This window comes from Candidatus Thiodiazotropha sp. LNASS1, from assembly GCF_964212655.1.
Lineage (GTDB): Bacteria > Pseudomonadota > Gammaproteobacteria > Chromatiales > Chromatiaceae > Thiodiazotropha.
Genome location: NZ_OZ156465.1, coordinates 1,556,765 through 1,787,450 on the forward strand (window position 1 = coordinate 1,556,765; position 230,686 = coordinate 1,787,450).

215 protein-coding genes (2 of these 215 cut by a window edge) are annotated in these 230,686 nt (G+C 51.9%); 87 read left to right on the forward strand and 128 right to left on the reverse strand.

Annotation, left to right across the window (positions count from 1 at the left end):
- Together AB8516_RS06700 and ppdK are read right to left on the reverse strand one after the other, a co-directional pair.
- Positions 1-350 carry the beginning of a transglutaminase-like cysteine peptidase gene (locus AB8516_RS06700; RefSeq protein WP_369159248.1) on the reverse strand. 427 nt of this gene lie to the left of the window's left edge, so 350 of the gene's 777 nt are visible here — the first part of the coding sequence; its start codon is at positions 348-350; its stop codon lies off the left edge, out of view.
- Positions 351-562: 212 nt separating this feature from the next.
- Positions 563-3,328: a pyruvate, phosphate dikinase gene (gene ppdK / locus AB8516_RS06705; RefSeq protein WP_108290049.1), complete on the reverse strand. Its 2,766-nt coding sequence runs from the start codon at positions 3,326-3,328 to the stop codon at positions 563-565.
- 165 nt (positions 3,329-3,493) lie between these two features.
- Here ppdK and AB8516_RS06710 point away from each other — a divergent pair, with 165 nt between their 5' ends.
- From AB8516_RS06710 to AB8516_RS06720, 3 genes are all read left to right on the forward strand, one after another.
- Positions 3,494-6,358, forward strand: coding sequence for a valine--tRNA ligase (locus AB8516_RS06710; protein WP_369159251.1), 2,865 nt, complete (start codon positions 3,494-3,496; stop codon positions 6,356-6,358).
- 296 nt (positions 6,359-6,654) lie between these two features.
- Positions 6,655-7,053, forward strand: coding sequence for a 4-oxalocrotonate tautomerase family protein (locus AB8516_RS06715; protein ID WP_369159253.1), 399 nt, complete (start codon positions 6,655-6,657; stop codon positions 7,051-7,053).
- A 156-nt stretch (positions 7,054-7,209) separates the two neighbouring features.
- The gene (locus tag AB8516_RS06720; RefSeq protein WP_369159255.1) at positions 7,210-8,862 is read left to right on the forward strand and encodes an acyl-CoA dehydrogenase family protein; all 1,653 of its coding nucleotides are present in this window, start codon (positions 7,210-7,212) and stop codon (positions 8,860-8,862) included.
- 103 nt (positions 8,863-8,965) lie between these two features.
- Here AB8516_RS06720 and AB8516_RS06725 read toward each other — a convergent pair whose 3' ends face one another.
- Entirely contained in the window at positions 8,966-9,625 is a 660-nt protein-coding gene (locus AB8516_RS06725) for an intradiol ring-cleavage dioxygenase (RefSeq protein ID WP_369159257.1), read from the reverse strand.
- A gap of 630 nt (positions 9,626-10,255) precedes the next feature.
- Here AB8516_RS06725 and infA point away from each other — a divergent pair.
- Entirely contained in the window at positions 10,256-10,474 is a 219-nt protein-coding gene (gene infA, locus AB8516_RS06730) for a translation initiation factor IF-1 (RefSeq protein ID WP_069127521.1), read from the forward strand.
- Between the two features lie 6 nt (positions 10,475-10,480).
- Here the strand turns inward: infA and clpA are convergent, their stop codons facing one another.
- Together clpA and clpS are read right to left on the reverse strand one after the other, a co-directional pair.
- Complete coding sequence (gene clpA, locus AB8516_RS06735) at positions 10,481-12,754, reverse strand: ATP-dependent Clp protease ATP-binding subunit ClpA (protein ID WP_108290044.1); 2,274 nt, start codon at positions 12,752-12,754, stop codon at positions 10,481-10,483.
- A gap of 24 nt (positions 12,755-12,778) precedes the next feature.
- On the reverse strand, positions 12,779-13,099 hold the full coding sequence (gene clpS, locus AB8516_RS06740) for an ATP-dependent Clp protease adapter ClpS (protein WP_369159260.1): 321 nt from the start codon (positions 13,097-13,099) through the stop codon (positions 12,779-12,781).
- 667 nt (positions 13,100-13,766) lie between these two features.
- On the opposite strand from clpS, the gene cspD reads away from it, so the two are divergent.
- From cspD to AB8516_RS06790, 10 genes are all read left to right on the forward strand, one after another.
- Positions 13,767-13,982, forward strand: a complete 216-nt coding sequence (gene cspD, locus AB8516_RS06745; protein ID WP_069128451.1) for a cold shock domain-containing protein CspD — start codon at positions 13,767-13,769, stop codon at positions 13,980-13,982.
- 278 nt (positions 13,983-14,260) lie between these two features.
- Positions 14,261-14,842, forward strand: coding sequence for a pseudouridine synthase (locus AB8516_RS06750; RefSeq protein WP_369159262.1), 582 nt, complete (start codon positions 14,261-14,263; stop codon positions 14,840-14,842).
- A complete protein-coding gene (gene mnmA / locus AB8516_RS06755; protein ID WP_369159264.1) occupies positions 14,832-15,938 on the forward strand; it encodes a tRNA 2-thiouridine(34) synthase MnmA in 1,107 nt (368 codons plus the stop codon). The genes AB8516_RS06750 and mnmA overlap by 11 nt, the downstream gene beginning before the upstream one ends.
- A 59-nt stretch (positions 15,939-15,997) precedes the next feature.
- Positions 15,998-16,630, forward strand: coding sequence for a high frequency lysogenization protein HflD (gene hflD, locus AB8516_RS06760; RefSeq protein WP_369159266.1), 633 nt, complete (start codon positions 15,998-16,000; stop codon positions 16,628-16,630).
- Positions 16,631-16,817: 187 nt separating this feature from the next.
- Positions 16,818-17,261, forward strand: coding sequence for a hypothetical protein (locus AB8516_RS06765; protein WP_108290039.1), 444 nt, complete (start codon positions 16,818-16,820; stop codon positions 17,259-17,261).
- 216 nt (positions 17,262-17,477) lie between these two features.
- A complete protein-coding gene (gene purB, locus AB8516_RS06770; protein ID WP_108290038.1) occupies positions 17,478-18,845 on the forward strand; it encodes an adenylosuccinate lyase in 1,368 nt (455 codons plus the stop codon).
- Between the two features lie 303 nt (positions 18,846-19,148).
- The gene (locus AB8516_RS06775) at positions 19,149-20,327 is read left to right on the forward strand and encodes a JmjC domain-containing protein (protein ID WP_369159269.1); all 1,179 of its coding nucleotides are present in this window, start codon (positions 19,149-19,151) and stop codon (positions 20,325-20,327) included.
- Positions 20,314-21,267 (forward strand): GNAT family N-acetyltransferase, encoded by a 954-nt coding sequence (locus AB8516_RS06780; RefSeq protein WP_369159271.1) that lies wholly within the window; start codon positions 20,314-20,316, stop codon positions 21,265-21,267. The genes AB8516_RS06775 and AB8516_RS06780 overlap by 14 nt, the downstream gene beginning before the upstream one ends.
- Before the next feature lie 221 nt (positions 21,268-21,488).
- On the forward strand, positions 21,489-22,418 hold the full coding sequence (locus AB8516_RS06785) for a hypothetical protein (protein WP_369159273.1): 930 nt from the start codon (positions 21,489-21,491) through the stop codon (positions 22,416-22,418).
- 105 nt (positions 22,419-22,523) lie between these two features.
- Positions 22,524-23,849 (forward strand): MBOAT family protein, encoded by a 1,326-nt coding sequence (locus AB8516_RS06790; RefSeq protein ID WP_369159275.1) that lies wholly within the window; start codon positions 22,524-22,526, stop codon positions 23,847-23,849.
- A gap of 142 nt (positions 23,850-23,991) precedes the next feature.
- Here the strand turns inward: AB8516_RS06790 and AB8516_RS06795 are convergent, their stop codons facing one another.
- Positions 23,992-24,591 (reverse strand): NUDIX domain-containing protein, encoded by a 600-nt coding sequence (locus AB8516_RS06795; protein ID WP_369159277.1) that lies wholly within the window; start codon positions 24,589-24,591, stop codon positions 23,992-23,994.
- Between the two features lie 197 nt (positions 24,592-24,788).
- Between AB8516_RS06795 and AB8516_RS06800 the strand changes: the two genes are divergently transcribed.
- The 4 genes from AB8516_RS06800 (at position 24,789) to AB8516_RS06815 (ending at position 27,904) form a co-directional block, all read left to right on the forward strand.
- A complete protein-coding gene (locus tag AB8516_RS06800) occupies positions 24,789-25,625 on the forward strand; it encodes an oxidoreductase (protein WP_369159279.1) in 837 nt (278 codons plus the stop codon).
- 135 nt (positions 25,626-25,760) lie between these two features.
- Entirely contained in the window at positions 25,761-26,753 is a 993-nt protein-coding gene (locus AB8516_RS06805) for an AraC family transcriptional regulator ligand-binding domain-containing protein (protein WP_369159281.1), read from the forward strand.
- Between the two features lie 18 nt (positions 26,754-26,771).
- Positions 26,772-27,524 (forward strand): alpha/beta fold hydrolase, encoded by a 753-nt coding sequence (locus AB8516_RS06810; protein WP_369159283.1) that lies wholly within the window; start codon positions 26,772-26,774, stop codon positions 27,522-27,524.
- A 197-nt stretch (positions 27,525-27,721) separates the two neighbouring features.
- Positions 27,722-27,904 carry a hypothetical protein gene (locus AB8516_RS06815; RefSeq protein WP_369159285.1) on the forward strand — a complete coding sequence of 61 codons (183 nt, stop codon included), beginning with the start codon at positions 27,722-27,724 and terminating at the stop codon, positions 27,902-27,904.
- On the opposite strand, the gene AB8516_RS06820 is transcribed toward AB8516_RS06815, so the two are convergent.
- The 17 genes from AB8516_RS06820 to AB8516_RS06900 all read right to left on the reverse strand — a co-directional run bounded on the left by AB8516_RS06820 (position 27,905) and on the right by AB8516_RS06900 (position 43,937).
- The gene (locus tag AB8516_RS06820; RefSeq protein WP_369159287.1) at positions 27,905-29,353 is read right to left on the reverse strand and encodes a nickel-dependent hydrogenase large subunit; all 1,449 of its coding nucleotides are present in this window, start codon (positions 29,351-29,353) and stop codon (positions 27,905-27,907) included.
- Positions 29,350-30,369 carry a HupU protein gene (locus AB8516_RS06825; protein WP_369159289.1) on the reverse strand — a complete coding sequence of 340 codons (1,020 nt, stop codon included), beginning with the start codon at positions 30,367-30,369 and terminating at the stop codon, positions 29,350-29,352. The genes AB8516_RS06820 and AB8516_RS06825 overlap by 4 nt, the downstream gene beginning before the upstream one ends.
- A complete protein-coding gene (locus AB8516_RS06830) occupies positions 30,362-31,732 on the reverse strand; it encodes an ATP-binding protein (protein ID WP_369159291.1) in 1,371 nt (456 codons plus the stop codon). The genes AB8516_RS06825 and AB8516_RS06830 overlap by 8 nt, the downstream gene beginning before the upstream one ends.
- Positions 31,733-31,955: 223 nt before the next feature.
- Positions 31,956-33,437 carry a sigma-54-dependent transcriptional regulator gene (locus AB8516_RS06835; protein ID WP_369159293.1) on the reverse strand — a complete coding sequence of 494 codons (1,482 nt, stop codon included), beginning with the start codon at positions 33,435-33,437 and terminating at the stop codon, positions 31,956-31,958.
- Positions 33,434-35,137 carry a hydrogenase maturation protein gene (locus AB8516_RS06840; protein WP_369159295.1) on the reverse strand — a complete coding sequence of 568 codons (1,704 nt, stop codon included), beginning with the start codon at positions 35,135-35,137 and terminating at the stop codon, positions 33,434-33,436. Before AB8516_RS06840 ends, AB8516_RS06835 begins: the two co-directional genes overlap by 4 nt.
- A gap of 249 nt (positions 35,138-35,386) precedes the next feature.
- Entirely contained in the window at positions 35,387-36,436 is a 1,050-nt protein-coding gene (gene hypE, locus AB8516_RS06845) for a hydrogenase expression/formation protein HypE (protein WP_369159297.1), read from the reverse strand.
- A gap of 268 nt (positions 36,437-36,704) precedes the next feature.
- Positions 36,705-37,844 (reverse strand): hydrogenase formation protein HypD, encoded by a 1,140-nt coding sequence (gene hypD / locus AB8516_RS06850; protein ID WP_369159299.1) that lies wholly within the window; start codon positions 37,842-37,844, stop codon positions 36,705-36,707.
- On the reverse strand, positions 37,841-38,065 hold the full coding sequence (locus tag AB8516_RS06855; protein WP_108290022.1) for a HypC/HybG/HupF family hydrogenase formation chaperone: 225 nt from the start codon (positions 38,063-38,065) through the stop codon (positions 37,841-37,843). The genes hypD and AB8516_RS06855 overlap by 4 nt, the downstream gene beginning before the upstream one ends.
- Positions 38,066-38,277: 212 nt before the next feature.
- Positions 38,278-39,126 (reverse strand): hydrogenase nickel incorporation protein HypB, encoded by an 849-nt coding sequence (hypB, locus tag AB8516_RS06860; RefSeq protein ID WP_369159302.1) that lies wholly within the window; start codon positions 39,124-39,126, stop codon positions 38,278-38,280.
- 128 nt (positions 39,127-39,254) lie between these two features.
- Positions 39,255-39,596 carry a hydrogenase maturation nickel metallochaperone HypA gene (gene hypA / locus AB8516_RS06865; RefSeq protein ID WP_369159304.1) on the reverse strand — a complete coding sequence of 114 codons (342 nt, stop codon included), beginning with the start codon at positions 39,594-39,596 and terminating at the stop codon, positions 39,255-39,257.
- Positions 39,596-40,777, reverse strand: coding sequence for a nickel-dependent hydrogenase large subunit (locus AB8516_RS06870; protein WP_369159306.1), 1,182 nt, complete (start codon positions 40,775-40,777; stop codon positions 39,596-39,598). Before AB8516_RS06870 ends, hypA begins: the two co-directional genes overlap by 1 nt.
- On the reverse strand, positions 40,774-41,370 hold the full coding sequence (hybE, locus tag AB8516_RS06875; protein WP_108290018.1) for a [NiFe]-hydrogenase assembly chaperone HybE: 597 nt from the start codon (positions 41,368-41,370) through the stop codon (positions 40,774-40,776). The genes AB8516_RS06870 and hybE overlap by 4 nt, the downstream gene beginning before the upstream one ends.
- Positions 41,367-41,594, reverse strand: coding sequence for a rubredoxin (locus AB8516_RS06880; protein WP_369159309.1), 228 nt, complete (start codon positions 41,592-41,594; stop codon positions 41,367-41,369). The genes hybE and AB8516_RS06880 overlap by 4 nt, the downstream gene beginning before the upstream one ends.
- A complete protein-coding gene (locus AB8516_RS06885) occupies positions 41,591-42,460 on the reverse strand; it encodes a hydrogenase expression/formation C-terminal domain-containing protein (RefSeq protein WP_369159311.1) in 870 nt (289 codons plus the stop codon). The genes AB8516_RS06880 and AB8516_RS06885 overlap by 4 nt, the downstream gene beginning before the upstream one ends.
- A gap of 17 nt (positions 42,461-42,477) precedes the next feature.
- The gene (locus AB8516_RS06890; RefSeq protein ID WP_108290015.1) at positions 42,478-42,903 is read right to left on the reverse strand and encodes a hypothetical protein; all 426 of its coding nucleotides are present in this window, start codon (positions 42,901-42,903) and stop codon (positions 42,478-42,480) included.
- Positions 42,904-42,915: 12 nt separating this feature from the next.
- Positions 42,916-43,218, reverse strand: coding sequence for a HypC/HybG/HupF family hydrogenase formation chaperone (locus AB8516_RS06895; RefSeq protein WP_108290014.1), 303 nt, complete (start codon positions 43,216-43,218; stop codon positions 42,916-42,918).
- Positions 43,218-43,937, reverse strand: a complete 720-nt coding sequence (locus AB8516_RS06900; RefSeq protein WP_369159314.1) for a HyaD/HybD family hydrogenase maturation endopeptidase — start codon at positions 43,935-43,937, stop codon at positions 43,218-43,220. The genes AB8516_RS06895 and AB8516_RS06900 overlap by 1 nt, the downstream gene beginning before the upstream one ends.
- 475 nt (positions 43,938-44,412) lie before the next feature.
- On the opposite strand from AB8516_RS06900, the gene AB8516_RS06905 reads away from it, so the two are divergent.
- Positions 44,413-44,820: a bacteriohemerythrin gene (locus AB8516_RS06905; protein WP_369159316.1), complete on the forward strand. Its 408-nt coding sequence runs from the start codon at positions 44,413-44,415 to the stop codon at positions 44,818-44,820.
- Between the two features lie 179 nt (positions 44,821-44,999).
- Here the strand turns inward: AB8516_RS06905 and pqqA are convergent, their stop codons facing one another.
- Together pqqA and AB8516_RS06915 are read right to left on the reverse strand one after the other, a co-directional pair.
- A complete protein-coding gene (gene pqqA / locus AB8516_RS06910; protein WP_108290058.1) occupies positions 45,000-45,077 on the reverse strand; it encodes a pyrroloquinoline quinone precursor peptide PqqA in 78 nt (25 codons plus the stop codon).
- Positions 45,078-45,421: 344 nt separating this feature from the next.
- Positions 45,422-46,171, reverse strand: coding sequence for a c-type cytochrome (locus AB8516_RS06915; RefSeq protein ID WP_369159318.1), 750 nt, complete (start codon positions 46,169-46,171; stop codon positions 45,422-45,424).
- 335 nt (positions 46,172-46,506) lie between these two features.
- Here AB8516_RS06915 and AB8516_RS06920 point away from each other — a divergent pair, with 335 nt between their 5' ends.
- Genes AB8516_RS06920 through AB8516_RS06935 form a run of 4 tightly spaced genes read left to right on the forward strand, consistent with a single transcriptional unit; the run spans position 46,507 to position 49,070 of the window.
- Complete coding sequence (locus AB8516_RS06920) at positions 46,507-47,247, forward strand: MotA/TolQ/ExbB proton channel family protein (protein WP_369159320.1); 741 nt, start codon at positions 46,507-46,509, stop codon at positions 47,245-47,247.
- Between the two features lie 4 nt (positions 47,248-47,251).
- Positions 47,252-47,860, forward strand: a complete 609-nt coding sequence (locus AB8516_RS06925) for a hypothetical protein (protein WP_108290009.1) — start codon at positions 47,252-47,254, stop codon at positions 47,858-47,860.
- On the forward strand, positions 47,857-48,372 hold the full coding sequence (locus tag AB8516_RS06930) for a hypothetical protein (protein WP_369159323.1): 516 nt from the start codon (positions 47,857-47,859) through the stop codon (positions 48,370-48,372). Before AB8516_RS06925 ends, AB8516_RS06930 begins: the two co-directional genes overlap by 4 nt.
- Complete coding sequence (locus AB8516_RS06935) at positions 48,369-49,070, forward strand: hypothetical protein (protein ID WP_369159325.1); 702 nt, start codon at positions 48,369-48,371, stop codon at positions 49,068-49,070. Before AB8516_RS06930 ends, AB8516_RS06935 begins: the two co-directional genes overlap by 4 nt.
- A 59-nt stretch (positions 49,071-49,129) precedes the next feature.
- On the opposite strand, the gene AB8516_RS06940 is transcribed toward AB8516_RS06935, so the two are convergent.
- The 5 genes from AB8516_RS06940 to AB8516_RS06960 form a co-directional block, all read right to left on the reverse strand.
- Positions 49,130-49,600, reverse strand: coding sequence for a DsrE family protein (locus AB8516_RS06940; RefSeq protein ID WP_369159327.1), 471 nt, complete (start codon positions 49,598-49,600; stop codon positions 49,130-49,132).
- Between the two features lie 117 nt (positions 49,601-49,717).
- A complete protein-coding gene (locus AB8516_RS06945) occupies positions 49,718-50,404 on the reverse strand; it encodes a TlpA family protein disulfide reductase (RefSeq protein ID WP_369163238.1) in 687 nt (228 codons plus the stop codon).
- 1 nt (position 50,405) lies between these two features.
- A complete protein-coding gene (locus AB8516_RS06950) occupies positions 50,406-50,972 on the reverse strand; it encodes an SCO family protein (protein WP_369159329.1) in 567 nt (188 codons plus the stop codon).
- Positions 50,973-52,922: a cytochrome c peroxidase gene (locus tag AB8516_RS06955; protein WP_369159331.1), complete on the reverse strand. Its 1,950-nt coding sequence runs from the start codon at positions 52,920-52,922 to the stop codon at positions 50,973-50,975.
- Positions 52,923-53,014: 92 nt separating this feature from the next.
- Entirely contained in the window at positions 53,015-54,403 is a 1,389-nt protein-coding gene (locus tag AB8516_RS06960) for a selenium-binding protein SBP56-related protein (RefSeq protein ID WP_369159333.1), read from the reverse strand.
- A 299-nt stretch (positions 54,404-54,702) separates the two neighbouring features.
- Here AB8516_RS06960 and AB8516_RS06965 point away from each other — a divergent pair, with 299 nt between their 5' ends.
- Positions 54,703-55,335 (forward strand): TetR/AcrR family transcriptional regulator, encoded by a 633-nt coding sequence (locus tag AB8516_RS06965; RefSeq protein WP_369159335.1) that lies wholly within the window; start codon positions 54,703-54,705, stop codon positions 55,333-55,335.
- 186 nt (positions 55,336-55,521) lie between these two features.
- Here AB8516_RS06965 and AB8516_RS06970 read toward each other — a convergent pair whose 3' ends face one another.
- The 8 genes from AB8516_RS06970 to AB8516_RS07005 all read right to left on the reverse strand — a co-directional run bounded on the left by AB8516_RS06970 (position 55,522) and on the right by AB8516_RS07005 (position 63,306).
- The gene (locus AB8516_RS06970; RefSeq protein ID WP_369159337.1) at positions 55,522-56,085 is read right to left on the reverse strand and encodes a rhodanese-like domain-containing protein; all 564 of its coding nucleotides are present in this window, start codon (positions 56,083-56,085) and stop codon (positions 55,522-55,524) included.
- Between the two features lie 6 nt (positions 56,086-56,091).
- Positions 56,092-57,036, reverse strand: a complete 945-nt coding sequence (locus tag AB8516_RS06975; RefSeq protein WP_369159339.1) for a quinoprotein relay system zinc metallohydrolase 1 — start codon at positions 57,034-57,036, stop codon at positions 56,092-56,094.
- Positions 57,036-57,824 carry a quinoprotein dehydrogenase-associated SoxYZ-like carrier gene (locus AB8516_RS06980; protein ID WP_369159341.1) on the reverse strand — a complete coding sequence of 263 codons (789 nt, stop codon included), beginning with the start codon at positions 57,822-57,824 and terminating at the stop codon, positions 57,036-57,038. Before AB8516_RS06980 ends, AB8516_RS06975 begins: the two co-directional genes overlap by 1 nt.
- A gap of 11 nt (positions 57,825-57,835) precedes the next feature.
- The gene (locus AB8516_RS06985) at positions 57,836-58,429 is read right to left on the reverse strand and encodes a hypothetical protein (RefSeq protein ID WP_369159343.1); all 594 of its coding nucleotides are present in this window, start codon (positions 58,427-58,429) and stop codon (positions 57,836-57,838) included.
- On the reverse strand, positions 58,404-59,315 hold the full coding sequence (locus AB8516_RS06990; RefSeq protein ID WP_369159345.1) for a substrate-binding periplasmic protein: 912 nt from the start codon (positions 59,313-59,315) through the stop codon (positions 58,404-58,406). Before AB8516_RS06990 ends, AB8516_RS06985 begins: the two co-directional genes overlap by 26 nt.
- Positions 59,316-59,344: 29 nt before the next feature.
- Entirely contained in the window at positions 59,345-59,773 is a 429-nt protein-coding gene (gene pedF / locus AB8516_RS06995) for a cytochrome c-550 PedF (RefSeq protein WP_369159347.1), read from the reverse strand.
- Positions 59,774-59,955: 182 nt separating this feature from the next.
- Positions 59,956-61,725: a methanol/ethanol family PQQ-dependent dehydrogenase gene (locus AB8516_RS07000; RefSeq protein ID WP_369159349.1), complete on the reverse strand. Its 1,770-nt coding sequence runs from the start codon at positions 61,723-61,725 to the stop codon at positions 59,956-59,958.
- Between the two features lie 300 nt (positions 61,726-62,025).
- Positions 62,026-63,306 carry an NAD(P)/FAD-dependent oxidoreductase gene (locus AB8516_RS07005; protein WP_369159351.1) on the reverse strand — a complete coding sequence of 427 codons (1,281 nt, stop codon included), beginning with the start codon at positions 63,304-63,306 and terminating at the stop codon, positions 62,026-62,028.
- A gap of 718 nt (positions 63,307-64,024) precedes the next feature.
- On the opposite strand from AB8516_RS07005, the gene AB8516_RS07010 reads away from it, so the two are divergent.
- On the forward strand, positions 64,025-66,037 hold the full coding sequence (locus AB8516_RS07010; RefSeq protein WP_369159353.1) for a sigma-54-dependent Fis family transcriptional regulator: 2,013 nt from the start codon (positions 64,025-64,027) through the stop codon (positions 66,035-66,037).
- A gap of 191 nt (positions 66,038-66,228) precedes the next feature.
- Here the strand turns inward: AB8516_RS07010 and AB8516_RS07015 are convergent, their stop codons facing one another.
- Genes AB8516_RS07015 through AB8516_RS07025 form a run of 3 tightly spaced genes read right to left on the reverse strand, consistent with a single transcriptional unit; the run spans position 66,229 to position 68,697 of the window.
- On the reverse strand, positions 66,229-66,924 hold the full coding sequence (locus AB8516_RS07015; RefSeq protein WP_369159355.1) for an ABC transporter ATP-binding protein: 696 nt from the start codon (positions 66,922-66,924) through the stop codon (positions 66,229-66,231).
- Positions 66,925-66,971: 47 nt separating this feature from the next.
- Positions 66,972-67,718, reverse strand: coding sequence for an ABC transporter permease (locus AB8516_RS07020; protein WP_108289994.1), 747 nt, complete (start codon positions 67,716-67,718; stop codon positions 66,972-66,974).
- On the reverse strand, positions 67,702-68,697 hold the full coding sequence (locus AB8516_RS07025; RefSeq protein ID WP_369159358.1) for an ABC transporter substrate-binding protein: 996 nt from the start codon (positions 68,695-68,697) through the stop codon (positions 67,702-67,704). Before AB8516_RS07025 ends, AB8516_RS07020 begins: the two co-directional genes overlap by 17 nt.
- A gap of 780 nt (positions 68,698-69,477) precedes the next feature.
- Here AB8516_RS07025 and AB8516_RS07030 point away from each other — a divergent pair.
- Positions 69,478-70,662, forward strand: coding sequence for a porin (locus tag AB8516_RS07030; protein WP_369159360.1), 1,185 nt, complete (start codon positions 69,478-69,480; stop codon positions 70,660-70,662).
- 133 nt (positions 70,663-70,795) lie between these two features.
- Complete coding sequence (locus AB8516_RS07035) at positions 70,796-71,392, forward strand: hypothetical protein (RefSeq protein ID WP_369159362.1); 597 nt, start codon at positions 70,796-70,798, stop codon at positions 71,390-71,392.
- Between the two features lie 14 nt (positions 71,393-71,406).
- Here AB8516_RS07035 and AB8516_RS07040 read toward each other — a convergent pair whose 3' ends face one another.
- The 9 genes from AB8516_RS07040 to AB8516_RS07080 form a co-directional block, all read right to left on the reverse strand.
- Entirely contained in the window at positions 71,407-71,871 is a 465-nt protein-coding gene (locus AB8516_RS07040) for a hypothetical protein (protein WP_369159364.1), read from the reverse strand.
- Positions 71,872-71,925: 54 nt separating this feature from the next.
- Positions 71,926-72,918, reverse strand: coding sequence for an MDR family oxidoreductase (locus AB8516_RS07045; RefSeq protein WP_369159366.1), 993 nt, complete (start codon positions 72,916-72,918; stop codon positions 71,926-71,928).
- Between the two features lie 148 nt (positions 72,919-73,066).
- Entirely contained in the window at positions 73,067-73,750 is a 684-nt protein-coding gene (cybH, locus tag AB8516_RS07050) for a Ni/Fe-hydrogenase, b-type cytochrome subunit (protein ID WP_369159368.1), read from the reverse strand.
- 44 nt (positions 73,751-73,794) lie between these two features.
- Positions 73,795-73,992: a hypothetical protein gene (locus AB8516_RS07055; protein WP_108295296.1), complete on the reverse strand. Its 198-nt coding sequence runs from the start codon at positions 73,990-73,992 to the stop codon at positions 73,795-73,797.
- A 57-nt stretch (positions 73,993-74,049) separates the two neighbouring features.
- Positions 74,050-75,846, reverse strand: coding sequence for a nickel-dependent hydrogenase large subunit (locus AB8516_RS07060; protein ID WP_369159371.1), 1,797 nt, complete (start codon positions 75,844-75,846; stop codon positions 74,050-74,052).
- Complete coding sequence (locus AB8516_RS07065; protein WP_108295298.1) at positions 75,843-76,922, reverse strand: hydrogenase small subunit; 1,080 nt, start codon at positions 76,920-76,922, stop codon at positions 75,843-75,845. Before AB8516_RS07065 ends, AB8516_RS07060 begins: the two co-directional genes overlap by 4 nt.
- Positions 76,923-77,278: 356 nt before the next feature.
- Positions 77,279-79,105: an adenosylcobalamin-dependent ribonucleoside-diphosphate reductase gene (locus tag AB8516_RS07070; RefSeq protein ID WP_369159373.1), complete on the reverse strand. Its 1,827-nt coding sequence runs from the start codon at positions 79,103-79,105 to the stop codon at positions 77,279-77,281.
- 57 nt (positions 79,106-79,162) lie between these two features.
- Positions 79,163-79,816, reverse strand: a complete 654-nt coding sequence (locus AB8516_RS07075; RefSeq protein WP_369159375.1) for a protein-L-isoaspartate(D-aspartate) O-methyltransferase — start codon at positions 79,814-79,816, stop codon at positions 79,163-79,165.
- A gap of 66 nt (positions 79,817-79,882) precedes the next feature.
- Complete coding sequence (locus AB8516_RS07080; protein WP_369159377.1) at positions 79,883-80,383, reverse strand: BCAM0308 family protein; 501 nt, start codon at positions 80,381-80,383, stop codon at positions 79,883-79,885.
- A gap of 245 nt (positions 80,384-80,628) precedes the next feature.
- Here AB8516_RS07080 and AB8516_RS07085 point away from each other — a divergent pair, with 245 nt between their 5' ends.
- Both AB8516_RS07085 and AB8516_RS07090 read left to right on the forward strand, forming a co-directional pair.
- Positions 80,629-83,055, forward strand: coding sequence for a Lon protease family protein (locus AB8516_RS07085; protein WP_369159379.1), 2,427 nt, complete (start codon positions 80,629-80,631; stop codon positions 83,053-83,055).
- Positions 83,052-83,846 carry a hypothetical protein gene (locus tag AB8516_RS07090; protein ID WP_369159381.1) on the forward strand — a complete coding sequence of 265 codons (795 nt, stop codon included), beginning with the start codon at positions 83,052-83,054 and terminating at the stop codon, positions 83,844-83,846. Before AB8516_RS07085 ends, AB8516_RS07090 begins: the two co-directional genes overlap by 4 nt.
- 362 nt (positions 83,847-84,208) lie before the next feature.
- Here the strand turns inward: AB8516_RS07090 and AB8516_RS07095 are convergent, their stop codons facing one another.
- The 3 genes from AB8516_RS07095 to dsbB form a co-directional block, all read right to left on the reverse strand.
- Positions 84,209-84,994 (reverse strand): DUF2189 domain-containing protein, encoded by a 786-nt coding sequence (locus AB8516_RS07095; protein ID WP_369159383.1) that lies wholly within the window; start codon positions 84,992-84,994, stop codon positions 84,209-84,211.
- 383 nt (positions 84,995-85,377) lie between these two features.
- Positions 85,378-86,325: an acetoin utilization protein AcuC gene (locus AB8516_RS07100; protein WP_369159385.1), complete on the reverse strand. Its 948-nt coding sequence runs from the start codon at positions 86,323-86,325 to the stop codon at positions 85,378-85,380.
- A gap of 208 nt (positions 86,326-86,533) precedes the next feature.
- A complete protein-coding gene (gene dsbB, locus AB8516_RS07105) occupies positions 86,534-87,040 on the reverse strand; it encodes a disulfide bond formation protein DsbB (protein ID WP_369159387.1) in 507 nt (168 codons plus the stop codon).
- Between the two features lie 134 nt (positions 87,041-87,174).
- On the opposite strand from dsbB, the gene AB8516_RS07110 reads away from it, so the two are divergent.
- Positions 87,175-87,546: a NifB/NifX family molybdenum-iron cluster-binding protein gene (locus AB8516_RS07110; protein WP_369159389.1), complete on the forward strand. Its 372-nt coding sequence runs from the start codon at positions 87,175-87,177 to the stop codon at positions 87,544-87,546.
- 23 nt (positions 87,547-87,569) lie between these two features.
- Here the strand turns inward: AB8516_RS07110 and AB8516_RS07115 are convergent, their stop codons facing one another.
- Positions 87,570-88,829, reverse strand: coding sequence for an OprD family outer membrane porin (locus tag AB8516_RS07115; protein ID WP_369159392.1), 1,260 nt, complete (start codon positions 88,827-88,829; stop codon positions 87,570-87,572).
- A gap of 349 nt (positions 88,830-89,178) precedes the next feature.
- Here AB8516_RS07115 and AB8516_RS07120 point away from each other — a divergent pair, with 349 nt between their 5' ends.
- Positions 89,179-89,427, forward strand: a complete 249-nt coding sequence (locus tag AB8516_RS07120) for a hypothetical protein (protein WP_369159394.1) — start codon at positions 89,179-89,181, stop codon at positions 89,425-89,427.
- Complete coding sequence (locus AB8516_RS07125) at positions 89,424-90,362, forward strand: OmpA family protein (protein ID WP_369159396.1); 939 nt, start codon at positions 89,424-89,426, stop codon at positions 90,360-90,362. The genes AB8516_RS07120 and AB8516_RS07125 overlap by 4 nt, the downstream gene beginning before the upstream one ends.
- Positions 90,363-90,371: 9 nt before the next feature.
- Here AB8516_RS07125 and sixA read toward each other — a convergent pair whose 3' ends face one another.
- The 4 genes from sixA to modA form a co-directional block, all read right to left on the reverse strand.
- Positions 90,372-90,836 (reverse strand): phosphohistidine phosphatase SixA, encoded by a 465-nt coding sequence (gene sixA, locus AB8516_RS07130; RefSeq protein ID WP_369159398.1) that lies wholly within the window; start codon positions 90,834-90,836, stop codon positions 90,372-90,374.
- An 83-nt stretch (positions 90,837-90,919) separates the two neighbouring features.
- Positions 90,920-91,993, reverse strand: a complete 1,074-nt coding sequence (gene modC / locus AB8516_RS07135; protein ID WP_369159400.1) for a molybdenum ABC transporter ATP-binding protein — start codon at positions 91,991-91,993, stop codon at positions 90,920-90,922.
- Positions 91,990-92,667 carry a molybdate ABC transporter permease subunit gene (modB, locus tag AB8516_RS07140; RefSeq protein ID WP_108295382.1) on the reverse strand — a complete coding sequence of 226 codons (678 nt, stop codon included), beginning with the start codon at positions 92,665-92,667 and terminating at the stop codon, positions 91,990-91,992. The genes modC and modB overlap by 4 nt, the downstream gene beginning before the upstream one ends.
- Positions 92,668-92,809: 142 nt before the next feature.
- Positions 92,810-93,568, reverse strand: a complete 759-nt coding sequence (modA, locus tag AB8516_RS07145; protein WP_108295396.1) for a molybdate ABC transporter substrate-binding protein — start codon at positions 93,566-93,568, stop codon at positions 92,810-92,812.
- 358 nt (positions 93,569-93,926) lie between these two features.
- On the opposite strand from modA, the gene AB8516_RS07150 reads away from it, so the two are divergent.
- Both AB8516_RS07150 and AB8516_RS07155 read left to right on the forward strand, forming a co-directional pair.
- On the forward strand, positions 93,927-94,976 hold the full coding sequence (locus tag AB8516_RS07150) for an alpha/beta fold hydrolase (protein ID WP_108295383.1): 1,050 nt from the start codon (positions 93,927-93,929) through the stop codon (positions 94,974-94,976).
- Positions 94,977-95,142: 166 nt separating this feature from the next.
- Positions 95,143-96,522: a selenium-binding protein SBP56-related protein gene (locus AB8516_RS07155; protein ID WP_108295384.1), complete on the forward strand. Its 1,380-nt coding sequence runs from the start codon at positions 95,143-95,145 to the stop codon at positions 96,520-96,522.
- A 431-nt stretch (positions 96,523-96,953) separates the two neighbouring features.
- On the opposite strand, the gene AB8516_RS07160 is transcribed toward AB8516_RS07155, so the two are convergent.
- The 4 genes from AB8516_RS07160 to AB8516_RS07175 form a co-directional block, all read right to left on the reverse strand.
- Entirely contained in the window at positions 96,954-97,307 is a 354-nt protein-coding gene (locus AB8516_RS07160) for an S-adenosylmethionine decarboxylase (protein ID WP_369159404.1), read from the reverse strand.
- 342 nt (positions 97,308-97,649) lie between these two features.
- The gene (locus AB8516_RS07165) at positions 97,650-99,590 is read right to left on the reverse strand and encodes a sigma-54-dependent Fis family transcriptional regulator (protein ID WP_108295386.1); all 1,941 of its coding nucleotides are present in this window, start codon (positions 99,588-99,590) and stop codon (positions 97,650-97,652) included.
- A 94-nt stretch (positions 99,591-99,684) separates the two neighbouring features.
- Positions 99,685-100,941, reverse strand: coding sequence for an OmpP1/FadL family transporter (locus tag AB8516_RS07170; RefSeq protein WP_108295387.1), 1,257 nt, complete (start codon positions 100,939-100,941; stop codon positions 99,685-99,687).
- Positions 100,942-101,008: 67 nt separating this feature from the next.
- Positions 101,009-101,500, reverse strand: coding sequence for a hypothetical protein (locus AB8516_RS07175; protein ID WP_108295388.1), 492 nt, complete (start codon positions 101,498-101,500; stop codon positions 101,009-101,011).
- A 528-nt stretch (positions 101,501-102,028) separates the two neighbouring features.
- On the opposite strand from AB8516_RS07175, the gene AB8516_RS07180 reads away from it, so the two are divergent.
- From AB8516_RS07180 to AB8516_RS07205, 6 genes are all read left to right on the forward strand, one after another.
- Positions 102,029-103,198 carry an acyl-CoA dehydrogenase family protein gene (locus AB8516_RS07180; RefSeq protein ID WP_108295389.1) on the forward strand — a complete coding sequence of 390 codons (1,170 nt, stop codon included), beginning with the start codon at positions 102,029-102,031 and terminating at the stop codon, positions 103,196-103,198.
- A complete protein-coding gene (locus AB8516_RS07185; RefSeq protein ID WP_108295390.1) occupies positions 103,195-105,255 on the forward strand; it encodes a PAS domain S-box protein in 2,061 nt (686 codons plus the stop codon). Before AB8516_RS07180 ends, AB8516_RS07185 begins: the two co-directional genes overlap by 4 nt.
- Entirely contained in the window at positions 105,248-105,859 is a 612-nt protein-coding gene (locus tag AB8516_RS07190; RefSeq protein ID WP_108295391.1) for a response regulator transcription factor, read from the forward strand. Before AB8516_RS07185 ends, AB8516_RS07190 begins: the two co-directional genes overlap by 8 nt.
- A 350-nt stretch (positions 105,860-106,209) precedes the next feature.
- Entirely contained in the window at positions 106,210-106,578 is a 369-nt protein-coding gene (locus AB8516_RS07195) for a group 1 truncated hemoglobin (RefSeq protein WP_108295392.1), read from the forward strand.
- A 53-nt stretch (positions 106,579-106,631) separates the two neighbouring features.
- Complete coding sequence (locus AB8516_RS07200) at positions 106,632-106,814, forward strand: (4Fe-4S)-binding protein (RefSeq protein ID WP_108295393.1); 183 nt, start codon at positions 106,632-106,634, stop codon at positions 106,812-106,814.
- 53 nt (positions 106,815-106,867) lie between these two features.
- Positions 106,868-107,554: a glutathione S-transferase family protein gene (locus tag AB8516_RS07205; RefSeq protein ID WP_108295394.1), complete on the forward strand. Its 687-nt coding sequence runs from the start codon at positions 106,868-106,870 to the stop codon at positions 107,552-107,554.
- Here AB8516_RS07205 and AB8516_RS07210 read toward each other — a convergent pair.
- Positions 107,551-107,754, reverse strand: a complete 204-nt coding sequence (locus AB8516_RS07210; RefSeq protein WP_108295395.1) for a hypothetical protein — start codon at positions 107,752-107,754, stop codon at positions 107,551-107,553. The genes AB8516_RS07205 and AB8516_RS07210 overlap by 4 nt on opposite strands.
- A 152-nt stretch (positions 107,755-107,906) precedes the next feature.
- Here AB8516_RS07210 and AB8516_RS07215 point away from each other — a divergent pair, with 152 nt between their 5' ends.
- The 6 genes from AB8516_RS07215 (at position 107,907) to AB8516_RS07240 (ending at position 112,595) form a co-directional block, all read left to right on the forward strand.
- Positions 107,907-108,992 (forward strand): 2Fe-2S iron-sulfur cluster binding domain-containing protein, encoded by a 1,086-nt coding sequence (locus AB8516_RS07215; protein WP_108295243.1) that lies wholly within the window; start codon positions 107,907-107,909, stop codon positions 108,990-108,992.
- A gap of 228 nt (positions 108,993-109,220) precedes the next feature.
- Complete coding sequence (locus AB8516_RS07220; RefSeq protein ID WP_369159410.1) at positions 109,221-110,444, forward strand: fatty acid desaturase; 1,224 nt, start codon at positions 109,221-109,223, stop codon at positions 110,442-110,444.
- A 76-nt stretch (positions 110,445-110,520) separates the two neighbouring features.
- The gene (locus AB8516_RS07225) at positions 110,521-110,721 is read left to right on the forward strand and encodes a hypothetical protein (protein ID WP_108295242.1); all 201 of its coding nucleotides are present in this window, start codon (positions 110,521-110,523) and stop codon (positions 110,719-110,721) included.
- 141 nt (positions 110,722-110,862) lie between these two features.
- Positions 110,863-111,531, forward strand: a complete 669-nt coding sequence (locus AB8516_RS07230) for a glutathione S-transferase family protein (protein ID WP_369163240.1) — start codon at positions 110,863-110,865, stop codon at positions 111,529-111,531.
- Between the two features lie 27 nt (positions 111,532-111,558).
- Positions 111,559-112,350, forward strand: coding sequence for a glutathione S-transferase family protein (locus tag AB8516_RS07235; RefSeq protein ID WP_108295240.1), 792 nt, complete (start codon positions 111,559-111,561; stop codon positions 112,348-112,350).
- A 29-nt stretch (positions 112,351-112,379) separates the two neighbouring features.
- Complete coding sequence (locus tag AB8516_RS07240; RefSeq protein WP_108295239.1) at positions 112,380-112,595, forward strand: hypothetical protein; 216 nt, start codon at positions 112,380-112,382, stop codon at positions 112,593-112,595.
- Positions 112,596-112,782: 187 nt separating this feature from the next.
- Here AB8516_RS07240 and AB8516_RS07245 read toward each other — a convergent pair whose 3' ends face one another.
- A complete protein-coding gene (locus AB8516_RS07245; protein WP_369159413.1) occupies positions 112,783-113,964 on the reverse strand; it encodes a C-GCAxxG-C-C family (seleno)protein in 1,182 nt (393 codons plus the stop codon).
- Positions 113,965-114,019: 55 nt separating this feature from the next.
- A complete protein-coding gene (locus AB8516_RS07250; RefSeq protein WP_369159415.1) occupies positions 114,020-115,000 on the reverse strand; it encodes a quinone oxidoreductase in 981 nt (326 codons plus the stop codon).
- A gap of 435 nt (positions 115,001-115,435) precedes the next feature.
- Here AB8516_RS07250 and AB8516_RS07255 point away from each other — a divergent pair, with 435 nt between their 5' ends.
- A complete protein-coding gene (locus AB8516_RS07255; RefSeq protein ID WP_369159417.1) occupies positions 115,436-116,011 on the forward strand; it encodes a hypothetical protein in 576 nt (191 codons plus the stop codon).
- Between the two features lie 18 nt (positions 116,012-116,029).
- Here the strand turns inward: AB8516_RS07255 and AB8516_RS07260 are convergent, their stop codons facing one another.
- A complete protein-coding gene (locus tag AB8516_RS07260) occupies positions 116,030-116,689 on the reverse strand; it encodes an ArsR/SmtB family transcription factor (RefSeq protein ID WP_369159419.1) in 660 nt (219 codons plus the stop codon).
- A gap of 94 nt (positions 116,690-116,783) precedes the next feature.
- Here AB8516_RS07260 and AB8516_RS07265 point away from each other — a divergent pair, with 94 nt between their 5' ends.
- The 7 genes from AB8516_RS07265 to AB8516_RS07295 are packed head-to-tail and all read left to right on the forward strand — an operon-like array spanning position 116,784 to position 123,355.
- Positions 116,784-117,626, forward strand: coding sequence for a sterol desaturase family protein (locus AB8516_RS07265; protein WP_369159421.1), 843 nt, complete (start codon positions 116,784-116,786; stop codon positions 117,624-117,626).
- A gap of 4 nt (positions 117,627-117,630) precedes the next feature.
- A complete protein-coding gene (locus AB8516_RS07270) occupies positions 117,631-117,975 on the forward strand; it encodes a DsrE/DsrF/TusD sulfur relay family protein (protein ID WP_369159423.1) in 345 nt (114 codons plus the stop codon).
- 35 nt (positions 117,976-118,010) lie between these two features.
- Positions 118,011-120,335: an FAD-dependent oxidoreductase gene (locus AB8516_RS07275; RefSeq protein WP_369159425.1), complete on the forward strand. Its 2,325-nt coding sequence runs from the start codon at positions 118,011-118,013 to the stop codon at positions 120,333-120,335.
- Positions 120,332-120,859 carry a hypothetical protein gene (locus AB8516_RS07280; RefSeq protein ID WP_369159427.1) on the forward strand — a complete coding sequence of 176 codons (528 nt, stop codon included), beginning with the start codon at positions 120,332-120,334 and terminating at the stop codon, positions 120,857-120,859. Before AB8516_RS07275 ends, AB8516_RS07280 begins: the two co-directional genes overlap by 4 nt.
- Entirely contained in the window at positions 120,811-122,181 is a 1,371-nt protein-coding gene (locus AB8516_RS07285; protein ID WP_369159429.1) for a multiheme c-type cytochrome, read from the forward strand. Before AB8516_RS07280 ends, AB8516_RS07285 begins: the two co-directional genes overlap by 49 nt.
- Complete coding sequence (locus tag AB8516_RS07290; protein WP_369159431.1) at positions 122,181-122,984, forward strand: multiheme c-type cytochrome; 804 nt, start codon at positions 122,181-122,183, stop codon at positions 122,982-122,984. The genes AB8516_RS07285 and AB8516_RS07290 overlap by 1 nt, the downstream gene beginning before the upstream one ends.
- Before the next feature lie 5 nt (positions 122,985-122,989).
- Positions 122,990-123,355 carry a carboxypeptidase-like regulatory domain-containing protein gene (locus AB8516_RS07295; protein WP_369159433.1) on the forward strand — a complete coding sequence of 122 codons (366 nt, stop codon included), beginning with the start codon at positions 122,990-122,992 and terminating at the stop codon, positions 123,353-123,355.
- A 21-nt stretch (positions 123,356-123,376) separates the two neighbouring features.
- Here AB8516_RS07295 and AB8516_RS07300 read toward each other — a convergent pair whose 3' ends face one another.
- From AB8516_RS07300 to AB8516_RS07325, 6 genes are all read right to left on the reverse strand, one after another.
- Complete coding sequence (locus AB8516_RS07300; RefSeq protein WP_369159435.1) at positions 123,377-123,547, reverse strand: hypothetical protein; 171 nt, start codon at positions 123,545-123,547, stop codon at positions 123,377-123,379.
- A gap of 9 nt (positions 123,548-123,556) precedes the next feature.
- Positions 123,557-123,904, reverse strand: coding sequence for a hypothetical protein (locus AB8516_RS07305; protein WP_369159437.1), 348 nt, complete (start codon positions 123,902-123,904; stop codon positions 123,557-123,559).
- A 140-nt stretch (positions 123,905-124,044) separates the two neighbouring features.
- Positions 124,045-124,329, reverse strand: coding sequence for a hypothetical protein (locus tag AB8516_RS07310; protein ID WP_369159439.1), 285 nt, complete (start codon positions 124,327-124,329; stop codon positions 124,045-124,047).
- Positions 124,330-124,342: 13 nt separating this feature from the next.
- Positions 124,343-124,573 (reverse strand): hypothetical protein, encoded by a 231-nt coding sequence (locus AB8516_RS07315; protein WP_369159441.1) that lies wholly within the window; start codon positions 124,571-124,573, stop codon positions 124,343-124,345.
- A gap of 76 nt (positions 124,574-124,649) precedes the next feature.
- A complete protein-coding gene (locus AB8516_RS07320) occupies positions 124,650-125,156 on the reverse strand; it encodes a hypothetical protein (protein WP_369159443.1) in 507 nt (168 codons plus the stop codon).
- A complete protein-coding gene (locus tag AB8516_RS07325) occupies positions 125,153-126,532 on the reverse strand; it encodes an RHS repeat-associated core domain-containing protein (RefSeq protein WP_369159444.1) in 1,380 nt (459 codons plus the stop codon). Before AB8516_RS07325 ends, AB8516_RS07320 begins: the two co-directional genes overlap by 4 nt.
- Positions 126,533-126,598: 66 nt before the next feature.
- Here AB8516_RS07325 and AB8516_RS07330 point away from each other — a divergent pair, with 66 nt between their 5' ends.
- The gene (locus AB8516_RS07330; protein WP_369159446.1) at positions 126,599-126,811 is read left to right on the forward strand and encodes a hypothetical protein; all 213 of its coding nucleotides are present in this window, start codon (positions 126,599-126,601) and stop codon (positions 126,809-126,811) included.
- Here AB8516_RS07330 and AB8516_RS07335 read toward each other — a convergent pair.
- The 7 genes from AB8516_RS07335 to AB8516_RS07365 form a co-directional block, all read right to left on the reverse strand.
- Positions 126,779-127,165 carry a hypothetical protein gene (locus AB8516_RS07335; RefSeq protein WP_369159448.1) on the reverse strand — a complete coding sequence of 129 codons (387 nt, stop codon included), beginning with the start codon at positions 127,163-127,165 and terminating at the stop codon, positions 126,779-126,781. The genes AB8516_RS07330 and AB8516_RS07335 overlap by 33 nt on opposite strands.
- Before the next feature lie 22 nt (positions 127,166-127,187).
- Positions 127,188-128,063, reverse strand: a complete 876-nt coding sequence (locus AB8516_RS07340; protein ID WP_369159450.1) for an RHS repeat-associated core domain-containing protein — start codon at positions 128,061-128,063, stop codon at positions 127,188-127,190.
- Between the two features lie 182 nt (positions 128,064-128,245).
- Positions 128,246-128,548 (reverse strand): hypothetical protein, encoded by a 303-nt coding sequence (locus AB8516_RS07345; RefSeq protein ID WP_369159452.1) that lies wholly within the window; start codon positions 128,546-128,548, stop codon positions 128,246-128,248.
- Positions 128,549-128,559: 11 nt separating this feature from the next.
- Positions 128,560-133,119, reverse strand: coding sequence for an RHS repeat-associated core domain-containing protein (locus tag AB8516_RS07350; protein WP_369159454.1), 4,560 nt, complete (start codon positions 133,117-133,119; stop codon positions 128,560-128,562).
- 134 nt (positions 133,120-133,253) lie between these two features.
- Positions 133,254-133,793, reverse strand: coding sequence for a cohesin domain-containing protein (locus AB8516_RS07355; protein WP_369159456.1), 540 nt, complete (start codon positions 133,791-133,793; stop codon positions 133,254-133,256).
- A 28-nt stretch (positions 133,794-133,821) separates the two neighbouring features.
- Positions 133,822-134,999, reverse strand: a protein-coding gene (locus tag AB8516_RS07360; RefSeq protein ID WP_369157505.1) for an IS3 family transposase whose coding sequence is annotated in 2 segments (ribosomal slippage) — positions 133,822-134,744 and positions 134,744-134,999 — 1,179 coding nt in all. Because the reading frame shifts where the segments join, the coding sequence is not laid out codon by codon here.
- A 756-nt stretch (positions 135,000-135,755) separates the two neighbouring features.
- Positions 135,756-136,331 (reverse strand): hypothetical protein, encoded by a 576-nt coding sequence (locus AB8516_RS07365; protein WP_369159458.1) that lies wholly within the window; start codon positions 136,329-136,331, stop codon positions 135,756-135,758.
- A gap of 509 nt (positions 136,332-136,840) precedes the next feature.
- On the opposite strand from AB8516_RS07365, the gene AB8516_RS07370 reads away from it, so the two are divergent.
- Positions 136,841-137,827 (forward strand): IS110 family transposase, encoded by a 987-nt coding sequence (locus tag AB8516_RS07370; RefSeq protein WP_369159460.1) that lies wholly within the window; start codon positions 136,841-136,843, stop codon positions 137,825-137,827.
- 70 nt (positions 137,828-137,897) lie between these two features.
- On the opposite strand, the gene soxB is transcribed toward AB8516_RS07370, so the two are convergent.
- The 6 genes from soxB to AB8516_RS07400 all read right to left on the reverse strand — a co-directional run bounded on the left by soxB (position 137,898) and on the right by AB8516_RS07400 (position 145,759).
- Complete coding sequence (gene soxB / locus AB8516_RS07375; RefSeq protein WP_369159462.1) at positions 137,898-139,673, reverse strand: thiosulfohydrolase SoxB; 1,776 nt, start codon at positions 139,671-139,673, stop codon at positions 137,898-137,900.
- Positions 139,674-139,994: 321 nt separating this feature from the next.
- Positions 139,995-140,609, reverse strand: a complete 615-nt coding sequence (locus AB8516_RS07380) for a response regulator transcription factor (protein ID WP_108295227.1) — start codon at positions 140,607-140,609, stop codon at positions 139,995-139,997.
- Positions 140,609-142,771 carry a PhnD/SsuA/transferrin family substrate-binding protein gene (locus tag AB8516_RS07385; protein ID WP_369159465.1) on the reverse strand — a complete coding sequence of 721 codons (2,163 nt, stop codon included), beginning with the start codon at positions 142,769-142,771 and terminating at the stop codon, positions 140,609-140,611. Before AB8516_RS07385 ends, AB8516_RS07380 begins: the two co-directional genes overlap by 1 nt.
- 55 nt (positions 142,772-142,826) lie before the next feature.
- A complete protein-coding gene (gene nfo, locus AB8516_RS07390; protein WP_369159467.1) occupies positions 142,827-143,663 on the reverse strand; it encodes a deoxyribonuclease IV in 837 nt (278 codons plus the stop codon).
- Positions 143,664-143,760: 97 nt separating this feature from the next.
- Positions 143,761-144,384, reverse strand: coding sequence for a LysE family translocator (locus tag AB8516_RS07395; RefSeq protein WP_108295225.1), 624 nt, complete (start codon positions 144,382-144,384; stop codon positions 143,761-143,763).
- Positions 144,385-144,520: 136 nt separating this feature from the next.
- Positions 144,521-145,759, reverse strand: coding sequence for a glycerophosphodiester phosphodiesterase family protein (locus tag AB8516_RS07400; protein WP_369159470.1), 1,239 nt, complete (start codon positions 145,757-145,759; stop codon positions 144,521-144,523).
- Positions 145,760-145,872: 113 nt separating this feature from the next.
- Here AB8516_RS07400 and cysZ point away from each other — a divergent pair, with 113 nt between their 5' ends.
- On the forward strand, positions 145,873-146,613 hold the full coding sequence (gene cysZ / locus AB8516_RS07405) for a sulfate transporter CysZ (protein ID WP_369159472.1): 741 nt from the start codon (positions 145,873-145,875) through the stop codon (positions 146,611-146,613).
- 242 nt (positions 146,614-146,855) lie between these two features.
- On the opposite strand, the gene AB8516_RS07410 is transcribed toward cysZ, so the two are convergent.
- Positions 146,856-148,016, reverse strand: a complete 1,161-nt coding sequence (locus tag AB8516_RS07410) for a pyridoxal phosphate-dependent aminotransferase (RefSeq protein ID WP_369159474.1) — start codon at positions 148,014-148,016, stop codon at positions 146,856-146,858.
- Complete coding sequence (locus tag AB8516_RS07415) at positions 148,013-148,786, reverse strand: HAD family hydrolase (RefSeq protein ID WP_369159476.1); 774 nt, start codon at positions 148,784-148,786, stop codon at positions 148,013-148,015. Before AB8516_RS07415 ends, AB8516_RS07410 begins: the two co-directional genes overlap by 4 nt.
- Positions 148,787-149,069: 283 nt before the next feature.
- Here AB8516_RS07415 and dksA point away from each other — a divergent pair, with 283 nt between their 5' ends.
- Both dksA and gluQRS read left to right on the forward strand, forming a co-directional pair.
- A complete protein-coding gene (gene dksA / locus AB8516_RS07420; RefSeq protein ID WP_108295457.1) occupies positions 149,070-149,510 on the forward strand; it encodes an RNA polymerase-binding protein DksA in 441 nt (146 codons plus the stop codon).
- A 101-nt stretch (positions 149,511-149,611) separates the two neighbouring features.
- Entirely contained in the window at positions 149,612-150,547 is a 936-nt protein-coding gene (gene gluQRS, locus AB8516_RS07425; RefSeq protein WP_369159478.1) for a tRNA glutamyl-Q(34) synthetase GluQRS, read from the forward strand.
- Here the strand turns inward: gluQRS and yjgA are convergent.
- Entirely contained in the window at positions 150,502-150,945 is a 444-nt protein-coding gene (gene yjgA, locus AB8516_RS07430) for a ribosome biogenesis factor YjgA (RefSeq protein ID WP_369159480.1), read from the reverse strand. The genes gluQRS and yjgA overlap by 46 nt on opposite strands.
- 53 nt (positions 150,946-150,998) lie before the next feature.
- Positions 150,999-152,720, reverse strand: coding sequence for a single-stranded-DNA-specific exonuclease RecJ (gene recJ / locus AB8516_RS07435; RefSeq protein WP_369159482.1), 1,722 nt, complete (start codon positions 152,718-152,720; stop codon positions 150,999-151,001).
- Positions 152,721-152,805: 85 nt separating this feature from the next.
- On the opposite strand from recJ, the gene AB8516_RS07440 reads away from it, so the two are divergent.
- Positions 152,806-154,599, forward strand: coding sequence for a BatD family protein (locus tag AB8516_RS07440; protein WP_369159484.1), 1,794 nt, complete (start codon positions 152,806-152,808; stop codon positions 154,597-154,599).
- A gap of 67 nt (positions 154,600-154,666) precedes the next feature.
- On the opposite strand, the gene AB8516_RS07445 is transcribed toward AB8516_RS07440, so the two are convergent.
- Positions 154,667-155,002, reverse strand: coding sequence for an SET domain-containing protein (locus AB8516_RS07445; RefSeq protein ID WP_369159486.1), 336 nt, complete (start codon positions 155,000-155,002; stop codon positions 154,667-154,669).
- Complete coding sequence (locus tag AB8516_RS07450) at positions 154,971-155,237, reverse strand: hypothetical protein (protein WP_369159488.1); 267 nt, start codon at positions 155,235-155,237, stop codon at positions 154,971-154,973. The genes AB8516_RS07445 and AB8516_RS07450 overlap by 32 nt, the downstream gene beginning before the upstream one ends.
- Before the next feature lie 289 nt (positions 155,238-155,526).
- Between AB8516_RS07450 and AB8516_RS07455 the strand changes: the two genes are divergently transcribed.
- A complete protein-coding gene (locus AB8516_RS07455; protein ID WP_369159490.1) occupies positions 155,527-156,150 on the forward strand; it encodes a thiol:disulfide interchange protein DsbA/DsbL in 624 nt (207 codons plus the stop codon).
- Here the strand turns inward: AB8516_RS07455 and AB8516_RS07460 are convergent.
- On the reverse strand, positions 156,147-156,806 hold the full coding sequence (locus AB8516_RS07460) for a glutathione S-transferase family protein (RefSeq protein ID WP_369159492.1): 660 nt from the start codon (positions 156,804-156,806) through the stop codon (positions 156,147-156,149). The genes AB8516_RS07455 and AB8516_RS07460 overlap by 4 nt on opposite strands.
- A gap of 531 nt (positions 156,807-157,337) precedes the next feature.
- Between AB8516_RS07460 and AB8516_RS07465 the strand changes: the two genes are divergently transcribed.
- On the forward strand, positions 157,338-159,170 hold the full coding sequence (locus AB8516_RS07465) for a hypothetical protein (RefSeq protein WP_369159494.1): 1,833 nt from the start codon (positions 157,338-157,340) through the stop codon (positions 159,168-159,170).
- Positions 159,171-159,221: 51 nt separating this feature from the next.
- Here AB8516_RS07465 and AB8516_RS07470 read toward each other — a convergent pair whose 3' ends face one another.
- Together AB8516_RS07470 and AB8516_RS07475 are read right to left on the reverse strand one after the other, a co-directional pair.
- Positions 159,222-159,656, reverse strand: coding sequence for a tetratricopeptide repeat protein (locus AB8516_RS07470; protein WP_108295466.1), 435 nt, complete (start codon positions 159,654-159,656; stop codon positions 159,222-159,224).
- Between the two features lie 104 nt (positions 159,657-159,760).
- Positions 159,761-160,207 (reverse strand): PaaI family thioesterase, encoded by a 447-nt coding sequence (locus AB8516_RS07475; protein WP_369159497.1) that lies wholly within the window; start codon positions 160,205-160,207, stop codon positions 159,761-159,763.
- Positions 160,208-160,350: 143 nt separating this feature from the next.
- Between AB8516_RS07475 and glcF the strand changes: the two genes are divergently transcribed.
- Together glcF and AB8516_RS07485 are read left to right on the forward strand one after the other, a co-directional pair.
- The gene (gene glcF, locus AB8516_RS07480) at positions 160,351-161,619 is read left to right on the forward strand and encodes a glycolate oxidase subunit GlcF (protein WP_369159499.1); all 1,269 of its coding nucleotides are present in this window, start codon (positions 160,351-160,353) and stop codon (positions 161,617-161,619) included.
- Between the two features lie 215 nt (positions 161,620-161,834).
- Positions 161,835-163,820, forward strand: a complete 1,986-nt coding sequence (locus AB8516_RS07485) for a transglycosylase SLT domain-containing protein (RefSeq protein WP_369159501.1) — start codon at positions 161,835-161,837, stop codon at positions 163,818-163,820.
- Here the strand turns inward: AB8516_RS07485 and AB8516_RS07490 are convergent.
- Together AB8516_RS07490 and AB8516_RS07495 are read right to left on the reverse strand one after the other, a co-directional pair.
- Positions 163,809-166,247 (reverse strand): hypothetical protein, encoded by a 2,439-nt coding sequence (locus tag AB8516_RS07490; protein ID WP_369159503.1) that lies wholly within the window; start codon positions 166,245-166,247, stop codon positions 163,809-163,811. The genes AB8516_RS07485 and AB8516_RS07490 overlap by 12 nt on opposite strands.
- A gap of 223 nt (positions 166,248-166,470) precedes the next feature.
- Positions 166,471-166,920, reverse strand: coding sequence for an Rsd/AlgQ family anti-sigma factor (locus tag AB8516_RS07495; RefSeq protein WP_108292516.1), 450 nt, complete (start codon positions 166,918-166,920; stop codon positions 166,471-166,473).
- Positions 166,921-167,135: 215 nt separating this feature from the next.
- On the opposite strand from AB8516_RS07495, the gene AB8516_RS07500 reads away from it, so the two are divergent.
- Positions 167,136-167,810 carry a hypothetical protein gene (locus tag AB8516_RS07500; RefSeq protein WP_369159505.1) on the forward strand — a complete coding sequence of 225 codons (675 nt, stop codon included), beginning with the start codon at positions 167,136-167,138 and terminating at the stop codon, positions 167,808-167,810.
- On the opposite strand, the gene AB8516_RS07505 is transcribed toward AB8516_RS07500, so the two are convergent.
- Complete coding sequence (locus tag AB8516_RS07505; RefSeq protein ID WP_369159507.1) at positions 167,799-168,614, reverse strand: sulfite exporter TauE/SafE family protein; 816 nt, start codon at positions 168,612-168,614, stop codon at positions 167,799-167,801. The two genes, AB8516_RS07500 and AB8516_RS07505, sit on opposite strands and share 12 nt — an antisense overlap.
- A gap of 454 nt (positions 168,615-169,068) precedes the next feature.
- Between AB8516_RS07505 and AB8516_RS07510 the strand changes: the two genes are divergently transcribed.
- Together AB8516_RS07510 and AB8516_RS07515 are read left to right on the forward strand one after the other, a co-directional pair.
- A complete protein-coding gene (locus AB8516_RS07510) occupies positions 169,069-169,527 on the forward strand; it encodes a thioredoxin family protein (protein ID WP_369159509.1) in 459 nt (152 codons plus the stop codon).
- Between the two features lie 39 nt (positions 169,528-169,566).
- Complete coding sequence (locus tag AB8516_RS07515) at positions 169,567-170,076, forward strand: thioredoxin family protein (RefSeq protein WP_369159511.1); 510 nt, start codon at positions 169,567-169,569, stop codon at positions 170,074-170,076.
- Positions 170,077-170,225: 149 nt separating this feature from the next.
- Here AB8516_RS07515 and AB8516_RS07520 read toward each other — a convergent pair whose 3' ends face one another.
- Positions 170,226-171,431: a class I SAM-dependent methyltransferase gene (locus AB8516_RS07520; RefSeq protein ID WP_369159513.1), complete on the reverse strand. Its 1,206-nt coding sequence runs from the start codon at positions 171,429-171,431 to the stop codon at positions 170,226-170,228.
- Between the two features lie 62 nt (positions 171,432-171,493).
- Here AB8516_RS07520 and AB8516_RS07525 point away from each other — a divergent pair, with 62 nt between their 5' ends.
- From AB8516_RS07525 to AB8516_RS07535, 3 genes are all read left to right on the forward strand, one after another.
- Positions 171,494-172,249 (forward strand): pteridine reductase, encoded by a 756-nt coding sequence (locus AB8516_RS07525; protein WP_369159515.1) that lies wholly within the window; start codon positions 171,494-171,496, stop codon positions 172,247-172,249.
- A gap of 126 nt (positions 172,250-172,375) precedes the next feature.
- On the forward strand, positions 172,376-173,794 hold the full coding sequence (locus AB8516_RS07530; protein WP_369159517.1) for a Glu/Leu/Phe/Val dehydrogenase: 1,419 nt from the start codon (positions 172,376-172,378) through the stop codon (positions 173,792-173,794).
- A 410-nt stretch (positions 173,795-174,204) separates the two neighbouring features.
- On the forward strand, positions 174,205-174,600 hold the full coding sequence (locus tag AB8516_RS07535) for a bacteriohemerythrin (RefSeq protein ID WP_369159519.1): 396 nt from the start codon (positions 174,205-174,207) through the stop codon (positions 174,598-174,600).
- 86 nt (positions 174,601-174,686) lie between these two features.
- Here the strand turns inward: AB8516_RS07535 and AB8516_RS07540 are convergent, their stop codons facing one another.
- The 4 genes from AB8516_RS07540 to mrcB all read right to left on the reverse strand — a co-directional run bounded on the left by AB8516_RS07540 (position 174,687) and on the right by mrcB (position 183,899).
- A complete protein-coding gene (locus AB8516_RS07540) occupies positions 174,687-176,603 on the reverse strand; it encodes an ATP-dependent DNA helicase (protein ID WP_369159521.1) in 1,917 nt (638 codons plus the stop codon).
- A 37-nt stretch (positions 176,604-176,640) separates the two neighbouring features.
- Positions 176,641-177,138: a hypothetical protein gene (locus AB8516_RS07545; RefSeq protein WP_108292534.1), complete on the reverse strand. Its 498-nt coding sequence runs from the start codon at positions 177,136-177,138 to the stop codon at positions 176,641-176,643.
- 248 nt (positions 177,139-177,386) lie between these two features.
- Positions 177,387-181,076 (reverse strand): DUF1631 family protein, encoded by a 3,690-nt coding sequence (locus AB8516_RS07550; RefSeq protein WP_369159524.1) that lies wholly within the window; start codon positions 181,074-181,076, stop codon positions 177,387-177,389.
- Positions 181,077-181,574: 498 nt separating this feature from the next.
- Positions 181,575-183,899, reverse strand: a complete 2,325-nt coding sequence (gene mrcB, locus AB8516_RS07555) for a penicillin-binding protein 1B (protein ID WP_369159526.1) — start codon at positions 183,897-183,899, stop codon at positions 181,575-181,577.
- A 209-nt stretch (positions 183,900-184,108) separates the two neighbouring features.
- On the opposite strand from mrcB, the gene AB8516_RS07560 reads away from it, so the two are divergent.
- Positions 184,109-184,792: a c-type cytochrome gene (locus AB8516_RS07560; protein ID WP_108292540.1), complete on the forward strand. Its 684-nt coding sequence runs from the start codon at positions 184,109-184,111 to the stop codon at positions 184,790-184,792.
- A 42-nt stretch (positions 184,793-184,834) separates the two neighbouring features.
- On the opposite strand, the gene AB8516_RS07565 is transcribed toward AB8516_RS07560, so the two are convergent.
- The 5 genes from AB8516_RS07565 to AB8516_RS07585 all read right to left on the reverse strand — a co-directional run bounded on the left by AB8516_RS07565 (position 184,835) and on the right by AB8516_RS07585 (position 189,891).
- Positions 184,835-185,548, reverse strand: a complete 714-nt coding sequence (locus AB8516_RS07565) for a murein L,D-transpeptidase family protein (RefSeq protein ID WP_369159528.1) — start codon at positions 185,546-185,548, stop codon at positions 184,835-184,837.
- Positions 185,545-186,264 carry a type 1 glutamine amidotransferase gene (locus tag AB8516_RS07570; protein ID WP_369159530.1) on the reverse strand — a complete coding sequence of 240 codons (720 nt, stop codon included), beginning with the start codon at positions 186,262-186,264 and terminating at the stop codon, positions 185,545-185,547. Before AB8516_RS07570 ends, AB8516_RS07565 begins: the two co-directional genes overlap by 4 nt.
- Positions 186,206-186,904, reverse strand: a complete 699-nt coding sequence (locus AB8516_RS07575) for a class GN sortase (RefSeq protein ID WP_369159532.1) — start codon at positions 186,902-186,904, stop codon at positions 186,206-186,208. The genes AB8516_RS07570 and AB8516_RS07575 overlap by 59 nt, the downstream gene beginning before the upstream one ends.
- The gene (locus tag AB8516_RS07580; RefSeq protein ID WP_369159534.1) at positions 186,901-189,063 is read right to left on the reverse strand and encodes a marine proteobacterial sortase target protein; all 2,163 of its coding nucleotides are present in this window, start codon (positions 189,061-189,063) and stop codon (positions 186,901-186,903) included. The genes AB8516_RS07575 and AB8516_RS07580 overlap by 4 nt, the downstream gene beginning before the upstream one ends.
- A gap of 135 nt (positions 189,064-189,198) precedes the next feature.
- Positions 189,199-189,891, reverse strand: a complete 693-nt coding sequence (locus tag AB8516_RS07585) for a DUF456 family protein (RefSeq protein ID WP_369159536.1) — start codon at positions 189,889-189,891, stop codon at positions 189,199-189,201.
- A gap of 293 nt (positions 189,892-190,184) precedes the next feature.
- Here AB8516_RS07585 and AB8516_RS07590 point away from each other — a divergent pair, with 293 nt between their 5' ends.
- The 6 genes from AB8516_RS07590 to AB8516_RS07615 all read left to right on the forward strand — a co-directional run bounded on the left by AB8516_RS07590 (position 190,185) and on the right by AB8516_RS07615 (position 198,085).
- Positions 190,185-190,607: a substrate-binding domain-containing protein gene (locus AB8516_RS07590; protein ID WP_369159538.1), complete on the forward strand. Its 423-nt coding sequence runs from the start codon at positions 190,185-190,187 to the stop codon at positions 190,605-190,607.
- Positions 190,579-191,778 (forward strand): hypothetical protein, encoded by a 1,200-nt coding sequence (locus tag AB8516_RS07595; RefSeq protein ID WP_369159540.1) that lies wholly within the window; start codon positions 190,579-190,581, stop codon positions 191,776-191,778. The genes AB8516_RS07590 and AB8516_RS07595 overlap by 29 nt, the downstream gene beginning before the upstream one ends.
- A gap of 9 nt (positions 191,779-191,787) precedes the next feature.
- The gene (locus AB8516_RS07600) at positions 191,788-194,706 is read left to right on the forward strand and encodes an EAL domain-containing protein (protein ID WP_369159542.1); all 2,919 of its coding nucleotides are present in this window, start codon (positions 191,788-191,790) and stop codon (positions 194,704-194,706) included.
- Positions 194,707-194,859: 153 nt separating this feature from the next.
- The gene (gene pdsR / locus AB8516_RS07605; protein WP_108340186.1) at positions 194,860-195,552 is read left to right on the forward strand and encodes a proteobacterial dedicated sortase system response regulator; all 693 of its coding nucleotides are present in this window, start codon (positions 194,860-194,862) and stop codon (positions 195,550-195,552) included.
- A gap of 88 nt (positions 195,553-195,640) precedes the next feature.
- Complete coding sequence (locus AB8516_RS07610; RefSeq protein ID WP_369159544.1) at positions 195,641-197,710, forward strand: ATP-binding protein; 2,070 nt, start codon at positions 195,641-195,643, stop codon at positions 197,708-197,710.
- 132 nt (positions 197,711-197,842) lie between these two features.
- The gene (locus tag AB8516_RS07615; protein WP_108292556.1) at positions 197,843-198,085 is read left to right on the forward strand and encodes a DUF6868 family protein; all 243 of its coding nucleotides are present in this window, start codon (positions 197,843-197,845) and stop codon (positions 198,083-198,085) included.
- 72 nt (positions 198,086-198,157) lie between these two features.
- Here the strand turns inward: AB8516_RS07615 and AB8516_RS07620 are convergent, their stop codons facing one another.
- Positions 198,158-200,239, reverse strand: coding sequence for an EAL domain-containing protein (locus tag AB8516_RS07620; protein ID WP_369159547.1), 2,082 nt, complete (start codon positions 200,237-200,239; stop codon positions 198,158-198,160).
- Positions 200,240-200,536: 297 nt separating this feature from the next.
- Here AB8516_RS07620 and AB8516_RS07625 point away from each other — a divergent pair, with 297 nt between their 5' ends.
- Positions 200,537-201,325: a toll/interleukin-1 receptor domain-containing protein gene (locus AB8516_RS07625; RefSeq protein ID WP_369159549.1), complete on the forward strand. Its 789-nt coding sequence runs from the start codon at positions 200,537-200,539 to the stop codon at positions 201,323-201,325.
- Between the two features lie 295 nt (positions 201,326-201,620).
- Complete coding sequence (locus tag AB8516_RS07630; protein WP_369159551.1) at positions 201,621-202,832, forward strand: PEP-CTERM sorting domain-containing protein; 1,212 nt, start codon at positions 201,621-201,623, stop codon at positions 202,830-202,832.
- A gap of 132 nt (positions 202,833-202,964) precedes the next feature.
- On the opposite strand, the gene iscX is transcribed toward AB8516_RS07630, so the two are convergent.
- From iscX to AB8516_RS07680, 10 genes are all read right to left on the reverse strand, one after another.
- Positions 202,965-203,159, reverse strand: coding sequence for a Fe-S cluster assembly protein IscX (gene iscX / locus AB8516_RS07635; RefSeq protein ID WP_369163242.1), 195 nt, complete (start codon positions 203,157-203,159; stop codon positions 202,965-202,967).
- Between the two features lie 21 nt (positions 203,160-203,180).
- Complete coding sequence (gene fdx, locus AB8516_RS07640; RefSeq protein WP_108292566.1) at positions 203,181-203,519, reverse strand: ISC system 2Fe-2S type ferredoxin; 339 nt, start codon at positions 203,517-203,519, stop codon at positions 203,181-203,183.
- A gap of 8 nt (positions 203,520-203,527) precedes the next feature.
- The gene (gene hscA, locus AB8516_RS07645; RefSeq protein WP_369159554.1) at positions 203,528-205,399 is read right to left on the reverse strand and encodes a Fe-S protein assembly chaperone HscA; all 1,872 of its coding nucleotides are present in this window, start codon (positions 205,397-205,399) and stop codon (positions 203,528-203,530) included.
- Positions 205,400-205,422: 23 nt separating this feature from the next.
- Positions 205,423-205,971 (reverse strand): co-chaperone HscB, encoded by a 549-nt coding sequence (gene hscB / locus AB8516_RS07650; protein WP_369159556.1) that lies wholly within the window; start codon positions 205,969-205,971, stop codon positions 205,423-205,425.
- 59 nt (positions 205,972-206,030) lie between these two features.
- On the reverse strand, positions 206,031-206,354 hold the full coding sequence (gene iscA / locus AB8516_RS07655; protein WP_108292572.1) for an iron-sulfur cluster assembly protein IscA: 324 nt from the start codon (positions 206,352-206,354) through the stop codon (positions 206,031-206,033).
- Between the two features lie 35 nt (positions 206,355-206,389).
- A complete protein-coding gene (iscU, locus tag AB8516_RS07660) occupies positions 206,390-206,773 on the reverse strand; it encodes a Fe-S cluster assembly scaffold IscU (RefSeq protein ID WP_369159559.1) in 384 nt (127 codons plus the stop codon).
- A 33-nt stretch (positions 206,774-206,806) separates the two neighbouring features.
- Positions 206,807-208,021: an IscS subfamily cysteine desulfurase gene (locus AB8516_RS07665; protein WP_108292812.1), complete on the reverse strand. Its 1,215-nt coding sequence runs from the start codon at positions 208,019-208,021 to the stop codon at positions 206,807-206,809.
- Positions 208,022-208,045: 24 nt separating this feature from the next.
- Positions 208,046-208,549 (reverse strand): Fe-S cluster assembly transcriptional regulator IscR, encoded by a 504-nt coding sequence (gene iscR / locus AB8516_RS07670; protein WP_069120271.1) that lies wholly within the window; start codon positions 208,547-208,549, stop codon positions 208,046-208,048.
- Positions 208,550-208,624: 75 nt separating this feature from the next.
- The gene (gene cysE / locus AB8516_RS07675; RefSeq protein WP_369159563.1) at positions 208,625-209,449 is read right to left on the reverse strand and encodes a serine O-acetyltransferase; all 825 of its coding nucleotides are present in this window, start codon (positions 209,447-209,449) and stop codon (positions 208,625-208,627) included.
- Positions 209,450-209,593: 144 nt separating this feature from the next.
- The gene (locus AB8516_RS07680) at positions 209,594-210,319 is read right to left on the reverse strand and encodes an RNA methyltransferase (protein ID WP_369159565.1); all 726 of its coding nucleotides are present in this window, start codon (positions 210,317-210,319) and stop codon (positions 209,594-209,596) included.
- A gap of 450 nt (positions 210,320-210,769) precedes the next feature.
- Here AB8516_RS07680 and AB8516_RS07685 point away from each other — a divergent pair, with 450 nt between their 5' ends.
- Entirely contained in the window at positions 210,770-211,567 is a 798-nt protein-coding gene (locus AB8516_RS07685) for an inositol monophosphatase family protein (protein WP_108292578.1), read from the forward strand.
- Positions 211,568-211,910: 343 nt separating this feature from the next.
- A complete protein-coding gene (locus AB8516_RS07690; protein ID WP_369159568.1) occupies positions 211,911-212,105 on the forward strand; it encodes a hypothetical protein in 195 nt (64 codons plus the stop codon).
- A gap of 23 nt (positions 212,106-212,128) precedes the next feature.
- Here AB8516_RS07690 and secF read toward each other — a convergent pair whose 3' ends face one another.
- From secF to AB8516_RS07735, 9 genes are all read right to left on the reverse strand, one after another.
- Positions 212,129-213,067 (reverse strand): protein translocase subunit SecF, encoded by a 939-nt coding sequence (gene secF, locus AB8516_RS07695; RefSeq protein WP_108292582.1) that lies wholly within the window; start codon positions 213,065-213,067, stop codon positions 212,129-212,131.
- Between the two features lie 11 nt (positions 213,068-213,078).
- Positions 213,079-214,932, reverse strand: coding sequence for a protein translocase subunit SecD (gene secD / locus AB8516_RS07700; RefSeq protein ID WP_108292584.1), 1,854 nt, complete (start codon positions 214,930-214,932; stop codon positions 213,079-213,081).
- Between the two features lie 52 nt (positions 214,933-214,984).
- Entirely contained in the window at positions 214,985-215,317 is a 333-nt protein-coding gene (gene yajC / locus AB8516_RS07705) for a preprotein translocase subunit YajC (protein WP_108292586.1), read from the reverse strand.
- Between the two features lie 363 nt (positions 215,318-215,680).
- Positions 215,681-216,877, reverse strand: coding sequence for a DUF3570 domain-containing protein (locus AB8516_RS07710; RefSeq protein ID WP_369159571.1), 1,197 nt, complete (start codon positions 216,875-216,877; stop codon positions 215,681-215,683).
- The gene (locus AB8516_RS07715) at positions 216,864-217,091 is read right to left on the reverse strand and encodes a DUF4266 domain-containing protein (protein ID WP_108292590.1); all 228 of its coding nucleotides are present in this window, start codon (positions 217,089-217,091) and stop codon (positions 216,864-216,866) included. The genes AB8516_RS07710 and AB8516_RS07715 overlap by 14 nt, the downstream gene beginning before the upstream one ends.
- Before the next feature lie 21 nt (positions 217,092-217,112).
- Positions 217,113-217,628, reverse strand: coding sequence for a TlpA family protein disulfide reductase (locus tag AB8516_RS07720; RefSeq protein ID WP_369159573.1), 516 nt, complete (start codon positions 217,626-217,628; stop codon positions 217,113-217,115).
- A 10-nt stretch (positions 217,629-217,638) separates the two neighbouring features.
- Positions 217,639-218,301 (reverse strand): outer membrane beta-barrel domain-containing protein, encoded by a 663-nt coding sequence (locus tag AB8516_RS07725; protein WP_069120216.1) that lies wholly within the window; start codon positions 218,299-218,301, stop codon positions 217,639-217,641.
- Entirely contained in the window at positions 218,271-218,981 is a 711-nt protein-coding gene (locus tag AB8516_RS07730) for an outer membrane beta-barrel protein (protein WP_369159576.1), read from the reverse strand. The genes AB8516_RS07725 and AB8516_RS07730 overlap by 31 nt, the downstream gene beginning before the upstream one ends.
- 47 nt (positions 218,982-219,028) lie before the next feature.
- Positions 219,029-221,668, reverse strand: coding sequence for a hypothetical protein (locus AB8516_RS07735; RefSeq protein WP_369159578.1), 2,640 nt, complete (start codon positions 221,666-221,668; stop codon positions 219,029-219,031).
- A gap of 321 nt (positions 221,669-221,989) precedes the next feature.
- Here AB8516_RS07735 and AB8516_RS07740 point away from each other — a divergent pair, with 321 nt between their 5' ends.
- The 4 genes from AB8516_RS07740 (at position 221,990) to lgt (ending at position 228,228) form a co-directional block, all read left to right on the forward strand.
- On the forward strand, positions 221,990-223,183 hold the full coding sequence (locus tag AB8516_RS07740; RefSeq protein WP_369159580.1) for a hypothetical protein: 1,194 nt from the start codon (positions 221,990-221,992) through the stop codon (positions 223,181-223,183).
- A 4-nt stretch (positions 223,184-223,187) separates the two neighbouring features.
- Positions 223,188-225,638: a LamG domain-containing protein gene (locus AB8516_RS07745; RefSeq protein ID WP_369159582.1), complete on the forward strand. Its 2,451-nt coding sequence runs from the start codon at positions 223,188-223,190 to the stop codon at positions 225,636-225,638.
- Positions 225,639-225,685: 47 nt separating this feature from the next.
- A complete protein-coding gene (locus AB8516_RS07750; protein ID WP_369159584.1) occupies positions 225,686-227,278 on the forward strand; it encodes a hypothetical protein in 1,593 nt (530 codons plus the stop codon).
- A 128-nt stretch (positions 227,279-227,406) separates the two neighbouring features.
- Positions 227,407-228,228 (forward strand): prolipoprotein diacylglyceryl transferase, encoded by an 822-nt coding sequence (lgt, locus tag AB8516_RS07755; protein ID WP_369159586.1) that lies wholly within the window; start codon positions 227,407-227,409, stop codon positions 228,226-228,228.
- On the opposite strand, the gene AB8516_RS07760 is transcribed toward lgt, so the two are convergent.
- On the reverse strand, positions 228,176-229,207 hold the full coding sequence (locus tag AB8516_RS07760; RefSeq protein ID WP_369159588.1) for a DUF3187 family protein: 1,032 nt from the start codon (positions 229,205-229,207) through the stop codon (positions 228,176-228,178). The two genes, lgt and AB8516_RS07760, sit on opposite strands and share 53 nt — an antisense overlap.
- 312 nt (positions 229,208-229,519) lie before the next feature.
- Between AB8516_RS07760 and AB8516_RS07765 the strand changes: the two genes are divergently transcribed.
- Positions 229,520-230,047 (forward strand): AraC family transcriptional regulator, encoded by a 528-nt coding sequence (locus AB8516_RS07765; protein ID WP_069120186.1) that lies wholly within the window; start codon positions 229,520-229,522, stop codon positions 230,045-230,047.
- 5 nt (positions 230,048-230,052) lie between these two features.
- On the forward strand, positions 230,053-230,686 hold the 5' portion of the coding sequence (locus AB8516_RS07770) for a tetratricopeptide repeat protein (RefSeq protein ID WP_369159590.1). 1,208 nt of this gene lie beyond the right edge of the window; 634 of the gene's 1,842 nt are visible here — the first part of the coding sequence; the start codon lies at positions 230,053-230,055; the stop codon falls past the right edge of the window.

Here is a 230,686-nt window from a genome sequence, read left to right on the forward strand (position 1 = left end):
ATTTGATTAAAGAAGTCGTTGACACGCCGTAACTTCTCGATTTCATCGATATGATTGCTTTCCAGCATCAATCGGCGCCAGGATGCGACTCGATCCCCCGCCTGATCACCAAAATTCTGTTTCGCCCAGGTAACTGCCTCATCCGTCAGATCGATGCTTTCAGCAAAGGCAATCGCTACTCCCAGCCAGAGTATCGCAGAGATCAGAAAGGCTGGAATCGACCGTTGTCTATGTTCCTTAAAACGCAAATAACCCGTCACCAATACACCTGCATTCCAGCGGTTGGCGGTAGGGTGGCTGTATTCAATCCACTTGAAGGCCACCTCATCCCGGTATTTCCCGAGATGCAAGACCTGTTAACAGGCCCCTGGGAAGACTAGTGAATGACCGGAATTTATCAGGAAGGCTTGTAGAGGTTCTCTCTGAGCCACGACATGAATGGCCAAGAATCTCCCATGGGTACACTCCGGTACTTCTTTATCTTCCATAGGATTATGTCGACTGTTTGGCCGATATCTTGACCAGGTGGGCCGGAGATTACCCCGGCCCACAGAATGCAAAACTACTGCTGTTGGAGACTGGCATGGGCCGCCGCCAATCTGGCGACAGGCACCCTGGGTGCGGAGCAGGAGACGTAATTGAGCCCGGCACGATGACAAAATGCGATCGAGCTGGGATGCCCGCCGTGCTCGCCACAGATGCCGACGCTGAGGCTGTTGTTTTTTTGGCGTCCCCAGTCCACAGCCAGTTGCATGAGCTTGCCTACACCCTTCTCATCCAGTACTTCGAAGGGATTGTCCTTGAGAATGTCGTTCTGGTTATACATCGGTAGGAATTTATTCTCGGCATCCTCCCGGGAGAAAGAGAAAGTTGCCTGGGTCAGATCATTGGTGCCGAAGGAGAAGAATTCCGCCTCCTCCACCAGCGAATCGGCCCGCATGCAGGCGCGCACCACTTCAATCATGGTGCCGAAACGGAAGTTGATCTTCTGCCCATATTTCGCCTCAACATCTGCGCGAATCTCATCCACCATGGCCTTGACACGCTTCAACTCCTCGGCGGTACAAACCTGTGGCACCATCATCTGGGGATGCACCTCAAGGTCTTTGGCGGCACACTCCGCAGCCGCTTCCAGGATGGCACGGATCTGCATGCTATAGATCTCGGGGAATGTGATGCCGAGACGGACACCGCGATGGCCCAGCATGGGATTGGTCTCTGTCAGTGTCCGCACCTTGCGCAGCATCGTCTCTTTCTTCTCGATAGCCTGCTCCACCAGACTCTCATCAACCATATGGCGCAGTGAATCGGCCTCCTGCCTGGCAAGTTCCGGATCCTGCAACAGCATCATGCTGCCGGCAAGCACATTCATGCCACGCACCGAATTGCGCAGATGATGCAATTCACTCAAATCGCTCAACAGCTGTTGCTCAGTGGGTAAGAACTCATGGATGGGGGGATCGAGAAGCCTGATGGTCACCGGCTTGGGCGACATCACCTCAAGAATCTCCTTGAAGTCGCTGCGTTGCATCGGCAGCAGTTTATCCAGGGCGGCCTGGCGCTGAGCAGGTGTCTCAGCAACGATCATTTCTATCACCACCGGCAGGCGGTCGACCGCATTGAACATCCGTTCTGTTCGACACAGACCGATCCCCATGGCGCCATACTTCAATGCCCGGCTTGCATCTGTCGCCGTATCCGCATTCGCCATGACACGCAGATAGGCTGCCTCATCGGCCCATCTCAACAATCTGTTCAGCTCTTCGGTAAAATCTGGCTCGACCATGGGAATCTGTCCCAGAAAGACGTTACCGCTGCTACCGTCGATGGTGATCATGTCGCCCTCGCGGATCACAGTGCCCTTGGCCACAGCCTCCCGGCGCTGTACATCGACACTTATTCCCTCTGCACCGGCCACACAGGGCTTACCCATGCCCCGTGCCACCACTGCCGCATGGGAGGTCTTACCGCCACGACTGGTGAGTATCCCTTCCGAGGCGAAGAAACCGTGTATATCCTCTGGCTTGGTCTCTTCCCGCAACAAAATCACTTTCTGTCCCTGCTCTTTGCCCATCAACTCCGCCCGGTCGGCGTCGAACACCGCCAATCCGCTGGCTGCACCCGGCGATGCAGGCAGACCCTGAGCCACTGGTTCAGCCTTGTTTTCATTGTTCAACCGGGGATAGAGCATCTGTTCAAGATAGATCGGGTCGATCCGCAGTAACGCCTGCTCCTTGCTGATCAAACCCTCCTCAACCATCTCCACGGAGGTGCGCACCATGGCCGTGGCGTTCATCTTGCCGTTCCGTGTCTGCAGACAGTACAGGGTGCCGCGTTCGATCGTGAACTCGAAATCCTGCACCTCTTTGTAGTGACTCTCCAGTTTCTGACGCAGCTCCTCGAGCTGTTCTGCCATTTCCGGCATCTCTTCCGCCAGACGGGCAATCGGCTTGGGGGTACGGATACCGGCTACTACATCTTCTCCCTGGGCATTCACCAGATACTCGCCGAACAGCTTGTTCTCACCGGTACCCGGGTTCCGGGTGAAGGCCACCCCGGTGGCGGAATCATTCCCCCTATTGCCAAACACCATGGTACAGACATTTACTGCCGTACCGTTGGCCATCTCCGGGGTGATATTAAATTGACGCCGGTAGTCGACGGCACGCTTGCCCATCCAAGAGCCGAATACTGCCTTGATAGCGATCTCCAGCTGATCATAGGGGTCTTCCGGAAACGGCCGGCCGGTATGCTTTTCGAAGACCGTGAGAAAACGATCACAGATCTCCTTCAGGTCATCCGCAGAGAGTCCTACGTCCTCGGTGACATGGGCATTCTGTTTGACCGCCTCAAACTCCTCGTCAAAGGCCTCATCCGGAACACCGAGTGCAACCTTACCGAACAGCTGGATGAATCGGCGATAGGCATCATAGCCGAAACGTTGATCCCCGGTTTGTTCGATTACACCCTCGAGGGTATTACTGTTGAGCCCCAGATTGAGAATGGTGTCCATCATACCGGGCATGGACATTGCCGAACCGGAACGTACAGAAACCAACAGGGGATTCTCCGCATCGCCGAACCCTTTGCCGGTGGCTGCTTCCACCTGCTCCATGTGGCTGCGCACATCTTTCATCAGATTATCGGGCAGGGTCTTGGACTCATTGGCCAGGTAATCGAGACACGCCTCTGTACTGATCACAAATCCGGGTGGCACATTCAACCCAAACTGTGTCATTTCACAAAGGTTTGCCCCTTTTCCTCCCAACAGTTTCTTATTCTTGCCATCTCCCTCGTGAAATGCATAGACATGTCGTTTTTGACTCATTTTCTTAGATATCCTCTATTTATTATCTGAACTGACCCGTACCGAATTCATTCTGAAAATACCGACTACCTTGCCTGCCGCATGATTAATACACTGGATAACTACCCACATTCGTACCAAGCAGTATAATACTCCCTTTTTGTTGCCGAACCATTAACGAGATCCATGGAAAAAACCTACGACCCCCACGCCATTGAGCAACGCTGGTACCAGACCTGGGAAGAACGCGGCTATTTCGCCCCAGGCCAGACCGGCAGTGACAGCTACTGCATCATGATTCCACCTCCCAATGTCACCGGCAGCCTGCACATGGGACATGGTTTCAACAACACAATCATGGATACGCTGATCCGCTACCACCGTATGAAGGGCGACAAAACCCTGTGGCAGGCGGGTTCCGACCATGCCGGAATCGCCACCCAGATGGTGGTCGAACGCCAGCTGGAGGCGGAGAACAAAAAACGCCACGATCTGGGAAGGGAACAATTCATCGAACGGATCTGGGAGTGGAAGGGAGAGTCTGGCGGCAATATTTCCCGCCAACTGCGCAGGCTCGGCTCATCACTGGATTGGCAGCACGAACGCTTTACCATGGACGAGGGACTCTCCGATGCAGTCAGGGAGGTCTTTATCCGGCTCTATGAGGAGGGCTTGATCTATCGCGGAAAGCGTCTGGTCAACTGGGACCCCAAGTTACACACCGCAGTCTCCGACCTGGAGGTCCTGTCGGAAGAAGAGTATGGCCACATGTGGCATATGCGCTATCCCCTGACAAATGGCCAGGGCCATCTAGTCGTCGCTACAACCCGTCCCGAGACCATGCTCGGCGACTGTGCAGTGGCGGTAAACCCCAGTGACGAACGCTATAAACACCTGATCGGTGAACTGCTCGAACTGCCCCTTACCGGACGCCGTATCCCAATCATCGCCGACGAAGAACATGTGGATCCGGAGTTCGGTACTGGCTGCGTCAAAATCACCCCCGCCCACGACTTCAATGACTACGCGGTCTGGCAGCGCCACCGGGATGAGATCACCATCAGTGAACAGATCCACGGCGGTCTGATCAATATCTTCACCGTGGATGCCTCGATACGTGAAAATGGCGAGACTGAAGGCAGCCTGATCCCGGAAAAATATATCGGCATGGATCGCTATGATGCACGGAAGCAGATCGTTGCCGATCTTGAGGAACAGGGATTACTGGAGAAGATCGATGATCACAAACTGGTGGTGCCCAGAGGAGACCGCTCCGGGGCAGTCATCGAACCCTTCCTGACGGATCAGTGGTACGTCAAGATCGCCCCCCTGGCCAAGCCCGCCATCGAAGCGGTGGAGCGCGGCAAGATCCGCTTCGTCCCCGATAACTGGAAAAACACCTATTACGAATGGATGCGCAACATCCAGGACTGGTGCATCAGCCGCCAGATTTGGTGGGGACACCGCATTCCTGCCTGGTATGACGATCAGGGCAACGTCTATGTCGGTCGTTCTGAGGCGGAGGTCCGCGCTCGTCACAATCTTGATGACGACTACCCCCTACAACAGGACGAGGATGTCCTAGACACCTGGTTCAGCTCCGCACTCTGGCCCTTCTCCACGCTGGGTTGGCCGCAACAGACCGATCGTCTCAAAGATTTCTACCCCACCAGCGTCCTGGTCACGGCCTTTGACATCATCTTCTTCTGGGTCGCACGCATGATCATGATGGGCATCAAATTCATGGGAGATGTCCCCTTCCATGAGGTCTATATCCATGGTCTGATCCGCGATGGTCACGGGGACAAGATGTCAAAATCCAAAGGCAATGTACTCGATCCCATCGACCTTATCGACGGCATCGAACTGGAAAAGCTGGTGGAAAAGCGCACCAGCGGCATGATGCAGCCACAACTGGCTAAAAAGATTGAAAAGCAGACCCGCAAGGAGTTTCCCGACGGCATACCCAGCTTCGGCACAGACGCCCTGCGTTTCACCTTTGCCGCTCTGGCCGCCACAGGTCGTGATATCAAGTTCGACCTGGGTCGTATCGAGGGTTACCGCAACTTCTGCAACAAACTGTGGAACGCCACCCGCTATGTGATGATGAATGTGGAAGGGCAGGATTGCGGTGTGCAGGGGGTAACAACCGGTCACTCCGAGCCGTCTGCCAAACTGGAACGATCGGTCGCCGACCGCTGGATCATGTCGCGCCTGCAAAAAACCAAGCAGACAGTAACGGGAGCCATCGAGGGTTACCGCTTCGACCATGCCGCCCAGGCAATCTACGAGTTCACCTGGAACGAGTATTGCGATTGGTACCTGGAACTGAGTAAACCGGTACTCAATGACGAGAATGCAACTGCCGAAGCGAAGCGCGGAACACGACGCACCCTGGTCAGGGTACTGGAGAATCTGTTGCGCCTGACTCATCCGATCATGCCATTCATCACTGAAGAGATCTGGCAGCGTGTTGCCCCCATCGCCGGTGTCATCGGAGAAGAACAGGAGGGGGCCACGATCATGCAACAACCCTTTCCCACACAACGTAAATCCTTGATCGATGATGAAGCGGAGATTGAAATGGCCTGGGTGATGCAGTTCATACTGGGCATTCGAAAGATCAAGGGTGAACAGAACATCTCGCCGGGAAAACCGGTACCGGTACTCCTGGCCGATGCCAGTGAGCATGACAGGGCCCTGGCAGAGCAGCATCGACATTATCTCGACTTCCTTGCCAAAACCGAATCTATCGAAGTGTTGGCTGATGACGAACAAGGACCTGAATCGGCCACCGCTTTGGTGGGTGAGATGAAGGTATTGATTCCTCTGGCGGGCTTGATCGACAAGGAAGCTGAAATCAAGCGCCTGGAAAAGGAGACCGGACGTCTGCAATCCGATGTGGACCGCATCGAAAGGAAACTGGCCAATGCCAGCTTTGTCGATAAAGCACCGCAAGCCGTGGTAGAGAAGGAGCGCGAAAAACTGGCGGAGGCCAAAGGCGCCCTCGAAACCCTGCGCGTGCAGCTGGAAAAAATCAGAAACCTGTAGCAACTCCCCCCCTTCCTACTTATGGGGGGTATTGTGAAAGCAAGCCGCAAATGCTCGAGAATGTTTTATCCGCAAATGAACGCGAATAAACGCAAATTTAATTAATAACTCTGCAACACGGTACAACTTGGGTTTTACCCTATCGCATTGACTATACCCTCTAATGAAGGAGGGTAGGCAACCAAACCCTCCTAGGTCTTGTTGCCACATTGCCACTTTCCCCTTCTCTTCCTATATTCAAATATTCACCAAAACCGGATGTTTAGCATTTAAGACTACTGAGATGAGGTGAGTTAATGCCGCATTTACAATTTGAAATAAACAAAGAGATTACAGACATAGAGAAGCAGGCAATCGCTTCCCAGGTGTGCTCGCTTTTTGCCGCGGTTATGGATACAGGCACAGATCATATTGCAGTTTCGATTCGTGAGCTCGGTACTCACAATCTCTCAATTGGACGCGTTAAAGAACCGGAGAAAGGCGTTGCCGTTATCAATGCAGATATCAGAGACGGTCGCAATATTGAGCAACGAAGAACCCTGGCGTTAGGCTTTATGGAGATATTGCATAAAACCCTTGATATTCCTAAACAGCATATTTACGTCACCTTTACCGAGCATAAAGGAGAGGATTTCCATCTTTTCGAAAAATACCTGGCCAATTGGCGACAGGGAGAAAATCCCCTGGCGGAATAGACATATTATTCTCTGGATTCATGCCGTCTTACCATGGCAGAGCATCATGGGTGATCGGGAACCATTATCCCTGGAAAAACATCCCTTTCGTTAAGTTGTCGTAATTTTCAAGGATTGGAAGCCGGGAACGGTGTCCGGGTAAGCGAGGTGCAAATTATGCAACAACCTAAAGTGACGTTCGATACACACGCGGTCTTGAACCAACCACCCCCCCTGGAAAAATATAACGCTTACCGATCAGACGCCATATTGCAGCACTATATAAAAACACTTGGTGGTGAATGGGGAGAGCAGAGACTACAGGCGTACGGTCAACTTGTCGGAAACGAGCTGCAAGAGGCGGGGTTTGACGCCAATGCCTATAAACCCGAGTTTCATAGCCATGATCGCTTCGGTCATCGGCTCGATTTTATAAAATACCATCCCGCCTATCACCGCCTGATGACAGCGGCAATCGATGCGGGACACCATAACCTGCCATGGGTTGTGCAAAAAACCGGTGCGCATGTGGTCAGGGCCGGGATCGAATATCTACACACACAAGCGGACCCGGGCAGCGGATGCCCACTGACCATGACCTTCTCTTCCATACCCACCATCAGACATCAACCCGATATCGCACAAGCGTGGATACCGAAGATCACAGCAGCTCTCTATGATCCGAGAAACCTGCCCTATTATGAAAAACAGGGCTTGACCATCGGCATGGCGATGACGGAGAAACAGGGAGGTTCGGATGTCCGCACCAACACCACCAGAGCCTTCCCCATTGGCGCACCCGGTCCGGGTGAAAGCTATGAACTTGTGGGTCACAAGTGGTTCTGCTCGGCACCCATGTCAGACGCCTTTCTCACGCTCGCCAATACGGATAGCGGTCTGACCTGCTTTCTGCTGCCGCGCTGGCGCCCGGACGGTACGAAAAATGCCATCCATATTCAACGATTGAAAAACAAGATGGGTAATGTATCGAACGCATCGGCTGAAATCGAGTATGGCGGCGCCTTTGCCTGGATGATCGGTGAGGAGGGCCGGGGTGTCAGGACCATTCTGGAAATGGTCGCCATGACACGTTTTGATTGCATGATCGGATCATCGGCGATAATGGGGCATGCGACCGCGCAAGCGCTGCATCACACTGGTGCACGCACAGCCTTTGGACGAAATCTCCAAGACCACCCCCTGATGCAAAACGTCCTGGCCGATCTGGCAATTGAAGCGGAGGCCGCACTGGCCATCGGCATGCGGCTGGCCCACGCGCTGGACAAAGATAGTGATGATGAACGCCTGCTGTTTCGCATCGGGACTGCAATCGGCAAGTATTGGATATGCAAGCGTGCTGCTCAGCACACCTATGAAGCCATGGAATCGGTAGGCGGTGTGGCCGTAGTGGAAGACAATGTTCTCGCTCGTCTCTATAGGGAGTCACCCATTAACGCCATATGGGAGGGTTCGGGAAACATCCAATGCCTGGATGTCGTCCGTGCCCTGGAGAAGAACCCGAATACACTCGATATTTTTCTTATCGAACTCGAGAAAGCGAAAAATCATCTTGATCTCTATGACGAAGCACTGGGTGAATTCAAACAACAGCTGTTGATGAAAAGCCAGAATGAATACGCACTGCGCCGATTTGTCGAAAGCATGGCACTGCTCTGGCAGGCTGCTACGCTGATTCAGTTTTCGGATGCAACCATCGCAGAGTCATTTGTCCTCAGCCGATTAGCTTATAACCATAGTTATATGTACGGCACGCTACCCGAACATATCCCCTTCAGAACCATCATACAACGCGCCAAACCCAAGATTTGAGACAGTATAGATATTGATATCCAATGAGTTATGATTTCCTATTTGCAATTATTCGCATTCATTTGCGGCAAAAAAATCTGTACCAAAAACGCTGTTTATCATGCTACATGGAGGGATGAAGCCCTAACACGATATCAAAGCGGCCGGCCAGGGCACCCGACTCGATTTCCGGTGCCGGTTCGAGCGGTACGATTACTGAGGCGCGGGATTGTGGATTCCGCACTCTGTTGAGAATGAAATCAGTGTCGTTTCCCGACTCATTCGCCACATACATCTGCGTGGTGAAACCCTCTATACCGTCGCCGATCACACGAAAGTGGATATGCGGCGTCCGCCCCGGATAGGAGACGGGACGGATGGTACGGAACCGATAGCCACCGTTACCGTCAACGACAGTACGGCCGAATCCCTGAAAATCCGGATCAGCAAGTCCTCCCCGATCACGTGCATGGTGGTAATAACCAAAAGCATCACACTGCCAGATTTCGACTTGGGCATCAGTTAACGGTTGACCGTTGGAATCAAGCAGGCGGCCGAAAATGTGCGTGATCTGCCCCCTGGCGGGACGGCTCCTGCCCTCGACATCGACCAGGTTGTTATCGCTGTCCAATGGGATACGGGTAGGGTAGAAAGGCCCGGCGGTCTGATAGGGTGTGGGTATTAGCGCAGCAGCGATAGCCGCACCCGGCAGGACCGATAGTGAGGCAAGCGAAATAGTGTCCAGTAGCAGTTCGCGCCGATTGCAGTTGTCATTCAGCTTCATGTTGTCTATCTCCTGAGATGCAATGAGTCACACTGAATCAGAATGACCCTGAGAAATCCTCTAATACCTTATGATTTCGATTTCTCAGCCGGGAAAGAATTCATCACCGATCAAGATCCACTGAGCTGTTTGCAGAAGATATTCAGCGAATCAGTAGTCCACCAGCACTGCCAAACCCTAGCGAAGCCCATTTAAATTCATGTCTTTCAATAACTTATTTACGGCCTGTCAGCACAAAACCAATCAACTCCGTGGTGGCTGCAGAAATGAGGTTATTTTTTTGCCCGGCGGCGCTCTCATTCGCTCATTTAGAATAACCACAGTGAATCACTCTTCCTTGCTTGACGGAAAAAACACAACAGTACCGACTGTATTTGTGTCGACCGGCCCCAGCTGCCACACATGGACACACCAGATTGTGCCGCAAAAAGACAGGGCAACGATCCGTTGTCGGGTGATGAAGCGATGCCAGCCAGATCCCGGATCCGGATATCGCCATCGAACACCCTGCATCAGGGCGGAAAAGCGGAACTACTTGCTATATGCGCAAATATACTGATAATGGCGGATTTTTATCTCGGGCGCTGTGCTATAATCCGCCCGGTTTTTTTAAAATGATTGAGCATTAGTATGGCGAAAGAAGACTTTATTGAGATGGAAGGCACTGTAATCGAGACGTTGCCGAACACCATGTTCCGCGTGGAACTGGAGAACGGTCACGTAGTGACAGCCCATATCTCAGGCAAGATGCGCAAGCACTACATCCGTATCCTCACCGGGGACAAGGTCACTGTACAGTTGACCCCTTACGATCTGACCAAAGGACGTATCACCTATCGCGCCCGTTGAGAACAATCAGTTATCATCCAGGGTGGCATCGGGTACCTGCTCCCCGACAATATCAAACTGCAGCTTGTCATTCGCGACATCGACCTTAACCACCCCTCCACCGGCCAGCTTACCAAACAGCAGTTCTTCCGCCAGGGGCTTTTTGATCTCATCCTGAATCAACCTTGCCATCGGCCGGGCGCCCATCTTCGGATCATAGCCATGCTCTGCCAGCCATACCCTGGCTTCCGGTTCAACCACCAGGTTGACATGTTTCTCCTGTAGCTGCCCTTCCAATTCGAAAATGAATTTATCGACCACCTTAGCGATATGCTCTGGTGAGAGGCCAGCGAACTGAATGATTGCATCAAGACGATTTCTGAACTCGGGGGTGAACATTTTCTTGATTACTTCCATGCCGTCGCTGCTATGATCCTGCTTGGTGAATCCGATGGACGAGCGGCTCATCTCCTGGGCGCCGGCATTGGTGGTCATGATGATCACAACATTGCGGAAGTCCGCCTTGCGGCCATTGTTGTCGGTCAGGGTGCCGTGATCCATCACCTGCAGCAGTAAATTGAAGACATCCGGGTGCGCCTTCTCGATCTCATCGAGCAACAACACACAATGAGGATGCTTTGCAATCTCCTCAGTCAGCAATCCCCCCTGGTCAAAACCGACATACCCTGGCGGTGCGCCGATCAACCTGGATACTGTGTGGCGTTCCATATACTCGGACATATCGAAGCGGATCAGCTCCATACACAAGATCCTCGCCAGCTGACGACTGATCTCAGTCTTGCCGACACCGGTGGGACCGGTGAAGAGAAAGGAGCCGACCGGCCTGCCTTCATTGACCAGTCCGGATCGATTCATGCGTATGGCCGCTGTCAAGGCATCGATGGCCGGATCCTGGCCAAATACGACCAGCTTCAGGTCACGTGTAAGGTTGCGCAGGGCCTCGGTATCGGAAGTGGAGACCTTCTTCGGCGGGATCCGCGCAATCTTCGCCACAATAGCCTCGACCTCATCCACGTCGATGACCTTCTTACGCTGTTCCAGCGGTTGCAGTTGCACATTCGCACCCGCCTCATCGATGACATCGATGGCCTTATCGGGCAGATGGCGGTCGTTGATGTATTTGTCAGAGAGTTCTGCGGCGCTGTTCAAGGCATCCTGTGTGTACTCGATATGGTGATGCTCCTCGAATCGGGACTTCAGGCCCTTCAGGATCTCCACCGTCTCTGCCACGGTGGGCTCTTCCACATCGATCTTCTGGAAGCGCCGTGCCAGGGCGCGGTCTTTTTCAAAAATCCCCCTGAACTCCTGGTAGGTTGTGGAACCGATACAGCGCAGCTCCCCTGATGCGAGCACAGGCTTGATCAGGTTCGAGGCATCCATAACCCCACCGGATGCAGCCCCTGCTCCGATAATGGTATGTATCTCGTCGATGAACAAAACCACATCCTTTTCCCGTTTCAACTCGGCAAGAACCGCCTTCAGGCGTTTCTCGAAGTCACCACGGTATTTCGTACCCGCAACCAGCGTCCCAAGATCAAGGGCATAGATTGTTGCATTGGCAAGTACGTTAGGTACCTCTTTGTCAACGATTTTCTTGGCCAATCCCTCTGCGATAGCGGTTTTGCCTACACCGGCCTCTCCCACCAGCAGCGGGTTGTTTTTGCGCCGCCGGCAGAGTATCTGAACGGTACGTTCAACCTCTTGCAAACGACCGATCAGGGGATCGATCTTACCCTGTTCCGCCAGTTGATTGAGATTCGTGGCATAGCTCTCCAACGGACTTGTCTGACCATCCCCTTTGGATTCACTGGACAGTTCGGCTGGCGCCTCATCCTGAATCGTGCCGTCAACCTTGGAGATGCCGTGAGAGATATAGTTGACCACATCCAGCCGACTTACATTTTGCTCGTTCAGAAAAAAGACCGCCTGTGAGTCCTGTTCATTGAATATCGCCACCAGCACATTGGCGCCGGTAACCTCATTTTTCCCCGAGGATTGGACATGAAAAACTGCCCTTTGCAGCACCCGTTGAAATCCTAAGGTGGGTTGAATCTCCCTCTCATCACCATCCGGAATTAGTGGTGTTGTCTCTTCAACAAAGCTGCTGATATTCTTACGCATGCTCTCGATATCCGCCCCACAGGCACGCAGTACCGCGACGGCGGTGGGATTGTCCAACAAGGCAAGCAAGAGATGATCCACCGTCATGAACTCATGATGTCGTTCTTTGGCATTCTTGAATGCTTGGTTCAGGGTAAATTCCAACTCTTTATTCAACATCTCAGGAACTCCATATAGCGCCGCTTATGTCTCCTCCATGGTGCACATCAGCGGGTGCTGGTTGCTGCGAGAGTAATCATTGACTTGTGACACCTTTGTCTCAGCCACGTCTTTAGTAAACACGCCACACACACCCACACCGCGGGTATGAACATGAAGCATCACTCGGGTCGCCTTTTCCCTGTCCATGTCAAAAAAGGTTTCCAAAACCAAAACCACAAATTCCATCGGTGTATAGTCATCATTCAGAATAATAACCTTAAACAATGGAGGTTTTTTAAGTTTTGGCACTGCCTCCTTTAATGCTAGACCGTCTTCGTGTGATGTTTGTTCTCGATTACTCATAATGGCTGATTCTAGCAGGCCTAAACGGCCTGAAAAGCGGAATTATATTCGGGATATTTGTTTAGCTCAGAAGGATAGTGTAAGCAGATTACAAGTTTCCATTTTACCTATATTGAGGAGCTGATTTGAATACCAAACCGTCAAAAGTCGCTAGTTCCAACAAACGACACACTCACATTTTCATCAGGCAGAAAATCTCTAACTATCTCGTAATGGGTATAAGCTAACTAGGGATTCTTCGTATTAACAGACACCCATTATTAGGGTAATTACCAATACAAGCGTGGAAAGTTTGTGAAAATTTACATATTTGTTGACCGACAACGATAGAGCACTATACTTTCTCCTACAGTGTTGATAATGGTTCCCATTTTAGAAGGAACAGGAACACTGGAATTCGGGCTGTTATGTTGACGCCCACTGTTTTTTTTTAATGGCTGGTACTTGGGCAGGTGGACAGAGCAGTTTTGAGCCTCTCTGCAGAATAAAAGGTAGCGGTAAACGTTGAGTGTATGGACTAAAGTGAGGCATTGCGTGGAGATTCTCGAATATCCCGTACAGAACCGATCTTCATGTCGGTTTTTGATCTCTCCAATCCTCCAAATCTCAACCATTTCGTTACTACCACTCCACCCTCCCGGGTCATCGATAGTGAGGAGTAATAGCTATGGCGACTGGAGTCGTAAAGTGGTTTAACAACGCCAAGGGCTACGGTTTTGTAACCCCGGAAGATGGAGACCAGGACGTTTTCGTCCATTTTTCATCCATTGAGATGGATGGATACAAAACCCTGAAGGAGGGTCAAAAGGTCCAGTTTGAGATCAGTCAAGGACCTAAAGGACTTCATGCAACCAATATCCAACGGGTTGCAGCAAGCGAATAAAGCTGGTCCCTGAATCAGTAAACGCAAAAGCCGGTTCGGTGATCCCGATCCGGCTTTTCTATTTCCAATACACTGATACCTCTGCAACGCGGTAAACAAGGGAGGTTTGACCCGGCCCTTGGATTCAACATGTGTATCCTGTCTATTGCGGGGTAGCGTGCCGATATGCCTGCCCTGTTTCCAAACAGCGAAGATCGTCAGGTTCCAGTTTAACCGCCGGGATACTATGATAGCGCCTTTTATCAGAACGAATTGGAATCCAACGCGGTCATTCTTGAATGCTGATTCTTTTCAACAAGCCTTATGGCGTTCTCACTCAATTTTCAGATAGCGAGGGGCGTGAGACCCTCGCCGACTACATCACCATGAAAGGGATCTATGCCGCTGGACGGCTTGACCGTGACAGTGAGGGCCTGCTGCTGCTCACCGATGACGGTAAACTGCAGCACCGTCTTACGGATCCCGGTCGCAAGCGTTGGAAACGATACTGGGTCCAGGTTGAGGGTATACCGGATGCCAACGCCCTGGCACGACTTCGAAAAGGTGTTCAGCTAAAGGACGGACTGACACTGCCGGCAAAAGTCAGGCAGCTCGAGGAACCGAAACTTTGGCCCAGAAATCCGCCCGTTCGCTATCGGGCGTCAATCCCCACATCCTGGCTCGAGATTCAGCTTCGGGAGGGGCGTAATCGTCAGATTCGCCGTATGACGGCAGCTGTCGGATACCCTACTCTGCGCCTGATCCGTGTAGCCGTGGACCGCTGGCGTCTGAAGAATATCCAACCTGGAGAATGGCTCATCGTCGATGGTGCCCGTGAAGAACCGGATCAAGGAAGAAAGAGGCCCCATCATGGCAGATAAAGGCAGAGTCATCGTCGGTTTGTCAGGTGGTGTGGACTCATCCGTCGCAGCCTTACTGTTGCAACAGCAGGGCTATCAGGTCGAAGGCTTGTTCATGAAGAACTGGGAGGAAGATGACAGCGAAGATTACTGTTCCGCAGCCGAAGACCTGGCAGATGCCCAGGCGGTAGCTGAATGTTTAAAGATTCCACTCTATACGGTCAACTTTTCTACCGAGTACTGGGACCGCGTATTTGCCTATTTCCTCGAAGAGTATGGTGCAGGCAGAACGCCCAATCCCGATGTGTTATGTAACCGTGAAATCAAGTTCAAGGCCTTTCTCGACCATGCAATCGATCAGTTGCAGGCATCCATAATCGCCACCGGGCACTACGCCGCAGTGGTAAAGGATGACGAGGGCTATCATCTGCACAGAGCCAAGGATGAGGATAAGGATCAAACCTATTTTCTCTATATGTTGGGACAAAGAGCCTTGAGTCACAGCCTGTTTCCCTTGGCACAGCTGAATAAGCACCAGGTCAGGGAGATTGCACATAAGGCGGGATTTCCAAACCACAAAAAGAAGGACAGTACAGGGATCTGCTTTATTGGGGAGCGTAAGTTTCGAGACTTTCTGCAACGCTTTCTCCCGGCTCAGCCAGGCGACATCGAGGATCCCCAGGGTAATCTACTGGGCCGGCACCACGGTTTGATCTACTACACTCTCGGCCAGCGGCAGGGATTGGGCATAGGCGGCCGACGCGACACAATCGAGGCGCCCTGGTTCGTGGCAGCAAAGGATCTTCGTCGAAACGTCCTGATTGCAGTACAGGGTCATGATCACCCCATGTTGATGTGTCAGGAACTGACCGCCAATCAGATGCACTGGGTGGCGGGTCGTCCACCATCCGGTCCCTTGCAGGGCCTGGCAAGAATTCGTCACCGTCAGCCCCTCCAGTCCTGTCGCATCCTTCCCCGGGACGATCGACGCTATCAGGTAGTATTCGATTCGGCTCAACGGGCGGCAACCCCCGGGCAGTCGATTGTGTTCTATCACAACAATAGATGTCTTGGTGGGGGTATCATTGTAGATAGCGAGAGTATCAGGAATCAATAAACTAGGGCCTGTTAACAGGCCCTAGGCTCAGCAATTCAGCCCCAGTAGTGTGAAAAGAAATGCAATATAGAGACAGCGATCGCGCAATAGCCCTATCGGGCATATATCAGGCAGCCAATCTGGTACAACAGGTTGCGCGTCGTGGATTGGTCGATGCAGACAGCATTGCGGCGAATATTCATAGCCTGTTTCAGATCGATGCCGAGAGTGTGCAGGATGTGTATGGAGGCCTGGAAGGAATCGCACCCGGCCTGCGACTGGCCTATCGGCAATTGAGCGGTGAAGAGGCGCGTGACGATGAGCTGACACGCTATCTGCTTGGCCTGGTACAACTGGAAAGAAAACTCAGTCGTCATCTGGACCGACTGGAAAGGATAAAGCAGGGTATCACTACAATTGCCCAAAGACTGGCCCACTTTCCCGCCACACACAGCAATATTCTCGGTGCCCTGGCGGAGATCTATGCAGACAATATCAGCCAGCTCTCACCTAGAATCATGGTAAGCGGTGAGCCCGTTTACCTGCAGAACAACGACAATGTAAATAAAATCCGTGCCCTGCTGTTGTCAGGCATCAGAGCGGCTACCCTTTGGCGGCAGACAGGGGGTAGAAGGAGACAATTGCTGTTTGTGCGCAAGCGTTACATCCAAGCATGTAGAACTCTCCTAGACGATCTGCATCAAGACATTTAATCAAATATTCAATCAGATTGATTGAATGAGTCACACCTGATCGATTCCTTTCACCAAACCAATGTGAAAAAACGTTAACTCGGCATACTAAGTGACAGAAAACAGACAGCATTTCAATGTATAAAGAGTAACCGCTGCAGAGCCGCAGTGGAATATATAACTTACAACACATTGAGAGGATACGAATATGAGCAATACCAAGCTTGTCATTGCCCTGAGTGGACTGTTCACCCTGGCAGCCTGCAGCCAATCCGACAACCAGCAAAGCGCCACCACATCTCAGGAGACCCAAGGTTCTTCAACCAGCATGGTTGACAAAGTCTCTGAGGCCGGCAGTAAGGCGGCGGATACCATTGCCACCACAAGCAAGGAGGCTTACGAGGGAGCAAAACAGATGGGGAGTGATGCTGCCGATGCCGTTGTCGATACCAGCAAAGAGATCTATGAAAATACGAAACAGGCCGCAAGCGAAGCGGGTAGCACGATAAAGGAAGAGACAGAAGAGATCGTTTCTGCTGTGGGTGAAAAGAGTGCTGAGGTCTATGATGCGGCAAAGACCAAAACAGGTGAGATGGTAGACGCTACGAAAGAGACAGGGACTGAAGTCATGGATAATATGAAAAACGAATAGTAACAGATTGATTATCCAATGGCGGGAGAACACTGCCAATCTCTTTACGGGAACGCAGACCGGTCGTGAAGCCCGGATATCGGCCTGGTCTGCCAATGGCATTCACTCTAGGGCCTGTTAACAGGCCCTAACACAGCGGAGGCGCTTTTCTGTGCAACTGTCGCCCGCGATCGGGTATAATCCACGCTTTTTTCAGCAACCAGGTGGACTGACTCAATGGAACTCTCCTCGCTTACAGCTGTATCCCCCATCGACGGCCGATACGGCAGCAAAAGTGCCGACCTGCGACCCATATTCAGCGAATTCGGCCTGATCCGTCATCGAGTTTCGGTAGAGGTGCGCTGGCTGCAGGCCCTGGCAACGCATAATGACATTCTGGAGATCCCCACTCTCAGCGAGCATGCCGTCAACATCCTCGATGCCATCGTAGATAACTTCAGTGAAGAGGATGCCAGAAGGGTAAAGAACATCGAGCGCACCACCAATCACGACGTCAAGGCGGTGGAGTATTTCCTCAAGGAAAAGATTGCCGGTAACGAAGAACTGGAAGGCATCAGTGAATTCTTTCACTTTGCCTGCACCTCTGAGGATATCAATAACCTGTCGCATGCACTGATGCTGCGCGAAGGACGCGGCCAGGTACTGTTACCGCAAATCGACGAACTGATCGGCAGCATCAGACAACTGGCCCACCAGCTGGCCGATCAACCCATGCTCAGCCGCACCCATGGACAGCCGGCTTCACCAACCACCATGGGAAAGGAGCTGGCGAATGTGGTCTACCGGCTACGTCGTCAACGTGAGCAGATCGCATCAACCCCGTTGCTGGGAAAAATCAATGGTGCAGTCGGCAACTATAACGCCCACCTCGCCGCATACCCCGAAGTCGACTGGCAGCATTTTGCCAGACAGTTCGTTGAGAGCCTGGGTATCGGCTGGAATCCCTATACGATCCAGATCGAACCCCATGATTATATCGCTGAGCTGTTCGATGCCATTGGGCGCATGAACACCATTTTGATCGATTTCTGCCGTGACACCTGGAGTTATATTTCACTGGGTTATTTCAAACAAAAGACCGTCGCGGGCGAGGTCGGATCATCAACCATGCCGCATAAAGTCAACCCGATCGATTTTGAAAATGGAGAAGGAAATCTGGGCATCGCGAATGCCATATTCGATCACCTTGCAGCAAAGCTTCCGATCTCCCGCTGGCAAAGAGACCTGACAGACTCCACCGTATTGCGCAATCTCGGAGTCGGCCTTGCCCACACCAGCATTGCCCTGCAATCGATCCAACGAGGTCTGGACAAACTCGAAGCCGACGGCCGGATCATGCTGGAGGACCTGGAGCAAAACTGGGAAGTGCTTGCTGAGCCGATTCAGACGGTCATGCGGCGTTACGGCATCGAAAAACCCTATGAAAAGCTGAAAGAGCTGACGCGTGGCCAACGCATCACAGCCGACCAGTTGCAGGCCTTTGTCGATCAGCTGGATATGCCCGATCATGCCAAGGAGTCGCTGAAACGCATGACCCCGATGAACTACATCGGCAACGCCAAGGAACAAACCGCAGAGATCTAAATCTCGGTGGGCGCTTCATTTGGATCATGAAAATCGATCAGCCGCAAATGGACACAAATCACCGCGAATGTTCGCAAATACTTAGTTCTATGATTGCGCATTAATTATATAGATTAGGTAATGAATCTACATATTGTGATTAGGTGAGAAAGGTTTCACATATCCGGGTTGTTTATGATCCCTGTTATTTAGTAGTGACTTTGCTCATCAAGTCATTTGCGTAAATTAGCGGTGAATTGCGTCCATTTGCGGCATAAAATAAGCCTTATAAAATAGTGTATTGAACGGACAGAGCGTGATTCGATGCAAAACCTGCATTTTCCCAATGGCTTGAATGCGGAAAAGTTTCTTGCCGAATACTGGCAACGGAAACCCCTGCTGTTTCGCAATCCGCTGGCCGAATTTCAATGCGGCCTCGAAGCGGATGAACTGGCCGGTATGGCCTGTGAAGAAGCGATTGAATCTCGCCTGGTGCTTGAGAAACATGGCGCCACACCCTGGGAGGCGCGCTATGGACCTTTCGATGAGGATGACTTCTCAGATCTGCCCGACAGTCGCTGGACGCTTCTGGTACAGGATGTAGACAAGCATCTGCCCGAGATAGCCAAGCTGCTGGACTATTTTCGTTTTATTCCGGACTGGCGGCTCGATGACGTGATGGTGAGCTACGCCGTTGACCAAGGCTCTGTCGGACCCCATATCGATGACTATGATGTATTTCTCTTCCAGGCCAAAGGCAAACGCCGCTGGAAAATCCACTCACGCCCCGTATCAGAGGACGAGTTCATACCCGACCTCGATCTGCGCATCCTTCCTGAGTTCAAAGCGGAACAGGAGTGGCTGCTCGAGCCGGGTGACATGCTCTACCTCCCCCCCAATGTCGCCCACTGGGGGATAGCCGAAGGTGAGTGCATAACCTGTTCAGTCGGTTTCCGCGCACCCACGCTGCATGAGATGGCGACCGCCTGGTTCGAGGCTGCGCTTGAATCTCGCATGCCTCGACAGCGCTACCGGGATCCCCCTCTGAAACCCCAGTCCGCACCGGGAGAGATACTCCCCCCCTCGTTGAATGAGTTCAAGGCCATGCTTGAAGAGTGCATCAGGCATGGGCAGGAAAACGATCGTTGGTTCGGCCGTTTCGTGACGGAAGCAAAGGAGCATCTGCAGATCTACCCGCGCTCTGAGCAGCTGACTGATAAAGAGTTTCACAACCGTTTTCGGGAACAGGCCGTTATCCACCGTCACAGTTATGCCCGCATGGCCTTCAGCCGCAATGAACATGACGGTTATGACACCTTGTTCGTGAACGGACAACACTATACGCTGCCCAGCGACTCCGGTGATTTCCTACCGGTTGTTACCCACTATCGAGTGCTCCATTTCGGCTATCTGCAGGAGTGGCTCGAACAGCCAGTGTATCTCTCCCTGCTGTGCCGGCTCTACAACGACGGACATATAATATTTAAAGATGACACAGAGTGACTACACGATCAGAAAGGCGAAATGGCCTGAAGAACGGGAGTTGCTGCGTCAGGTCAGAGAGCCTGTCTTCGTTGAGGAACAGGGCGTCCCGCTTGCCATGGAGTGGGATGATGATGACCTCATGGCCCATCACCTGCTTGCACTGGACCAGCACCAAAGACCCATCGCAACCGCACGCTTGCTGGGTAACGGACAGATAGGGCGCATGGCGGTAGTCCCCGAGTGGCGCAATCAGGGTATTGGTACGGCGCTGCTGTTAAACCTGATTCAGCATGCTGACTCAATCGGCTTGCAGACCCTCTTCCTACATGCCCAGAGCAGCGCTGAACCCTTCTACGCCAAAGCAGGTTTCACAGCCAGCGGCGAGCCTTTTATGGAGGCCGGAATCGAACATCAGATGATGGTCTTATCTCTCAACAAGGACTTAGCCGAGGAACTCTTTCTGGCTCAGCTTGGTATGACCACTGAGCTCTATCATCTGCATACCATCGAAGATCACCAGATACATGCCACAAGCATGGTGAGACAGGCCAAACGCCACCTGGCAATCTTCAGTCAGACACTCGATCCACAGATTTTCGATACCCCTCCCTTTATCGACGCCACCAAACAGTTGGCAATGCGATCCCGTTTCAGCCGTATCCGCATCTTATTGCAAGACAACACTCTGGTGGTGCAACAGGGCCATCGGTTGGTCGAATTGGCGCAGCGCCTGTCCACAACCATCGAAATCCGTATACCCGGAGAAGAATATCTGGAGTATGCGGAAAATTTCATACTGGTCGATGAACTGGGCTACCTGCATAGAAAACAGGCCGAAAATCTACTTGGCACCGCTTGCTACAACGACCGCCATAGAGTCAATAGAATGCAAACCATCTTTGATGAAGCCTGGGAATTCGGTATACCGGACCGTGAATTGGCCAGACTTCACCTCTAAGGATGGTATTTTTTAACACTGTAGAGTATGGCAACAGGTTAGAATAACGACTATAAATGGGATTCTGATCAATCCAGGAATGATCTGGAGGAACTCTGAAATAGTCAGAGCATTTCAAGAAAATTTGCCCCGAATGAATATTGTGGCATGATACTTTTTCATGCTGCTTACAACCATTTCATAAGGACTTGCATTCTCATAACGCTTGCATTGGTATAATAATGAAAAATCTGCCGACTGTAGCAAAAGTCCTGATAACACTTGCAGTAGTACTCTTCAGTGCCGAAGCCCTGTTGCGTTCAGTTGAAGGCTCCCTGTCCGGTAATATCTCCCATGTTATCGAGATACCTGAACTCTCAGAAAGATTTGATCAAACAAACGAGCCTGGCCTGCTCGTTCTTGGAAACTCCTTAACCAATAATGGAATTGATGCCTCTCTATTAAAATCCGGCCTGGAAGCCCAGGGTCTTGCCTACCCAACCGTCGAGAAGATGGTACCGGATGCAACGACGATTTGGTCCTGGTCGTGCATCCTGCGCAATCGTATCTATGATCTCAAGAACAAGCCGAATACAGTGTTTATTGGGTTTGCCTGGAACCAGCTTGCAGATCAATCGCGATTACTGCCGACCCAGCTCGGCGGTTTCTTCTGCTCTTACAGTGATTTGATGCATTTTACCGAACAGGCGAAAATGGGAAGTGCTGAAATCGGCGAGTTTCTAACTGCCTCGACTTTCCGTCTTTTTACGCATCGTGAAGCCTTTCGCAATAGAATGCTGGGCATCCTGATTCCTCACTACATGAGCGCCACGCAGGAGATCAACCGAAGGATGCGAAATGCAGGCAATTCGGCAAGTGGTCCTGATTTGACATACTGCGAGCTAAGCCAGGTCATCGAAAAAATGGAATCCTACAATAAGCATGTTGTATTGATGGCCATGCCGATCCGCGAAAACACCTATGAACTTGACCCGGAATTACTCAATCTTGTCAAAAGCGAGGGCATTTCCTTACTGGATTATCGAAGCCTGGATTTTATTACAGACAATCTGTTTCTGGATGAAATGCATTTGAATGAAAATGGCAGTGCCTTATTGACACAAAAACTCGTTGTCGATTTCGCAAAGGTACACTCAACTTTGCCGCAGTGATTAATAAGGCTTCAATGCATGTTATTCAATAGTTATATTTTTTGGGCTTTTTTCGCTACTGTCATATTGATCTATTGGCGCCTTGGGCATCGCGGGCAGAATTTTTTGTTACTCGTCGCCAGTTATGTATTTTACGGCTACTGGGATTGGCGATTTCTAAGCCTGATCGCATTCTCAACAATCGTTGATTTTATCGTTGCCCAGAAACTGGAAAAGGAGACGAGACAACCCATACGGCAACGCTGGCTTTTACTTTCGCTATGCAGCAATCTGGGACTACTGGGTTTCTTCAAGTACTTCGGGTTCTTTTCGAAAGAATTTGCTGTATTACTCGAATCATTGGGATTCCAGGCATCCATGCCGACTCTGAATATCATTCTTCCAGTCGGCATATCTTTCTATACCTTTCAGACATTGGCCTATACTATCGATGTCTATCGGGGTAAAACCAAACCGACGAACAATCTGCTGGATTTCGCTGTTTACGTATCGTTCTTTCCCCAATTGGTTGCCGGACCGATTGAACGCTCCAAGGATCTGTTACCGCAAATCGTAAACCCACGGAGTTTTACAAAAGGAAATTTTTCCGAAGGTCTCTATCACATCCTGATCGGCATGTTCAAGAAAGTCGTGATTGCCGACAATATGGCCCCGATTGTCAACCAGGTATTTTCCACCCCCGTCAGCGACCTGAACGGCACCGAAATTCTGATTGGCGTATATGCATTCGCGTTCCAGATCTATGGTGATTTCTCCGGTTATTCGTCTATTGCCCAAGGCATAGCCAAATGGTTGGGGATCAATCTGTCATGGAACTTCCGCATGCCCTATTTCTCCACAACGCCAAGCGAATTCTGGCGGCGTTGGCATATCACCCTCTCCTCCTGGCTCAGAGACTATCTCTATATAACCTTGGGCGGTAATCGTCACGGTCACTTCAACACATTCAGGAATCTTGTACTGACAATGTTTCTCGGTGGTTTATGGCATGGAGCCAACTGGACTTTCGCCGTGTGGGGGCTGGCGCATGGCTTCATTCTGGTTGTTTATCACGCATTGGAAGGTGTAACCAAAAAGATCCTGATTCCCGGCCTTGTCGGCAAGGTTATCGGTGCAATTATATTCTTCCACCTGGTATGTATTACATGGCTGTTGTTCCGCGCTGAAAACCTGACTCAGGCGGTATCCATGTTCGCTCAATTGTTCCACAACTTTTCGATGACCGAATTCTCTCTCTATTCGCTCGGGATGCTGGGCTTTTTCGCACTGCCGATTGTGATATTGGAATTGGTTATCGAACGCTCCGGCGATATGCTCTATGTGTTGCGCACCCACTGGCTGGTGCAGGCGATGATATATAGCTACTTCATCTTTATGCTGATTATATTCCCGCCACTTACACCCCAGGTGTTTATCTATTTTCAATTCTAGGAAAACTCTGATTAATTCAGCGTTACCCTATTATTCCTTCAGAAGGATCAGCAAATTCACATACCTGCGAGTATATAAGGCCTCATTCGGCTAGATGCAGGCTAGGGCCTGTCGACAATAATCCGATTAACGATAACAGGCCCTAAGTCAGCCACTTCTTCCTGATCCTCTCACGGTTCAATGCCAGCCACTGCAAGGCAATGATAATACTGGTCGAGTTGGCGCGTCCGGTATACAGTTCCGCAGCAGCCTTTTCTGCATCCATCACTACCACGCGGATATCCTCTCCCTCATGGTCGAGACCATGCACGCCCGCTGCATTGGATGCATCGACCTCACCGCAATAGAGAGATATACGGTCCACGGATATGCCCGGGCTGACCATGAATTCACAGATATGCTCGATACGGCCAATCTCGCAATTAGCTTCCTCCAGCGCTTCTCGTCTGGCCACCGACTCATCGCTCTCCCCAGCCGGTGTAAAACCTCCCACCGTTTCCAGTATCCAGGGTATCTTCTCCTTACCCACCGCGCCGATTCTGAACTGTTCAACAAGCACCACCCGATCCAGATTCGGATCATAGAGCAGGACCGATACCGCACGCAGCTGTTCGAGCCGTTCACGTATCAGCTCTTCACTCTTACCCCCCAGATAGAGATCGTGCTGCAGACGATAGCGGTTGACCTTGAGAAATCCCCGATAGACCGGGTCAGACTCGATCAGTTCATATTGGTATTGCATCGAGCATCTACTCTTTATCATGGAATGTTTGTGTAACCGTTAGGATTTGGATTGTATCAGCAAATTGCTAAGACAATCCCCTTCAACCACCGCTTGGCGGCTTCTGCATAACTATTGGCGCGATCGGCTAGTGTCTAAACCAACCCCTGAAACTAACATTTTCATTACATGAACTGATACAAATCTGGAGACGAGAGATGAAAGAAAACACTTCAAAACAACAGGTGGCATTGGTTACCGGTGCATCTTCCGGCATGGGCAAGGACTTTGCGCAGGCGCTACTTGCGGAGGGATTGGTGGTCTATACAGTTGCCCGTCGTATCGAGAAAATGGCCAACCTGGAACGGCTCGGGGCAATACCGCTGAAGATGGACATAACGGACAGGGAACAGATCGATGCCGTCATTGAAACTATCGAAAAAGACCATGGCGGCATCGATCTGCTGATCAACAATGCCGGATTCGGCATGTATGGGGCCATGGAAGAGACCAGCATAGACGATGCACGCTACCAATTCGAAGTCAACCTGTTCGGCTTGGCTTATCTGACCCAGCGCGTCATACCATCCATGCGGACGAAGGGAAACGGAAAAATCATTAACGTTTCCTCTATCGGCGGCAAAGTCTATACGCCCTTGGGCAGCTGGTATCACGCCACCAAACACGCCCTCGAGGGCTGGTCGGACTGCCTGCGCCTGGAGTTGCGCCAATTCGGCATCGATGTGGTCATCATCGAGCCGGGCGCCATTAAAACGGAGTTTGGGGAAGTCATGACCGGACCCATGATAGAGCGATCAGGTCATGGCCCCTATGCCGGCTTGACGGAATCGATCGTCAAGCTGCAACGAACCGAATATGAACAGGGAGGCGGATCGGAACCAGGCGTGATTACCAAGCTGGTACTCAAAGCGGTGCGTGCTAAAAAACCGAAAACACGTTATGCAGCGGGTAAATATGCAGCTACCCTGCTGTTTGTTCGCAAGTGGTTCAGTGACCGCAGTTTCGACAGACTGATCATGTCGATGGTGAAATAGTCCACACTTGGCAGGGTTTGCGCCACTGGCACGATCCGAATAGACAGTGACGCAATTTGCAAGTGTATATTATCCAACCGAGACCTATCATTTAGTTAGACCGGACATGGCTATTAAACAGGCTGAACAACTAACATGCGAAAATTCATCATCGACCAAGGCTGGAATGCACTCTTCCATCAACACAATATCGATGCCAAGGAGATACTGATCCGGGCAGACTTGCCGCAGGATCTATTTACCCGTATTGACGCATCCCTCTCGACCGCCGAATATTTCCGGCTCTGGGATGCACTGGCAGTCGTGATGCAAAATCCAACACTTCCAATTCATCTGGTTGAGAGCCTCTCTACTGACTTCTTCAGTCCACCGTTGTTTGCCGCTTACTGCAGCCCCAATCTTAACGTCGCCCTGGAAAGACTCAGTCACTACAAGCCATTGATCGGCCCCTGCCGCCTGATAATGACCCGCACCAGAAAACAGACTCGTCTCGAGGTGGAATTTCTAGAGAAAGGTTTGGTTATACCAACTGCCCTGGTCGCATCGGAACTCACATTTTTTGTGCAGTTGGCCCGCATGGCGACACGGGAACATATCAAACCATCGGAGGTGTTGACACCCATCGAACTGAAACCGAAGCAGGCCTACAACCGGTTCTTCGGCATCATCCCCAAACGCGCCAAAAAAATAGGCCTCAGCTTTCGCGCAACCGATGCTGAACGCCCCTTCATCAGCGCCAATGAGAAGATGTGGGAATTTTTCGAGTCCGGGCTCAATCAGCGTTTAGCGGATCTCTCGGCAGAGGATGACTTCACCACTAGGGTACGCAGCCTGTTGTTGGAACTGTTGCCCGCCGGCCAGTCATCCATAGAGGCTGTCAGCGATCGTTTACTGATCAGCAAGCGCACCCTGCAACGCCGCCTTAATCAGGAGGAGACCAATTTCCAGCAGGTGTTGAATGAGGTACGGGAGGACCTTGCCACCCATTACCTGAAAAATTCCGAACTCACCCATACCCAGATCTCCTTTCTGCTCGGCTTCAATGATCCCAACTCCTTCTTCCGTGCCTATCACGGGTGGACGGGGACCACACCGGAGAGTGCTCGCAACGACCGGCTGCTAAATTAATTAAACCGAGACCCTGGGATGATTAAACGTCTACACAAGCCCAATGCATTGCTCCTCATCCTGACCGTTTTACTGATCACCGGGCTGGGTTGCTCGCTAGCTCCAATTACCGAAGCGGATGCGGATACGCCACAGAATCGAGAAACCGTGGTGGTGCTCCATGGGTTAGGGCGGAGCAAGGCAGCCATGTGGCTATTGGCTTCCCGTTTGGAAGATGCCGGTTACAATGCAGTTCGTATCGACTACGATTCATTTCGTACCACACCGAACCTGATTGTTGACGCTGTTACCCAAGATATCGAACGCTGTTGTGAAAACCGTCAGCACCCTATCCATTTCGTCGGACACTCTATGGGCGGGCTGATCATTCGCGCCTATCTGGATCGTCAACGACCGGAAAACCTCGGTCGCGTCGTCATGATCGGTACACCCAACCACGGTACAGACTTTGTCGACAAATACCGCCACCGCTGGTGGCTGCAGATTGCGGGTGAAGCGGCACTCGCTTTGGGAACAGACTCGGAAAGTTTCCCCAACACGCTACCGAGACCCGACTATCCCCTGGGCGTGATCGCCGGCTACAGGGAGGGCAGCATGCATGACGATCCGATTGCCGGCCCGGATGACGGATTGGTACCGGTGTATTCCACCCTGATTGAAGGGATGGACGATTTTATCCTCATTGAATCGGGACACTCGGCCATGCGGTATGACAAAAACGTTGCCTTGCAAACCATATATTTCCTAAAACACGGACAGTTTGAACGGTAGTTCCTGGTGGGCTTTTGTCTTAGAACCGTTATGCCACGCACTGAAAAATAACAATAGCAGACCTAAGCAGCAAAGCGGCGCAATACCTTATGATTCCTATGTTGATTCAGTAGAGTGCTTGGTTGAAAAATCAGCGTTAAGAACAATCAGGTCTCTTGACTCGATTAACTACGCATCAGATCAATCGGAGAAACAACATGAGCGAGGTCCAACATTTCACCCATGCACCCGAAACGTTGAAACAGGAGTACGTGAAGTTTTTGGATAAGACCGCTATCGAGATGGGACGCACCAACAGCCCCTCCGACCGGGTGGACTGGAGCGCCGTCAATGACAAGATGGTCGAGTGGTGGAAGGAGAAGGGTTACGTTTTTCCTTAACTAGTGCACCGTACAGACCATACAGGGGTCGAATGACCTGACGATATGCTGTACAGATACCGGGTCCTTCTCCCCCGGTCTGAGCGGCGCATCCACCAGTGCGAGTTCCAGGACGCCAGGCTGACCCTGGTGATCTCGGGGGGAGAAGTTCCAGGTTGTCGGGGCGATAATCTGGTAGTTGAGTATGTGACCGTTTTTAACCTTGATCCAATGTCCCAGGCTACCGCGGGCCGCCTCCACCAGGCCGTATCCCTGGGCCACCTGCGGGAAGGGTTTGTGATTGCAGAAGGCCTCGCCCGGCTTGAGCTCTCTGACCCAGGTCTCCATAAGCATAACCACCCTGGCAATCTCCAGCAGACGTGCGATAACCCGGTTGCGCACATTACCGCCGCTCTCTGCGACCAGCGCTCTGACCAGTGACTGACCGTCCACCTGCTGTCGCGCCAAGGCGCCAACCTCGACCACCCGCCCGTCCAGCCTCGGCGCCTTGCACCAGCTATAGGCATTTGCCACATCCGCATCGGGCAAGGTTATGCCGTCGAACGGGTGCCTTGGGCTCTTCTGATGCACCATCCAGCTGTGGCTGAGATCTTCGGTGATGAGCGCTGTCTCCAACGGCTGCTCGGCATCATCCCAGAGACCTTGACGAAATCTGGGCTCTCCCTGCTGCCGATAGACACCATAGCTCATAAAACGGTCATTACCGCGACCCAGCATGTGGAGGTCGAGCGCCCTGGCTACTTCGAGAAAACGCCTGAAATCGCTGCTACCTGGATCGTGTGCTTCGATCCATTTATCGAGTGCGGCAATCGAATTCAGGCTTGCGATATTCTCCAGGCTGTCGCCATAGAGGGTGCTTTCGAGAAAGCGCCGAAAGCCAAACAGGATCGCCTGCAGCCGTGCCCGCTCCTGCATCTCGACGGCCCGGGTGGTGCCCCCCGGCTGGATGGCCAGGCTGTGCGGCCACTTACCCGCCATCAATCCCATCAGGTGCATGAACTGCGCCCGGGCCGGCAGCATCTCCCTTGCGGCACTGCCGCTCTGCGCCCTGAAGCGCGACTCGATCATGGGATACCAGGGCTCGTCGCGATAGGTCTCACGGGCGAAATCGGGCATGAAGAAGAGGTAAAAGTGGGTCATATGATCGGCCACGTTCTCATTGGCCAGGATCAGGTTGATGGCCAGCTCACCATTCAGCGGTGGCGTCACACCCTGCAGGGCCGCCAGCGCCTGGGCCGCAGCGACCGATTGGGAGACGGAGCAGATACCGCAGATTCTCGGTGTATAGACCAGGGCATCCCCCGGCTCCTTGCCCTGAAGCATCTGCTCGAAACCGCGAAACAGGGACGAGGAGACCCGGGCCGACCTCACCCTCTCCTGCTCAATCTCCAACTCGACTTCCAGATCGCCCTCTACCCGGTTGAAGGGCCCAACGATGCGACGGCTCATGACTTACTACCCGGTCGCCGCCGGGGTGGCACCCGGATATGATCCGCCACGGCGTTCTCTTTCAAGCGTGTGGGTGTCGCCGCCTTCGCCAAGGATGCCAGTGCCACGAACCATGCCTTGGGCATATCGGTGGGCAGACCCACCGGGATACCGGCAATCTTCGGTGTTTCGGTGAAGGGGTGGCCCGGCTCCTCAAAGCCTGGGGCAGTACAGTTGATACAGGCATAGCCGCCACGCAGGCAGGAGCCTTCCCCGTTCCAGAGCCGAGTGTTGCAATCGGCATGGGCCTGAGTGCCGAGGCAACCCATGTGCTCCATCATGCAGCCCAGGTCGGATGGCTTTTCCGCGCTCGCCTTGTACTCATAGAACTCGTTTCGTGGACAGCCGTGGTGGACCAGATGATCGGCATAATTGCGCGGTCTACCCCATTCATCGAGATGCTCCCGCTGCAGTTCACCGGAGGCGATCTGCAACAAGGTCTCGGTCACCCAGTTGGGATGCACGGGACAACCGGCGATATTGATCACCGGCAAGCCATGCTGCGTCAGGAACTCCTTGCCCAGAAGCCCGCCGATGACCGTTTCGTCATACTGTAGCCCACAGGATTCACTGGGATTGCCACCGGCGGCCGTGATACCGCCAAAGGCGGCGCAGCTTCCCACTGCGATGACATGACCGGCCACAGCGGCAAGCTGCGCCAGCCACTTCATCATCGGTTCTCCCGTACCGGCAAGTCGGTGAAACTTTCCACTACCGTTGGGTCCACACACCACGGAACCCTCAAGGCAGAGCAAGTCGAGACGTTGCTCGCCAAGAATGATGGTTTCCAGCAGTTCGATGAACTCAGATCCCGAAGCCTCGCTGATGGAGGGATGCCAGAGGATATGAATACCGGCACTCTCCAATGCGGTAAACAGGTCCGGCCCCTCTGCACAGAGCATCGAGAGTGAACAACCACCGCAACCGCCTGATTGCAGCCATAGCAGATTCAGGGGTTGCCTATCCACATCAGCCATCGGCTTCCACCTTCAACGGCAGGGTTAAGGTGAATATGGCACCGCCATCGGCACTGTTTTCAGCCGACAGGTCACCCCCCATATCCCGGGCCAGTCCATAACTGATATAGAGTCCCAAACCCGTTCCCTTTCCCACCTCCTTAGTGGTATAGAAGGGATCGAAGAGTTTATTCATGTCACCCTCAGCGACACCCGGTCCGCTGTCGTGAATACGAATCCGGACATCCTTGTCGTCTCTGTCGCAACCTATAGTGATCAGTTTCTCTGCCTGACGCTCCATCACATCGATGGCGTTCTGTATCAGATTGATCAGAATCTGATGCACCTGGCCCTGGCGCCCCCTGATCACACAGCTGTCAAGCAGTTCATAACGCACCTCGGGTTTCTCCCTTGAGGCCTTAATCACCCACTCGGTTGCCGTCATCACCACATGCTTCAGCTCGAAGGGTTCCGGTTGCTCTTTCTGGATACCTGAGTAACGACGCAGATCGAGCACGATATTACTGATGCGCTCCGCGCCCTCCATGGTCCCCTCGATCAACGGCCCCATATCGGATTCAATCTTGTCTATCCGATATTTTTCTCTCAGCTCCTTATGCAGATCCGGGTCGAGATGTTTATTCACATCCGCTATGTAGTTGTTGATACGCTCACCGTAGCGTTTCAGGGCGTGCATATTCCCGAATACCACGCTGATGGGATTATTAAGCTCATGCGCCACCCCGGCCACCAAGCGGCCAAGCGAGGCCATCTTTTCGGAGTGCACCAGGTGTTCCTGGGTCTGTTTCAGATCGATATGAGCCTTGTTCAGAGCCTCATAGGCACGACGCAGCTCGCCTACCGGCCGGCCGATCAGCACCATACCCAAGAGTTTTCCCTTGATGTCGTAACGGGAGGAGCAGTTCATCGCCAACGGCATGAATCCACCTCCCTGGGTAAGCAGATTGACCTCGCAATCGACAACGTCATCATTGCCCAGTTTTTCCGAGAACTGTTCAACCAGCGGCTGTGATTCGAGGCCGAACAGTTCATTGAACGGACAATTCAACAGTTCCCTCTCCAGCCTCCCGGTAAGGTCTTCCAGCGCCTGATTCACTTGTAAAATCCGGCCGCCGGTATCGCAGACAATCAATACCTCCCTCATCGATTCGAGTACACTTCGAATAAACTGCTGCGCCTCTTCCAATTCGGCGTTCTTCTGTTCCAACTCCACCTGGTAGTGAACCAGATCGGCATAAACCTTATCCATCTTCTGGATAACGTCGATCCATGCACTCTCGGTGGTCTCATTCAACTGCAACGATTCATCCATGACAACCTTATCAATCAGGCTGTTTTTGAGGCGTGTTTTGGTTTCAGCCATGACTACTCCCTGTATTGTGCGTCCGCAAATGAACGCTAATGAACGCTAATGGTTTTATGCTGCATTTGTCTGGCTCCTGCGTTCCTCCGCGGGAAACCACAATTTGTTCTGTTGTTTCGCTGAGATCTGCATTACCCAGCGGGAGCGTGGGAACCAGAAGAATCGACATATCATCTAAACATTTGCGTTTATTAGCGTTCATTTGCGGACTGAATAAACGCATTCAACTACCCACCACGTCCTGGCTCTCGTGCAACTGCTCGATTTTTTCAAGCCCGTATCGTTCCAGTTTGCTGCGCAGTCCGACCCGGGACAAGCCCAGCTCTTTCGCCGCCTGGCTCTTGTTCCAACGATTGCGGATAAGGCACTCCTTGAGGATGCGCGCCTCCAGTGATTCGACCCGCTCCTTAAGTGTGCCGTCCAGTCCGTTCATAACTTTCAAGTCGGCTTCGTCCTCTTCCGGCGCCGCCTGCAGCACCCGAGGCGAGAGCATGTCCGCACTCAGCAGTTCACTATCGCTCATAACCAGCATATGCCGAATCTCATTTTGCAACTCACGGACATTGCCTGGCCAATGGTAGGCCTGCATACAGGCCAAGGCTTCTTCTGTGAATCCCTTTACATGCTTACCCAACTGCCCCATCGAGACCTCCAGGATGGACTGGGCGATCAACGGGATGTCCATCCTGCGTTCACGCAATGCGGGCAGATGTATGGTGACGGTGGCAAGCCGGTAATAGAGATCCTCACGAAAACGCCCCTCGCGCACCTCCTGCTCAAGATCCCGGTTGGTGGCGGCGATGATCCGAATATCCACCTGCCGTGTCTGGCTGCTGCCCAAAGGGCGTATCTCACCCTCCTGCAATACCCGCAACAGTTTTACCTGAAAGGCTGGCGAGACCTCGCCGATTTCATCGAGGAATACCGTACCGCCGTTGGCCCGTTCGAAGATTCCCGCCCGGTCCTCCACCGCACCTGTAAAGGCCCCCTTCTTATAGCCGAAGAGTTCGCTTTCCAACAACTCATCCGGCAGCGCGCCGCAGTTCTCCACAACAAAGGGCTGGTCCCAACGCTGACTGTTGTAGTGCAACGCCCTTGCCGCCAGCTCCTTGCCAGTGCCCGATTCACCGGTGAGCAGTACCGAGACATCATATGGCGAAACCCTGCGAATCTTTTCACACACATGATTCATACCACTCTCGGGGCTGCGCACGATCTGATCGTCACAACGGTAGTCGTCACGCAGACGCTTGCGTTTCTGATCCATGGCGGACTGCAAGCGGCTCGGCGACATCTTCAGCTCAACCGAGAGGATTTCATTCTTTCGCTGCAGTTCGAAGAGTTGGGCCGCATTCTTCAACAACAGAATCAGACTGTCAGGATGCCAGGGTTTGGTAACGAACTGGTAGATGCCTGCTTCGTTGACGGCACTGATGATATCTTCGGAGTCGGTATAACCTGAGATGATCATCCGAATCACCTCGGGCCACTGCTCACGCACCTGTTTGAGAAACTTCACACCGGTGATCTCCGGCATCCGCTGATCACAGAGGATAATCTGCACCCAGTCGGTCTCGAGGATCTTTCGCGCCTCAGTGACATTCTCCGCCGTCTTCACGTCAAACTCATCTTCCAGGATACGCTGCAGTGTCTCCAGACTGCGCACCTCATCATCCACGATCAGGACTGTGGGCAGCGTGTTCATGACACCCTCCTGACCGCTTTGGTCCAACGATGATTGGCGAGGGTCAGGGGTGTGCGAGACTTCGGAACTTTATAGACGAAGTTATAGCGGGCCACATGATAGCTCGGGTCGAATCCGTAGAAATTGCGTTTCATCTGTTCCAATTCCTCCTCACGATAGCGGGCCAGCGGCTTGATCGCCTCATCGGCCTGCCTTCGTGCATTCTTGTAATGTAGACGTTCAGTAAATGCCGGAGTGCGGATCATGCTGGTTGCCAGTTGGCGAACAGATGAAACGAAACCGGCATCCGGTTCATCAATTACTTTGTCGATCAGGTTCAACGCCTTTGCTTCATCGGCCCCGATAGGCAGGCGACTCTCGACAATTTGTGTCGCATTCTCATCGCCGCTATAGCGGGGCAACAGATAGGTCCAATACTCTGAACCGAAGAGATTGCCCATATCCTTGTAGTGAGGATTGAGTATCACTCCGCGACGTGCCCATACTTCATCGGCGGCCCTGGCCAGAAACACGCCACCGGCCCCGGCGTTACCCTGCAACGCGGCCACTGTAAGATGGTTTTCTGTCTGTATGATTTCACGCGCGAGATCATCGATGGCATTGATATTGCGCCAAGACTCATCGGCAGCACTGGAGGCTGCCTCGATCATATTCAGGTGCATGCCGTTGGACCAGTAATCCGCTCCACCCATCAACACTATCGCCCTTGTGTCCCGGCATTTCGCATCGCGCAAGGCCAACAACAACGCCTTACATTGGGCGCTACCCATGGCGCCGTTATAGAAGGGAAAATGGAGCAGCCCCACACCCTCCACCTCTTCATACCAGATTTCCCGGTAGCCGGAATCAGCATCGGCTTCGATCTCCGGCAGATCAGCGACCTCCTGTGCCAACAGATGGGTGGCGGGCAGCTTGAAAGGATGCTCGCCCTCCCTCTCCCGCAGATGCCCGATCCAGACTGCGCCATCAACTGACGCGCGGCAGATTGCCGGCCCGCAACGGGCGATCGGTTCGCCGGGTTTACCCCTCAGGGTCGTCTCCGGCCAGGCATCGTAGAGATAGAACTGTCGCTTAAAGAGCTCATCCAGGACACCTGGGACTCCATCACCGCTACGTATCTTGCGTAACACCTCCGCGGTAGTGTCACGTTGCCAATCGATGGCCCTGTCTGTCTGCCTGACCAGTGGTCGCCATCCACCCCGCTGTGTTGCATCAACCTGCTCCAGGGGTTGGGGTTGGTAGTCACCTGCCTGAAAACGCTCCACTGCCAATATGACAGCCTCAACGGCTGCCTCGGTTACTTCGTTGCGATAGAGACTCCCTTTAGCCGTCTCGCGCATCTCGAACTCCACACTGGCCCAGATATCGCCCGCATCCATCTCCCCATTGGCCTGGAGTACCGTAACCCCCCAACGTCTCTCACCCTTGAGGATTGCCCAGTCGAGTGATGTGGGCCCCCGGTCGCCCCTGATACCGGGGTGGACTACAAGACAGACATGATTACGCCATATCGATTCGGGTATTGCCCGCTTGAGAAAGGGTGCGATGATCAGATCGGGCCGATGCAGACCAACTGCCTCCAACGCCACGGCATCGTTGATGTCGAACTCAACCGATACCTCGTGCCCCATGGCCCGCAACTCCACGTGGAGCCGTTGACTGAGGCTGTTGAATGCGTGGGTGAGAAACAGAATGCGCATGATTATATCCGACCGTTCATTGCCGCAACGTAATTGACAGAATGTGCCGCTTGCAACTTCTTTTGTTAGTCCGCAAATGAACGCTAATAAACACTAATGTTTTCATTTTCCCCGGTTCCCATGCTCCTGCGTGGGAACGAGAAATCCCGATCGGTGCGGCAAGCCGCACCCAACATCACGCATTAAACATTTGCGTTCATTTGCGTTCATTTGCGGACTTTTACTCTTAACCATTCACTCATATCAGTGTCAGCAGATTCGTGGCAACTGCTCGCCGGAGAGCCAATCGACCACCCGGCTGCCGCCGAACATGGTCTCCATCTGGACAAAGTGGTGTTCATCCTCGACCACCTCACCGATGATCCGGCTGTCACGCCCCAAGGGATCCTCCTGCATGACCGGCAACAACCGGTCAGCATCCTCGGCTGAACAGATACAGATCAGTTTGCCTTCATTGGCCACATAGAGGGGATCGAGCCCCAGTAATTCGCAGGCGGAAGTAACCGCCGCTTTCATGGGTATCTCCGCTTCCACCAGATGCATGCCGACCGCAGACTGCATGGCCAACTCGTTGAGCGTGGTGGCGAGACCGCCGCGGGTCGGATCCCGCAGGCAGTGGATATCCGGGACAGTCTCTACCATTTTTTGTACCAATCCGTGGAGTGCTGCCGAGTCGGATTCGATCGTAGTCTCGAACTCCAGATTCTCACGGCTCGACATGATCGCCACCCCATGATCACCGATGCTGCCGCTGACGATGATCTTGTCGCCGGGTTGGGCGCGATCTCCCGATATATTGATACCCTCCGGTACCACGCCGATGCCGGTGGTGGTGATAAAGACGCCGTCACCCTTGCCCTTCTCCACCACCTTGGTATCGCCGGTGACCACCGGCACGCCGGCCTCGCCGGCTGCGCTTCCCATACTGGCGACGATCCGATCCAGGTCGGCCAGGGGAAAACCCTCTTCCAGGATAAATCCTGCCGACAGATAGAGCGGCCGCGCACCGGACATGGCAACATCATTCAGCGTACCGTGTATCGCCAATGAACCGATATCGCCACCGGGGAAAAAGAGCGGTGAGATGACATGGCCATCCACGCTCATGACCATGCGTCCTGCAGATACATCGAAGGCTGCCTGGTCGTTGCCTTGCCTCAGCAGCTCGTTATCGAAGTGTTTGAGAAACAGCTCTTCGATCAGCTGCGCCATGGCCCGACCACCGCTGCCATGAGTCATATCGATCCTGGCACCGCGCGTGTCGAGGCGAAGGGGAAAGCGTTTTACCACAGCATTCATCGTTCCACTCCGTAGTAAGTCGGTATAAATGCAGTCCGCAAATGAACGCTAATAAACGCTAATGTTTTCATTTTCCCTGGTTCCCATGCTCCTGCGTGGGAACCCATACCTTGATCTAATGCTCTGCTTAGATCTGCATTCCCACGCAGGAGCGTGGGAACGAGAAATCCCGATCGGTGCGGCAAGCCGCACCCTACATCTCTTTTTAAACATTTGCGTTTATTTGCGTTCATTCGCGGACTGATAACGCCTAATGACATATTCAACATCATGCGCTCTTTTTATTGGATTGACGGAAACGGCCGTAACTCCAATAGGCGGCGCAGGCACCCTCGGAGGAGACCATACAGGAGCCCATGGGGTTGTCCGGGGTACAGACCGTACCGAACAGTTTGCAGTCGGTAGGTCGCTTGGCACCGCGCAGGATCGCCGGACATTCACAACCCTTGACATCCTTAGCCTGGGAGACGGGTATGGAGAAGCGCCGCTCAGCATCGAGCGAGGCATAGTCCTGTTTGATCTTCAGGGCGCTGTAGGGCACCTGACCCAATCCCCGCCACTCGAAGCTTCTGCGCAGTTCGAATGTCTCCGCCACCAGTTGTTGCGCCTTGCAGTTGCCCTCGCGACTGACCACTCTTGTGTATTCGTTCTCCACCACATAACGTCCCTCGTTAAGCTGGCGGATCAGCATCAGGGCCGACTGCATGACATCCAGCGGCTCGAAGCCGGCGATCACCACCGGACGCTGGAACTCCTGGGCGAAATACTCGTAGGGTCGGCTACCGATGATGGAGCTGACATGGGAGGGCCCGAAGAAGCCGTGGATGGAGACCGATCCCAACTCCCGCACTTCGGGGGATTCGAGGATATTCTGGATGGCTGCGGGGGTCAGTACATGATTGCAGAACAGGCTGAAGTTACCCAGACCCTCCACCTTTGCCTGACGCAGCGCCACCGCGCTGGGAGGCGTGGTAGTCTCGAAGCCGATGGCGAAGAAGACCACCTCCCGGTCCGGATTCTCACGGGCGATTCTAAGTGCGTCCTGGGTGGAATAGACCATGCGCACATCACCCCCCGCCGCCTTGACCCGGATCAGGCTCTTACGCCCACTGGCCGGAACCCGCAGCAGATCGCCATAGGTACAGAGAATCACATCATGGGCCTCCACCAGATGGATGGCCTCATCGATACGACCGATCGGCAACACACAGACCGGACATCCCGGACCATGGACAAACCTCACATTGTCGGGCATCAGATCCTGCACACCATAACGAAAAATGGCATGGGTATGGCCGCCGCAAAACTCCATCAGATGATATTCGCGCCCCCTGTCCGCTTCGTGGCGTATCGCATCGGCCAGCTGCCTGGCCAGTTTTTGCTGGCGGAATTCGTCAACATATTTCATGGCGTCACTCCAGCTTGAGCAAATAGCCGAAGGGTCTTCTCGGCCTCCTCTTCGCTCACCTTGTTGAGTGCATAACCCACATGGATCAGTACAAAGTCATCCACTGAGACATCTTCGACCAGCGCCAGAGAGACCTCTTTTTTCACCTCACCCAACACCACGGTGGCGTTCTCACCCAGCTCGTCGATGGCGACCACTTTTGCGGGTATAGCCAAGCACATGTTCGGTCACTCCTCAGTCATTTTGTCATTGCAAATAAGGCGTAATGGATATTTTTTATCCTGCATCCTGCCGCAAATGAACGCGAATCACCGCAAATTTTCGCTAATCCTTGATCCTATATACTGTTATTACGATGTTACTGCGTCTCGACGACACCCAGATAATATCCGCGTTCATTAGCGGTGATTCGTGTCTATTTGCGGCTAATCATCTAAGCCGGCACCGCCGGATTCCCGACCTGCGCCATCTGCCGACTGGCGGCAATCCACTGATACCAGTTCTGCATCCCCTCACCGGTGGTGGCGGAAAGCTGTAATACCTTAATCTTGGGATTGATGCGTTTGGCATACTCGATACAGCGCTGCACATCGAAATCGAGATAGGGCAGCAGATCAATCTTGTTCAGCAACATCAGATCGGCGGCATGAAACATGTCGGGATATTTGATCGGCTTGTCCTCACCCTCGGTCACGGAGAGAATCGCCACCTTATGCGCCTCACCCAGATCGAAAGCGGCCGGACAGACCAGGTTACCCACATTTTCGATAAACAGCAGACTCCCCCGATCCGGTTTCAGCGACTCCAGGGCATGGCCTACCATGTGACCATCCAGGTGGCACCCTTTACCGGTATTGATCTGTATTGCCTTCGCACCGGTAGCGCGTATCCGCTCCGCATCATTCGCCGTCTGTTGATCACCCTCGATGACACTGATGGCGTACTCCGCCTGCAGATCGCCGATGGTACGGGCCAATAGGGTCGTCTTGCCCGATCCCGGACTTGAGACCAGATTGAGACTCAATATGCCGTGCTGCTGAAAGTAGTTCCGGTTGGCAGCGGCATACTGATTGTTCTTACTGAGTATGTCCTGCTCGATCTGCACCATTCTCGACTGGGAGAGTCCCGGCGCATGGGCATGGGCCGGTCCCTGACCGTAGTCATGGGTATGTCCCTGCCTTCCATTCTCGTCATGATGATGGTGGTGGTGATCATGATCGTGTTGATGATCCTGAGCCTCGATCTTTGTCTCACCTTCACCACAACCGCAAACCGTACACATAACAAACACCTCGAATAATGAGTTTTGAGTTTTGAGTTCTTGGTTTTTAGTTAAGTGCACGCACCAAACCCTGCTACCTTCCAACTAAAAACTAAAAACTAAAAACTAAAAACTAGTAACTCAATGAGTTACTCGACCTCCAGCTCCTTGATCCGCATCTCGTCACCACCGGTCACCTGCAACTGATAACTGCCGCACTCCGGACAGGCCTCATAGCGGGCCGTTACCTGAACCGGCTTACTGCACTGCATACACCAGGCCTCGCCAGGCAGATGGATTATCTCCAGTCGGGCACTGTCGGCGAGAGTGCCTTTCATCACCGCGTCGAAACCGAAACGCATCGCCTCGGGCTCCACACCCGATAGCGCACCGATCTCCAGCCATACCCGCTTGACCATGCTGTATCCTTGCGTCACGGCTTGTTCCTCCAGCACCTGCAGCACACCCTCACACAGGGACATCTCGTGCATCAGACGATCTCAAGCCGATAACCAACACAGGGATCGACTGCGTTGATGAAAAGGTCGGCATGCCGTTTCAATGCATCGATCTCTTGTGCAGGGAGACTCAGCAATCCCCTGGCGACTACCCCTCGGGGATGAAAATTCCACTCCGTGGGCGCCACTATCTGATAACCGGAAATCATACCCTTATCCAGTACGGCACGGTGTATCAAACGCCCGCGTGCCGCTTCCACCTGGCCCAAACCCTCATCCACTCCCGATCCGGCCATCGGGGTGCCGCCATCAATTCGATCTTCGATCAATGCCTGCATCTGTTCGTTCAGCCTTGCCGGTATGGAAGCCAACTCCAATAACCTGGCCACCAGGCGTGTCATCAGGCCAAAGCCATACAGCTTCGTCAGTTGTCGCAACAGTGGATGGGAGGCCATTCGGGTCATTGGTGTCGTCTCGAAGACAGCGCCTTTCCACTCGGGGGCAGCGATAAATTGGTCGGCATCTTCCTCGGACAGACGCTGACATATCGCCTGCGGATCGATAGTGGGTAAAGGGTAGGAGCCACCATCCGCCAATTGTGCCAATTGTTCGTCCCTTATCCGCCGCAACAGTTTTGATGCGGGTGTCGCTGTCTGTTCGAGCCAAACATCGAAATCCTCGATATCAGCATATGCATACCAGTCGGCAGGCGCTAGTGCAAAGATCGAATCGGCAGCTGTTTTCGCGATCTGTTCAATGACTGTGGAGAACCTTTCCTGATCCACCACCAGACGTGGCTGCAGAGTGAACAGGTCACTGTCATTGAAGCACGCATGTTTTGCCATCGGCAGCAGATTTGAGAGAGATGCGACCAAAGCACGGTCGACCGCTGTATCGACAAAATTGGACCAGTCGATGAGGATACGCCACAAATGTTCCCGGGCGGTCTCCACCGTGACTAGCATACTCTCCGCCAACTCGATCCGGGCATTCCCATGCATACCCATCGCCTGGCGGCATGCCTGAGCCGCGGCCGATGCCTGGGCGGTGGCGCAGACACTGTAGAGCATGGGAAGCATGCCCAGCAGCTCCTTCACCGATTTGCCTTCGAACAGATGGGTTAACTGCAATGGACGAGTCGAGCTAATGGCGATTTTTTCTATTCGCGCCTGCCGGCGATATAGCTTAATGTGGATTTCACCCTCAACGTTCATGCATCTGCATCCAGGTTCTGTTTCGCCCCGCCGCGCAACAATTCACGACGACTCAGCGGTTGATCCAGGCGCTGGCTGATCGTCGGTCTTTCCTCTTGCACTGAACCGTCTTGCCCGTCGACCGCCTGCTCATCGGGCTCACCCTTCCAGATTCGTTCGATTTCACTTTCACGTGTTGAAACCGAATCACGATGTTCAACCCGCATAAGGGCATCCATTACAGCCTCTGCCGTGGCCACCGCCGTGGCGTGGTCGGCAAACTCGAAGACGGGCGAAAAAAGAGAACACATCTGGTAGCGGCCGATCCCCTCCTCTTCGCAAAGAATGAACTCGTAGGGACCGGAGGGCATTTGGTAGAGCTGTTTATCGCCAACCTTCGTGGCTTTCCAGCTATCCCCTTCCGGCGGCAACAACATCAGGTTCATGAACCAAGGGGTGACCAAGACACCGAGACAGAGGCCGTTCCATTCACGAAATCCCACTGCCTCCACGCGCAGGGCCGGATTGAGCAACGGCAGTCCTTCCATTCGTTCCTGCTGAATCCGCCGAAACTGTTTCTCGAGGCCTTGAATGAGATAGTCTGGACAGATCACGATACATCCCTCACTACCATGAAGTCACGCTTGTTGCCGTCGCAATTCGGACAGCTCCAGTGTGACGGCAACTGAGAGAAGGGTGTCCCGGGTGGTATTTGCCAATAAGTATCGCCCTCGGCGGGATCGTAGATATACCAACAGATCTTGCACTCCAACCGGCTGTCATCATGGAGCTTTTGGGCATTTCCACCGTAGGAACCGGCAAAGAAGGCATCGCTCACCGGTAGGCCTCCATAATCTCGTTCAGACGCCGGGCACTCTCCTGAATGTCTTCTTTGGCGGCGGCAGCGACTGCCGGCACATCACCGATCTCCAGGGTATTGAGAATGTTTTTATCCTGAGAGTTGAAATATTGCACCCACCAGACGTTTTGTACTGCTGTGCTGGAGATGCGGCAGTTGCCGTAACCACGAGAGAGTATGGTGAGCGGTCCCTCGCCCAAACGATCAATCAGGAATGCCAGATCCTGTTCTGTCTGCGGCAACAACGTAAGATTTATGACATGACTCTCCTTACCGGGTCGATACTCAGAGACCTTGTCATTGATCTCAGCAAGCAGCGGGGGCGCATTCAAGACCCCCTCGGGTATCGACTTGAGTTGGCTATCGACCCGATGCGCTGCCTGACTGAAGACATGGCGTCGACACAACCTGGGTACCCGCGCCACTTCAATCGTGTCTCCGGTGGTTTCTTCCTGCTGATTGAAATATCTGATGCGCCAGATTCCCGCCATGACCGATTCCTGTATTCTGGCGCTGGTATCAGCACTCCGGTAGACCATGCTTACCTCACCCTCACCGAGAACCTGATCGACCAGGCTGCTGTTCTCCCTGTCCAGGTGTGTGATATCGACAACCTCAGGCTTGATATCCCTCACTTTTGCCTGGTGTTGCAATACCGCATCCAGCTCGGTCAATGCCGACATGCCGCTATCGAGATCCTGCACCTGATCGGGTTCCGGCATCTCAGGCATGGAGAAGGTAGACATCTCATCGGGGAGTTGCAGGATGTCGAGTGAAGCCCCATCATCTTCCGCCAGCTGCGAACCCGGACCGGTGACACTTATAGGTATGTCGATTTCATTCATGTTGAATGTCACTCCAGTTAATGGCAATGCCCAACGGCACTAACGACAGGAACTTTGAAACCCGGTGTGGCAGAGGGTTGGGTATTCAGCAGGCGTTCAATCTCAGTGAGGTAGACATCCCAGTCCTGCATGCGGGAAATCGCACCGACATAAGCACCCTCACGCAACATTACCAGCGCAGGCCAGCCATCGAAGGGAAAGCGCGCATGCAATTGATGTTCACTGTCACGTTCGACGATGGCCACCTGAAAACGGCCACCGAATGTCTCCATCAGCAACGGCAACACCACTGCCACATCATTGCTTTCGGGAAACTGCACCGGATTCTCGGTGAAGAAGAGCAGACACTGTTTATGCGCTTTGACAAAATCCCCAAGCGAACGCTCATTGACCGTAGCGATACCTTTTTGCTCGATGAGGTCGTTGATCAGCGGTGAAGGCATATTTCTCTCCTGCTATTTATCCAGCCGAAGATGTTCCGGCAGTTGCGGTTCACGATTCACCAGATCATCAAACAGATAATCAATCTCCGTTTCACCCTGGATGGCCAGCTCAAGGGCCTGTAATGCCTGTTTTATCTCCCTTGCCCTGGCCGGACTCAACACCTCGCGGGCGGTATCGAGAAATACCAATAACCAGGTACCAACCTGTTGCTCACCTACCAGCAGGGTATCCACCCTGCGCCGCTCACCCAACCCCTCGCATACCGCCTGACCCGGGAACGTGGAGAGGACCCGCATCGGTATGCCGATACACATCACAGATTCCCCTTGCTACGGTATTTATCGAGATGCGCATCCACATCCACATGAATGGCGTGTTGTTCAAGCTGAACAGGACGAAAGGCCAGGTCAAATCGCGGTGATGTCAGAACCCTTGCATCACCAACCCGGCAGGCATGCTGCGCGGAGGGTCGTTCATTCTCATAGCGCCGGATGTCGGAAATCGCACCCTGTAAACCTGTGTCCGGTGATAATGGCTTTTCTCGTCGTTGGGCCTCGATGCCAAATCCCTGAAGATAGTCCAGAACCATTGCGATCGCCGGTTCTATCTGTGCACGTACAGGTTCCCGTAAACTGCCGCCATAGTCCTCCAGTTCAACAGGCTGTACACCCATCAGGAGAAGATGCCGGGGATAATCGCCGAGCATCTCCGCCATGGCGAGCACCTCTTGAAACCCGGTCTGATGCAGGCTCACCTTCTTGGCGCCCATAAATTTGGGTACCTCATCATCCTCCACTCGCTTGAGGCTGCCGCCAGGCAGACCGTAGTCCACAGCATCGAAGACCACCAGTATCTCAGCCTCGCGGATATGTTGAACCAGATAGATACCTTGGGTGCCCCCGTCCAGGAGACGAACATTGTCAGAAAATCGGTAATGACGCTGAAGTGATTCCAATGCACGAACACCGAAGCCCTCATCGGCCCACAGCAGATTTCCTATACCGAGGATCAGCACATTGGGAGGATTGGACATTTCAGACTCCAACAGGGATCAGTGAAACCACTATCTGCAAACCACGCGCCAAACTCTTCCGCATGGATTACCTATTGTTTTCGTTGAGAATTTACCGGATGTGGAGGTAATATGGTCTATAGCAATGGATAATTGCTTATCAGTTTAGATGATTTTTGAAATATAACTATCCAATCTTCAGGTGCAGCAAACTGAAGTTAGTGTATATTTACACAAAAAAATTGAGGGTAATCTGCCAATCCGCCCCGCTATAGGTAAGCAGCTTTACACATCACATACACCCGTTCGGTGTTTGGAATTCGACTGTGCCGGATCGATAAACCCGGACCACTACAGAATTTCGCGGGAAATTAAGGTGATTTCTTTCAGAATGTCCCATAATTTGGCAGAGTTGTTGATGCATTTAAACAAGTTTGTGGAAAGAGCATCGGTTAACAGGCCCTAGCACAATAAATCATGCAATAGAGAGAACAATATGCCGATCGTTACGTGGAGCGAAGAATTCAGTGTCAACGTCAGAATAATAGACGACCAACATCAGGAAATGCTCAATATCGTTAATAGCCTCCACACCGCTGTGGAAAAGTGTGCTGATAAAGAGAGTTTGCAAAAACTGCTGGTTGAGCTGTATGAACATACGCAAACTCACTTCTCCACCGAAGATGAGTTGATGAAAAAGCATAACTATCCGGGGTATGAGCAGCATCTACACGAGCACCATGTATTACTGCAGCATCTGAACAATCTGGTTTCGGGTGTCACGGGCGGAAAAAGCCCGACCTTTCGCTCTGATTACGATGTCTCATCCGATTGGGTGCTTATCCACATTTTCAAAAGCGATAAAGAACTCGGCACCTTTCTCAATGCACAAGGCGTCTACTGATTTTACCAGATGCTTCAACGACGGGACGATTGCTCGTTATGACCCGGAACATCAGCCTGAAACCAAAGTATACACTTGGCATATCGGCGGCTTTTGAATCCGATCCGGGATCAAGCGGAAATTAAAAAGGCGGGAGAGCAACGCTCCCCCGCCCCATCATCTTCTACGCAAGACCGAAGTTATCGTACTTTCACATACAGATTGATTTCGAATCCAAATCGCATGTTTTGATACATCGGTTTTGACCATTTATGCATCGTTGTTCTCACTCCTATCTGTTTTTTGAGGTTTATGAAAGTGTCACCCTGAATACCACCAGAGGCAACAATGATCGACTATCAAGATACATACCAACAAAACACCCGCAACATCCAACCATATTATCTACAGTGATTTACCTATAAATGCCTAAATTACAGATATATATATATGCGGTTATCGCCGATTTAAAAAAACCGTCAAAGCAACACCCACCTAAAGATGTGCAGTTTCTGAACAGAAACGCGTGAAATCCGTACACTCAGGGAATCAATATCGATTTTTCTGCCGTTGAGTGCATATCCAACAGTAGTCGTTCGGATGGCGCGTCTGTCGTAACAGTTCACTGCCTTGACGAACCCATGCCCGCAGGTGGCTCCATGTGCCTAGGTACCCCTTTGGTATCGAGGGAGAGTATCCACTCTATCAGCCTGACACCATCCTCTCTTTTCAAGGCCACATTCGGTGGCATGTAGAGCATATTGACGTTTTGCCATATTTTTTGGTTACCCTGGGTACCCTGCAGTATTGATTCCAGCAATCTGTCCTTATTGCCCGGTCGATCCTGATAGTGCGCGGCCACCTCCCTGAATGATGGCGCGAGAGGAATAACACGCGACACTTTGACCGGATCTATTCGATGACAGATCGTACAACCGCTTACGGTGGAGAGTGTAAGCATTCTGTCGTGATGCATAAGCCTCTCCGCCACTTGTGGATCAATATCCAGCTTAAGTATCCAGTGAACAAGCGAGGATGCATCTTCTCGCGTGACATTCACATTCGGCGGCATGAACCGCATCCCGATTTCACCCTCCCATACCTGATCCTGATAGACCGTGCCATGCAGCACTCGATCCAGCAAACGGCTGAATGCATCTTTATCACCTCTGTAGCGTAACGCGATCTCCTGATAACTCGGCGCGAGCGGCAGTTCATCACTACCTGCGTCAGGCGCTATCTTGTGACAGATAAAACAACCGGAAGCATTGGCCAGAGCCAACATTTGCTGATCCTTTGCATGCGCGGCAGAAACCGGAAAAATCACTACGAGCGCAAATAGTGTGGCTAAAGAGAACTTCAACCTTGCCATTGTTCGAATCTCCCCTGGTTGGTATGACACCGATATTTAATGAATTTGAATGAGTTAAGTAATAGCAACATTTGTGCCTGCTCTCGATAGTCATCGACATACAAGGCATCGGCTAAAAAGCCAACATCGGCAACACTTCCATATCTACCGAGGCCTTACAACCACGATTGTTCAAAAAATGTCGACAATGCTCAATATATGAACACCTTTATCAGCCACAATCATGTGACAATTGACGGTGAGTAATATGGGTGCAATACAGGGAAATGGCACGGAGCATGCTTTTCATCTATACAACATGAAGCAGGATTCGATTCACCAGTGAGTACCTTGAAGTGCGACATGCCAAAACACCCTATACCTTAGTTTTACAGTGGCTACTGTTGTTCGGCATCTTGTCGTTCATCAGTTGGTTGTTCTGGGATCAAGGTCTGCTGCAATCCGCTTTGCTGTCAGATCCCAGCCACATCACACTGATCATCCTGCTGCTCTTTGTACTGGCTACCACTCATTGTGCTGCAAGGGCACTGTTTTTATCGCATGAAAACAGTGCACTCGACCGGATCATTCGGTTCACGACCGCAAATCCACCCGGCCCAGGCAGCAATCGTTGGTGGATAGAAAACCAGCTACCCGTAAAAGATTCCCTCTCAGGTCAGTTTATTGCCGGGATAGCCGCAATGCGCGGTTCGTTGCAAGCGCATCGACCAAACCAGGATAGCCACCTGCTGGCACAGGTGATGGCAGAGCGTATGAGAGGTCAACACGAAGTTGGCTGGTTTATCTGCGGACTGCTCGTAAAACTCGGCCTGCTCGGTACTGTGATCGGATTTGTCATGATGCTGGCGCCAGTGGCTGAATTGAAATCATTTGACCTGTCCGACATACAGGGCCTTCTGCAACGGATGACGACCGGTATGGGTGTGGCTCTGAACACCACACTGATGGGACTCAGCTGCAGCATGTTGCTCGGGATGCAGTACCTGATGCTGGATCGAGCCGCTGATCGCCTGGTGGCAGAGGCCGTAGAGTTCAGCGAAACACGCTTGCTCAAAGTGGCTGACAAGGAGCAGTGATTCAGTGGCGATGTTTCGCAACAGCCGTCAGTTCGATGCGGATCCATTCACCGATCTGCTGTTCAACGCACTGCTTGCATTCACCTTTCTTTTTCTTGTCGCCTTGATGTTTTTAAATCCGCCGGCCAAGACCGGTACCATCAATCCCAAGGCCGACTTTCTGATCTCGGTAACCTGGACCGATAACAGTCCGGACGATATCGACACCTGGGTTGAGGGGCCAAACGGTGATCTGGTCTGGTTCAAGAATCCCCAGGCCAGTCTTATGCACCTGGATAGAGACGACCGAGGGATGGCCAATGATACGCTGCTGATTGACGGCAAAACGATAATCAATCCCCTTAACCAGGAGATAGTGACCATACGCGGCCGTCCACCTGGGGAGTATGTCATCAATATTCACTACTACAACAGCAAATCCCTGCAACCTGTTCCGGTAACCGTCTATCTTGCTGAGGTCAATCCCGCGCTTAAAGTTTTGCACTACGCAACCCTGATACTTGAACGGGTTGGCGAAGAGAAGACAGCGATACGCTTCACTATCGGCACCGACGGTCAAGTCAGTAATATCAACACCCTTGAAAAATCGATTGTCCAGGTAGGTAAGATATGAGTGAATCGGTACTATTGATACTGCTCGCTTACGTTGCATTGGCCGCGCTTGTGGCCGCGGCGCTGATTGCAAGCAATTTCCACTCCCTGATAAGACTGTTTATCGTTGTATTTGCAACGGCACTCTATTTCGTCAGTTATCAGGCATGGCAATCAGTGCAGGGCTGGCCTGCATGGATTGAGGTTCCGGAACGGTTTCTGCTGCATGCATCGGTGGTTGATGAACCCGATAAAACGACAGGATCGCCCGGAACCATCACCATCTGGGCCACCGACCTCAGCAGTGGTGAGCCGGCGCATGATCCGCGTGCCTACAAGCTGGAGTACAGTAAGGTACTTCACACCGACCTGGAAGAAGCGCTACGCAATATGCGCAACGGCATTATACAGCTTGGCAGAAGAGCCGCAGTCACCAGGAAACCGGGACAACCACTCGATTTCACCCGTATGGGTGAACAGCGGGAGAAGATTGAAATCTACTCCCTTCCCGATCCGGCGCTACCGGAAAAATGAGATACATCCCCTTTCTTGGCCTGTTCGTCCTGGCTCTTCAATCCTGCTCGAATCAATCGCTGGACAGCTCGAGCTATTTTCCCTTGCAGGAGGGACTGCAATGGGATTATCTGGTTACCACCAGCGTCGGGAACTCGGTCCGACACACCGATTTTTCCATCCGCATGGGAGAGCGGGAGTCGATCAACAGTCTACTCCATGCAGTACGCATAACCAGTGACGGCACCCGCTATTATATCGCCGAGAACAGCGCCGGCATCTACCGCACTGCAAAGCGCACCCTGATCGAAAGTAAACCTGCTATCGATAACTCACCACACTGGGTACTCAAATATCCGCTCAGGAACGGTACTCAATGGAGCAATCCAACATACCCGTTCGTACTGCGTCGCGTCTATCCCTATGAAGAGGGTCTGACCCGTGGGATGAATCTTAAGATGACCTTCCAGATCATGGCCGAGGATGAAACGGTGGAGGTACCTGCCGGCCGTTTCGACAACTGTATCCGGGTTCAAGGCGAGGCAAATCTCACCCTCTACGCAGACGCCCGCAGCGGATACCAGGAGATACTGATCAACACCACAGAATGGTACGCACCCGGTGTTGGCCTGGTGAAGTTGCTACGGGAAGAGCCTTTGTCGAATGATGTGTTTGCCGGTGGCGAGGTGGTTTATGAATTGAAATCTCTGCGACGCTGAATCAACAGCTGCTGCAAAAAAGCGTTTGCAGCATTAGCCCTTGTCACCGGAAGTTTCCGCTAAAAGATGGGCACCAGCTTATGTCCCTGTGTCTGCCAGCCGATGAGCGAGATGAAGCCATCCCCTACCACATCCATTTCCGGCAGAGTAGTAGCGTTATCCACCTCGAAGACACGGTTGGCGATGGCACAGACCTCCATTCGCACCCCTTTTGCCTTCAGTGCCTTGGCGGTATCTGCAATTGAATCAAGCTGCTTGCCATATTCCATGGCCAGGACGTCGTCAGGTTCGGTTGAAAGATAACGCACCGTCTCACCGATGAAGACCAGTACCATGTTGGGTTTCACGCCCTGTCTCACCAGACCCTCATGGGTTCCACGGATGATGTCGAGATAGAATGCTGTCTTCTGGGGATTGGTGAAATCGATAAGAAAGACACTGCGGGTCTCCTTCACCCCATTCAGTGCCATTGCATCGTTGATCTTTTCCGCTGCATTGGCCGAGTCCATGCTGAACAGCAGGAGGCCCATCAGCAAACCCCACCACCCTCTTTTTTGTATCGACTTATTTATCATCATATGCACCTGTGATTTGATCGAAATGAACTCTGACACTGTTCAGCCAAAGACTGGAATCCAAAAAAAAAATCAGTCAAGCTTTCTTGATTCCGGCTGCAGGGTCTGTAGCTGATGCAGCAGTGCTGCATCGTCCCACTCCCGCTCGCCGACTGCCCGGTAGACGATTTCACCTCGACGATTCAGCACCAAGGTCGTTGGCAATCCCCGAACCTGCCAGCGCTGACTGATCCGTCCCCGGTGATCCAGCAACACGGGAAAATCGATGGGGAAGTCATTCAGGAATTCCTTGACCGCCTCCGCATCATCCCCCAGGTTGATCGCCAGCATGACGATCCCTTTGGGCTTCAACACTGTCCAGGCCCGGTTCATCGACGGTAGCTCGCGACGGCAGGGCACACACCAGCTGGCCCAGAAATTGACTATCAACACCCTGCCCCTGTAATCATGAAGTTGATGGTTTCTCCCTTCCAGATCCTGCAGGCGGAAAGCAGGCGCGGGTAGCGGCCTGACTGCAGCAAGCAGACCCTCAGTGGCCGATGCCTTCAATACAACTGACATGAATAGCGCAAACGACAGGATCGACCAGGTTAAGCCGGTCAGACTGTGCCCGAGGTAGCTGAAGGGACTCGAAACCTGTGCAGCTTGCCCACAGCCATCGACCGGCCAACCCGTATGGTCGAACCGGGATAAAGAATAGAATGAATGTTCATTTCTGTCAACCATTTCACCCAGCGTTTTTCTGGCCTGGGAAATCATATCAGCCACTTTCAGCCAATAACCCTCGTACCAGATCGAGAATATGCTTTGGTGGCATACCGTAGGGCACTACCGCGGTGAGCTTTCCCTGGCGGTCAATCAGGTAGAGGTTGGCCGAATGGTCGATGCTATAGCCGCCATCCTCTCTTTCGTGTCTTTTGTAATTGACACGGTATTGCCGGGCCACCTGCGCCACTTCGTCCTCACTTCCGGTCAGCCCGACCAACCCTTTGTTGAAATAGTGGACATAGTCCCGCATCACTTCAGGGGAGTCACGCCCGGGATCCAGGGATACAAACAATCCCTGCACCCGATCCCCCTGATCATCCAGCTCATTGAGTACCGCAGCCACATTCGCCAGCTCGGTTGGGCAGATATCGGGGCAGTAGGTGTAGCCGAAGAAAAGCAGCACCAGCTTGCCCTGAAGCTGGCGCAATTCAAAGGGATTGTTGTTATGATCGGTCAGACTGAATTCGCCACCCAGCTCCTCGGTGTTGGCCCAGGTCACCGTGACCGAGAGTGCGCTGAAGATCAGTAGAAACAGCAAGTGTTTAGCGGGTATCACCATTCAGCGCACCTCCACATCTGTACCGTGCACCCAACTCGGATCACCCTTTCCCACATCACCAACAGGCGCGGCAAAGGCATCGGCCACCAGGGTGTCCACATTGCCGCCGGTGAGGGATCGCATAAAGGCGACCAGATCCTGTTTCTCAGATTCATTTAATCCCAACGGCCTGATCAAGGGATCGAGCAGCTCGTTTGCGACGCCCCCCCCGTCATAAAACTCAACGACTTCAAGCAGGGTACTGAAGGAACCGTTATGCATGTATGGTGCCGTGAGCGCTACATTGCGCAAACTGGGTGTCTTGTACTTCCAGCGGTCGTTGGGATTTTGCGTCACCTCATACAGACCCACGTCAGTGGGTGCCGGTTCGCCCACCTGTTCGATGACCGATCGATCGATCTGCAGGGTCACACCCGGCGCCACCGTCACTGGCTGCGTCTCGGGCACTATTCCCATCGATTCCCTGTACCCTATACCGGTATTGTGCAGGCCATCGTCACTGAAGAGGGCATGCTTGTCGCCTATATGGTGGCAGGCCACACATCCCGCCTTGCCGACAAAGAGCTCAAAACCCCGCTGCGCTGATGCTGAGAGTGCCTGTTTATCACCCCCATAGTACCAATAATCGAAGGGTGAGCCTGCGGAAACGAGGGCGCGTTCATAGCTGGCGATGGCCATGCCGAGCGTCTCCATACTCACTCCCCTGCCATCGAAAGCAGCCTCGAAGCTACCCTCATAGTCATCGATCTTGCGGATCTTCTCCAGAACGTAGCCGATCGATGGATTGGCCATCTCGTTCCTGGCCAGCAACGGACCCCAGACCTGCTGTTCCAGGGTCTGCTCGCGCCCGTCGTGAAACAGCATGGCGGCATAGGCCGAGTTGTAGATGGTGGGCGAGTTGCGCCGCACGCTACGCCCCTCTATGCCTACCGCCATGGCCAGCTCGTTGCTGGTGAATCCCTGCTCAGGGACATGGCACATGGCACATGAGAAAGTGTCGTTGAGCGAGAGCCTGCGGTCATAGAAAAGCTTTCTGCCGAGTTCGATCTTTTCCCGGGTTATGGAATTATTCTCCGGTACCGGTACCGGGGGCAGCCCCAGTGGCGGCTGTTCGATAAAGGTCATCAGATCCGCAGCCTGGCCTTTCCTCAACTCCAGATCGAGGGATCGAGTAACATAGCTCTCCTGCTCGTAACCCTGTTTATCATCCCCCGGTTTGGATAATTTTGAAGGCTCGGGGAGGCTCAGAGCAGCCTTTAACAACCGACCTTGATTCTCTTCCTGCATCAGCAGCGTCTTCACATCGTTGATGATCAGATCGTGATGGAGAAAATCGACACTGTAGATATTGCGTATACGCTTTTGCGGATCGATGAGGAAGACCCGCAGCACATGGCTGTAGCCCACACTTGCCTTTCCGCTGCTGTCGACCTCCCGCTGAATCACCTGATTATAGGATTGCAATATGGGTTGTAGCGCCCGATGCGAAGCGGTGGTAATGAACTGCCACTCCCCTGAACTTCCGGCATAACGAAAATTATTGGCATAGAGTTTCATCACCTCCGGCGTGTCGACTTCGGGATCGAAACTCAGACTGATCAGCTTCAGCCTGTCGGCCAACATCGCATCCCTTTTCATCGCCGATTTGATCTTATAGAAGACATGGGAAGAGAGCGGGCATCCGTTAACGTCGCTGCAAGTACTGTAGATAAACGCCAACAGGACATAGCGGTCATTGAAGAGGTCGTGCAGACGCTGCTGTTTCCCTTCGCTGTTGAGCACCAAACCATTCCCTGCCTCACCTAGCGGTGGCAGGGAATAACCGCCTATCGCCGGCAGTGTGTAGCCCAACTCACCATAGCCTGGCGCTGAATCGGATAACGGATCGGCTGACGCTGTTGAAATCAGGATGGCGGCAAGCCAGACAGATCTTATAAATAGATTATGCATAGGTGCTCCCAGACAGCGGCAACCCTGACAGAGATCTATCCGACAGGGTTGCCTCCCTCCGGATGCCTGTCAGACACCCGGAACTGCCTGTATCACTTGACGATGGACTCCAGACTGGCTACGGAGACCTCCTTTTCCTCAGGCCTGACTGCACCATAGAGGGAGTAAGCACCGAAACGCATCTGGTGGGCGCGGCCGAGTTTCTCTTTATTGAAGTCGATAGCGAATTTCTCCACCAGCTTTTTGCCGTCCCAGACATAGCTCTTGAAGAACTGTTCGTTATCCTCGCCCTTCTTATCCCAGTTGGCCAGCAGCGAAGAGGTGTAATAGATACGGGTACTGTCCCAGCTGGAGGAAGCCATATTGACCTGGCGGCCGATCTTCTTTTCATAGACCTGCTTGGGATTGTGCGGATCGGTCATGTCGAAGAGCCGGGTCTTGCCGTCCATAAAGGTGTTGACCCAGAGCCGGCTATCGTCGGAACTGATGGAGATATCCACCGGCAATGGCACCTTGGAAGGATCGCCGATATCGGCCACGGCCTTGGCCTGCCACTCGCCGTTCTCATCCTCATAGATCAGGTGCAGCTTGGAGGTGAGTGCCGTGGAGGTGATACACCAGTTATGGTTCGGCTGCCAGGCACAACGGATCTCCAGCGGCGCACCGGGTACGTCGAAGACTTTTTTCGGCTTCTTGCTGTGCAGGTCCCACAACACCACGGTGTTACCGAAGCGTTTCATCGCCTCCTTGTCCTGCAGCATCTTGCCGAAGTCCATCATGTAGTTGGACCAACCTGTGAACGAGGAAGTGAGCATGATGTTACGTCGCGGCAATACACGCACGTCATAGTTGTAGCCGTCAGCGTACTTGCCGGTCTTCTCCGCGCCGCGCAGGTTCTGATCCGTGGGCATCCAGTGGGTTGCCACATACTCTCCCTCGTTGGTGTATTCAACCAGGGCGGTGCGGCCGCCGTGGTCTTTGTTGTTGGAGAGACCGGTGATCATGATACGTCCCGGCAAGGCATAGGTAGTGTGGGGCCCGACCACGCCGCCGCTTTTCTCCACAAAATCGGTAACGACCTTGTGCAGCTTGGGCTTGGCCGGATCGCTGTGGACGTCGAAGATGAAGAGTTTGTTGGTATCGAGACCGCCTGCCCAGAGATAGTGCCGGTCATCGGTGAAGCCGGAGTGATGGGCCTCGTTGCGACCGCCTACCGACAGGCTGTGGACCACCTTGCCGTAGTTGGATGAGTTCGGATTGACGTCAATGGTCACCAGCTTGTCCTGACCGTCTCCCAATCCCTCGATGCCGAGGGTCCAGACATAGACGAAATCCTCCTGGCCGACAATCTTGGCCATGTAGGGTGACTGGCAGGTTTCATCGGCCTGCAGTGGCAGAACCGCACCGAAAAGGGTGGTCCCGAGAGCCAGGGCGGATGCCAAGGCAATGGACTTGGCGGGCTTTTTCTTGAATAGCCTCATAGTTTCAACCTCCGTTGGTATTAATTTTTACTGCTATCGTGCGTTACCTCAGCCCTCCTCCTGCAGTTGGCCTATTTTGACTGCGCGCTGCTCCGCACAGTCTGGAAATACTACTCGTTACGCTTATTTGCCGATGATCCTTCGGCATGAAAACCGTCTTTACTCTTCCAGTCCCGCTGCGGAACAGCAGGTAGAGAGGTACGCGGCTAAAAGGAAAAATAGAATGAATATTCATTCTTGTCAAATTTTTTACTATGCTGGGTATAATTGCCGACAAAATAAACCTATTAGGAACCCGCATGCCCCATCTTAAAAAAATCACCCCGGCCAACGCCCCAGTGGACTGCCGCATTCTGAGCACAGCCCTCGACCTTTTTGTCGAACGGGGTTTTCACAACGTCTCGATACACGACATCCAGAAACAGGCCAACGTCAGCATCGGCTCTATCTACAACCACTTCGGCGGTAAAGAGGGCGTTGCCAAGGCGCTCTTCTACCATCTGATCAGGGAGATGGAGGAGTTGGTGGAGGATGTCATCACCGAGGATCTGAGTTTTCGGGAGAGCTGCAACCGCATCATCTACCTGCTCTTTGAATACACCGAAACAAAGCGCAATATCATCTCCTACGTACTGCATGCCAAACACCATGAGTTTCTGCCCGATGAGCCCCCGATCTGCAGCTCCACCCCTTTCAAGACTATGCGTAACATCGTGCAGAAGGGGATAGAGTCGGGCGAGATCCGGCAAGGCGACCCCTGGGTCGTCGCCTCCAACATCTTCGGCGGCGCCATCCGCTTGATCCACCTGCGTCTGGACGGCGTGCTTAACGAGCCTCTGCCCAATCTGTACGAAGAACTGATCGACTGTATGTGGCATGGCATGATGCCGACTTCGGTGAGCGAGGTAGTGGCAATAAGACCTACGGGTTGAGCCTGAAAAATCGCCACTCGGCATTGCTCGTCGTCCATTTGGCACAATCGAATCCCTCTACTTGTGCTTTGATTGGCGCTTTGTTAGAGACAAAAGGGCCAATTGGATGAGCGTTAACTGGCTCTGGATCGTGAACGCGATAGTGCGACAGTTTGTGATCGGAAATACCCGTCATTTTTCACTCAATTAGAAAGGGACCGGAACGCCGGGGACGAGTTCCAACCCCGCCTCATACCATCCGTCACTGCCTTCCGGATACCAATAGAGATTTCTATAGCCCAGCGCATCTGCCCGCTTTACCGCGTTCCAGGACATCCAACAATCGACCACACAATAGAAGACCAACGCTCTATCCCTGTCACCCAGGGTGAGGCGTTCAAGGTTGGTTTGCATATAGGCATGCATGCGTGAATCGAGATAGCCATATCCCACATTCGGCAACCAGGTGCTTCCCGGAATATGCCATCGCTGTCTGCTCGGCAGCCAGGCGATACCGAACTCCTCCGTCTCCGGACGCAGGGTGATTGCCTGGACATCCAATAACAACGGATTCTGCCGACGTATCAATTCGACAAGCAACCTGGTATCGAGGCGTTTTCCAGCGGGCGGCATCTCGGGCAGAGGTGCGCGATAACGGGCAATGCGGTAACCCTCCGGTGAAAAGAGCGGACTATCGGTCGCAAGCGTGACGGTAGGCTGTAGCGAAAGAATGGCGCATAGGATTGTCTCGGCAAAGGTGCGCATTCTCATGCCGGGTCACTCTTGCACCACCCTGCCCCGGTCCAGCACCTTCGCCTCAATCTCCGGAAACAGATGGATGACTGAGCGTTGATACTCCTCGAGAAAGACAGCCAGTTCCATGATCGATGGGGGTGCATCAGGTTGCAGTACTTCGGCCATGCTCATCCCCTGTTCCGCAGCCTTGTTCAGACGGGTTGTCAACCATTGCAGGTAATTTCGCGTCTGAGCGATTGCCCCGCTATCCGTGACCACACTGCCGTGCCCAGGTACCAGCAGCTTGAAATCAAGCCCGGCTATCGTATCAAGTGCCTGTAACCATTGTCCTACATCGGCATGGGGGGTGGTGGGTGTACGCCCATGAAACACAACATCCGCAGCAAACAACACCCCGGTCGCATGATCGAGAATCACCAGGTCGGCATGGGAGTGACCATCAAGCTCAATCAATTCAAGACGGTGACCTCCGATCTCTACAAAACCCGGTTTAACGGTTTCGGTCGGCACCACTACCCGGGTACCCGCCATCCAGGCACCCGCCAGACGGTACATACTGTCGTTGAACAGTTCACCCTGTTCACGGATACCTTCAACGGTACCCGCCAGGGCGGCTATGGGGATATCCTCGAAGGCCTGATTACCGAGGATGTGATCCGGGTGCAGGTGAGTATTGAAGAGCTTCAGAATCGGTCGGTCGGTAATCCTGCCAATGGCTGCGCGCAACTGTTCACCATAGAAGCGGGATGGCCCGCTATCGATCACGATCACGCCATCGTCCGTCACGATAAAACCGACATTGACGATATTACCCCCGTTGCTGAAATTGAAATGTTCATTTTCACCCAGCAGCACATAGGTATCGGGTGCGATCTTAAGTGGTTTCAAGCCATAGTCCTTGGCGCCCCATACCGGTGTGAGGAAACACAGGCAGAATAGGAATATCACAATTCGCCGTGACGACATTACATTTCCGCCTCATTCATGCCAGGCAAAAACCGCGCTTTGACTGGATTACCATTATTATCCGCCCCCACTACGGTTACGGAATCACGCCTCGGCAGATCGAGTGTGAGAACGGGATTTTCAGAGACCGGTTCATGCAGGAACAGGCGGGAGAGTATCTCCCCTTTCGCATCGTGAAATTCCAGATGGTCGATATAGAATGCCGGTATACCCGGCACTAACCCGGTGTCCATGGGATGCATGACGCGCATTCGCAGGCGCGTGGAATCTTGATTTGACCAGAGTCTGCCGGCAACCTCTCCCATGCGGCTGGCCCAATCACTGTTTTCACTGCCGATACTGGGCAGAGTGCAACCACCGCCAGCCGCATCGACAATCCGTCCACCCACATGCCATCGGCCGTCACCTGCAAGCGCCGCTGCCCGGACCGGCGTGGCCTGCTGCACCTTGATGCGAAAGCCGATAATGGGCTTGGCATGAAGCGGTTCCAATTCAAGCACTTTATGGATGGGATTGAGTTCCGCGAACACCACGATCTTCGAAACCTCACCCAGTGCCGTTGCGTCCACCAGGACCGGTACATTCATCGAATCTTCCGCATCGACGGGTGCCAATACCTGAACCCTATCATCAAACACCACCGAGGCGCCGCCCAACAGGGATCGGTGCATATCCTTCCACATCGGCGAGTTCAATGGGTCGGTTTGGCCCTGTTGCGCGTAGCCTGGATTCACAAGGCAGCATAGGAAGATGCAGGAAAGAAACAACTGTTGGTCAATCGACTTCACACTATGGCTCCTTAGGATCCGACCGGTTCGATTATGATGCGGCGCAACCAATGCTTATCGGACGGTTCGTACAAGGCATCCGGATCGATGGGACGGAGATCACCCTCTTCCGGTGGAGCCTGGAGCACATTCAAATCGGTCTCTCTCAGCTCCCCGGAGAATCCATTCCGGTCGCGCTGAAATTTAAAATAGAGACCGTTCCAGGCATTGATGCCGTATTCCTGGGGGGTCTTATGCAGAAACAACATGTCATATTCCAGGTCGGTCAGATCATCATTGTCTATCTTGCGCTTGATTTCATAGGGATAAGGCAGATGGCAGATTAACTGGACCGGGTGCGGGAGACATTTGAATGGACGCATGGAGAGGAAGTGATTTTCAAACTGCGCCTCATCCCATTCGATGCGATAGCCTTGACCATTGGGGCTATCCATCAATATTAGCGTGCCAAGTTGTATCAACTCCTGTTGCTGATTTTCGGCACGTATACGATAGCGCTCATCGACGGCCTCCACCGTCCCTGCTTCTGCGATCCCAGACAGTAGAATGATAACGAACCAGCTGCGCCAACCCCGTCTGTTAATCGCGCTGACTGATGCGCCCATCAGATTCAACCCTTACCAGCCTGGTTCGGCTTGGTAATTGATAGGTGGAGCGATACTGCGTAAATATCTTACTTAATGAACTACTCTGGCGTAGCTGGGACATTGCCTGTTCCACTGCTTCAGCCAAGGCACCGTTACCCTGTTTCACCGCTGCACCCAGATCCCATCCGGAAGTACTCAAGCCAGGCATCCGTATCGGTCCCACAGCAAAATTGGCCGCCTGATCCCCCAGTGCGAACTCAATCTCACTGCGTGGACCGGCAACACCGGCAACCTCACCTTTTTTCAGGGCGTTAACCGCTTTACCGATATTCGAAAAGTGGACAACCTGATTGCGGATTTTGCCATTGTAGGCAGACAAGAGATAGAAATCCGTCAGGGTATCCAGCTCAACGCCCACCTTTTCGCGACTGAAATAGTCCAATGGATCGAGATTGGCCCCGACTCCCTTCTCAACCGCCACCACGACCTGTTCCCGGTAATAGGGCGCAACGAATATGACACGATCATTCTCTTCGGCAAACGCGGCATCATAGGGAACATGCAGCATTACATCGGCTACGCCTCCACCCAGGTAATGCCCCTTCCAAACGTTATTACGCAGGTCGTCTTCCATCGATTCGTCGGCACCCACCGCTCTGATTGCCGCCGCCACACCCAATGACTTGGCAAGTGCATGGGCGATATCCGCATCTATTCCGACAATCCTGCCCCGTTCGTCACGATAGGAAAAAGGTGGAAAGTCGTTGTATACCGCAACCTCCAGGACGCCACGCTCTCTGATGCGATCCAATGCAGTGGGTTCATCCTCGGCTGTTGCCGGACTCGCCAGCATAAGAGAGGCAACTGCAGCCGCAAAGATTAAAATGTCTTTGATCCTATACATATCACTCTCTCACTGTTATGTCTCGATGACTACTCTTCAACAGGCAGGGTCACCAGCCAGGCCCTGATCGACCAGAGCGCCTCCTGTGAAAGGATGCCCTCAAACTTCGGCATGTAGGTAATTCCGTTACGTACAGCACCGTTGCGGGCACGATACATAAACCACTCATCTCCCTCATCTTCGGGTGGCAGCAAACGCAGATCAGGGGCGATGCCACCGGAGACGGCACCCAGGCCATGACATCGCGCGCAGTTTTGATTGTAGGCGGAAGCCCCAGTCTTTACGGCATCCGCATTGTCTCTGTATGGATTAACCTCGAGCCAATCCTCACCCAACGGAGGCAGGTGCTTGGTATCAACGGCCTGAGGCGCCACATCGCCGTGCGCTAAAGCCTTACCCGCAATGATAGCCGATAATATCAGACCGAGTCCGACTTTAATTGATGTTGAGATTTGCATGTGGAGATACTCCAGGTAATCAAACAGAAAGCCCGAGAATGATCGTCATGCCTGATAACCATCCGGCAAGATTTCTCTATCGCTATTTATCTGTCAGTGTTGGATTGTAAGTTGTTTGGTCAGCACTGCTGAGCGCGGATCAGGATCGGATATCAAACACAATATCCGATCCATCACGCTAATCAGACATCAGACAACTTGAAGACCCAGAGTGATCCACCCTGGTTCAGGTATTTGACCTTCTTGGCCACATCACCACCCCACAGTGGGACTGCGCCACCCCAGCCGGAGGGTACAGCGATGTACTGCTCACCATCCTGCTCCCAGGTAACCGGACAACCGACCACACCGGAACCGGTCTGGAAATTCCACAACTCATCTCCGGTCTTGGCATCGAACGCCTTCAGGTAACCTTCCGGCGTGCCGGTAAACACCAATCCGCCGGCTGTCGTCATCACGCCACCCCATAGAGGTGCGTTGTTTTTGTATTCCCATACGATTTTTCCAGTCTTTGGATTGACCGCACGCAATGCACCGATGTAGTCATCATTGAGGGGCTTGATGGTAAATCCGGCACCCAGGTAGGCCGCGCCCTTTTTATAGGTAATGGGCTCATTCCAGAGGTCCATGCCCCACTCATTGGCCGGTACATAGAAGAGTTCGGTATCCGGACTGTAAGCCATAGGCATCCAGTTTTTCGCGCCGAGGAAAGAGGGCGCGACGAATACAACATCACCCTTTTTACCATCTTTGCTCTTGGTGGGATCACCTGGACGCACACCGGTTTCGAGTGGACGGCCGGTCTTCAGGTCAACGCCTTTCGCCCAATCGATCCTGTTGACAAATGGAAAAGCGTTTTTCAATTTACCGTTGGTACGGTCCAGGACATAGAAAAAGCCGTTCCTGTCAGCGTGACCTGCCAGCTTCTCGCCGCCGCTATTGAACGAAACGAGTTCGTTGACACCATCATAATCCCAACCGTCATTAGGCGTGTATTGATAATGCCATGCGATCTTCCCGGTATCGGGATCGATGGCCAGAGTCGATGTCGAATAGAGGTTGTCGCCAGGCCTCAGATGCGCATTCCACGGTGCGGGATTACCCGTACCGTAAAAGATCAGATCGGTTTCATGATCATAGGTACCGCCCTGCCAGGTTGCGGCGCCACCGGTTTTCCACATATCGCCGGGCCAACTGGCATTGGTCTTACCGGTGACACCATTCTCCATCTTTTTGTCACCTTTCCAGATATGACCCATATGCCCTTCGACCGACGGACGGATCCAACGCAGTTTACCGGTCTTTGCATCACGCGCCTCAACACGCCCGATGACACCAAATTCACCACCGGAGACACCTGTGATAACCATGTCCTTGACAATCAGAGGCGCTGCCGTGAAAGAGTAGCCCGCCTTATAGTCATCGATCTTGGCACGCCAGACGACCTTTCCGGTATCCTGATGGAGAGCGATAATCCGTGCATCCAAGGTTCCGAAAATCACCAGATCGTCATACAGCGCCGCACCTCGGTTGACCACGTCACAACATGGCAGGATGCCATCAGGCAGGCGGTGATCATATTGCCAAAGCTCTTGACCTGTCTTTGTGTCAATTGCATAAAGTCGGGAATATGATGCCGTGACAAACATCTTACCATCCTTGATAACCGGCTGTGCCTCCTGTCCACGCTGCTTCTCTCCACCAAATGAGAAACTCCATGCGGGTACCAGTTTCTTAACATTGCCTGTATTGATCTTCTTAAGCGGGCTGTAACGCTGGCCTTGCTGGCCCATACCCCAGCTCAGAACATCTTGTGTACTGGCTGCATCATCATCTATTTCAGCCTGTGTCGTGCGTGCATTAACCGTACCGGTAAAGGTAACAGCGGCACTGATGCTGGATATTGCAACCACTTTGAGCAAAACCCTTTTTCGATGCAGGGAAATCATCATTTCTTCTCCTCCAAGTTCAATGGATTGTTCTGTTCCCGTAACAGTTCGTTGGATACATCCCATTCCTCGTTACAGGTTTTCAGCAAGAACCAGGCCAAACATTGCGTTTAACGATTGGTTATTGATAAACGTTTATTTTTATTAAAAAAACTTAAGATACTTCGGTAGTCAAAAGAAATAATCATCGATTATGATCACCCACCCTGAGTTGTCATGTTTTGAGACAGTGGTTCAAGACTCAACACATTTGTTGTATTCGGTAGGCGATCAATTAAGAATAGATTAGGTTCAGAACAGCACCTAGTTGTTACTGATGTTCACTTGAGAAAGTGCATGATACGCCTCGCCAAGCCGGCATGGATCATCCATGAGCCTTTTTTTCCATTCTTTAAGTGGAGTATGCGCATGAATCAACCTGGGTAATTGCTGCAGGCACTCGGCATTCCCGATGCAAGATCCGCCGACAAGTTTATCCTCACTAAACTGAAGGTTAAGATATGTGTAGTTACCGGACAGGGAATAGGTGACACTCTCCCCGCCCTCAACACCGTTCCAGGCACCGAAGGAACTGGATACCAACCCCAGCGTATCAAGCACATTCATGGTGATGCTTCCTGAATATCTGGCTTTAAATCCACACATGTTTGCAGCTGCTATGCGCCCATGTTCACTGGCGGTTAGTTGCACAGCCTGCACTCTTCGACCGCCGGTGGAAAAACCAAGACCTTGACAGGCATCGCCAGCAGCAAAGACATTCGGCATATTGGTATTGAGACGCTCATCCACTAATACACCATGATCAAATGCAATCTCCGATCCTTCGAGAAATTTTGTATTGATCTTGGTACCTGTTGTAAAAATCACCATGTCTGCATTGAGACTATCACCATTGTCCAATAAAACACTGAGATGCGAACCCGATCCCGCATTACCACTGGTTACGCTTCTTCTTTCAATCGCCTCGATATCAACACATGTTTTCACCTCGATGCCTTTCTTATCACACCACGATTGGATTAAACGACTTGATTCATCGTTCATTAAATGAGGGAGGATACGGTTTCCCTTTTCAATCACATCGATGTGCGCGCCGGTACGTGCTAGCGCATCGATAATAACGAAGCCGATAAAACCTCCGCCAACCACAATCAATCGACTGTTGATGCCTAGATTACACACAATCTTTCTTGCATCCTCGAGAGTCCAACAGTTCACAACACCAGGAAGCTCTTTACCGGGAATCGCCGGCTTTTCAGGCCGACAGCCGGTGGCAATCAACAAACGGTCATATTCCAGGCGCGTGCCATCCGCCAGATTCACCGAATCGTTACGACTATCCACCTTGACAACACATCCCCTGCGAACGTCAATGGACTGGGAGGCGAAATAGTCCTGCCCGCATCTGAGATAGGTATCCTTTTCAGCAATAGTACCTTGCAGAAACCGCGGTATCGCAAGGCGTGAATAGGGTCTTTCAGATTCATTACTGACTAATGTGACAGTACTGGATTTATCGAACTTTCTGATTGATTCGGCTGCAACCACACCTGCCGGGCCTGCACCGATAATCACATGCTGCATAGTGTCTCTCTCCACTCCCTGTATGTTGAACATTGGGGGATCCGCGCAGATCCTGGCTGTTCAACAACTGCTCCGAACCCTTCCCGGACCGGGCATGAAGCCTCTGTTCCAGGTATTCCCGTTGTGTCTGAAATGTTCAAAATTCGAGGAACTCCCCACATACAATCATCCACCTGAACCTGCGTCAACAACCCGGAATCCAGCCATCTCGTTCATTCAAACCAGGTCTGTTTCCGAACCCTCTGCAGTGTCTCGATCGAGAAATGCATATCTGAATTAAGCGCTCGCAAAAAACGCGCCATCATGTTGGTACAGAAATTGATGTTATTTAATATCGATATCGGCTGATACCCATGCTGTTGCAGTTGTACAGCGTCTGAATGGTCTCAAAAGGCCTGGATGTCTTAGGCGGTCAAATCGCAGCCCGCAGGCGACAGGCAAATATGTAGACGAATATTATCTACTTGAAATCCGGGGTATTTTATCGATTCAACAAGCTGGCGGATTTGAGCTGTAAGCCGATCTTTTTACTTGTAAATCACGCTTACGGCTTATGGGAGCGGTAAAACAGGCCTGACTGCCTGGCACATTTTTAAACAGTCCACTGTATCGTTTCTGAACAGTTCGCATATAAAAATGGCTGAATAGAGACTACAGTTTGTTGTTGTAAATAATAATTAAAGCAGACTCACTGCAACTTTGACCGGATGGAGTGGCAATGACCCATAATCAGAAGTTTCGGCAACATGCCGAACGAATCTCTTCTGTGGCTTCATTGAATGATGGAGTTGAGTTTCTCGGTATTGAACGTGAGATTATCAGATCCTGGCAGCGTTGTCTGAGCGATGATCACCTTGACCCGTTCAAGCCGCGCAGTCCCAATGTTCTCGAACCGCAATCACTGCATGAACTCAGATCCCGTTTCGAAGCCTTCATCAGATTATCCGAACCCGAACTGGCCAACTTGGCGTCGGCCCTGTCCGGTAGCGGGTATGCGGTTATCCTGACCGATAACAAGGGTCTCATACTCCACCATCAAGTCGAGGACAACCTGACTGACGAGTTCAGAAAGGCCGGCCTGTGGCAAGGCGCGGATTGGGGAGAAGAACATGTCGGCACCAATGGAATAGGTACTTGTATATCGGAAATGCGGCCTGTCACTGTACATCGGGATGAACATTTTCTCAGACAGAATATCGACCTCTCATGCTCGGCTTCACCGATACTCGATCCTCACGGCAATCTACTCACTGTGCTGGACGCCTCCTGTTGCGGAACTGAAGACTCCCGTGCCTCTCAGATTCATACGCGCGCATTGGTGGTCAGTTATGCACGATTGATCGAGGGCCGTTATTTTCTCCGCGAATTCCGCAACCAGCGGGTATTGCGCTTCCACAGTCGTGTCGAATGTGTTGCTCTGCCCAATGAAGCGATGCTGGCCCTCAGCGAGGACAACCGCATACTTGCAGCCAACATCGTTGCGCTGCAGCTGTTGGGTATTCAGGACCGAAACATGCTGGTTGGCATGAGCCTCTCCGACCTTGTGGGTAATGATCTCGACAGTCTGCTCTTCGCTTCCAAGTCTAATGAGGGTACTGTACTACCGTTCCGCCATCAGGAGAGCGGTGCGCGCTTTTTCGGCTTTATTTACAAGTACAAGGAACCTGCACCACTACGCGGTCTTACGATTAAGCCCGCTACCCAGAGCCCGGATGAGTGTCGCGGTGAACTCTGCAACCTGAACAAGCTTGCCGGTGAAGACCCTCAGATGCTTGAAGCGGCCAAACGCGCTCTACGGGTTGTTGATAAGCGCATCCCTATTCTATTGCAGGGAGAAACCGGAACCGGTAAGGATCTCTTCTCTCAAGCAATGCATAAGGCAAGCAAACGCAAGGATAAACCCTTCGTTGCCTTAAACTGCGCCTCGATCCCGGAATCGCTCATCGAAAGTGAACTGTTCGGTTACAAGCATGGCGCTTTTACCGGTGCACGCAAGGAAGGACGCCGCGGAAAGCTGATAGAGTCAAGCGGTGGAACTCTTTTCCTGGATGAAATTGGCGATATGCCGCTCAACATGCAATCAAGACTGCTGCGGGTGCTCGAGACTGAGGAAGTGGTCCCTCTTGGTGCGGAACAACTCATCAAGGTTGATCTCAATATCGTGGCTGCGACTCATCGCGATCTTATACAACTGATCAATGAAGGCGCTTTTCGCGAGGATCTCTACTATCGGCTCAACGGCATTACACTCTACTTACCGCCCCTCAGAGAGCGCCAGGATCTGCGCAATATCATTCTCAAAGTCCTTGAAGCGGAAAACGACACCGGTAAAAAGCTGCAAATCACACCGGAAGCCATTTCGCATCTATTGAAATACCCCTGGCCAGGCAATCTGCGTCAACTGCGCAATGTTATAAGAACAGCTGTTGCCTTATGTGATGGAGATGTCATCGATGTTTCCCATATCAATCTGCCAACCCTGGTTGGGCGCAACCAGAATCATGCCCATGCCTGTTCCCAGGACAGCATCGCTTCCACGCCGAAAAACGAAGACCTGCCCCCTGTAGATGCGGTCTCGGATAATCCCCTCAGGTCTGCTGAGCATACGGTTATTCTGAATGCGTTGAAAACCTACAACTGGAATATAACACGCACTGCAGAAGCACTTGACATGAGCAGAAACACGCTCTATCGCAAGATACAGAAGCACAACATTAAGCAAGACAATTAGGATATGATCAGGTTAAGCCTGCATGCCGCGTCTTCGAACCGGCACTCGTGCAGCAGCAATTAATTGTCGGCGCTGCACTCTTTATTGATCTGGCACCAAAATAGGCAGTTCGATCTTCTTCAATATACAAGCCACACCGAACATCAAGAAAAATTTGCGCTTATTTGCGGGGCATAGCGTTCATGTGCGGCTTACGCTTGTTCGACTTGATCTACAGCAACACCGGACAGAATCCCTGGTTGACGTTTCAGCAGGGCTTTAGCCAGATTATCCGAGTCGCGTTCAACAGTGGGATCGATACGTGACGGTTGCAACGCTTCCTGATGGATAATACTGGCCGGTCCCTTTGACAGGAAAAGTACTCGGTCAGCCAGTTCCAGCGCCTCATTGAGATTGTGCGTCACGAGTATCACCGCACTGGAGTGATCACGCCAGAGATCGAGCACCATCTCCCGTAGCGATGCCGCGGTGGGTGCATCCAGTGACGAAAAGGGTTCATCCAACAGCAATATATCCGGTTTTATGGCCATCGCTCTCGCAAGCGCCACGCGCCTCTGCATGCCGCCTGAGAGTTGGCCCGGAAATGCATCTGCCCTTTCGTTGAGCTCGACCAAATGCAACAGGTGATCAACCCATGAACTATCCTTTTTGGCGTCGTGCATGACCAGTTCGACGTTTTCTCTTACCGTCAGCCAGGGCATCAAACGGGGATCCTGAAAAACGTAACTGACACACCCGGGACCGCCATCCACCCACTCCAGGCTGCCATCAAAGTTACCATCCAGACCGCTGAGTATATTCAACAGGGTGCTCTTTCCAGCGCCTGAAGGACCCACCAGGCTGATAAAAGCGTCGGTTACAATCTCGAACTCGAGATTCTTAATCACCGACATCTCGCCAAATGATTTGTGGTTTATTCTCACTCGGCAACCGTTCACGATCGCCACCGACTTAAATAGTTCTCCAAGGGACGCATCAGCAGCGACTCGATACTATAGATCACCAAGACAAATGCCAGTGTATAGGCAAGGATGCTTGTGATGTCGAAAAACTGAAAAAATGTACTTAGCTGAAAACCAACGCCATCACTGCGTCCAAGCAGCTCGACCACCAGTACGATCTTCCATATCAAGGAAAGGCCGGAACGGGCGGCTGTTATAAGGTAGGGATAGAGTTGCGGCATGTAGATACGAAACAGTGATCGTAGAAGAGGCACTCGAAACACCTCGCCTACCTGAAGCAATTGGTGGTCAATCGCCCGTACGCCTTCGCGCACGGTCACCGCCACCAAAGGCATTTTATTGATTGCAACCGCAGCTACTGCCGCAGCTTCGACCAGCCCGAACCAGACATAGCAGAGAATGATGATGACCAGGGCCGGTATGTTTAATCCCATGATCAAGACACCATCCAGAATCGTATCGACCAGGGGATAACGCCCCATCAGAAATCCCACCACGATCCCCGCCAACATGGCCAGGGTAAAGGCCAGCACAACGCGTCGCAGTGTGACAATAATACTGATCAGCAGATCACCTTCGGTCAGGTGATACCAGAGTGACTGCATGACCTCCCATGGACCTGGCAGCTGATCACTCTCAAGCAAATGCGCAGCGATCTGCCAGATAAGAAGGAAAACAGAGAGAAAAAGCCACCTTCCCCAGTTACTGCCTTGCAACATTGTTTTTGATCAACTCCTCGCTGTCCAGAACCTGCCAGAAGGTTCCGTCCTGTATCTGCATCGCCTCACCGACCAGTTTTTTCCCCCCTTCCCTGGCCAACATTTCAAATACTCGGGATGCAACGTTCATTCCATTTTTCTTCAAACCATGAGGTATGCCTTTTCTGTAACCTTCTTTCAGATTATTGAGTGTGGTTGTATCCTTTGCCTTGGTCAATGGCGCGACAATCTCCCACTCCTCATCACTTTCGCCCAATATCCGTTTCGCGGCATAAGAGGCATTTAACAACCCCTCAATCAAATGCTGATGTTTCTCCGCCCATTGGGACGAGAAAACCCAACCCAGCATGGGAACGGGTTCCACGATACCCAAACCATCAAGCATCGATCTGACATCGACCAGCGGTAACATACCTGCAGCCTCAAGGCGTGCACCGTAATGCCAGAAATTCAATACGGCGGACAGATCACCCTTGAGCATCAGTTGATTAAGTAGCGGTGGTGCGGCAAAAGCGGGTTCGACAGAAGTGGATATATCCAACCCCCGGTTACGACTATAGGCTTGCAACAACAGCCAGCTTTTATCGACCGGACCTCCGGCAACACCCAGTTTACGGTTCTTTAAATCCGATATCTGCCGTATACCGGAATCGGGGCGAACATACAATCCGCCGACTGTGAGTGAGTATGGGAAGAAGGTATAGTCTTTTCCTGCCGCTCTCTGTCTGTTGACCCATATCCAATCACTGACAATTACATCGACTGCACCTCCCTGCAAGGCAACGCTGTTCGCATTCTTGGAACTCAATGGGACGATCTTGATAGCAAAGCCGTTTTTATTATCAAGTTGATGGCGGATTACTACATCCATTTCCCAATTCACTGTGCCAAACTGAAGCACGCCAACCCGCAACTGCTCCACAGCCATTACAGGGAAGCAAACAATGAGGAAAAGCAAGTAAGTTATGATTCTAAACATGTGCCTCTCTTTCAGGATAACTGTTAGCGGGGGAGCATATTCATAGCAAGTGAGAATTGTGCAGTTCGCCAAGAGAATAACAGACTGGGCTGGACAGACAAACTTCTAGCAATATATATCAATTTACCAAAATAGTGACAGACTATATGTTGTATATTTTCGATTGCCATGGGGATCAATCCAGTGCTCAACATTTCTGCTGTGTGTTTATATCGAATCCCTGTTCAGCGAAATATGATCGGGAATACAATTGCTTCGACAAATTGAAATGTAAAAGCTTCCCCTACCATGAAAAACGTGTATCTACTCCAGGGAAGCGATTTGGCAATGCAGCGACACCAAATACCCACAATGTGACATGCAGCATTCCAGTGTAGGGTCCTGCACTGGTATTTCACATTTGGATGATACGGCTCAGTGACATCAAGAAAACATCTTGTTGGCAATATCAATATCAAAGCATATTGCAACAATTTAGGAAGATTACTGTCTACACAAATCCATCATAGTTCTTTCAGCTGTCCCACATTAGCACAGCTGATCCTCGGTTATTGTCTTAAAAGAGGGACAGTGCGTCACATATAATTTTTGCCGCATCGTTCCACTCTCCTCCTATCTTACTGTTATTCCTATCAATAATCATAGTGGCATAGTGATTGCAAAATTGCCCGAATAGAGTGCTGTGTAATTGTTTTGATGCAAATAACGATTCTAGTCGTAACGACGATTGCGGCCTTCAGCGGCCGTCAAATTAAACGAAAGAGAGGAGCCCAACTCGATATGAACACATCCAAACTCGTAATGACAATGCTGGGAGGAGCTTGTCTGGCCGGCGCCAGCACTGCCCAGGCAGTCAACTGGCAGGCCGGTGACTGGACATTAGGACTGGGAGGCAATATCAACGCCTTTTATACAGTGACATCATGCGACACCGGCGATCTTAATTCGGGGGGTACGACACTGGCCGGACTCGCTTGCGGCTCAACGGATGACGACGCACACTCTGTATCAAATGGGTTGCTGCCTGCCTCACTCAATTTCAGCGCTACAACCAACCAAAACGGTTATGACCTGGCCGCCCATGTCAATGTCTACTACGGTATTGCATCTCAAGGCGGCGGTTCGAGTGATGCTTTGGCTTTTTCCACAGTCGATGCCCGTCAAGTCTATCTGACATTTGGCAATGACAGTATGGGCACAGTGCTGATGGGACGTAATTTCGGTCTGTTCGGCCTGGACGCGATTCTGAATGATATCAGCCTCGTCGGCAGCGGCCCGACCTTTACCGCCGACAATCCCGGGCATACCACCCTGGGCGGTCTCGGCTATGGCTATGTCTATGTTGATCGTCTGGCGCAAATCAACTGGACAACGCCGGCTATGGGTGGTTTCTCCGCCACCATCGGTATCTTCAATCCTATGAACGGTAATGCGAACGGCAGCACCTCACAGGGACAAGACTCACCCGGCATACATGGTAAGGCCAGCTATAAATGGGATGGTGATATCAACGGCCTTGTCTCCGCAACCTTCATTACACAGGATGTCGATCTGGCGGGTGGCTCTGAAAGTACAATGAGAGGCTGGGATCTGTTCGGTAAACTTGGTTTCGGTGATCTGGGACTCACAGCCTATGTCTACGATGGCGAAGGCATGTCCAGCCTGGCCCTTGGCGGTTTGGTGCTACCCGGTTTCGATGCCGCAACAGGCGATGCTGAAGAAACCAGCGGCTACTATCTGCAAGGCACCTACAAGATTGGCAACACAAAACTCGGCATAAACTGGAGCGAAAGCGAGCAGGAAAAAATTACTGAGGTTGAGAATACCCGAATCACATTGGGTGTCTACCATAATCTGACACCGGCGTTAACGTTGATGGCGGAGTATTCCGATATGGAGAGTGAAACTTCAGTCGGCTCTGATGACACAAATGCCCTGAACGTGGGAGCGATCCTATTCTTCTGATTGTTATCTTCGCCCATATTAGAACAATAACTTATCTCTGAGTTGATGGGAATTGACAGGCCGGGTGACTTATCCCGGCCTTTTCTTTATCATTATTCGATATATAAGGGTGAGACATATGATCAAGCGCGGTATGTCAAGGCTAAAGATCTCTATTGCAACCTTCGCACTGATCTTTTTCGGACAGTCAGAGGCCGCTCTTTTTTTCAGTTCCAGTCTGACGGAAATCTATTCGGTTGCTGCTGAAAATGAGACTCGCAACGCACACCCGGTTCATGGCGTGGATCAGCTCTCACTGGCAAAACTGTTTGCCTCCATCCGGATCGAATCGGCTGCGGAAGATGCAACCATCTATCTGATGAGTGAACTGAATGCAGAGCGCTTGGCTGATCAGGTCTTGTTGTCACTGAAACGCCTGCGTGCCGATCAGGACATGCATCTGGTCATCTATCGCACGGTGGGCGGATCGATATCCAGTAAACGGTACTCGACAGGCATCCGTGTTTTTGTCGATGCTTCCGGCCTGAATCTGATATTCGGCCAACTGGATACATTCCAGGATGACTTTCGGGGACCAGACAGAAAAATCGCGCCTGCCGGCTCACGCAACGCAATTCGCCTTAAAGGCGGCTCAATCATTTCCGCTGATTGGTTCAGGTTTAAGGATGGTCGAACGGATTGGATGATCTATCCTCTGCCGAAGCAACCCAAATTGAGGCTTCGTATGTGATGATCCAATCACGATCAGGATAGAATATCCTCCAGCTCAAGTTTGGTATACCCCGCCTCGTCACCGAAAGCGTCTCTCAGGTCCTGGTCTGCCAATGCTCTTGCCGTCTCCTTGTCCCGACCGTCCTCCATATAGTACTCGTATCTGTTACGCAGAAAACCGTGTTGCTTCCATGCCTCTTTTTGTATGACGCCGATTCGGGTCGACTGTTGGGCTCGCAGTAATCTGGCGGCGCCACCCTTTCCTTTCGGTTTCTTCTCTTTTTTACCTTTTTTCCCGCTTTTGCTCTCTGCTTTTTTCAAACGTTTTTGCAATCGGCCAATGACATCATCGCGCTCTTCGAGTTCAGCTTTGAGCTTCTGAATTTTTTGCGTTAACGTCTGAATTGCAGAATCATCCGAGACAATATCGGCAGGTTTCAGTTTTCCCTTGCCTTGCTTGAGTTTTTTCTTCAGCTTCTTATCTTTTTTTTTCGTCATAAAACACTTCCACACTCAGAATGAGTTCAAAACAATATCTAGATTATCAGTAATTCAGCTCGGTATCTTCACCACGGTGCGGCCACGCACATTCCCTGCCAGTATCTCTTCTGCCGCAGTCGGTAAATCGCTGAAGGGAAGCTCCACAGTCATCGCTTCCAGCTGAGCTAGATCCAGATCCCTTGCCAACCTGTTCCATGCCAGTTGGCGCTTTTCAATGGATGCCATCACCGAGTCGATGCCATACAGTGTCACGCCCCGTAGAATAAACGGTGCGACTGAAGTGGGAAGATCCATCGATTCCGCCAATCCGCAGGCAGCAACAGCACCGCCATAATTGATCTGGCTCAGGACATTTGCCAGAGTATTGCCACCCGCCACATCGATTGCCGCCGCCCAACGCTCCTTTGCAAGGGGTTTGACCTTGCCGTTGAATTCACTGCGATCGATGACCTCCTGAGCGCCCAAACCGATCAGGTATTCCCTTTGCGACGCTCTTCCGCTCGATCCTGTCACCTGATAACCGAGCCGCGAAAGGAGCGAGACGGCCACACTGCCGACGCCACCGGCCGCGCCGGTAACCAAAATATCTCCGCTATCCGGGGTCAATCCATGTTGCTCCAATGCCAATACGCACAACATGGCGGTATAACCGGCTGTACCCACGGCCATGGCCTGTCGTGGCGTAAATCCGTTCGGCAGCGCGACCAGCCAATCGCCTTTCACCCGTGCCATACCGGCATAACCGCCCGAATGAACCTCTCCCACGCCGAAGCCATTCAACACAACCTGGTCGCCCTGCTTGAATCCCGGATGTTCTGAACTGACGACACTACCGGCAAAATCGATACCGGGAACCAGGGGAAAACGCCTCACAACCGGCGCCCTGCCGGTCAAGGCAAGACCATCCTTGTAATTAAGGGTTGAATACTCCACCTTCACTGTGACATCACCATCCATCAACTCATCGAGTGTAATATCTTTTAATTCAGTGATTTGACCATTGTCGGTTTTCGAGATCAGGTAGGCTGGAAAGCTTTCAGGCATGGCATCCTCTCAATGTTGTTGTTTATTCAATCACAATTCACTCGTTATAGCCTGTGACTCATGAAAAAAAAAGCGCGGAAAATCCGCGCTTACTAAAATTGGCGTCTAAAACCTTCCCTGGTGACGCCAGAGGGCATGAGTTACCGAATCAGGGTCTGTCGTCCTTGAACATACGCCAACCGCTGATCATGGTACTGATCAGACTCTGGCGTGAGACGATATCCTCCCGGATCGCCACATAGACATGGATAATGACAAAGACAACGATGATCCACATACCCCAGTGGTGCCACAGACGCACATCCTGGCTCTGACCCACCAAGGGGATCAACCAACCGAACAGCTGGTCCTGCCAACTGCCCAGCCCGGTCTGCTCTGCATAGAGGGAGAAGCCTGTCAGTACCATGGCGATACCACCCACGGTAATGATCGCGACCATGGTGAGATGAGCCAATGGGTTGTGGCCCTCGTATTTCTTCGGCTCCTTCTCCATGAAGGCATACCAGCGCACCTCATGTATCAGCTCTTTCCAGAATGAGAGGCGGTAGAACGGCAGGCGAAACAACTCCTTTGCATGTTCATTGCCGACAAATGCCCAGTAGATCCGGCCGATAAATCCAACCGTGAAAACATATGCCGCGGCGAAGTGCGCGAAGCGCATATAGCCCATGAGAAAGTGATCGCTCGCCTCCCCCGGCATGGTGGGCAGGGGATTGGCTATGAAATAACCTGTTATCGCGAGTACCGTGATTGCCAACGCGTTGACCCAGTGCCACAACCTGACCGGGGCTTCATAGACATAAACAGCGGTGCGTTTGATGGTTGTCTGCATATGCGTGACTCCTGAACGTCAATCAGGGATGGGGTGGTGATGGTTCAACGGCAGGTTAAGCGCGTTAGAATCAGACCGCCCGCTACAACACCCAATAGAGCCAACAGGTAGCCATGGTCCACCAGCAGATGGGCCAAATCGGCCAGGAAACCCACCGGCCCATGTTCACCTACGTGAGCCGACAGCGGGCCGCTTATTGTCAGGATGGTTGTACTGACTAATCCAACTACAGTCTTTTTCATTTCATATCCTCTGCATACGTCTCAAAACTAAAAACCCATAACTCAAAACTTGTGCCATCACCGTACCTTCACCTTCGCCAACTCCCTTCCCTCATCACTCATCACATGGGTGGAACAGGCAAGACAGGGATCGAAACTGTGCAAGGTACGCAGGATTTCCACCGGCTCCTCAGCTCTGGCCACCTTGGTATTCATCAACGAGGCCTCGAAGGCGCCGATATTGCCCTCACTGTCGCGTGGCGATCCGTTCCAGGTTGTGGGGACCACACACTGGTAGTTGTCGATACGGGTATCCTTGATGCGGATCCAGTGACCAAGCGCGCCCCGCGGCGCTTCACTGATACCGACCCCCTTGGCTTCCTTGGGCCAGGTGGCGGGATCCCAGTTGTCCACATTGGCCGTGCTTGAGTCGCCCGCCTTGATGTTGGCCATCAACTTATCCATGAAGTAGCGCATCTTATCGCCGGCCCAGTCTGCCTCCAGGGCACGCGCCGCGGTGCGGCCGAGAGTTGAGAAGAGCGCAGTGACCGGCACATCGAGGGTCTTGAGCACGAAATTGATCTGCTCGGTGATCTCCTCGTGGCCCTTGGCGTAACCGACCACGTAACGGGCCAGCGGTCCCACCTCCATAGCGTGACCACGCCAACGCGGTGCCTTGATCCAGGAGTATTTGGCATTCTCGTCGATCTGCTCGATGTTGGTCTTGGTTCCCTTGGTATTGGGCCCAAGCTGGAAGTTATCCTCGGTGACACCATCCCAGGGATGCAGGCCTTTGACACCGTCCGGATAGTTGTACCAGGAGTGGGGAACGAACTCCTGGATCTCATCCGGATTGCGCAGGTCGACCTCATGCACCTCCTTCAGATTACCGTTGATAATGGCGCCGCTGGGCATCAGCAGATTGCCTGGCGAGTAGTCGTTGGCCCGATCGGGAATATCGCCATAGGCCAGTACGCTGGTGCCTGAAATGCCACCGCCATAGAGCCATCCTTTGTAGAACTGCCCTACCGCCAGGATGTCCGGAATATAGACGTTTTTCACGAATTCACGGGTGCTGTCGATGATCGATGAGATCTGGTTCAGTGACACCATGTTGAGCGCACCCACCGAACCCACACCGTCCACATTGATGGGACAGGGCACGCCCCCCACCAGCCAGTTGGGATGGGGGTCCTTGCCGCCCAGGATAGTGCGGATCTTCATGATCTCTTTCTGAAAGTCGAGGGCCTCCAGATAGTGGGTTACCGCCATCAGATCGGCCTCCGGCGGCAACAGATAGGCCGGATTGGTCCAGTAGCCGTTTTTGAAGGGACCCAGCTGACCGCTCTCTATGAATTTCTTCAGGCGATTCTGAATATCGCGAAAATACCCGGGGGACGATTTGGCATGCTTTGGTGAAACCTTCTGCTGCAGTTCTGAAGTCGCCTTCGGATTTGCCTTCAGGGCATTCACCGGATTGACCCAGTCCAACGCGTGCAGATGGTAAAAGTGGACCAGGTGGTCGTGAGCCTGCAGGGTCAACTGCATGATATTGCGAATCGAGTTGGCATTCTCCGGAATCTCGATCTTCAGCGCATCCTCGACTGCACGCACGGACGTCAATGCATGGGTACCGGTACAGACGCCACAAATACGTTGTGTAAAGGCCCAGGCATCTCTGGGATCGCGTCCCTTGAGAATCACCTCAAGCCCGCGCCACATGGTGCCGGTGGAAACCGCATTGCGAATGATGTTCTCCTCATCCACATTCACCTCGCAGCGCATATGGCCCTCGATGCGGGTCACCGGATCGACGACGACGCGCTGACCGGAGTCGTCCAGGGTATAACCGTTGGGAGTGGTCTTGGTACTCATTGATCCTGATCTCCTTTCTTCTGCGCATTCTTGATCGCGGTAACGGCTGCGTGGGCGGCAGCCGTGGCGCCGACGATCCCGGCAGCGGCCAGGCCGACCTTATCGGCATTGGCCTCAACCCCGAATTGATGGGTATCGGTTACGTGCTGATAGAAGCTACCCTTGTCCCAGAAACCGTCTTCGGAACAACCGATACAGCCATGGCCTGCCTGGATCGGAAAGGAGAGCCCGCCGTTCCAACGGACAGTTGAGCAAGCGTTATAGGTGGTCGGCCCTTTACAACCCATTTTGTAGAGGCAGTAACCCTTCCTGGCGGAGTCATCATCCCAGGCCTCGACAAACTGTCCCGCATCGAAATGGGGTCGACGATAACATTTGTCGTGGATGCGCTGACTGTAGAACATCTTGGGTCTGCCCTGACGATCCAACTCGGGGAATTTCTCGAAGGTCAGGATATAGGTCACCACGGCCGTCATGACCTCGGCGATGGGAGGGCAACCGGGCACCTTGATGATCGGCTTGTTGGCCAGACCCGGCACCTTATGCACCGGCGTGGCACGGGTTGGATTGGGACGTGCGGCCTGAACGCAACCCCATGAGGCACAGGAACCCCAGGAGATAATGGCCTTGCAGTGTTCGGCGGCCATCTTCAACTGATCGACGAATGGCTTGCCGGCGATGATGCAGTACATGCCATCCTCGTCCAGTGGCGGATTGCCCTCCACCGCAAGGATGAAGTTGCCGTCATACTTTTCAATAGTCTCTTCGACAATCGCTTCCGCCTGATGGCCGGCAGCGGCCATGATGGTGTCGTCGTAGTCAAGTGAGATCATCGACAGCACCACGTCTTTCGCCAATGGATGCGCCGAGCGGATGAACGATTCGGAACAGCAGGTACATTCCAGACCATGCAGCCATAACACCGGAATGCGTGGCTTGGTCTCCATCGCCTCGGCGATACGCGGTACCACTGCGGGCCCAAGCCCGAGCGCAGAGGCCGTCAGGCTGCAGAATTTCAGAAAACTACGGCGAGTGATTCCTTGCCGCCGCATCACATCATAAAAAGTCTCGGTCATTGTCCTCTGCCTCCGAATCAACAAACCAGATATGCGATATGAAATCTGCAACACTTATGCCATTCATGTTTTTATTTTTATTTCAATACGTTAGTGAGACTGACAGTCTCTGCACAATCAATCGGATGTAATTGATTCGTTACTTCTGAGGAGACAACTGGAAAGCTGGTTACCAGTAGATTGGAAAGGTGGGGATTGGTGGATCTTATGCCGATGTGGAGATATGAAACAGACTATGCATCTTCATTCATCTCGCTGTCGACCTCGATATCATGGTCTGAAATTAAGTCATATTGACGTATCAAGCTGAGACAGGCCACTAGAATAGAATGTCAATAGGTTAGGACCTGTCGAAATTAATCCGCCTCACACGCATAATCGGAGCAATGATGATCCATAGTACGTCCGGCAGAGAGAATCATCCCGCTAACGGGATTGGGGCGAAACGTGGTGCATCCTTTCAAGCCCATACCAAACGCCAACCGGTAGAGTGATTTGAACACCTCAAAGGGATAGTCAACTGGAACATTCACGGTCTTTGCTATGGCATTGTCAATGTAGGGCTGTAGTGCGGCCTGCATCGTCAATTGATCTTTCGGTGTCAAACCGCCTGCATCGATAAAATAAGCGGGCACCGGCCTGCCCGGATGGAGGAGGTGCCAGCGTTGCCAGGCAAAATCGCTCAAATCATAACTCTGGTAACCACCTTCCGGCCGCCGGATTTTACGTTGGTAGTTAAAAGCGTATACCGGTTCCACCCCACTGCTGACGTTGTTCGCCAACAGGCTGATGGTACCGGCCGGCGCGATAGCGGTCAGATGGCTGTTGCGGATTCCCTGTTCCGCTATGCCTTGCTGGATGTCATCCGGCAAGGCGTGAATAAACGGGCTTTGCAGGTAACTATCCCGTTTGAAATAGGGAAAAACACCCTTCTCTTTCGCCAGCCCAATGGAAGTCCGGTAAGCTGTATGACAGATCTCGGCCATGATCCTTGACGCCTCCTCCCTGGCCCTCTCATCGGCATAGTGCAAACCGAGCATGATAAGGCTGTCCGCCAAACCGGTGATACCCAGACCGATCCTTCTTGTACCCTGTGCCTGTTGCTGCTGGGCTTGTAGCGGGAAGCGTGACAGATCGATGACGTTATCCAGGAATCGGACCGCCACCTTTACGGTTTGTGCTACTGCAGCCAGATCAAAGCTGGCAGACTTACTGAACGGTGCCTTCACGAAACGGCACAGATTCACAGATCCCAGATTACATGCACCATAGGGCGGCAGGGGGATCTCCCCGCAGGGATTGGTTGTACTGATGTGCTCACGAAAGGAGAGATTGTTCATGCGATTGATGGTATCGATGAACAGTACCCCCGGTTCGGCATATTCATAGGTTGCCCGCATGATCCGTTCCCACAATTCACGGGCCTTAACAATACGTACTACAAGACAGGGCTCGGTGGAATGACGACCACTCCAGGCCCGCTCTATAATCGCACCATTCGTGCGGCTACTATCCGCCATCGCTTTCACGGGAAACAGCAGCGGCCACTCCTCATCTTTATCGACTGCCGTTATGAATCGGTCACTGATCTGAACCGAAAGATTAAAATGGCGCAACTCTCCAGGCTGATGCTTGGCATCGATAAAACGCTCGATATCCGGATGGTCGCAGCGCAGGCTCGCCATCATGGCGCCCCGTCTGGACCCTGTCGACACCAATGTGTCACACATGGCATCCCAGATACGCATAAAGGATACCGGTCCGGATGCGATATTCCCTACTCGTTTCGCCGGTGAACCGTACGGGCGTAGAGTGGAAAAATCATAGCCGATCCCTCCACCCTGCTGCATGGTCAATGCCCCCTCCCTGAGAGCGCCCAAAATACCCTCCAGGGAATCTTCGATCGACCCCATTACAAAACAGTTGAAAAGGGTGGCGTCATGGGCCACACCGGTTCCCGCCAGGATCCGCCCCCCCGGCAGGAAATCAAAATCTGTCAGGATTTTCAGAAACCGGCGACGCCATGCATCCTGGTGTTGCGATTCAACACCAGCAACCCCTGTTGCCACCCGCCGCCAGGTATCAGCGATGGTTGTGTCAACAGGCTCGCCATGAAGACGGTAGCGATATTTGCTATCCCAGATAAAACGGGCGATCTGTGTTTGGAAAGGAGTTTGTGTCATAAGTATCAACTCACTTTCTTTGTATCGTGATTAGCGAGCCGACCTCACTCCCGGACGCTATCCACTGCGGGTCAATGGCACAAAAGCCACACCCAGGATACTCTTTTCACTGACCTCACCACTCCGACTCTTATCCACAACAATAAGATCCTGGTAACCATAAGGATGCCCAACAGGGATCACCAGCCGGCCGCCCGGCTTTAACTGTTCGATCAGTGGAGGTGGTATCTCCTGCGCAGCGGCAGTAACAATAACGGCGTCGTAGGGCGCATGTTCAGGCCAGCCGAAATAGCCGTCAACACATCGGCAGGAGACATTGTCGTATCCCAGACTTGCCAGGGTTTCAGTGGCCTGCATGGCAAGGGTTTCGATGATCTCCACCGTGTAAACATGTTTCACAACTCTGGAGAGGACGGCGGCCTGATAGCCGGAACCGGTACCGATCTCCAATACCACGGCACCCTCGTCGACCTCAAGAAGGTCAGTCATCAAAGCGACGATATAGGGCTGTGAGATGGTCTGTCCACAACCGATCGGGAGGGGGCCGTTGTCATAGGCAAAACGGCGTTCTGCTGCCGGCACGAAGGCCTCTCTGGGTACTTCACGGATCGCTTGCATCACCGGTCCACTGAATGCGGAACGACCAATCATATGTCGTGTGTAGGCAACTTCCCGCTCGATATCGCTTATCATCTGGAGCTGATCTGACATCACTGCAACCTGTGGCCCTCCACAGAACGTCCTGTTTACCATATAACCCGTTCGTCTCCCTGCACCTCAGCGCGACCAACTGGCCCGCACCTGCCCGGATGCCTCCGGAAAGTGAATCTGGAGTTCTCCCTGGTAGGCATTTTTCAGCGCCTCGCCAACCCCTTTCGGCAGATGAAATTCCGTGAATGTGATCTCCATATCGCCGGATTCCTTCATATGTGTATCGATGATGCGCTGCAGTGGATGCCGGGTCCGCTGCCTTTCAACATGATTGTGAATCAGCCGCATGATCTCCTTTCTGTGCTCATTGAAAAAGGCGCCGCTGAGGGTTAGATATCCGGCTGGCACCCTGTCATGGATGCGCTGGCAGGCAGGGCAGCGGGTCTCTTTGGCCTCTATGGGGAGAACCTCACACCACTGCCAACGTCCACCTGTAAACACCGCACCACATATCTGGCATAGCGTGGGGTCTGGCAGTTTACGTTCACTTCGATAGGCATCAATACTTCTTTCCTTGAGTAGTCTGTCCCTTCTCTTGACTGATGTGTAGGTTGTATTTTGAGACATTATGGCGACCTCCTGGTGAGATGGCGTGAATGTGCTCTTTTTCTTGTTGTTCTACCTTAATTGTAGCTTGTGGTCGGCGATCAACCTCCCTATCAATGTCAATGAGACTGGTAAGGTTAAACTGCGTCAGGTCATGTTGCCACCTCAGCATGGGTCTACAATTTTTATAGGGACTGGAATTCCAGACTGGTTGTGAACCGTCTCGTTCACGCCAATGATGATTGTGTGCCACAAGGAGTCTTGATATGACCACTCGCGCACTGCCCCCCGAAACCCTGCGCCGCCATTGCGACCCGGATCAGTTCAACTTCGACACCACCGATGAACTGAAGGATCTGGAGGGCTTTATCGGCCAGGAACGGGCCACCGAATCACTCCATTTCGGCCTCGGGGTCGAACATAAGGGCTACAACCTCTATGCACTGGGTCCTGCCGGCGCGGGAAAATCCGCTATGGTCAGGAAATTTCTCAAGGCCCTGGCAGCGGAACGTCCCATCCCGTCCGATTGGTGTTATGTCAACAATTTCAGTGATGCCCGCAAACCTCGTGCGGTCTCCCTGCCTGCCGGTAAAGGGGTGATGTTTAAGGAGGAGATGGAGCAGCTTGTCATTGGCCTGCAGGAGGCGATACCCCTGGTATTCGAAAGCGATGAATACCATACCCGCAGACAGGCCAAGGAAGACCGACTCGAAGAACGCCAGGAAAATGCCATGGCGGCGATGCAGAAAAAGGCGGAGGAGAAGCATATCGCCCTGATCAACACCCCGACAGGCTTTACTCTGGGGCCAAAACAGAATGACAAGATCCTTGGTCCGGAACAGTTCCATAAACTCCCGGAGAAGGAACAGGCGGCGATCGAAAAGGATGTCAAAGCGCTACAGGAGGAGCTGCGTAGAACCCTGCACGCCATCCCCCAGTGGCAGAAAGAAGCGCGGGAGGAGATCAGCAAACTGAACAGGGAAATGACCGCTTCGGCGGTACACCACCTGATCGATGCGGTGCGGGAGAAATATCGGGATAACGAGGCAGTCATCGTCTATCTGGACCGGGTAGAGGATGACGTGATCAATAACTATCAGCAGTTCCTCCCCCGCGATGAACGCAAACCCACACTGTTCGGCCTCCCCTTGAGCCAACAGGAGGAAGGGCCGCCCTGGCACTACCGCTATCGGGTCAACCTGCTATTGGCTCACGAGGCCAATGGCGGCGCACCGATCGTCTATGAAGATCTGCCAGGCTACAACAATCTGGTGGGCCGCATCGAACATCGCGCTCATCTGGGTGCGCTGGAGACCGATTTCACCATGATAAGGCCAGGAGCCCTACATCGGGCCAATGGCGGTTATCTGATTCTCGACGCGCTCAAGCTGCTGTTCCAACCCTTTGCCTGGGAGACCCTGAAACGGGTTTTGCAATCGGGTGAAATACGCATTGAATCCCTGGCCCAGATCACCAGCCTGATCAGTACCCAATCCCTCGAACCCGAACCGATTCCACTGCAAGTCAAGGTTGTGCTGCTCGGGGAACGGCATATCTATTATCTGCTGCAGGCCCTCGATCCGGAGTTCGACGAGCTGTTCAAGGTCGCGGTGGATTTCGACGATGACCTGGTGCGCGACAGTCACAACGAGCACCAATATGGGCAACTGGTCGCCACCCTCGCACGACAGCACAAACTGCGCCCGTTGGACAGGTACGCGGTGGCGCGGGTGATCGATCACAGCATGCGGCTGGCAGACGACAACGAACGCCTCAGCAGCCACATGCGCTCCCTCACCGACCTGATCCAGCAGGCCGACTTCTGGGCCGGTGAACAAGAGCATAAACTGATCTCCAGGGATGATGTGCAACAAGCCATCGAGGCCCGGATCCACCGCGCTGACAGGGTACAGCGGCGACTGCAGGATGAGGTTGTCCGAGGCACCTTGATGATTGCCACCGACGGTGAAGTCGTGGGTCAGATCAACGGTCTCTCTGTAATGCTGCTCGGTGATCAGCGCTTCGGCCACCCCAACCGCATCACCGCCCGCGCCCGACTCGGCAAAGGCCAGGTCGTGGACATCGAGCGGGAAGTGGAACTGGGCGGTCCGATCCACTCCAAGGGCGTCTATATCCTTTCCGGATTCATCGCCGGACGCTATGTGCCGGATTACCCGCTGTCACTCTCCGCCAGTCTGGTCTTCGAGCAGTCCTACGGCGGGGTCGAGGGCGACAGTGCCTCGTCCGCCGAACTCTACGCCCTGCTCTCGGCACTCTCAGGCCTCCCCATAAAACAGCAGTTTGCCGTCACCGGATCCGTCAACCAAATGGGAGAGGTTCAGGCCATCGGCGGGGTCAATGAAAAGATCGAGGGTTTCTTCGACATCTGCCGGACGCGGGGTTTGAGTGGTGACCAGGGGGTATTGATCCCCACTGCCAACATCAAACATCTGATGCTGCGCGAGGATGTGGTGCAGGCAGTGAAAGTGGGCGAGTTCGCCGTCTATCCCATCGATAACATCGACCAGGGCATTGCGTTGCTGACCGGCGCCCCCGCCGGCACGCGGGACGAAAATGGCGAGTTTCCCGAGGACAGCGTCAACGGCCGCGTGGAGGCGAGCCTGATCCGCTTTTCGGAACGCATGCAGTCAACGGGTGAAATGGCCATCATGGTAACCGGAGAGGATCAATGAACTCCCCTACCCGTCGCCGCATCACCGTTGTGTTGCTCGACAAACCCCAGAGCAGGGAGTTGCTGTCGCTCGGTACAACCATCGCCTCATTGCTGCAGGCAGAGCTGGAAGGGGTATTCGTTGAAGACGATGCGCTGTTCCGGATCACCGGCCTTCCCTTTCTGCGCGAACTGCGTATAGACAGCCGGAATGAGGCGCGCCTTGACCCCGCCAGGCTGATCCGGGAATGGCGGGCGATTGCGAAACATGCCCGCGATGACCTGGAGGAATCAGCCAGACGTGCCGGATTGAACTGGAGCTTTCGGGTCTGGCGTGGTGAGTACGATAGCGATCTGCAACAGCTGGCAACAGACTCCGAGATGCTGTTGATGGGCAACCAGGGCGCCCTCACTTCACGCCTCCTATCCACCCAGACGCGACAGACCTCTTCGGTATCCACGCCCCTTAAGGTTGGGGCCATACTCGATGCCGGCATGGCCAGTCAAAAGCTGCTGGAAACGATCACCGAGCTTGGAAAGAGTCCCGATATTGCAATAACCCTGTTTCTCATTCCGGATGATGAGACACCCCAGGATGCAGCCCTGCAGAGTTACCTGTCGCAACAGGATCCACATCAACACATCAACGTTGTGTATATCAATGACCTGGAGCCTGTAGCCCTGGCCAATCAATTGAAGGGATCCGCATGCGACTTATTGATGATCAGCGAACAGAGTCCATTGCTGCAGGGACCCACCATCAAGCAAATACTTGAGTGTTTGCCCTACCCCACAGTGTTGGTACGCAAATAGACGATGCACAGATCAGACCATCGAGCGGGCATCTGAATTTCAGTTGACGCTGGGCGTGATTTTACATGCAGACCTGGCAACAGTTGTGATCGGGCTATTCACATTCCTGTCGCACATCACTCTGCTGCTGATGCTTGGTGTCGTCACAGGTAAGCGGACGCTTGATCTGAGACCACCTGTATTTACTGATCGCTTTTAGATCTTTACCTATATGATACTCCTGATGCTCAGATTCTTGCTGAGTGTTAAATTGAAGACAGTTTTTTTCAAACGGCCCTTAGAAACGGGATATAACTCTTAAGCGTTGTGCTTAATAAAGGCTCAACAAAAAAACCTTAGACACCTTAGACAAGACACCCACACTAATCCGATGGCACCAAAGAACGATAGGCATGCCAGCTTGCATGTCCGACCAAGGGTAAAGCAATAAGCAATCCTACGAAGTAGGTCATCAGCCCCAATCCTACAATCACTACAATCATAAATGCCCAGAGCATCATCGCTGGCATGTTTTGCAGAACGGATTTGACACTGAGGCGAATCGCGGTGAATCCGTCAATCTTGCGGTCGATAAGTATAGGCACCGTTATTACGCTGATCATATAGGCCCACCAGGCAAAGAAAAAACCGACCATAATGCTTGCTATGGTAAAGTTTCTTCCCTTTTCGGAAAGAAAAACATTACTGAAGAAATTGTCCAGCGGCGGCGAAAGACCCTCGTAGAGCAGGGAAAAAAGAACATAGTTCAAGGCTATCCACAGCTGCATCATGATGAAAAAACCTGCAGTGATCATGCTGATCTGGGTATGATTGCTTTTCCACGCCTCCAGTGCGTTACAGGTTTTAAGTGGCTCCCCTTTTTCCAGGTGGGCACTCATCTGATATAGACCGATACCCAGGAATGGAGCAACCAGAAAAAAACCGGCAACGAGAAATGGCAACAGAAACATGCTGTCTGTTGAAAACAGCACAAATGTGAGCAGACCGCTGATCAGTACTATAACGGCACCATAGGTAAGACTGTATCGTGCCGCGTCAATCATATCCCTCCAACCTTTCGCCAACCACATGAAAGGTTCGGTAAATTTTATTTTATTGACAACGAGTTCATGCCACCGGGTGCTGCCTGTATTTGCTGTGGTCTCCATCTTCTAGCCTCCGAGAAAAACGCTAATGCTTAAGTTTTTATTAAATTCAGGCATCAACAACGTGCCTAAAAAGCCTACAAGGCTTAACATTAGTAATTGATTATGCTGGCCCGCAAAAAAACCACGTGACTGAATGGTATTTGACGAAGCTATTATCTTTATTGGTCGTGCGTCTAGTTTAGCTTGTTGTTTGTAGGTTGTGTAATTAAATCTCGACAAGGGTGATTTTCAGCTGGCTGCCCTGAATATAACCAATCGATTATTACCTTTTAACAAGAGACAGATATGAGACAATCTTGTTGTACAAAACGTCTAAGGCTCAGCAACCATCCACACTCCACTCGCCGACTGACCCCGTATCCATATGGGATTCATTGTAGGATTCATGCCAACATTGCCCTGACAACACCATTCCACCCCAACGCCAGATTGGAACGGTTATACCCACCTCCCCCCAGTGCAATCATACGACCGTTACAGAATTCATCGGCTAGTCTACTCAGCCGGCCCGCGGCATATTCATGCGCGGCAGGAGTAAACTCCATATGCGTGATCGGGTCACCCTGGATGCTGTCGGCGCCCGCCTGAAGTATGATCAATTCCGGTTTCCCCTGTCGAATAAACGCCTCAACCGACGGCCAAACACGATGAAAATGGGCGTCATTGGCCAACGGCGGTAAGGGTACGTTCAATTTTTTGCCTTTGGCTTCTCCCTTGCCGGTCTCTTCCACCGCTCCAGTGCCTGGATAGAGATAACGGCCATCTTCATGGATATCGGCAAAGATCAAATCGGGGTCTGATTCGAAGGCATAATACACGCCATCGCCATGATGGGCATCGATATCGATATAGGCGATACGACGAATGCCGTGTTTGAGCCTCAGGTTTTCGATCATCACCCCGGCATCGTTGAAGACACAGAAACCGGCTGCCGAATCCCGCCGGGCGTGGTGCAGGCCTGCGATGGGAACAAACACCTTTGGGTGTCTCCCGGTAAGGATGGCTTGCATACCATCCAATACTGAACCAACCACGGTACAGGCGGCCTCATACACACCTTCAAAGGCAGGGGTGTCACCGGCATCGAGGTAACCGTGGCCGCTCTCCGACTGGATCTTGACCCGATTGATATAGGCCTGGGTATGGAATGGGAGTAACACCTGCTCACTGCACAGCTGTGGCGTAGCGATAGATACCTGTTTGTCTAATCCCTGCTTGAGCGTCTCTTTCCAGAAGGCCTGAATACGGTCGGGCCCGAAGGGATGCCCGTCACCAAAACCATAGCGGCCCAGGGTCTCACCGAAATAGATAGTGACCGGTTTATCGCTCATAGAAACCACCCACTTTGATATTCAGCCCCCTGTGACGATCTGTCTATTTCAAGTATAGGCAAGATAACAAACGACAGGCTCAAGCAATGGATGAATTGAAATAACTCATAAATAGTCTTTCGATGCCGATATATTATATAAATGGGCAACCAACGGAAGCACACCCTCTGTTACATAACATCAGCTTATGCCCGACAACATTGTTTGTTTATCTGTTCAGCATGGCTCGCAATTCAATCAACACCACTACTCCCAAGACAATCAATTGCAGCGTCATGATAACAACCATCCATAGCGGCATGCTCAAACCGAGAAACTGCCATTGAATATCGCCACAGAAACCTGTCGGCTGAAACACCGCTGGCAGCCATCGATCCAGCTTGAACCAAGCCGGGAACTTGGCATTGACATCACAGCTCAGCGAAGGTTGAACGATACCCAGTTGCAACCCGGACAGTTCCAGTGCCAGATAGAGACACCAGCCCGCCGCCACACCCCAGCCGATATAGCCGATCCATCTGGCGATCGACGAAGTGGGGGCACTCATACCGATAAGCGCCGAGACGAAGATCCCCATCACCGCAGCCCGTTGATAGATGCAGAGGACACAGGGATCGAGCTCCAGGCCATATTGAAAATAGAGCGCTGCAGCCTCCAGGATAAGTGCGCTCACTGCCAGTAACAGCCATGGCAGGCGTTTTTGAATGAACAACATAAACTTTTTTTAAATTAATGTCTGGGATTCCTATAGTAGCCCATCCATGTCACTATCCAAATAATATCCCGCTAATCAGCCATTGATCATTTTCAATGCCGGACAGATCGTATGGGCAGTATGCTGATCGTCATATGAAAATTGCAGTAACCAGTCAGAATTTCCGCACCATCACTCAACACGCCGGCAAGACAAGGCGCTTCCTGATCTATGAACAGGACCCGGAAACAGGCCAGGCCCATGAACTGGCCCACCTCAATCTGCCGAAGCAGATGTCGATGCATGAGTTCAGGGGGGATGACCATCCAATCTTTAAGATGGATTACCTGATAACCGGCGGCAGTGGACAGGGATTTGTCCGACGCATGAGGGGTGCTGGTGTCGAAGTCATTGTTACCAGCGAACAAGACCCTCTGACAGCAGTCACGGCGGTGATAGAAGGCAAACCCCTGCCGCCATCTGAAGCGCATGCCCATGGCCAGCCCCATCCGCCAATCATGCCTTGAACAGGATAGGTGGCGGAGCGAATTCAGAAGCCGTAGTTGGCCATCAACCTGACGAAGTCACCGTCCTCGTGCATGTCGGTGTAGATCAGTTCCAGACCCAGATGATCATTCAAGTCGTATACCGCGTAGTAGTCGGTTTCGTTTGCACCCTGATCGAAATCCACATGCAGCACGCCCACTGCCAGCGCCTCGACACCCGCATACTCGATACCGAATGCCGTTGCCTCCTGGTCCTCGACACCGTCAATGGTATGGTCGTCTGCCGAGGTAAAATAGGGACCGCCACCGAAACCATTGGTCACCGTACCCGATACATCGTTGTACGCGGCGGTGATTGTGAAATCCGCCAGAGCATAGCTGCCGGTGATACCCCAAACATCACCATCAGGCCCTGACTCATCGCCGGTATCATCCGACTGCGAGCCAAATTGCAGACCGATACTGAAGGCATCGGTCTCATACATGCCTTCCAGGTAGAACAGCTTGGCAAAATCACTACCCTGGTAGTACCAGCCCTGCAGCGCCAGTTGTTCGATGGCCTCGAATACGGCACCGACCGCAGTCAGGCCGTCGTCGCCGTTCAACTCCCGGAATCTTTCCGGAATATCGGCATCGACACCGGCCCATTTATCGAGATGGGTCAGATAGAGGGTGGTACCGGCAATATCGTTATTGCTCAGTAACAGCCCCTGAAATGTATTCGGCACCATGCGAATATCATCGGTATCGGCGTGGGGTGTATCCAGCTCGAAGCGACCGACACGTAGCGCGGTGTTGATGTACTCAGCCTGGATGTAGGCCTCGCCCAGAATGGCGTAGCTGGCGTTTTCCGAGGAGAAAAAATCGCTGTTCTCATCATCGAACAGCTCCCCGGTGGTATAGAAGGTTGCGCCGGCGCTCAATCCCTTCCAGGTCTGACGGATATAGCCGAGTTTACCGCCAATGGCGGAGCCGTCCGTCTCATTGCCGTCTTCATCCTCGGCATGAATAACAGCTACCCTGAGGTTTCCAAAGACACCCTCATCGGCCTGTACGGTGGCCACCCCCGAGAGACCAAACAGCACTCCGGACAACAATCCTACCTGGACCATCCTCTTGATAAACGATCTTTCACCATCTGGCAAAAAGGGATTGCGGTGACACCTCACAGGCAGGGGAACGATATTCTTATTCTGGGCGCCAACAACCCGGAACAGGGGATTAAAAACCCGTTTCCGTTCGTCAAAGAAGATCCCAGCAGGCACACTCTCTGCACCGAACCTAGTCAGTCTTGTTTTTTGCATAACTCAATATCCCACTCAGAGTTTAAGTTAAGGCTGGCTGGCGTCTGCTGGCAGGCCGATCGGCTTAATATTTGAAAAGATGAACTGTTTGCCTAGCGATGCCCGCGGTGTCTTATGAAGCCTAAGGATGTACGCAGTTTCACTCCTTTCTCATACCACCGTGAAGCCGCTATGCTCATTAGCCGGGGCAATATTAATACGAATGATTATCGTTTGCAATTTGTTTCGCACTACTTACGACACACTGATCAGTGCTATCCTTTACTTGATCTGCGATACACGACACCTGAGGCCGTACACCGCATGGCAAGCCGCTCCCCATGGAAACTTACGATGTCGAGTACCAACTATGAATAAAACGCTTGTTTTCTTTATCCCTGTATTGTTGCTCTTTGGCTGTTCCAACAGCGATGAAGAAGATACTAGTGCAGGTTCAGGTGCCGGCGAGCGGAAATACAGTATCTGCGAATGTGTAAACGAGCCCATCAGATCGGGCGAAAAAGCCCAAGCCTGCGGAAAACTTGCGGAGACCGTACCCGACTACGTGACACAGGTGATGGCATGTAAAGGCGAAACAGTTAAGGATGAACAACGATGAAAATGATATTTGTTATTGTCTCAGTATTGTTCGCACTTACCACTCCGGTATCGGCTGCCGACCTTGTCTCGCCGTTTTCCGGGAGTACACCGATTGGCGAATACAAGGCCGACTTCGTGAAGTACCATTACCTGCCTTCCGCCGCGGCAGATGCCAAACCGGCGACCATTGACGGCCGGATCCACAGTCGCCTGTTTAAGAAACCGGATGAAAAAAGCAATTACGAGGTGATCAAAAGTTTCGAGAATGAATTCAAGGCAGCGGGATTCAAGGTCCTTACCTTGATCGAAGATACCCGCCAGGGTGAGTTGAAAGTGCGCGACCTGAATACCGCCGGCAAGAACGGCATGCTCAAACGTCCTTACGCCGGCAAGGGCGGTAAGACCGGGGTCGGCACTGTCGCACAGATCTCAACCCAGGCACAGGAATACCTTGTCGCACGCAAGACGATCGACCAGACCGATGTGTTGATTGCCGTCTTTACGAGCCGCAGCGGTGGTTATGCGATTGAACAGATTGAATCCGCGGCGATGGAACAGGGCACGGTGTCTCTGAATCTCGATGCGATGCGCAACAAGATGGCAAGCGAAGGGCGTGTCGCAATCTATGGTATTCGTTTCGATACCGGCAGCGCGAATATCCGCCCGGATTCCGCAGCGACACTCGCGACAATCGTGAGCTATCTGCAGGAGAATCCGCAACGCTATTTCTATGTGGTTGGCCATACGGACGACCAGGGCAAGTTTACAAACAACCTCACGTTATCGAAGGCGCGCGCGGACGCCGTCGTCAAGGCGATCATCGCCAAGCTGCCGGCGGCCGCCAACCGGCTGCAGGCAGATGGTGTCGGTCCCCTCTCCCCTGTGGCCACCAATACGGGTACTGACGGACGCAGACTGAACCGGCGCGTTGAGCTCGTGTCGCGGCTCAAGTAACCCGCCGGTTTACCCAAGCAACTCCGGTCTTATGATCCAATTGACCCGCCAACTCACATCATCCATGCGTTCCAAGCAGACGACGCTGCCTGGCTGGTAGGCAATGATCGGCTTGTCTTTATCCCCGAAAAGCAAATGCGAAACCAACTTCGCCATGAACGGCAGATGACCGACAACCATTATCCCTTTACCTCCGCCTTGCTTATGCAAATCAAACGCCTTGGGATCGTCATTTGGGTTAATACCGCCATTTGCTTCCAGCGTTAATCCCGGCGCAATCGCATTGGTCAAACGCTCAGCTGTTTGCATAGCGCGCAGCTTTCCGCTGTGGACCACCCTGTCTGGGCGAATACCGGCCTGTTTAAGAAAGGTGGCGAGCCGATCAATATCCTCCCTGCCCCGGTCAGTCAGGGGTCGATCGGGATCGACCTCTTTTTTACATGCCTCACCGTGCTGTACGAGATATAGTTTCATGTCACCCCCAAACTCATAAGCCTCGTGTGATTCGATCAACACCCGCCCATCCGATATTTCTTGTTGATTCTTTCAAAACCATCTCAGGTCAGCAACGCCACACTCTTGACCTGTGCATAGAGCTGCATCCCCTCACGAATCCCCATACCCATGGCGGAGCGGCGGGTGATGCGTGACAGCAGTGTCTGGCCATCCTCCAGTTCCAAGCGCACCAGCACCTGGGTGGGGCTGATGTCGCGGGTGTCGATGACCCGCACCGGCAGGATGTTGAGGATACTGGTGTCGGTATGGGCTCTGAGAGACAGGCTGACATCCCTGGCCTGGATCTGTACCCTGGCGTGGCGGCCCACCGGCAGATCCTCCCGGGGTACGGCAATCCTGTTGCCCTGCAAAGTTATCCAGGTCAGATGATAGCTGTGGTCGTGGGAAGTAACGTTGCCCACCAGCAGCGCGGAGGCGTCATCGTAGCCCGACAGGGGCATATCAAGCCGCGTCAACAGTGGCGCGGCCTCGCCCTGTGCGGTGACTCGCCCGCTATCCAACACCACCATATGGTCAGCGAGCCTGGCCACCTCATTGGGGTCGTGGGAGACATACAAGGAGGGGATGGCGAACTCATCGTGCAACCGCTCCAGATAGGGCATTATGGTTTGTTTGGCCGCATGATCGAGGGCGGAGAGCGGTTCATCCATGAGCAACAGTCGCGGGCTGGTGAGCAGGGCGCGGGCGATGGCGACCCGCTGGCGTTCACCGCCGGAGAGCCGGGCTGTAGACCGCGGCAAGAGTGTTGATATCCCGAACAGTTCCACCACATCATGAAAGGGTATCTGCCGCTGTGCTTCGGATACCCGGCGCATGCCATACTGCAGATTCTCCCGCACCGATAGATGCGGAAAGAGACTCGCCTCCTGGAATACATAACCGATGGGCCTCCGATGGACCGGCAGAAACCGGTTCTCATCCTGCCATGTCTCACCATTGACCCGCACCACGCCCTGGGTTGTGCGTTCGAGACCGGCCACGGCCCGCAACACACTGGTTTTGCCCGATCCCGAAGGACCGAACAGGGCTGTGACACCCTGTGCCGGCGCAGTGAAATCCACTTCCAGGTCGAAGCCACCCAAACAGTGCTTCAGATTGACCTCGATACCACTCACGGCTGATGACTCCGGGTAATACGTCCATTGACCAGGTAGAGGGTCATCAGTACAAGGAACGAGAAGGCGAGCATACCGGCAGCCAGCAGGTGGGCCTGGCCATACTCCAGGGTCTCAACCTGTTCGTAGATCGCCACCGACAACACCCTGGTCTCGCCGGGGATGCTCCCGCCAATCATCAGCACCACACCAAACTCGCCCACCGTGTGGGCAAAGGAGAGGACCGCGGCGGTAAGAAAGCCTGATCGCGCCAGCGGTATCACTACAGTCGCAAAACGGTCCCATGGGGAAGCGCGCAGGGTGGCGGCCACCTCTGCCGGACGCGGCCCAAGGGCCTCGAATGCATTCTGCAGCGGCTGTACCACGAAGGGCAGCGAATAGAGCACCGAGGCGAACACAAGCCCTTCGAAGGTAAAGGCCAGACTACCGATACCAAGTGCCTCCGTCAGGCGTCCTACAGGCCCATCTGGGGCGAGCATGATCAGCAGGTAGAATCCGAGCACGGTGGGCGGCAACACCAGCGGCAGTGCAACCACCGCCGAAAGGGCCTGTTTGTACCAGGCATGGGTGCGCGCCAGCCACCAGGCAATCGGGGTACCGACGATGAGCAGCACCAGGGTTGTGGTGCTGGCCAGTTTGAGAGTCAGCCAGACGGGTTGCCAGTCGAATGCCATGCTCAGCTCCGTAGTTGGTTTTGGCTTTGAATGTCAGTTAACGTAAAGCCGAAATTACTTGGATGCGTCGATAATACGCTGTTTTTGGCGGGATAGGCCCCATCCTACCTTGGTTTTTGTATCAGGAGATCGCCCCGCCCTTTCACTTGACCCCATAGCCATAGCGCTCGATCACTTCCCGCGCCACATCGCCCTTAAGGAACTCGAGGTATGCAATGGCCGCCGGATTGCCTTCACCCTTTTTCAACAGCACTGCCACCTGGTCAATGGGGGTATGATAGTCAATCGGGATCTGCCACAGTGTACCCTCTTCACCCTCCCAATCCTTGATCTGGGCCAAGGCGACAAAACCCAGCTCCGCGTTGCCGGTGGCGGTGAACTGGAAGGCCTGGGCTATCGATTCTCCCATCACGAGTTTGGGCGTGAGCGTTTCCAGTACTCCCAAACGCCGCATGACCTGTTCCGCCGCCATGCCGTAGGGAGCGATCTTGGGGTTAGCCAGTGAGAGATGATCAAAAGAGCCATTTTTAAGATAGTGCTCACCGTCAGTGAACAAACCCGGCCTCAAGCTCCACAACACCAGTTTGCCTCTAGCATAAACAAAACGGGTTGCGGGTACAGCCAACCCCTCGGCCTCCGCCTTGATCGGGTGCTGGCCGTCGGCCGCAAGGAAGATTTCGAAAGGGGCGCCATGCGCAATCTGTGAATAGAGCTTACCGGTTGAGCCATGGCTGATTCGGGCGGTGTGGCCGGTGGCCTTTTCAAACAATGGAGCAATCTCGCGGTTTGCGGCGATAAAGTTGGATGCTACGGCAATCTTCACCTCTTCGGCTTCCACCTGCGCATAGGGTAGTGCGAGCCAAATGTATACGGCAAGAAAGATGTAGTCGGTTTTTTTCATGAAGCTAATATCGAGCATGGATAACATCGTACAACTAAACGGCATAATACCAACAAGTGGGTTGTGTAAACCAGCCAACATATTCGAGATGCCCGCTATTAACGACCATTAACCAGTCAGCCCCATAGAATACAGGGTTAATAACATCATCTACAATCATATTGCCAATCAACCATGCCGTTACTGAGAGCCTGGATCAGCTGAAAAAATAAGTGGATGTCCATACGTATTACTACGACTTAAAATATTTCCCGGCAGTATTTATTATTTACGTCAATTGCTAAGCAAGTCGTTTTTAAGACGTACTGTCCTGATTGCCATTCCTTGAATTGCGCTTGTGCAATCAGAGGTTACTATCATGTGTGAGAATCCATATTATACCGCAGAACAACATGGTGATTTCGACCTCTTTGAACTGGAAGATTTTGTTCTTGAGCAAGGCGCCACGTTGCGCAATGCAAGCCTGGCCTACAAGACTTTTGGTCAACTCAATAAAGAAGCTGACAATGCAATCCTATTTCCGGTTATGTTTTCCGGCACCCATGCTGCTATGGCGACATATGTAGGTAGTGAATTGGCACTCAATCCCGAAAAATATTTTATTATAATACCCAACCAACTAGGAGGCGGCCTATCCACTTCACCGCATAACACACAAGGAGAATACGGTGGAGCATCCTTCCCAATGTTGAGTATTGGCGATGACGTACGCGCTCAGCACAAATTGCTAAACGAACACTTTGGCATTCGCACTCTGCAACTGGTGACTGGTTGGTCAATGGGGGCGCAACAAACCTATGAATGGGCTGTTCGGTACCCGAATATGGTCACACGAGCTCTACCTATTGCTGGAACAGCCAAGACGACTCCTCACTGCGGCTTATATGTGGATGTTTTCTGTGAAGCGTTGAATTCTGACCCAGCCTGGAAAAATGGTGCTTATAAAAACGCCAATGACGTAAGTGAAGGTTTATGCCGAATGGCTAGAGTATTCGCCATGATGGGTGCCAGTCATGAGTTGTTTAATGAAAAAAGCTGGTCGAATTTTGGTTTTTCCTCAACAGAAGACTTTCTAGCAGGATTTTGGGAGAACTGGTTCTTGCCAATGGACCCCAACAATCTGCTGTGTATGGCAAAAAAATGGCGTAGCGGCGATGTCAGCCAACATACAGGTGGAAATTTGGAATCTGCTTTGCACCGTATCAAGGCAAAAATGCTTGTTGTTGCTTTTAAACAGGACATGTTTATCACTGAAGCTGATTGTCGCCGTGAGCAGCAAATGATTGCTAATAGTGAATTTGTAAGCATTTCCTCACAATGGGGGCACTTTTCAATGTTAGGTATGTCGCGAGACGACTTCAAAATAATCAATTCTTGCCTGGAACGGTTACTGGCCGCTCCGGTTTAGGTAGATAGGCCAGCCACATATTTGTGGCTGGCATTTAGATTGTCATGTTGATTTAAAACTGTTCTTTGAGAGCAGATACTTGAAAGGCTGGTGTTACACATCAAGATGTGTAGCTATGGCCTGACAAACCACCTAGTTCACTATATTTTATTCGGAGGCACATAACATGGGTTCTGCAACCTTAATACCGGCCGGCAAGGTCTCTTTGGCGATTTTCCTCGCGACTGCTACCACATTGACTTCACTATTAAGCACAGCCGTGGCTGACGAAACCTGCCAGTCGCCCTACATGGCTAAGATTGTCGGCCAGGAAGATTTCGTTTATGTCTGGACACTTGGAGTCGAGGGTGTAGGTGATGGACAGGATAAACTGGTTACAGTCGATGTCAATCCAAAATCCAACCATTATGGCACAATTGTCAATACGCTTTCTGTTGGCGGCAGGAATGAGGCGCACCATTCCGGGTTTACTGACGACCGTCACTACTTGTGGGCTGGTGGCTTGGATACCAATAAGATTTTTATATTCGATGTTTACAGCGACCCAAGGAAACCACGTCTACACCATATCATCACTGACTTCGTCTCCAAGAGCGGCGGTGTTGTCGGACCTCATACCACTTATGCATTGCCTGGACGAATGATGGTAACCGGGCTTTCAAACAATAAAGATCACGGTGGCCGTACAGCACTGGTAGAGTACACTAACGACGGCCAATACATTTCGACACACTGGATGCCGACTGATGGAAATCTTCATGGCGCAACAAAAAGTGGCAAATATGCTGATGGTTACGGTTATGATATTCGAGCCCTTCCTCGTCGTAATGTGATGGTTTCATCTTCGTTTACCGGCTGGTCCAATTATATGATGGACTTTGGTAAAATGTTACAGGATAAAGAGGCTATGAAGCGCTTTGGCAACACAGTCGTTGTATGGGATCTGCATACCCGTAAACCTAAGAAGGTATTGGATGTTCCAGGCGCTCCACTGGAAGTCCGCTGTGCATGGCAACCAAATAACAACTGGTGCCTGACCACGACTGCCCTGACATCGAAGATATGGTTGATTTACGAGGATAAAGATGGCGAGTGGCACTCCAAAGCTGTTGCCGATATTGGCGATCCGTCCAAGGTACCCCTCCCGGTGGACATATCGATTGCCTCAGATGACTCTGGCTTATGGGTCAATACATTTATGGATGGAAAAACACGCTTCTTCGATCTGAGCGATCCGCACAAACCTAAGCAGGTGTATGAGAAAGCGATAGCATCACAGGTTAATATGGCATCCTCAAGCTGGGACGGCAAGCGTATCTACTATACCAGTTCCCTATTGGCCAATTGGGATAAGAAAGGCAATGACGATGAGCAGTACTTCAAGGCCTATCATTGGGATGGAAACAAGCTTACCGAGCAGTTCAAGATAGATTTCTATAAGGAGAAGCTTGGACGTGCCCATCAGATGCGTTTCGGTGCATATTCACTTTACGGTATGCAGAGGAACGACATGCTGAAAAGCGTTGACTTGGCGGCTACCAAGTAAATCCGGCTTTACTTTATTGCAAAGTAATCGCCACTTGAGCTTTATCAATTTATCAAGCTGAGGAGGGAGGCCATTTCAACTGATGGCCTCCCTTCGACGATACTGGTCACGAGCAGCCATCTTCGCTGGTGGCCATGATATTCATCTTACGGCGTTCACTGCAGCGCAAGAAGCAAGGATACCACACAGCCTCAGGCACCATCTGATATCCATGCAGTTCCACCAAGAGATGGTGCCGGTATCGACATATCGGATATATGGCACATATGTTCAATGCAACAGCGACAGTACGGTAGGAAAAGGTGTGGTTGATGTGGCACGTATCTAAGCCTGATACCGGTACGTTCTTACTACAGGATCCGGTTAAGCAGACAGTTGTCTAGTCTACAGATGTTGGCGGCTGCCTAGGAAATCGTGTACCGTACCAACAATCAGACCTCCCGCCATGAGAGTTTCTCTATTCGCAAAAGATCGCATATAAAGGCCAAGCAATCGTTGACTTCAATTTCCTTGCAAGTATAGATATCGAGAGTGAAAAAATGTCTTTCCCGCCAGGTATAGAAAGAGCATCCTGATTCAGCCCAGGCCTGGTAACCACCTATACCGTGATGCAACTTACTGACTGAATCGGGTGAAAAGATCAGAGTATCGGCGATTGGAGTCATGGCAAGGCAATCGCTCAAACCGCTAAGCACTTCACGTACCGTCTCTTCAGAAACAGCCGGAAGACTGTAGATACCTTCGATGATAATGCGCTGTCGTCGAATATCAGGACAAATAGCCAATGTGTCACCATGCGAACGAACTTGCGGTTGAAAATTCTGATTTGGCATTGAAATTGTAAACACGGGCGTTATTCTTAATCACTGTTCATGCTAGGGCCTGTCAACACTAATCCTGTCGGCCCTGTTACCCCTGAAAAAACGCCAATCAATACACACCCCAAGGGCACTTCCTTCGGGGCGCACCCCAAGGGCTGGTGCTATTGGATCAGTGTTATCAGGCCCTAGGACTACTCATGATTGTTTGGCGTAACAAATATACACGCTTCCTTCCCTGATCGACAATAATTCAGTCACAGTAGTCGCAAGTATATACATGTTTACATACCCTTGTAATGCGCTGTATCAGCGTGGTGGACGGATATCAAAACGTTTCATTTTTCGGTAGACGGTGTTGCGGCTGATATGCAGTTTAGAGGCAACCCGGGTGATGTTCCAATGAGCAGCCTCCAACTCCCGCAATATTGCATCACGCTCAGCGATATCCAATGAATTGGTTGGGCGGAATCGTTGCGTGGGCTCACCGCTGTACGAGACATTGACGATCTCATCCGGCAGGTCTTCCACTCGAATGCTTGTGTTGTCGCATAGACCAATCAGGATACGAAGAATATTGCGCAACTGACGGATATTGCCCGGCCAATAATAATCGTGAAGTGCTTGCAGCGCTTTATCCTCTATTATGATCCGCTCTCGATCGCCTATCTCCTGTTCTAAAAGATGTTTAATCAGGGCATCTCGGTCTTCGCGATCTCGCAACGGGGGCATCTTCAGGCTAATACCGTTGAGTCGATAATAGAGGTCTAACCGGAAACGGCCCTCGTCAACAAGCAACTGGAGATCCTTATGGGTCGCGCTGACCAGGCGAATGTCAACCTTTATCGGGACCTCGCCACCAAGTGGAATAACCTCTCTCTCCTCCAGAACTCTCAAAAGACGTGCCTGTAGGTGGAGAGGCATATCACCGATTTCATCAAGAAACAGCGTACCACCGTTTGCCTGCACAATCTTGCCTCGATACCCCTCTTTGTTTGCTCCTGTGAATGCGCCAGAGCGGTATCCGAAGAGTTCACTCTCAATCAGTGTTTCTGGCAATGAGGCGCAATTGACTGCAATCAGTGGCTTATCCGCCCGGCGGCTGGATTTATGTACAGCCTTGACAAATACATCCTTTCCGGTCCCCGTCTCTCCAAGTATGATAAAAGGGATATTCCGCTCAAGTAGTTTCTTGGCGCGTTCAATATTGCGACACATGCGAGTGTCACCGAACTCCAGGTCATCCAGTACCGGTTTCACCTCGTTACCTGAGGTTGACGTGGTAAATCTTTTACTTCGGCCATTCGGCCGGCGTTTGTCGGAACTGGGGGGTTGGAAACCGGCATAGAATCGGCGACCATGTATTATATCCTGCAGTGCAGTAGGGACTGTCGCCAAATCATGGGCATTGCTCAGAGCATTACTGATGTGGATGTCAAACAGCGCTTCAATCCGCTGACCAAGCAAACCCTTTATGTTGGCCATATCAAGTTGAAACAAAGCGCTACGGTTTGCAGCTTTTATACACCCGTCACCATCGAATGCCAGTACCCCCTCACCTAGGGTGGTGATGAACTCGGGACGGCTATGGAAGCGGAGGATATAGTTATCGCGCATGCAACAAAACAAGAGGCGGTTTTCGATCAGCTGGGCCGACATATTGACCAGCACCATGGTATGTTGCTGAGCCTGGTGTGAATGACTGGAAGCGTCCAGCACCGCGATCAGTTCACCTGTTGGATCCAGTATGGGCGCTGCAGAGCAGCTCAGATGGGTATTTTGCGAAAAGAAGTGCTCATTCTTGTGGATAATCAGTGGTCGCTTTTCAATCAGGCACGTGCCCATGCCATTTGTTCCTTGTGTCTGCTCGGCCCAAACGGCACCCAATTGTAACCCTGTTTTGCCAGCGATGTTTGTAAACATCGGATCGCTCACATAGTTGACAACCACCCCTTCGCTGTCCGTCAGTAGGATTGAGTGGCCTGAACCGGCAACCTGCTGATACAGGTTGGTCATTTCTGAAAACGCAATCGCTGAAAGGTGACTGTATCTTTCCTGCCTCTGCTTCAAGTCTTTATGGTCGACAACAACTGTTTCCGGTCGATACTCAGGATCCAGAATGTGGTCATTGATACAGCGTTCCCAGGAGCGGATGATCTGTTCATTGACCACATTCTCGACGGTTCTGCGATCGCGAACGGCGGCTTTCACAAATCCATAATGCGGCAAATTGGCGTTGTCACTATTCATCTAAATACCATTGACAGGTGATACCGGTCATACACTGAATACACCGACAATCGCGTGGAATGACCATCCAAACCACCTGCATTAATGCATGCCATTAGAAATTCCAGGTCAATGCAACCCCGGTGTGCCACGAATAGGTTTCAGCATTGGTGTGACCACCGCCAGGGAGACTGCCCGTACCGTAATCACGATCCTCTTTGAACTGCCACCCGACATGCGCGTCCAGATCGATAGGAGGCGCTAAAAAACCCTTATAGCCGAATCCCAAGGTGAGTCTATGCTTATAGATCACTTCCGCCTGTGTGGCCTGGATATACTGGGTTACCTGTTGATTTAGAGGAATTGGGCCGACATTGCTAAAAACTTGTGAAATTCCCCCTATAGGTCCGGTCGTACCGGTATCAGTGGGATCGTCACCATAACCGTAACCGATTCGATATTTCCAGCTACCTCGAGTTAATTGGGCGCCCAGGGAGACGACTGTTTGATCATCGTAAACATCCTGCCAGAATTTTGCGTCATCCCAGAATTTGTGGATGACATCAAATGCCAGCAAAAGATTTCCATGCATGAGACTGTTGTTCGCGATACCGAATCCTATATTAGAGGGTTGCTCAATATCCGGGCTTGCATAACTGTTGGCGCTGGTTTGTACCTGGTTGTCGAAGGTATGTTTGAGCTCTGTCTGATAGTAGGCTCCATACATCGTCGTGCCGGTATCGTATGTGGCTCCAAACGTACCTCTCAATCCAATATCATGAGTGGCAGCGGAGGTTGATGAAAGCCCAAGATCCAGTTCAGCGAAACTGATTGTTGCAGCGAACCCGAGTGAAATGCGATCAGTGACCTCGTAGCCAAGGCCGGCATTTACACCAAGAATGATAAATTCCGCTCCTGCACCCAGGCTCCCCGGATTGCCCCTGAATTCTGCGCCGATTCCGGACACTGCAGTCAAACCCAAACCCAGCGTTGCGGGAAAACCCAATCCTCGAAGGTCCTGGGTGATTGCCGTATTGGGTACGGCAAACACATCTGTACCTGAATTTTCGCTGAATGCAGTACCGGTAACACTGCCGTCATGGGTCAGATCAACTTCTGGCATGTAGAAAGTTGCACCGAAACTGAATTTTGTGCCTTTGAATTGTGTGAGTGTTGCGGGGTTGCCAAACACCGTTGAGCTTATATCCTGAGGGCGCGCCAGACTTGTGCCTGCCATACCTCCTGAAGCGGGAGACAAGGTATTGTGCAGATCGTATCCATGGGGTCCGGCAAAACAGTTTGCCGTGGAAATACAACCAATAGCCATTGTCAATACCGATATACCACGAGTCATGTGAATCACTTTATACATTTTTCTATCCCATAAGCTTGAGATGTTAATGGTTGGTTCAGGTCACATAGGCACTAGAGGCGAAGCTCTAACCATTGATCCCCGCAAAGCCATTAGCTTGTAGAACATGTGTTAATAGCTTTAATAAAGGACAACGAGATTGCTCAGAATCGATCAGCTTCCACAACCTGTCTCGATCAGCAGAACGGTTGGCGTCTGTTTCAATGATGATTTGATTTGAACGCATGGGCCCCGACTCGACAAGACTGAATAAATTGTTTACATCCAGATGCCTACGAGCAAAGAAATCATCCGGACAAATACCCATTTTCAATTTATCGGTTGAGTTATCCAATTGCTGATAGACTGTAAACATTGATAATGGCAATCCCATTGGGGCAGTAGACTTCTGCCACTCATGAATGGTTTGTTCGTAGCGTTCGGCGTTGTGAACATCTGTAGTCTGTGTATCGATAAGCCATTCTTCCCATAACGCCGCATTCATGCTGAATTCAATATTGGGCATGGACATGCTGTTTCGAGCTGCTTTTATTGCACCACCACACGTCGTTCGGGACATTGTTCTTACCTCCAGCAATAAATGTACTAATGCGTAATAGGTGTCATCCCTGAAACACTAGAGATGGCTTTTATATGCCACTCATTGGACAGCTACTCTAGTATTTCAAACAGCTTGGTGGTATACGCAGAACTACGTGTGTCAAATTGCAGAGAGGCTATTATGATATGGTGAGGATAGTATCGAATTACCGGCACACGGGTATGACATGCAAAGTAAAACGGTCATTCTTTCGTTACGATCGAGGCTAAAATAATATTACTTATTGATTAACTGGTTAATATCCAGAAAACACTAGGATTAGACGGGGGTTGTGAAATGACACACTATTTCATCGATATACACTTCACTAGATACCAAGTTGGTTTTTGGGGTGCGCATGGCTTTAAATGTATACACTACCCTACAGTAACTAATTATTCAGGTTGACAGGTGGACTAAAACTTGCAAATTATCAATCTAATAGGTCGTTTAAGTAATATTTATATAGTAAAATGACTAACCACCACTCACTAGGGCTGCTTACTCATGTATCCACGAGACCTGGAATCCATCCTTGAGCAGGTCCAGCGCGTTGCAAAGGGAGTTATTTCGGAAAACGCCTTAGATGTCGATCAGCAAGCTCGTTGGCCCGAGGAGGGGCTTCGTGCATTGCAGCAGGCGGGAATTGCCGGACTTACAGTACCAATTGAATACGGCGGTCTCGGTCATGGTTCTTTCGCTGTTGCGCAAGTATGTGAATTGCTAGGACAGGAATGTGCATCGACCGCCATGTGCTTTGGCATGCATTGCGTGGGATCAGCCGTGCTTTCAGCCAAAGCAACGAAAGATCAGCAAGAGCGGTTTCTGCATCCTATCGCTGCCGGAGAACACCTTACAACGCTATCATTAAGCGAAGCAGGAACCGGCTCTCATTTCTATATCCCAAACACGCGTCTCGATGCTATTTCACCGGAAATGTATCATGTTTCTGGCACCAAGACATTTGTAACCAACGGTCGGTATGCGGACTCTTATGTCATTTCTACGGTGGCTGCCGACCCGGATGGCCCATTGGGTGAATTTTCCTGCATCGTAGTACCGGCTGATGCCGAAGGTTTAAGCTGGGGCCCCCCCTGGTCCGGATTGGGCATGCGTGGCAACTCTTCCACCAGCCTGACCTTGGATAAGGTGGCTATTGCCAGGGACAACCTCCTAGGAGAAGAGGGAGATCAGATCTGGTATGTATTTCAAGTGGTGGCGCCGATATTTCTGATGGCGATGACTGGCACCTATCTGGGCATTGCGAGTGCCGCGCTTGAAGAGGCAAGAATCCATTTACTTCAACGACAATATACCGAGAGTGGAACCGGTCTTTCTCAGCTTGCAGTAGTCCAACACCGGCTCGGTTCATTATGGGGGATGCTGGAACGTACCCGTCGTCTGTGTTACCACGCAGCCGCCAGTTTTGATGCCGGTAACCCTGATGCTCTGCCCACCGTGTTTACCGCAAAGGCAGAAGTTGCGGACTGCGCTGTAAATATGGTTAATGAAGTAATGACCTTAATGGGGGGACTTGCCTATCGGGACGATTCACGGCTGCACCAACTTCTGCGCGATGCAAGGGCGGCACATGTAATGGCTCCCACCACGGACATGTTACGCACTTGGACCGGTAGAGTACTGCTCGGCCTTCCAATACTCGGTACCGGATCATGAGAAGCACAGGCACAGGAACTGCTTTTGGAGAGATACATAAGCCGGCAAAGGCCGGTGATTATCGGAATCAACAGACAGATCCTGCTAAGCCACCTTCCAGCGGACATTTTACGGCTGGTAAATCAAGAGGGACTGCAGTCCTTCTCAATGTCGACCCGACGATTTTCAGCTATATCCATCAACGATTGCACTCCACACTGGATTTGGAGGATTTACCTGGATTGGAACAATTGTACATCGGATTGGAACAAGGACGTGTGCGTATTGACGCTCTTATGCTCGGTGTAAGCCTTGAAGAGCCTGTACGTATAGCACAGCGCATTCACTCCTTAGGTGTCGATATCCCTGTGCTGATTCTGACAGAACCCGAGCATCATGATCATCTCAAACATGCGCTAAAATTCGCCCCATTTGTTGGTAATGATGTGCTGCTCTGCTCCATTGCCGATTATGAATCACTGCCTCGCATCTTGTCTGAGGCCGTAGAAAGGGTTCGCAAACGAAGACACTATAAGGGTTCTATGGAAGCAGCTCAGGTCCGTCTTGGAGCTATTTCTGGTCAAAGGCCCCAGATTACACACTATTATGAGCGGCTGCTTGATCGTGCACCGATTGGCGTTCTGAATATCAATATCAATGGGGCCATTCTCAATTTGAATCGTCATGCCTGTCAGGTTTTAGATATCAATGAACGTGATGCGCTTGGAACACCGCTTGCGGGTCTTTTCGAAGAGTGTGAACGAGACCGTCTGCAAGCTACAATCGCACGCTGTGTCGCACCACTTGGACGCAGGATGTCGGAAATATTTCAGATCGGCATAAACCCGGCACGATTTGTGGAATTGAATGCTTCCTCTCTTGTTGATCGTTCAGGTCAACTTGGTGCCACACTAATTCTTCAGGATGTATCTGATCGGATTCGTGCTGAAGAGGAACGAAATAAAGCGATTAATGAACTGCGTGCAAGCGAACATCGTTATAGGGAATTGGTGGAAACTATGAGTGAGGCGCTGGCACTAACGGATGCTCAGTATAATATCACATTCGTGAACCGCCGGTTCTGCGACCTGTTTGGATACTCCATTGAAGAGATAATCGGTCAGCCCCTGATCAGCCTGGTACATGAAAACACCAAGGAAAATATGCGGGAACGGATGGCTGCCAATCCAAATAACGGTCAGGACAGTTTTGAGACAGCCTGGCTATGCAAGGATGGGCGTGAGGTTTTTACATTAACTTCTCCGAAGTCCATTTTTGACGAGGATCAACAGTTTATTGGCTGTCTTGGCGTCTTCACAGACATCACGGAGCGAAAGGAGGTAGAACAAAGGGAAAAGCTGCATATGATCGAGCTGGCCCAGGCCTCAAGGGTTTCCACCATAGGTGAAATGAGCAGCCAAATTGCCCACGAACTTGCTCAACCCTTAACTGCGATCGGAGGGTTGAGTACCGCTTTACTGAAACTGCTCAATGCCGGTACCGCATCTCGGAATGAAGTGACAGACAGTCTGTCGGACATCCTGACGCAAGCGAATCGCGCTCGGGAAATAATCATGCGACTGCGTGAATTTGTGCGCAATGATGAACTTCAGCAAGTGACTATAAATCTCAACAACCTGGTCAACACCGTTATCCGGTTAGCGAATATAGATGCAAGATGGAATGCGATAAAAATCATATTGTTACTCGACGAATCGCTACCGATTGTCACAGGTGACGGTATATTAATCGAACAGGTGCTGCTCAATCTTGTCCGCAATGCTTGCGATGCCATGCAGGGAGCCAACAAGGTCAATAGGATACTCACCATAACCACTCGCCAAATAGACACAGACTCCATACAAGTCTCCGTGGATGATACGGGGCCAGGCTTGGATGAGGCAATACTCAATCAGGTATGCCAACCATTTTTTAGTACAAAAGAGGATGGTATGGGTATGGGACTTGCTATTGCACGATCTGTGGTGGAGGCTCACGGCGGCCAGATGTTTATTGCCAATACACCACAGGGAGGTGCAAGCTTCAGCTTTACTCTACCGGTTATCAACGATGAGTAGACAACAGACAGTTTATATAGTTGACGATGAAGAACCAGTACGCCGCGCATTGACCCTGCTGGCCAAAGCCGATGGTTTAAGATCTAAATCATTCTGTTCAGCGATAGACTTCCTGAGCGAACTCGACAAAGTCGACTCTGGCTGTTTATTGCTCGATGTCTGCATGCCGGAGATGACAGGCCCGGAACTCCAGCAAGAACTGAAGAAACGGAACTGTCCACTACCGGTTATTATCATCACAGGCCACGGGGATATCCCTGTAGCAGTCCGTGCAATGCAGGCTGGAGCGCAGGATTTCATAGAGAAACCATTTGACAGTGAAGATCTTATGGAACGCGTGCATAAGTGTCTGAGCAATGCGGCAAAAATTGATGAAAAAGATCAACTGAAATTGGAGGCAGGAAGACTGCTTTCCAAATTAACCCGAAGGGAATATCAAATTATGGAACTGCTTGTTGCAGGTCGGCGCAACAAAGAAATTGCCCGGGAATTATATATCAGCTTCAGGACGGTTGAACTTCACCGAGCAAAGATTATGGAAAAACTCGATGCAAAGTCCCTATCCGATATAGTACGCATCGCCATGCTTCACACTATGGGTTAAGCGCCAATTACCCAGGCTTTTATATTTGGTTATATGACGATCATCTGATATAGCGTGCCTACGTAAGATCACCCCATTCTTCTGAATACAATCATTTCAGTAATGCTTTTGAATGGAACGTACTGTATATACTCAGCGAATTATATTGTCTCCGGTCCGGTCTTTTCACGTGTTAATACGTATATACCCATACAGACCTCATATCTAACATCATATCTAACATCCAGTACCGGCCCTGTTAATTGCCACATACAGGTTTTGGACGCAAATAACATTTCATATTTTACTGGTTGACGTGATGACAATTCATCATAAATAACAGCCCAACTAATCATGAACTGGAGAAAGTTATGAGTGAAACCGAATCTAATCTATATGTACGACTGGGTGGTCAGGAAGGCATAGCAGCTATTGTCGAAGATATCTGGAGTAACCATGTCAGCAATCCAGCCATAAAACAGCGTTATGCACAAAGTGACCCGGAAAATGTTAAACGCCTGGTACGTGAGTTTTTCGGTGCCGGTATTGGCGGTCCGGAAACATATACTGGTCGTGACATGCTTACAGCACACAAAGGAATGAATATCAGTGACAAGGAGTTTGTTGCCGTTGTCGATGATGTGTTAAGCGCACTAGACAAAAACCGTGTTGGCCAGCGAGAGAGAGATGAAGTTTTGTGCATTCTCTATTCCATGAAAGGAGATATTGTCCATGTCTGATGGAAATCAGTGTATCCATTCCATTAATCGATAAATAAGTCAGGAGTAATCGCATGAATAACTTAAGCTGGGATGAGAAGACCTGTCAGCATGCAGGGAACTGCGTCAAAGGCTTACCGTCTGTTTTCAGAATAGAGAACGGCCAATTCGTTATTGATGAAAGTGCTGCAAGCCTTGAAGAAATCAAAAAGATTGTCGATAGCTGCCCTTCTGGTGCATTAAAGCTACAAGACTAAACCCTGTCATTCGATATATCACTATTCACACCAAACAAGGAGAAACCGAGATCATGTTAGGCGACCATTTAAAAACCAAGATGATATTGTTCGGCATAGCAAATGACCCCGATACATTAAAGTGCTTGATGACAGCAGGTGAAAAAGGTGTGGATATTGACAGCCGGGTTGTAGGAGAGACCGCATTATCAGCCGATTCCCAGGAGTTCCGCTCGATGTCACCATTCGGCACAACGCCATGCCTCAAAGATGTAGACTTTATTCTCTGCGGCACATCAACCATCATGTCTTACCTCAACGATAAAGGTTTCGGTCCATCACTGATACCGAGGAATGGTGTCGCACGTGCCCTGCACTACCAATGGTCTGAGATTGCCACAGAACATGTCGCGCCTCTTGTATCTAAACTGCTCACTAACGATGCTAACGAGTCTACCGATGCAGCTTTGGCCGCCTTATTTGACGCATTGGACAGGCAGGTACAGGATAAAAGATATCGCGGGGATTTTATCGTCGGAGAATTTACTCTAGCTGACCTTCACTGGGCACCATACATACACTGTTGCGAGCTAACCGGGAAAGGTGAACTAATCTCAGCACGTAGAGCCATGAAGAACTGGTGGGAAAAAGTAAAGGCACACAAGAGTACAAGCAAGGAGAATTATGTAGCTTATGACGTTCTGCCAACCATGGAAGAGATTAAGGCAAATCAACTTAGATCTGTCACAATCAATGTTTAGGATGACATTCTTATTGTTCTAGGGCCTGTTAACACTAATCCAATCGACTCTGCTGGAGCTGTTTTTTTACCCAGCAAGGCAGAATGAGCGAGGTTTAGCCGTGCTAAATGAGCGAATGATAACGCCGCTGGGTGGAAAAACAGCCCCAGCCCTTCGGGTTGTGCCTGAAAATGCGCCACTCGGCGTTGCTCGTCACTCATTTGGAATCACCAAACCTCACTCCTCGCGCCTTGATTGGCGCATTTTCAGACACAACAGAGCCGATTGGATTAGTGTTAACAGGCCCTAATACGATGACCAGGGATGGGATTACCTTCAACCGCTTATACACCAACAACTGCGAGGCACGATTATGTTCGGCCTTTTCGGAAAATCGAAAAAAGAGTTCCAGGCCATAATCAAGCCATCCGGCAAAACCCTTGAGGTAAAGGCAGGTGATAATCTGCTGAAGGCCGGACTGGCTGCCGGATTGCGATGGCCCCATGACTGTCGCGTAGGGAGTTGTGGAACTTGTAAATGTCGTTTGCTCGAGGGCAAAGTCAAGGAACTCTCTGATTTTGCATATGTTCTAGATGGCGATGACTTAAATAGAGGCATGATTTTAGCCTGCCAGGCACAACTCAAAAGCGACGTAGCGATCGAGGTCGAATTGAACCCAGGAGATGAGGATGGGGCTGGTGTAAGCACCACGACAGGCATATTGAGTGCAACCCGTATGCTTACACACGATATCATGGAATTGAAAATCACGATTGATCAGCCCCTGCGGGAAGAGGGTGGACATTATCTGGCAGGACAATATGCTGACATCAGTTTTCCTGGGATCAGCCATCCAAGATCCTACTCATTTGCGGCAGCGCCCGAAGATGACAGAAGAAACGAACTTACTTTTTTCGTTCGTAAAGTCCCCAATGGGGAGCTTACCGGGTGGTTGTTCGAGGGTGACCGAACGGGAAGTCCGGTTACTGTGAGTGGACCTTACGGATCGTTTTGGCTGCGGGAAGGTGATGGGCCAGTCGTTTGTATTGCCGGTGGTAGCGGAATGAGTTCGATCAAGGCTTTGCTTGAACATGCAGCCAACATGGGCTGCAACCGAGACATTATCTACCTTTTCGGAGCCCGAACACAGGCAGATCTGTATTGCCTGGACAAGATGAGCGCTCTCGAACAAGAATGGTATTCAGGAAATACTCTACGCTTTATTCCAGTCCTTTCAGATGAGCCGGACAACAGCAATTGGCAGGGATTGCGAGGTATGGTAACTGAACATATTCCTGATCAACTAAAAGACTGGTCATCCACACAGGCCTATCTTTGCGGTCCACCGCCAATGATTGACGCAGCCATCAAATCCCTTAGGCAGCAAGGTGTGGATCAAAACAACATTCATTTCGATAAGTTCCTTGATGCCAGCAGTATGCCCAATGGCCGCCAATAATATTATAGATCCATAGCGTTTTTTGTAGCTATATTATTTCTTCGAAATATTACTAACCCGGCAAACCAATGCATTGCCGGATTAGTAGCCGGCTATCAGACAAATTGTCCTTCCTCGCATACTTTATTCAACGCTCGAACAACAAAACACGTAGTGATACGTATAGGACAATTCCAGTTCTCTTATTAGATTTACCTACGCACCCGTAACAGAACCGGAGGAGCTCAAATGAATAAATTGATTATCAATTTAAGATATTTTCTTACACCAGCGCTTATCGTCACCTCATTAATAGGTATTGTTATCGGTGGTCCGTGGGTATGGCTTGGTGTGGCTATGTTCGTCGCCTCGATCATACTTGATTGGATCACCAGTATTTTACCAACACACGCGAACCCGGCTGGCACTGACAAGGATGGCGAACTAAATGGAATACCCTGGCTTCTGAATACGATGATGTACATGCAGTTCCCTGTATTCGTTGCCTTACAATTATCACTTGTATGGCGTGTTTATGAGTACACGACTGGTGTACCCATAGGTTCAACAGAAATACTGAGTGCGATGGAAATTGCCGGTGTCTCACTACCGGCAATCAGTATTCAGACAGGCATTACGGGTATTGAACTGATAGGTGCATCAATTTCTGCCGCCCTGTACATGGGACTGGGCATCATGTTTGGCCATGAGCTATCCCATACCAAGGGCTGGACATTCGTATTGTCACGCTGGATGATGGGGTTGAGCGGGATTGCACACTTCTGCTACGCGCATGTCTATAATCATCACCTTGAATTGGCACATGAAGATGACCCCGCCACCTGCCCTCGCGGTCGCAATATCTATAAACACTATCTTTTATCTCACTTTGGCCAATCGCGATTTCTGTATGTCATGGAGCAGCAACGGCTAAAGCGCCTGGGAAAGGTTTTTTTCTCGCCAGCCAATCGTTGGATCCGCGGTTATTTTATAAGCCTGCCAACAGTTTTTATGTTCTGGTTCGCAGGCGGTTGGGAGGGTCTTGGTATCATGGCTATCACATGGATAATTTCCGGCTTTGAACTCGAAGTGTTGAATTTTCTCGAGCATTACGGGCTTATTCGCGAGAAGGGCCAACCAATCGAGTATCGTCACTCATGGGATGTTGGTGAATCACCTTTCACTCAATTCGGTTTCATTGAAATCGGCCGCCAGGGCGATCACCACGACCGTGGAGAAACCCACTTCTGGGAACTCGAAGAGGTCGGTTCACCCGATACAGGATTGGGTTATTACGCCATGTTTTCACTCTTGCTGGTCCCGCCCGCATGGGAGAGCTTCATTAAACCTCACTTGGCAAAATGGGATGCTGAAATGGCCTCAGAGGGAGAGCGACGTATAGCTCAACGCCTGAATGCAAAGGCCGGTTGGCACGATATGGATCAAATATCGGCCCAGGCCAGTAGTGCCTGACCCCAAGGCTACAGGAGAGTCTGCCAGTCAACAGCATCCCTCCTGTACACCATCGATACTATTCGAGGAGACTGATATGGCAACCTATAAAGCACTATTCTTCGTACTGTTATTTACTGCCGCCAGCGGCTTTGGCCTGGTCAAGCTAGGTGTAGGAGAACACCACACCGATCCATTATGGGCGCTTGGCACCTCAATCTGTTTTATTTTGATCCTGCTATTCAATGTTTGGATGTTTTTTGCCATCGCGAAGGATGAGCCCTTCCGCTGGGAGTAATCACAACTTACCCATATGCCTGTTGTGAGATCTGAAGCGTAGGACGCTTAGATCTCCACGGGCTGAGGGGTCAAAACAGACAAATTAGAGGTATCGCTAATGAAATTATTCAGCAAGAAAAAAACAACCGGATCTACCGATATGCATCTTCGGGGCTATCCCGCAGATCCGAATACCAACAAATGCCTACTCATGGCTGCAGAAAAGGATATTAGACTGAACTGCGAGTTGTTGGATATCGAGGCTGGTGCATGTGAAAGCCCGGAATATCGTCGATTATCACCTTTTGGAAAGGCCCCCTGCCTCAAAGAAGGCGGGTATGTAGTCAGTGGAATTCAAGCAATATTGGCCTACATGGATGTGCGCGGCGAAGGTGGATCGCTCAATCCGAAAAAAGCAGCGATACTCGGTGAGCAAAACTACTGGGTTGATGTGGCCGAGAGATTCATTGATCCGAACGTAACCGTTCTTACTTCTAGGCTGAAAAACAATACCGAATCAGCGAATGAAAATGATGTGCAAAGCGCCAAAGCGGTAATCGGTGAGGCGATGGATACCCTCGATACCGTACTCTCGGATCGTCGACGATTCATTGCCGGTGACTACTCTTTTGCAGACATTCACTGGACGGCGGCAGTCCATCTCTGCGTATTAGCCGACCATCAGGATTTAATATCCGACCGACCCAATATCAAACAATGGTATGACAGGGTTAAGGGTCATACCAGTAAAGTCAGTAAAAAACAGACCTACAGCCATTTAGCGTCACTTGAGGAAATACGCGAAAAACGCCTCAAGTCTGTGGCCTGAGCAACCCTTAATCATGAGGACATTTATATGACAGATTTATTCGCTTTTGGCAGCGCAACACAACGCCTGGATGCAGAAGGTCGATATGGGACGGCGGGCGACCTGAAGAAGACACAGTACGTTATGCAGCTACTCGGCTTTCCCGGTGATGCCGATACTCTGAAAGCGCTTATAGTCGCGGCTGAAAAGGGTATTGAGATCGAGAGTGGCATCCTGGATATCACCCAAAATATCAATAAATCAGAGGATTATCTGAGTATCTCTCCACTGGGCATAATGCCTGCATTGAAGGAGGCTCACTACCAGGTTGCCGGTGATTTAGGCATTATCAGTTTCATTGAAGGTCGGGGCTTAGGGAACCGCCTGCCACCGAGAAATGCAGCGGTTTTGGCGGAACAGAACTATTGGATCGATATAGCTCGCAGCAATGTCGCCCCTCATGTAAATGCCATCATGGATGAAAAGGTGTTGAAAGCCATGAATGAAAAACCAATTCAAGCAGACACTGAAGTCATTGAAACGGCACGCCAAGCCCTTGCTTCACCACTGAATGCACTTGATTCACAGCTTGCCAACAAGGAATTTATCGTTGGCGATTATAGCTATGCCGACGTACACTGGACCGCATATGTGCATCTGTTGTGCGTAAGCGGTGAACAGTCACTCATCAGTCAGCGCAACAACCTCAGTCAATGGCTGGAGAGAATAAAGCGCCACAAGAGCTTTTCAGGCCAGAATATTGTAGCCTATGATCTCTTGCCGAGCCTGGAAGATATTCAAGCCAAGAACATTAACGATGTGGTTATCACTGACTTTTAGTATTCAGCTAACCAGGGCGGGGTATCAGAATGAACACAACCAACCAAGATCTTTTCAAAATCATGCAGGAAAAAAACCTGAGCTGTAAAGATGTCGCAACAGTGCTCGATGTTCCGCTTGAAACCGTCGAAGCTTGGACATGCTCATCGGAGAGAAACGGAAATCCTCTTCAGATGCCTGAGTTGGACCTGCGAATGTTGAAATACAGCTTGATGACGGAGAACACACGCTATCATCTGTTTTGATTCTACGGCTTGTTCATTGCAACCCCCTAGGCTGTAGAAATACAGCCTTTTTTTATCACCTCCTGTTCTATAGCAGCTTGCATACTGTGGGTGAAGGTGTGCGACAATATCGACAGCTTGCTTATCGAGGGACAGCATCAAACGCTGCAGGGCCTGTCGAAATACTGATGCCAGAGGAGGCTAACGGTCACTCGGCCGGGTAGGCGAGCTCCAACTGGCGATAGATTTCGTCGCTGAAATCCGCACTGTTCGCATCGAGCCTGGCCAGGATCTCCGCCAGGTGTTCGTTGTCTTCGCGTCCATTCCACATCTTGATATAGCTACCCTCCTTATAGCCATGATCCTGGCGGAAAAAATTGAGCACATTCTTACCCACGTAGGTCTTGAAGAGCTCGTCGAAACCCAGCTCGGCCGCCTGCATAACAGCCGCGAAATGGCTGATGTCAGCGGATTGTGTCTGAATGCTGGCCATCGCCAGCTGCTCGATGGAAGTCCTGAAATCAACCGCCTCAGAGGGTTCACCCAATCCCTTCATGGCCAGTTCCGCGGCCTCCTCGAGGGTGGTGTTATGCAGGATCAGGTCACTCAGGGCAAAGTGCCAGATATCGACGATCTCCAGGTGGACCTGTTGCATGTCGGGCTTCTGATGTTTCCACCACTTCCAGCCATAGTGGTCGAGCATTTCGGCACACTCGGTCCAGATTGCCCGGTACCAGGGATAGCCCGCATCCAGCCAGTCGCTGTTCACCTTGCGGTTCATGGCATCCTGCAGTTCAAGCATGGTTAGGATTTTCTGTTTCATATTGGTCTTCTTTTCGTTGAGCAAATCGTCAAGCAGGGTCACCACCGTCTCCACATAATCGGGGCAGCGGGTTTTAAACAGATCCAGTGCTTTTGCCTGCTGATACTCCTCCGCGATACTCAGATCCTTCTCCAGCAGCTGCTTGCACCGGCTGCTGCCGTGGCGTTCGATAAAACGTTCCTGCAGCTGTCGGGTCGCCACATAGGTCGCCTCCTTGGCATCAGGCTCCTCCCGTGTCTTGGGCCCCAACTCCAGACCCAGCACCAGCGCCGCGCCGGTGAGGGTACCACAAACATCCCCCATGCGGCCTACACCGCCGCCGAGACCGGAGGCGATACGCATCGCCAGACTCTCGTCGAGATCGTAACGATCGGCAAACGAGGTCAAGACCGCCTGGGAGCAGTTACAGCCATCACAGAAGCGCTCGACGGCAACCTTGGTCCTGTCAGCCACCTGACAGACCTGCTTTAGTGTTGATTGTTTGTCGGACATCATCTTGATCGCAATGGAAAGAGTGGTAACGCTGAACCAGTTCACACTCAAGGTCAAGTCCGGAGCTTCAATCACGCGAGGCATATCCAGCAATAATCTCAAGCTGGACGATGTATTGCTGTCTCTACGCTCAGTCAGGCAGAAGCAGCGTGCTGCCCCTGGTCATACGTGACTCGAGAGCCTGGTGAGCCCTCGCCGCCTCCCTGAGTGGATACTCCTGGGCAATCTCCAGCTTGATCTCTCCCCCCAGGATCGCATCGAACAGCGCGCCTGAGCTCTGCAACAGCTGCTCCCTGGTCCTGGTGTAGTCGAAGAGCGTGGGGCGGGTCAGGTAGAGGGAACCCTTGGCGCTCAGCTGGGTGATATCGAAGGACGGCACCTTTCCGGATGCCTGACCGAAAGAGACCAGGGTTCCGCGGGGCGCCAACACAGAGAGGGATGCCTGGAAGGTATCCTTTCCCACCGAGTCGTAGACCACCGGGACACCGTCGCCGTCAGTAATTGCCCGGACCCGGTCCACGATATCCTCGCTGCGGTAGTTGATGATGTGGTGGCAACCAAGATTACGCACCACTTCCGCTTTCTTCTCACTGCCGACGGTAGCGATGACTTCAGCACCGAGTGCCAGCGCCCATTGGCAGAGTAGTTGCCCCACGCCGCCCGCAGCCGCATGGACGAGTATGGTCTCTCCCGCCTGCACCGGGTAAGTTCGCCGAATCAGGTACTCAGCCGTCATGCCCTTGAGCATCATCGCCGCAGCCTGCCTCTCACCGATACCTTCAGGCAGTTTGATCAATCGCTCAGCGGGAAAATTCCGAGACTCCGCATAGGCACCCAAGGGACCGCCCGCATAGGCTACCCGATCACCCGGCGCAAACTCCGTAACACCCTCCCCTACCGACTCCACGGTGCCCGCCGCCTCGAGTCCTGGAATAAAGGGAAGCTTCCCTGCGGGGTAGAGACCGGTGCGATGATAGACATCGATGAAGTTGAGCCCGACGGCGCTATGTTTTATGCGCACTTCACCAGAAGCGGGTTTGGCGAGTTGAACCTCCTGCCATTGCAAGGTATCGCTACCGCCATATTCATAGACCATTAATGCATGGTTCATTGGAATCCCCTTTTTGATGGATACACTCCGCGAGCCTCAAAAGCCCCAACTGGATCGCAAATACAACTGTATATTAAGCACTCATAAGGATTAGTCATGTCAGTAAAACAGTGCCCCTTCAAATCCAGCCAATCGATCAGATAACGCATATAACCTGTGATGAGTGTCTATCCACGCCGGATTGGGACAGGCTATGATACTGGGCGCTCTTGAAGGGCGTCTGCAGGCCAGCTGTGTAACAGGTCGCAAATAAGATTTCGATAATCAGACCCAGCATCTGGCGATGCCGCATAACTGATAATTTTAGCCTGGAATGATGCAATGGAAATTCTACCCAAAAGGATCTATGAGATTCTCAAGGAAAAAGGCGTTTCTTCTATACTGCATGCAAACAGTGTTGAGAATGCCTGTCTTTTCTTAAGAAATCGATGCTTGATGTCACGTGAAACCATTGAAAAACTCAGCTCACAAAAGAGATCACCGAAACCAAGCCACAATAGCAACAACTATAGTATCTGGAACGATATTTTCACCGACTCCATAGACCTGCATAAACAGGCCAATAGTGTGCATAACTACGGCCCGGTGCTGCTGGAGCTTGATACCGAAATAATCAAAAACACCTATACGGGAAAGGTTTGGGTGACAAAAAGCAATCCCACGACATGGGATACAAACACATCGCACGAAAGAAAATGGTTTGTCTCGGTGAATGACCTGGAAGACAGCTTTCATTACGGGAGCCTTGATCACATGATTGTGTTTCGCCACTGCGGAGGAAAGCTGCCGATACTCGGTCATCTCAACAGGGTGGTACTCGACGATCCAAGGCTACAGACAGAAAGGTACCGGATTGACTACTTCAGCATGGCATTCGGTGCCTTGATGCTTGCCATGAAAGAGGGTGGTTTAGAAGTACCCATTGAAAAGAGAACCTGCAATCAAGGGTGCAGTTGTTTGGATAGCTACAGAAACGGTAAATCTGAACCCGAGAAGATGTTTACCCTGTAGCCAAACAGCACGCTTGTGTCACTTCTCCACCGGCAATCCCTCTAACATCCACTCCGGCAGCCCACCCTCCAGACGGTGAGCCGTCAATCCCTTCTGTCTCAGCTTGGCCACGGCATCGAAGGCAAGTACACAATGCGGGCCACGGCAGTAGGCCACGACTTCACGCTCAGGATTCAGTTTATCCAGATGCGTCTCCAGTTCATGAAGCGGGATGTTTATGGCGCCCGGCAGATGTCCCGATTCATACTCCTCGCTGGGACGTACATCCAATACCGTGACCAGGCCCTGTTTAGCGCGCTCAAGCAATTCGCTGGCGGGTATGGGCTCCAGACTGTCCTTGACCTTCAGATAGTCATCCACAAGACGGTCCACCTCGGCCAATCGGCGTTCCGCCACTTCTCGCAACGATGCGAGCAGGGATGAGACATCCATGCCACTCAATCGGTAGAAAACCTTGTGCCCTTCCTTGCGGTTAGTCACCAGGCCTGCCTGGCGCAGTTGCTGCAGGTGCTGCGAGGTGTTGGCCACTGTCAACCCCGATACCTGGGCCAGGGCATCCACGCTGCGTTCGCCCTGGGCCAGAAACTCCAGCAGCTCCAGCCGGTAACCGTTGCTCATCGCCTTTGCGACCCGGGAAAATTCATTGAACAGATCGTGCTTGAAGTGCGTGCTTGACATATTGGCTCCAATGGACTTCAATTATTCAAGAGATCTATTGAATAATAGAAATATAAAAAATTATAGCAGAAAAGGCATTGGAGGATAGCTGATCATGAATTGGAATGAGTGGGTACTCGGCAACGAACTCCCGATCCGTCTGATTTTCTTTTTCGGCGTGTTTGCGATCATCGCTCTGTGGGAGATCCACTCGCCGCGCCGTCAGCTCACTGTTTCCAAGGGGGCGCGCTGGATCAACAATCTCGGGCTTGTCGCGCTCAATACAGTGATTCTGCGCCTGCTCTTCCCGGCAGCCGCGGTGGGCGTGGCGCTCCTCGCCCAGAAACAGGGCTGGGGACTACTCAACTACGTTGCGATCCCTTTTCCGCTCTCGGTCATCATCGCCGTGGTGGCGATGGATTTCGTCATCTACCTGCAACATGTCATGGTCCACGCCGTTCCCCTGCTCTGGCGCCTGCATCGGGTGCACCATGCCGACCTCGACTACGACGTCACCACCGGCGCACGCTTCCATACCATTGAGATTATCCTCTCCATGCTGATCAAGATGGCTACCATTATTTTGCTTGGTCCACCGCTTGTGGCGGTGGTGATTTTCGAGATTCTGCTCAATGCCACCGCAATGTTCAATCACGGCAATATCTCGATCCCGGAAAGGATCGACCGGGTGTTGCGGCTGTTTGTGGTCACCCCGGACATGCACCGGGTTCATCACTCGGTTCACGCCCCCATGGCCAACTCCAATTTCGGCTTCAATCTGCCCTGGTGGGATCGCCTTTTCGGCACCTATGTCGCCCAGCCCCCTGAAGGGCATGTGGAGATGGAGATCGGCCTGAACGAGTTTCGCGACCCGCAACAGGTGGACAGGCTCCCGGGCATGCTGATGCTGCCGTTTGTGCGCGAGCTGGGTGAATACACCATCAACCGGCGCTGGTGATTCCATGCACATCCTCATCATTTTGAACGATCCCCCGTACGGCACCGAGCGCAGCTATAACGGACTGCGCCTGGCCAAGGCGCTTGGCAGGGAAGAGGCCAGAGTCACGTTATTCCTTCTGGCCGACGCCGTGGTTTGTGCAAACCGCGGTCAGAAAGTACCCCAGGGTTTTTACAACGTGGAGCTGATGCTCAATTCGGTCATCCGTAAAGGCGAGGTGCTGCTTTGCGCCAGCTGCATGGATGCTCGCGGTGTCGGCGATGACGATCTCGTGGCCGGTGCCCGCCGCAGCAGCATGAAAGAACTGGGTGAAAAGACGTTGACGGCGGATAAGGTGCTTGTCTTTTAGTTTTCACGGCAGAAATGCCTCTCCTTGGAGACAGTGTGAACACAACCCATCCTCTGAGCTACCGGGCAAGACCGAATCAGGCGACGCAACAGTCTGTTCTGCCGGGACGCTATCGTGGCTGGGTCATGGCGCTCGCCATGGCGGGTTTTACGATCGCCTTCCTGGGTTGGCTCAACGAATCCTGGCTCTATCTGTTCGAGAATCCGATCTGGCTCAATCGATATACTGAATATGCGATTATCCTGGCTTTCGGTGTCTGGCGCATTCGCGCCGAACAGAATCCCTATACGCGTAAACGGCTGATCATTCTGGTAACCGTTGTAACCCTGTTCTGGTGGTTCATCCCGTGGCTCACACCGGTGTTTGAACCTTATGTGGGCTATGTCTGGAGTCAACCGGTCTTCCCTGCCCTGCACACCCCGGGCACCATCACCTTCTTCCTTACGCTGCTGCTGGTGTTGCTATTTGGACGCAGGATAATTTGTGGATTCGGCTGTCCCTGTGTAGCTGTTCGCGAGACCGTCGGTTTTCCCTTTCGTCGATTCACCTTGCGGGGCGACTGGGCCTGGCGCCTGCGCCATACCAAATGGCTCTTCTTCATATGGTACCTGGGGGTATTGGTCGCCACCCAATTCCCGCCCAACACCTGGACCACAACCCTGGTCGGACTTTTCGCCCTGGTGGTGGGGATCACCTATTTTGGTTCGTTTTTCATCATCCCCATTACCGGCAACCGCTTCTATTGCCGTTACCTCTGCCCCTACGGCTCGACATTCGGCCTACTCAATCATGCCGGCTTTTACAGCATAAAAATGGACACCCAACAATGCATCGACTGCCGGCGCTGCGAACAGGCATGCGACATGGGCATCCCGGTATGGAAGCAAGGCAGGACGAGCGGTGAGGTCACCGGTCTTGAGGACTGCATGGGGTGCGCCCGTTGTGTCGTCTCCTGCCCGACCGATGCCCTGGCGATTCAAGACGTGCGCAATCTGTTCCGCCCTGCGCTTCGTCAGAATGCGAGCCATCTGCTCAAGCGCGAACCAAACGGGTCAATACCCCGTGGGGAAATCGTTTATCGCCCCCCCGTAGACCGGAAACATGACTGGCAAGAGGTGGCGCAACCCCTTTCCCAGCAAGCGTTGCAGCTGCAGGCGGACCGCTGTCTGGATTGTGGCGTTCCCGGCTGCCGCAACGCCTGTCCACTGGGTAACTTCATCCCCGACTGGTTGGCGGCAACCGCCAGGGGGGATTGGCGGCAGGCCGCAGAGCTGGTCCATGCGACCTCTCCCCTGCCGGAGGTGTGCGGCACCATCTGTCCGCAACACCGGCTGTGTGAAAGTGGCTGCACCCGCAGGCGTCTGGAAGGGGCCGTGCACATCGGAATGGTTGAAAAAAGCGTTGCCAACCAGGCGCTGGAGGCGGGCTGGCGGATGCACGAGCCGATCCAACGCAACGGTCACAGTGCCGCCGTCATCGGCGCCGGTCCTGCGGGTTTAAGTTGTGCGGAACGTCTCAACCGCGCGGGTATGGAGGTCATCGTCTACGATCGCTCGGACAAGATCGGCGGTTTGCTGCAGAGTGCCGTACCCAGGTTCAAGCTGGACAAGCGGCTATTGCAGCGCCGGCAGACAATACTTGAACAGGTCGGTATCCGTTTCTCCCTCAACACATCCATCGACGGTGAGATACTGGCGGATCTGCTGGAGAAACATGATGCCGTCTTCCTCGGCCTCGGCGCACAAAAATCCCGCTCGGTTGATCTGCCCGGAAAGGATCTACCGGGTGTCGAACAGGCGATCGGCTGGCTGCAAGAGACCAACCGTGGCACCAGGGCGTCATTGAGCGGCAAGCATGTGCTGGTACTGGGTGGCGGTGACAGCGCCATGGATTGCGCCCGTTCAGCGATACGCCTGGGTGCAAAGGTCAGCATTGCCTATCGGGGTCCGGAGGAGCGTCTGCGCGCCTCGCCCCTGGAGACAGATCTGGCACGGCAAGAGGGAGTTGAATTCTACTTCGACCACACACCGCTCGAATGCACGGGCAGTGGAGCGGTGTGTGGTGTACGTTTCAAGACCCTCCGGGGCAACCCGCACATTAGTGCCGACAGTATCATTCTCGCCATGGGGCAGCAGGCCGCCCCGCCCTCCTGGCTGAGCGGGTTCGGGATAGCCACTGAATCGGATGGCCGGATCCGGGCGGATGAGCGGGGCCGTACCACTCACCCGAGCATCTGGGCGGGGGGGGATAATACACATGGACCCGATCTGGCGGTGATGGCCATGGCGGCAGGACGCAAAGCGGCTGAAGACATCCTGACCGGTATCAATGGCTTTGAAATCATGCGGAGGCGGGCATGAAGCACCTGGCCACCCTGTTGCTGATCCTGTTCATGCCAATCCCGGTTGCCGCCGGCCATACCTGGGCAGAGATCGACCTGTGCGAAGTCTATAAAGATAAGCTGCCACCCGGCCTGACCGCCGAACACCTGCCCGAGGCCCATTCTCCCGGCGCAGAGCTGCTCGATCGCTACTGTACCCAATGCCACAACCTGCCGGGACCTGACCGTCATAGCCTTGCGGAATGGCATGACGTGACAACAAAAATGTTTACCTTGATGGATGTCGCGCATCGTTTTGGCGGTGTTATGGGCAGGGTGGAGACCATGCAGCCGCAGGCGCGGGCAACCTTAGTGGCCTATCTGCAACGCCACGCCGGGGATTCAGGCATCAGCCATAGATCCGGCAGAAATAAGGTAGACGGCCCGTCATTCCTGAAACGCCTTCAGGCCCTGATCCCCTTGCTGCTGCTGGTCGGGCTCGGCCTGGTACGCTGGTGGCGAAAAGACCTCAGCGATCATCGACCATGGGTTATCGAACGCTAGCAGCGACGCTCTCGGTTGTTGCCGTACTTACCCTATCGGTGAGTGCCGCTTATGTCATTTGGAGCAAGGGAGGCAACGGATCCGGTCTCTACTCACGCTACTGGTCGCCGGACAGTGTTCAGGGCTATTGGGACCCGGATAACTTCTATCAACCGAGCGAGTCGGTCGAAGGAGTATTCGAGGCCACCCTCTGTATTCAGTGTCACGAGGGAATCACGCCCGGCATTGTCAACGACTGGCGCGCCAGCCGTCATGCCAGGATCGATGAACCGGTCTACTGCAACGACTGTCATGGCAGCAACCATCAACAACTGCGCCTTCCCACCCCTGTCGTATGCGGCAACTGCCACGAAAAGCAGCATGGCGAATTCCGTGATGAAGCCCGCTATGGTTTTCCCAGCCATGTGCTGGCCATGGAACGGGCAGTGGATGCGCCCCATTTTGCCGATAAGCCGAAGGCCGAAGTCCAATCCTGCGTACAGTGTCACTCGGTGGCCACCAAGTGCGACTCCTGCCATACCCGGCACCGTTTCAGCGCCGCCGAGGCACGCCGCCCCGAGGCGTGCATCACCTGCCACTCCGGTCCGCCGCACCCGGACGACGAGAGCTACTTTGCCTCCGCCCACGGCAAAATCTATCGCGCCGAGGGCAAGGATTGGGACTGGTCGAAAAAGCTTGTCAAAGGTAACTACAAAGCCCCGACCTGCGCCTATTGCCATATGGATGAAGGACGCCATCAGGTGGCGCATAAATCGTTGTGGAAATTCGGCCTGCGTGAAATCAATCCACATACATCCAAGAACCAACTGCTGCGCGAGCAGTGGATTGAGCTATGCAGCGACTGCCATGAAGCGAAAAAGGCCGCGCAATGGTTGAGTGAACTGGACCGGGAACGCAAATCGGCCTGGGCCAAGCTCTATAGAGCTGAAGATGTGCTCAAAGATCTGCGCAGCAGTGACCTTTTGCGTCCCGCTGCCGACGAACGCCCCGACTACCCAATGGGCAGCATCTGGCGTATGGAGCGTATAGGATTTTTCGAAGGTCAGGCATCGGCCTTCTACAATGTGTCAGCCATTGAACGCGACTACTTTGAAATGTGGTACTTCGACAACCTGGGTGCTTACAAATCGGCGGCCCATGGAAACCCGCAGGGCGTCGATGAGGGTCACCGACGAATGGCAGCCGCTCTGGAGCGCATCGAAACCAAGGCGCAAACATTGCGCCATCGTTCGGAAACCGAGCAGAGCGTGATAGCCAATCCCGCGGTGACAGACCTCTGGATGAAGGGTGAGTACACCGACTTCAACAGGACACACAACTGATGCAAAGCATAGAGACCATGCGAGCAAAAGTCGGCATATGCATAATGTTCATGCTCACTCTATGGCTGACTCCCCTATTATCGGAAACACAGGTTGACAACGGCCCGTTCATCGATAGTGAATGCATCGCCTGTCACACCGAACGGAATCCGGAGCTGATCAAGCAGTGGCAGTCAGGGTCTCATACAATAACCCATGACGTCGGATGTATTAGCTGCCATGGTGATCAGCATGAGGATTCGAACATCATGGCAAGGAGTGATCATACCTGCAAGGGCTGTCACGAAGGTGCCGTCGGCCACAGCTATACCACATCCAAACATGGTGTCATCAACCATCTTGAGGAGACAGAGCATGGCTGGCGACAACCTTTGCAGCGCGGTAACTACCGTTCACCGGGCTGTAGCTACTGCCATTTTCATGATGCCAGCCATCAAGACACGATGGCACAGGAGCGCGGACCCGAAATGCGTCAGTGGATATGTTCCGGCTGCCATGGTCCACGCTATGTACGCGAGCAGTTAGCCAATGGAGAGCGTCAGTTGGAGATTGCAGACCTCAAGGTTAGCGAGGGAGAGCGATTGATCACCACTGCCGCTGAAGATCAGAGCGATATACTACGGGCACTGCGGCAGAATCTGATCCGACACCGTAAAAATGTCCTCTATGGGGTAGGACATCAGTCACCGGATTACCAATGGTGGCACGGTCAACCGGCGCTGGATGGCGACCTTATTCGCATTCGCGACAATCTGTTGCGGATCCATCAACAGCATCTATTATCGACCATAGCTGAGGAGTAAATCTGATGCCAAGACACAGTTACCGGAGGATCATAACTCTGGTTTTAATTATAGGCTGGCATAACTCGATCCTTGCCACCACGCTATCGGGGTATGTACTCGAGGAATCGACCGCGTTGCCGGATGTTGAAGTGATGCTGGTGAAAACTGATAGCGGGGTTATTGTAAATCGGGATTATACCGACAAGAACGGTGTGTTTCAGTTCACTGTGGAACCGGGAATCTATGATGTTGGTGCATTTAAATTTGACTACGCTACTGTGTGGAATAGGGACATCACTGTACAACAAGACAATACTTCAATAGAGATAAGACTTGAACCGGCTGCATTTTCCGAGGAGTCTGCACCATCTGCCGATGATTGTGAATGAAATGTAATTGGACATTCATTATCAAATACCGGCTATTAGCACAATTTTCTCTATGCAGAAGAAACTTCCACAGCGGTCGTTGTCAATGCCCCGATCGCCCACCAGGCCGATGAATCCACCGGTGACGACTGCAATCGGCTGTTGTTTCAGAAAGAGATACTCCGTAACACTACCATCACGGATCTCACTCACCAGCCGGCCCTACCAGCCATAGACGAAGCGGGTCTGCGGAACGGTGCCCAGAATCTTTTCCCACCGCTGACCGAGGATATCATAGCGGTACTGGCCCAGGGTGATACCGCTGGTCTTGACCTCGCTCAGGCGGCCATTGCTGGCATAGCTGAAGGTTTTGTAGCCCTGCGAGATCAGGTTTCCCGCTTCATCATGGCCGATGGGACTGCCGTCGATCTCGGCCAAGCGGTTACTGTCTATCGCATAGAGGTAGTTTGTGACGTCGGAGCCCTGTTGCCAGAGCGTCCGGTTGTGAACCGGGTCGTAGTCGTAACACTCCGTGCCGTAACGCCCGTTCGCCTGGGTGAGCCGGTGCAACAGATCGTAATCGAAGCTCTGATCCTCCTGGGTGACCTGATCGAGGATGCCGGTAATGTCGTTTACCCGGTTGTAGTCGTAACTGAACTGCGACTGAATTAAGATACCGTTGGGTATATATATTTATCGGGCGTCCAGATTTACAATCCTATAAAGATCAAGATATGTATAACCCCAATAATTGGTCCTATTACCATACCAATTAAAAACTGAGTTATTTTACTACGTTTGTACATCATAGCTCCCAGAATGCCTGGTACAACTGAAATAATCAGGATACGTATACTTGCATATTTTAAATATACTGAGTCCAAGTGCTGATAATGCACAAACATAGTTAAAAGAAAAATCCCTAAGACAGAAACTAAGCTACCAATGTAAGCAAATATAAAGCTAACTGCATGAGTATTTCTAATAAACTTCATACATTATTCTGGCCTAAGTTGATAGAACCAATGATCCTTTGAAGTACCAGATCTTGATTATCCACAGGTCCATCGTGTTGATGGCCAGATCGTTGTTGTAGTCCATCATCGGGTCATAACGCTCGTTACCCTGGCGGCTGCGGTGTACCACGCCATAGAGCACCAGGTCGGCAGTGTCGACCACACCGTGGTTGTTCAGATCCGCATCAAAACAGCTGCCATAGCCTTCCCCATCACTCTTCACTTAGGCCGGGTTCTCCAATATATTTTTACGGATATCCCTGTTTTCCCCAGTTTCATACTTTAGTCCAACGTACGGCCTACATATCCTGTCGGCGTATAAAAGAATACTTGGTTTCCTCCCACACCTCATCAGGAAATGATGGACTATAAACCTTCCTACCAAGAAGAAACCCTTCGCTGTCAAAATAAATAATGGCTTTGTAATGTGTCGCTGTTTGCCCACCATCAATAGTTATATTAAACCCCTCATCCACAACATTAAGGTCAACACTATTTATATTTACCAAATCAGAATAAGCAGAAAACCGAACCCAACTTTTATTATCGCCAAACTGGACAGTTAGGCTTTTAATGAATGTCTTTGGTGGAGACAACTCAGATCCCCACCATAGTGGAAGGGAATATATAGAATCACCGGCCCTATATTCCGACACATCAACTAGAACGTTAACCTTCGTGTCACTTTTCAAAACTCCGCTTTTCTTAAACAAACTCACTTCCGCAATAGACTCATCAGGATGTAAAGCACAAGCGGACACAAGAGCAATCATAAAGAAAGCAACGCCTTTAAATTTATTCATCATGGCACCACTATAAAATTCGGATCACCGCTATTGATAATTTGATTTCTCACATGGCGGTTGAAAATAACACACCCTTCTGAAGCGCTAGCACACATACACGAGTTATCACCATGAATTCTAAAATCGGTCCTACCATAATCATTAGTCCCAGGATTAGGAGTAAGTGGAATTGCTGAAGGACCGACATTCGGTGAATTGTATGGTGTACCGATAGTCCAGCTACCTTGGGGAATAGGGCCAACATTAGGTACATTCTGCATACTCGGGTTGTTGTACCCAGCACCATTTCCAGAATAACCACCTGATGCTACAGGTGCGGGTGGGCCACCACCCTGGTTAGTAAGTGGCTGGTAAGATAAATTACCTGTAGATTGTGAATAAATCCAATCAAGACCAGCCGGATCAATACGAGTCAATGGGTTATTACCAACATAGCTGTACGTATTTAATCCTCCATCGAGCCCGACAGGATCACTTTGAACATACCTACCAGTGGCTGGGTCATAATCCCTAAAGTAGTTGTAATAATATCCCGACTCCCGATCATGATACTGACCCGGGTAACGCAGGTTGAAGGTATAGACCTCTCCATCACCATCCACATCCGTCAGTTCTTCCACCTCTCCAAACGGCTGAAAATGGGCCTGCCATATCATCCCGCCAGCTTCATTACTCACCGCTGTTGGTGCACCCCGATGCTCGAAATGAATATAGGCCAGTTGCGGATCATCGGTCTGGTCTATCGCCCCGGGACCGGGACCTTCACTGCTGAAAAACCAGACCTTGAAGATCCATAAGTCCAAAGGATTGACAGCCCGGTCATTGTTGAAGTCCATCATCGGGTTGTACTGCCGGCCGTTCGGACGGCCACCTACGGCCCGGGTGTTGTAGGTTTGGGCAAAAAGTGCCAGATCGGTATTGTCAACGACACCATCATTGTTGAGATCCGTATCACAGCGGTTTCCGTAGCCGTCACCATCGGTATCCACCTGATCCGGATTCGCCAACAGGCTGCAGTTGTCTTCGCTGTCGGCGACGCCGTCGTTGTCCTTATCGCCGTCTGTGCCGAGAAATCCGCCGGTGACGGCCGCAATCGGCTGCTGCTCCAGATAGAGGTATTCCGTGACACTGCCGTCGCGGATCTCGCTTACCAGGCGACCCTGCCAGTCGTAGACAAAGCGGGTTTGTGAACCGGTGCCCAGGGTCTTTTCCCGGCGCTGGCCGAGGGCGTCGTAGCGGTAGCTCCCCAGGGAGGCACCACTGGTTTTTACCTCGCTCAGGCGGCCATTGCCGGCGTAGGCGAAGGTTTTATAGCCCTGCGAGATCAGATTGCCCACTTCGTCATGACCGATGGGACTGCCATCGATCTCGGCCAACCGGTTGCTGTCTGTTGCATAGACGTAGTTTGTGATTCCTGACTCTTGCTGCCAGGTGATACGGTTGTGAACCGGGTCGTAGTCGTAGTCCTCAGTGCCATAGCGGCCATTTGCCTGGGTAAGCCGGTGCAGCAGATCGTAATCGAAGCCCTGGCTCTCCTGGGTGACCTGATCGAGGATGCCGGTGATGTCGTTGACCCGGTTGTAGTCGTAACTGAACTGCGACTGAAGCAGGATGCCATCACGTTATTTTATGTATACTTGTGCTTCTTCGCATAGTGCTATTAACTCACAACCATATGATGGCGCTACAAGGAGGATAATTAATTCTTGATCTTCCAATTTTTTCTTTATCTTTCTCACGTAATCGGGATTACTTATTTTTTCATTATCAGAAAGATCAAAAAGTTTATACAATAGCGATTCGCGGTACTTTGACTCACGAACTATAGATACTTCAAGAACAGTATTACCTTCTTTTAGGTTATTACAGAGCATTCTAGATAGTCCCAGCAATTTAACACCAATACACGCACCATCAACCAACTTGAAGCTCAATATCGCTTTTCTTTCTCCCAGCTCAATCATTGTCAACTGAGAATCATGAAATGAAAATTTATCTATATTACTCACAAACTGTTCTACCTTGGATTAGCTATAAAGGTAAGCCTGGGCCTCTATTACTATTAGTGGGAGGACCACCATCAGAAGGACGATCCCATTGATGACCATGCGGCATTCCAGAATCGCCATGAGAATGATCATAATCAATATCAAAATCAGGATATCCATCTTCTCCATATAGTCTCTCTTGACCTTTATTTCCCTTACTATTATTGCTTTGACTCACATCACCAGGCTCACCTCTAAATGGGTTAGATGTATCGGGGTTATCAGTGTCAAAAGAGTCATCTTCCCTTCCAGAATCGGGACAATCATCTGCTTCACCATCAGCACTCTCATTATGCCAAGCATCTAAAAGACTTTGAACAGCTCCAGGATAAGTATACATCCAATACGCTGTCATTAATGCTGGCGGCCCCCAAACCATAGGATGCGCAAGCATTCCCAACATTGATATTCGTCCATCAGGGTCCGTGTAGAGCAGCGGGTTACTACCCGCATAGAGGTAACTATTCAGGCCACCTTCAAGCCCAATTGGATCAGAGGTTATATATCTACCAGTTAATGGGTCGTAGTATCGGAAAACATTGTAATAATACCCCGACTCCCGATCATGATACTGCCCCGGGTAACGCAGATTCAATGCAAAGGCTTCCCCATCACCATCCACATCCGTCAGTTCTTCTACCTCTCCAAACGGCTGATAATAGGCCTGCCACATCATCTCGCCAGCTTCATCACTCACCGCAATTGGCGCACCCCGGTGCTCGAAATGAATATAGGCCAGTTGCGGATCGTCGGTCTGGTCTATCGCTCCGGGACCGGGACCTTCGCTGCTGAAGTACCAGATCTTGAAGATCCACAGATCCATCGTGTTGATGGCCAGATCGTTGTTGAAGTCCATCATCGAATCATAGCAACTGTCACCCTGGCGGCTACGGTGTGCCACACCATAGAACGCCAGGTCGGCAGTTTTGACCACGCCGTCGTTGTTCAGATCTGCATCGCAATGGTTGCCATAGCCGTCCCGTCACTGTCCACTTGGGCTAAATTCGAAAGTATGCACTATTATATTTACTTATAGAGAGCTTACTTTATTTGATCTATGTAATCTGGAAATCTCCTTATGCACTCAGCCAGAGTTTCATATGTACCATCATAGATTATATTGCCATCGCTGTTGATTTTTCCAATTGCAAATTGACCTTCTATATCATCATAAATGATGGCGCATTCAACTCCATATACAAGCACATATACTTCATACCTTTCATTATTAGACGAAATGCATAGCCTTACCTCTGGGGGATTATTATTTAGTCGATACCACCCAAGTTCCTCGGCTGTCATATATTCATCTTCTTTTAATAGCCACTCAGTGATACTTTTCATTTTTTTATCCATTAAGGGAAAGGAATATCTCCCCCCTTGTACCTTGCACCTGTAGAAGGATTATATGGATGTTGATGGGGATTATTTGGGTGTGTACTTGGTCTATTATGGTTTGTCCAGTCCACGTCCCTTTTTGGTGTCATCCCATCGTACCCTCTATCTCCTTTAGCACCCCATTCGCGAGTTTGCCGATACCTTTCACCTGACCTGCTTGTATTTCTACCCAATTGAGTATGAGGATAATCACTTTCTGGCAGTTTGTGACCATACTCATCTTTAGGTAAGTCTCTATCTGGAGAATATGGTTCATCCTTATTATCTTTTGAAAATGTCCTTTTACATGACTTCCATACATCCTTTACATATCTAATAGGTTCTTTAACAAATCGATAGAAACCATATCTCCCTGTAAGAAACCATCTGCGTGGATTTAACCCATCAGAATCATAATAAAATAGAGGGTTCCCTCCAACATATGCATAAGTATTGAACCCGCCTGCTAATCCTATGGGATCAGATTGCAAATATCTTCCCGTGATTGGATCGTAATCTCGGAAGTAGTTGTAGTAGTACCCCGACTCCCGATCATGATACTGCCCAGGATAGCGCAGATTGAAGGCAAAGACCTCCCCATTGCCATCCACATCCGTCAGCTCTTCTATCTCTCCAAACGGCTGATAATGGGCCTGCCATACCACCTCGCCAACTTCATCACTCACCGCAATTGGCGCACCCCGGTGCTCGAAGTGAATATAGGCCAGTTGCGGATCGTCGGTCTGGTCTATCGTTCCGGGACCGGGACCTTCACTGCTGAAAAACCAGACCTTAAATATCCATAAGTCCAAAGGATTGACAGCCCGGTCATTGTTGAAGTCCATCATCGGGTTGTACTGCCGGCCGTTCGGCCGGCCACCTACGGCCCGGGTGTTGTAGGCTTGGGCAAAAAGTGCCAGATCGGTATTGTCAACGACACCATCATTGTTGAGATCCGTATCGCAGCGGTTTCCGTAGCCGTCACCATCGGTATCCACCTGGTCCGGATTCGCCAGCAGGCTACAATTATCTACGCTGTCGGCGATGCCGTCGTTGTCCTTATCGCCGTCTGTGCCGAGAAATCCGCCGGTGATGACCGCTATCGGCTGCTGCGCCAGGTAGAGGTATTCTGTGACACTGCCGTCGCGGATCTCGCTTACCAGGCGACCCTGCCAGTCGTAGACAAAGCGGGTTTGTGGGCCGGTGCCCAGGGTCTTTTCCCGCCGTTGACCTAGGGCATCGTAATGGTAACTCCCCAGGGGGGCGCCGCTGGTCTTGACCTCGCTCAGGCGGCCATTGCTGGCATAGTTGAAGGTTTTGTAGCCCTGCGAGATCAGATTGCCCACTTCGTCATGACCGATGGGGCTGCCATCGATCTCGGTTAAGCGGTTGCTGTCTGTTGCATAGAGGTAGTGTGTGGTCCCCGAGTCTTGCTGCCAGAGGGTACGGTTGTGAACCAGGTCGTAGTCGTAGTCCTCGGTGCCATAGCGGCCATTTGCCTGGGTAAGCCGGTGTAGTAGATCGTAATCGAAGCCCTGGTTCTCCTGGGTGACCTGATCGAGGATGCCGGTGATGTCGTTGACCCGGTTGTAGTCGTAGCCGAATTGCGACTGAAGCAGGATGCCGTCGTGGGTTTCCATGGCGCTTATACGGCCGTCTAGATCGTAGTCGATGGCGAGTGTAAGCCCGTTACCATAGTTGAGGCCGGCCAGAGGGCCATACGGCTGGTAACTTACGCCGCTGACGACCTCTTGCAGTGGAGCACCGGCACCGGTCTGAGTGGTAATGGCGGCGATGCGTCCTTGCGGATCCCGGGTGTAGTTGACTAGGCGACCACTGGGATAGGTCTGTTGGACCAGGTTGTTGGCCAGGTCGTAAGCATACGCCAAGCTCAGGGTCTCTCCTGATCGGGTATGGGAGTGTGTCACAAGGTTCCCACGGTCATCATAGCCCAGGTTGGTGACACCGCTGGGATCTTCGATAGTGGTCAGACGCCCCAGGCCATTGCTTCCCTGGTCATAGGTGAAGGTAACATTTTGCTCCTGATCGGCCGGATAGCTTAAGGCGGTGAGTCGGTTCAGGAGATCATACTCATATTGTGCTTCCACACCCCTTGCATCTATCTGGCGTATACGGTTGCCTGCCTCGTCGTAATAGTAAACCGTGATGCCACTGTCCGGACTGGCTTGCTGGATCAGGTTGCCAAAACCATCATAGACATAACTGGTGGTGTTGGACCGCTGATCAGTAACTGAGCTGACATTGCCCTGTCCATCATATTCGTACTGGATCAGGTGCTGCAGAGGATCGGTTAGGGTGGTGAGGCGTTTGAGTCCGTCGTGGCTTAGCAAGGTATCTGCCTGGGATACATCGCCCTGTTCAGTCTCCGCTATACGATTACCGGCCGGATCGTATTGGTAATCGGTCTGCTGGGTATCGGCACCCAACAGGCGGATGACCCGACCCAGTTCGTCGAAGACCCGCTGTTTGGTTTGAGTGATCGTTCCATCTCCGGAACGGACAGCCTGCGATATCCAATCACCATTCAAAAGGCTCGGGGTATATTCGATGCGTTCACCCTGATTATTAACGATCGCCGTAAGATGGCGGGCGGCGTTGTATTCAAATGAGAGGTAGCTATCGTCCGGCAGGGTAACCCGGCTGATCAGACGATTGGGGTAGTAGGCATAACGGGTGGAGGCTACGCCTTGCTGGGAAAGGGTGCGTGTTTCGATCAATAGCCCCAGGTCATTGTAATTCATCTCAGTGACCAAACTATTGGCATCGATCACACGACCTGGATGCCCCTTGGGCGTGTGGTCGCTGTAATTCACCACATGAGCCAGGGGGTTGGTGTGGCTTGTCAGATTGCCCAAGGTATCGAAGGCATATTGTGCGGTGTCCTGATCTCCTGGTATGGGACCGTCGACGGTCAGGGTTTCTACTTGGCGTTGATCAGCATCGTGAAAGGTATAGCTGTAGCTCCAGGTACGGCTGCTGCCATTCGTGCTGTAGGGTGCTGTCTGCTCCGTTGTGTCGGTTTCCGTACGACTGACGAGGCGGTCGTTTTGGTAGCTGTAGCTGGTCGTTTTACCGGGTTCGCGCTTTTCAGCGAGGAGATTGAGCGCAGGCGCAGCCAACCAATCGAATTCGACGACACGAGTTTCGTCTAGGGACTGCAAATTGTCTCCAACCATCCGCAACGGTTCGGTACGCCGGATGAGTTGGCCAAGATTGTCATAATCGAGATCGACGTAGTAGTCATTCTCATCCTTGATGAGGTCTTTGAATCCATTGCTGTCGTAGCTGTAGCTGCTGTTAGACGCCACACAACCGGCACTCACCTCGCCGTCGACGCTAAGCAGCTGCCGCATAGCACCTGCATCGCTGCCGCTTGTACTGAAGTTGTAGACAGTCTCTTTACCCAGGGCATTGCGTGTGCGCACCCGGTTGCCATACCCAAGCACCTCGACACGTTCGCCGCCCTGACCATGCTCGCTTAGTACGGTACGTCCTTCGTCATCGTAAGCGTAGTTGGCGAATCGCTCTCCCCCTTCGTCGAGAATACCGGTAAGGTGATGTGGATGGCGTACATCCTCATAGAGGTAGTGCTTTGTCGCTGTGTCATTCGGTGCATCGGACGCTGTTCCCGGATAGGTGACGGTGATCAGATTGCCGACAGTATCATAGGCGTAGCCGTAGGTTTGATTATCTGGAGTTACTACATGATCTATCCTGCCATCGGTATTGTAGTAAAACTGTAGTTGCTGGCCATTGGTGTGTGTAATGGTCTGCAGACGGTCTTCACTATTATAGGCATAGGTGTGGCGTAGACCACCGCGCCACTTCTTCCACAATAGCTTTGAGGTAAACCGCTGTGTGTCTGTAAAAGTTTGCAGATCGAAATCGTAGATCTCGTGGGTGCCATCAGGAAGTCTCAATACCCAGATATAGCCACCTTCGAAGTTATAAAGGGTCAGGGTCTCTTTCGTGTCGGGTTTCAACGGCCGGGTCGTGCCGCCGCCACCGGATATCCAGGTGAATTTGATATAGCTGCCGTCGGGGCGTACTACAGTATAGATATCGCCTACGGCATCGGCATGGACACTGACCATCTTGGAAAAATCGGTTCCCAGCCACTTTTCACCCCAATTGCCGTCGGGCATGGTCCAGGCAGAGCTGTAGTAGCGTCTCATCATCAGGGGAAATTCACCCAAACCCTTGTAGTCTGTCTCTGCATGCAGTTTGGCGCCGCTTGATAGCTGAATGGGATTGCCTTCACAGACATCTTCCTCTGCGTCCGCACAATATTGGGCACACCAGTTCGCTTGGTGGGGTGCGGTACAAGCCATATTGTTTACGAGATCTGCCCGACAGCCCCAAAAACACGCCAAATAGGTATCGGTGGGATCGGCTGTAACGTCTTCATAGTTACAGAGATACTCTGCCGTTGCTGATGTGTTAAACAGAAGCGAAAAGACGATCAAGACAAGATGCGCAGTAGTTATCCTGCGTAAGCTATTCGATCGATTTTGCATATCCCTATTCATATTCCTTGTCCTTGCTTATATCAACAGACTTATAAGATAACCAGCTATTCCGTAAACCATGTTGATAGATAAATATCGAGCATTATCTGCGAGTTATTTATTCTATTTTGATCGATAATTGTTCATTTAATGCGGTGAGTGGCAGTAAATCGAAACATCACCATCAAGCCCAAAGCAAATAGCCAGATAGCAGAAGGAAGGGGTACGGGAGACACGATAACTTGTGATGCGATTATATCGGGGGATAGCACGCCTGACGGATCATAAAACTCTGAACTTTGGAGTATCGATAAGTTAGACATTCCAGCATTCATGGCCTCGAAGACGATCGTTGCAATTAAAAAATCGCCGCTGGCAGGTGGATTGAATAATGTACTGAATTCTATCCCCGTCCATACCTCTGGTGACTGTGAAGAACCGATACTTGATGAGAGAAAATCCCAGTAGGGATCAATGGATATAGCCTGCACCTGCACTCTATCGTCCATTCCAAGGTCCATCGTTCCACCACTAAGCGACAAAAAATCGCTACCGATAATTCCCACTGAAAACTGATCACCTACCGAAACTGATGATCTATCCGGGATTAGTGATACCGTAGCCGCTTGAACGGATCCAAAAAATAAAAGCACCAGCAAGACTATAAGCTTTGCCCACATCATCCCTTACTCCTTAGGTTATTTGTAGTGGTCAAGTATTTTTGGCCACGGTTTTCTGTGCATTCCAGTACTGTTGCTCAACTACCCTGGGTGCCAATCCATCATTGTGAGTATGTGGCCTAAACTGGCTATAGTATCCAATAATATACTCCGTGATATGGTGCTTCGCTTCCTCAAAAGTGCGATAGCCGATCTCAGGCATCCATTCGGTTTTCAAGCTTCTGATAAATCGTTCCACGGGACTGTTGTCCCAGCAGTTACCACGTCGACTCATGCTCTGTACCATTTGATAACGCCATAGCTGCTGACGAAACGGTAGACTAGTGTATTGGCAACCTTGATCAGAATGAAACATCACGCCTTTTGGTTCACCACGAGACTCATAGGCCATTGTCAGAGCTTTTTTAGTCAACGCGCTATCTGGGTTCAACGATAATGCCCATCCCACCGGCTGTCGCGCAAATAAATCCAACACAATGGCCAGATATGCCCAACGTCGCCCAGTCCAAATATAGGTAATATCGCCCGCCCAGACTTTATTGGGTGCAACCACATCAAACTGTCGATCCAGCCGGTTTGGTATATTGGTATGCGGCTGCTCGGCTCTCTTGTAGCGGTGTTTGGGTTGCTGGCTACTCACCAGGCCCAGCGCCTGCATACGGCGTGTCGCACGATAACGGCTTAACGGGCAACCCTGTGCTGTCACCATGCTCGCAATCGTCCTGGCGCCGGCTGAGCCATTGCTTAATTCATAGGCAGACTTCACATGCTCGCGTAGCCGCCACTCTGTTTCTGACAACCGCTTCGGGCGATCCCGCCATGCCCGATAGCTGCTACGGTGTACACCGAACACGCAACATAGCTGCTTCACTGGATAGCTCTCTCGATGTAAACGCTGAATTAGCGTGAATTGTTCAACGAGTCCGACATCAAGAGAGCGGTAGCCTTTTTTAGGATTTCTTTCTCCGTCTCCACCTGTCGTAGCCGTTTTTCGAGCTCTTGTATGCGGCGTTGATCGGGTGTCATTGCTGATGCTTTGGGTGTTTTGCCTAGTCGCTCCTGCCGCAGCTGACGTACCCAATTTTCCAATGAAGATTTACTGACCCCCATCGCTTCGCAGGCCGCTCTGATTGAGTACTGCTGGTCGACAACCAGTTGGGCCGCTTCAAGTTTGAATTCCGGGCTGAATCTCCTGCGTGTTTTTGTCATTTGATCACCTATTTATCATCTGGGGTGATAATATCACCCATAATCAGGTGGCCAAAATAACTATACCACTACAATTTCCTTGAAATAAAACCATTTCCAATATGTCCAATTGACTCTAATTAGCAACACAATCCTGTAAAGAACATGGTTTGCAACGGACAGTCAGTTACCAGCAAAATCCTGTCAACCAATATTTATTGGTTCTTCCGATTACCAAGCAACTATTCACCTGATAGATGAACTTTAGATCTTGAGTATGCTCACGAATCCAAATGGGAGAAAAGACTAGAACTACGCCAGAATAGTTAGAATGCACACAGTCATAGGCTAGAATCTAATCGATCTTCAAAACTCAATGTATAACTCACATATTGTAGATACAACGATCAGAGTTATACTCAAGTGAAAATCAATTGTATTCACTATTAACTAACGACTGTGGGAGAGTGTCATACTCATGTAATCCTAGTACAGCCAGAAAAGAAAGACTTAACGCAAATAAATATCCCAATTAATCCATGTACAGCTCATTTTATCCTTAAACTTAGATCCCTCTTTGTTATTTCCTTGCAGATTTTAGTATATCCTCTTTATACTAATAAACTCAATATCGGAACTGTCACATAGTCATTAAGCTGCCAGTCATTTTAAATTACAGTGCTCATTTGAAGAATCAAAACCTTATGTCCAATACTTAAGTTTATTGGCCTTATAAACGATCAACAAGCCTCCAAGATTCGCTCCCACTTAACTATGCTATCCAACAACCCGTCTTCTATAAACAATCATGCAAATAAATACCAGACATACTGATGCGATTACCGCAGGAAAAAGCATTGTCGCGATGGTATAGCGCTCTAGTGCCATCACAACCAGCAGGTTTCGCAATGCGAATAAGGCAAAGAACTTTAAGTCCTCATCGTAAGGGTGGGCGAAGGCTTTTCTGATGGTTGGCCCGAATCCAATCACATCGATGCCAGTCAACAGGATAACGGCCCAGGTCGGATCCGATGTGAAGTACCAGACAGGTATGGAGGCCATGGCTGCCGCAAAAAAGGCCCAATCCATATTGGTGATTGTGATATCCGCTTTTTTTCGGTAGGCAAGCAAGGCGATATAAAACGTGATCAATCCGGATATACCGATTGGCCAGGCCCCTGCTCCGCCGCCATCTTCCAACTGCGCGAGAAACACAATGAACGTGGTGCTTCCCCAAATCACCCAGGAGAAGACATGGGGCTTTGTCCGCCCTACCAGGATGGAGTGTATGTAGGGAAAAAAGGCGATAAAGGTTACTGCTATCGCCAACCCGCTGATTATCTCTTTAACCACAATCGTTTAAGCCGCGAATGGACGCTAATCACCGCAAATTAATGCAAATATAAAACTGTACATAGCGGCTTTATATCTCTTGATTGATCCGACTTGCTTTATAGGCAATCGATTGGCTCATTTCTATGGAGAACAAAACAATCGATATATCAATTTGCGTTTATTAGCAGTGATTAGCCTCCATTTGCGGCCTCCTTACACGCATTACCCACTTGGCCGGTTCCGCTTTTTAACCAGTTATGTAGGGTGCGGCTTGCCGCACCGTCAATCCAAATAGATACACACGTGCTGATGCATGTTTGTTGGTGCGGCAAGCCGCACCCTTGTATCTCTTCTGATGAATTGTTTAGCTAGCAATTCATCACACGGTGATAAGACCTGCACCGCACCCTGAGACCACGAGTCTGTTTTGTAGATACAGGCTATCACCGATTCTCTATAAACTGAATGGTATCGGAGTCCCTCCGGCATTACGGAGAGAGGCTGCATGAACAAGGTGAGTGAAGAGAATGAAAGCGATAATTGGCATTGATGTGAGTAAAAATAAGCTGGATTGTCTGTGGTTACGCAGTATCGAACCACGCAAAGTCAAGTCGAAGGTCTTTCCTAATACACCAGCCGGCCATGACCACCTACTCGATTGGTCACAAAAACAGACTGGTCAGCCACTGAGTGGGTTACGCTTTGTCATGGAGGCGACTGGCATCTACCACGAGCGTCTAGCCTACGGTCTGCATGAGCAAGGTGGTGAAGTCGCGGTGCTTAACCCGGCCCAGGTGAGAGATTACGCCAAGGGTATCGCGGTGCACACCAAGACCGACAGAAAGGACTCGCTGGTGTTAGCCTTGTATGGCGCCAAAGAACCCCTGCATCTGTGGAGACCGGAACCGGCAGAGATACGTAAACTCAAAGAGTTACTGTCACGGCTGGAGGCATTGCAAGGCGATATCCAGCGTGAACGCAACCGCCTGGAGAAGGCCTTGTCAGGGATCAGTCATCCAGAGGTTGGGCACTCCATCTCGACCGTGCTCAAAGGCCTGGAGCAAGAACAAAAGCGTCTGGAAGCGATGATCGATGAGCATATCGACACCCACCCCCAGCTGAAAAACGACCAGCAGCTGCTAGAAAGTATCCCAGGCATTGGCCGGACCCTCAGTCGAATCATGATGAGTGTCTACCGTGCCCGGGATTTTGAGCATGCTAGTCAAATGGCCGCCTATCTGGGAGTGGTGCCCATCGAGCATCAATCCGGATCCAGCATCAACAAGCGACCACGACTGTCGAAAGCAGGCAGCGCGAGGATCAGGGCCAAACTCTACATGCCTGCTATCGTGGCCAGTCTACACAACCCAACGGCCAAGGCCTTATACGAGCGGTTGCTCGCGAGAGGAAAATGCAAAATGTCCGCATTAGGAGCCGTTATGCGCAAATTAGTACATCTGTGCTTTGGGGTACTCAAGCACCAGCAAGATTACTCCCCACAAGCCGCTTTATAGCTACTTGTGGGAGTAAGGGAGAGATGGTATCTACGCATAGAATAAATATTTGCGTTCATTTGCGGACTCTTTATCCAAGATAGTCTGCGAGACCGGGATTATCCTTCACACCTACCAGTTTCGGTGTATTGATTTTCTTGATCTTCACCGTCTTCTGATCGCGCAGGTATTTCGCCACCGTATCCCAGATGGGCTCGCCGGGTGCCTTTGAGCCAACGGTTGCCCAGCCAGATACCACGTAGTTCTTATCCGCTTCGATCTTGGTGCCGTCGTCCAACGTCATGTTGGAGATGCGTTTGCCGAATCCGGCGCCAGGCTCACAGACATAATCGAGCCCGCCGACCCGCACCATGTCGCCGCCCTGCTGATAGTAGGGGTCCTTGTTGAACAGGTTGTCACTGACATCCTCGAGTATCGCCTTGATGTCGCTGCCCTTCATTTCACGGCGATAGGTCTCGGGATAGGTGATACAGGTCTGGTCCATGACGTTGTCCATGGTAATTTTCTGACCCGGGAGTACTGTGGTGCCCCAACGGAAACCAGGAGAAAGGGAAATCTGCGCATCATTGACCGTGGTCAGGGCATCGCAGATAACCTGATCGAAGGTACCGTTGAAGTTACCGCGACGATAGAGGGTCTCTTCCGTGATCGCCAACTGCTCCTCCAGCTTATCCTTGTAGGGTGCGCGCACCTCATCGATGTAGGCCTGCATCGGCTTATCCGCCGGCAGCAGATTGGAGAATATAGGCAGCAGGCGATAGCGGAAATCCCTTACCTTGCCACCCTTGACATCGAGATCCATGACCCCGAGAAACTTGCCGTTGGAGCCGGCGTTGGTAACCAGGGTCTTACCGCCGGCATTCTTCACAACGGTGGGGGCAGGCATGCCGTCATGAGTATGGCCGCCCATGATGACATCGATTCCGGAGACCCGGGATGCCATCTTCAGATCCACGTCCATGCCATTGTGGGAGATCACCACCACCACATCGGGTTTCTCATTCTCGCGTACCGTATCCACCACGCCCTGCATCAGCTCGTCCTGAATACCGAAGGTCCAGTCGGGGATGAAGCGTTGCGGATTGGCGATGGGGGTATAGGGGAAGGCCTGGCCGATCACTGCCACCCTGGCACCACCGACCTGCTTGATCACGTAGGGCTTGAAGGCGTTGCCTTCATCCTCGTTGAAGCCTTCGAAATCAGGAAATTTATAGTCGAACAACGCCTCTTCACGAACCATGACGTTCTGGGCCACAAAATCGCCCTTGAAGTCCGCGATGTTTGAGATCACCTCCTCATCGAGGTAGGTGAATTCCCAATGTCCGGTCATCACATCGACACCGAGCCGGTTACAGGCCCCGACCATGTCTTTGCCGCGGGTCCAATAGGCGGTACCTGAACCCTGCCAGGTGTCTCCCCCGTCGAGCAGCAGGCTGTTGCCGGAACCCCTATCGTCACGGATACGCTGTATCAGGGTCTTGAGGTGGGCAAATCCGCCGACCTTGCCGTACTTACCCGCTGCCGCATCGAAATCGAGATAGCTGAAGGCGTGGGCCTCGATACTGCCGGGTGCGACCCCAAAATGGTCTAGGAGACGCTTGCCCACCAGATGTGGCGCCTTATTGAAGGCGTAGCCGATTCCCAGATTGACATTCGGTTCGCGAAAGTAGATCGGATTCAACTGGGCATGGGTATCCGTGATATGCAGCAGTGACAGATTGCCGAACTTCGGCACTTCATAGAGATCGGACGGCAGCTTTTTAGCCGCAAAAACCGATGCAGGCATCAAACCTGCCGCACCAGCCAAGCCCATCAGGCGAACAAATTCGCGTCTCGAAATACTCATTCTCTCATCCTCCAGTTATTGGATACCGGATCATATCAAACCGCCTGACACCTCTCGGCAGGATTCTCAGACTATTTTTTATTATGGTCGTTTACCGGTGGGTTACCTTAGTGCCTTGGCCCAGGTAACACAGCATTCCTAAGGTGAAAAAAAGTACCAGCTGAATCACCGGAAGGCGCCTGTTTCTTATCAACCTTCCAGCCATCCAGCTGGCCTATCCCCATCAAGCTGTTCCGGGCATGGTATGGGGATACTTTATTATGTAACTCTTTGTGGGAGCATTAAAATTCCGACATACGCGAGTGTTGGTTATGGTTTTCCTTAATCCTTTTCAAGGGTAAGCATCATACGCATCAGATGGGACAGCGAATCGGCCTGCATCTTCTCCATGACCCTGGAACGGTGGGCCTCAACGGTGGAAAGGGTGATACCGAGCTGTTCGGAGATGTTTTTGTTGCGCATACCGCCGATAACCAGATCGAGGACCTCTCTCTCCCGTGGTGTAAGCTGATCCAGATGTTCGCGTATCTCCGACAGACGGGAGGCTTCACCACGCCGTTCCGCATCCTTCTCGATGGCACGATGCACACTGTCGAGCAGAATCTGGTCGCGGAAGGGTTTCTCGATAAAATCCACCGCACCGGCCTGTACCGCGCGTACCGCCATCGGCACATCCCCATGCCCGGTGATGATGATCACCGGCGGATGGATGGGACGTTCGGCAAGCTTCTCCTGCATATCGAGTCCGCTCATGCCCGGCATGCGGATATCCACAACCAGACACCCCGGTAGAGACTCATCGAACTGTTCAAGATAGTCACCCGCCGAAGGGTAGCAGACAACAGGCAGGCCAACCGATTCGAACAGCAGTTTCAGCGCGCCACGCACTTCCTCGTCATCGTCAACGACGAATACTGTCGACTTTGACTGCTCCATTAGCTCGCCTCCGCAAATGGCAGGTAGAAGTTAAACTCGGCACCCTCCTGGCAGGCCGGATTGAGTGAGAGTTTACCACCGTGCGCCTCGATGATCCCGTAGCTGATGGAAAGACCTAAACCCATCCCCTGCGGTTTTCCTGTAACGAAGGGGTCGAAGAGGGTATTAGCCAGTTCCGGATTTACCCCGGGTCCGTTATCACGAACGATCACTGCTATCGATTTATAACCCTTGTTCTGGGTACCGATATAGAGCTGACGCTCACCGCTTCGTTTTTCCGACAGGGATTCGATGGCATTACGCGCCAGATTCAGGATCACCTGCTCAATCTGTATCGGTTGCAGTGGAATCGAAGGCAGTGATTCTTCCAGATCGAGTTCCAGTCTTACCGATTCCCTTCTGATATCGGGCCAGATCAACACCGCCACTGCATTCACCAGGTCATTCACATCACCCTCGGTACGCTCCAACGGCTCTTTGCGGACAAGTCGTCGCAGTTGACGAATGATCTCACCTGCACGATCAGCCTGAGAGGCGATACGCTCCATCACGTCGACGCAGACATCGACATTCGAGCTATCGGACTCGAGGATGCGAATACTCGCCTGGGCGTTGGTCGAAATCGCCGTCAGTGGCTGGTTGAGTTCATGGGCGATGCCCGAAGCCATCTCACCCAGGGTACTGAGACGTCCCGCCCTGGCCAGCTCAATCTGATGCTGGCGCGCCTCCTCCTCTGCCCGTTTACGCCGTGTGGTATCACGAAACACCACCACGCTCCCCACTGTTTTGCCGCTATCATCCCAGATCGGCGTACTGCTGTACTCCACCGGAAAACTGTTGCCGTCTTTGCGCCAGAAAATATCGTCGGAGACATAGCGGGCCTGGTTTTCACGGAAAGTCTGGTAGACCGGACACTCATCCGCCTTGTGGGGTGATCCGTCCGCATGGGTATGATGGAGAATCTCATGCTGATTGCGCCCAATGACATCGACAGCCTTCCAACCGGTTATTCGCTCCGCCGCCCTATTGAAAAAGGTGGAACGGCCATGCAGGTCGACACCATAAATACCGTCCGCCACCGAATCGAGAATCAGTTCGTGCTGCATCTCCAGTCGGTCCTTCGCCTTCTTGATCGCCTGGTTCAGACGCATCACCCAAAGGGTCATGACCACCATGAACAGCAGCATCATCAAGCCGCCAAGAAACCAGTACCAATAGCGACTGATGGCGTCTGATAAGGTGAACTTGCCCAGATTCTGGTAGGGGGGTAATTTGAGGGTCATGAACAGATCGTGCACCGGCTGGTAGTCCAGCGGGATGGTCCATCCGGCATAGTTGCCGGCCAAAGCCGCCGCATGATCATGGGGCATATTCATCAATGCGATCGCCACGTCCTGCGCCAGGCTGTCGGCGGTGTGCGCAACCTTACTGAATGGCCACTCCGGATAGAGACGTGTACTCAGGGCAAAGGGAAACTCCTTTACGGTTTGTGGATTGACAATACGGAACTCATCCAGATTGATCGTGCCTGCTCTGGCCATGCGCTCCAATATATCGGTACGCACGGTGCCGGTATCGACTTCGCCATTGCGTACCGCCATCACCACCCGGTCGTGAATGCCGCCAAAACGCAATGCCTTCAAATCACTATAGGGATCGATTCCATTTTCAACCATCTCTCGCATCGCCATCTGAAAGCCCCCCAAAGAGGTGGCATCCACCGCCATCATGGTGTAACCACGTAGGTCCTTCAAAGTATTGATCTCCGGATGGTCCTGCCGGGTGAAGATGACCCCGCCGAAAATTTTGTAGGGCACATCGTTGCGTCGGTTATAAAGCGTGGCGATGCGGGAGACGCGATACTTGACTTCAAGATTGACATAGATACCCGGATTGACCAGGACAAAATCGATATTACCCCCCTCTACAGCGGGATTGACCTCATCGAACTTCAGGGGTTTGATGATGAAATCGTAGGATGGAATGTGATAGGAGAGAAAATCAGCGGTAGGTCCCCACATCCTCAAGGTGGCTTGATCGCCACGGTGACTCAACACCCCAATGCGCACCACTTCGGAGTCGGCCTTCAGCGGTGTGACGCAGAGTGACAGAAAAATGAGAATAAACAGCCATAATTTGTGGTTATGCTGATGAATCGCCATTCAGTGAGGGTATGTGAATTCCATTTCGCTGACAAGGGACAGATATGATTATGAATCAAATCGCATAGAGGGCGGCAATCTCCTCTTTCCAAAGGGTGTCGTCAATGGTCTCCAATATCAGCGGTATGTCGTCAAAACGCGGATCGTGCATGATATAACGAAAGACCTCCCATTCGAGTTTACCCAGTCCCAGGCTATGGTGACGATCGACCCTGGCACCCAAGTCGGGTTTGCTGTCGTTGAGATGCATGCCACGTAGGTATTGAAAACCGACAACATGATCGAACTCGGTAAATGTCTTTTCGCAGGCCGCTATGGTTCTAAGATCGTAACCAGCCACAAAGGTATGACAGGTATCGAGACAGACTCCGACCCGGCTTTTATCTTCAATTGCATCGATGATCGCCGCCAGGTGTTCAAAGCGATATCCCAGGGTACTTCCCTGCCCTGCCGTGTTTTCTATCACCGCAGTCACCCCCCGGGTCTGCTCAAGCACTAGGTTGATCGAATCGGCAACCCGTTGCAGGCTCTCCTCCTCGCTGATCTTCCTCAGAGTTGCGCCGGGATGAAAATTAAGCAACGACAGACCAAGCTGCTCACAACGCTGCATCTCATCCAGAAAGGCCGCTCGCGATTTTTCCAGCCCCTCCGTTTCGGGATGCCCCAGATTGATCAGATAGCTGTCATGGGGTAGTACATGCCTGGGAGAGATACCGGAACCATCGAGATTCTCCCTGAAGGCGAGGATCGATTTTTCACTCAAGGGTTTAGCTCGCCACTGGCGCTGGTTCTTGGTAAACAGGGCAAACGCCTTGGCACCTATCTCCTGCGCGTTCAATGGCGCATTCTCAACCCCACCCGACGCACTGACATGGGCACCAACATACTTCATACGGACCTGCCTTAATTCTATGAAACCGGACAGCACCTTCTACATGAGACGATCCGTTACTACAAGTCGATCTTAATCGGTGGTTTGATGCTTGGTTTTAAAACTGCTCCGCCAACAATAGTTTCATGGCGAGAATACAAAAGATCACTGCCGCCACACGATGCATTATCCGCTGAGCCTTATCGGATCGCTTGAGCCAGGGACTGATTACCCCCGCCAGTTCGGCAATCGCACCAAACACCACTAGTGTGGCCACAATGAAAATCATGCCAAAACTGATCATCTGCAGCACTATCGGGCCGGATTCAGGCAAAATGAACTGAGGCAGCAGTGCAAGAAAAAAGAGTGACACTTTGGGATTGGTTACATTCATGATGATCCCGCGGCGATAGATCAACCAGGGTGTGAGTATCGGTTGATCCTGCAGCGGAAGCCGGCTGTTGGATCGCTGGATAAAACGCCATGCCAGGTAGAACAGATAGGCGGCGCCAACCAGCTTGAGGAGATTGAACGCCACTTCGGATGTCTGAAACAGGGCCGCGACGCCCAAGGATACCGCTGCAGTATGCACGATCAACCCGGTGGAGAAACCCAGAGTTGCATACCACCCCGTCATTCGGCCATGCAATGCTGAATGGGTCAGTACAAACAGATTGTCAGGCCCGGGGACCAATGCCAGGACCACCGCCGTGACAAACAGTGCGAGCAGGTTTTCTAGCATGAGATGCAGTCGCTCTCCTGGCCACTCATGGTATCGTCATCAACCCGGCGACCATATAGATTTTCTCAACCGGTGTGTGCTTGGATACAGCTTAGCACGGGGCATCTGGAGTAAATCCCAAGCCTGTTAGCGTGTCCTAGCGCAACAAAAAATGGCGTTTCGCCTCAACACCAATATCCGGCAGATTGAAAAATATTCCATCCACACCCTGGTTGAAAAGATGGATTGCCTCTGATTTCAATCCCTCCCTCCATGCGCCATCCCCTGTTTGTGGCGTGGATGAGTGCTCACACAAAGGAAAGACATGCACATGCATACCTCGATTGAGTGCATGTTCAATGTAGGGTGGAACCGTTCCTCGATCAACCGAATCAATATACCCGGTTGTATTACTGTCCTCACTATCGATGTTGTACATAGACAGAGTCGGCATAAGACTCCCGAGCCATGTAGCTATTCCACTTGCATAGCGGTTTACCATCCAATCGATAGCAGCAGGGGAGGTGAGGAGTTGATAGTTTAGTTGGGATACAACCGTTGCAATCGAGGTGAGATCACCATAATAGTGCTCGAGGTCGTCCCCCCGGTTGTGATGGTAGACAAAATCATAGGGTCTGGAAAAGTCGCCCTCCGGAAGTGTCAATTCGCCTTTGATATCGCCGAATAGTTGAATCAACGGCAGCTCCAGATTATACGATGGCATGATCCGGTCATGTAACTCGATCAGATTGGCGATTTCAAAGGATTGTATGAATACCCGGTCTTTGGCGGTAAACGCCTCACGCTGCAACACCTCGATCAAAATACGGGAAATCGATTTATGAATCGGTGATCCATCCAGATAACCACCTTCAAAGGCGTAGTAGGTTGGATACTTTGTTTCCGGATAGATGCCGATCTTCAATCCATGCGCCAGTTCCTCCTGCCTGACCAGGGCTATAACCTCCTCGAGGGTGGGTATGCCAAGTTCCGCTTCATTCAACTCCCGCCATTCGCGGCTGTCGGGGTCACTCCAACGGATACCCAGGGTTTTGATTTCCGAGAGCTCGAAATCTTCACAAAACCACCCCTCTCTTTGCATCCCGTCAACCTGCTTGGTGGTGTAGCGATCTGCAAATTCGGGATGTTGCGCGACATCCGTTGTAAGACTCAATTCATTGTCATGTCGAGCGATGAGTCGATGATCCCTCGTCAGGACCAGGTCGGGCTCGATAAAATCGACTCCCATCCTGATTGCCAATCGATAGGAAGCCAGGGTATGTTCCGGAAGGTATCCGCATGCACCACGGTGACCGATAACCAGGGGTCTGTCAGCCGCCACACTCACGTTCCGCTGCGTTTCACGAGTATCGCTATCCTGTGTTGAAAACGTCATGGGCTGACCAGGTTAAATTTGGTTAAACCCACACTACCCGTGCGCATCTTTCATGACAATAGGTTATATTTCGGAGTTTATATTTATGGATCGCGAAGTTTAGGATTTCAATCATGGTGAAAAACCCGCTCGCAGGCGCAAGCTACTTATTGAGAGGGCTCGCTCTGCTGACCAAACCCGGCTTGAGACCCTTTGTACTGATCCCGCTGACTATCAATATCATCGTCTTCAGTTTACTGATCTGGCTCGGTGTCGATCAGTTCGAGCAACTGATGGATCGTTTTCTTCCCGGCGACGAGAGTTGGCTGGCCTGGCTTAGGTGGATATTGTGGCCACTGTTCGCCATCACCCTGCTATTAATCATTTTCTATACCTTCACCGTCATTGCCAACCTGATCGCCGCTCCGTTTAATGGGCTTCTGGCGGAAAAGGTTGAACTCCACCTGGGAGGGAAGATCCCGAGTCAACCAACCGGCGCAAAACAGATCGTCAAGGATGTGGTGCCTTCAATTGTGTCGGAGTTACGCAAGCTACTCTATTTCCTGTTACGCGCCATCCCTCTGTTGATTCTTTTCCTCATACCTGGCGTGAATATCGTCGCACCCTTTCTGTGGATGGCATTCAGCGCCTGGTTCCTCGCCGTGGAGTATGGCGACTACCCGATGGCCAATCATAATCTGGCCTTTAAACAGCAGCACATGCGACTCAAGCAGGCCCGCTACTCATCCCTTACCTTCGGCGCCGGATTGACCCTGATGATGATGGTGCCCATCCTCAACTTCATCGCCATGCCGACGGCCGTCGCCGGCGCCACCCTTTTCTGGCATGAACGCCTGCGTCATATTGAGGGTTGATGGGTTAAAAAAAGTCCGCAAATAAACGCAAATGCTGCGCAGGGTGAGGCTTGCAGTACCAATACTCATTCATTGACACAGACAATATCAAAACGGTTTCAGAGTGCCACAATCCGCACCTTACTCATGAAATATAATTAACTTTCTTTTCTGTACTCAGGTTCTTACGTGGAAACAAATGTGATTAGAGAATTTTTGCGTTTATTCGCGTTCATTTGCGGACTATTCTTCTTCAAAAACATTTAACCCGCCAGAAATCGACTGATTCTATCCACGCCTTCCTGCAAACGCTCTAGGTCTGTGGTGTAGGCGAAGCGCAGATGCGATTCCGGTTGATTGAAGCCGAAATCGAGTCCGGGTGTAACCGCCACACCCGCCTCGTGTAACAACCTCTGGGCAAAGGCCCGGCTGTCATCGCACAATTCACTACAACCGGCATAGAGATAGAAAGCACCCTGCGGTGTCACCGGTATAGAGAATCCCAAATCACGCAACGCAGGCAGCAGGAAGTCGCGGCGTTGCCGGAAGGCCTGGCGGCGTTGTTCCAGAATCTCCATCACTGCCGGTGTGAATGCACCGAGAGCGGCGTGTTGAGAGAGTGTCGGCGCCGAAAGAAATATATTCTGTGCCAAACGGTCGATGGGATCGATCAAGGGCTCTGGCGCAACCAGCCAGCCCAGCCGCCAACCGGTCATACCGAAAAACTTTGAAAAACTGTTGATGACAAACAAATTATCAGCATATCGAAGCGCCGTTCCGCCTGCTTCGTCATAAACCAGCCCCTGATAGATCTCATCAACGATCAAAACCCCGCCCAGCCGTTCCACCGTGGCGTGCAGCATCCGCATCTCCTCATCGGGGATCAGGGTGCCGGTCGGATTGGACGGTGATGCTACCAATACGGCCTTGGTATCTTCCCGCCAGGCCTCCTCCACCAGCTGAGCCGTCAATTGATACCCGGTCTCCGGTCCCACAGCCACGGCTATGGGTAGACCATCGACCAACTCCACAAAGTGGCGGTTACAGGGATAGCCGGGATCTGCCAGCAGTACCGATTCTCCGGGATTGATCAAAACGCTCATGATCAGCTGCAGCGCACCGGAAGAACCGGGTGTAACAACCACGCGCCCGGGATCGATCTCGGTTGTATATTGGTCGCGATAGTGATTGGCGATAGCCTGACGCAATGCCGCCAGACCCGTCGCGGGGGTATAGTGAATATCACCCGATGCCAGAGCAGCCTGCCCCTCGGCAACGACCGGCGCCGGGGTATCGAAATCGGGCTCCCCTATCTCCATGTGGATGACCGATCGACCCTCGGCCTCCATACGACGCGCCTGGGCCAGTAGGTCCATGACGTAGAAGGGAGCGATGCGCTGCATGCGCCGGGCGATGGGATTCATGGGTCTGCTCTGTCATGCAGTGCCCTAAGCAGGGCAAGATCGACGAATTGGCGTCCCCCAGTCTCGCCAAATTTCACCTGAAAGGGTTGCTCGGGCTCACCAAACTGATCGACGACGAGCCTAGCCCCATTAAAGTCATCCTCGGCGGTATAACCATTGGTGGTAACCAGAATCGAGGAGATCGAGGCTTGACTGGCTGACTGTACGCCATTGTGTGAATCCTCGAAAGCGATACAGGCATCCCCTTGCAGGCCCATCTGATCAAGTGCCCAGAGATAAATATCGGGCGCCGGTTTTTTTGCCGGTACGATATCCCCCGCCGCTATCACCTCAAACCAACGCTCTGCATCGGGATCAAGACTATGTTGCAGCAGTGCACTGACATTGGCCGGCGTGGTTGTGGTAGCAATCGCCAAACGTAGTCCGGCCTGGCGTGCCTCCTGCAACAGTCGTTTTACCCCGTTGCGCATCGGTATCAATCCTTGCGACAACATTCGGGTATAGTGATCGGTCTTAGCGGCGTGAAGCGCGGCGATGAACCCGTCCAGATCCGCGGGTCCGGGGAAATCGGGGTTATAGTGGTCAAGATAGTAACGGATGCGCTCCTTGCCTCCCGTAACTGCCAGTAGCTTGCCATACAGCGCCACAGACCACTCCCAGTCGAGCCCAGCCTCTTCAAAGGCCTTGTTGAAAGCCACCCGGTGACCATCTCGCTCGGTATCCGCGAGAGTACCATCCACATCGAATATCAATGCCTTTAGATCTGCCATTACTGCACCTTGGAATTATATAGACCCACTCAAGTTATGGTTTTTTCACGACCAGGGCACTAGCTTAACCATTGGAGGGTAGTGTGCATAGCCGTCTGGAAAGGTAAAAAACCGCATAATTAATGAGCTGTGACAACTGTTATTCAGATATCTACCTTTAATTTCAGTCGAATTGAACCAATCTTATGTATTGGGAAAGCGATTAACAAAGCCGACTCGGTTTTGTTGTTTCGTTCTTTCCTTTCTGGTATAGATATGCGCCTTCACTGAAGAGGTACCATGAATGGCCCAGAAGAAAGCCAACACCCAAGGGGCTAAAGCCTTTGGCATAGAGCCCTATAAGTCCGCCAAGGGCGAAGAGTATATGAATGAGGGACAGGAGACTCATTTCCGCGCCATCCTGGATGCATGGAAATCCAACCTGATGCAAGAGGTTGATCGCACCGTGCATCATATGCAGGATGAAGCGGCCAATTTCCCTGATCCCAACGATCGCGCGACCCAGGAATCGGAGTTCAGCCTTGAGCTGCGAACCCGGGACCGGGAGCGTAAACTGATCAAAAAAATCGATGAGGCCCTGGAGAAGCTCGATAACCATGACTATGGCTACTGTGAATCCTGCGGTGTGGAGATCGGGATCAGGCGGCTAGAGGCCCGTCCAACCGCCACCCAGTGTATCGATTGCAAAACGCTCGATGAGATTCGCGAAAAACAGATGGGATAGCGCCATCTTCAATTTGCCTCACGAAAAACCGGCAGTAGCCGGTTTTTCTGTTTATGACGGCTGCCGCTTATTCCAAAAGCCATTGGAAAACAGAGGCATACATGCCAGATACAGATAAAAATAGAGGCTATCGGGGTCGATTTGCCCCCTCTCCCAGCGGCGAACTCCATTTCGGGTCGCTGGTGGCGGCAATGGGCAGCTATCTGGATGCCCGCAGCCATCAGGGTGAGTGGTTTGTTCGAATGGAGGACCTGGATCGGACACGGGAGGTAAAAGGCGCCGCCAAATCTATCCTGCAGACTTTGGAAAACCTCGGCTTTCGCTGGGACGGTGAGGTCATCTACCAGAGCCGAAGAACAGCCGCCTATGCCGAAGCGGTCGACAGGCTCATCCAGGCACGGCTCGCCTATCCCTGCGGCTGTTCCCGCAAATTGATCGAAGAACAGGCAAAATATGGATCAGAGGGGACGATCTACCCAGGCACCTGCCGCAATGGTGTCCCGCAAGGAAGAGCGGAGAGGAGTGTTCGCATCCTTACCACCGATGAGATGATCACGATCGTGGATAGCGTACAGGGCCGGATCGGCCAGCAGATCAACAGAGAGATAGGGGATTTTGTGATTCGGCGGGCCGATGGCTTTCATGCCTATCAGCTGGCAGTGGTTATCGACGATGCCTGGCAGGGGATAACAGACATTGTTCGGGGCGCGGATCTACTCAGCTCCACCCCCAGACAGCACTATCTGCAACAACTGCTGCGGATACCCCACCCCAATTACGCTCACCTCCCGTTGGCCGTTGACGATCAGGGCCGAAAGCTGAGTAAGCAATTCAAGGATGCCCCGGTGGATCCCAAGCAGCCGATGGATATCCTCTTGCGTGCCCTCGACTTTCTCAAACAGCCACTGCCCCCTCAGCGTCCCGAGACGATCGAGGCATTCTGGCAATGGGCTGTTCCGCGCTGGTCACTGAAGCCGATTCCGGCGCAACTTCAGATCCCCGCCACATCTCGCAAGAATTTGAACAATTTACGGTAAGATGCGGGAGGACGCGCCTGCTCACGTTCTCTGCGGGTAGCCTGGATCAACTGTCGCAATCTTTGACGATCCGCCTCCGGGTAGACCTGCATGAATTCACCAAACGCCTCGCTCTCCTCGTCCAACAGCCTCTCCCGCCAGCGTTCCAGGGTATGGAACAGGTTGACATCGGCCTGGCGCCTGTCATCGATTTCACCTATCACCCGCCTGATCGTGTCAAGATCCTCGGTGCGCAGCAACTTACCCAGGCGTCGGTAGTGCCGACGCAGGGCGTTCAGTGATTTGATCCGCCTGCTCTCTTCCAGCGCCTCTTGCAATGCAGCACTCAACGGTATGCGCGACAACACCGTTGGCGGCAGTGTGGTGAGACGCTCACCAAGCTGCACCAGAGCCAACATCTCGCGTTTGATCTCGCTCTTGCTGGGCCCTTCGAATCCCTGTTCTTGTTCATCTAGGTTGTCGATTGGATTGTCTCCACGATCAATTGTGGCGATCGTTTGCCGCGAAACTCATTCACATCCAGCCGATAGGTCAATCGTATCGGTCGATCAGGATCGGATAGCAGCGGCTGATTGAAAGCAATTGCATCGATTGTCCAGGCGCTGCTTGAAGATGATAACTCCAATTTGAGATGATGATCACCCACTACACGTTGCTGCTGGAGATCGAAGCGGCCCTCAAACAGCGGCTCTGGGAATCCCTGCCCCCAGGGGCCTCCGTTGCGCAGGATTTCCGCCATCTCCAAGCTCATCTCGTCCGGCAGCAACTCCCCGTCTGTGAGCACTACACCTTCCAGCATTTCAGGGCTCAGTTGATCGTCTGCCGCTAGCTCGAAAGCCTTTTTGAAGCGGGGATAATCCGCCTCAGAGAGGGTCAGTCCGGCAGCCATCGCGTGCCCCCCGAAGCGGGTAATCAATCCGGGGTTATGGCTGGCGATGCCTGCCAGCAGGTCCCGCATGTGTAATCCGGCGATAGAGCGTGCGGAACCTTTAAGCGTGCCTGCACCCCCCCTGGCAAAAGCAATCACAGGACGGTGGTACTGCGCCTTGATACGGGATGCCAGGATACCCACCACGCCCTGGTGCCACGCCTCATCATAGAGACAAAGTCCTGCCGGCAACCCGCCATCGGCATTGAGATGCAGTCGGTCAAGCAGGGAATCAGCCTGGATTTTCATCGCCTGCTCAATTGTGCGGCGTTCCTGATTGAGCCGATCAAGTTCCTGTGCCATTTGCCGGGCCGCTTTTAACGACTCGGTGAGCAAGCACTCGATACCGAGCCCCATATCATCGAGACGGCCTGCGGCGTTGAGACGCGGGCCGACAGCAAACCCGATATCCGAGGCTATGATATTGGGCAGGGAGCGTTTGGCAACCTCCGCCAGGGCACGTATGCCGGGTCGACAATATCCGGCACGGATCCGCTTCAAACCCTGGGCCACCAACACCCGATTATTGTGATCAAGAGGTACAAGGTCACAGATAGTGCCGAGTGCGACCAGGTCGAGCCATTGGGCGGGATTGGGCTCACTCAATCCCCGCTGTGTAAACCACCCGATACGCCTCAGTTTTCTGAAAAGGGCCGCCATAACGTAGAAAACCACACCGACACCGGCTAGATGTTTGCTGGGAAAGCTATCACCCGGCTGATTTGGATTGACGATGGCGGCCGCACAAGGCAAACGATCAGGCGGCAGATGGTGGTCTGTGATAAGTACAGGAATTCCCAAATCATTCGCTCTTTCCACACCAGACAGGCTGGAGATGCCGTTGTCGACGGTAATGATCAGCCCAGGCTCCTTGCCGGCTGCCAGATCTACCAGTTCAGGCGTCAATCCATACCCGTAATCGAAGCGGTTAGGCACCAGATAAGAGACCCGTTTCGCGCCATAGGCACCCAAGGCCAACATCGCCAATGCGGTACTGGTAGCCCCATCTGCATCGTAATCTCCGACGATCAGAATCGATTTATCGAGATGAAGCGCCTCAAACAGCAGATCGGCCGCATCGGTGACCCCTTTCATCTGGCCTACCGGCGCCATATGGGCCAGCTCGAGCTCGAGTTCGCTATCCCTGGTCAATCCCCTGGCGCTGTATATCCGCTGCATGACCGGATGGATCGAGGCCGACAATAAACTGGCTTCGGCCGGAAGCGGACGTTGCAGGATCTTCACAATACCAATTACCCCTGGAAACTTATGCTTGTTGCCCCCATCTAATGGGATGGCTCATTATACAGTCCAAGTAGTCAAAAAAACGATGCATAGTCATATACCGTTGAATGCAATGCTGCCGATAAAATCATCACTTACATCGCCGTTGAATGGTCTTTTGGTCATTCTCCTTTTGCTGCTCTCATCTCCTGTCGATGCCAAGGTGGGCGCCAGCCTCTCGAGCAACACCACCGGACTGGATCAGCCGGTTCGCCTTATCCTGCAGATGGAGGGTGAGCAAGAGATGACACCCGACCTAAGCGAATTGGAGCGGCTGTTCGAGATTGTCGGGCGCTCAACACAACAGAGTATTTCAATCATCAACGGCAAGATGTCGGCTAAACGCTCTCTTACCCTGACCCTGTTGCCCAGACAGACCGGCAGCCTCGAAATCCCACCCATTAGAATCGGTAACGAGTCGACAGAAGCGCTTCTACTGGAGGTTACTGAGCAGCCCAAAGGCGATATTGATGCCAACAGAGAGCAGGTTCTTGTGGAACTGAGTCTGAACAAATCCCGGGCCTATATCGAAGAGGAGGTCATCCTCACACTCAAACTCTTTCAGGCGCCCGGTATCCGTGCCGAATCCTTGGACACACCCCAGCCTTCAATGCCGGACACACAGATGAAGTTACTGCATGAGGAGCGTTATTCCAGCGAGCGCGACGGCATACATTTCAACGTAATTGAACGCAAGTATGCGGTTTTCGCCTATCAAAGCGGCAACCTTGAGATCGGTGGCGTCAAATATCGCGGTCGCACGGGTAGCGACAAGCTTTTTTCGTTCTTTAACGATCCGTTCAGGGCGCCACAGCAAGCAACGCGCATCTTCAGGAGTGAGTCGAACCAGGTTGATCTTGAAATCATGCCGATTCCCGACAGTTTTACCGGCGATCGCTGGCTGCCTGCGAAAAACCTTCAGATCGTCGAGAACGGACTCGATCAACAGACACCGATCCTGGCCGGCAAGCCGCTCGTCAGGCGTATCATGATCCTGGCAGACGGCCTGACATCAGCTCAGCTGCCGAACATTGAGCAGACACTGCCGAACGGCATCAAACTCTATGAGGAGAGGCCGCAGCTGCAAGAGACACCGACCAGAACAGGGATCAGCAGCAGCCGCCAAAACAGTATGACACTCATCGCAACCGAATCAGGCCAATACGCTCTCCCGGCAATTGAAATCCCCTGGTGGAATACCGAAACCGACCGCCAGGAAACTGCCCGTCTGGCCGCGATTTCAATAGACATCATGCCAAACCCTGGCGCCACACAGGGTGTGCAACAAACACAAACTCCGCAATCTACCCGGGAACAGGCAATCCAGAGCGATGCCGTCGAGACGATCACTAGCGTTAATCAACCCGCAGCCGCTGCCGCCACCCACAAGGTCCATTGGCTGGTTTGGCTGTTCGGTACTGCCTGGGTTTTGACCCTGTTTGCCTGGTGGTACTCACGACGCGGCGATCCTGATCAGCCCCGGCAACCCATCCCCGTTGCAGAAGATGAAAGGGAAGCGCCAGACAAGCAGGCAATCGGTGAGGCATTGCAGCGGCTGGAACAGGCCTATGCCGATAAAGACGCCCCAGCTGCAAGGTCCGCCTGGTTACAGTGGGCAAAGCTGCAATGGCCGGATAATCCCCCGCATAATCTGACCAGATTGGCCGCACGCTGTGATCGAGCGGTATCCGAGGCGGTGTACAGTCTGGAGCGTACCCTCTACAGTCCGACGGATGAGACTGGATGGACGGGTTACGAGATACGACAGCTGATCCAACAGATGCAACAGGAGAAGCGATCTGACAAGCGCACCGAAAGACTGGTGCCATTGAATCCCTAATGTAGTGTCCTACAGCGGGCCCTGTTGGCAGGTCTTGATTTTGCGGAAATCGGATCAGGCCAGATCGTTAAATCTCGTCCCAGCCACCATAGTCGAAGGTAATCTCTTCATGGGGTTCAATATCCTGCAAAGCGAAGAGATCGAAACCGTAAAACTCAGCATTACCTTCATCCTGATGATTGAGATAACGTAGCAGATTCCGGCCGCTGCGGCCTTCCGGTTCCTTACCATCCTCGAACACCCAGAGAACATAGGTACCATCCCGCCTGGCGGTTGGACCCTCATAGGTGCCTATATACTCCCCTTTATTGATGGCGACTTTGGCAAACAGACCATTCCCGTGGATCCTGGAAGGCGCCCGATAGACAATATTACCGAGACGTATTTTTCTTTCTGTACTCATGTTGTATTTCTTCTTCTTTCTCACTGGTTGCAGGTTGTACGACCGGGCATCCATCGCCATAAACTGCCATGATCGATCGCAACTCCTTGAACACCATCTTTCGGGCCATCTCGTCCAAATCCTTCAGTTCAGGCAGAACAACCCCTTGGCTCAGCAATCGCATATCCTCCCGTACCGATTGGCACCCTTTTTCACAGATGGCTTCGACGTACGGCTCTATCGATCTGCTTCGCATGGACTACATATACCTCGTCATAGGTCCTGTGTTGTTCAGAATCGCCCCAATGCACCGGATCAAGGCATGCTTGCGGCTGGCTCCTTCCAGGTTCACTGAATGATAAAGAACCCATGGCAAGGTACACTAGCTCACATAGACTTGTTACAAATCTGAGTTAGTATATGCCTTCACAGGCCAGATCTGAATCCGCTATACCGTACCGGGAACCATACTGCTATTCAAATTTCTAATAGGTTCCAATAGGATTCAATCCTGAACTTTTTCTTTATTGACTGAAGGACATAACATGCCCTGGAACTATCGAATCTTAATACTTCTGCCCCTGTTGATATTCCATACCGCTTATGCCGATTGGGGAGAGGGCTACGACCCTATAGATCCCCCCATCGCCACAACCGCTCCTGACGGCAAGATAGAGGTGATCGAGTTTTTCTGGTACGGATGCCCCCACTGTTATCAGATGGAGCCTCAGCTCGAGGCATGGCTGAAGAGCAAACCGGAAAATGTATCATTTATTCGTGTACCTGCACCATTGAACAATAAATGGACAGTTCATGCCCAGTTTTTCTACGCAGCCGAGATTCTGGGATTGACGGAAAAGCTCCATATACCGTTATTCGAGGCGCTTCACGATGAAAAGCGTAGACTTTACGACAAAGATTCACTTATCGGGTTTGCCGTCGAACAGGGTGTGGAAAAGCAGAAATTTATCGATGCCTTAAACTCATTCGGCGTCTATGTGAAAGTACAAAATGCGAAAAAATTGGGGCAGCGCTATCAATTGGACGGCGTACCGGCGATCGGCATCAATGGGAAATACAAAACCAGCGGAAGTTTGGCTGGCAGTTATAGCAAGATGTTTGAGATCGTCTCTCAATTGGTCGCCAAAGAGTCCAAAACCACACCTTAGGGCCTGTCTGCCATAACCAACCAGGCCCCCTTTTTCTCCAGGTAGCCTCGATATTGTTGGGGAAAATCATCGACTACAGACCCTTTGACACATGGCAGAGAGGAGAGCCTCTCTGCCCATTCGGCCACAGGCCCTGGATATTGAATGTTCAGCGATGGATTGATTTGTGCCAGCAGATCGAGCCGCATGAAGAGGGGTGCATAGGCCGCGTCAACCAGGGAAAAACGGACTGCATCGCCAAACAGCCCCTGTTCCAGGGGTGGCAGCAAGTGAAGCAACTCATTTTCCAGACGATCCTTTTTCTCCAACATTGCCTCCATATCCTGAGCCAATGCCATACCATGCTGTGCCACCAGCAGGCTGGAACCGAACTCAATCCAGGCCTTGTGCTGTGCCCTTTTCAGGTTATCGCTCGGGTGGAACCTGGGTAAAAAGCTCTCGTCGAGGAAATCGAGAATGACTGCCGATTCAAACAGCACTGCACCATTGACCATCATCAGCGGCACCTTCCCCATTGGTGAAAGCCGGCGAAACCATGCCGGCGGCTGCTCAAGATCGATATACTCCAGCTGATACCGAATCTGCTTTTTCTCAAGCAGAATAACGGATCGCTGTACAAATGGGCATAAAAGGAAGCTGACCAGTTTTATGTTCACTTGATTGTTCACCTAGAGATGTTGGCAGGGGCGGGCTGATCATTCTGACACAAGAGAGTGGACCCTGGCTGAAAACACCCAATCCCAGACACCCAAACAGATACGATTCATTCTATCTTAATTTATGTAATTAATTACCATTTATCAACAAGATACAATATCCGAGCCAGAACAATCCAGGATTACAAAAAAAATAATAACCTAAACTACTTAAGGGATTTTACAATTTGACACGAATTCTGTATTTTGTTGTCGAATCAGCAGTATACGTTAAGTAATGGATGTTCATGTTTATACAATCACACGATGTGATATACCGCCATGTTTTACACGCTCTCACTAAGATCCTCGGATACAGGATAGGGTTAAACGACCTTGAACTTGATCCGATTCGTGGCAATTGAGCTGTGACTTCAAGTGCCGATCACACCGGTCTGCAGATGGAGAAATCGATCTATCGGTAGTACGGATGAAAAAAGTGACTATTCTCTACCCTTATTAGCAACAGATAAGCCCGGCAGTACGATCAATATGGCAAAAACCAATCCGACAGGTTTATGGGTTCCTGAACAGAAGGCCCCATCCGGTAATCCGATTTATCTCGATGACAAAAAGCTCGCAACCTGGGCCAAGGAACTGCCGGTTGCGAATGTCGGTGAAACGGCTCGCAAGCTATTTCAGACCTTGCGGTCATTCAACCGGACCCAGTTGGAGAGTTCAAAACGAATACGCAACGCTGAACGGCTGAGGGAACCCTTGAGCTATGTCGGCACAAACCTGAACAAGCACTATTTCGGCGTACGCTTTCCCTTGAGTGACAAGGCACATAAGATTGCCAATCTCAACCGGGAACTGCACAGCGGTATGGCGACTGCCTATAAAGCGGTCATTATCGATCTGTTGATGGAGAGTCATGGCAGCCCTGATCAGGGCCAATTGACCATGGCTATCCACCGCTGCATCAGCTATCTGTCTCGGGTTGTACTGCTCTCAGTTGTGGTCTATGACGCCTACCCGAAACGAACCTGGCAGGAACTTCATATACTCCATCGACTGGCCAGCCGCTATGCCCTCGGTGCTTATACGGTTGAGGACGACCTTGAACAGGATACGATGCGATCGAGCATTGATGAAATGTATCGCCGTTGTCTGCTGTTTTCACTATCGTCCCCCTATAAAATGAGGCAAAAGGATAATATTCAGCTTTTTGACGCACTACTAGAATGGAGTCGATATACTCTGATCTACCCCTATGACGAAGCGCCCGAATACAACACCATCACAATACACCAAAATACCGACTTGGCGCCCAGTCACGAGGCAAGAATAGAGCAGACCGACAGCAAATATTTGCTGATCATGGACGTCTCACCCCTGCTGTCAGGCCTGCGGGAATTGTTTGTCGACACACCTGACAGCTCTCTCACTCTGCCTGGCGCGGACGAGATGAATAAGAGTTTGATACGCCAGTTGATCATGCTCTGGTCCAAGGCCCAGAAACGGGCTTTTGTCAGAACAAAACTCAATTTTGAGCTAAGAATCGCAGTCGGCCTGCGCTCTGTATACAAACTGATCATGCTTGGGGATGAACCCTCATCGCCAGATGATATATCGGCCGATGACGGCACCTGGATCGAAACCCAGTTTGCCCATGGCAACGAACTCAAGGTTTCAGAGCATTTCTCGCTGATGCCGATGGATGTGGCAGCCTACAATCCTCGCCGTGGGGATTTCGAGGAGTTCGGCCCCAATTCAACAGATATCAGCAGTTTTGAAACACCCTTGGAAAGCGAGGTGAAAATCTGGGAAGATGACGACAAGAGCCAGTTAGACAGCACCACAAGCCTGCTTCATACCATCAATGAGAGTGCGGGGGGCTACTGTTTGGATTGGCGGGGCAAAAGGATTCCTAAGATACAGGTCGGTGAATTGATAGGTGTACAGTCCGCTATGTCCGCCTCCCAATTCGGCGTAGGCATTGTGCGATGGATGCGCAGTACCGACAATGATTCTATGAAAGTGGGCATCCAGATGATTGCCCCCAATGCGCTGGCAATCACAGCTACGGAGAGTGAAAAAGGAAAACGCAAGCAGGAAGAGTGCTTGCTGCTGCCTGAGGTAGGCACATCCGGTCAGCCCACCAGCTTTATCTGCTCCTCATACACCTTCGAGTTAGGTAATGTGCTATCGGTGAACGATGGTGAAAATAACAAGCAGATAAAACTGACCAGGCTGCTGGAGTCGAGCGGTTCCATATCCCAGTACCAATTTATCTACCTGGACAGCGCTTCGACTGCACCCGAGAGCGAAAATGACGACGATAGCGATTCGGACTTCGATGGTTTATGGTCGACATTGACATGAACAGACGTCCATACGTCATTTGCTGACTGACCTGCGGTTTCATCAAAGATCTTAAAATCCGGCTTTCTCATACCAGCGTTTGGCCTCATCCAGATCCTTCTCCACACCACGGCCCTCTTCGTACATCATGGCGAGTGTCGTTTGTGAACCCGCTAATCCCTGCTCTGCCGCTCGCTTGAACCAATCGACCGCTTTGGTCAGATTTTGCTCGATGCACTCCCCTTCGAGGTACATGAAGCCAAGGCCGTGTTGAGCCATCGGATGACCCGCTTCAGCGGCCGCTTTCATGAATTTATATGCCATCAATTCATTGACAACCATGCCAAGTCCGCCCTGCGCCATGATAGCCATCCGATATTGCGCCTCTGTATTACCATTCTCTGCCAATGGGGATAACAGGGTGGCCGCGCGTGAGAAGTTCTTTCCTTCAAATGCGGCGATACCGCTACTCAGTTCAAAATCCATCTCGTTCATAGAATCACTCATACAGTTTGTCTCGCTTCAGATTTATCGATGTGGATCGTAAATATGCAGTACACATATCCTTTCACCCTTCTGTCGACAATCGACCCTGGCTCAGTCTCTTCGCCTCAGGGCCTGATAGCAACACGGTTGCAGACCCAGGCCACCACCCGATCATCAGTATCATACAGGCCGAAATTAAAAAGTGGACTACTGCGTCCTTTTTCCCTTAGTTCCAGGGCTATTTGCTCGATTGTCAAATCGGGAAAATCAAAACGGAGTTCCAAGTCGCTGCAGCCCGGTTTACGGAAATCCACACTCATTTCACGTGTCCAGACGGAATTGCCCGGAAACTTTCGATTTACAGCCAACGCCGGGATAGGATCGGCCAAGGCTGATATGCTACCCCCAAACATGCTGCCGCCAGGATTCATAGTGGATCTGCTCAATGGCAACAATAGTCTTACCCGGCTCCAATCTTCACTCAGTTGCAATACCTTCACACCAAGAAAACGGAATGGAGGAAATTGTTCAAGAACCTTTGCAGCCGTGGCATCGTCCATATAATCGAACATGTCCTTAGCCTGTTAACCCCGATCAAATTGAAATTTTATATCATTCACAGAACAATAAACTCCCTTGAGGATCACATGGAATATGTTGGTTTTCCTGCTGAACCTCATCACAATACACAAAATGCCTGAAACAGTGTGGTGCCATGCAGACCCGTATAAGCGATCGGATACTCAGAACAGAAACGGGACGTGAAGCGGAGTCAATTCTGCGAAACTGCGTCCATTGCGGCTTCTGTACGGCCACCTGCCCGACCTATCAGCTGTTAAGTGACGAGTTGGACAGTCCACGAGGTCGAATCTACCAGATAAAGCTGCTTCTTGAGGGCACACAACCCTCCGCCAGTGTACAGCAACATCTTGACCGTTGTCTGCTGTGCCGCAGTTGTGAGACAACCTGTCCTTCAGGTGTTGAATATGGGCGACTTATGGAGATAGGCCGTCGCCACATGGCGCAACACTACCATAGACCGCTGAGGGAGAGATTACTGCGTTGGCTGTTACGCAAAGTGATACCGAATAAAAGTTATTTCTCAACACTTTTACGGCTTGGTCAAAGATTGAAACCCCTGCTTCCGGTAAGAGTTGGCAGCACCATTCCGGACAGAAACAGCATATCCCCCACGACCTGGCCGACACGGAATCATGCGCGAAAAATGCTGATCCTCGACGGTTGCGTACAGCCATCACTGGCGCCATCGATCAATCTTGCCACAGCCCAGGTACTTGATCATTTGGGCATCAGTCTCATTCGTACGCCATCTGCGGGCTGTTGTGGTGCTGTCGAGCATCACCTGGATGATGAGGATGCCGCAAAACAGGCTGCCAGACGCAATATCGATTGTTGGCGGCCGCATTTACAGGCGGGTGCCGAAGCCCTTATCGTTACTGCCAGCGGGTGTGCCCAGATGATTAAGGACTATGGCTATTTACTGGCAAATGACCCCGAGTATGCCGAAGCGGCCAAGCAACTGGCGAATCGCACCCGGGATATTGCAGAAATCATCGATAGCGAGGAGCTTGAGCCACTGAAGGAAGGGATCAATAATCAAACCCGAATCGCCTTCCATTCTTCATGTACCCTGCAGCATGGTCAGGGTCTGGCAGGCTGCGTCGAGGGCATCCTGGGCCGTCTTGGTTACCGTCTGACCGTGGTGCAGGATTCCCATCTATGCTGCGGCTCAGCGGGCACCTACTCGCTGTTGCAACCCGGACTGGCTGATGAGTTGGGCCGGCGAAAGAGCCAATCACTGCATGCCGGCAAGCCTGATATCATTGCCACCGCCAACATCGGATGCCTAACCCATCTACAAAAACACTCCACTCAACCCGTTGTCCATTGGATTGAGCTTTTAAACAGTGACAAATTGACACATTCCGACAATATCGAAAACCGTCCCACAAAAGTCGAGTAGCTGCTACTATTTTGCTAGGACTTATTGACACTAATCCAGTCGGTACTGTTGCGCCAGAACAATCATCAATCAAGGCATGAGGAATGTGGTTTGGGTATCCCAGATAAACGACAAACAATGTGGAGTGGCGTTTTTTCAGGAACAGTCCGGATGTATGGGTCTTGTGTAGGTTTGACTACGCATCGCTTCTACCGAATTACATATTTCCAATAAAGATGCGCGCCCTTACTCATGTTTTGTTCCTGATCCTGCTATGCTGGTTTGGCGGCAACTCGCTGGCCGACATTGCCGCTATACAGCAGGATGAGTCCCTTCTGCTCCAGCAAAGAGCTATTTTTGTCGCCGCAGAAGAAGCACTGAGAAAACAGGAAACGGCAACCTATCAACAACTCAGAGACAAGCTACTCGACTATCCGCTACTACCCTATCTCGACTATCAGGAAACGCTGGAAACACTCGAGCAACAGTCGATTGAGAGTATTACAAACCGACTTAAATGGCTGGAAGGAACGCCGCTTACAAAGAAACTGAGAAGTCATTGGCTGGATCTGCTAGCAAAAGAGAAGTTGTGGGCCAGTTATCTCCGGTTTTCTTACCAGGGTGGAACTGTTGGACAGCAGTGCAACCGCCTTCAGGCAATGATTGAGACCGGTAAAGCGCACGAGGCATTCAATTCTGTTGAACCTATTTGGTTGAGCGGACGCTCACAACCCAAGGCATGCGACCCTGTCTTCAAGGCCTGGATAGCCGCGGGCAATCTCACAACATCACTGGTTTGGGAGCGAATCAATCTGGCCATGTCAGTGGGACGCCCTCGTCTTGCACGATATCTCAAGCGCTATCTTCCACCCGCAGAAAAAGGTATGGTCGATCGCTGGCTAAAGATCTACCGCCATCCGGAGCAGGTTATTACCCTGCTCAAAAACACCCATCCCATGCGGGATGAAATGGTCACTCAGGCTATCCGCAGGTTAGTTTGGCGGGATCTTGACGCTGCCTACATCGCCTGGAAAAAGTTCCGCAATCAAGCCATTTTCTCTGACTACCAGCAACGTAAAATCGTATATGCCTTGGCAAGTCGACTGGCACGGGAACCCAACAAACAGATCAATCAACAGCTTATTTCACTGCTCCCGAGCCACCTGCAACTCGATAGTACACTCTCAGAAAAACTACTTCAGGCAGCGCTCCAGGAAAATGACTGGCAATGGGTGCTGCAAACAATTGACACATTATCCCCGAAAGAACGGGAGCAGGAGCAATGGCGTTATTGGCACTCCAGGGCGTTGATAGAACTTGGCCGAAAGCTAGAGGGTAAAACGCTACTGCAGAGCCTCGCAACGGAGCGTAGTTATTACGGCTTCCTTGCTGCGCAACGTCTTGGAGATGAACCTAACCTCACGCATATGGCGCTGCAGGCTGACCGGCAACTTGTCGAGACATTGGCAATGCATCCCGGACTCATACGAGCCCGTGAATTGATACGGCTGGATCGCCCGTTTTTGGCCCGTCAGGAGTGGAATCTCGCGCTTAAGGAGGCAAATCAGGATGAATTGAAAGCCGCCGCCCGACTGGCACAACATTGGGAATGGCCCTCTCAATCTATCCTGACCCTCGCCCGCTTGCGCCATTGGAATGACCTTGAGTTGAGATTCCCGCTGGCCCACAGGCAGGCAATTGCCGATCAGGCCAGGGATCACGGTATCGACACTGCCTGGATCTATGCCATTCTGCGCCAGGAGAGCGCTTTCATAAGTGATGCAAGATCAACAGCAGGCGCACGTGGACTGATGCAATTGATGCCTAAAACTGCAAAACAGGTTGCCAAAGAGCTGAAACAGTCACCAGTCAAGCTCGCAGATCTCTACCAGCCGGAAGTCAATATCAAACTGGGTGCAGGCTATCTCAACAAGGTGTACCGCCAACTGCAAGAGAGTCCTGTACTCGCCACAGCGGCATATAACGCAGGTCCTCATCGGGTGCTCAGCTGGCTGCCTGAGCAGTCGCAGGCAACTGATATCTGGATAGAGACCATACCCTTCAGAGAGACCAGGGAGTACCTCAAGCGTGTCTTCGCCTATACGGTGATCTATAGCTACCGCTTGGGTAATTTGCCGAAAACACTTCCGCTCGAGTGGATGAGACCTATCAAGGCTCCGAAAACGGAAGCCGTTAGAGGCAGATCCGCATCAGATGTCTGACTCCAGTGAAAGCGGAGTTTCCCCTTCTGTATCATCGGATTGCCTGTTACGTGAGCTCCGTGAATGCAGTTTATCCTTAACCCGCCCGATCAGATTCGTATCGGTTATGATCTCATAGAAGTAGTTGTCCAAGATATCTCTATTGTCATCAATCTTTCCGGCATCCCAGACTTTTATCGCACCCTGTCGGACTACCAACCAATGAGAGCTTCCCCGCCTATCCACGAACCGTCCGACATGGTAGTAGTGAGATTCACCTGAACGGCTGTGAATCTTCATCTTGTGTAGTACCATTTCGGATTTGAGTTTTACGAATGCGGCTTCGGTCAATTCGATTCCATTGATATTAAAGCGAAGACGATTGGGAGCATTTGCCTTGTTATCCTGGTTAAATTCCTGGAACACCTCTACCCGATGACGCTTACTTCTTCGCCAACTCGTATCATGGCGTAATTCTGCAGAACATGAGGAGAGTCTGTCCGCCTGATTGATAGCAGGAGAAATCATGATCTTCTGTTGCTCGTCATAGAGATACGCCGGTGCATCATTACTGAAGGCTATGCCGAGCCCCAACTCCAGCTTGGGTAAGTTGTGTGCCTTGTTCTGACTGTTTTGAGCCTCCATGACGGAAAGGATTTTACGCGCCAATCCGCAGGCATTCGCCACCGTCAATGCCTGAGTCGCGGTACCGCCGGTCTCCATGACGGCCAGGATCAATGCGTCCCCCTCCACAAACACCTTTTGCGCACCAAAACGTTCCAGCAACTTTGTGATCGGTCCAAAAAAATTCATGCTGAAATGGGTGGCGGGATTGAGTTTTTTCTCTATCAGTTGATGAGTGATTTCAGTTGAACCTCTGATATCAGCCTTCAATATGACATGCGCCTTTATCTGCTGCTGGCTGTCAGGATCCTTGCCAAGACGGAATTCGTAAAGACTGCCATTGTCACGGGATAGCTTGATGCTCTCACCATCCTGCAGTACACGCAAACGACTCATCTGCTGGTAGGTGTAATAGGCCAGCTTGAGATCACGGCGAAATGTTAGGAAATCCTTCACATAGCGAATGGCATAGTCCTTTTTTTTGTTGGCCGGCATGCGACGAATGTAACCTGATACAACATCCAGTGCCTTGAGTACCTCACTACCCTTGTCCGGTGTATTAACCAGTCGTTTCACCAATGCCCGGCGTGGCAAATCACCCGCAAGAAAGCGGTAGATATCCTTTACCGATACCTGTCCATTCAACTGTCGATAAAGCCTTGGCGTGCGATATGCGGCGATGGCACGTGGTACCAATCCGGCTCTATCTATCCTTTTCAACAACTGCGACTGAAGCTCTTCACGTAGGCTTTCACACTCAGGATTCTCCCAAATCGACCTTTTTCTGCCTTTTTTGGAACGTGAGAACCATCCACCGCTCTCACCAGAAGAACGCTGTAACAAGAGGTCAATATTTCTAGGTACGTCCAACCAGGAGACATCGATCTGTTTGAACTCTGCTTCAGAGAGGTTTCTTTCCAACATCCTCTGTCCATCAAGAAACTCCGAAAATCCGCTACGCAATTCCCGGTTACGTATCTGGAAAGCCTGACCTTCACTCACACCATTGCTCTCGATACCATCCCTATCCGGTACTTGCGCCCAACTCGGCAGGTAGTCCTGATAGGTACTGGTAATGATTCTATTGGTGATATCAAAGTAATTCTCATGATCCCGATCCACACACAGCAAGGGATAGTGATTCATGATGTACTCTTCACTGGAAAGGTTTGGCAGATGCAGCAAGGGATTGAATAGGAGTTGCTTGGAGAGAGTCCACGAGGTCCCCACCACGGACTTTCTCAATTTACGCAGCTCCTTGGATTCAAGACGCTGGACGATCTTGAAGAGCCTGCGCAGGGTGAGATAACGGATACCCGGCTCCAGCCGTGCCAGAGTTACAATCCGTTCATGCAACTCCAGTGCGTGTCCACCGCTCGTACCCTCCGGCAAATTACCATCCTGATCCAGCTTGTTACGTAACTCTGCAACCGCTGCGACAGGCGATTCCAACAGAAGTTTCAGCAGGACCAGGTGCAGCAATTGCAATAGATCCTTCACCGCCGCATCCCTGTGAACCTGCTCCAGCGCACCCTGCATCATACTCCGGTAGACTGACTTAAAATTCTCAACATCGTTTCCGCTGGGCGGAGCATCCATTTTTACCCAGCCATGCTTGGTAAGCTCTTCATATACTATCTTTTTGACGAAATTGGCGAGTGTTGAGCGAAACTGGTGGCTTAGCGCGACATCGATATGGTGGTTATCAACACCTATCTGGAAAAAATCCAGTTGACAATGCGGGGTGGCACTGCTTCGAAGCGGTGCTACAAAGTCTCCAACATCCGGTTGAATATGCAATAGCCTACTGACCTTTGTAACCATAAAAAATGACCATCGGCATTATCACCTTTTCCAGACTACCGTAACATGCTGGCTGTGTTGCCGATATAAATGCGAAAAGTCTTTTGAAACTCAGTGCGTTACACTACCTGAGTCTAGATGATGATCAGACACAGTAAAACTTTTTTGGGTAAACCCCGATCCCAAAGATCAAAAATTGTGATCTGTTTTGAAGAAAATCAGGCTGAATTGGTAAAATGCATCATTACCTGTCGAGCATGGCGGAAAGCAGCTGATCTTCCAACTCAATACGTACGGCCAGCTCCTCCCCCAGTTGAGAAAGGTCATCCGACAAGTGATCCAGCTCCAACTGATGATCGGAGATATCATATTTGTCGTTAAAATTAACTGCCACTTCGCTCGCTTTGACGAATTCAGGATAGATTTTCTCAGCCACCCTAATGACACCGCTACGGCGCTCACTGCCATTGCTGATTCGCCCGAAGACCTCGAAATGGCCAAAGGCGGTGTAATCGACGAGTACCTGGCAAAATGACTGAAGCAGTTGGTCAAGTGATGTCGAACGATGATAGGGTTCAAGCCCTGCAACCTCACAAAACCGAACCAGCATCTCTTGACGCTCTGCCAGCAGCTTATCAATCAGGTCTTGCGTGACCGTTCTACGCTCCTCGACGCTCCCTTCTTGAGAACTCATCAGGACCCTCCCACAAACCATAATTCTAATTATCGATCGATACGACGATCAGGACATTGCCAGATGAATTCTATAATCCCGTGAAGCAAATGTCATTGGAAAGCTAACTAGCGCAGAAATAAATACGACAAGTGTCGAAACTGGTACCCTTATTCGGCTATGATTACCATTCACTATGGCCCCAGCAGACTGGTACGCATCGGAAATTTCTCATCATGCATCGATTTAGACGCACTACCATCCATTCATGGATTTGGCTGATACCGCTGCTTATTATGAACCTTTCGGATAGTCAGGCGGCGACATCCCCAGCCAATATCATGAGCAAGGCAATGATTGCCATGATGGATACCATGGGCGAACTTGCACACAGGTTCAAAGGAGACACTGATTGGGATTTCGATATAAGTTCGTCCCCGTCTGGCAGCTGGCATAATTGGGGCGGATCACCCTGGGGTAAACCTGGAAGGGGCTATTATCCAGGCTATTCAGCACCGATACCGGGTGTCGGCCCATACGCCTACCCGGCACCGGGATTTGACGGACTGCCGATGCGGGGCCTTGCTCCACGACCTAAACCCCCAACCACCAGAAAATCGATTTTAGATGGCATCTGGATTGGCCGGGGCGGTGAAATTGTCTTGGTAATGTATGGCCATTTTCGGATCTATGCCAATGCGGAAGTGTATCGTGATGGCCGCTATCGAATTGTGGGAAACAAGCTGCTCATGCTCGATCCGGAAACGGAGCTGGTCCAGGAATATGATTATGCGCTCGACAACGGTCGGATGATAATGCGCAGTGATTCGGGCGACTTCCTCTATTTCAAGCAACTGCCGATCCCGATACCGCCATATACCTTGATTGAAGGCATCAAATCAGCCAAATAGCAGTTTCGCACCTACCAAAATAAGAAATAATGCGAAGACGCTTTTCAACCGCCGCTCCGGCAATCGATGAGCCAACGCCGCTCCAGCAGGCGCGAAAAGACTACTGGTTACTATGATAATAAGCGCCACCGGCCAATAGACATACCCACTGCTATAGAGCGGCAAACCCTCCAATCCCCAACCAACGACAATGAAGCTGGCAGCCCCCGACAATGCAATCGGAAGACCGCAAGCACTGGATGTGGCAACCGCCCTTTTCATCTCGACACCAGTGGCATGCAGGAAAGGCACAGTCATAGAGCCGCCACCAATCCCCACAATGGCGGATATGCCACCAATTAGCGTGGCTAGCGACACCATACCCAAAGGGGGCACTTGTAGTGTTTTGCTTCGAGCCTTGCCCGTGCGAAACATTCGCAGACCGACAAAAACGGCAAATATACCAAAGACAGTTCGCAGCACATCACCATTCAACAAGCTGGCAACGACACTGCCGAGCCAGGCACCGATAAGCAAACCCGGAGCCAGAATCCAAAAATCACGCCAAATTACACCGCGACGTTTGTGGTGGGCATAGGTAGAAGAGAGCGAGGTAACCACGATAGTTACCAAGGAGGTCCCCACTGCAATATGAGTGACATGCTGAGGAGCCACATCAAGCAATGGCAATCCCCAAATCAGTGCAGGGACAATCACCAGCCCCCCACCGATACCAAACAGGCCGGCCACAAGACCGACTAGGGACCCCAACAGTAAAAACAACAAAAGCGATTCAAGACCGATGGAGAAGATCAAAGCATTCATCGGAAATTATTTCAGTCTGTCCTGCAGAAGGTAAGCATCAGGTTTGCGAGTTTACACTATGATGCCGAGAAACCGATGATATCTGCACTCAACAGGTATTCGCCTGCCCCCTTGGATGGAATGGTGCCTGTAAGGACACTGGGCTCAACCATCTCTGGACCAGCGCCTGTGAGAGGCCTGTACAAGGGTTCCTCTTCTAGGCAGATCGCCTTCCACGTCGCTAGATCACGCTCTAATACACTTGTAGATTACTGATATATAAAGAGATTATCGACATACCCTTAATCATGCCACGATAGGTTGGCGATACAGGTCGAGACGCTCCAACATATCTGAGATCAACCTCACAAAATGGGTAGAAATTAACAATATAAACCAGATTTGGCTTGGGTATTTATTGCTATATTAGAAAAATTTGATATACTACTGGTTATCATCTGGTAAGCAGTAATTAATGATGATCAAGCAGTACCTTTTTGTAGCACTTCTACTCTTTTTCGGCGCCAGCTCTGCCGATCCCGCATTAACAACCGATGACTGGTCCGATCTCTCCAACATCGCTCGCGAGACACATTTACCCATTCTCGTTGTCTTCAACGCCGACACCTGCGGCTACTGTCAGCGGCTGAGAGATGAAGTCATTGAACCATTAGCCTACGAATCAGACCACAGATTGCCCCTGATCCGCGAATTTGATATCTATTCGAGCGGCAAGATCATCGATTTCAACGGCGACCCGATCCGCAGCCGGCAGTTTAAGAGCCGCTATAAAATCTATGCGGTTCCAACGCTGATGATACTCGATCCAGATGGAAATCCCCTGGTAGATCCGATCGTGGGGTATAATTCCCAGGACGAATACCTGGAGTTGCTGCGAACATCCCTGATCGCCTCTTTCCAGGCCCTTGAATAAAGAGCCAAAGGATTTGCTCCATTCCCGGGAGCCAGAAGCATGCTTTCGCTTCAACCTCAGGCCGACAACCTGAAACAACTTGCTCACCTTTTCGTTCTCTACCTACTGAGCGGCTCATACGTCGCCGCCGATGTGGGCAAACTGACCCCTCTCGAGGATATACAGCAGCTGAGCAGGGCGTCCAAACAAAACCGGATCCCCATCCTGCTAATGGTGTCTCAGTACCATTGCGGCTATTGCGACCGGATGAAAGAAGAGGTGCTGCAACCCCTGCAACTGGACCAAGCGTATCGGCATCGGGTACTGATACGAGAACTCTCCATCGATCCCGGTGAAATGGTCACCACCCTGCAGGGTGAGCGGCAGACAGCTGATGAGTTCATCACTCAATACAATGTCTCGGTAACACCCACACTGCTGTTTCTCGATGCCGAAGGCAGAGAGGCTGCTCAGCGTATTATAGGTATCAATACCGTGGACTTTTTGTTTCTCTACATCGAGGCTGCGATCGACCAGGCCACGGCTAAAATCCTCTCGGCAGGGGATTGACCTGCTCTGCAGCAGCTAAAGTCACTTTTCAAGGTAACGCTGCAAGTTGCCAGGTAGCGGATAATCCGGATTGTGATCATGCATCAGGTCAACGGCGCCTGGTGGCGTGACAACCGACGCAGAGTCATCACAAAACCGACATGGCTGTATCAGAGACGTTCACAGAAATCCCGTAGACTGAAGCCCTGCAGATTGATATCCAACCCCTTCAGCAGCCCCAGAACCTTGAAGCGCTCTCCCATTTCCGTGGGCAGGGTCAGACGCTTGACCCCCTGCACCAAGGATATATGCCGACTCAGGTCGTTTGGATCGGACTCCGCCAACAGACTATCGAGACCATTGGCAATGAGGAAATGGGCCTGGGTTGTATAACCACCCAATCTGAATCCCGCCTCGACCGCATCCCTCGCGAGTGCAGTGAAATCGACCTGACTGGTAATGTCCTGCAAACCAATCCAGCGAAATGGATCGCTATGGGCGCGATGACGATAGTGGCACATCAAGGTACCCCGGTTACGTTGCGGGTGATAATACTCTGCCCGGCTGTACCCATAGTCGATCAGGATCGCCACACCGAGATCCATTGCCATGGCCAAGGCCGATACCCAAGCGGTTTGACGAAGATTGATTTCCGAAATATAGCCGGAGGGCAGATCACCGCTGGTTTGATAGATCTCTTTGACCGCAGACTCAAGGCCGGGGGTAGTGGGAGAATCAAAATGTTCCCGCAATTGATCCTCATCACATATCACGAAACACTCTTCGACTGCACCGTCATTGATCCGGAACCGACATACCGGCATCGCATCCAACAGCTCATTGGCGATTACAACACCCTGAATACCGTTCGGCATCGTGTCCAGCCAATTCACCCGATGGAGAAGATGGGGAACACGCTCCTTAAGCGTCTCATGTTGCCGCGCCTTGAGTTCAGGGCTGAGCTCCAGAATCTGATAACGGTGCGGAAGTCTGCCCAGCTGTTCCAGCTCCGCCAACAGATCGGCTGCAAGCACCCCGGAACCGGCACCGAACTCCAATACATCGCCTGACTCAATTTCCGCCAATACCGGCTCTATCTGACGGGCAAGGCATTGTGCGAATAGAGGAGAAACCTCCGGGGCGGTGATAAAATCGCCCTGTTCGCCGAATTTACGGCTACCGGCCACATAGTAACCCAGCCCCGGCGCATACAGCGCCATCTCCATAAATCGATCGAAAGGAATGGCACCGTTCCCCTTCTCAATTGCGCGTTTTATCTGTCGCATCAGTCTTTCACTGACAGCTTGGGAGGTGGCATCAGGCAACGGCAGTGTTCTGCCGGATGGCGCTGGTTTATCGCTGAGACAGTCAGGCATATATTTTGAAACCTTGATGAATCCGTTAGAGTAGACGCGACATTCAACCACGGAGTTCCTCAATGACGCAAAACCGGAACGGTCTGACTGGAAAATGTGCGCTGATCACCGGCGCCGCACATAGGATAGGTGCCGCTATCGCCCGTCAGTTACACGCTGAAGGGATGAATATTCTACTCCACTATCGCCATTCCAAGGAGGCGGCAGAGCAGGTAAAGCACGAACTGGAGGAGAAACGCGCCCAATCTGTGTGGCTGTTGCAGGCTGATCTACACCAAGCTGAAAGTTACAACTTTCTCATCAATCAGGCCGAGACACTGTGTCAGCGGCTTGACCTGCTGGTGAATAATGCCTCAAGTTTCTATCCGACCCCGCTACGAGAAGCGACAGTCAGCGATTGGGACGATCTCATCGGCAGTAACCTCAAGGCGCCCTTTTTTCTTTCGCAGGCGGCGGCGCCGCTGCTCTATCGAAGTGAAGGCTGTATCATCAACCTGGTGGACATCCATGCCAGGCGACCGCTTAAGAATCACCCCATTTACTCGATCGCAAAAGCAGGCAACGCCATGCTAGTGAAATCCCTGGCACGGGAGTTGGGACCTGTAATCCGCGTCAATGGCGTTGCACCAGGGGCCATTCTCTGGCCGGAACAGGGCCTGACCGACCAAGAACGCGCGGACATTCTCGAGCGCACCGCGTTGAAACGGGCGGGAACACCGGAAGATATAGCCCGCACGCTGCTGTTCCTCTATCGTGACGCCACATATATTACCGGCCAGATTATCGCCGTCGATGGTGGCAGAACACTACAGCAGTAAGGCGGACCAATAGTAGTATGGGACATATATCAACTACCCTGAAGGTGCCGCAACAGTGTGACGGCATGCGTTGTAACATCAACAATCAAACATCTGAAACACATCTTTAACCACGAGCTATTGACTATGACGGAAGTATCATCCGGCCTGACATTCAGACAAAGCGTCGACCATATGGTCGATCGTGCACTGGCTTTTATGGAGCTGGATCCCGGTATCGCCAATGCCATCAAATCATGTACTTCGGTTTTACAGGTCAGTTTCCCTGTAGACATAAGAGGCAAGGTTGAGCTTTTCACCGGCTGGCGAGCAGTACACAGTATCCACCGCCTGCCTGCCAAGGGTGGATTACGCTATGCGGAAAACGTTGATCAACAGGAGGTCGAGGCGCTTGCGGCACTGATGACATATAAATGCGCCATCGTTGACGTCCCATTCGGCGGCTCGAAAGGTGGACTGTGTATCAATCCGAATAACTACTCTCGGGATGAATTGAAGCAGATTACACGCCGCTTTGCGCGAGAACTGGCGGCACCGGGCTTTCTCAACCCGGCAACCAATGTGCCTGCACCAGATATGGGGACCGGTCAACGCGAAATGGCCTGGATCGCCGACACCTATAAACACCTCTATCCCGAAGAGATCAACGCCCTTGCCTGTGTCACCGGCAAACCGGTAGCACATGGTGGCGTCAACGGTCGAACCGAGGCCACCGGACGGGGTGTACAATATGCACTGCAGGAGTTCTTCCGGCACAAGGAGGAGCTGAATGCCGCCGGTATAGACGGTGGATTGGAGGGTAAGCGCATCATCATCCAGGGACTGGGCAATGTGGGCTATCACGCTGCCAAGTTTTTATCCGAGGAGGACGGCGCCAAGATAGTCGGCATCATTGTCCGGGACGGAGGGATTTTCAATCCCGATGGAATCCATGTGGAAGAGGCGTATTACCACCGCTGCTCCCATGGAGGTCTGAAGGGATTTGCCGGCGGCGAGTTCGTTGTAGAAGGCGAGAAACTTCTGGAAACCGAGTGCGATATCCTAATACCCGCCGCGATCGAGGGTGCGATCAATGAGCACAACGCACCGAATATCCACGCTAAGTTGATTGCCGAAGCAGCCAACGGCCCAGTTACTTTCGAGGCCGATCGCATCCTGCGCAGTCGAGGCATCACCATCCTGCCGGATGCCTATGTCAATGCCGGTGGTGTAGTGGTCTCCTATTTCGAGTGGATTCGTAACCTCAGCCATATGCGATTTGGTCGTATCGAACGTCGTCTGGATGAGTCACGCGGCAGACATGTGGTTGCCGCGCTGGAACAAACGACGGGAAAACAGGTCCCCGAATGGATTAAGGGCAGCCTGTCTCGGGGCGCAGACGAGCTTGACTTGGTACGATCCGGGCTCGATGACAGCATGCGACTGGCACTGCAGGAGATTATCGACATACGCAGTCGCAAACCCGAACTCGAAGATTACCGAACCGCCGCCTATGTTATCGCCCTGCAAAAACTGGCACGCTCCTATATTGATATTGGCGTTTAAGAACAATACAAAAACACTTTACATTTTGAGGTATTTGTATAAGAATTTAATTCGTATGTCCACTCGGCGGGTTATCACACAGATTGACGATTGAAGGGACACAGACGATACACACAAAGGTATCGCGCACAGGGAGGAGTGATCGTATATGGGTAATAGTAACAACCTGAGCCAATATCTCGGCACAATCAAATTAACTGCCGGAAATATCCTAAACCTGACATGGCGCCCTTCAACCTTTCGCCATTCCAGTGATTTCAAGCACAGCCTATTCTCACGACAAGCCTATGTAAGGAATGGATAGCCTTTAATCAGGTTGAATACCTGAACAACACCATAATGCTCATGATTTCACGCCAGCTGAATATAAAAGATCAGATATACATCCAAACGGAAATAGGAGTTCATGTATGTCACTAATGCAATGGGTAGAGGAGAAGCACGGTACAAGTGTCGACCTCTGTGATAGTCAGCATAAAGAGCTGTTCGACCGCGTCAATGCACTTCATGATGCTGTCATCAGTAGAGACCACATCGATATCGGCAATCGCTTGGACAACCTGATTGATTTTGTCGTCAGGCACTTTGAGACCGAAGAACGTTTAATGGAGGAGCGTGGTTACAGCGGATTGGACCATCATCGTCAAGAGCATGATCTCCTGATCAAGATATGTACCGACATCCAGGATAAGTTTCATGCCGGCGAAATGGAGATTGAGGAAGGTACATTAACCTACATAAAAGAATGGCTCGATCACCATATCCCGATCATTGATAAACCGTACGGTCCCGCATTGAGCAATTGAAGACTACAAGTTTTGATGAAAAGCCAGGTTTGGCTTCATCCTCGCGGGACCTGCGAGTGCCCCCGACACGTCGGTCCCGCTTTTTTTCATCCTTCCGGCAGTGAAAAGAACCGCTCCAATACTGTAAAATCCTGTGTTTTGGTCATCGGCGGCAAGCTGCGAATAAATATCTTTCCGTAGGGTTTACTCAAAAGCCTGGGATCGCAGAGCACCAAAACACCCCGGTCTTTCTCGTCACGAATCAAGCGTCCCGCCCCCTGTTTCAAGGCAATTGCGGCTTGAGGCAATTGATACGCCATGAAGGGATTTCCACCTCGCTTGCGTAAGGCATCGATGCGTGCCTGAAGTACCGGATCGCCGGGTGATGCAAATGGCAGTTTATCGATGATTACACAGGAAAGCGCCTCCCCACGCACATCGATACCCTCCCAGAAACTGGATGTCCCGAGTAATACCGCATTACCGAGCTTTCGAAACTGTTCAACCAACTCGGTTCTTGGTGCCGTACCCTGCACCAGCATTGGGTAGCTCAGCTTCTCTTTCAGATAATCAGCTGCCTCCTGCAGTGCCTTGTGGCTTGTATATAACAGAAAGGCACGACCTCCACTTGCCTGCAATATAGGTAGTGAAATATCGGATACTGCCCTATTGAACTCAGGGCTGCTGGGTTCCGGCAGGTTCTTTGGCACATACCAGACCGCTTGATGCGGGTAATCGAAAGGACTGTCCCAACAATGGGTTTCGGCTTCAGATAATCCAAGCTGCTTTGAAAAATGCTCGAAACTGCCACCTACCGCCAGCGTGGCGGAAGTAAATATCCAGGATGCGGGATGTTCCTGCATGACACCCTGAAATATATCCGCGATCTCCAACGGTGTACGATTCAAACGAAAGCTCTGTCGGTGAGTCTCAAACCAACGGATTGACTCGCTATCATCATTCTGCCGTAGACCGTGCAGTCGTTGAAGCACCGTACCACAGCGTTCACTACAGCTCTCCAGGCCCTTTCCCCGCCCTTCCACGGTGCGTAACGATTGCGCCAGTTGGTCGATGGAATCCAGCAATCCGTCAAGATGGGCATTCACCGATGGATTGGCTGCAACCTCAGACCAGGCTCCCCGTCTCTGCTCCAGGCCAAAGGCCAATCGCATATCCCTGGTTGCCTGCTGCAGACGTTCTGCATGTTCCAGTATTTCGGGAGTATCCTTTGCCTCACGGTGATACTCCGCAACGGTATCCCGTGCCAGCTCAAGCAATTGGCGGCCACTCACACTGTCGCCGAAGAAATTTCCTGCGATATCGGGCAGTTGATGCGCCTCATCGAGAATAAAACAGTCGGCACTGGGCAGAAGTTCCGCAAATCCCTCCTCCTTCAACGCCATGTCTGCACACAACAGATGGTGGTTGACAACCACCAGATCCGCCTCCTGGGCGCGTTTTCTCGCCTCCATGAGATGACAGGTACTATAGGCTGAGCACTCTTGCCCCAGGCAGTTTTCGGTTGTTGACGTCACATAGGGCCAGATTCCCGCATCCTCAGGTACCTGGGTCATCCCAGCTATATCGCCGCTCCTGGTTTTGATCGACCACTCACGAATCCACTGCAACTGCTCAACCTGCTCCCTGGTGAGATGCAGCTCTTCATGTAGCGTATTCTCCAGACGGTGGATACAAAGGTAGTTGGCACGACCCTTCAGTAATGCCGTTGCAACCGGACTCGACAGGCTTTGCCGCACCATGGGCAGATCCCGGTGGAACAGTTGATCCTGGAGGTTTTTGGTGCCGGTTGAGATGATTACCTTTTGCCCGGACATCAATGCCGGCACCAGATAGGCGAATGTCTTACCGGTACCAGTCCCGGCTTCACAGATAAGCACACCTCCCTGATCCATAATCCGGCCGACAGCCTGAGCCATCTCCCGTTGTTGCGGGCGATAGGAAAAACCCTCGATGCGCTTCGCCAACCAGCCATCGGGGTCGAAAATCTCAGCGATATCCGTCATAGAACTGCTGCAGGGAACCAGGATCTGTTAGCAGGCCCTAGTCAGCCTGATTATCCCAGACTTCGGGTTCAAGGCCATTTTCGCGGGTCCAGGCAAGGTGACCGATGATCTTGAAACGCGCCACCGACATAGCACCACGTTTAGCCCGGTTGCTGCTGCTTTTACCGACATACTCAATAATATCGTCCCGCTCTGCTTCATAGATCTCATAGGGTTCGTAATCCTCATCCATGAGTACCAGCACAACACTGTCCCAATCCTTATCGAGTTTAAGCTGACCAATCCTTTGACCTGATTTGCTTTCATCGAAAATGGTTCTTGATTTGATCTGAATCTGTTTATCGCCGCGCTTGGGATCTACCGCATCATAGCCACCCTCACCCGTTGGTTTGGGCTCGAGCCGGAGTAGCTTGACAGCATCATATTCCGCAATTTCATTACTGATACCGGGCAGGGGTTTACCCATAGTACGACGATACTCAGCGGCCAATACCCGGGCCTGGGCAATCAGTTTGTCGGCGGCATACAGGGTCAAGCCTCTGCTCCCTCACTATTCAGGAATGGAATTCTGCTCGGATTGTAGCCTATCTGGCGCCTGTCAAGAAACGCTTAGTGACTGTTGCAGCCACAGATATCCGCTATTTGCCCCCCTTCGCCAACATGCGTTGTCATGTTATCGGGGTTGAAACGGGTTTTGCGTAAGATTTCCGATTTGCCTGCCCCGTTTGCCCTGCTGTGCATCAACACCGGCAATAGTCGTGGCCTCGAAATAAAAGGGATCGATCAGGCAGTGGAGATTTGTTGCCGGTTCCCCACAATCTCTTGCAAAACCTCAGTGAAGACCCTGGGGCGTCCAAAATGATAGCCCTGCGCGAAATCCACCCCCATCTCCTGCAGCGCCTTGCCGATAGAGGCATCACTCACATGTTCGGCAATCACCACCTTGTCCATGAAATGAGCGAGCTCCATGATCGAAATAACCATCGCCAGATCGGCGGTGTTCTGGATCATCTCGCGCACGAAGATGCCGTCGATTTTCACGTAGTTGACGGGAAAATCCTTGAGATACGAGAAAGAGGCGAAACCGGACCCGAAATCATCCAGATAACAGGAGCACCCCATCGATCTGACCTCCTTCATGAAGGTCACCGTATCCTCGATATCTCTGGCGAGAGCCGTTTCAGTGACCTCGAATCCCAGTTGCTCGGCAGGAACGGGTGACTCACTGATACGCTGTTTCAAATAGCGCTTGAATTCGCTGTCGACAACAGACGTGGTCGACAGATTGACTGAGAAACTGACGTCTCCCAGGAGCCTGTCGCCATAGGGTGTAATTGCATCAAAGAAGTGATCTATGACCCAAAGATCAACGGCTCGCATCAGATCATATTGTTCGGCGATTTTGATGAAACGCTGTGGTGGTTGAGGTTCACCCTTGTCATCGAGGATTCGTAACAGGATTTCATAGTGTGGCTTCAATCCCGCATCTTGTTTAAGCGGAACGATTGGTTGGGCAAAGAGCACCATTCGATCGTTCGCCAACGCCTCCTGAATAGCTGGAATCGTCTGGATAACCTGCATGTGTTTCTGATAAGCGGAATCGGATGCCGAATAGAGTCGCGTACAGTTTCTGCCACCCTCTTTGGCCATATAACAGGCAGACTTGGCAGCCTGTAACAGTTCACTGGTATCCGCTTGTTGCCGGGCGTCCACCTGCACCACACCAAGGCTGGCTGAAACAGGTATCAGGCGATCATTCCAACTGAAGCGGTACCCCTCGATTGCATGACGTAATGATTCAGCATTTTGAAATCCCTTATCCAGATCCGCATTCCTCATAAGCAGGGCGAATTCATCATCACCGATACGCGCCACCATGCCATCTTCGCTAATATAGCTGGAGACGATTGATGAAACTGTCTGCAGCAGTTGGTCACCGCCTTTGAAACCGCACAGATCATTGACCACATGAAATTTGTCCAGGTCAAGCAGTATCAATACATGTTGCTTGTCTTTGTTTTCCGCCTCAACTGACAACTCACGCAGATGGCGTTCGAACCTGCGGCGATTAAACAGTCCGGTCAGTTCATCGGTGGAATACTCATCCTTGATATGATTGAAACTCGTAAACAGTATGCGATCTATGGCCCTGTCAACAATCGGCTGCACCCGATCCTGCATAACACTGTAGTCACCGCTATCGACAGATTTTGCCAATTCAATATCAGTGACATCCAATGCCTTCAGGCCATTTCCATTCACAAACAGGAAACGGTTTGAGTCGTCGTTTTTCCAAGCCAGAAAAAGCATACGTTCACCTGCATCCACTACCACCCAGGTATCGATCTTGAGGGACTTGACTCTCTCCAATGAAGCCTGATCAATTCCGGCTTCAGCACTGTTAACAGGCTTATCGGCCCCGTCGGTGAAATATCGGCTCATGTATTCTTCATCAACCTCTATTCTCTGCTCACAAAACGGCGCCGCTGCATCGCCCCCCCTGATGAGTGCTGTCTGTAATTCGATCGCAAAGTTCCGGCTCTCTTCGGGATATACGGGATAGTCACGAAACCCCTTTCTGATAAGCGAAATCAGATCGCGAATTCGGCTTTCACTCATCTCGTGCGGTGACGATTGGTTGAGGAAAAGTTTCCCCATTATTTCGATGACACGGGAATAGGCCTTCCAGGCCGTACTCTCTTCACCTTCAATTGCATAGGTCTGCACCAATAGCTTGATCCATCCGAATTGAAACAGTCTTTCTATCGCAATGGATACCGATTTATCCGACAACTGAGTACGTATGTAGCTTAAGACCTCACGCTCCGCCGCAATATACTGCTCATCCTTTTCACAGTGTTCAATTGCAAGCTGACGATTGCGATGAAATTTCTCGAGCTGAGTATGTTTTAGAGCCTCGAGTGCCTGTGTCACTTCAGAAACGCTGGTCAGCTTGTTGCAATCAATAGCATCAAGAAGTTGAGATATCTTCGCCATTTCCCTGATCTGTGCCATTTGATTCCCCATCGTGAGATAGGGGGCCAGGGACTCTATCGTGGCCAGCAGTTGCCTGACGGGATGTTTACTGTTCTCCAGTAACGAGGGATCATTCACTACTTCCTGAATAATCTGAATCTCCATCCGGTTCAGCAGATCCTTCAACTCCGCCGGTACAAGTGGATCATCACGCAGTGAAGAAACCAGTTCCTCCCCGGTAGTGACCGCAGCACTAACCAGTGGATCAAGTTTTTGATTATCGGATGACTGACTCTCCAGTTCATATTCGAGCTGTTTGAGGACTGACGAGCCAAACCTCAGTGGCAGTTTATTGAGGGATTCTATAACCTGGTTTTTATCAATCCTTGCAACATTTGATCCCGGATCGTTCCGGTCAGTATGATGCTTCACATCGAGTAGTGTGGATAGATGTTGTATAACCTTACCCACATTTGGATGGAATATCTTTTTCGCCTGAAGACTTTGATTGGTGCTGACCTGGTATTGTGAAGTGAAATCGATTCCTTTCTCCTTCAGTAGCTCAACGATTTCTTCGTATAGACTATCGAGCCCTTTCAGGACAGTCCCATGAAATACACTCAGTATCAGGTGAAAACAGTTGATTTCCAAATCGAACCTGCCCAATGCATGTTTCAACGCATTGAGCAGACTGATCGGTGAGAGAGGATTGTTCTCATCCTTGATCGTATGTTCTGTCAGATAGGTGAGTGATGTTTCTATGTGGTAGAGGTCACGTGCCAATTCCGTCTCACTCTGCCTGGCTATATCGTTGATTACAACCCAGTGATCGATCTCAACCTTCTCAACCAGTTCAAGTTCCTGGTTAACCTCCGTCGAGGGAGCCCGGGTGACACTAACCAGGCTGACCAACTCATCAAATGACTTTTCTACCTGTCCGAAAAAGGCTTTTGAAATCTCAGTTTGTTCTCTTTCCAGTGCTGTCATCATCAGAATCAGTGTTGATTCCTGTTGACTGCTCTGGGGTTCATTGGCGCGCGCCAGCAAGGCCTCTTTTGACTGAGTGAAAAAAGACCTCAGCAGCGGATTGAGGTAATCGAGCAACCGGCTCTGTAGTGCTTCTATCATTGGCGTCACTGCCGCCTTATCGATAGATGCCTGTTCTATGTGCTTGTTCTCTCGTTGAGACTGAAGATAGGTATATAGCGCCTCGGCTTCCTGATGATCAATTATGCTGCCACCCACTCCATGATCATGTTTATAGACTAAGGAAACACGCACCTGTTTGGAGGCAAAGCTAAGCACCGCATCCATACGATCAGATTCTGCGATGTAACCATCGGGCAGCAGTTCATCCAGCCTCTCGTCATCACACTGCAGATAGATACCACCTTCGGAAAAGTTACAAATCCTGCACTCCTCGAAGGTCTGCCCCCGAAAAGCCAGATCTGCCGACAGATCGATCTCCAGCCGTTGATGCCTTCTACGGTTATTCATTCATTGGTCCGCTGCAAAGGTTACTCCCGGTAAAACAATAACCTTTTGATTTCCAGATTATTCCATTATCGGCGATCGGTTGTAGAGCTTGAAATTATAATGGTGATAATTTGTTAAAAGTGTTAATTCCCGCATAACCCCTGTTAAACACATGTCAGGATGAAATGCAGGGCATATACCGTCTTAAGGACAAGATCACGAACCGATTCATACGCTTAAGAAGCCTTTGAATAATTTAGAGATTTACCATCATACAGATAAAATGCCATTCCAGATCATCATATGTAATTGAATAATAGGAATATAGTTATTTTCAAAAACCTTTTTCCATGCTTTGTAATTGTTATGATCGGTAGAAATCAGCGATTCCTTAGGCCTCATTTATGTCCAGCAATGCAGAAGGATTGTGGCGCAGTAAAGCTGCATAAGCGATGGATAACGCCGCTGGATAGATATAAAGGCTTGGCAGTGACAATCAAATCAGCGATAACAGGCCTCTTAGTTGAAAAAGCGCTGAAACCAGAGAATTCCATCTTCGACCACTGATCCAGAGCGGGCACAAGCTGCCCGGGATGCCGGACCGCTACCACTAATGAAAGGATATTCAAGGACTTGGGGACATCCCTCTCCCAGAAGTCCGGTTTCGGGATCAATCGCGAGCATCTCCACACCCACCGGCAGATTCTGCTGTAATGACGAGACACCTATACCATTCATCAAGCCGGCCCAGATCCGCATGGCACCGCTGGAACCTGTCAATCCAGTCGGTTGGTTGTCATCGCGTCCGACCCAAACGACTGCGGTATGTTTCTGGTCAAATCCGGCAAACCAACTATCGCGTAAATTATCCGTAGTTCCAGTCTTTCCCGCCACGTCCACTTCACCCGGCAACAGCCACTGGAGCGCCTTGCCCGTACCGCTACGGGTCACTTCGTTAAGTGCATGCCGCAGCAAATAGACCGCCCGGCTATCCACCCTTGACTCAACCGTCAGCGGGTATCGCGAGAGTGGCGTACCCTGTGCATCAGTCACGTCACGGATCGATTTCAGGGTAGCGCCATATCCGCCATTCGCCAGTGTCTGGTACATCTGGGTCATCTCCAGGGGCGAGAGGGAGACCGCACCCAGAAGCAGCGACGGATAGGAATGGAGCGGACGGCGTATCCCCAGCCTGTATAGATTGTCGATTACCGATTCAAGTCCGACAGAAAGACCGAGACGGACCGTTGCCTGATTGAACGACTCTGTCAGCGCCTGCTCCAGCGTCACCCCTTCATGACTCTGATTATCATAATTACCAGGGGTCCAGATTTCACCGTTCATTCCCTTGATCTGGATCGGACTGTCATCGAGCGGTGAAAGCAGGTGATAGTCTCCTGACTGAGACAGGGCTGTGAGGTAGACGGCGGGTTTGATCAGTGACCCAACCGGTCGTACCGCATCCAGGGCGCGATTAAAACCTGCGTAGCGCGGGTTTCTGTCTCCCACAACAGCCAACACCTCCCCTGTCTCCGTATCTGCCAGGGTGAGCGCCCCTTGAAGGGTGCCGGCTTGGATGCCCTGTTTACGCTCCAATTCACTTAGCTGCTGTGACAATGCCTGTTCGCCACGCTGCTGGAACCAGGGATCAAGAGTGGAGAAAATTCTTAAACCACCGGCACTTAAATCCTCCTCTTGATAATCTCTGCGTAACTGGCGTTTGACCAGATCCATAAATGCCGGACTACCTGAGCTGTGCAGGCTGCCCTGCTCTACCCCCAAGGGCTGGCCCCTTGCCGAATCTGCCTGTTGCGGACTGATCACACCCTGGTCCGCCATCAGCTGCAGGACCAGACCCCGTCTCTTTTTTGCCTGCTCCGGGTGACGTCTCGGATCATAGGCCGAAGGCCCTCTGACCAGGGTGACTAGCAGCGCCATGCGAGGCAGGTCCAACTCATGCAAGGGTCGATTGAAGTAGAAACGACTGGCCAGGGCAAAGCCATGAATTGCCTTTCCCCCTTGCTGTCCCAGATAGACCTCATTTGCATAGGCTTCAAGAATCTCATCCTTGCTGTATCGCATATCCAGTATCAGAGCCATCGCGATTTCATTGATCTTTCGCCACAGAGTACGTTCCAGGCTGAGGAAGTAGTTCTTCACCAACTGCTGCGTCAGTGTACTGCCACCCTGCACCACACGCTTCGCGGCCAGGTTGGCCCACAGCGCACGCCCGATCGCCATCAGATCGATGCCGATATGCTGATAGAAGCTGCGATCCTCCACCGCAATCAAGCCCGCCACCAGTAAATCAGGCAGCTCCTCTCGTATCAGCAGAATACGGTCTTCACCTTGCGTCGAGGAGAGACTGCCGATGAGTCTCGGCTCAATACGATAGTAACCGATCGGATCTCCGTTACTCGCCCGCTTCAAGGTACGCACAACCTGCTTATCCAGAACAACTTCCAGATAGTCGCTTGGACGATCGATATCGGGAAAATGAAACGGGCGCGTGCGTATAAGATAGCGTCCGCGATAGCTGGAGTACTCTCCGGGCCGATCAGGATGTTTAACCCGTCGATATCCCAGTCCGTCGAGCGTCTGTTGCAGATGGCTGGTAGCCAAATAGGCACCCGGATAGAGGTCCAGGGTTCGGCTGTATACCTTGGCGGGCACATCCCAGCGACGTCCCTGAAAACGATTTTGCACGACCTGGTCGAGATAGAGGAGATATAGAATTACCGCCAAGAGAAGAGTGACTATCCCAAGCAAAAACCATCGCTTCCATCTTTGATTTCTACTGCGATTGGACTTGCTTATTCCCCGTTTTGCACGCTTCTTCGTCATACTCGTTTACAGTTCTATAGACCGAATCCAATCGCTCGTAATCTGATGAGGGCGGCCAACTGACTATTACGTAATCTATTGGAGACTACCCCGGTATGCCGCATCCTCATGCTTTAAATTCCTAAAATCTCAATACGTGAATCAAGTCTCAAAAATCTTGGCCGCTATGTTGATTTGAAATGTACATGATAGCAGGGAGTTGAAACCAGATGCGATCCGTAGTTCCGATTATAAATTGGCTGTTGACAATCACACTCATCGCGATTGCCACAATGCTGATGGGTCAGAATGCAATGGCGAATGACATGGAAGAGGATATAAAACTGCGTAAAAGTCTTGAAAGCCGCATTGAAGCGATAGCAAACAACGGCAAACTGTACAAACAGATGGTCAAGGAGGGGCGTGAAAGGACAATATTATGCAATTCCTGCCACGGTAAAGACGGTATAGCAGTACAACCGCTTGCGCCTAACCTGGCCGGACAGAATCCGGTCTATCTCGTTGATCAGTTCCAGCGTTTTGGCGATGGCAGGCGTAATGATTATCTGATGAGCAATCTGGCCAAAACCTTCAGCTTCGAAGACAAGATAAAGATCGCTCTCTACTATGGAGACATGGAAATGAAACCCTCAGGCGGTGGCAACAGCTCGCTGCTTGACGAAGGTAAAAAGATCTTTAAGGATGCCTGCGTCAAATGTCATGGTGAAAATGGACGCGGCCAGGAAGGTTATGCCCGTCTTGCCGGTCAACGCCATGACTATGTTGTTAAAATGCTGAAAGAGTTTCGCGACCGTACCGGCAAGCGAACCAATGTCTGGATGTCCGGTGTTGCAATACGCCTTAGCGACAGAGATATGGATGCGGTGGCAACCTACCTGGCGAACTTGAAATAGGTCCGGTTCATATCCATGAATGGGCTAAGCTTCAGCCATGCCCTATTTGTTTGATGCTTCTCTGCAATCATAGGCACACTTAAACCTCTTTTCCGTCAATGGGAACTGTACAAGACGCAGTTTAAGATAGGCATATAACTCCCCCAGCCAGGCAGGTCCGTTCTCTGTCACCATTATCTCCCTTTGGCGGAAATCATACGGGACGATGAGTACAGCTGAGTGTTCCAAACCCACTTTTGCAACCAGCTTGAAAAGCTCTTCGATATAGCGATTGCCGATTGCCAGACAACCCGCTGACCAAGCACTGCCATGAATAAAGATATTCGAGCCCGGTGCCACCCGGCCCTCTCTGGTCGCATTCAGCCAATCAAACCCGTTCGGATAGTTGAGTTTCATCGACAGATGGAAATGACTATTGGGATTGAGCTCGGTAATGCGATAGAAACCTTCCGGTACCTGCTTATCCCCTTCACGCAGCTTGGGTCCCACACCGCCGCTGGCCGCGAAAATGGCATAGTCGTGGATAAACTGCCACTCATCGTGCTGAAAAGCCCACAACTCGAGTCGCCGACTCTCTTTCAATGCAATCAGCTGGATCCGTTGAGGCGGGTATTCGACTCCGGCCTGTTCAAAACGTGTTTTCAGACGCCGCTCGACACCGACACTCAAATGGTCCAGCGCTGCTTCGAGCTCGGAATCCTGAGAGGCCCAGGCACTGTTCAACATCAGCACAAGCAGCAGCAGGAGCTTTCTCATGCCTGACCCTGCCTCGCCAGTACGCGCTCTACCCATCTGCCATAAATAAGATCGGAGATTTTATGCAACGTCTCAATCCGCTGGTCAATTGAGGTCAGTATAGCCTCTGCTGACTGACTACAATCCGAATCGAGCAACAGATCGCTTCCATATCGCTCTATCCAGTTCTCTACCATTTCCCGGGTCATCTCGAGATGAAACTGCATCCCCAAATGATCGCCCATGACAAATCCCTGCTGATCAAAACAGTTGCTTTTCAACAGATGCCTGCTTTGCGCTGGTAGCGTGTAGGTGTCCGCATGCCAATGAAAGGCAGTGAACTGTTCCGGGATATCCCATAACCAACCGTCATTGCCATGTTCGACCAGCGTATTTACGGGATGCCAGCCAATCTCCATTCCCCTGCCACGGGTTATCTCGCCTCCCAGCGCCCGACTCATAAGCTGAGCACCGAAACAGACCCCCATTACGGGTATATCGAGATCGAAGGCCTTGCGGATCAACTGAAGTTCCCCATCAATCCAGGGCAACTGATCGTTGACGCTGACACCGGCCCCCATAAAGACCAACGCGGAGACATCATGCGTCTTTTGCGGGATGGGATGATCCTCATCAATGCAGACCATCTCCCAGGGGATGGAGCGTGCCTGCAGATAATCACCCAGATAGCCGGGGTGCTGACAGACGAGATGGCGAAAAATCCGGATAGGCTTCATTCAGACTTCTAATTATGTAGTGACTCAACATCGATTCTAACCCGAATGTCTGTCTCGATTCAGCTTCTGCCCATACCAGATAACGTGACTCGCCACCTGGTAGAAGGCCATCAAAAGGATAGCAGGTCACCAGTAGCAATCCGTGCCCCCCCTGATTGGACATCAACCATTTCTCCTGCTGATGAACAATTGCAGTAGCGGCGACACGATAGATAACTTTACCGGTACCCGGGGTATCCACAACCAAGCGGTCTCCATGCCTCAATTCCTTGAGAAAGTGGAAGTGAGTATCCCTGTGACCGGCTATGAGGCTTGCTCCAGCGTTACCCGGCCGAGCTGTCTGCATGGCCCAACCCGGCCCGAATGCCAGCGTACGGCCGCTGACACCCGCCAGGATATAGCGTTCGACACCCAGCCTGGGCACCTCCAGTCGAGCTACCGGCCAGGTATCGGCCCAGGGCCAGGGAGGGATGTTATCTTCATGAGAGACTGTCTCATCCCAGGCAGCCGCAATCAGTCCCTCCGCCAGCCAGGCCTTTGCCTCAATCCACATCCCCTCTGCAAGCAGGTAAAAAGCGAGCAGAAACAGCGCCTGAGACAATCGGGTGATGGTCAGAACATTACTGATCAAGGTCTTCATTCAACCAATAGTGAACCTGACCGCCCCCTGGTCTTGAATCGTCCAAGTACGATCCAGAACAGCAGCAGCACGCTCCCTGCACATAACAGCAGCGGGGCTGGTGATGCGGTTTGCGGTAACCGACCGAAGACCGACTCGGCATGCCAACCAGCAGGCAGGTTGACCGGCATCATACCCCCCACCATGCCTTCGCTATGGGGACGGGCAACCGGCTTTTCCACCGCCACAAGACTTGTATAGGGGGAGACGATCTGATGTTTCAACGCCAGGTCGACCACACGCTGTCGTTTCATCTCCTCAGCCAGTTCATTGTCCGGCATTGCCATCAGACCTGCTATGCGCTGCCTGGCCCAGAGGGTGTGGATACCCGTCGCCCGTCCATTGGCCTGTATCTCAACGCTCTGTTTCCAGGTCTTATTGCCTCTTCTGCCTTCGAGGGCCAAACTGCCATTAAGCCGTTCCCCTTTAAGGGATATCATCAATGGCTCGCTCAAATAGAGGTCAGGCAATCGTTGCGGTTCCACATCAATATTACCCGGACCCTGCCACATAACACTGATATGACTCATGGCAGGAGACCCGAGTTTCTCAAACAGGCCCTGCATTCGACTTGCCACTTCATTCAAATCACCGATATAGGTAAAACTACCGCGTCCAAATTTTGCGGCACGTTGCATGAAGAGCGTATTCGGCGCCGATCCGATACCCACTGTGAAGAGACGGCTTGCACCCAAGCGTTGACGTATCAGGTCGAACAATGCCTGCTCATTCCCGACACTGCCATCGGTGAGAAACACTATCTGGCGTAGCCGAGTCTCTTCATTCCTGTTGTTTAGGGCTTTCTCAAGTGCCGGGTACATCTCCGTACCACCCTCCGCGTGCATGGAGTCGATGAAGCGGAATGCCCGACTCCGTGTGGATTCGCTGGCCGGCCGCGGTGAGGAAAACAGCATCCGACTGCGATTATTGAAACCGATCAGGTTGAATCGGTCTGTCGGTTGCAGACCGGCTATTGAGAGTCTCAGGGCAGCCTTCGCCTGTTCCATCGATGGGCCATGCATCGAACCTGAATGATCGACCACGAATATTACGTCACGATTCAGCCCCGTTTCGTAGTGTTCCGGTGCAGGAGGCAGAATCATCAGCAGCGCATACTCTTCATCCTGCCATCGATCGGTGAACAGCACGCTCCTCGGCGCGAAACCCGGCTGAAGTCGCCAACTCAACAGGAAATCCCTGTCTGCGGGCACTTCCCCATCGCCTAGCCGCAGATGAACCACACCCTCACCGTCCACCCTTTCCAACATCGGGTGGTAGTGGCTGGTGACGGCCTGCAGTGGCAGACCCGCATCGAGTCTTACCCTCAGGGAAACCGGATTGATCGATCCATTGCGGGGGTCCATGACCGGCGGTGTGATCTGGCTTGCATCCTCGACCTGATCGGTATCCAATGCCCACCCGGTATGGGTGTGAGCTGTCGGGGTGTCTGACGAAAGCGGCTTGCCGGGTATATATCGTGGGGCGATCACCAACGGCAGGCGCAGTTCAAAACGGCGCTCCATATAACGAGCCTGTTGTTGAAATTCGATCACGATCCGAATCTCTTCGCCGGGGGCTATATTGCTTAGGGAAGCAGAGAACATATTGGCCCGCTGCTGTTTCAGGAGACTTGCACGTTGACCGTTATCACGGGCCTTCCGATAGATCTTTATTGCCTTTCCTTTCTCCTCGATCCGCCCCTCGATAACCCGTTCACCAATCTGCATCTGAAGCCGCTCGACTGCCGATGTTTCAGGTAGTGGAAACTGATAAACACCCTCCATCCACGATTGGCTGGGATTCTTAAAAAGGTGCTCAACACGAATCCTGGCCAGCATACCGGTAACATCAATCTGGACATCGCTTTTTAACATCGGAGCCTGCTGCAGCAATTGACCATCTAATGATCTCAGCTGTAACTCGGCGGCCGCCTTATGCAGGCCGTCAGCCGCAGCATCACTCCAACCAAAAACCAGTAAAATCAATAATAATCCACCGGATAATCCGGTAAATACCGCTGCCAGCAACGTCAATACCAGATCACGAATAAATATCCTGTTGCTGAAGCAGTCGGCTCTCCCTTCCCCTGCCGAGGTATTAACAGCGTTTTTTTGCAGCACACCGCACCTCCCCTCTGATCCGCGACTGCCGAGGTGGGATTACCGATCCGACAGGCACCCAACGGAAACTATTGCCGGTGGGTTTCTCTGGAGAGCTGTAGAAAAACTCTTCACTCAGGGGCTGCCGACGGAACCTCATGACTCTTCGCCCTTGACCAAAGTAAGCTGGACCATTCTGTCGTATGCCATTCCCTCAAGATCCTGTATGGGATAGCGTGCTTCCGCCTTACCGACATAGTGGACTTCCATCCGATCTTCCGGTAATCCCGAATCCACCAACAGATTGGCGACGGCATCCGCCCTTTGTTTGCTGAGGGCCTTGTTATAGTCGTCACTTCCCCTCGCATCGGTGCCTGCACGAATCTGCAGCTTCAACCCAGGGAAGGCCTGCAACATGACAACCAGGGCTTTAAGTTGGTCGCCGATCCCTGCTTCAATCTCGGCACTGTCACTACGAAATCCAAGGCAAAATGTATACCCCTGCTGCATTGCCTCGACTCTGGTAGATTGCAATGCTCGCTGCCGCTGATACAGCGCCTGGTGTTCTGCGGCAGCCAACTGTTCTCTCTGCTGCATGATCTGGACCGCCGACAATTCTGAGTCCATTGCATCGACCTGATCTTTCCGCACCGCCAGTTCTCCGGCCATCGCACCACCGGTCAGACCCAAAACAACCCCAGGCGCCCCACCGAGGAGAGTACCCACCACCACCCCGATCATGGAGCCGGTGAATACACCTTTTTCCACCTTTTGGTCCCGCGCTTGCGCCACCAGCGGGGATTGAAACAGAACACTGAAAATTGCCATTGCCACTAACGTTTTCTTCATTTTCTGAACCTCTTAATGTTGACCCAGCGTGCCCTCCTTGGCGAACCCGTCCACTCCTGTGCTGCGCCGGTTTACGGTACTACCGACAACAATTCCAGTTCAGTCAGATGGCAATTTGCTCACCAAAATGGGGCCGGATGGAGGCAGAAAGTGGCGACAATCTGTCAACCTGAGAGTAGTATTGCAGTGAGTGGTGGGAATTAACCAATGGACAGTTGTGTTTTGAGCTAAAGTAATTATTTATGGATGCCGCAAAGCTGTAGGTAAACGCAAGGAATCTCCCGTAATCAAGAATGAAAACTGCCTACTTCGCATTTTTTCTCGGATTGATGATATGTTTCAGCGAAACGGCACACTCGGTCGACCTCGTCATCAATCTTGACGTCACCCAAGAGACGCTTTCACGCCATACCTTGCGCTCCATATTCAGCATGCGCAAAACCCAATGGTCGGATGGCAAACCGATTCATGTCTTCGTGATGGGCGACAAGAGTAATCTGCATAGGCGCTTCACCAAACAACTGCTTGGCCTGTTTCCCCATCAATTACGCCGTGCCTGGAACAGACAGATCTACTCCGGTATGGGGCAGGCGCCCATCAGAGTGGGATCCGAGAGGGAGATGCGGATAAAAGTTGCAAATACTCCCGGGGCAATTGGCTATCTTTCTGAAGGATATACTAATGAGCATGTACGGACGATCAGAATTGAAAAGTAGCCGGACTGTATATCTGTTCGCACTGTTCTGCGTGCTTGGCTGGGAATCATCGGCTGCCGAAACTGACGTATTTGAAGGTATGTTCCAAATCCATGGTTTTTTAACCCAAGCCTATGTCAAGACAACTGAAAATCAATTTTTCGGTGACAGTCAAGACGGTAGTTTTGATTTTCGCGAATTGGGTATCAACGCATCCTATCGGATGTCACCAAAGATAATGCTGGCAGCACAGATACTCTCCCGTAAAGCCGGTGAAATGTATGATGGCTCTCTCGACTTGGACTATGCGCATTTCGATTACACCCTTCATATGAACGAAGATGATCGTATCGGCTTTGTACTTGGTCGCAGTAAAAATACCTTCGGATTCTATAACGACACTCGTGATGTGGCTGCAACCCGTCCAGGTATATTTATGCCCCAGGCTATATACTGGGACCGGGTACGAAACATGGTACTCTCAAGTGACGGAGGACAGCTGTATGGCGAAACCCAATCAGAGACCCACCTTTTTCAGTTGAGGCTGATCGGTGGTACAACTCCCATCGATGAAAATGTCGAGAACACCTATCTCAACCCGAACCTGAACCCGAAAATGGACAATGATGGCATCACACTGGGAGGGAGATTGCTTTACGAATGGGATGGGGGGCGCTTCAGACTGGCTTTTAGCACTGCTTCGTTGACGCTGGATGCAAAGACGGACCTGTTCCCACCCGGTAAGATCAAGATCGATTATCGGGTATTATCCGCACAATATAATAACGGTCCTTGGAGTCTCACCATGGAATACATGGAAGAACCGATTGATTATAAGGATTTCAACGGCCTGCTGGACGTGGCAGATACAACCGTGGATGGCTATTATTTTCAAGGCAACTATCGTCTTGATGCAGATTGGGAGCTTTTTGCCCGCTATGAGGAGAGCCACTATAACAAACACGATAAAGAGGGTAAGAAAAGCAGCGCCATACTTGGCCCTCCGGAGCATACATTTTTCAGTGAATTATGGACACTGGGGATACTCTGGGAACCTACTGAACAGCTGATGCTACGCGCAGAGTTCAGTCAGATCGAGGGCGCGATTTTCCTTTCCAACCTGGAAAATACACCCGGCACCACTGAACGGGACTGGAATCTGTTTTCCTTGCTTGCCTCATACAGTTTCTGAACAATCACCATGGATTCAATCAAAAACAAGCCTGAACAGGATCGCGGTAACGCACAATCCGACAAGGGTTTATTTCTCAGCCTTAAATGGAAGGTGGTACTACTGTTCAGTCTGGTTCTATTTATCATCAATGCCGGCCTGGCCGGCATGGGCTATCTGCAACAGCGCAAGTTATTCGATACCTATCAAGCACAGATACTTGACCAACATCACCGACAGGTCAGGTCACTTCTGGAATCCAGCATTTATAGACTGGAGCAGATAGCTTTGATGATTCCCGCATTGTCTGAAGCCGTGACAACTTCTAAAAAGTTAGCCTTAACGGAGAAACTGGAAAGATTTTTCAGGCACAGCGAGACGACACTGCAAATTGACTGGGGGCTTGAAGAAGCAGCCTATTACAGTAGTGACAACAAACTGCAATTCAACTGGCAGACCGGTGCACTTGATGACTCATTTTTAGAACTGGTCAAATCAGTCAATCGTCTTGAAATACCTTCCAACACTATTTACTGCGATATCCGTTGCAGTCAATATGTTGCCGTACCTCTGTTGGACAGAGGCCAGCATGCGGGCGTATTGCTGGTAGGACAATCATTGGCTGACGTGATTATAGATTTCAATGAACTTGCAAAAGCTGACGTAGCCATCGTAAGCCGCCCAAAACAACATGAACAGTTACAAGGCAGAAATCGCTACCTGACCAACTGGCAGCGATACATAATCGCGTCAAGTAATTTAGACCGTTTGATACCCCTTTTGCAGTCTACTGCCGACGCAATCGAAATGGAAAAACTGTTACATAACAGATACACAACGATTTCGGATGGAGATCATTTTGCTTTAAGTTTGATTCCCGTGAGCAGTGACATATCCGTATTTTCTGCTGACTTCATAATAGCCAGCAACATTACTCCGGTTGTCAATCAAATCCAGCAGGCGACCACTCAATCAGTGATTATCGGCATTATCGGCTTCTCAGTATCCGAACTGCTATTGGCACTGTTCCTCTGGCAGCCTATGAAGCGACTGTTGATGATTTCTGACAGTCTGCCTCTACTGGCCAAAAATGCATTTCGTGAAGTAAGAGACAAACTCTCTGTCAAGCATCCGGATCGATATAGGGACGAGATTGACATTGCCGGCGAATCAGCCATCCAACTGACGTACACTCTGGAAAGACTTCATAACGAGATCAAAACCAACACTGACAATCTTATAAAACGCGGCGAAGAGTTAGCGGTAGAACGTGACTTTCTCAATACCATAATGAACAGCGCTCAGGCGATCATCCTGACACAGAACTGCAATGGCGCCATACTCACCATCAATACCGAAGGGGGAGACTTCATCGGGATCAGGAATTATGAGCGCGGTACCCGCCATTTCTGTGATCTCTTTATGAATGTTGAGGATATTAAAGAGATGAAACATGTTATGTTGCGACTGCGTGACGGCATGATCAGCTCATATCAACACGATGCGGGCTCTCTATCTGCAGATGGTCGAAACAGAACCATTTCCTGGGTTCACTCTCCATTGACGGGTATAAACGATGACAATGAACCCGTCATACTCTCAGTGGGGCTGGACATTACAGATCGAGAGGTTGCCGAACAACGACTTGCCTGGATGGCCAGTCATGACCCCTTGACCGAACTCTATAATCGGCGCAACTTTCAGGTCGAATTCGATAAAATACTGACTCTCGCGGAACGTTATCACCATAGTACGGCATTGATCTTTTTCGATCTTGACCAATTCAAATACATTAATGACACAAGTGGTCACCAGGCCGGCGACGCCCTATTACAGATCGTTGCCAAAAAGCTGCGGGAAATCACCCGCAGTACCGAACTGCTCGCTCGCCTGGGTGGAGATGAATTCGCCATAGTAATACCTGAAACCGATATACCGGGCGCAACACAATTCGCTGACAAGCTGTTGTCTGAGCTGAAGCAGATCACGATACCGCTGAAAGGCCATAGTCATCGCATATCAGCAAGCATCGGCATCGTCACTTATCCAGAACATGGTAGCAATTCCGATCAGTTATTGTCGAACGCCGACCTTGCCATGTATCAAGCAAAGGAATCCGGCAGAGATCAATGGCATATCTTCTCCAGCCAAGATCAAACTCACGAGGAGATGAAAGCACGCGTAACCTGGAAAGACAAGATTGAGCAAGCCTTGGCTAAAGACAACTTTATTCTGTTTTACCAGCCCATCATGGAGATAGCAAATGGCACTATCTCTCACTACGAAGTTTTGATCAGGATGATCGAGAGTGATGGCACTCTTGCACTACCAAGTGAATTTATCCCTGTTGCTGAACGGACAGGACTGATTCATCAGATCAACCATTATGTATTACGCACATCGATTCAACGATTGTCCAGCCTGAACAAGGCAAGTCATGACATCACTCTCTCGATCAATCTTTCCGGGCGTGTTATTGATGACCCAGAACTGCTCACACAACTGACACATCTTCTTAACTCCAGTGGCATCAATCCGGAACGACTGGTTTTTGAGCTGACGGAGACAGCGGCACTCGCCGATGTCAACGCGGCGATCGATTTAATGAGTGAACTTCAGGCGCTTGGCTGCCGCTTTGCCCTGGATGACTTCGGAGTCGGGTTCTCATCATTTTACTATCTCAGAGAACTACCATTGGATATAGTCAAGATCGATGGCTCATTCATTAAGAACCTGACCACGAGCACCAAGGATCAGGTTTTCGTCAAGGCTCTGACCGAAATGGCGAGCGCACTCGGTAAGGATACAGTCGCTGAATTCGTTGAGGATGAGGCAACGCTTAAACTATTGACAGAGCTTGGTGTCGCTTATGCCCAAGGATATTACATTGGCAGGCCATCCCCGGAAATCCCTGTCACTACCACACTGCCTTCATCGATATCTATATGATCCAATCCCTCTGGCTCTCCTGATTCTTATATGTTTTGAAAAAAGCCGCCATGGTGATAAAAATGGGTTGATACCTTGAGTGTTTCACTCATTCCAATAAAACGTTCATAATCCCCATATCTGAGAACTGAGTATACAGGATGATTGATCAACGTGGTTAGAAAGCAGATAGCCATCATTGAGGATGAACAGGTTATTAGGGAAAACTATATTGACTACCTAAGCCGGCAGGGTTATTCGGCAACTGGTTATGCCACGCGTCAGGAGGCTCTGACAGCGTTCAACAAACGCTTGCCAGACCTTGTCATCCTCGATATCGGGCTGGCGGATGACATTGATGGAGGATTCGAGCTATGTCGCGAACTGCGCAACCGGTCTAATACCCTGCCAATCATCTTTCTGACTGCACGCGACAGCGATTTCGACAGTGTTTCAGGCCTCAGACTCGGCGCTGACGACTATCTCACTAAAGATATCAGTCTTCCTCATCTGATTGCCCGGATAGGCGCACTGTTCCGCCGTATCGACGCCATGCAACAAGAACAGCCGAGCGAATCTCAGCTGATTCGGGGCGATCTGCAACTTGATCGTGACCGGCTCACAGCACACTGGAAACAGAACCCGGTCAACCTCACAGTCACCGAATTCTGGATGCTGCATGCCCTGGTCCGTCATCCCGGTCATGTTCGAAGCCGGGATCAATTGATGGAGGAGGCCCATATCTATGTTGACAGTGCCAGTATCACAACCCATATCAAGCGTATTCGGCGAAAATTCCAGCTGGTGGACAGTGACTTCAGCCTTATTGAATCGGTCTATGGTGCCGGCTACCGCTGGACCCAATAGCGCCACCGCAGAACCGGCGTCGATATCGATCTGTCGAATGCAACGAGAAAAAGCAATCGGTTCACCGTGACACCAGTATGGTATTCAGATGCCTCAAAAGATGAATCTGCCTTTCACCCAAACACTACGATTCAAACTGCTGCTTGCATCATTCAGTCTGATTCTGATTCCTTGGGCAGGCTACCACTATTTGTTTGAAATGGAGGCTTCGCTTCGCCAGGCACAAGAGGCCTTACTACTTAACAGGGCCGAAATTGTAGCCAATATGCTTGCAACAAACAGCAACAACTGGCTGACTGGCACGACCTCAGAAAAGGTGATGCATAATAATTCCCTCTATGTTCATCCGCTCGCCAACTCCCCAGACCTTGATGGCTATGATGAAGATTGGCTTAGCCTGAAATCTCAATCCCGCCAGTTCAGGGCCAGTGCGACAACCCCTGATGCAGTCAGTTTTGAGTGGCTTGCAGGATTTCAAGGCGAATATATTTATCTGATGATTGAGGTCAGGGATCAGACCTTGATCTATCCTCAGTCGGAGCGGATCCTGAGTGTCGGTGATCACCTGATACTCGCGCTCCCGGGTCCATCAGGAGAGAGCAGAAAATACCGCCTTGGCACCCCGGCTCCAGGCTGGGTCAACGTGGTTGAGTACGAAAACAACCGCCAACAGACAGCCATCCGGGGTGAATGGCAGGAAACTGCCCATGGTTACCGGGTTGAACTGCAGATACCCCGCTTAATGACTGACGGACATCTCTCCCTGGCAGTCGTCGACATCGATATACCCCAAGCAAAACCCGTTGGGATTGCCTCCACTTCAGGTTGGAATAGCAACCAAAACCTCTCCCGGCTGGTCATGCCTACCATTCAGGTAGACAGGCTTCTATATGGTCTGGAAGAGAAAAATCACCGTTACACGATTCTTAACAGACAGCGTCAGGTTATAGGAAGGTATGGATCGATTCAAACGTTCATCAAAACGAATCACACCCTGTTAAGTCGTCTGATCTCTTTACTCTCGCCCTCTGCGGAAGAGGCAGGGTTAGACGCCAGGGAGGGTATGGGAAAACTGGATGGCCCGGAGATTCGTCGATCACTCTCGGGTGAAGGGGCGATCTATCGATATAACATCACCGGTTCGAAGTCAATGATCCTCTCAGCTGCGCATCCGATTGAAATTGATCAAAATACTGTTGGCACAGTGGTTGTTGAACAGAGCACTCAAATGATACTGCTGTTACAACAGAGTGCACTCGAGCGACTATTTCTCATAAGCCTGATACTGTTCATCATCACAGGAGGATCACTGCTCTTATTCGCCTCCTCCCTGACTCGCCGTATCACCCGACTCAGCCATAAATACAACCGGGCTGTCAGTCCGGATGGCCGGATCATAGAAGAGGTCCAATCAGGCAAAGACAAGGATGAACTGGGTGAACTTGATCGGAGTTTCAGTGCCGTACTAAAGCGTTCTGTCGCATATACAGGCTATCTTGAATCCATGGCAGCGAGACTAACCCATGAATTCCGTACCCCATTGACTATGGTTCAGGGCTCTTTGGAGAACCTCCAAAATGATAGTGACACTTTCCAGAAATCACCCTATATCGAACGAGCGCTTGATGGTACACGAAGACTCAATTTAATACTCACACGCATACGCGAGGCCACTCGACTAGAACAATCACTACAGAACAGTGAAAAAGAGAAAGTCGATATCACTGCCTTTTGTAAATCCCTGTGTGACGGTTACGCTATTACCTACCGGTATATTGATTTTGAGTGCCGTGTACCGGCCTATCCCATTTGGATCCATATATCTCCAGACCTGATCAGTCAGGCAATGGATAAACTGATCAGCAATGCTATCGATTTCCACCAACCGAATACCGCCATACAGATCATACTGGACGACACGAACAGCAAAGCGCTCGACATTAAAATTAGGAATCTAGGTCCACAGCTTGCCGAAAGTGATATACCCAAACTATTTCACAATATGGAATCGAGAAGAAAAGGCAACGATAACCAGATCCATCTCGGTATAGGGCTTTATCTAGTACGCTTGATAGCTGAGTTTCACCGAGGGGATGCATGGATGAACAACGAAACTGACGGTGTCTGTTTTGCAATCACCCTTCCATATACAATTTAGTGCCCCGATTGCAATCGAGATGGTGGAATTGACAGTAAGAACGCATGCACTGAACAGATGTCAAAAATATTGTAAATTCCGCTAGGGCTATCATCCTGTCATGCCCTATTGGAAGCAACGGGAGTTAATATTATGAATATCCAGCTGATCACAGATTTCTTTATGTGGTGCACACTCATCAATGGCGGTCTGCTGATTCTGTGGACACTGTTTATTCTTTTTGCACCTGAACTGGTTTACAAAACGCAGAGTCGCTGGATTGCAATCTCCAGAGCGAATTTTGATCTGCTGATCTATCTTTTCCTGGGTATTTTTAAGCTCTTCTTTATTTTCTTTAACCTGATTCCATTCCTCGCACTGCTGATCATCGGTTGATCATGGCCGTCGAGCGTAGTGAGCAGAGATACTGGGTTTACCAAATACGCCTTGAGAAACGAGTAAGTTCATTCAGCCTGCCGCCGGTACATCGATGTGTTTTACCAGAAAATCGGTGAATGTTGCCGCTGCCATCGGCCGTCCGATGTAGAAACCCTGGGCATAGTCACAGCCACTCTTGTGCAGAAACTGCCATTGCGCCTTGGTCTCCACACCTTCCGCCACCACCTTGAGGCCAAGGTGGTGGGCCATGGCGATGATTGCCTCACAGAGCGCTGCGTCTTCAGTGTCTGTGGTTACATCGCGTACAAATGATCGATCGATCTTGATCTTGTCCACAGGAAAACGCTTCAAATAGCTCAGTGACGAGTAGCCGGTCCCAAAATCGTCAATGGAGATGCCGATGCCCTCCTCACGTAACGCCCCTAAACGCGCACCAGGTTTCCGGTGTTCGTCCAGAAAGACACTCTCGGTAATCTCAAGGAAGAGCCTGGATGAGAGATGCGGCTGGTGCTTCATCAGATCAAGCATCTTTTCCAGAAAACCCTCAAACTGGAATTGGACAGTGGAAACATTGACCGAGAGCAATTCCATCTTCAACCCTGCCCGGTCCCAAAGCTTTAGATCCAACGCAGCCTGCTGCAGTACCCAATCGCCAATGGGCACAATCAGACCGCTCTCTTCAGCCACCGGTATAAATTGATCCGGCCCCACACGACCCTGGTCGGGCGATCCCCATCGGATCAAGGCCTCAGCGCCCACAATCTGACCATCAGCGATATCCACAATGGGTTGGTAGTGGAGTTGAAACTCATTTCCGCGTAGAGCGTTACGCAGGGCTGCACCCAGTGAGACCCGCCCCTCCGCCACTTTATTCATCTCCCAGGTGAAGAAACGGTAGGTATTGCGTCCCTCAGCCTTGGCCTGATACATGGCAGTGTCCGCATTCTGCAACAGCATGCCTGTGTCACTGCCATCTTGAGGATAGAGCGTAATACCGATACTGGCGGAAACATGGGTCTCCTGTCCACCAAGGTCGAACGGCCGTGACAACTCGGTCAGTATGGAGCTAGCCACCCTGGCAACAGCCTGCCCCTCACTGATAATGGGTAAGATAACCGTAAACTCGTCACCACCCAGTCTGGATACCGTATCCATCTCTCTGACACACAGCCGCAGCCGCCGCGCCGCCTCCTGCAGCAGTTGGTCGCCTGTAGCATGTCCCAGGGCATCGTTGACATACTTGAAACGATCAAGATCGATAAAGAGCAGTGCAAGAATGGAGTGTTGCCGCCGGGCAAAGGCCAGAGCCCGACCCAGCCTGTCCAGGAAGAGATTCCGGTTTGAGAGGCCGGTTAGCGAGTCAAAATTAGCCTGCTGCCAGATCTGATCCTCATAGTCCTTGCGCTCCCGGAACCGCTGGCGACTGCGCCTGCCGTAAAAACCGATGGCACCGACACCCGACAGCCAGATCAGCCCCAGGCCCAGCTTGATCTCCCGCTTTTGCCCGGCATTCGAGGCGAAGTATTCTTTCATCGGAACGGATATACCTACACCCCCTCGTATATCCCCCACCTGATACCCCTGATTATGGTGGCATTTTAGACAACCCGCCTGTGCCTCCATGGGACGTATCAAGCGCAGGTAGGGCTCGCCGTTGATATCGGTGAGCTCGAACTGTTCCTTCTCTCCGCGCTCGAAAGATTCCAGGGCCGCCCGCTCCCACTCGTCCGGCGCATTTTCCGGATTGAGAGGCTTGATGCTGGTGATTCTCCCTTTGACCCCATAGAGTTCAGCATAATCCTCCATCATCTGGCGCAGCATATAAGCGGGATTCAGTAACGTCAGCTGGCGGCCGGAGGGGGTTACCAGATCACGCTCAGGGATGTGGTCCAGGAGGGGGCTGGGTTGCGTACGCTCAGTCACAGGCACGTAGACCCCTCCATGGGTGGTTGCCCAGACACGAAAGGCCTGGTCCTTGTTGAAGTTGTCGATCGCCTCCTGACGAGCCAGCTCCAACATCTCGGCATCCTCATTGCTCATCGCCCATAGGAGCAGAAACAGTACCAGTAGTGTCCAACCGAAAAAGGCCACCCATAGCTGAATCCGCAACCTGGCTTCATCGCTTTGGACGAGAGGGATCGATTGATTCATGGACTTCCTAATCCACCTTGGGTTATTTCAATAATGATCCTGGATAAACACTGACTTTATCGGCAGATATTCAGTAAAACTTAACGTGAACAGAACATGTCCACTTAGTCACAGAGGGAAATCAGACAACTCTGTGCACCCAACCGATTCGGCCACACGGGATCGAATATGAAACCATGGGTTATCTGGTGCTAGGTGTCTGTTTTAATGCTATTTAATGATCTGTGGATATAGACCTTCGCTAGCGTTACTCTGTGTCATATCGACTCGGTTCGCTACGCTCAACGGCTTAATGACATGGCAGGCATTTTTATCAGTTATCGACGGGACGACAGCCAGGGGTTTGCCGGCCGGCTGGCGGACGACCTGACCGAGATATTGGGCTCCGACCTGGTATTTCGCGATGTGGAGATCCCGGTCGGCCACGATTTCAGCTTAATCCTGAACCGTGCAATTGCTGCCTGTGATGTGTTGCTGGTGGTGATCGGCAGGGACTGGCAGACCACATCCCACAACGGTGCCAGGTCGCGGCTGTTTGAGCCGACCGATTGGGTACGGGCAGAGATCAAGGCGGCATTTGAACAAGGTAAACGCATCATCCCGATCCTGGTCGGGGGTGCCAAAATGAGCACCGCGACGGAACTGCCAGCGGATATCTCTCAACTATCGAAAATCCAGGCCTTTGAAATGAGCGACCGTCGTTGGGATGAGGATATCGAAAATCTGGTGCAGTTGCTGCAAAGGGAAGTACCCGAACTGGCCAGTTCAGTGTCCTCACGCCATGGGCCGGCCGATTCACCTGCGCAGGTGTTGCGTGAACTTGGTCACCGGGTTCTAGATGAAGTCAGACAACAGAGAACACCCCAGGCCACATCAAGGCGTACTGCTCATAGGCGGTGGCTGCGACCTGTCATGGCAATTGGCGGATTCCTGAGAAAACTGGCCACTACGGTTTTCGTCATAGCCATGGTCTATATAGGTTTCCGATTATTCGGTGATGCCGCGGTATTGGAACAACTCGATCGCTTAGAAGCCCGTTTGCTAGTCGGCTGGGATAGACTGCTTGGCTATCTCAACATTCAATGATTCCAATCCTCAACAAGCTTAGCAGGGTAAACCCGGTAGTTTCGATGCGAGGCCCTGATTAGTTGATGTTTGAATTGCAGTCAACGCACCACTTCACAAAAAATGTAACCCGATATGTCGGGTTATTTTACATTCAAAAGACCAACTATTTTCATCGACCTTTATAAGCCACTGATACGTAGTTAATACTAAAAAATGGCATATTTATTGTATGAATTAAATGATTATAAAAATGAGTAGTACATCGAATTAACACCGCGGATTAGAGTCCGACAACCGATAAGGAGCAGTTTTGATGCAATTTAAATGGATGGCTGTAGCCCTTCTTGGCGCAATAACAACACACTCTCATGCGACGCTAATTTTCAACGACGGTAATACCCACCAAATCAGTGGCCCAATCTTCGAAGATGTACGCTTGGAGAATGGCTCTGACCTTGACATCATCCATGGCGGTTCCATTCATACGCCAGCCGACCAGCCCGCAATTTTTATCGGCATCGGGGCCGCTTCGACGATCACATTATCCGGGGATGCCACGGTGACAGGCGGGATCGACTATGAGGTTTGGGGCAGCGATGAGGATGCCGTCATCGCCAACGACAATGCACAGATTGTTGGCCAGGGTGAAAAGTTCAGCGGGCATGGCCGGGGTGCGGTGTCGGGCTCAAGAAGAGTAGAGGTAAACGGCAATGCCAGGCTCGAAGGTGCCGACAACGGTACCCAAGGCGGTCATGCCATCGACAACACCTCTTCCGGTGCGCAACTCGCTTCCATTCACGGTGGCGAAGTGATCGGTGGAGTAGGCGGACAAACCGGCGGCAACGGTATCGACGGCTGGATTGAAACCATCGGCTTGGATATGTCTGACGGGATTGTGCGGGGAGGCGACGGTGGCAGTCAGGGAGGTCACGGAATCACTACCTTCGGCACAATCTCCGGCACGATTTCAGGGGGCATGATCAGCGGCGGCAACGGAGCCAGTGGTGGAAATGCGATTCAATCACAAGATGGCACAGACCTCGATATTTCAGGTGGCATATTTCAGGGTGGTAACGGGGGTCTCTACGGCGGCGATGCCATAAACAGCATTGGCTTTCACAGTTCAACCATCTCCGGTGGATACTTCGATGCCGGCGCCGGAGTTCTGGATGACGGCTGGTTATTGCATCTCTCCGGCATTGGACATTGGGGCATTGCCGGCGGCTTGTTTGGTTATAACAATATCGGTAATGGTTTCGGCATATTCAATAATGCGACTGTCGATATTCACGGTTGGGACCTTCAACTAACCGACAATTTATTGACCGGTTACCTCTTGGACGGCAGCTGGATTGAGACACCCGTATCACTGGCGTACAACGAATTTGCACCGCTAGGTAATTTGAATATCTTTAACCATCAGAACGTCAGGGTTCCGGAACCCGGGAGCCTTATGCTGTTGGCGATCGGATTGGCGGGAATTTGGGGTACCAAGCGAAAAAAGAGTGTCAGCGCCAGCCTCTGATAAGAACTATTGACACCGCTCCGATGAATTCAATTTGGTGTTGATGACAAAACCAGTCAAGAACAGCCTGGATGTTGAACGTGTGTAGTGATGAGAAAGGTGAACCGATAATGATAAGGCGGTTCTATACTTTCACTCCCGTTCTTCTATCCAGGCAGCCTGTATCGCTTCCAGGACCCTTTCTCCGGAATGGTGGGGATCGTCATCAAAATCGTCGAGGGCAACGACCCAATCACGTAAATCGACGAAATTGAGAAAACGCGGATCAGCATCGGGGTGCTTCTCATCCAGCGCTATGGCGATGTCCAGACTTTCGGTCCACTTCAAACCCATTGCTGCCTCCTCTCGTCAATGATGCTCAGCAACCATATTGATGGTGTATTTTGGGATTTCAATCACCAGATCCTCATCACCAACCACCGCCTGACAACTGAGACGTGATTCAGGTTCCAGCCCCCAGGCCTTATCGAGCATATCTTCCTCTGTCTCTTCCGCCTCTTCAAGGGAATCGAAGCCCTCGCGAATGATGACGTGGCAAGTGGTGCAGGCGCAGGATTTCTCACAGGCATGTTCGATCTCTATGCCGTTCTGTAGGGCTGCATCACAAATCGTGGTACCGGGCTCAGCTTCGATAACCATGCCTTCAGGGCAGATCTCTTCATGAGGTAAAAATATAATACGTGTCATACCGCCGCCTATTCGAATTCATCCACCTTGTGCCCTGACATGGCCTGTTTAATACTCTGATTCATCCGTCGTTCAACATAGAATCCACAGACACTTTCGAGCTGCTCAATGGCCCCTTTAATCACCTTTTGATCATCGGCCCGGGCAACCGATTTCAATGCACCGAGCGCTTGCTCCACCTGCTGACGCTCATCAGAATCGAGTAAACGATCGCCGTCCTCGGTCAAAGCCGCCTCCAGCGCCTCAATCACCCTATCCGCCTCCACCTGCTGCTCGCGCAGGCTGCGCAGTTGTTTATCCTCGCCGGCATGTTCAATGGAGTCTCGCAACATCGATTCGATCTCATTGTCGGTCAATCCATATGAAGGCTTGACCTCGATGCTGGACTGTACCCCGCTGCTCTGCTCCACTGCGCTGACATTCAACAGGCCATCCGCATCAACGGCAAAGGTCACCCGAATCCGTGCAGCACCAGCCACCATGGGTGGTATTCCACGCAGTTCAAAGCGTGCCAGTGAGCGACAATCAGCGACCAGCTCCCGTTCCCCCTGCACTACATGGATCGCCATGGCGGTCTGGCCGTCTTTAAAGGTGGTGAACTCCTGCGCTCTCGCCACCGGTATGGTGGTATTGCGGCTGATCAGCTTTTCACTCAAACCGCCCATGGTTTCTATTCCGAGGGAGAGTGGAATGACATCCAACAGCAACATCTCACTATCCGGTTTGTTGCCGGCGAGAATATCGGCCTGGATGGCGGCGCCAACAGCTACCACGCGATCGGGATCGATCTCCACCAGCGGTTGTGTCGCGAACAGTTCGCCCACCTTCTCGCGAACCCTCGGCACTCGAGTCGATCCACCAACCATGACCACCTCTTGTACCTCATCCGCGCTGATCCCTGCATCCCGCATCGCCCTGCGGCAGGCTATCAGGGTCTTTTTGACCAATGGATCGATCAGTTCATTAAACGTCGACCTCTGCAGTTTTCCCTGCCACTTGTCGCCTCCGTCCAACCCAACACTCACGAGGGCCTCTTCGGCTTCTGTCAGTCTCTCTTTGGCTGTGCAACCTGCCAGCATGAGGCGTTTCATCTGTGCATGATCGGCATCATGTCCAATCCCGGCCTGTTGCATGATCCACTCAGCCACCACGCGATCGAAATCATCGCCGCCAAGCGCCGAATCCCCTCCCGTGGCCATCACTTCGAAGACGCCCTTATTGAGCCTCAGGATTGAGATATCAAAGGTGCCGCCTCCCAGATCATAGATGGCATGCACGCCCTCAGCACCTTTGTCCAGACCGTAGGCCACGGCGGCCGCTGTCGGTTCGTTCAACAGGCGCAATACGTGTACTCCCGCCAATTTTGCGGCATCCTTCGTGGCCTGTCGCTGGGCTTCATCGAAGTAAGCCGGCACAGTGATCACTACACCGCTCAACTCACCACCCAGTGTCGACACAGCCCGTTTTGCCAGTACTTTGAGTATTTCTGCCGAGACCTCAACAGGGCTGACCTCTCCCGCCACCGTCTCGATGCGCGGTACGCTGGTGCGCTCCTGTACGAAGCGATAGGGAAGCCGGCTCCCCAGGGTTTTGATATCATCGATCCCGCGCCCGATTAGCCGCTTCGCCGATGAGATTGTATTCAATGGGTCATCCGTCTCGGTCTGTTTCGCTTCATGGCCCACCTGCACTGAGCCCTGTTGATACCTCACCACGGATGGCAACAGATGACGCCCCTCTTCGTCGGGCAGGGTATCGGCCGTGCCGCTGCGTACAGTCGCCACCAGGGAATTGGTGGTACCCAGGTCGATACCCACAGCCAGGCGGTGTTGATGAGGTGCCTGCGCCTGGCCCGGTTCTGAAATCTGCAGCAGTGCCATCTATCTCTCTTCCATCCGATAAGTCAATTCAACTCATCTTCCAAATCAGCTTCAACGCTCTCTGCTTCGGTGTGCAACTTCTGCAAAAAGCGCATTTTTCGCAAAATCTCGCGGGCGGCTTGCAACTGCTCTTCCGTCGGCGTTTCAAAATAGACGGCCAACTGAGCCACCAGGCTATTGATCTGCTTATTGATCCGGCCACGCAGGTTCATGATTGCCTGGTAGGGATCGGCATGTCCCCGAATCTCTTCCAGCTCTTCCCTCAATTCCATCTGCTGCATGAGAAAGGCCATATCCTGGGTTGATTCATTCAGGGTATCCATCTCGATACCATGCAACAACAATAGATAACTACCGCGTGCAATTGGGTCTTTGAGTGTTTCAAATGCCTCATTGATGAGTGCTGCACTCTGTACCGACAGTCTCCGCTCCTGTTCGGTTGCATTGGCAAAACGATCAGGATGAATCACCCTTTGTAACTCGCGATAGCGCTCGGATAGCGAGTTGCCGTCAACAATATAGCTAATCGGCAAGCCAAAAAGATCAAAGTAGTTTTTCGAAAAATCCAGCATATCGAAAAAAACGGCTGCCTTAATAAGGCAGCCGTTTCATACCCTTTTTCAACCCATTCTTAGACGTTGAAACTCTCGCCACATCCACACTCGCTTTTCGCGTTTGGATTATTGAATTTAAAGCCTTCATTGAGGCCTTCGCGGGCATAGTCGACTTCAGTGCCATCCAGATAGACAAGACTTTTGGGATCGATCACCACCTGGACTCCCCGGTCTTCAAATACCTGGTCGTCCTCCTGTAGCTCATCCACAAACTCCATCTCATAAGCCATGCCGGAACAGCCTGAGGTACGCACGCTCAGCCGTATCCCCAATCCTTTGCCACGACTGGCGAGATACGCCTGAACTCTATCGGCAGCCGCTTCTGTAATCGTAATGCTCATGTCTGCTACTCATCGAGATTGCTACACCATACCGTTTACTTTGTCTTTTTATCGGAAAAGTCTTTGATCGCCGCTTTTATAGCATCCTCCGCCAATACAGAACAATGCACCTTCACTGGCGGTAGCGCCAACTCTTCTGCAATATCGGCATTCTTTATCTCCTGCGCCTGCTCCAGGGTTTTCCCCTTGACCCATTCAGTCAGCAGGCTACTGGAAGCGATCGCGGAACCACAACCATAGGTTTTAAAGCGGGCATCCTCGATGACCCCGTCATCGTTGACCTTTATCTGCAGCCGCATCACATCACCGCATGCTGGCGCGCCCACCATTCCGGTTCCCACACTGGTGTCATCTTTATCAAAGCTGCCCACATTACGCGGGTTTTCGTAATGATCAAGAACCTTTTCACTGTATGCCATGATCTACAACCTCTGAATGACGTTGAGCGCGCACTAGTGCGCTGCCCATTGAATTGATTTCAGATCGACGCCGTCCTTGAACATCTCCCATAGGGGCGACAGTTCGCGCAGTCGCTCCACTTCTGTTTGAATTTTCTTGATGGCGTAATCCACCTCTTCCACGGTGGAAAAACGACCAAGGGTAAAGCGAATGGAACTGTGCGCCAATTCATCCTCCCGGCCCAAAGCCCGTAACACATAACTCGGCTCCAGGCTTGCCGAGGTACAGGCAGAACCCGATGAAACTGCAAGGTCCTTGAGCGCCATGATCAGGGACTCGCCCTCAACGAATGCGAAACTGACATTCAGGTTTCCTGCCAGCCGCTGATCTTCATCACCATTCAGATAGACCTCTTCAATATCGCTGATACCGGCCCAGAGTCGATTGCGCAGGCCCAGGATCCTTTCGTTCTCATTCGCCATCTCTTCACCTGCGAGCCTGAAGGCTTCACCCATGCCGACGATCTGGTGTGTCGCAAGGGTTCCGGAACGCATGCCGCGTTCATGACCACCGCCATGCATCTGGGCCTCCAGGCGCACCCTCGGCTTACGCCTGACATAGAGGGCACCAATACCTTTCGGTCCATAAATCTTATGTGCCGAGAATGACATCAGGTCCACCTTCTGTCGCTGCAGATCGATCGGCACCTTACCGGCACTCTGGGCGGCATCCACGTGAAACAGAATCTTGCGATCGCGGGTCATCTCACCGATCGACTGGATGTCCTGAATCACGCCGATCTCATTGTTGGCATGCATAATCGAGACGAGAATGGTGTCATCACGCAGTGCGGCTTCCAGTTTGGCCAGGTCTATCAGACCGTTGGGTTCGGGATCGAGGTAGGTCACCTCATAATCGTGACGTTCAAGCTGTCGACAAGTATCCAGTACTGCCTTGTGCTCGGTCTTGCAGGTGACGATATGGCGCCCCTTTTTGGCGTAGAAATCCGCCACCCCCTTTATCGCCAGGTTGTCGGATTCGGTTGCCCCCGATGTCCAGACAATCTCCTTGGGATCGGCATTCACCAGACCCGCCACCTGACGCCGCGCCGAGGTAATAGCTTCGTCGGCAGTCCAGCCAAAGGCATGGGACCGGGATGCGGCATTACCGAAATTGCCATCCGGCGTAAGATAGCTGCACATGATATCTGCAACACGGGGATCCACCGGCGTTGTGGCCGAGTAGTCCATGTAGATGGGTAACTTCATCTCAAACTCCGACATCGTTCGTCATCAGGCGCCAGCCAAGTCACCTGATCCATCCACTAATGATGAGACATCCAACCCCGGTTGCTCCTGATTGGGGTGATCCTGACGGTCCGCCACTTCCCGCACAGCCTGACGGTCCATCAGATCCTGCAGACTGATTTTATTGAGATAACCGTAAATCTGATTACTGAGATCCGACCACAGATCATGCGTAAGGCAGCGCTCATTGTTTTGGCAATTGTGCGCTCCGTTACAGCGGGTTGTGTCGATATTCTCATCCACTGCAGAGATTACCTCACCGACAAAAATCTCATCTGCTCCCCTGCCCAGGCTATAGCCGCCGCCGGGACCACGCACACTGGCAACCAGCGATTTTTTGCGCAAACGAGAAAACAACTGTTCCAGATATGAGAGTGATATGCCTTGGCGCTGAGCGATGTCGGCAAGGGTTATGGGGCCCTCCCCGTAGTGGAGGGATAGATCCAGCATGGCTGTCACTGCGTATCGACCTTTTGTGGTAAGCTTCACTTCATGAGCTCCGTGAATATTTCCAATCGCTAATATACATTCCCAAGCAAATTAGTCAAGATTATCCCACCCGGTTTATTCGGTGGTTTTCTCTTTCTCAGGAACCTCTTCATCAAGTTTTTGCAACTCCTCAGCTGTCGAGACAATCTCGCAGGAATCCAATGCGGGCAGATTGGTCTCCTCCTCATCCACGCCAAGCCGTTTCATGGCTTCACACATCGACTCCATTTTCTTGTCCATTACATGGATATGGTCAAGCATGCAGTTGATGGCGTGCGCTACGGGATCCGCGGCATCCTTGGTCGCTCCATAGGCATCGAAACCTATCTTTTTGGCAATCTTCTCCCGGTGGCCTTCCCGCTCCGGCTTTCTGGCGGTGATCAGCTTTCCCGGAACACCCACCACAGTTGAACCGGCAGGTACATCCTTCACCACCACCGAGTTGGAGCCGATTCTGGCGTCTTCACCCACAACGATCGGCCCAAGAACCTTCGCCCCCGCACCAACAACCACGTTGTTTTCCAAGGTTGGGTGGCGTTTTCCCTTTTCCCAACTGGTACCGCCCAATGTGACGCCGTGATAGAGGGTACAGTCATCACCGATTATGGCGGTCTCTCCGATGACCACTCCCATACCGTGATCGATAAAAAAGCGCCTGCCGATAACCGCTCCCGGATGTATCTCTATGCCTGTGAACAGCCTGGCGATATTGGAGATCACCCGGGCAAGCCACTTCAAGCCAATACCCCATAGGGCATGGGCGAGTCGGTGAAAGACAATCGCATGCACACCTGGGTAGGTAGTGATAATCTCGAAGGTATTACGTGCTGCAGGATCCCGATCGAAAACGCTCTGGATATCCTCTTTCCAACGAGAGACTTTATGTTCACCTGTTTCCAACTGCCTACCTACGCTTGCGAGAAAAAAATCCGGTGCCACATCCTTAATGGTGGCATGAGGGTAGGAGATTATCCACAATCCCGCACAAAATACTAGGGTATTTTTCTATGGACCTATGATGGGTGCCGGAATCGGTCGCATATGTCAGCGCCGCATCGACTTCCGTCCCTGCATGGCACTGAGGATCCCACGCATGATATTGATTTCATCCTTATCCGGCCTGGCCCGTTGAAAAAGGCTACGTAGTCGACGTAGCAGCTTCTGCGACTGGCGCGGATCAGTAAAACCGATATCCTCAAGGGCCTGCGCCAGATGCTCGTGAAAGCCCTGCAGCATGTCAGCGGTCGCCAAATCCCTCTGAGTATCGGACTTGACAGTCGGATCCTGTTGTTGGGCAAGGTAGACCTCATAGGCCAGAATCTGAACCGCCGCACCCAGATTGAGTGAGCTATAGTCCTCATTGGTCGGGATATGGACAAGAAATGTGCAACGGTCAAGTTCACTATTGGTGAGACCCGATCGCTCTCGCCCAAATACCAGGGCAACATCCCCCGACCTGGCCTCCTGTACCAGCTTGGTGGCCGCCTCCCTGGGGGTCACGATAGGCCAGTCGATGCTTCGGGTACGGGCGCTGGTACCCACCACAAGACGGCATCCGGTCAAAGCTTCATCGAGGGATCCCGCTACGCGGGCGTTATTCAACAGATCATCGGCCCCCGAGGCACGGGATGTCGCTTCCTGATGAGGATAGTGCTGGGGTGTTACCAGGTGGAGTTGCCGCAGCGACATGTTCTTCATGGCGCGGGCAGCCGCCCCGATATTGCCGGGATGGCTTGTATCCACCAGCACGATACGGATGTTTTTCAACATAGACGAATAAAAATCCTGATACTTCCCCAATCAAGTGGGAAATAAACCGCGATAAAACCGGCCACAAATGGACGCCATCACCGCCAATAGGCGCAGATTGTACACTATTAAAGATAAAGTCGAACAATGACTTACAACCATGATGCTATGCGTTTTTTTACAATCCTGAAGAGATTGGCTACAACGGAGGTGAATAGGGAGACGGCTAGTGCGCTATCCATTTACAGTGTCAAAGTATTTGCGACATTTGCGGTGGTTGGCGTTCATTTGCGGCCTAATCAATGGTTCTTTGTTAATTGCCTGGTTAGTCAATCAATCCACCCGAACTGGTGAAGAGCCAAAATCCTTATACGATAATTTTTTAGGGTTCTCCTGAATTCTTCAGAAATGCCGGCGAAATCAGTATGAAATAGTTTAACCTCCTCGCTACTTGCTGTATCCTCGCGGCCCATGAATCCGATGCTCACCATTGCCGTACGCGCCGCCCGCGAGGCCGGACGTATCATCACCCGTAACTTCAACCGGATCGATCGCCTGACGATCAGCGATAAAGGCAGTAACGACTTCGTCAGCGAAGTCGACCGGAATGCAGAAGCCGTGATTATCAATCTGCTGCGTGAGAAATATCCACATCACGCCGTTCTGGCAGAGGAGAGCGGCAAGCAGGGGGCTGACGACTACATCTGGATCATCGATCCACTGGATGGCACGACCAACTTTTTGCATGGTTTCCCCCAATTCGCGGTATCCATCGCCCTCAAGATCAAAGGTCGCCTGGAGGTCGGTGTCGTCTACGACCCGGTCAGTGAAGAGATGTATACCGCTTGCCGTGGTGAAGGCGCGTTGCTGAATGACAAAAAGATCCGGGTCTCCGGCCGCAAAGGGCTCAATGGAGCCCTGCTGGGTACCGGTCTGCCCTATCGGGACTTCAGATTCACCGACAACTATATGGGCATGCTCAAGGCGCTGATCAAGGATAGCGCGGGTGTGCGTCGTCCAGGCTCTGCCGCACTCGACTTCGCCTATGTGGCTGCCGGCCGAATGGACGGTTTCTGGGAGCTCGGTCTGCGTGAATGGGACTTTGCCGCAGGGGCGCTCCTGGTCAGAGAAGCGGGGGGACTGGTGACGGACATCGGTGGTGGCGAACGCTATCTTGAAACCGGTAATGTCATCGCCGGAAACATCAAGGTCCACAATGCCATGCTGAAATGCATCCTGCCTCATCTTGACAGCAAGCTGACCGCTTGAAAGGCGATTGCAAATCGCTCGATGTATGTGCGAGAGAGAGCCAAATCGGGTAAAAAAAACAGCGGCATCCATACAGCGTAAATCCGTTAATAGAGTCCGGTTTCATCGCCCTGGTGCCTGTTGGCGCTGGTTTAATCGTCCCTATAAACTGCAGCTGTAGATTTGCATCAGCCTGTTAATTCCCATCCTCAAGAATCCGGTTCACAGATTCAATCAAACCACCTGAAAGCCCCTCAAGATTAGCCAAACGTAACCGTTAGCTGGTGTGAATGCACTGAAAAAAACAGTGCCTCTGCAAGAACTGATTATTGCTTAGTAACGCTATTCATACGGAACGGCGAAGATGGAAAAAGACCCAAGAAAGAGAAAAAAACTGAGTGACCATGCCCTGGAAATGATCATGCGTGACGTATTGCACGGTATGCGGGAGTTTTCACTTGAAATGCAAGCGGATACGGCAGTTGCAATGGCTTCCACGGATGACCATGGATTATCCTCGGACAGTATTGAAAGCGTACTACGATCGAAAAAGAGATAGCCCCCTGAAACGGAGGCCATCACTCAAGGCACCTCTTCCTGAGCGCCATCATCCTCTTTCTTCACCGGCATCAGATCCGCACGGCTCACACCCATGAAAAGCACTGAACTACTTGCAACATAGATTGAAGAGTACGTGCCGATCACCACACCCACGATCAACGCCAGGGCGAATCCATGGATGATCTCACCACCAAACAGGAACAGTGCGGCCAAAACAAGCAGGGTGGTGCCTGAAGTTATCAGGGTTCGGGAAAGGGTTTGGTTGACAGATGTATTGATGATGCTCACTGCCTCGCCCTTGCGGATCTTTCTGAAGTTCTCCCGAATGCGATCAAATACGACGATGGTATCGTTGAGTGAATAACCGATAACCGCTAATACGGCAGCCAGGACCGGAAGATCGAACTCTACTTGGAACAAGGCAAAGAAACCAATCGTGATCAGTACATCATGCACCAGGGCGATCACTGATCCAACGGCAAAACGATACTCGAATCGCAATCCCACATAGATCAAGATGCCGATCAAGGCATACAGCATCGCCAGACCACCATCCTCGGTCAGTTCATCACCCACCTGAGGGCCGACGAATTCAACCCTGCGCAGATCGACATTCGGATCGATCGACTGCATGGCAGTAAAGGCGCGATCGCTGAGTACCGCACTCTCAATATCTTCTCGGGGCGCCAATCTGACCAACACATCCTTGGAGGTACCGAAGTGTTGAATCACCGCATCACCAAAGCCGTCCTTGGCCAGCGCCTCGCGCACAACCGGTAGCTCTACCGCCTGTGGATATCCGACTTCCACGAGAGTACCGCCGGTGAAATCAATCCCCAGATTGAGTCCGCGGACGATGATAGCGCCCAGTGAGATCAATAGCAGTATGCCCGACAGTACCAGTGCAAGATTGCGCTTGCCCATCAAGTCGTAACGGGCCTCTTTGTTTAAGATCTGCATAACAAGATTCCTTATATCGCCAGCGCTTTTACGCGCTTACGGCCATAGATCAGATTGATCACCGAACGTGTACCGATGATAGCGGTAAACATAGAGGTACAGATGCCGATTGCCAGCGTGACCGCGAAACCCTTGATCGGTCCGGTACCAAAACTGAACAACACCACGGCCGCGATAAGGGTGGTGATATTGGCGTCAATGATGGTGGAGAAGGCCTTCTCATAACCGGCCTGGATACTCGCCTGGGGCGAGTTGCCGTTGGCAATCTCCTCACGGATTCGTTGGAATATCAACACATTCGCATCCACCGCCATGCCAACGGTGAGCACGATGCCGGCGATGCCAGGCAGAGTCAGGGTCGCCTGCAGCATAGAGAGAATCGCCACAATCAGCACAAGATTCATGACCAGCGCCAGATCGGCTACCAGACCGAAAATGCGATAGTAGATTGCCATGAATACCATTACCAGAGCCAGCCCGATCATCACCGATTTAAAACCCTGGTCGATGCTGTCCTGTCCCAGGCTGGGGCCGATTGTCCGCTCTTCGACGATCTCGATAGGTGCTGCCAGGGCACCTGCCCGAAGCAACAATGCCAGGTCCCTGGCCTCTTCCGTGGTATCGAGCCCTGTGGTCTGGAAACGTCTGCCGAAGGGTTCCCTGATGGTGGCGATGGAGATCACCTCCTCGACCCGTTTCTTCACCTTCACCGGTTCACCATTCACTATCCGCGTGGTGGTGCGGTTCTCGATGAAAACCACCGCCATCGGCTTGCCCACATTCTCATTGGTCATGCGCCGCATGCGCTTGGCGCCAACACCGTCCAGGCTGACGAAGACCGCTGGTTGGCCCGTCTGTTGATCCAGACCCGATGAAGCATCGACAATCTGGTTACCGGTGACGATCACCCGTTTTTTCAACAATACCGGTTGACCATCCCGCTCGTGATAAAGGTTGGAACCAGGCGGGATACGTCCATTCACCGCATCCTCCACACTATGCTCGGTGTCAGCCAATCGATATTCAAGCGTCGCGGTAGCTCCCAGGATCTCTTTCAGCTTTGCCGGATCCTGCGCACCGGGCAGTTGGACCACAATCCGCCTGATTCCCTGTTGCTGTATCAAAGGTTCGGCGATACCCAGCGCATTGACTCGATTACGCAATGTGGTGATGTTTTGCTGCAGGGCGAACTTCTGCACCTCCTGCCTCTCTACCGGAGAGAGTGAGACAAGAATCAGGAATGCATCCCCCTCATCAATACTTTCGAGATTCAGGGATCGAAACTCATTACCGATCAGGTCCGATGCCTGATCTCGTTTCTCCGGATTATTGAATTTAACGACAACCTGTTCATTCTCACGGCTGATACGGATATATCGCAGCTTGTTCTCCCGCAGCAAGGTTCTTATATCGCTGCTGTAGCGTTCCGCCGCCTGCTCGATCGCTGCCTCCATATCCACATCGATGAGTACATGGATACCGCCTCTGAGATCGAGTCCGAGATACATAGGCTCAGCCCCCAAGCCGACCAGCCAGTCGGGCAGATCAGGAGAGAGTGTTAAAGCCGGGGTATAGTTCTCGCCAAGTTCAGCGGCTATCCGGTCCATTGCCTTGAGTTGATCCTCAGAGCTCAAGAATCGTACCAGCAGCTTGCCGTTTTTCTGCGCCATACCCTTGGCCGTGATACCCACTTTGTCCAGCGCCTGCTGCACCCGTGATTCGGTCGTCTGATCTATAACGGCATCACGCTGTGCGGAGATTTCCATTGAAGGGTCCTGGTCGAACAGGTTCGGCAAGGCGAATAATCCGCCTAGCAGGACCACGAGCAAAACCATTAGGTTTTTCCAAAGTGGGTATTGGTTCATCGTACTTTCAAAATGTTAAAACTATGTAAGAAGCGGTTTGACTCAATATCGACTAGAGTTCTTTCAGGGAACCTTTCGGTAACACCGAGTCAACGGCCTGTCGGCGGATTTTCACCGCGGTTCCATCAGATACCTCCAGCAAGAGAAAGTTCTCGCCAAGATCGGTAATCTTCCCCGCCATGCCACCGGTAGTGACGATTTCATCCCCCTTGGCCAGGGCCTCAACCATCTTCTTATGCTCTTTCTGGCGCTTCACCTGGGGACGAATCATCAGAAAGTAGAGTACAGCGCCGAAAATAACCAGGGGCAGCAACCCGGTAATTGCACTTGCTTGTTCGGTAGCGGCCGGCGCCTCCGCCAAGGCATCAGATATAAAAAAACTCATTTCAACTAACCTCTCATTCGGGCCAAACAGTATCCGTCAGGCAGATCATGCCCGGTGATAAAATCAGCGGCCGATTATGACACAGAAGGGGAAAATTAGCAGGCTTAAGTGATGTATTGGAATAATTCCATCTTATCAACTGCGCACTGGTGCAGCAAAGCTGCTGCCTGGTAATGCAAGTCACCTGGTTAGCAAACAAAATCAGCGCTTTAGGGTGGGACCCTGACTCACCTGTGAGGGCTGGATAGCATGGCGAGTATTCGGGATTGGCTTGTCCTCACGTTTCTGAGTGGAACCCAAGCGAAATGCAGGACAATGAATGGATACTCACACAGGAGCATGGGATTCAGCGCCAAAAAACAGTCAATACCAGACCGAGAGATAGGCTTTGATCACATTGGCTGTAAATGAGTAGAGAGGCTCCTCACCGGCGACACCGCCGCGGGTTATATTGCGAAAATCGTCATACTCGAATCGAATCAGGTCGAGTGAGAAGTTGAGGCTGCCATTGTCTATAAACTGCCACCTCTCAGGATGAAAATCATAACTCACAGTGAATCCGAGGGTGTGGCTTTGAAATGTACTCAACTCCTTGTCCCGTGCCAGAAAATTCTGCTCGTTCACACGTGAGAAGAGATCGCTGTAGAAATCGGCTGCGTTCTGAGTGTAGTAGCGATAACGGACATCGACCACCCAGTCTTTCTCCAGGGGGTGGGTATAGGCGAATTCCACGTTGTTGGCACTGATACCCCAGGTATCGTTGAAGTAGCGATATTCACCGCTCAAGGCGGCACGGTAGGGAAGATAATATTTCAGGCGCAAGGCCAGGGCGTTACTGGTGCGTGTACTTGGATACCTCTCGGGTTGAAAGCCGTATCCATTCTCACTGAGTGGATCGAGAAATCGATAGGAGCGATAGGGATTGTTCAGGTAGCCCTCGTCGGTAATTGTCTCCCAATCGATGTCGAGAATGCTCTCTTTGGTCAAAATCTGGCTGACACCGATACGGTAATTCTGCCGCTTCAGTGACTCTCCGAAATCCCTGTCTCCATTGCGGCTGATATCATCATTGCCCACCGCATACCCGAGTGAGACGGTTGTGAGGTCACCGAACATATCGTGACTGATGGAAAAGCTGCCGGTCTCGGCTTGGTAGTCGCTCTCATCACTGCTGGTTAGCGCCAGGCTCATCAAGGTCTTATTGTGCAGATAATCCAGCGCCAGGCTGGTTTCCGTACGCTCCTCGGTATAGGGCGACGCCATGCTGACCACATCCACCGAGGCGCTTGAGATGGAATCGATATAGTAGTTGGCATTCAGTGACACATTGCCGGAAAAGGACTTGCGCACCAGGATCGATGGCCCATCCACTTCGACACCACCGCCATCGTAACGGTGATACATGATATCCGCTCTGTCTTCAGGAAGAACCGTAGCCTGCAATCCCGCACTGCACGTTAACAGCAGCACTATTTGCAGACCGAAAAGGCCCCGCTCTGATATCAGCCATGAGAAAACCGAAGTGCAACCTCGCATGGTCGTGAGACTAGTTACAGCCACATCCCCCTCCGCCTCCGCCCTCGGCGCCACGTGCCGCCTCGCGGGTCTGATAGACATGGTGTCGGTAGGCGCTCGCGACAGGGTCGCGCTCAAAACTCATGATCGGATCGGCCAGATGGGCACGCTCATAGGGTTGTACCCATGGCTCGATACTGCACCCTGCAGTAGCGAGAACGGATAGAGAGAGCAAAAACCTGCAGGTTCTGTATAACATCGTTTTCACTTCAATCAATGGTTACTCACGCAACAGCTGACGAATCTGTTGCTGGTACTCTTCCTCATATCCGGGTTTATATCCCTTATGGAGATAACGTATCCGTCCATCCCTATCGACCATGAAGGTGCTTGGCATCGCTTTAACCTGATACTGTTTACTCACTTTGCTACGGTCATCATAGAGAATGGGAAAACTCACCGGGACGTCACTCAGCATCTTATCGGCTGCGGCCCTGTCTTCATCCACATTCACGCCCAACAGTGAAAAACCCAGGGATTGGTAGCGATCGAACAACTGCTGCAACAGTGGCATCTCCTGGCGACAGGGACCACACCAGGACGCCCAGAAATTCACCATCACTACCTGCCCTCGCAGTTCACTCAGCTTTATATTCACACCCTCTCGACTCTTGAGTGTGAAATCCGGTGCCATGGATGGTTGCTTGGCTGCAACGGCATATCCGCAAGCCAACAGCAATAGACCGGCTACGATAAACTGATGCAATCGGAATTGAATTAGGCGTTTACTCAACATCGCTTTTCCCTCAAAAGAAGTATGTCAGGCCACCGTGCAGCTCGAAGTTGTGAATTGTCTTCGTCTCCCCCAGCAGGTCTGACTCGAACATGTGATCCCTGACATCGAGATGCAGGGTCAGCCAGTCATTGATCAAGAGTCGATACCCCGCACCGACATTGACCGTGAACTCATCGTCTCCGGCAAAGCGTGTGCTGCCGATTCCGGCGATCAGATAGAACTGGCTGTTATAGGCATATTTACCACCCAGAAACACCTCTCCGGGAAGCAGATTGTATCCGGCGGAGAGGTTGTAATAGGTGAAGTCACGGTCATCGTCGGCGAGCAGCTGAACATCGCCGCCCAGCTGTTCGAAACTCGTCTCCTTGGCCTCGGTCGTGCCGATCGCCGCCTCAACGAAAATCGATTCCGTAAGGTGATAGGCGAAACGGGCGCCGAAGACGCCGCTGGTCCCGAAATCCTCTATGTTCATCAAACCGGCATAGATCCCAATCTCGAAATCCTCTGTATCGATCTCGGGTTCCACAATCTCCCTGCGTGCAATCTCAGGCTCAATAAGCAGATCCTCACGCAGCCCCTCTCCGATAGGCTCAGCGGCTATACACGGCGGCATTATCAGGGCCGTCAGAAGTGACGCGATGCTCAGAAAAAGAAACCGAGTCCGATTTTCCACTGGTCAAATTCCTCATTGTCTTCACGACTGGTGAATGCGGTGTAGTGGCGAAACTCTCCGCGCAGAAAAAAACGCCGCGTCAGATAGACACGCAGGCCGGCGCCGACATGGGCCGTAGTGTCGGTACGATCCTCAGCCTGAACCAATGTCGACTTGGGCTCGGTGCGAATCACACCCCCTCCCAATGTGAAAAACGGACTATAGGTCCATTCGGGAAAGGGCTGAGACAGCAGGTTGACATCAAACAGGTATTCGCTTGAGAAATCACCCAAGGCTTGAGACAGACTGAGCTCAGCGGAGAGATTTTCATTGAACGAGTAACCACCATATAAACCAAGCAGTGTGGCGCCCTCCATGTCGCCGCCATAAAAACCGAATTCCCATTCCCGGTTCCTGAAATCATCCTGTGTATAGCCGACCAGCTTAAGCCGCTCACCATCCGCGGTTTGAGTCTGGCGCATCTGCTCCAAGCTGACCCAACCAGAACGACCGCGACGCGTGTAAACCTGAAACCAATCCGTACGACGCTTTCGAACCTCGACCCACTCCATCCTTTCCACGACGTATACGATGGGATAGGAACGCCCCGGCCCGGTGTGCATTTCAATATAGGGGGCTGTCACCTGAACCCGTTGATACTCCTCTTCTCCCGCACTGGTTGCAGGTATCAGCCAGATCAACAGCCAGCTCGTCCACAGATACCGCTTTAACCTAAGAAGTCTCAAACTCACTCATCCAGTGGTGCCATGAAAGGGTCATTGTAATATTGTGCGCCTATATCGAGCCATTCAGCTATCAGTCTTTTCTCCGCGTCACTCAGATAACCCGCATGCACGCCACCGGGATCAAACAGCCCAAGGAAGCGGCCATTATTCGCCGAGCCCGCCTCCATCGAGGCTCCTCCCGGCACCGGCACCGGTGCATCAGGCAGTGGAACAGGATTGCCCGATCCATCCAGGACCAGCTCACCGTTGTCATCGGTTTCATACAGCGGTTGGCCGTTTTCATCCGTTTGCGGCACCAGAATATCAACCAGAATACCGTCCACGACCTGCTGCAGATTATCCGGTACAAGCAACTCCCGATAGGCTGCGAAGTGGTCCGGCTCATCTTCGGATGGACCATCACTCAGATCCAGCTGGGCATCCGGTAACACGGTCACCCCATTGTCATCCGTGTCATGGCAGAGCGTACAGGTATGATCGTCGACCTGGGTATTGGAGGCATCGAATACCGGTCGTGGCAGCGACCATAACGGATGGATATGCTGTTCGTAATGTATGATGGAACGACAGAACACATTCCAGCTGCCGCTACAGGCAGCGTCACTCAGGGGCGACTCCGTCTCCAGGTCCGCATACCGATAGCTGAATTCCGTATCAGGCTCTCTCATGGCCGGATCCGTCCAGACATCGGTGAACAGCAGGTCCAAGGTTGGATCACAAGCGCCGGCTCTGCATTGCAGACGGTTGCGTGTCTGCGCCATGGTCTCTCCGAAATCGCTCCACAGCTCCGGATTGGCATTCGGGAATGGCAGACCGCTACCTGTACTGCCGTTATAGATACTGGGTGGCGCGGCACTCAGTCTGCCATGGGGAAGCGGGTTGTCAGCAGCATGGCAGCCACCGCAACTCACGACCTCTCCCGGCCTGAACTGGAGCCAGAAGCCATGAGGTTGATCGATGCGTCGTCCATTCGCATCGAGTATGGCGAAACTGACGGGAACATTCGCCGGCACCTTCACCTGCACGGAACCATCGGGTTCGATCGGCGCATAGCCGATCACCTCACGCATACCGAACTGCGCGGTCGCGCCAAACGCGCTGTTTGAAAACTCGAGCACATCATCATCGGGGATGGTCACCTGCTTGATGAGGCGCAGAAACCTTGCCGGACGTTGATCCGACCGGGTCTGGGCGGGATCGGCCAGGGTTGGTATATCGGGATCGGCCTCATCCACGCCGTCCAGATCGTAGACACTGCGTATATGCAGCAGGCCGGCCTTGTCCGACACCAGGGCCGGGTCAAGATCGATACCCGCTGTTTTGTCATGTCGGATCGTCGGAACGGCACGCGCCACAGCGATCACCGCATCGGTGTAGATGACACCCTCTTGCGGTTTGACGATCGGTTGTTGGGTCTGCGTATCTCCATCGTAGATATAAAGGCTGTAGAGCGGCGGCGCCGCTTCGGTATCAGGATTGGCAAGACGCTCATCGGTGCAGGGAACGATAATATCATCCTCCAACGCACGGCACTGGCTCCAGCTGATCACCATCCGATCCGTTCCATCAAACAGCGGGTAGGCGCTGCGCAACTGTCCACCGCTCGACAGACTGCCATCGGTGGTGACCTGAAGCGTGGTCGCCTGGGTCTGCGCCGGGCCTGTCAGGCCCGTGTTTTCCCATGTGGGCTGATCATTATCCACATAGTTGGCGCTGTCTATATAGACCAGGTCGCCACCCTCATCGGTACCGTCGAAGGGTAACAGCAACGCCAGAATACGACCATCCGGCATCTCGATCGGGCGCAAGAACTGCACCGTACCACCCCCGGTTCCCGAATCATGACTGTTCAATCCATACAACAGCTCCAACTCGGTGCCATCCGGATTCATGCGATAGAGATGGATGGCATCGTTGCCGTCCGCATTGTTCCAACGACTGAACACAATCTGACCATCGGCAAGGACGCTGGGAGAGAAGTCATGGCTGCGATTGAACGAGATCTGGGTGATATCGGTACCATCGCTGTTCATGACATGGAGAACCATGGCCGGCTCATCAACCGATCTCTCCATGGCGAGATACTGGGGTTTGCCCTCGTCCAGCAGCCGCGCCTTGGCAAGCCGTTGCCTGGTGGAAGAGAAAACGATACGCCCATCGGGCAGATATTGAGGGAAGCGGTCGTGACCATCTTCGGCAGTGATATCCGAGACAATGACACGTCTCAAAGATTGACTTGGAATGTCGTACTCCCAGATATTCCATGTCGGCTGATCCTCTGGCTCGGCATCCTCGATAAGGGGCAGCCTGAGGGAGAACAGCAGCTTGCTACCATCGAACGAGGCACTGACATCACGCACATCACCTTCACCCTCGGTTACCGATCCTGTCAGGTTGACCTCCTCGGCCCCCCCTGCGGCGTAATCCTTCAGATAGAGGTCTCCACCCGCCTCGCTGACCTGACTGACACGGATATCCGTATTGGTTGTCTCAGTAATCGGCCGCTTCACATAGGCAACAGGGTAATCCACGACAACCGGATCCTGCTCCTGGCTGCTGCCACTGCCGCATCCCTGTAAACCGAGGATGAACAAGGCAGCGAATAGGCCTGGCAACGTCGTCATGGCGGCAACCCGTTTCATCTGTAGCTAGCTTCCTCCGGGAAAACTGATCGAACCGTGTCTGATCAACCCATCTGTGGTTAACCATGGATATGTCATCGAACACCATTCAAAACAAGCATTGACTCGTGCTATCGACTAATAAAATCATGGACTTGAGAGTCTACCTCATCGAAGTCGCCAATCAGTGCGCGAGTTCACACACTGTTAAAACAGAAGTCACGTATTCACCACTTTGGATTGACAAAAACAGGGAAAGATATAGAAGGAAAGAGACGGTAAACAAAGACTCGAAGGATGCTTCGAGATTAGTCTAAAGATGGATTTAGGGGCACCTTCATCATGTCATTTCAGGGCCAATACAGAGATAGTATTTCGATTCCTAGAAAGCCACGGCCGTTTTTTATTCTGATTCTGCTATCTCTCTTCACCGTCACCGTATCGGCAGGACCACGTGAACAGGCCAAACGCATGCACGACCGGATAGCCGGGGTACCACCAGGCACTGAAATCCTGGCACAAATGGTCACTGAAATCGAAACCAACGGCGATCCATTGGCAGCTGCCATGATCGCCACAGAGCATCCCGATTTCTACAATGTCACACTGAAGAACTGGGCCACTCCCTGGACCAACGAGGAGATGACACCCTTTGCTCCGCTGAATGACTACAGCGCCACTGTGATCGGAATGGTAAGGGATGATGTTCCTTTCAACCAGTTACTCTCTGCAGACATCCTCTATATCGGCAGCAACGCACCGGCCTACTCCAACAGCAATAACGACCACTATGAGGCGATGGAGACCTTGGGCCTGAACCTCAAGAATGAGCTGCAGCAAACCACCCAGTCGAGTGTGACCGGGCTTCCGCCGGAGGGAACCGCAGGTGTCATCACCACCCGTGCAGCCGCAAGGGCGTTCTTTATCGATGGTACGAATCGAGCCATGTTCCGTTTCACCATGCTCAATCACCTATGCAAGGATCTTGAATTGATCAAGGACCCGACACGGGCCTCCGACCGGATCCGCCAGGACGCCACTCGCAGCCCCGGAGGGGATAGCCGTGTATGGTTCAACAACTGCTTGGGATGTCATGCCGGCATGGCCCCCCTGGCACAGGCCTATGCCTATTACAACTACGAATATACCGATGATCCGGAAACCGGCCGCCTCGCCTACACACGTGATAGCGTGCAACCCAAGTACCTGATCAACAGCAGCGTCTTCAAGGACGGCTATGTCACGACGAATGACGATTGGGATAACTACTGGCGGGAAGGCCCCAATTCGGTGCTGGGCTGGGACCCGAATCTGCCAGGCTCCGGTGCAGGCGCCAAATCGATGGGCGAGGAACTTGCCAACTCCCATGCCTTTGCAGAATGCCAGGTCAGCAAGGCCTTCCAGGCAGTCTGCCTGCGCCCCGCTGTGGACAGCGCTGACCGAACCCGCATCGCGGAGATCACCAGCAGTTTCAAAACCGATTACAACATGAAACGCGTGTTCGCTGAAGCCGCGGTCTATTGCGCAGGGGATTGATTCAGTGATCAAGCAGAAAAACGCACTACATATCACCCTCTCCCTGTTTGCCGTCATCGGACTGCAAGGCTGTCAGGATGGAGTGAGCACCGAGAGTCTGCAACCCACCACGGTCACCACCAGCACCTATACAGGGCCGGCCGCGCGCACCTCCGATATCCAGGGTTTTCGGATCAGTGTATGGGAACCCCTGCGTGGGGAAAACCGATGCGGCTCCTGTCACAACACGGGAGGTCAGGCGCCTCAGTTCGTGCGCGAGGACGATGTCAATCAAGCCTATGAAGCAGCCAATCCCCATGTCAACAGAGAGGAGCCGGATCAATCATCACTGGTCACCAAGGTTGCGAATGGGCATAACTGCTGGGAGGCCAGTGACACCGCTTGTGCCACTATCATCACCAGCTATATCGAATCCTGGGTTGGCGATGGATCCGGTGGTGGACGACAAATCGAACTCGAGCCGCCGCCGAACAAGGTGGTCGGCGAAAGCAAATCATTTCCCGATGATTCCAGCCTTTTTGCGACCTACGTGCACCCGTTGCTGACGGATTACTGCGCCGAGTGTCATGTCGAAGATGCGGCCGCCCCCCAATCACCCTACTTTGCCACCGCCGACAGCGCAATTGCCTATGCCGCGGTAAAGACCTCGATCGACCTGGATACGCCTGTCAATTCCCGCCTTGTGCAGCGTCTCATCGAACTCCACAACTGCTGGGATGATTGTAGTGACAATGCTCAGGAGATGGAGAGCGCCATCGATCAAATGGCCGGCAACATTTCGCCAACCCCCATCGATCCGGACCTGGTCATTAGCCGGGCCCTGAGCCTGCCTGAAGGAACAGTCGCCAGCGGAGGCAGTCGGCAGGAAAATGATGTCGTCGCCCTGTATGAGTTCAAGACAGGTAGCGGCAACATCGCCTACGACACCAGCGGCGTCGACCCCGCGATCAATCTGAGTATCAGCGGCAATGTCACCTGGGTTGAGGGTTGGGGTCTGGACTTCAGCGACGGTAAGGCCCAAGGCAGTACCGGCGACAGCAGTAAAATAGCCCAATTGGTTCAGGCCACAGGAGAGTACACCATAGAGGCATGGGTAGTCCCCGCGAATGTCACTCAGGAGGGGCCCGCTCGGATCATCAGCTACTCCGCCGGTACCGACGTGCGCAACTTCACCCTCGGCCAAACACTCTACAACTACAACTATCTGCACCGCTCCAGCACAACCGATGGCAATGGCGAACCGGCCCACTCCAGTGCTGACGACGATGAAGATCTACAGGCAACGGAACAACACGTGGTGGCTACATTCGATCCCGAAAATGGGCGACGCCTCTATGTGGATGGGGTGTTTACCGATGATCTTGACGAAACCGAACCCGGCAATCTGAATGACTGGGATAACAGCTACGCCCTGGTACTGGGAAATGAGGCCTCCAGTGACCGTCCCTGGACGGGCAAGATACGTCTGTTGGCGATCCACAACCGAGCGCTGACGGCGCAACAGATCAAACAGAATTTTGACGCTGGCGTGGGTGAGAAATACTTCCTGCTGTTCAATGTCACCGATCTGGTCAATCTGCCACAGAGTTATGTGATGTTCGAGGTCAGTCAGTACGACAACTACAGTTATCTGTTCCGTCAGCCTAAATTCATCAGCCTCGATGAAGGCGTGCTGCCAGGCTCCATTCCCCTTGAGGGCATGCGTATCGGCATCAATGGCAAGGAAGCGGCCGTCGGTCAAGCCTACTCACGCTTGGCAATCACCATCAATGACAGCGAATACACCGCCAATGGTCAACGGCTATCGAATATGGCAACCACCATACCCTCGGAAAAGGGCGCCGAGAACGATCAGTTTTTCCTGACATTCGAGCGGTTGGGGACACATACCAATGTCTATTCGGAACCGGCGGTGCTGCCACCGGCTGAGCCGGCGGATGGCGAACCCGCGCCGCTGATCGGTTTACGCACCTTTGATGAGATCAATGCCACCATGTCGTCCCTGACCGGCGTCAATCCCACCCTGGAGGCGGTGCAGACCACCTATACCACGATCAGGCAGCAGCTCCCCTCATCGGAAGACGTCAGTGGCTTCCTCTCATCCCATCAGGTGGCGGTATCGCAACTGGCGATTGAGTATTGCAGTGCCCTGGTCGACGACACGGCTTTGCGGGCCGGGCTGTTTCCCGGTTTCGACTTCAACGCGAACGCCAATGATATTCAGAGTTCCACCTGGCAGAGCCAGGTAGTTGCTCCATTGATGAACCGCTTCATGGGTGAACAGCTGACAACCCAACCCTCACCATCGCTTGTCGAGGGTGAACTGATGAATCTATTGACAGGCAGTGTGGGTCTGGCCCGATGTAGCGGCGGTTGTGATGCGGACCGTACCGAAAAAGCGACCAAGGCAGCCTGTGCCTCACTACTCGGCAGCGCTGTCGTGTTGCTCCAGTAGGATAAAGATCTAATGGATCAGGAATACGCCCCGAACAAGCAGCCTGTGTGGCTAACGGTAAAGAAATCATGCGCAGAAAAGTGAAGAACCTCTCTCCCGATGTCCCATTGCTATATCCGGATCATCCGCGCCCGGTGACGCGTCGGGATTTTATCCGCCAGGGTCTGATAGCGGGATTGGGCGCCGTCACCACCCCTTCACTGTTCGGCCTGTTCGCCAACCCCGGCGAAGCCAGGGCCGCCCTCTCATCCGATCTCGAGGCCCTGAAAAATATCTGCGGCATAGATACCCTTGGCGGTGGCAAGATCCCCTTTATCTGTTTCGATCTCGCGGGCGGGGCCAATATCGCCGGCTCCAATGTGCTGGTGGGCGGCGAGGGAGGCCAGTTCGATTTTCTCACCACGGCCGGTTACAACCGTCTCGGCCTGCCAGGAGACATGGTACCGCCCATTACCAATCCGGATACCGGCCTGAGCGACTTCATCAATACCGAACTGGGTCTTGCCTTCCATTCGGACAGTGCCTTCCTGCGCGGAATTCTGGAAAAGGTCTCGGCAGGCAATCGGGCCAGTATCAATGGCGCCATGATCCCGGCCCGATCGGAAAACGATACCGGCATCAATCCGCACAATCCCATGTACGCCATCAACCGCTGCGGCGCCGACGGTGAATTGTTAACCCTGATAGGATCACGCAGCTCGGATTCCGGCGGCAATTCAGTGGCGCCCGCGGATCAGATTGACCCGACGGTCCGTCCCACCAAGGTCGATCGGCCCAGCGACACCACCGGCCTGGTTGATACCGGCAAGCTTGTAGGCCTGCTCGATCAGTCCGACGCCGTTGCCGTGATGGAGGCGATACAACGTATCTCCGACATGAAACTGAATAGCGTAAACACCGGTATCAGCACCGATGACGTGGTCAAGGAACTGATACGCTGCGGATACGTCAAGAGTGCCGACCTGGTCGACCGTTATGGCGATCCGGCCGCCCTCGATGTCACTGCCGACCCCGATATCATCGGTCCGATCTTCACTCAGGCGGAGTTCGACAATGACGGTGAATTCCGCAAGACCGCATCGGTCATGAAACTGGTTATCAACGGCTATGCCGGTGCCGGCACCATCACCATGGGTGGCTACGACTACCACACCGGCAACCGTGCCGTGGGCGAGATCCGCGATCTGCGCGCCGGACGCTGTATGGGGGCCTGCCTGGAGTATGCCGCGCGTCTCGGCATGCCCCTGATGCTGTATGTCTTCAGTGACGGCTCGGTCTCGAGCAACGGCACCATCGATAACTCCGCGGATGGGCGTGGCAAGGGAGTCTGGACCGGTGACAACCAATCCACCGCCGCTTCTTTCTTCCTGGTCTACAACCCGGGGGGTCAACCCTTGCTTGCGGGAGCTTCAGTGGATGATCAGTTGCGTCATCAGCAAATCGGCCACTTCTCCGCCGATGGGGCGGTGGACAACGGTTCCAGCCCGGCCGCCAACAATGTCAATCAATTGGTGCTGACTGTGGCGCTGAACTATCTGGCGCTGCATGGCGAACAGGGGCAGTTCAACACCCTGTTCGGTACCAGTCTCGGCAATACCGCCATGCTGGACAGCTTGACCGCGTTCAATCCAATCGTATAACTGGACACAGGTCTGCCAAGAAGCCGCTGGTATATGCCGGCATCTTGCATGGCTGCCATTCATCGGCCGAATTGATTAGAATCGCCGATCTGTAACTTCACCACCACCCACGAGGCGTATTGAGCAGGATGGAGCGACTGGCTCATGATTACATCGTCTGGAATGCTGACCCGACACTTCTCTCATTTGCCGGGCTCGATATCCGATGGTATGGCGTATTGTTCGCCACCGCCTATCTCTTGGGATACCAACTAATCCATTGGATCTACCAGCGTGAGGGACGCGACTCTCAATCCCTTGAGCGACTTTCACTCTACCTGGTGATCGGCACAATTGTCGGCGCTCGGTTGGGGCATTGTCTGCTCTATGATCCCACTTACTATCTAACTCACCCATTGAAGATACTCGCCATCTGGGAGGGAGGCTTGGCGAGCCATGGCGGCGGACTGGGCGTCATGTTGGCCCTCTACCTGCATAAGCGTCAGACAGCGGAATCCTACCTCTGGTTACTGGACAGGTTCGCTATCCCCACCGCCCTGGCCGGGGCCTTCATTCGCCTGGGCAATCTGTTCAACTCGGAGATCTATGGCATGGAAACCTTGCTGCCCTGGGCGATTGTATTCGAGCGTATCGATAATCTACCGAGACACCCGGCCCAGCTCTATGAGGCCATCGCCTACGCCATCGTTTTCCTTCTCTTATTGACCCTTTATCGACGCAGCGATAGCACCGCTAAACCGGGATTCCTATTTGCCGTCTTCCTGCTTACGGTATTCAGCACAAGGTTCGCCATCGAGTTTGTCAAAGAGAAACAGGCGACCTATGCCATCGACCATTGGATAAATACAGGCCAATTATTGAGCCTTCCCTTTATCCTGGCGGGATGCGTGTTGCTGATTATTGCCCTGAGACCCCCAAGGCATCAAAGCGTCGTACATAGGCCAGATTGATCATGAAATCAGGCACTGAATCGGTGGTGAGATTTTCGCCGATTGAGATATCGATGCGGTGGGAGTCCGCTTCCAAGTGAATCGATCCCCCAACCGTCAACATCAATGCAGTACCCCCGAGCTGGTCCAGCTTGCTGTCGTAATGTGAAGAGTGGGCATCGACCTGCGCCTTGAGATCCAACCAGCTCATTGGCCGCCAACCCACTCCCAGGGCGCAAAAAAACACAACATCCCGCTGCAGATCCTGCAACAGGTCAGCCTTACCTTTCAGCAGGAGACCCGCTTGGCCATAGATATCCAGAGGCCATTGCCACAACATTCGTTGCTCCGAGCCGCTTGCCCACAAAGCCAGATCCGCTGCTCCACTGCCCAGCAGCGCATCAGCGTCTCCGCTGGGCAGTTTAAGGCTTGCATGGAGCGCCAATCGCCTGCCACTGTCAGCAGCTACATCCACCGCATGGGAGAGCGTGAGCACTAGATCCCCTACTCCACTCTTTTTCCGGTCGACCAGTATCTGCTCGCCCCGGTCGTTTTCATAGCGAAAAACCAAACGATTTCTGGACCAGTCATTGCGATCGGAATTGGACAATCCAAAAATATCGTGCCAATTTTCGATCAGGCCATCCATCAAACCTTCACGATGAGTCAGGAAAGGCAGTTCGATACCGAACTGCCAGTCCTCCGCAATCCCCCGCTTCCATATCAACGCCAACCGGTATGTTTCCCCATCCAGCCTGATCCGTTCACCATCCGAGTCGCTCTGTATGGAGTTGTTGGCGATATCCGCAGTCAACTGCAGATAAGAATCGTTGTGCGCCAACAGATGGGATGAGGCCATAGCCGGTAAACCGTAGATGAGGGTGAAGGGGTTCATATTGCGCACATGGAACGGATCGACATTTCCACTGTCCGCTTGTGATGGGAGAGAGAGCAGCCCAAACAGGGCGAGGTAATACATATTCCGCAGGATGGCTATCAAGATCGTTCCTCGGCATCTATCGACAGGCATCCAACACAAAGACAGCCTGTACACTCTGTTCAATAAACAATAATCATTTATAATTCAGCCACATATCAGCCTAAATTGACCACTAGTCTTTAGCTGATCCGAGCACTATCATTACAGTGCCCGCTGTGTGGCGAATAAGATTCACATAACCTATCATGATGTTTGGGCATAAAATACCAACTTTACATTTCAACCTGTGACTATGATCGCAAACGCAACGCATTAATTCATATAGATTTATTGTTTCATGACGCTGCTTAAAATGATCTGGGAATCAATATCTTGAAGACATTAATCCGAAATGCACTTCTGCTGCTTTGCTGCCTCGGTTTTTCTCTCTCTGCCGAGCCTTTGAGTGATAAGGGTAAGGGCCTTGACACACAGGTTGAGGATCTGAAAAAGGCTGTGATCGAGCTCAATCGAGAACTCTTCATCCTGGAGGAGGAGCTGCTGTTCCCAGGCAATACCCAGGTATCGATCTTCCTCTCCCTGGATATCGGCAACTATTTTAAACTTGACTCTGTGCAATTGCATATAGACAACAAGGAACTCACCAACCATCTCTATACCGAGCGGGAGGTGAAGGCACTGCAACGGGGTGGCGTACAACGCCTCTACCTGGGGAACATCAAGTCGGGTGAACATGAACTGGTTGCCTTCTTCACAGGAGTAGGCCCGAAGGGAAGAGATTACAAACGGGGTGCGACTGTCAGCTTTAGCAAAGGGATCGGCCCTAAATACCTGGAGCTGAAAATCGTCGACAGTGTCGCCCTGCAACAGCCGGACTTTGAAATCCGGGAGTGGGAGTAATACGGGTGCTATCCGGCCTGACCTCCCGCATTCTTCTCACGCTCTCACTCGCCACCCCTCTCTGCACAACTGCGGATATTACTACCGGCGAGCCTGAGGAACTGCGTGACCTGCACTATGGCGATGCCCTGTTTCAGCTCTATCAGCAGAACTATTTTCCCGCTATCGTTCGCCTTCTTGCCGCCAGAAAACAGGGATTGATGCAGGCCTATGCGGATGAACCCGAGTTGCTACTCGGCGGACTCTATCTGGCCTATGGCATGCCGAATACGGCAGAAGCACTGTTCAACAGAATTCTGCAAAACAGCAAATCTCCAGAAGTGTTGAACCGCGCCTGGTTACAGCTGGGCAAATCCCGCCATCGCCGGGGTAACATGAAGGCTGCAAAAAGCGCTTTAAACCAGATCGATGAAAATCTGAAGCCTGAAGCCAATGACGAAAAGCACCATTTAAGCGGCCTTATCGGCTTACTGCAGAAAAATGAATCTGATGCGCTCGCTGACCTCAACAAAATTTCACAGCAAAGCGAATGGACACTGTATGGCCGTTACAATCAGGCCATCGCTTACCTGCGCAACGATCAACCGGAGAAGGTATTGGCCTTGCTGCAGGAGATCGGTAGCGGGATTGATGAAAATG

Bases quoted from the DNA above. Each gene is read 5' to 3' on its own strand.
- ppdK (WP_108290049.1), bottom strand. From the start codon at position 3,328: ATGAGTCAAAAACGACATGTCTATGCATTTCACGAGGGAGATGGCAAG.
- AB8516_RS06710 (WP_369159251.1), top strand. From the start codon at position 3,494: ATGGAAAAAACCTACGACCCCCACGCCATTGAGCAACGCTGGTACCAG.
- AB8516_RS06715 (WP_369159253.1), top strand. From the start codon at position 6,655: ATGCCGCATTTACAATTTGAAATAAACAAAGAGATTACAGACATAGAG.
- AB8516_RS06720 (WP_369159255.1), top strand. From the start codon at position 7,210: ATGCAACAACCTAAAGTGACGTTCGATACACACGCGGTCTTGAACCAA.
- AB8516_RS06725 (WP_369159257.1), bottom strand. From the start codon at position 9,625: ATGAAGCTGAATGACAACTGCAATCGGCGCGAACTGCTACTGGACACT.
- infA (WP_069127521.1), top strand. From the start codon at position 10,256: ATGGCGAAAGAAGACTTTATTGAGATGGAAGGCACTGTAATCGAGACG.
- clpA (WP_108290044.1), bottom strand. From the start codon at position 12,754: ATGTTGAATAAAGAGTTGGAATTTACCCTGAACCAAGCATTCAAGAAT.
- clpS (WP_369159260.1), bottom strand. From the start codon at position 13,099: ATGAGTAATCGAGAACAAACATCACACGAAGACGGTCTAGCATTAAAG.
- cspD (WP_069128451.1), top strand. From the start codon at position 13,767: ATGGCGACTGGAGTCGTAAAGTGGTTTAACAACGCCAAGGGCTACGGT.
- AB8516_RS06750 (WP_369159262.1), top strand. From the start codon at position 14,261: ATGCTGATTCTTTTCAACAAGCCTTATGGCGTTCTCACTCAATTTTCA.
- mnmA (WP_369159264.1), top strand. From the start codon at position 14,832: ATGGCAGATAAAGGCAGAGTCATCGTCGGTTTGTCAGGTGGTGTGGAC.
- hflD (WP_369159266.1), top strand. From the start codon at position 15,998: ATGCAATATAGAGACAGCGATCGCGCAATAGCCCTATCGGGCATATAT.
- AB8516_RS06765 (WP_108290039.1), top strand. From the start codon at position 16,818: ATGAGCAATACCAAGCTTGTCATTGCCCTGAGTGGACTGTTCACCCTG.
- purB (WP_108290038.1), top strand. From the start codon at position 17,478: ATGGAACTCTCCTCGCTTACAGCTGTATCCCCCATCGACGGCCGATAC.
- AB8516_RS06775 (WP_369159269.1), top strand. From the start codon at position 19,149: ATGCAAAACCTGCATTTTCCCAATGGCTTGAATGCGGAAAAGTTTCTT.
- AB8516_RS06780 (WP_369159271.1), top strand. From the start codon at position 20,314: ATGACACAGAGTGACTACACGATCAGAAAGGCGAAATGGCCTGAAGAA.
- AB8516_RS06785 (WP_369159273.1), top strand. From the start codon at position 21,489: ATGAAAAATCTGCCGACTGTAGCAAAAGTCCTGATAACACTTGCAGTA.
- AB8516_RS06795 (WP_369159277.1), bottom strand. From the start codon at position 24,591: ATGCAATACCAATATGAACTGATCGAGTCTGACCCGGTCTATCGGGGA.
- AB8516_RS06800 (WP_369159279.1), top strand. From the start codon at position 24,789: ATGAAAGAAAACACTTCAAAACAACAGGTGGCATTGGTTACCGGTGCA.
- AB8516_RS06805 (WP_369159281.1), top strand. From the start codon at position 25,761: ATGCGAAAATTCATCATCGACCAAGGCTGGAATGCACTCTTCCATCAA.
- AB8516_RS06810 (WP_369159283.1), top strand. From the start codon at position 26,772: ATGATTAAACGTCTACACAAGCCCAATGCATTGCTCCTCATCCTGACC.
- AB8516_RS06815 (WP_369159285.1), top strand. From the start codon at position 27,722: ATGAGCGAGGTCCAACATTTCACCCATGCACCCGAAACGTTGAAACAG.
- AB8516_RS06820 (WP_369159287.1), bottom strand. From the start codon at position 29,353: ATGAGCCGTCGCATCGTTGGGCCCTTCAACCGGGTAGAGGGCGATCTG.
- AB8516_RS06825 (WP_369159289.1), bottom strand. From the start codon at position 30,369: ATGGCTGATGTGGATAGGCAACCCCTGAATCTGCTATGGCTGCAATCA.
- AB8516_RS06830 (WP_369159291.1), bottom strand. From the start codon at position 31,732: ATGGCTGAAACCAAAACACGCCTCAAAAACAGCCTGATTGATAAGGTT.
- AB8516_RS06835 (WP_369159293.1), bottom strand. From the start codon at position 33,437: ATGAACACGCTGCCCACAGTCCTGATCGTGGATGATGAGGTGCGCAGT.
- AB8516_RS06840 (WP_369159295.1), bottom strand. From the start codon at position 35,137: ATGCGCATTCTGTTTCTCACCCACGCATTCAACAGCCTCAGTCAACGG.
- hypE (WP_369159297.1), bottom strand. From the start codon at position 36,436: ATGAATGCTGTGGTAAAACGCTTTCCCCTTCGCCTCGACACGCGCGGT.
- hypD (WP_369159299.1), bottom strand. From the start codon at position 37,844: ATGAAATATGTTGACGAATTCCGCCAGCAAAAACTGGCCAGGCAGCTG.
- AB8516_RS06855 (WP_108290022.1), bottom strand. From the start codon at position 38,065: ATGTGCTTGGCTATACCCGCAAAAGTGGTCGCCATCGACGAGCTGGGT.
- hypB (WP_369159302.1), bottom strand. From the start codon at position 39,126: ATGTGTACGGTTTGCGGTTGTGGTGAAGGTGAGACAAAGATCGAGGCT.
- hypA (WP_369159304.1), bottom strand. From the start codon at position 39,596: ATGCACGAGATGTCCCTGTGTGAGGGTGTGCTGCAGGTGCTGGAGGAA.
- AB8516_RS06870 (WP_369159306.1), bottom strand. From the start codon at position 40,777: ATGAACGTTGAGGGTGAAATCCACATTAAGCTATATCGCCGGCAGGCG.
- AB8516_RS06885 (WP_369159311.1), bottom strand. From the start codon at position 42,460: ATGAATGAAATCGACATACCTATAAGTGTCACCGGTCCGGGTTCGCAG.
- AB8516_RS06890 (WP_108290015.1), bottom strand. From the start codon at position 42,903: ATGCCTTCACCGCTGATCAACGACCTCATCGAGCAAAAAGGTATCGCT.
- AB8516_RS06895 (WP_108290014.1), bottom strand. From the start codon at position 43,218: ATGTGTATCGGCATACCGATGCGGGTCCTCTCCACGTTCCCGGGTCAG.
- AB8516_RS06900 (WP_369159314.1), bottom strand. From the start codon at position 43,937: ATGTCCAATCCTCCCAATGTGCTGATCCTCGGTATAGGAAATCTGCTG.
- AB8516_RS06905 (WP_369159316.1), top strand. From the start codon at position 44,413: ATGCCGATCGTTACGTGGAGCGAAGAATTCAGTGTCAACGTCAGAATA.
- pqqA (WP_108290058.1), bottom strand. From the start codon at position 45,077: ATGCATAAATGGTCAAAACCGATGTATCAAAACATGCGATTTGGATTC.
- AB8516_RS06915 (WP_369159318.1), bottom strand. From the start codon at position 46,171: ATGGCAAGGTTGAAGTTCTCTTTAGCCACACTATTTGCGCTCGTAGTG.
- AB8516_RS06930 (WP_369159323.1), top strand. From the start codon at position 47,857: ATGAGTGAATCGGTACTATTGATACTGCTCGCTTACGTTGCATTGGCC.
- AB8516_RS06935 (WP_369159325.1), top strand. From the start codon at position 48,369: ATGAGATACATCCCCTTTCTTGGCCTGTTCGTCCTGGCTCTTCAATCC.
- AB8516_RS06940 (WP_369159327.1), bottom strand. From the start codon at position 49,600: ATGGGCCTCCTGCTGTTCAGCATGGACTCGGCCAATGCAGCGGAAAAG.
- AB8516_RS06945 (WP_369163238.1), bottom strand. From the start codon at position 50,404: ATGATTTCCCAGGCCAGAAAAACGCTGGGTGAAATGGTTGACAGAAAT.
- AB8516_RS06950 (WP_369159329.1), bottom strand. From the start codon at position 50,972: ATGGTGATACCCGCTAAACACTTGCTGTTTCTACTGATCTTCAGCGCA.
- AB8516_RS06955 (WP_369159331.1), bottom strand. From the start codon at position 52,922: ATGCATAATCTATTTATAAGATCTGTCTGGCTTGCCGCCATCCTGATT.
- AB8516_RS06960 (WP_369159333.1), bottom strand. From the start codon at position 54,403: ATGAGGCTATTCAAGAAAAAGCCCGCCAAGTCCATTGCCTTGGCATCC.
- AB8516_RS06965 (WP_369159335.1), top strand. From the start codon at position 54,703: ATGCCCCATCTTAAAAAAATCACCCCGGCCAACGCCCCAGTGGACTGC.
- AB8516_RS06970 (WP_369159337.1), bottom strand. From the start codon at position 56,085: ATGAGAATGCGCACCTTTGCCGAGACAATCCTATGCGCCATTCTTTCG.
- AB8516_RS06975 (WP_369159339.1), bottom strand. From the start codon at position 57,036: ATGTCGTCACGGCGAATTGTGATATTCCTATTCTGCCTGTGTTTCCTC.
- AB8516_RS06985 (WP_369159343.1), bottom strand. From the start codon at position 58,429: ATGGGCGCATCAGTCAGCGCGATTAACAGACGGGGTTGGCGCAGCTGG.
- AB8516_RS06990 (WP_369159345.1), bottom strand. From the start codon at position 59,315: ATGTATAGGATCAAAGACATTTTAATCTTTGCGGCTGCAGTTGCCTCT.
- pedF (WP_369159347.1), bottom strand. From the start codon at position 59,773: ATGCAAATCTCAACATCAATTAAAGTCGGACTCGGTCTGATATTATCG.
- AB8516_RS07000 (WP_369159349.1), bottom strand. From the start codon at position 61,725: ATGATGATTTCCCTGCATCGAAAAAGGGTTTTGCTCAAAGTGGTTGCA.
- AB8516_RS07005 (WP_369159351.1), bottom strand. From the start codon at position 63,306: ATGCAGCATGTGATTATCGGTGCAGGCCCGGCAGGTGTGGTTGCAGCC.
- AB8516_RS07010 (WP_369159353.1), top strand. From the start codon at position 64,025: ATGACCCATAATCAGAAGTTTCGGCAACATGCCGAACGAATCTCTTCT.
- AB8516_RS07020 (WP_108289994.1), bottom strand. From the start codon at position 67,718: ATGTTGCAAGGCAGTAACTGGGGAAGGTGGCTTTTTCTCTCTGTTTTC.
- AB8516_RS07025 (WP_369159358.1), bottom strand. From the start codon at position 68,697: ATGTTTAGAATCATAACTTACTTGCTTTTCCTCATTGTTTGCTTCCCT.
- AB8516_RS07030 (WP_369159360.1), top strand. From the start codon at position 69,478: ATGAACACATCCAAACTCGTAATGACAATGCTGGGAGGAGCTTGTCTG.
- AB8516_RS07035 (WP_369159362.1), top strand. From the start codon at position 70,796: ATGTCAAGGCTAAAGATCTCTATTGCAACCTTCGCACTGATCTTTTTC.
- AB8516_RS07040 (WP_369159364.1), bottom strand. From the start codon at position 71,871: ATGACGAAAAAAAAAGATAAGAAGCTGAAGAAAAAACTCAAGCAAGGC.
- AB8516_RS07045 (WP_369159366.1), bottom strand. From the start codon at position 72,918: ATGCCTGAAAGCTTTCCAGCCTACCTGATCTCGAAAACCGACAATGGT.
- cybH (WP_369159368.1), bottom strand. From the start codon at position 73,750: ATGCAGACAACCATCAAACGCACCGCTGTTTATGTCTATGAAGCCCCG.
- AB8516_RS07055 (WP_108295296.1), bottom strand. From the start codon at position 73,992: ATGAAAAAGACTGTAGTTGGATTAGTCAGTACAACCATCCTGACAATA.
- AB8516_RS07060 (WP_369159371.1), bottom strand. From the start codon at position 75,846: ATGAGTACCAAGACCACTCCCAACGGTTATACCCTGGACGACTCCGGT.
- AB8516_RS07065 (WP_108295298.1), bottom strand. From the start codon at position 76,922: ATGACCGAGACTTTTTATGATGTGATGCGGCGGCAAGGAATCACTCGC.
- AB8516_RS07070 (WP_369159373.1), bottom strand. From the start codon at position 79,105: ATGACACAAACTCCTTTCCAAACACAGATCGCCCGTTTTATCTGGGAT.
- AB8516_RS07075 (WP_369159375.1), bottom strand. From the start codon at position 79,816: ATGTCAGATCAGCTCCAGATGATAAGCGATATCGAGCGGGAAGTTGCC.
- AB8516_RS07080 (WP_369159377.1), bottom strand. From the start codon at position 80,383: ATGTCTCAAAATACAACCTACACATCAGTCAAGAGAAGGGACAGACTA.
- AB8516_RS07085 (WP_369159379.1), top strand. From the start codon at position 80,629: ATGACCACTCGCGCACTGCCCCCCGAAACCCTGCGCCGCCATTGCGAC.
- AB8516_RS07090 (WP_369159381.1), top strand. From the start codon at position 83,052: ATGAACTCCCCTACCCGTCGCCGCATCACCGTTGTGTTGCTCGACAAA.
- AB8516_RS07095 (WP_369159383.1), bottom strand. From the start codon at position 84,994: ATGGAGACCACAGCAAATACAGGCAGCACCCGGTGGCATGAACTCGTT.
- AB8516_RS07100 (WP_369159385.1), bottom strand. From the start codon at position 86,325: ATGAGCGATAAACCGGTCACTATCTATTTCGGTGAGACCCTGGGCCGC.
- dsbB (WP_369159387.1), bottom strand. From the start codon at position 87,040: ATGTTGTTCATTCAAAAACGCCTGCCATGGCTGTTACTGGCAGTGAGC.
- AB8516_RS07110 (WP_369159389.1), top strand. From the start codon at position 87,175: ATGAAAATTGCAGTAACCAGTCAGAATTTCCGCACCATCACTCAACAC.
- AB8516_RS07115 (WP_369159392.1), bottom strand. From the start codon at position 88,829: ATGCAAAAAACAAGACTGACTAGGTTCGGTGCAGAGAGTGTGCCTGCT.
- AB8516_RS07120 (WP_369159394.1), top strand. From the start codon at position 89,179: ATGAATAAAACGCTTGTTTTCTTTATCCCTGTATTGTTGCTCTTTGGC.
- AB8516_RS07125 (WP_369159396.1), top strand. From the start codon at position 89,424: ATGAAAATGATATTTGTTATTGTCTCAGTATTGTTCGCACTTACCACT.
- sixA (WP_369159398.1), bottom strand. From the start codon at position 90,836: ATGAAACTATATCTCGTACAGCACGGTGAGGCATGTAAAAAAGAGGTC.
- modB (WP_108295382.1), bottom strand. From the start codon at position 92,667: ATGGCATTCGACTGGCAACCCGTCTGGCTGACTCTCAAACTGGCCAGC.
- modA (WP_108295396.1), bottom strand. From the start codon at position 93,568: ATGAAAAAAACCGACTACATCTTTCTTGCCGTATACATTTGGCTCGCA.
- AB8516_RS07150 (WP_108295383.1), top strand. From the start codon at position 93,927: ATGTGTGAGAATCCATATTATACCGCAGAACAACATGGTGATTTCGAC.
- AB8516_RS07155 (WP_108295384.1), top strand. From the start codon at position 95,143: ATGGGTTCTGCAACCTTAATACCGGCCGGCAAGGTCTCTTTGGCGATT.
- AB8516_RS07165 (WP_108295386.1), bottom strand. From the start codon at position 99,590: ATGAATAGTGACAACGCCAATTTGCCGCATTATGGATTTGTGAAAGCC.
- AB8516_RS07170 (WP_108295387.1), bottom strand. From the start codon at position 100,941: ATGTATAAAGTGATTCACATGACTCGTGGTATATCGGTATTGACAATG.
- AB8516_RS07175 (WP_108295388.1), bottom strand. From the start codon at position 101,500: ATGTCCCGAACGACGTGTGGTGGTGCAATAAAAGCAGCTCGAAACAGC.
- AB8516_RS07180 (WP_108295389.1), top strand. From the start codon at position 102,029: ATGTATCCACGAGACCTGGAATCCATCCTTGAGCAGGTCCAGCGCGTT.
- AB8516_RS07185 (WP_108295390.1), top strand. From the start codon at position 103,195: ATGAGAAGCACAGGCACAGGAACTGCTTTTGGAGAGATACATAAGCCG.
- AB8516_RS07190 (WP_108295391.1), top strand. From the start codon at position 105,248: ATGAGTAGACAACAGACAGTTTATATAGTTGACGATGAAGAACCAGTA.
- AB8516_RS07195 (WP_108295392.1), top strand. From the start codon at position 106,210: ATGAGTGAAACCGAATCTAATCTATATGTACGACTGGGTGGTCAGGAA.
- AB8516_RS07200 (WP_108295393.1), top strand. From the start codon at position 106,632: ATGAATAACTTAAGCTGGGATGAGAAGACCTGTCAGCATGCAGGGAAC.
- AB8516_RS07205 (WP_108295394.1), top strand. From the start codon at position 106,868: ATGTTAGGCGACCATTTAAAAACCAAGATGATATTGTTCGGCATAGCA.
- AB8516_RS07210 (WP_108295395.1), bottom strand. From the start codon at position 107,754: ATGAGTGACGAGCAACGCCGAGTGGCGCATTTTCAGGCACAACCCGAA.
- AB8516_RS07215 (WP_108295243.1), top strand. From the start codon at position 107,907: ATGTTCGGCCTTTTCGGAAAATCGAAAAAAGAGTTCCAGGCCATAATC.
- AB8516_RS07220 (WP_369159410.1), top strand. From the start codon at position 109,221: ATGAATAAATTGATTATCAATTTAAGATATTTTCTTACACCAGCGCTT.
- AB8516_RS07225 (WP_108295242.1), top strand. From the start codon at position 110,521: ATGGCAACCTATAAAGCACTATTCTTCGTACTGTTATTTACTGCCGCC.
- AB8516_RS07230 (WP_369163240.1), top strand. From the start codon at position 110,863: ATGCATCTTCGGGGCTATCCCGCAGATCCGAATACCAACAAATGCCTA.
- AB8516_RS07235 (WP_108295240.1), top strand. From the start codon at position 111,559: ATGACAGATTTATTCGCTTTTGGCAGCGCAACACAACGCCTGGATGCA.
- AB8516_RS07240 (WP_108295239.1), top strand. From the start codon at position 112,380: ATGAACACAACCAACCAAGATCTTTTCAAAATCATGCAGGAAAAAAAC.
- AB8516_RS07250 (WP_369159415.1), bottom strand. From the start codon at position 115,000: ATGAACCATGCATTAATGGTCTATGAATATGGCGGTAGCGATACCTTG.
- AB8516_RS07255 (WP_369159417.1), top strand. From the start codon at position 115,436: ATGTCACGTGAAACCATTGAAAAACTCAGCTCACAAAAGAGATCACCG.
- AB8516_RS07260 (WP_369159419.1), bottom strand. From the start codon at position 116,689: ATGTCAAGCACGCACTTCAAGCACGATCTGTTCAATGAATTTTCCCGG.
- AB8516_RS07265 (WP_369159421.1), top strand. From the start codon at position 116,784: ATGAATTGGAATGAGTGGGTACTCGGCAACGAACTCCCGATCCGTCTG.
- AB8516_RS07270 (WP_369159423.1), top strand. From the start codon at position 117,631: ATGCACATCCTCATCATTTTGAACGATCCCCCGTACGGCACCGAGCGC.
- AB8516_RS07280 (WP_369159427.1), top strand. From the start codon at position 120,332: ATGAAGCACCTGGCCACCCTGTTGCTGATCCTGTTCATGCCAATCCCG.
- AB8516_RS07290 (WP_369159431.1), top strand. From the start codon at position 122,181: ATGCAAAGCATAGAGACCATGCGAGCAAAAGTCGGCATATGCATAATG.
- AB8516_RS07295 (WP_369159433.1), top strand. From the start codon at position 122,990: ATGCCAAGACACAGTTACCGGAGGATCATAACTCTGGTTTTAATTATA.
- AB8516_RS07310 (WP_369159439.1), bottom strand. From the start codon at position 124,329: ATGAAGTTTATTAGAAATACTCATGCAGTTAGCTTTATATTTGCTTAC.
- AB8516_RS07320 (WP_369159443.1), bottom strand. From the start codon at position 125,156: ATGATGAATAAATTTAAAGGCGTTGCTTTCTTTATGATTGCTCTTGTG.
- AB8516_RS07340 (WP_369159450.1), bottom strand. From the start codon at position 128,063: ATGATGGACTTCAACAACGATCTGGCCATCAACACGATGGATCTGTGG.
- AB8516_RS07345 (WP_369159452.1), bottom strand. From the start codon at position 128,548: ATGAAAAGTATCACTGAGTGGCTATTAAAAGAAGATGAATATATGACA.
- AB8516_RS07350 (WP_369159454.1), bottom strand. From the start codon at position 133,119: ATGCAAAATCGATCGAATAGCTTACGCAGGATAACTACTGCGCATCTT.
- AB8516_RS07355 (WP_369159456.1), bottom strand. From the start codon at position 133,793: ATGATGTGGGCAAAGCTTATAGTCTTGCTGGTGCTTTTATTTTTTGGA.
- AB8516_RS07370 (WP_369159460.1), top strand. From the start codon at position 136,841: ATGAAAGCGATAATTGGCATTGATGTGAGTAAAAATAAGCTGGATTGT.
- soxB (WP_369159462.1), bottom strand. From the start codon at position 139,673: ATGAGTATTTCGAGACGCGAATTTGTTCGCCTGATGGGCTTGGCTGGT.
- AB8516_RS07380 (WP_108295227.1), bottom strand. From the start codon at position 140,609: ATGGAGCAGTCAAAGTCGACAGTATTCGTCGTTGACGATGACGAGGAA.
- AB8516_RS07385 (WP_369159465.1), bottom strand. From the start codon at position 142,771: ATGGCGATTCATCAGCATAACCACAAATTATGGCTGTTTATTCTCATT.
- nfo (WP_369159467.1), bottom strand. From the start codon at position 143,663: ATGAAGTATGTTGGTGCCCATGTCAGTGCGTCGGGTGGGGTTGAGAAT.
- AB8516_RS07395 (WP_108295225.1), bottom strand. From the start codon at position 144,384: ATGCTAGAAAACCTGCTCGCACTGTTTGTCACGGCGGTGGTCCTGGCA.
- AB8516_RS07400 (WP_369159470.1), bottom strand. From the start codon at position 145,759: ATGACGTTTTCAACACAGGATAGCGATACTCGTGAAACGCAGCGGAAC.
- cysZ (WP_369159472.1), top strand. From the start codon at position 145,873: ATGGTGAAAAACCCGCTCGCAGGCGCAAGCTACTTATTGAGAGGGCTC.
- AB8516_RS07410 (WP_369159474.1), bottom strand. From the start codon at position 148,016: ATGAATCCCATCGCCCGGCGCATGCAGCGCATCGCTCCCTTCTACGTC.
- AB8516_RS07415 (WP_369159476.1), bottom strand. From the start codon at position 148,786: ATGGCAGATCTAAAGGCATTGATATTCGATGTGGATGGTACTCTCGCG.
- dksA (WP_108295457.1), top strand. From the start codon at position 149,070: ATGGCCCAGAAGAAAGCCAACACCCAAGGGGCTAAAGCCTTTGGCATA.
- gluQRS (WP_369159478.1), top strand. From the start codon at position 149,612: ATGCCAGATACAGATAAAAATAGAGGCTATCGGGGTCGATTTGCCCCC.
- yjgA (WP_369159480.1), bottom strand. From the start codon at position 150,945: ATGTTGGCTCTGGTGCAGCTTGGTGAGCGTCTCACCACACTGCCGCCA.
- AB8516_RS07440 (WP_369159484.1), top strand. From the start codon at position 152,806: ATGCATAGTCATATACCGTTGAATGCAATGCTGCCGATAAAATCATCA.
- AB8516_RS07445 (WP_369159486.1), bottom strand. From the start codon at position 155,002: ATGAGTACAGAAAGAAAAATACGTCTCGGTAATATTGTCTATCGGGCG.
- AB8516_RS07450 (WP_369159488.1), bottom strand. From the start codon at position 155,237: ATGCGAAGCAGATCGATAGAGCCGTACGTCGAAGCCATCTGTGAAAAA.
- AB8516_RS07455 (WP_369159490.1), top strand. From the start codon at position 155,527: ATGCCCTGGAACTATCGAATCTTAATACTTCTGCCCCTGTTGATATTC.
- AB8516_RS07465 (WP_369159494.1), top strand. From the start codon at position 157,338: ATGGCAAAAACCAATCCGACAGGTTTATGGGTTCCTGAACAGAAGGCC.
- AB8516_RS07470 (WP_108295466.1), bottom strand. From the start codon at position 159,656: ATGAGTGATTCTATGAACGAGATGGATTTTGAACTGAGTAGCGGTATC.
- AB8516_RS07475 (WP_369159497.1), bottom strand. From the start codon at position 160,207: ATGTTCGATTATATGGACGATGCCACGGCTGCAAAGGTTCTTGAACAA.
- glcF (WP_369159499.1), top strand. From the start codon at position 160,351: ATGCAGACCCGTATAAGCGATCGGATACTCAGAACAGAAACGGGACGT.
- AB8516_RS07485 (WP_369159501.1), top strand. From the start codon at position 161,835: ATGCGCGCCCTTACTCATGTTTTGTTCCTGATCCTGCTATGCTGGTTT.
- AB8516_RS07490 (WP_369159503.1), bottom strand. From the start codon at position 166,247: ATGGTTACAAAGGTCAGTAGGCTATTGCATATTCAACCGGATGTTGGA.
- AB8516_RS07495 (WP_108292516.1), bottom strand. From the start codon at position 166,920: ATGAGTTCTCAAGAAGGGAGCGTCGAGGAGCGTAGAACGGTCACGCAA.
- AB8516_RS07500 (WP_369159505.1), top strand. From the start codon at position 167,136: ATGCATCGATTTAGACGCACTACCATCCATTCATGGATTTGGCTGATA.
- AB8516_RS07505 (WP_369159507.1), bottom strand. From the start codon at position 168,614: ATGAATGCTTTGATCTTCTCCATCGGTCTTGAATCGCTTTTGTTGTTT.
- AB8516_RS07510 (WP_369159509.1), top strand. From the start codon at position 169,069: ATGATGATCAAGCAGTACCTTTTTGTAGCACTTCTACTCTTTTTCGGC.
- AB8516_RS07515 (WP_369159511.1), top strand. From the start codon at position 169,567: ATGCTTTCGCTTCAACCTCAGGCCGACAACCTGAAACAACTTGCTCAC.
- AB8516_RS07520 (WP_369159513.1), bottom strand. From the start codon at position 171,431: ATGCCTGACTGTCTCAGCGATAAACCAGCGCCATCCGGCAGAACACTG.
- AB8516_RS07525 (WP_369159515.1), top strand. From the start codon at position 171,494: ATGACGCAAAACCGGAACGGTCTGACTGGAAAATGTGCGCTGATCACC.
- AB8516_RS07530 (WP_369159517.1), top strand. From the start codon at position 172,376: ATGACGGAAGTATCATCCGGCCTGACATTCAGACAAAGCGTCGACCAT.
- AB8516_RS07535 (WP_369159519.1), top strand. From the start codon at position 174,205: ATGTCACTAATGCAATGGGTAGAGGAGAAGCACGGTACAAGTGTCGAC.
- AB8516_RS07540 (WP_369159521.1), bottom strand. From the start codon at position 176,603: ATGACGGATATCGCTGAGATTTTCGACCCCGATGGCTGGTTGGCGAAG.
- AB8516_RS07550 (WP_369159524.1), bottom strand. From the start codon at position 181,076: ATGAATAACCGTAGAAGGCATCAACGGCTGGAGATCGATCTGTCGGCA.
- mrcB (WP_369159526.1), bottom strand. From the start codon at position 183,899: ATGACGAAGAAGCGTGCAAAACGGGGAATAAGCAAGTCCAATCGCAGT.
- AB8516_RS07560 (WP_108292540.1), top strand. From the start codon at position 184,109: ATGCGATCCGTAGTTCCGATTATAAATTGGCTGTTGACAATCACACTC.
- AB8516_RS07565 (WP_369159528.1), bottom strand. From the start codon at position 185,548: ATGAGAAAGCTCCTGCTGCTGCTTGTGCTGATGTTGAACAGTGCCTGG.
- AB8516_RS07570 (WP_369159530.1), bottom strand. From the start codon at position 186,264: ATGAAGCCTATCCGGATTTTTCGCCATCTCGTCTGTCAGCACCCCGGC.
- AB8516_RS07575 (WP_369159532.1), bottom strand. From the start codon at position 186,904: ATGAAGACCTTGATCAGTAATGTTCTGACCATCACCCGATTGTCTCAG.
- AB8516_RS07585 (WP_369159536.1), bottom strand. From the start codon at position 189,891: ATGAAGAAAACGTTAGTGGCAATGGCAATTTTCAGTGTTCTGTTTCAA.
- AB8516_RS07590 (WP_369159538.1), top strand. From the start codon at position 190,185: ATGAAAACTGCCTACTTCGCATTTTTTCTCGGATTGATGATATGTTTC.
- AB8516_RS07595 (WP_369159540.1), top strand. From the start codon at position 190,579: ATGTACGGACGATCAGAATTGAAAAGTAGCCGGACTGTATATCTGTTC.
- AB8516_RS07600 (WP_369159542.1), top strand. From the start codon at position 191,788: ATGGATTCAATCAAAAACAAGCCTGAACAGGATCGCGGTAACGCACAA.
- AB8516_RS07610 (WP_369159544.1), top strand. From the start codon at position 195,641: ATGCCTCAAAAGATGAATCTGCCTTTCACCCAAACACTACGATTCAAA.
- AB8516_RS07615 (WP_108292556.1), top strand. From the start codon at position 197,843: ATGAATATCCAGCTGATCACAGATTTCTTTATGTGGTGCACACTCATC.
- AB8516_RS07620 (WP_369159547.1), bottom strand. From the start codon at position 200,239: ATGAATCAATCGATCCCTCTCGTCCAAAGCGATGAAGCCAGGTTGCGG.
- AB8516_RS07625 (WP_369159549.1), top strand. From the start codon at position 200,537: ATGGCAGGCATTTTTATCAGTTATCGACGGGACGACAGCCAGGGGTTT.
- AB8516_RS07630 (WP_369159551.1), top strand. From the start codon at position 201,621: ATGCAATTTAAATGGATGGCTGTAGCCCTTCTTGGCGCAATAACAACA.
- fdx (WP_108292566.1), bottom strand. From the start codon at position 203,519: ATGACACGTATTATATTTTTACCTCATGAAGAGATCTGCCCTGAAGGC.
- hscA (WP_369159554.1), bottom strand. From the start codon at position 205,399: ATGGCACTGCTGCAGATTTCAGAACCGGGCCAGGCGCAGGCACCTCAT.
- hscB (WP_369159556.1), bottom strand. From the start codon at position 205,971: ATGCTGGATTTTTCGAAAAACTACTTTGATCTTTTTGGCTTGCCGATT.
- iscA (WP_108292572.1), bottom strand. From the start codon at position 206,354: ATGAGCATTACGATTACAGAAGCGGCTGCCGATAGAGTTCAGGCGTAT.
- iscU (WP_369159559.1), bottom strand. From the start codon at position 206,773: ATGGCATACAGTGAAAAGGTTCTTGATCATTACGAAAACCCGCGTAAT.
- AB8516_RS07665 (WP_108292812.1), bottom strand. From the start codon at position 208,021: ATGAAGTTACCCATCTACATGGACTACTCGGCCACAACGCCGGTGGAT.
- AB8516_RS07680 (WP_369159565.1), bottom strand. From the start codon at position 210,319: ATGTTGAAAAACATCCGTATCGTGCTGGTGGATACAAGCCATCCCGGC.
- AB8516_RS07685 (WP_108292578.1), top strand. From the start codon at position 210,770: ATGAATCCGATGCTCACCATTGCCGTACGCGCCGCCCGCGAGGCCGGA.
- AB8516_RS07690 (WP_369159568.1), top strand. From the start codon at position 211,911: ATGGAAAAAGACCCAAGAAAGAGAAAAAAACTGAGTGACCATGCCCTG.
- secF (WP_108292582.1), bottom strand. From the start codon at position 213,067: ATGCAGATCTTAAACAAAGAGGCCCGTTACGACTTGATGGGCAAGCGC.
- secD (WP_108292584.1), bottom strand. From the start codon at position 214,932: ATGAACCAATACCCACTTTGGAAAAACCTAATGGTTTTGCTCGTGGTC.
- yajC (WP_108292586.1), bottom strand. From the start codon at position 215,317: ATGAGTTTTTTTATATCTGATGCCTTGGCGGAGGCGCCGGCCGCTACC.
- AB8516_RS07715 (WP_108292590.1), bottom strand. From the start codon at position 217,091: ATGTTATACAGAACCTGCAGGTTTTTGCTCTCTCTATCCGTTCTCGCT.
- AB8516_RS07720 (WP_369159573.1), bottom strand. From the start codon at position 217,628: ATGTTGAGTAAACGCCTAATTCAATTCCGATTGCATCAGTTTATCGTA.
- AB8516_RS07735 (WP_369159578.1), bottom strand. From the start codon at position 221,668: ATGAAACGGGTTGCCGCCATGACGACGTTGCCAGGCCTATTCGCTGCC.
- AB8516_RS07740 (WP_369159580.1), top strand. From the start codon at position 221,990: ATGTCATTTCAGGGCCAATACAGAGATAGTATTTCGATTCCTAGAAAG.
- lgt (WP_369159586.1), top strand. From the start codon at position 227,407: ATGGAGCGACTGGCTCATGATTACATCGTCTGGAATGCTGACCCGACA.